The sequence below is a fragment of the Leptolinea tardivitalis genome, assembly GCF_001050275.1.
Classification (GTDB): domain Bacteria; phylum Chloroflexota; class Anaerolineae; order Anaerolineales; family Anaerolineaceae; genus Leptolinea; species Leptolinea tardivitalis.
Genome location: NZ_BBYA01000001.1, coordinates 115,344 through 292,007, shown reverse-complemented (window position 1 = coordinate 292,007; position 176,664 = coordinate 115,344). Strand labels below are relative to the sequence as shown.

The window sequence follows — 176,664 nt, the reverse complement described above, 5'->3', positions numbered from 1 at the left end:
CACCCACCCTAAAAAGAAAGTACAGCAGGAGGTCAACTGATATGGAAACAAATACTCCTGTTAGACCTGTTCCACAACCTGTGCTTACCCGGGTGAGGGTGACTTTTTCCAAGTCTGGTTCATTGATTTATACCGGTGCCCTTGACCTGCAAAAGATCTGGGAGCGCGTCATCCGGCGGGCAAAATTGAACCTGGCATATACCCAGGGATTCAATCCCGGTCCGCGCATCAACCTGGCCAGTGCATTACCATTGGGTGTAAACAGCGAACAGGAACTGGCTGACTTCTGGTTCATCGACCCGCCAGACCTGAACGAGTTCTGTGATCGGATTAATCGCGCTGCTCCATCCGGCCTGCGCGCTCTTACGGCTGTCGTGGTGCCATTATCCACCCCGGCCCTGCAAACCCGTGTAGATGCCTCAGAATACCGCTCCGGAACCCTGTCTGTGGAACTTTTTAGAAAAGCTCAAGAGTCAGTCGCCCGGTTGCTGGATGCCGAAACCCTGCCGCGGGAACGCCGCGGAAAACCGTATGATCTGCGTCCATTAATTATCAATCTTCAAGCTGTGGAAGAACCATCTGGTCAAGGTCATCTGGAGATGACCCTGCAGGCACGTGAAGGCGCTACAGGACGCGCAGACGAGGTGCTGGCGGCACTCGGATTGGAACCCAGTGACCTGACCCTGACACGCACAAAGATTATTCTCAAACCGGATTCGCCTGTGATAAAATAAGCACATCCGTCCCCGTAGCTCAGTGGATAGAGCGCTAGCCTCCGGAGCTAGAAGCGGGAGTTCGAGCCTCCCCGGGGACGCCTATCAATTTCGATGACTGATCAATCCCCACAACCCCGTTCCCGTATTCAATCGCGAGCCGTGTTGTGGGGATTGATTGCTATTTATACCCTGTTGATCCCCAATGCCATCTACATCTACCGGTTCATCGAAGCCCGTTTTGGTCTTCTGTTTGCCGGAAAGATCCCTCTGGTGATTGTCATCCTCCTGGGCGCAGGTTACGTAGTCTACCTCTGGCGATCAAAACTGGGTTGGACGAAATTACTGTACATGATACCCAGCGCGGTCATCGTGCTGGCTATTTTCAGGCTGGAAGCCAATCCCAACAAGCATATCCATATCCCAGAGTACATCCTGATGGCCTGGCTGGTGTATTTTGCCATGAAAAAGGATTACAGGGGCGGTGGAATGCTCATCCTTGTGTTTATTTGCGCCTCCATGCTGGGTGTTGTTGACGAACTGGAACAGGGCATCCACCCCGGCCGCACTTATGGCTGGACGGACATGTTGGTGAACACGTCGTCTGCTCTGATTGGTGTGTTTACAAATCTGGGGTTAACCGGGCATCAAGAATCCGGCTGGGATTGGATGGAGGGTTTGAAGAGAGTCAAACCTTTATCAGGTTTGGTTCTGGCCGGAATCATCATTAATACATTAATGTGTTTTTATCTGTTCCGTGTTCAGGCAAATGGAGGAGTACTCAAAGGTTATTATCCTGACTGGTTACTAATACTAAATTACCTTTTCTTAGTCCTTGCACCATTATTATTTCTTAAGTTCAACCGTATTACTCGTCTTCCGTTAAATTTAAACCAGAAACAGAGTAAGCCTCTAGTTCATGATAAGACCGGAAACGTCAGATGTTGGATATATCCCATTTTGGCGATTCTTTTATTTATGGATCTTTTATTAATATTCGTATCCATCACCGGTCTAACGTTTAAGTAAAATTTCTTAATCCTGATCTTATTTAGTTTTTTTAAGGTACTCAACCAGAATCAGAATTTTAAATCAATATTCCAAAGATCAAACTAATGCATGAATATTGCATCGACAACCCACTTCGGATGTACATTCTGTTATGGGGATATCAGGAATTGAATTAATGGTGTACAGCTTTTCTGCCGCCGCTTTGCAGGCAGGACACACATAATTATCATTGGCTGTTTCTACTTGAATACTCCTCACATATTTTTTGATTGAACGTATCCGATGCATTTCATATTGAGCCCTGCAAAAGGAAATTGTATCTGTTACAGACCTGTAGAAATTCTCATTCAAAGAAATATCAGGGCCAATAATAGTATCTTCAAAGGCTTCGTCTTTGAAAATCATCGAATAAGCGGTGAAATCTCTGGACAAAGCTTCATCTTCTTTGGTCAAGGAATACTTCGATAAATCCCTTTGATAAATGATATTCATGATTGATGTATCTACTTCTGGATCATATTCTTTCCAATCCATATCGCTTTCATGGGTTTCTATTTGAGAGACCGCATGATTTACCATAAGCTGCAATGCCAATAAAAATGCTCGTTTTGAAACCAAAAAGAAGATCACTTTTGCCGTCTCATAATTCCAACTTTTCTGAGATATTAAATGAAATTCGGCCAATGCTTTTCCACGATCAGAGCAAACGTAGTATTCCTTATTTTTAAACGTGTTAAGAATATCCGGAAAATAATGCAGGATCTTCCTCGCTGATTCCAGCTTATTCTCCCCCGGCTGTTGATTGACCTGTTCGAGCATGCTTTTCATTTCGGCATCCGATAGTTCTTTTTCCAATATTTCGTATGGATTGGCTTTCTGGATATATCCACGATTTTTGAGAAATGATAAATATGCATCAAGATCACTTTTGATGATTTTTTCCCACTTTGATCTTATATCCTTATCCGATAATATCTCATGCAAATTTTGCATAACCAGAAATTTTGACAACATAAAACCGAGAATATCTTTCGACTGCCGACAATAAGAAAGTTGTCTTCGGTAACTATGTAGTAAGTCATAATTATTATTAAAAACACTCGAACAGGAAGCACAAAGTTCGTTTTGATCTATCGATAATAGAAAACCACTTCGTTGACACAGTGCACATGTCGCCATAGTTTATCCCCTTTCTATAAAGCCACACTTGCTTTTACCCACTTGCGTAATTCTAAATAATCATCTGAATGGCCGGGATCATCAACAGAATCCATCTCCCCTGGGATGTCATTATTTAGAAACAGGCAAGTTAATTAGGACAAACTACATCACCCCTTCTCAACTGATTGTCAGGAAATTACTCAGAAATCAACTACTATTCCTATAAAATGGTTTTAAAACAATTATACGGAAGATAAATAGTACAAGAAATCCAATTAACAGGTGACGTTATTCCTGAAATTTAGAAGAAAAATCTTTAATTATATTTTCCAACCATATTAGACGTCCCCCAGGCTGATCTCTCGAATTTTTTCTCTTACATCAATCTCGCAGGGAAAATAGTATTTTTAAGTTGGTCTTTCTGAATTAGTTTTTGCAAATCATTCGAATAAATTATCTTTGTATAAATCGTATTGTTCCGCAATTCTTAAAATCAATCTGATACCCATTCGGGGGAACAATTAAATCACCTCCACTCAACCCATAATAATTCCCCAATACATTTCCATTGACTGTCGTTATTTCCCAGTAACAATCGTTATGACCACTTTCAGTCCGCCATCGCCCCGGGCTGATCTCGCTCCCAACGAGATAAAATCCATCCGTCTTTGGTGCATAGATGGAAGGCTGTTGGATTTCAACCACACCATCAGGACCACCGCCAGTGACCGGAATCATCCCCAATACGGTTTGTTGTGTGCTTTTTAATCCAGCATTCTCTGCTTCAAGAGTGGCATTTGCCGCCTTTACCTGGTTGTTTTCTGCCATTAGTGTTGTTTGCACGGCGTTTTGAACAAGGTCATTTGTTGGACTGAAGAGTGAACAGGCTATCATAGGCAATATCAGGAAAAATAACCTTCTCATAGATTTCTCCTTATTCTATTCGGCGTTGTTTTCCCCCATGTTCTTTCATTATCACCATCAATAATATTTTATAGGCTGACTTCACTGAAATACAATCAGCATTTCACCTTTCAATAGATGGCCACCAATCCTTCTCCAAAAGCCAGCAGGAATAACCACAAAAGACTGAATCGCAGGGCATTTAGTGATCCTTCCAACGCGCCATAATCCAAAACTGCAGCCACCAGGCCAATCACCATACGCACCAGACCGGGCGGATTAAGCACATTGGACGTGGGCAAAAAGGGAAAGATCAGGCTGTTTGCCAATAAGATCCAAACCCCTGCAGTGCATTGTCTTTGCCATAGATTTTTTATAGCGGTAATAATACCCACTGTGGCCGGTATCAATGCCACCAACAGCACAAAGATGGAGAATAGGAAAAAAATCTGCGTCTCTGGTGTGTGATATCCCCACCAGCCATGAAAAGGGATCCATTCAAATGAACTGGCCCGCTCGCCACCGGAATTAACACCCCAGTTTCCCAGCCAGTTGAAGAGGAAAATCTGCCAGGCTGCAAATGGAGCCAATACAGCCAGTCCCCAACCGGCGCCTTTCCATTTTTTATTATGAAACAACAAAGATAAGGTGCAGGCGGCCGGGAAAAGCAGGGTCAGTTCACGGGTCAGACCGGCCAGGGCGAAGAAAAATCCACTCCAACCCAAACGTTTCCGATCAAAGAAAAGCACACCCCACTGCACCAGCATGAAAGCCATCGGTTCAGTCAAGTCAAGGCGCAGTGATAACAACTGTCCGGCAAACAGACCGTATACCAGGGCAAACCAGCGGTTGTGGTTGTGTTCCGTCAACAGCCATTCGGTTGCCAGCGTCCCGAGGGTCAAACTGGTCATATTGATGAAGATCATCATCCACGGGATAACTCCAGGATTACCCAGGCTGAGCCAGCGGGATAGTATGGGATACCCGATCCGCTGGTACCGGTAAGCCGGAATATCCAGATATGGAGCCGCCCCGGCCGGGTTGACAGCTATCTGGTAAGCGAACTGGCCGTCATACCCCATTGTTGTTATTCCGTGTGAAGGATCAAATTGTTTACCAATAACCACAAAGGTCATCGGATTCCAATCATTCCTGGCCAGCACAGACAGGCTGTACAAACCCGCCAGAACCAGAACTACCATCCATGGACGAAAGATGGAACGAATTTTCCTATTTGGCAACGGCTTTTCCAATTGTCCTCTTTATCAAAGCCCGATGTTTTGCCTATCGGCTTTTAACAGACCAGGGTATTTCACAGGTAGAATTGTATCAATCTCATCCAAGAAAATGCGTTCTTCCCAAATGGACACGTCTAAAACCCATCCGGTATTCTGCTTCATCAGAAAGTATAAATTACTTCTGGCCGTCATATTGCTCGGATTTTTGCTGCGTCTTTTTCAACTCGGCAATGACATTCTCTGGTATGACGAAGTGGGTGTGTTCGGGGTGACCAAAGCTCGCAATCTGGCAGATATCGTTCCCATTGTTCAATCACATGTGATGGCTATGCCGCTGGATTACGTGTTCACCTGGCTGGCCAGCCGCATCGGGACGTCTAACGCCATTCTGCGATTCCCATCGGTCATCTGGGGAACGCTTACTCTGCCGGTCTGTTACTTCTTTTTCAAAGAACTCACAGATCAGAAGACAGCCCTTTATGCCGTATTTCTTCTGGCAATTTCCCCGTTCCATATCCAGTATTCTCAAGAACTCCGTTTTTATTCTTCTCTGACCCTCTTTTATGTCCTGTCAACATATACATTGTATCGGGCTATGAAAAACCCGACCGCCCGCATGTGGTCAATTTTTACGATCACCACCGTCATTGGTGTTTTCTTTCACATGTATGTGCTGTTGGTCCTGGTCAACGGTCTGGTGTGGTTTCTGTTTTCTGACGAAATCCGACCAAACCGTCAGATGATTTTCCGTCATCTGTTATGGAGTGCCACCGTAATTTTGCTATCTTTTGCCATTGGTTTCTTCCTGTTCAGCGGCCGGGTGACATTTGCGAATCCATTCTTAGAAACCGGCATTTCTTTCTGGCAGACTGTTTTCACAGGTTTAGGCTGGCTGCCTTTTTACTCAAACAGTCTGGAATGGAGCTGGGTGTGGGGTCTGACATGCTGCCTGCTGCAAATTGGAGGGCTAATCGTCTTACTGAAGAAACCACGTTCCTCTGGCATATGGTTGATGGTCAGCGTCATTCTTCAGATGGCGGTAATTATGGCCTTGGATGTGTTCAAACAATACTTCTTTATGCCTCGTCAATGGCTTCCATTTCTTCCCGTTTTGTTGATGACAGCCGGAATAGGGTTATCCAGTCTGAATCATTGGCTGCAAGACCGGTTCTCCTCTACATCCATGTTGTTCACGCCACAAAAACGGATGATCCCAGCCATACTGGTATGTTTGATCCTGCTTATTGATCTGCCCGCCCTGGTAACGTATTACAGCGGTACCAAAGGCAACGCAGATGGAATTTCTGCATATATCCACACTCACTGGTTACCTGGCAGCATGGTTCTGGTGATTAACCCCTATGAAGCCGGGTATTACAATTTTTTCTTTGATGAAGTGATCAAGGATTCATCCATCGTTCCTTCCGTCTGGCAGGCAGATTGGCAGACCGTGCAAGAATCCACTGTCTGGAAAGGAAAAATTTTTGTAATCACCCCACTTCTCTTATCGATGGATCAACAAAATATTTTAGAATCCAGCGGATACAAATTAATTCCCCTCGATTACCATTTCACCCGGTACTCCCGTCAATTATGGATATTTGATCATTAAAGAGAACACCCCGGGAGGGATCCGGGGCGTTCTCTGATAGTGCAACCACAATGTTATTGGGCCGGTCGTTCTTCCAACTTAACGGTAATTTCCTTTTCCGACCCATCCCGAAGGATGGTCAATTTGACCTCATCACCCGGGCTGGCCCGCAGGATTTTACTGCGAACATCTTGAACATTTTCGACGGCGTCACCATTTATGGCGGTAATGATGTCGCCGCCGACCATGATTTGTTCATTATCAATTGTTACGGGTTTATCTCCGCCGTGGAGACCGGCTTTATCGGCCGGGCTGTCTTTCTCGATGGATTGAATCAGGGCACCTTTTGTACTTTCACTTAAGTTCATGGCTTTCACAACGTCAGGTGAAACAGTGTAAAGAGATACACCCAGCCAGGCGTTGCCCTTAATGGAAGATTCCTCGGGAACAGCAGTTTTTTCAGCGGTTGGCCGGGCTTCCAGCGTGACTTTGACAGACTGCTCTTTGCCATCGCGGATAATATCCAGGGTCACTACCTGACCTACTACTGTCGATCGGGCCAGGTAACTGACTAAATCTTCGAATTTCTTCAATTCCTGACCATCAATCCGTGTAATGACATCACCACCTACCTTGACTTTTTGACCCTGGATTTGTGTTTCCTTGTCGGAACCTCTCAATCCAGCCTTATCCGCAGGAGTATTAGGGTTGATTGAATTGACCAGGATGCCGCGCTGCGTTTCCTTCAATCCCATGGCAACAGCCAGATCAGATGTCAGTGTTCCGCCAGCCAGACCCAGGTAGGTGTACGTGTATTTTCCATCCTGGATAAGCGCAGGGACAACCTTCTGGATGATTGCGGAGGGTACAGCAAAACCTATACCCGCATTGGCACGCACAGGGGATTCTATAGCGGTTGTCACTCCGACGACCTGACCGCGTGAATTGACCAGCACACCACCCGAGTTGCCCGGATTAATCGGGGCATCAGTCTGGATGACATCAGGGATGGAATAACTGCCGGTAGTTCCGGTTGTTGAGGCTTCATCCACAGGTAATGAACGACCCAGAGCAGAAACCACACCTACACTGAAACTGCCTTCCAGACCGAATGGATTACCGATGGCCATGACCAGATTGCCAACCTTTAATTTGTTTGAATCGGCCAGTTCTACAGGCTTCAGATCAACTTTGGATTTATCCACCTGAACAACCGCCAGATCGCTGTTTCGATCGGTCCCTAAAACCTTGCCGGGTAAGCTGGTTCCATCTTCAAAGGTGACAGTAATGCTTTCAGCATTATCCACCACGTGGTTGTTGGTCACAATATGACCTTCTTTATCCCAGACAAATCCAGAACCAATGCCCTGCTGTAATTTCTCCTCAGAACCATTATTATCAGGAAAAGAAAACTGCGGGATATCCGGAAAATTATCGGGTAAATCTAATTGAGGAATACTGGATTTAACCTTGGCCGTCATCTCAATACTTACGACAGATGGGTTCACACGTTCATATACACTTGTGAGTGTGGATTCATACGCATCCAACCCTGATAGATCATTCGAGACTGCCGTGGAAGACGTCTCTGGAGCCAGAGTGGCTGTCGGAGCAGATGACTTTGGCTCAGAACTGGCTGGAGCCGACCTTCCAGCCGGAGCCGGTTTCGTTTTTGTAATTGTTGGCATAGTAAAACTGCATGCCGAAATAAGAAGTGTAAATATCACTAAACTGCTTGCGACTATAGATAAACGTTTCATTCTTAATACAACCTCCGTTTTTAGTTCTCTTCAAATAATAAGATACCTGAAGTGAAGTGAAAAATCCTTATGAAATCCTGAAGAAAGGCTTAAGAGAACCTTAAGTTCCTTGAACCGGTATGATGATTCGGAACAGACTTCCAGATCCCGGTTCACTGGTCAAAACAATTTGTCCCCCATGTGCTTCCACCAGGTCTTTCGCAATCGTCAAACCGAGCCCCATTCCCTGAGAAAAACGCCGTGCAGTACTTCCCCGTGTAAAAGGTTCGAAAATCTTTTTTTGTTCTTCCTGTGGGATGCCTGGACCGGTATCCTTTACATCAATAACAAATTTCTTACTGGCGATTTTGGATGTAATGGTTATCTTCCCGCCTGATGGTGTATACCGGATGGCATTACTGATTAAATTTTGAACGGCAAGAGTCAATTGGTCTGCATCCAGATTGAGTACAGGCAGATCGGATTGTATCTGGCACTCCCATGTTATTCCTTTATCAATAGCCTGCTGGTGGTATGTCTCAATAATTTTCTGCAACCAAACCCCAGCTTCTACCGGTGCACGGTTTAACAGGAGAGTACCGGCCAGTTCGTTATGCAGGTTGGCAAGTTCACCCACCAGATGGTCCAACCGGTGAATTTCTCCTGCCATGCCATCCAGAAGATCAGCCCTCAACTCGCTGTCGCTGTCAGCCCCGCCTTTCAGAGCCTGGACCGCAGATTGTATAGAGCCTAGTGGACGTCCAATTTCATGCACCAGGTTAGCCAAAAGCCGTTTACGGTTATCTTCCAGGTTTCTCAGACGTGTAACCAGAGTATTAAAGGCCTGATAAAGTTGACTGATCTCTTTCGGTTTCTTTTTATCATCCAGAAGGGTTAATGTTTGCCCGGTAGCCAGACTGGTAACCGCTTTGGTGGCTGCCTGTAATTGTTGAGCCAGGTCACGCGAAAGCAGCCATCCCATACCGATTCCAAGAATCAAACCAAGTCCAACCACCCAGAGGGTGATCTGCCGTAATTGTAAAGAACGTTGGTAAATGTTCGTTAACGGGTTATCCATGCGAACATATCCAAGCAAAAGGCCATCTGACCGAACAACCGGAACGACTACTTCGCTGAATTGAGATGGCAGATTGGTCTGTTTATTTTCCGTTCCAGATTGTGACGAATACTGACCGGAATACAGGATCTTGCCGATCAATCCTTCGTCTGCCGGGTTGCTGGAAACGAGCATACGCCCGCCAGAATCCAATAGCATTACCCGGGCGCTTAATCTCGGGCTGATTCTCACGAGAAATGCCTGAGCAGAATTTCTATCTACCCAGATGCTGGATTGCATACTGGCTGTATCGGCAACCAAAAGGGCTTGTTGGTTCAAATCGCGTGAGACACTGGCAACGATACCCTGCGTTTCCAGTAAATACACCATGAGCAGACCCACGATGGGCATGATCAACAGGAAAGGTAACAGATTATTAAGAATCAATCGAAAACGCAGGGAATGAAAATTCATATCGCCTTTGGCAAATATTTATACCCGATACCGCGAATCGTTTGTATCCGTGGTGATTCAAGACTGGTATCACCCAGTTTTTCCCTCAGCCAGCGGATATGCACGTACACAACCTGTGGTTGACCTTCAAACTCGGCGCCCCACACACGTGTCAAAATATCATTCGTTGTTAGAACCTTGCCTGAATTAGAAGCTAGCAGGTACAACAAATCGAATTCTTTGGGAGAAAGATTTAGCTCCTGCCCATTCAGGCTCACCTGATGAGCGGCCGGGTTGATATACAGGTCGCCCAAATTTACCTCAGTCAAACCCGAAGGCGCATCCTTGATACCCGACGTACGCCGCAGCACAGCTTTAATGTGCGCCTGAAGAACCTCAAAATCGAATGGCTTGGTGATGTAATCATCTGCTCCGAGTTCCAAGCCTAATATTTCATCCACGCCACGGCGCCGGGCAGTCAACAGAATAACCGGCACACCTAACTGGTCGCGGATGATTTTCAGTGCGTCCATACCATCCATTCCTGGTAGACCAATATCCAGAATCACCAGGTCTGGTCTATGTTGTCGAATGATTTCCAACCCGGCTTCCGCATCGGCTGCCGTGGAAACCACATAACCAGCCTGCTGTAAATTAAACGCCAGACTTCGGCGCATCAGCTTATCATCATCAATCAACAATACAGTTCCAGGCATATTCTGTCTTGTTCCAGTAGAAGATGGATATTTCAATCATTATTATTCTATTCACATTTATTGGAATTACATAAGATTGACAAATATGGATGAGTTTTTGTTTTATTCCCCAGACTGGAAAGTCGGGAACCCCGGAATTGTTTATCCATTTCTAATTCGATTCATATATTTCTCAAATTCTGATGATGTACAATACGTGAAAAGCAAAGAAAGGAACGGAAGATGTTTCCTCAAATTCAATGGTACGGGTCTTACTTCACTTATTTAATGTTTTCCCTGCCAGCTCTATTGTTAGGTCTATGGGCACAGGCAAAGGTAAAATCCGCCTTTAATAAATATTCCAAAGTGCATAACTATACCGGTCTGACCGGAGCCCAGGTAGCCCGCAGGTTATTGGATTCTAATGGGCTTCATGATGTAAGGATAGAACAGGTAAGCGGTACCTTAAGCGATCATTATGATCCTGGTTCAAAAACGTTGCGGCTCAGCCCGGAAATCTATTCCACACCGTCCATTGCGGCAGCCGGTGTAGCCGCTCATGAAGCAGGTCATGCCATCCAGGATAATGAGCACTACTTTCCACTCGTGCTGCGCACGGCATTGGTTCCGACCGTACAGTTGGGCTCATGGCTTGGTCCGATCATCTTTATGATTGGTTTGATTTTGTCGACTCCGATCGGTGAAAAAATCGCCATCTTCGGTCTGATCCTCTTCGCCCTGACAGCTGTCTTTGCCATTATCACCCTCCCGGTTGAATTGAATGCCACCAGCCGGGCAAAAGCCGCCCTTCAGACGAGTGGTTTTATCGGTTTTGAGCAAATGACCGGAATAAACAGTGTTCTGGATGCAGCTGCATTAACCTATGTAGCAGCGGCAGCCCAGGCAGTCTCTTCGATCCTGTATTATATGTTTATGCTGATGCGCCGGAACGACCGGTAAGGCAAACTGACCTAATCCTCAAACAAACCAGGCCACATGGCGGCCTGGTTTTGTTTTAACCAGTTACGGTGTATCAAATATTCCGGGCAATAATGAGCCACAATAGACCAGAAAGCTTTAGAATGGTTTTGTTCCTTCATATGAGCCAATTCATGGACAACCACATAATCGAGCACTTCGGGCGGCGCCATAATTAACCGCCAGTTAAAGCTCAGAGTTCCACGTGTTGAGCAGGATCCCCATCGGGTACGCTGGTTTCGAATCGTCAGACGGGATGGATGTACACCCATCTGTTTTGCTCTTATCTGTACCTGGTGAAATATGGCTGTTTCAGCCTCGCGGGCAAGCCATTTTCTCAAAATCACTTCGGGGGCATATTTTCCGCTAACCACCTTTATCCGCCCCGGATAGTGAATGACCTGCTGCCGTTCTGTCAGACTGGCTGGTTTAATCTCAAGAAGCATGGGTTTTCCCTGCAAAAGAATCTGCCCCTCCGGCAATGCTTTTTTTGACTGACGCTTTTTCCGTTTTTGCAGGGCAGCCTGCTTTTCCAGAATCCAGGAGGCATACTCTCGTAACAGTTTTTCAGGCCGTAATCTTGAACCTTCCGGCAGCACAACTTCCACATAATCGGCTGTTACCGATAACCGCCAACGCTGCGCCCGGCTGGAAAACCGGACATTATAAGGAACATAGTTCGTTCCCAGTAAAATAGATTTCGATGGCTTCGATTCTTTACTCATGCTTTTGTACTACCCGGATGAGTATGATAAAGTTAAGATCATTTTCATGCAAGATATCTGCCCATTACACTGGAAAATGAGATTTCCATGACTGACAAAAACATTCCTGATATCGTTGTTTCCCGATTACCCATTTACCTGCAAACACTTCAGCACTTGTCCAGGCAGGGAAAAACCATAACATCTTCCCAGGAGCTGGGGGAACAATCTTTCATCACCGCAGCCCAGGTGCGCAAAGACCTTTCTTTTTTCGGTGGATTTGGAAAACAGGGCAGCGGATATGACATTAACTATCTGAGCGCTCGTATTCGTCAGATTTTAAAAGTAGACCGCATTTGGAATGTGGCACTCGTTGGTTCAGGCGATCTGGGTCATGCCATTGCCCGTTATCCAGGGTTTGCCGAACGCGGTTTCCACATCCGGTATGTATTCGATAATGACCCGGCCAAGATCGGCAAGATGATAGGCACACTACCCATAATTTCAACAGACAAAATGGTGGAAATCATCCGCCAAGAAGGGATTATGGTTGCCATGATCACAGTCCCTTCCCGCGCGGCTCAATCAGTGGCAGATCAACTTGTGCAGGCAGGAATTAAAGCCATCCTGAATTATGCACCGGTCGCATTAAATGTTCCAGAAAACATTCGTGTGGAAACAGTCAGCCCGATACTCCAATTGGAGCATATGACATATTATTTGTAAAACCAGACCGGTGAATCAGGCCTTACACATTGCCCATTAAACCGATGGCAGGCTGCGCCGCAATAAATCGCGCATTGATTGTGCTTTGGCAGCTCCTTCAGCTGTGCAGGTCAATGGATTATCCACAAGATAGGCTGGAATTCCCAGTGCTTTCGTCAGGTACTTGTCTACCCCGCGCAGCAAAGATCCGCCGCCGCATAACGCCACACCGCGGTCAATAATATCGGATAATAATTCAGGGGGGGTCTTCTCCAGTACCTTGCGGGCGGTATTGACCACCTCCGTCATGGGTTCCTGAAGGGCTTCCAATAAATCGTCAGTCGTCAGATTGACTGGCCGCGGAAGTCCGGAAACCTGGTCCTGTCCCTGCACTTCCATGGCCTGTTGTTGATCCTGCGGAATAACCGACCCTATCTTGATCTTTAGTAATTCAGCCGTCGGTTGACCGATGATTACGCCGTATTTTCGGCGGGTATACGTGATGATGGCATCGTCAAAACGCAATCCACCTGCGGTTGAGGTTTCAGCGGTAACGATAGAATACATAGACAGCACAGCCGCCTGCATGGTACCACCGCCCATGCTGATGACCATATTCCCGGTAGGCGTCCCAATAGGCAGATCAATCCCCAGAGCAGCCGCCAAAGGCTGTTGGATAAGGGCAACATCGCGTGAACCAGCCCCCAGGCTGGCTTCCTGCACAGCCCGGCTTTCCACGCTGGTCACGCCATAAGGAACAGTGACCATTACACGCGGCCGGAAAAGGAACATGGGACCGCATATCTTCTTAACCAGAAAACCCAGCAGGTTCTCGGTGATTTCATACTCGGCAATAACACCGTGCTGAAGTGGGCGGACCACTTCAATTGATTCAGGAACACGGCCGATCATGTCGCTGGCTGCCTGCCCCCATTCAACCATTTTCATTTCATCGGGAATGATGGCAACGACAGTAGGTTCTTGCAGAAGAATCTGGCTGCCTTCAGCAACCACAATATTCATCGTGCCCAGGTCGATGCCTAATTCGCGGGTAAAACCGGGCATAGGTGGGTTATCCTCTCATATTTTTCTGTTAATGGGTCCGCTTTTGGCTCTTGAATCGCCTGGCGGCATCCAATCGCAAGTTCGACCGCCGCATGGCGGCCTGGATGGCCAGGTATTCATCCGTTGCGGTTTGAGGTGTTTTTGCCAGTGCCTCTTCAGCACGCTTACGGGCTGATTCTGCGCGCTGGATATCAATCTCATCGACATTTTCAGCGGCATCTGCCAGGATGGTCACCTGATCAGGTTGAACTTCTGCCACCCCACCGGCAACTGTGAAGAACTGTTCATCCGTTTTCGTCTTAATGGAGATAACGCCATATCGCAGCAGCGTCAACACCGGTGAGTGATTCGGCAGGATACCCATGTCACCATCCAATCCTGGAAGGTTGACGATATCAACATCGCCCTGAAAGACGATGCGATCCTGCGAAACGACTTCACAACGAATAGGCATGTTTTACTCCTTAACCAGCCAGCGTTTTGGCTTTTTCAATGGCATCTTCAATCGTACCGACCATGCTGAAAGCCTGTTCGGGCAGGTCATCATGTTTGCCATCCAAAATTTCACGGAAACTGCGGATGGTATCGCGTAGTGGAACATACCGCCCGGGAATGCCAGTAAACTGCTCAGCCACTGACATGGGCTGCGAGAAGAACCGTTCAATCTTGCGTGCGCGTGAGACGATGATCTTGTCTTCTTCACTCACTTCGTCAATGCCGAGGATGGCAATAATATCCTGCAGGTCTTTGTAACGCTGCAGAATCCGTTGTACTTCACGGGCCGTATTGTAGTGTTCATCGCCCACGATCTTCGGGTCAAGGATCCGGGATGTGGATGCCAGCGGATCAACCGCCGGATAAATTCCTTTTTCAGAAATTGCCCGTTCAAGAGCAATGGTGGCATCCAGGTGTGTGAAGGTTGCCACTGGAGCCGGGTCTGAGTAATCATCCGCCGGCACATAGACGGCCTGCATAGATGTGATTGATCCGGTGCGGGTAGAAGTGATGCGTTCCTGCAATTCACCCATCTCTGTGGCCAGCGTAGGTTGATAACCCACAGCGGATGGCATACGACCGAGCAAGGCAGATACTTCTGAGCCTGACATAGTGAAGCGGAAAATATTGTCAATGAATAACAGTACGTCCTTGCCCTGATCGCGGAAATACTCGGCCATAGCCAGAGCAGAGAGGGCAACACGCAGGCGCACGCCAGAAGGTTCATTCATCTGCCCGTACACCATTACGGTGTCTTTCATAACGCCCGATTCGAGCATTTCTTTGTAAAGTTGTGTACCTTCGCGGGTTCGTTCACCCACACCGGCAAACACAGAATTGCCCTGATGCACGGTGGCAATCGAGCGGATCAATTCCATAATGATGACGGTTTTTCCCACACCGGCACCGCCAAAAATTCCAGTCTTGCCGCCTTTTGTAAAGGGAGCAATCAGGTCAATTACTTTCAGACCAGTTTCAAAAACTTCCACACGGGTGGATTGTTCTTCAAATTTTGGTGCAGCGCGGTGAATGGGATAATACGCTTCGGCTTTCACATCGCCTTTATTATCAACAACATTCCCCAGTACATTAAACACCCGGCCCAGAATATCAGGGCCTACAGGGACTTTAATGGGAGCGCCCGTCCGTTTAACGACAGAATTTCTCTGCATCCCATCGGTGGTGTCCATAGCAACACAACGGACAAGATTATCGCCCATATGTTTCTCAACTTCCAAAATAATGGAAGGTCCATCCGTTGAGACCACTTCCAGGGCTTCAAACATATCAGGCATATTCTCAATGGAGAATTCGACATCCACCACACTACCTTGAACCTGCACAACCCGCCCGGTTTGATATTCCATACAACCTCCCAGTATTATCCGCTTTACGCGGTCTCCTTGGTCTTTGTCATGGCGGCCATGGCTTCTGCGCCGCCGGTAATATCCAGCATATCGTTCGTAATGGCCTGCTGGCGGGCTTTGTTGTAATCCATCTGTAATGAAGAAATCAATTCGCGGGCGTTATCCGTGGCATTGCGCATGGAAACCATACGGGCTGCCTGTTCACTGGCCTGCGAAGTAAGAATTGCCTGGTACACCTGAAGTTCAGTGAAACGTGCAATAATTCCGCTTAATATCTGCGAATCATCCGGTTCGAAATCAAAAACGGATGTGGTTTTATGATGGGTCACGTTATATGCCACCACCCGATCATCCGCATATTGAACATCAAGTGGAACCAGTTTGCGAATAACCGTATCCTGTTTCACCATTGAATGGAAATCTGTATATGCCAGGTAGACTTCATCCACTCTACCCTGCAAATATTCGTCAACTACAAGGTGGCCGACCGCAGACAGGCTGGCAAAGGATGGTGCAATCGGTATGTCACTAAACTCAGCGATGACCTCGCGTCTCCGGCGAAGAAGCATATCACGACCTTTTCGTCCAACGGCAATATAACTCACTTGAGCCGGAAAATTTCGGAAATGATCCAGAGTGTCTTTGACAATATTGGCATTAAACGCTCCGGCAAGACCGCGGTCGCCGCTAATCAAAACTACTAAGATTTTCTTTACCTCACTTCGTCCAGCCAGCAGCGGATGAAGACTGGTATGACCTGGCTGACGGGCCAGATGGACGAGCAGCTTCCAGGATTTTTCCGCATAAGGGCGGGTGGCATTGACGGCTGCAATAGCCCGCCGCACTTTAGCCGCGCTGACGGTCTCCAGTGCACTGGTCACCTGGGCAATACTCTTTACGCTCCGAATTCGGAGCCGCATTTCACGGGCAGAAGCCATTGATTAACGTCCTCTACTTCACTCTGTTAAGCGACAAATGAAGCATTGAATGTCTTTAGAGCTTCCCGGAGTTTCTTGTCAGTTTCCGGGGTGATCATCTTCTTTTCAGCAATATCTTTACCCAACGCCGGGTAGCTGGTTTCCATGAAACGCAGCATGGCACTTTCCCACTGGCGCATTTTCTCCACAGGGATCTGATCAGCAAACCCGTTGGTACCGGCAAAGAGCACTGTCACCTGCTGTTCCAGTGACATGGGTTCGTATTGCAGTTGTTTCAAAATTTCCTGCAAACGCTGACCGCGGTTCAATTGAGCCTGTGTTGATTTATCTAGATCAGAACCGAACATGGCAAAGGCAGCCAGATCACGGTAGGCAGCCATATCGAGGCGCAAACGAGATGCCACCTGTTTCATGGCTTTGGTCTGGGCAGACCCACCCACCCGGGAGACTGAGATACCCACATTCACAGCGGGACGAATACCGGCATTGAAAAGGTTCGATTCCAGATAGATCTGGCCATCTGTAATGGAGATGACATTCGTGGGGATATAGGCAGATACATCACCCAGCAGGGTTTCAATGATCGGCAAAGCCGTTAACGAACCACCGCTGCCTTCCACCTTTACGACTTTATACGCATCCGCATCGCTGCGAGCTTTTAAAGCTGTTTCAGCATCGTGAAGAGAACGCGGACCTCCATAAACGGCACCGTCAACAGCATCACTTTCTTTAGCCAGACCAGCAGAAAAATCTTTAGGAACAATCACATACCTGTTAGCCAGGCGGGCTGCCCGTTCCAATAGACGGCTGTGGAGATAAAAAACATCACCCGGGTAAGCCTCGCGGCCTGGTGGACGGCGTAATAGCAGGGAAACCTGGCGGTAAGCCCAGGCATGTTTTGAAATATCATCATAGATCACCAGGGCATCTTTACCCCGTTCCATGAAGTCTTCTCCAATGGCGCATCCGGAATACGGGGCGATGTATTGCATGGCCGCCGGTTCATCTGCCGCCGCAATAACAACGATCGTGTGGCTCATGGCACCGTATTTTTCCAGGAGGGCGATAGTACGGGCAACGGAAGATTTCTTTTGACCGATGGCAACATAAATGCAAATCAGGTCTTTGCCTTTTTGATTGATGATCGTGTCAATGGCCAGGGCTGTCTTGCCCGTCTGTCGGTCACCAATGATCAGCTCGCGTTGACCGCGGCCGATGGGGATCATGGCATCAATGGGTTTGATACCTGTCTGAACCGGGGTATCCACATCCTGGCGTTCGACCACATTCGGGGCGATCCGTTCGATGGGTAAATACCGGCTGAAATCGACCGCGCCTTTTCCATCCACTGGCTCACCAAGGGCATTTACAACACGGCCAATAAGTCCATCACCGACCGGTACTGAGGCGATACGTCCGGTTGCCCGAACCTGCATGCCTTCTGTAATAGTGGAATAATCACCCAGAATGATAATACCGACACTATCTTTTTCCAGGTTGAAGGCAATCCCCATTACACCGTTCGAAAATTGAACCAATTCCTGGGATTTAACCGTGGAGAGTCCGTCAGCTCGGGCGATTCCATCACCTGCTTCTATAACAATACCGACATCACGAATTTCAACTTGAGGTTGAAAAGATTTGATCTTATCTGTAAGGTCTTTCGTAATCGATGAAACAATATCGGGCATACTACCTCCTACCGGAAGGGCATTAATTCAACCTCAAGAAATTTTATCCCATTATTCCTTAAATAGGCTGAATTCAGTTAGAATGAAGTCTTAAGAATTCTACCAGATACCGATTAACTTCTTCTGGTTGATCAATGATAACTCCATGACCTGCATTGGCAATAAACACCTGCCGGCAGCCATCAATACCAGTAGCCAGATCATGCTGGTTTTCCAGGGGAACCGTGGTGTCATCCCTACCAGTGATCAACAATGAGTGAATTTGAATTCTGTTCAGGGATTTTCTGGCATCATATAAACCCAATTCCCGCATAGCCTGTTTGTAAACCTGCGGATCAGTTTGACGAATATGGCTGACCAACTCCCGGCGTAGTTCTTCCTGATCCGGCCGGGGGAATATACGGTTGGCTGTTAATTCAGCCTGTGCTCCGGCTCCACGAAACCAGGCGCGAATATAGCGCCTGACAAGGTATACCCATTCATTCCATCTTTTGGGATGCAAAGATGCAAATGTATTGATTAACACCAGGCTGAGCAGACGGTCAGGGTGATCTATTGCCGTTTGCAGGGCAATTGTTCCACCCATGGATATGCCGGCAATATGAAATCGATCGATTCCCAGGTTATCTGCCATCGAAACAATAGCCGCGGAAGTGTACCGAATGCTCCAACGGTCACCGAAAAATCGTGATCGGCCAAAACCGGGTAAATCAGGAGCTATGGGGCGAAATCCTGCATCTTCCAACGCCTCTATCTGATAGGTCCAGCTGCTGGCTTCTGTTCCCAATCCGTGAAGCAAAAATATGACCGGCCGATTCATTGGACGCGGATCAAGATAAAAAATCGATGCTTTTTCTGTATTGATTATTGCCATATAAATCCCCGGTATTTTATTTTGGTGATCGAATTTGAAAATCGTCAAATGCCACCGTTAATCCAGCGATATCCCATGTTCCGGCAATCAACCCGGTATCACCGGTTGAAAAATCGCTGTCAGACGTAGATATGAGCATCTTTCCATCAATTCCCAGGCCAAGTTGCCGGCCGACGCAGGCTGCGGTCAATCTTTTTATTGAATTTTGTTGAACCTCCGGGAAATATTTCCAGTCAACCAGCGGGCTGATCGTACCCGAATTGTTCTTCCAGATGGAGGCGTAGCCGTCTTCCCGGATCTCAAAGGCATAATTGCTGCCGTCAGATTGCTGCCGGCAAATCAGGCCAAAATCTCCCTTTCCGGTTCCCTGAATGACCTGAACACTTACATCAATGACCACGTTTGCAGCTTCATAACCAGATGTGCCAGATAAAATCATCTGCGGGCTGGTAACCTGAATTATATAATTTCGATCACCGTATCCCACATACCCATCGGTATCATTTTGAACGGTCCAACCGGTGTTCGTAGTAGAAAAATCATCCGTATACAACACACCACCCGAATCCGGTGATTCCTCTTTGCTGGGCGCTTCGGAATCAGACAGAATATTCACCTCACCACGTTTTGCTGCTTCAATCAAAGGTCGGGCTAGATTCACAGGACGCAGGGAATTGATAAAACCACCGGTCGGTATACACGTATCATTTTCGTCAATAACGCCATCCCCGTTTGTATCAGCCAGATTCCGGCAATCTACAATCCCCGTATCACTTCCAGATCCCAATTGAGTGGGAATGCCCACCAGTTCACCGGCATCATTGGCTGCCAGGCCGCCGCTGTTCCCGCCGGCTATAGTGGCTGATGTTTTTATAAAAGCCCTATTTCCAATACCGGTTTCACCCGTAAAACCGGCCACCTCACCACTGGTTAGAGTGATTGTATCGCCGCCTATACCTGGATAACCCAGAATGGTTAGTTTATCTCCTAAAGTCAATGAGTCTGAATCACCCAGTTTCACTGCCGGGAAATTTAACGTTTTTGGATCAACCGGATTCCCGTTGAGGTCACTGGCAATTTTTAATATGGCCAGATCCAGGCTGGCATCCGCCTGTACAACTTTTGCGATATAAGATGGTTGTGGTTTTTCATCTGCACTGACCGTTGGAGCTATCGTCAACATATCCACTTTGAAATTCTCATCCGATAGAACCACGTGGGCATTTGTCAGTATCAGGCCGTCTTTTGTTATAAATGTACCTGATCCTGTCCATCCCTCCTGAAGAGACCCATTCTCATAATAAAGGGCTGTAATCAAAACAACCGATTGAAATGGAATAGACCTTTTTCCTGCAAAAGGTGTACGCGTTATTTTCAGGTTGGATAGATTTAACTCCGTTTGAATTGTTGAAATCACTACGGGTGTTGGTGATTTTTCTGCCGGTTTGAATATCGGTGAATTGAAAAGCAGCACCGCTGCCAAAGAGACACTGCATAACCCCGTCAGCAATATGGCTGCGATCAGGATTTTTCTATTCTTTGTCATTCAACCTCCGCAGGTACTGGCCGCCCACCAATAATCATCATTTCCGGCACAATCCCTGCAATCATTTTCAAGTATACTTGCCAAAATCGAACTGTGCCTAGTAACTCAAATATCTTCGTACTGGAGGTGCCATGGAAAAGTTCATCATTGAAGGGGGCATTCCTCTCTCGGGAGAAGTAACACCATCTGGTAATAAAAATGCCGCACTGCCGCTCCTGGCGGCCTGTCTGCTAACAGATGAACCGGTCATCTTGCATAATGTTCCCTATATCCGTGATGTACAAACCATGCGTGCCTTGCTGGAAAGCCTGGGTGTAAGCATTGATGAAATTGGCGATCACACCTGGCGTGTGCAGGCAAAGGAAGTGCGCCCGGCCGATCTTGACCCCGATATTTGCCGCCGGATTCGGGCCTCCATTCTTTTGGCCGGCCCAATGACCGCCCGTACCGGCGAGCTGCATTTGCCGCCTCCAGGTGGTGACGTCATCGGACGTCGTCGGGTGGATACCCACCTTCTGGCCTTGAAAAAAATGGGTGCCGAAGTTGAATATGACCGCACATTCCACTTCCATGCACATGGTCTTCATGGCGCTGATATCCTGTTGGATGAGGCGTCTGTTACGGCGACAGAGAATGCCATTATGGCCTGCGTTACAGCCCGGGGAAGCTCCGTCATCCGGAATGCCGCTTCAGAACCGCATATTCAGGAACTCTGTCATTTTCTAAACACCCTGGGTGCCCATGTCTACCACATTGGTTCAAATACCCTTAAAGTGGATGGCGTGGAAAGATTGCATGGTGGTGAATTTACGATCGGCCCTGATTACCTCGAAGTAATCAGTCATGTGGGTGCGGCAGTGGTAACCAAAGGTTCCATCCGGGTACGCAACGCCGGTGTTAAATACCTGGATATGATTCGCCTTGTAATGGGTCGCCTGGGCGTAATCTGGAATGTTGACGGGGAAGATATTATTGTTCCTAAAGAACAGCCGCTTTGCATCGAGAGTGACCTTGGCGGCATGGTTCCTGAAATCAGCGTGATGCCCTGGCCGGCTTTTCCGACCGACCTTATGAGTATCAGTATCGTGATTGCCACCCAATCCAACGGTATGGTTTTATTCCATGATTGGATGTACCCGAGCCGCATGTATTTCACTGACAAGCTCGTGGGTATGGGTGCTAAAATCGTTATGTGCGATCCGCACCGATGTATTGTTCAAGGACCCAGTCAGCTCTATTGTGAAAAAATGGAAAGCCCTGATATACGTGCCGGTATGGCGCTGGTGCTGGCAGCTCTTTCAGCTCAAGGTAAGTCACAGATCCGCAATATCGGCCAGATTGATCGCGGTTACGAATCAATAGATACAAAACTGGCGGCTATGGGCGCCCACATCCAGCGGTTGCGTGAGGAATAAATAAAACAAAAGACCGGCACCCTTAACTTAGGGTGCCGGTCTTTTTTATGTCATGTTCAGGCTGCCGGTGCAGCTGACTTTACGACGTCTAAAAATTGGTTAACCACGTCTCGCAGCATACCCTCAGGCAATGCGCCAACCTGTGAATGAACCACTTTCCCGCCGGATACCATCAACATGGTGGGGATTCCCTGTACTCCATACCGGGTAGCCCATTGAGGATTCTCATCGGTATTAACTTTGGCAATAATCAATTTGCCTTCCATTTCTTTGGCCAGTTTATCCAACACAGGGGCAACCATACGGCAAGGCCCACACCAGGGTGCCCAAAAGTCAACCAGAACAGGCAGGTTGGATTTCAAAACCACTTTTTCAAATTCAGCATCCGTAACATGGATTGGTTCGCTACTTCCCATTTTCTACTCCTTATACGATGATTACATTAAACCTATGGTACAACATTGTTTATTGCTACCTATAGTCATGTTTATTCTTTAGAGAAATCTGATACCAAAAGGTTACAAATTTAAATACAATACCGGAGGTTCTCTCCGGTATTGTGTTTGTTTTACTTTGCTTTGACGGTAATGGTCTTTGGACGCATTTCCTCTGCTTTAGGCATCGTCAGGGTGAGTACCCCGTTCTCAAACTCTGCTTTGGCTTTATCCGATTGCACAGCCGACGGAAGCGGCAATGATCGGGCAAAGCTTCCGCTGCGGCGTTCCCGAATATGGTAAGACGCATCTTTGACTTCTTCTTCAGCGTCTATTTTGCCGCGCAGGGTCAGAACATCACCCACAACAGAGATCTGAATATCTTCCGCTTTCATACCGGGCAGTGAAGCCTTGACAACAATGTCATTTTCGGTCTGGTACATATCGACAGACGGGGATTCAAAAAGATCACCGTCATGCCAACCACGGCCATAGATATTCTCGAACAATCTGTCCATTGCATCACTCATCCGTACCATTTCACGCATAGGTTCAAAACGCACGATATTAGCCATTTCAACCTCCATAAGATAAAGTTTATTTTTCAATGATCATAATAAATACAAAGTATTAACAAAATACAAAAACAATATCAGAAATCTATATGAAGGATGCTGCCACTACCATTTTTAAAAACACTGGAATACGGTCCCAAAATGAATACCTATAAAAAATGCCGGGAAAACCCCGGCATTTTTAACAGACTAACTGTTTCTATCACCCTTCTTCAGATAATTTCTGGCTGTTCTTTTCCCGTTTGAAATCCACAAACCGGTATCCAACACCGCGTTCGGTGAAAATATACCGCGGGTTCGCCAGATCAGGTTCCAACTTCTGCCGTAGATAATTGATATAAAGCCTTACATAATGCGGTTCATCACGATATTCATAACCCCATACTTTGGCCAAAAGTTGATCGTATGTGAGCACCCAGCCGGCATTTTGTACCAGGTGATAAAGCAGACGGTATTCTGTTGGACGTAATTTGACAATCTTGCCGTCTACCCACACTTCCCGTTTACCAAAGTCAAGTTTCAAGTGTTCATCCACGTCGATCATTTCATGAGTGGGTGACGCTGTACCCATTTCTGCCCGGCGCATTACAGCTTTTACTCGGCTGGACAGCTCGCGCGGACTGAATGGTTTGGTGATGTAATCATCGGCGCCCAGTTCGAGCCCGCGAACTTTGTCTTCCTCTTCGCCTTTGGCGGTCAGCATAATAACGGGAACACTGCTAAACTCGCGGATCATTTGCAGCGCTTCAAACCCGTCAATATCCGGCATCATCACATCCAACAGGATCAGGTCGGGCATTGAATCACGCATTTTTTGAATGGCATCCAAACCACGGTATGCCTCTACGACCTGAAAACCATCCTGCTCCAGATTAAGGCGCACGAAATGAGCCATCCGCTCTTCATCATCCACCACTAAAACAACACGATTTTTTAATGAATCATCTGCCATGGATTACTCTCTAACGTGTGTAATGATTTCCTCTTCTTCTCCGCTGGGAAGAACTTCAATAAAGTTAATGCGGGAAATCGGCCAGATGACTGTCATTACATTTGGATCAAGGTGAGCCATATCTTTACCATCTCGCTTGCGGGGATTTTTCACAAGGATGATGGTATCGGTGATACCGGGCATATCATCAATTTCGCCCAACACCGGGTCTTCATTCATAATATGCAAAATTACACTGGGCATAATTTCTCCGTAACATGTTGATCAGAAATATGCAAAAGGATCTTAAATGACCCAAGGTTAATCGTATCACCATTCTTCAATGGAGTATCTACATATGCGGCAATTCTCTCACCATTGATTTTTGTTCCATTGGCAGAATCAAGGTCAATGATCATGCATTTCCCGGGATATGTCTTGATTATGGCGTGAAGGCGGGATACACCTTTTTGAAATGCACCATACTGTGAAAGGTCAACATCGGGAATAAGTGCCTGGGTTTTACCCATCCGCCCGATCGTATATTCGCGATTTTCTTTCAACCTGAGTTTTTTTCCGGTTTCAATGAACTCAAGAACGACTTCGCTGACGCCATCGGGGATTACATTGAAGATTTCTGCACCGCACTCAGAACAAAACAGAGTGCCATTTCGTTCTTTATGATGACAGTTGGGACATTTAATCATTTTTCGATTCTTTCGCCATGGGTAACAACAGTGCTCGGGTTCCGTACTTGATTCGTTTCTCTGCTTCCGGGCTATAGCCCTTTCCACTCTGGATTTTTTCCGCCTCTGAGAGGACCATTTTACCCAAATTATCGCTTTCCTTCTTTTGAAGAAGCCGGGTTGCCAGGTTTTTCAGGTGCCGGGTGGCATTCACATGATCTCCAGCAGCTTCCTCTTCCCGGGCTTTTTCTTGCAGGCGATACAGGGTTAGCTTCTCAATTGCCTCCACCAGTTCCCTTGGAGGTATAGACTTTTCCTGGTCTTCCCGTACTGTGCGCCTCAAAGAAATTTCGATCCGGTTCAAGGGTTCTTTCCGGGTAGGAATTTCCATCGTTAATATACCCTGAAGCAATGTGATGGTTTCACCTTCATTCAATTTTGGTGCGATTTTATATTCAAGCAATATCTTAATCCGGTCATTAAAGGGTAGATTTCCCAGACGCGCCTGTATATCCACCGGTAATGGACTTGCATCCGGGTATATTCGGAACATATCCACCAGTGTAGCCTGTGGTGAACCTTCAATATGCAAATTCAGGTTGCAGGCATAAACTTTGCTTAATGAAGCAACTTGCGATCGAATAAACTGCCGTAGTTCATCAACACTGGTTACCAATCTGGCTGTTCCACCACTCAAACCGGTCAGACGGTCAAGGAATGTATCATTCCATTCGCTTCCAAATCCAAGTGCACTGATGATGATGCCTTTATCACCAGCCTGTTGAGCTAATTGGAGGCATTCCTCTTCATCGCCGTATGTGTGACCATCGGTCATTAATATTAAATGACGGTTCGTGTCTTTATTGCTTGTTTGAGTTAATACATCCAGTCCGCATTCCAATCCCCGCAATATCTCGGTACCTCCGCCTGTCTGAATGCTGGCAATCCTCGGGTCAGACAACATGGATTTTTTCACCCGTGTCGGCGGAATGACTTGCTCAGCACGATCACTGAAGGTCACAATCGAAACCCAGTCATCCTGCCGCAGCTGCTTCATCAGCTCGTAGGCGGCTTTTTTAACCATATCAATGCGTTTATCCTGCATGGATGTAGATCGATCGATCACTAGGCAGACACTACTTGTGGGTAACACATGAGCTTTGGCTTCTTCGGTATTAATAATTTCCAAAAGAGCATAAATGTATTGTTCTTCTGGAATTGCCTGTAAAGATTCTATGGAAAATTGTGCTTGGGCAATGACAGGTGGACGACCTTCATTAATGGCCTGCGAGATCAAGTAGTCAATCCGTTTTTCCGTGTTGGAAAGAACGTCATAGGCTTTTTGAATAGCCATGAACTGATTGGCGGCATCCGGTGAAGGATTGGCATCGGGATGCAATCGTCTGGCAGCATCAAAATAAGCATGCCGAATCTCATCAGGAGACGCATTATTGGATAATCCGAGTGTCTCAAAAAGACCAGCCCCCATTCGAATTTTCTCCCGTTAATCGAAATTTTGAACCAGGATTACAGAAATATTATCCGGGCCGCCAGCCTGGTTGGCCATATCCACCATCTTCTGGCATATTTCCATGGGAGAGCCGGATTTTCGAAGGATTTTTTGAAGGTTTGTCTTACCGACAACACCCCAGAGCCCATCGCTGCATATGAGCATAGAACCAGGAGCCGGGAACGTCAGGGTTTCAATATCCGGCCGGTATGGCTCGGTTTGACCAACAGCGCGATACAACACATTCCGCTGAGGATGAACGCTCGCCTCTTTTTCAGAAATCTGCCCCAATTCAAGCAGCCGTTTCACTAGGGAATGATCTTTTGTGACGGGTTCTAGCTCCCCATCCATGCGGCTAAAATACGCACGGCTGTCACCAACATGCCCGAAAGTCACCTGGTCACCAATGACAAGAGCAGCCGTTAAAGTTGTTCCACCACCAGGTGCAGTGCGAACAACGGCATCCTGGGCAGCTTCAATCCCCTGTTCCATAAGTTCCTGCATGCTTGTATCCATCGAAGCAGCAGATCCATTCAACATTGGAACAATCAATTTTTCCATAAGGAAACTGCTTAAAGCTTTAATGGCGGCTCCGCTGGCTACTTCTCCATGCTGGTGCCCGCCCATTCCATCAGCTACCATAAACAGGCCGAAGGGGAATTCTGAAGTTCCTTCACGCAAGACAGAACTGAATGCGAAAAGTGCATCTTCATTATGTTCCCTCTGCTTCCCTACTGATTGACAGGTACCGAAAGTGTACTGTCCAACCATATGGTGTTCACGAGTCTTTACACTTGGCCTGGGTAATTCGTCGGTGACCGGGGGTGTTTTCATATCACCGGTTTCATCCTTTTTTCGGAATAATCGACCCAAATTCATATATTTTTCCCAATAAAAGATTTTTTTGGGTCAGACTGGTAAGGCATAGAAAGTGTGATCCACCGAGCCAAAATATATAATGTCATTATACACGATTGGTGTTCCGGTGATGGGCCCTCGGGTGGGGTATTTCCAGCGCATGCGGCCTGACCGATATTCAAGGCAGTAAAGATAGCCATCGGCTGAACCGCAAATCAGATTATCCCGATAGATTACTGGCGAACCGCTGACCTGATGATCTGTCTTGAACCGCCAGATTTCGCGTCCATTGGCACCATCAACACTGTAGATGTTTCCATCTGCGGACCCAAAGAAAAGTAAACCATCCGCCGTGCAGGGAGATGACACAGATCCTTTACCCATTCTAAACCGCCAGATCGTCCAACCCGTTTTCGCATCGAGAGCATAGAAAGTGGAATCCACTGAACCAAAGAAGATGCGGTTGTTTGTGATCAACGGAGAAGACGTAATCGCCCTTTTGGCCGTAAACCGGAACTTTACAGTACCCCGGAAATCACAACAGGTCATCTCGCCGCTTTCGCTGCCAAAATAAATAAAATCATCGGTGATACATGGTGTTGATCGTATGGCATCTTGTGTTTCCACCCGCCATGATACTTTATTGGTGGTCAGGTTGATGGCATAAAGGTAACCATCATCTGAGCCGATAAATACATGACCTTCCGCCACCCGGCCTGAACTGCGCACAGGGCCGCCGGTCTGTACTTTCCAGACTTCCTTACCATTTCGGGCGCCAACCGCATAGACATGGTGATCCTCTGAACCAAAGATCAGTTTGCCTTCCTGCAAGACAGGCTGAGAAACGATGCCGCCCTCGGAGGGGAATTTCCATCGAAAAGATCCATCATTGGCGTCTAAAGCATACATGTTATTGTCATACACACCAATGTAGGCAAGTCCGCCGTCAACTAATGGAGTTGCCCTGATTTCATCCTCGCATTCAAACTTCCACACCGGTTTGATATCACTCTCCGGTGCCAGCGATATTTGCTGTGGCTGGGCAACAGCATAATGAGGGATCGTCGGAATCCCTTTGCGTCCGGCAACCGCCATTAAGGCTTCTTTCATGGCTGCCGCTGTCGGGTATCGGTCTTTGGCATTGTAAGCTAGTGAGGTATTGATCACAGCTTCCAATTCAGTTGAAACCGCAGGGTTGATTTGTCTGATAGGACGTTCACTGAAAGTAAACGGGGCTTCGATTCGGGGATCTTTCTTCGTCAACAGATGATGGAGAGTAGCTCCCAGAGCATAAATATCAACGGTTGGATTGGCTTCACCCCGGTATTGTTCGGGAGGAGCGTAACCTTCCGTCCCGATCATGGTCCCTTTTTGTCCAACTTTAAAAACTTTGGCAATTCCAAAGTCAATCAAAACGATATGATCATTCCGATTGACCATGATGTTAGAAGGTTTTACATCACGGAAAATAATAGGCTCGGGTTTATGGTTATGCAAAAATTCGAGCACATTGCACATTTCAATAGCCCAGCCGATCACCTGGTCTTCAGGTATGTTCCCCTTCACATCAGCCAGATATTTTTCAAGATCCTTGCCGTCAATATATTCTTGAACAAGATAATACCGTTCATTAACCTCGAAAAAGTCGAATATCTTCGGGATAGATATATGATTCAACGATACCAGAATATTGGCTTCACGCTCAAAATTCATCAGCATGGTCTGGCGCAAAGCAGGGTCACGGGTCTGGTTGATCATTTCTTTAACAGCAACCAGCTTGACGGCATTGGAAAAATGCATATCTCTGGCTCTATAGACAGAACCCATTCCCCCCGCTCCGATTACATCTTGAATCAGATAGCGGTTAGCCAATATTGAACCTGCAAGTAACGGTTTTTCCGTTTCCTGCCAGGTTTGTTCTTCTGGGGGATAACCCTGAGTGTCCAGTCCCTACTCCTCTTCCCTGTATCCAAACTGATTCGGATTATGCAATGTGTCAATTATAAGATTATCCGTTATTGCGTGCAACTATTTTGCAACATGCATAGACTATCCCCCTATCCGTCAAGTGGTCAACCCCGGCAGATATCACACGGACAAAGTGCCCGCAGATAGTCCCAACTGAAGATTCCTTCATGATGTCCATCTTCCCATTCAAACGCCAGTGCATACGTACCAACTGTATCGGCTCTTCGCAGGTGAACAGCCGGTGAATCGGGAAGTAGAACATCAAATACTGCCGGATCAGGGTCTTGACTCATTTTCTCATGCCCGCCGCGGCAAACAGCACACGGACATCCCGCCCGCAATAAGGTGAACGGGTACCGGCTGATGTGACCATCCTTCCAGATGACTGTCAATTCCTGTTTGGATTTATCGGCAGTAATGTCTTTTGGCAGGTTGGACATGATTCCTCAATTCTCAGGGACAACTGCCAGGTAATCGGCCGCCGCCCAGCCAGACCGGGATCCGTCTTTGGGAGATTCCAGTTTCCACCAGTTATATCCATCTTTATGCGACGGACCATCTTTCACCAGGAATTGTTCGCCATCTTTCCCTAAAACAACAGGAGCCGCCGATACCCCTGGTTCAGCCCGCAACCTGAGGCCGTCGCCTTCTGTTCCCGTAATTTGCACCATCACACCTATATCAATTTTACCGGAGGCCATTTCTTCCGGTGAGAGTGTTGGCGTTGGTGAGACTTCCGTTGGAAGGATGACTGTAGCAGTGGGAGCAGGAATGACGGTAAAAATGGCATTTGGCGCTGTTGAACTGCCTGCCGGACGAAAAATGAACAATGAACCCAGGCAAAGCACCATCAAGATAAGGCCAAAGAATAAGGAAGCTACAAACATCCCAGATGTAAATCGAATTCCCGACGATGATCTCATTGGATAGCCACCGGGAGAAGGAAAAATGCCAGACCAAGAATCAGGTAAACAGCAAGCAAAGAAGCACCTTCCAGCCAGTTAGACTCACCATCCATGGATACGAGGGCGGCAATAACAACACCAGCTCCCAGTGAGACAAGCTCGAATGGATTGAACATAAGCGTCAAAGGATGTCCCATCGCCAGGCTGATAAAAACCAGAAGAGGAGACACAAACAGGGCTACTTGCAGGCTTGATGACAATGAAATTTCAATGCTTAATTCCATTTTGTTGCCGATGGCAGCCTGAACTGCCACCAGATGTTCAGCCACATTACCAACAATGGGAATAAGGATGATCCCAATGAAGAATTCAGACAAACCAAACTGACTTACCACGCTTTCAACAGCACCAACCAGTAATTCACTGAGCAATACCACTCCCAGAGTGGCTATCACCAGCACTATCACAGCGGCTGTTTTGCTATAAGTCGGTTTGGAATGTGAGGTTTCTTCCTGACCGGCCGATATGGGGGAATTATTGTATTTCAGACTGTATATGATACCCAGCACATATAAGACGATCATCACCCCGGCAACACCGAGGCTGAGAGTTTCGACACCAACCGAGCCCTCATCACCCATGGAATGCCCGAAAAAGGAAGGAATCACCAGTGCCATAATTGTCATAGCCAGCAAGACTGCATAATTCCCCGCCTGTTTCCGGTCAAATCGCTGACTTCCGTTTTTCAAACCGCCAAGCAGCATAGAGGTACCCATGACAAGCAACAAATTTCCCAGAATGGAACCGGTAATGGAGGCTTTTACCAATTCAAGCAATCCTTCGCGGATAGCCACGAGTGTAATGATCAATTCTGCTGCATTTCCCAGAGTGGCATTCAAAAGCCCACCGATTTTCGGTCCAGTGTAATGTGCCAGAGCTTCGGTAGCTGAACCGATATACCCTGCCAGAGGGATTACACCCAGAGCAGCCAGAATAAATACCCAGGTATCGCCCCAACCTCCGAAATGCGCCAGAGCCGCCGCCAGTGCGGCTGTCAGTAGTATGGTTGTGGGATTCTCTTTCAGGATTTTTTGCATCGTCATGGTGTCAAATTATACATGGGAATAAAGCCAGCCGGAACCTTCAGGCAGGCTGCATGTTATAATCCCCAAAGATGACATCGCCTATTTCTACAAATCCGATTCTATCGAATCGTTATCAATTATTGCAGACTCTGGGCAGCGGAGGAACCGCTGTGGTATACCGGGCTCGAGATTTGATGCTGGAGCGACAGGTTGCCATTAAAGTTTTACGCTCCGATTTTGGCAAAGATGAAACCTTCCGCGAGCGTTTCCGTCAGGAAGCCAGAGCGGCAGCCAATATATCTCACCCCAACATTGTCACTGTGCATGATTTCGGTCTGGATCATGACCGTCTGTTTATTGTGATGGAATTTGTCCCCGGAACCGACCTGAAGACAGTCATCAAACAACACGGTCCCTTCTCGATCGAAGAAGCCATTCCGTTAATATTGCAGGCATGCGCAGGCCTGGGTCATGCCCATCGGTCTGGCATTGTGCATTGTGATGTTAAACCGCACAATATGCTGGTTACCCCTGAAGGTCAGCTCAAAGTCACTGATTTTGGGATTGCTCGTGCCCTTGCCGGGATCCACCCGGATGAAAAGAGTGATGTTGTCTGGGGATCCCCGCAATATTTCTCGCCCGAACAGGCTTCTGGCTATGCACCATCACCTGCTTCTGATGTGTATTCACTGGGTGTGGTTCTCTACGAAATGTTGACCGGTCAACTGCCGCTCAATGCAGATAATGCCACCGAATTGGCGCGTATGCATCGTGATGAACCTCCCATCCCTCCGCGGCAAATTCGGCCGGATATTCCCCCTGCGCTGGAACGAATCTTGCTAAAGGTTCTATCCAAAGAACCGTCTGCTCGTTACCGGACGGCAGATCAATTCGGACAGGTTCTTTCGACATTTGGAAGAATACCTGATTCAAATCCGGTGTCTGTTCCAGTCGTGGAACCACCCGTTGCGGCAGTTCATCGCGCGAATCCGCAACGGTATTCCATCCGTCAATCGGTTGGTGCCGATCTGTGGGAAAGAATAAAACAGGAAGCCAGGGAATTGGACTGGGTATCAGTTGGGTTGGGTATTCTGGCGGTTGCCGCCGTGGGCGGTTTGATCCCTTACTGGACCTATATTTACCTTTTTATCAGTTCACTACAACATTAGGATTATTTTTATGTCCGTAATTCTTTCACCTTCTATTCTTTCAGCTGACTTCTCCCGGTTGGGCGAAGAGATTCGTACTGTTGAAAAAGCCGGTGTTGATTGGATTCATATCGATGTTATGGATGGTCATTTTGTCCCCAACATGACCATGGGGCCGTTCATTGTTGAGACCTGTAAACGCATCACCAGTTTGCCGCTGGATGTGCATTTAATGATTGATAATGCCGATAAATTCGTTGAAATTTTTGCCCGTGCGGGTGCCGGATGCCTGTCAGTGCATCTTGAAGGCAATCCGAATATTCATCGAACGCTTCAGGTAGTTCGCAGTCTGGGTGTCAAAACAGGTCTGGTGCTTAATCCGGGGACACCGGTTGAAGCCTCCTCTGCTGTTGTACACCTGGTAGATTATGTGTTATTGATGTCGGTAAATCCCGGCTATTCCGGTCAGAGTTTCCAGCCGGAGACAGTCAAACGTGTTAAACAGATGCGTTCTCTTCTGGATTCGATCAATCCAAATGCTTCTATTGAAGTAGACGGCGGTGTTACAGCAGACAATATTAAAGAATTGAATGAAGCCGGTGCTGATATTTTTGTGGCGGCTACCTCAATATTCAAGCATCCCCTGGGTGCCATGGAAGGAGTCCGTGCGCTTCGAAAAGCGCTGGATTAAACAAAAATCACGGCCTTTGCCGTGACCTTTGTTGCGAAATTTTTTGAACAAATGGAGATTATGAAACTTTCACCATTGTCCGCATGCATCTTGCGCAAACCACCATCTGAACCTTGCGTCCTTTATCATAGACCGAGATCTTCTGAAGGTTGGGACGAAAGATGCGGTTTGTGGCGCGCTGGGAGAAACTTCGATTGTGACCAAATGTGGTCGTTTTCCCACAACATTCACACCGTGCCATCTTGAAATCCTTTCAAATCTTGATTGCAAACAGCATTTTCATGTACTGCAAAACGGCATTTTACCACAATTCGTATCTTTGCTCAAGAAAACAGGTTAAGTATATCAGAGAGGGTATCGTCCATGAGCGAAAGTAACAATAAATACGGAAACATCTATGTCTCACACCATGCCATAGCCACCATCGCCTGCCAATCGGCACTGGAATCCTATGGAGTTGTGGGGCTTGCAGCAAAAAATCTGGTCGAGGGTCTTGCCCAGGTTCTGGTTAAAGATCCTACGCTGGGTGTTGAAGTTCACTATGATGGCAAGGCAATTCAAATTGACCTGTACATCATTATCGAATATGGCACCCGGATCACCTCTGTTGCCAGCAGTGTCGCTGATAGTGTTGTGTACCAGGTTCAACGAGCCCTGGGTATCCCTGTCAGCCATGTTGATGTGCATGTCCGCGGACTTCGCATCAGTAATCCCGATTAGCTTTGCCATCATCTGTCATTTTTAGGAGCTCTATGAGTAACGAATTGGAAAACTCCCCTGTGTTGACCACACAGACAACCGTCACATGCACATCCATCGATGGTCAGGGGTTAAAAGAACTGATTGAAGCCGCTATGACCTGGGTTAAAACCAACCAGCAGACGATCAACGCTCTGAATGTATTTCCTGTTCCTGATGGTGACACCGGAACAAATATGCTTCTAACCATGCAGGCAGCTTACAGCGAAATTGCCAACTCCGGTGAGAAAAATGTAGGTAAGATGGCGCACGCCGTTGCCCAGGGTGCCTTGATGGGCGCTCGCGGCAATTCAGGGGTGATCCTTTCACAAATCTGGCGTGGATTTGCCCGCGGATTGGATAGCCTTGATTCAATGGATGTTGAGGTTTTTGCCCGGGCATTAGACGAAAGCCGGGCAACTGCCTATAAAGGTGTTGTCCGCCCTGTTGAAGGAACAATTCTGACGGTTATTAAGGATGTATCCATTGCAGCCAAACAGGCCGCTCTGGAAACAACCGATCTGATGCAAATGCTGGAAACGATTGTCAAGGCAGCCGATGATTCGGTTCAACATACCCCCGAATTACTGCCGATTCTTAAACAGGCTGGTGTCGTTGATTCTGGCGGCAAAGGGCTCTTCTTCCTGTTGGAAGGTATGCTGCGCCATATGAAAGGCCTGCCAATTGAAACGGCTCTGACCACTGTTCAACCCCTGGCTGCCATGAAACTCGATGAGACCTTGGAAGAGGTTGAACCCGGTCAGGATTTCGAGGTGGTGGTAGATTTCCGTCCAGATGCCCCCCTGAACCTGGAACAGTTTTATGAAGGTCTCAGTGAAATCGGTACATCGATACAGGTCGGAGAAGGCGATGGTATGTACCGCATGCATATCCATGTGCCTACAGAGAAGAAATATGAACCTATCGAATACACCTTAAAACTTGGTACGGTGACCAAAGTTGCCATGGAGAACCTGCTGGCGCAAATGGAAGACCGTCAGGAAAGTAGTGAACAAAAGATCACACTTGCACCAGTCGAACCCGGTCATATCGCCGTTGTGGCGGTTTCACCCGGTAAAGGAATCTCCCGCATTTTTGCCAGTCTGGGTGTGGCAGCCATTGTCGAAGGTGGTCAGACCATGAATCCATCCACCGAAGAGATTTTACATGCACTAGAGAACCTGCCTACCGATAAAATCATAATTCTCCCAAACAATAAAAATATCGTGATGGCAGCCCAGACAGCCGCTTCTGTGACCGTGAAAAAAGTTGCTGTAATTCCCGCAAAAACTGTTCCTCAAGGCCTTTCCGCCATGCTTCGGCTCGTTGGCGATGCTGATTTTGATCATGTGGTAGAGGAAATGAATGAAGCGATTACTGAAGTGGAAACCGGTGAGGTTACGGTAGCGACACGTACAGTGGAAATAAACGGAGTGGATGTAAAATCAGGCGAGGTCATCGCCTTGTTGAATGGGAAATTGGTCAATGCCTCACCCACCCTGGAAGAAGCCTGCACCAGATTATTGGAAAGCGCAAATACCGCCGACCGTGAACGGATCACCATTTTTTACGGTTCCAACATTTCCCGGAATGATGTCAACCGAATCACAGATGGTATCCGCAACCAGTATCCCAACCATGAAATTGAAGTACACGAAGGTGGCCAACCACATTACCAGTTCATTTTTATGATTGAATAACATCTATGCCGCCCATCACCATCCTCACTGACTCGGCTGTTCAAACCATTCATAAAACATTTCCGGGGGATGACCTGATTCAGGTTGTTCCTCTAATGCCGGTTGAAGGGACTCATCCTGAAGGATATCGCCTGTTGGCAGGTACGGATCAGGAAGTTCAATCAACTCTTCAAAAAGTCAGTCAAACGTCCGGAAGCATCATTGCTATCCTTACCTCCGGCTCGATTTCGGCTTTCCCTAACCAGATCCTGAAGTTGATCAAGGCAGCCTCTGCTCCGCCGCGTCTGGTGATGATTGATACCCAATCGATCGGGATAGGTGTCGGTTTTCTCGTAGAAAAAGCCGCCGGTCTGGCTTTATCTGGCAGATCACCGGCCGATATTGAACAGATCATTCGCGAAGATTGTTCAACAATTTACTCCACCATGATCCTTCCTGATCTCAAACCACTGGTTCCGATGGGGTTGGTGGATGCCGCGCAGGCAAATGCGGCATCTATTCTGGGAATTCATTCTATCTTTTCTCTTGAAGATGGCCTGCCCACTCCGTTATGCAAAGTGCGGTCGCGCCGGGCGGCCTATGAGTATCTGGTCGAATTCATTGATGAATTTGAGAAGTTTCATGTCATTGCAGTTGTGCAGGAATCCAAAGCAGAGACAGGGGATATTCAGATCATCACAGATCATTTGCTCGAGTTTTTTCCAGGGACAGCGCTTCAGGTCTATTTTCCCAATAAAGCCTGGAATTTTGTTTTTGGTGAACACAGTTACGGTCTGGTGATTGTGTCGAATGAAAGATAATCGTTAAAATTCAGCCATTCCTCTTCCCGGTGCTATAATCCTATCCAGGAAGCAGAAATGGATGAGCTTGTTCTGGTTCTCAATGCAAACTTTGAACCGATACATGTCTGCAATACCCGGCGGGCGATAGGATTGATACTCGCCGATAAGGCTTCGTTGGTGATGAACGGGAGGGGTGTAATTCATACCGTTAATCATGATTATCCGCGTCCATCCATTATTCGGTTGGAAAAAATGATCCTGCGTCCACGTCCACATAACCAATTGAATCGGCGAGAGGTATTCCGCCGGGACAATTACACCTGTCAATATTGCGGTAAACACTCGACAACATTAACCATCGACCATGTGATTCCCCGTCATCAAGGCGGTTCTCATACCTGGACTAATGTAGTGGCTGCCTGTGCCAGTTGCAATCATCATAAGGGTGGAAAGACACTCGATGAGGTAGGCATGCATCTCCTGCACATTCCACATGAACCACCGACTACAGCGATGTATGTTTTCGGACACCACCTGCAGCAAAACGGAGAATGGAAAGAATTTCTGACAGGCTGGTAGCAGCTGGTATTCTAGTTTACGTCAACGGAACAGTTGTACAGCTATCTGGGGGGTGATCCATGTCTCAACAAGTGCCGCCAGAGCCAGAAGCGGCATAACCACGCCGATCATGATCTTAGTCCAATCTGCCAATGAGCGCACCCATGTTTCACCGAATGTTTCGGTCACCGTTGGGGTAGCCATGCGTGCACCGGCATACACCACAGCAGCTGTTGCCAGAATAGCGGCAGGAATCTCAATAATGCCATGAGGCAAAACCAACCCTGTAATCAGTAGGGCAGACGGCAAGCCGTTGTTTAATAGAACCTGATACAGGTATCCGATAATGGCCAGGGTAATATAGAGAGGGAGCAGTCCAAGAATTCCAAACGAAAATGCTCCAAGTAACAGACCGACCAATAGTGCCCGCACGTTTTGCCACCAGATGGACAAAGCCGGAGCAAAAGAAAAAATCGGCCAGTATTCCATCAATTTTTGAAGATTTTCTGGAAAATTCGATCCACCTTTTGGAAGAACGAGAGGGAACATGGAGACCAGATAGCTGCCGGTGATTACAGCACCAATCCCAATAATCACAGAAACAAGTACAGCCAATCGCATCCGTGATATTGTAGCCGGTATGACCCGGCGGTACCAATCGGCAAGATCAGTTGCGTTTTCGGTAAATTGGCTGCAGAATACCCGCCAGCCCCACCTGAAATTCAGCACATCAATCTCGCGTCCAAGCAATTCTTCCCGTTGGAAATGAGCCAGCCCGACCCTGATCAGAAGAATAGAAAAAATCGACAATCCTACTACCACCCACCAGAGCGTGGCATAGTTTCCCCAGAACATCACCACGCTTTCACCCTGGATGAGGAAGGCAACCGGCAGAATGATGAAACTGGACAGAAGATTGGCTGACCGTACTGAAGTTGCCTGGCATGAAACAACCACAGCCCCAGCCACCATCATAAACGCCTGTACGGTTGTCATGCAGACCACCAGGATCAGTAATTGTGGGTCAGGAATCGGAATATGCGAGATGACCAATCCGGTCAGGTATACCGACATTCCCAGGTAACTGGATAAAAGCGGGGGCACCGTGGAAGAAATCAACTTACCCAGATACAGCTGCCAGTCTTCCAGCGGTGTGTTCAATAGCGGTTCAATGCTGCCGCGCTCTTTTTCACCTACAAAGGATTCAAGAGCAATCACCAGAGAGACAGAAATGGGGAAAAATCCCACGATCATCAACAGAAAAGGAATAAGTCTCTCGCCGATAATGGTTGCACCGTATTTATTCACAAATCCCAGCATCTGACTGGCTGTAAAATTCATCAAAAACGGGAACAGCAGTGTCAACCCGATGATGGGAAAGATAATCCGCCAATCTCGAAATTGATCGCGCACCTCACGTGATGAGATCACCAGTACTGGATGCAGGGCATTATGCATGGATTTCCTCACGATCCCGCGAAATGGCTTCCAGGTAAGCCTGTTCAAGGCTGCGGGTCATCTCGTGGAAAGAGACAATCTGAAGGCCGGCATTAACCATGTCACTCATGAGTAAAGGATTGGTTGTCTCCGGGTCCTCCACCATAAATTGTAGTGACTTCTCACCGCGCGTCAGTATCTTCACACCGTCAGGCAGATTTGGAGAATACCCATTTAAGTTTCCTGAAAACCGGGCTTCATAGACGGGTGATCCCAATAATTCACGTTTCAATCGGGTTGTTTCGCCCTGATAAATGATCTTTCCCAGGCGAATAATGGCGATCTGGTCGGCCAGTTGCTCTGCCTCTGCCAGGTTATGGGTACACAAGAGTATGGTGCGATGCGATGCCTTCAGATTCTTGATGGCATCTCGAACAGTCTTTGCGCTTTCCGGATCCATGGCAGACGTGGGTTCGTCCAACAAAAGAACCGGCGGATCGTGAAGCATTGCCCGCACCAGTGCCAGTTTCTGACGCATACCTTTGGAATACTCACCCAATCGTTTCGAAGCCGCAAAAGCCAGTCCAAAGGTGGTCAATAATTCTGAGGTGCGGTCGGCAATCAATTTATCCGACAGGTTATACAGGCTTCCATAGAATCGCAGATATTCACGGGCATTCATCCTACCGTAAAGACCGTGATGTTCCGTGAGAACACCCACAGAAGCCCGAACATGACTGGCTTCCCGGACCACATCATACCCTGCCACCCGTGCTGTCCCCGTGGTCGGGCGCAGAACTGATGTCAACATACGAACAGTGGTCGTCTTCCCGGCGCCATTAGGACCAAGCAGAACGAGTACTTTCCCGGCACCCACATTTAGATGAATATGGTCAACAGCCAGGATATCGTCAAACTGTTTGCTGAGATTTTCAGCGAATATCATTCGAATTCAAGTACCTCATACCAGGTACTCATATTATAGACGGTCTGTTCATTCCTTTTCAGAATCAGATTCGATTTGTACAGCCTCAGCATTACCAGATTCTTCTGCTTCTGTTTCCTCTTCATCCACAGAAAGTGGTCGATTACGCAGACGAACAAGCAATACGATACTGGCGCCCAGGGCGGTGAGGCCCATTAATGTCTGATTGATATTCAAACCTGCCACAGGAGATGGATCCAACCGCAGGAATTCCAGTAAGAAACGTCCCACCGGATAGACAATAAGATAGGTCAGGAAAATATCTCCCGGACGTAAAATTCTGGCAAATTTCTTTCCCATCCAGAGAAGCAGCCCCATGTTGAGGAGATTCCAGATGGATTCATATAAGAATAATGGATGATAAGTAGCCACATCTTGATAGGCCGGAAGCCGGTAAGCTGGATCAATGGTGATAGCCCAGGGAAGGTTGCTGGGAGCACCATATAATTCCTGATTGATAAAGTTTCCCCAACGCCCGATCGCCTGCCCAAGCGCCAATCCAGGAGCAATCATATCGGTCATGATGCCAAAATTGATTTTTGTCTTCCGGCAATAAATATAAAGTGCCAGAGCACCACCAATTACAGCACCGGGAATTCCCAATCCACCATTCCAGATGGCCAACGCGTCCAGGGGATGAGTAAAGTAATAGTTCGATCCCCATCCACGAGCCTGCATGGAAGCAGGAGGAGTCAGCACATGCCACAGGCGGGCGCCAACAATTCCTGCGATTAATATCCAGGGTAATGCATCCCAGATGACATCAGGGTTTTGCCCGTACTTTACCGCCAGCCGAGTAGCCAGCCAGGCAGCCAGCAACGCCCCGAGCATAATGATGACACCATAATAATGAACATATAAAGGACCAATGGCAAAACCTTGTGGCATTTTAACTGACTACCTTTCGAGGATTACTTTTGAGAAGAAATCTGATCATACGCCTGTTTACGTACAAACCAGATTCGCTGTAAAGCGGTGAAATTGGCTAAAATGGCAATGATCCAGACGGCAATAACAGGCTGATTGACCACCAACAGCGGGGCAAGGACCAGATACCGTTCAACCCGGGTCAAGATACCCACTTTTGCAGTATAGTTCAGCGATTCAGCCCGAGCTTTTACATAAGAAACCAACACAGAACCAGCTGCCGCCAGATACACCACAGCGCAGCTCAATGCATCATTTATCAGCAGAAAATGGACAAGCAAGCCGCAGAGAATGATCAATTCGGAATAACGGTCGGTAACCGAATCTACAAAGGCACCAAACGTGCTTGAATCTCCGCGCAAGCGGGCAATTGCTCCATCCAGTGCATCCAGAGGACCGCACAACAGAACCACAATTCCACCGATTGTAATATGACCAAATGCCAGGCATCCGGCTCCTATAAAATTCCCCACAAGCCCCAGAATTGTCACGGTATTGGGGTGCACCCCCAGTTTTAGAAAGAAACCTCCAATCTTATCCAGTATACCTTTGGAATGAAAACGGAGGAATTCTTCAACGGATTTTGGAGGAGTTTGACTGGCCTGTTCCACGAATTGTGCACCTGTATGCTGCATGATTGTGATGGCTTATGCTATCCTACCCGGCAAATCCTGTCAAGCAAGGTATGCAGGGTAAAAAGATTATTTGAATTTACCTTCACCTTCCTCATCACCACCGGAAGAATCATCATCACGGCTTACAAGCACATCACGTTCGCGTCCGCCTGGATTTTGCGGTCCAACCACGCCAAGTTTTTCCAATTCATCCATCAGCCTGGCAGCCCGCGGATATCCTATGCGCAATTTTCTTTGCAACAGCGAAGCGCTCGCTTTTTGCATCCCCCTCACCATGTCCACAGCCTGCTCCACCAGGGCATCTCCCGACAATTCTTCGTCATTCGGCACCAGGTTTTCCCATGGACAGGCTGGCTCGGCAGAATCTTCTGCAGGCGGACAAATTTTTCGCCAGAAAGTGACGATCTTATCTATTTCTGTGTCGGTAACCATAACGCCCTGAACACGCTGCGGTGAACTGGCATCCGAATTAAGAAAGAGCATGTCGCCACGGCCAAGCAGGGTCTCGGCTCCATTGGTATCCAAAATAACACGGGAATCAATGGCTGATGCCACTGTAAAAGCAATACGTGCCGGAAAATTTGCTTTGATCACACCGGTCAAAACGTCAGTACTGGGACGTTGGGTGGCTACCACCAGATGAATGCCTACACCGCGTGCCATCTGCGCCAGCCGCACCACATTCTGTTCGGTCTGATCAGGGGCGGCCATCATCAAGTCGGCCATTTCATCGACCAGAATGATGATTCGTGGAAGGGGTTCCATTCCCTTCCGTTGCATTTTTCGGTTATAAGCATCAATATCACGGGCTTTCTGGGTTTCCAGTAATTTATACCGGTTTTCCATCTCCACAACCGCCCATCGAAGAACGGCCAGCATGCGCTCAACAGTGGTTTCTACATGACCCAGAAGGTGTGGAAGTCCGTTAAATCGAACAAGTTCAACTTTTTTCGGATCAAGGATGGCCATACGTAAATCGGCCGGAGAATTATTCATGATCAGACAACTGATCATAGCACTGATACAAACTGACTTGCCTGAACCGGTTGTGCCGGCTACCAGAAGATGGGGCATTCTGGCCAGGTCTGCCACTACAGGGTTTCCTGATACATCCTTGCCCAGTGCAAGAGTTAACGGGGATTTGGTTCTGGTAAATAACTCAGATTCAAGGATGGGCCGAAGCCGCACGACAGTATTATTGGTATTGGGAATCTCAATTCCGAGAAATGATTGGCCGGGAACTGGCGCTTCAATTCGCAAACGTTTGGCTTTAAGCGCCAATGCCAGATCACGTGACAGAGCGGATATTTGAGCTACCCGGATTTTCTGCTGGGTAATATTGCCGTCTATTCCAACTTTTTCAATAAAGCCGGGCTCAACGGCAAATTGTGTCACCGTAGGGCCGATCCGATATCCGGTGACTGTTGACGGTACGCCGAATTCATTGAGGGTTACTTCAATTTGTTCCGCCAATTGGTGAATCACCTGTGGATCGGGTTTCTCCACCTGTTCGCGGGCAAGCAAATTTATTGGAGGGAGGCGGACGATACCATTCTTCCCTGATTCAGCCGTATGAATGATATCTGCCTGTGCAGGGGCTGCATCATTCGTCATTTCATCCTCTTTGAGGATTTCTGCCAGGCTGTCTAATGAATGGGGAATGGGTTTCTGTATTGGGGGTTCTTCTTCGACCGGTGAAGGCTGTTTTGTATGCAGTGGTTGTTGCGATCTGGCTTGAGGAGGTGTCATCCGGACAACGGCCTTTTTTACAATGCTGTGTCGTATTGGCCATAAGGTGGCGACTGTTGTTACGATGAGCAGACTGAACCAGAGCAGTATATTAAAAACACCGGGAAGGAGAAATTCGCCCATACGCGCCAATCCCCAACCCACCAGACCGCCGTCCTGTCCGGCCGCTGCCCGGTCAACCGAATTACCACCCCACACGGATAATAGAGCCATCAGGGAAAACAACATTCCTTCAGCCCCGAGAATCTGAATCAAAGGATATGAACGTGTACCATGTGGTTGACGGAGAGCCGCCACACCGGCATAACCGCATTGCAGGGCAAATAACACACTGCCCCATCCCAGCCAACGCCTCAAGAATGCCGTGAAAGGAGTAAGGAATGCACCTGAGCTGATCTGTGTCAGACCAAACAAGATCAGTATACTGGTTATGATAAGAATGACACCTATACCGTCTTTACCGGTCCACTCAAAACCTGCATCATGGGTATCGGTAAAAACAGGCAGAGATGCTGTATCGATCTCTTCGGCAGGTATTTCGCCGGAGGGATTTTCGTCTTCAGGAATGTTTGAAATCATCAGTTCTGTATATATCCCAGACCGAGTCTTCGTCGGTCTGGATCTATATGCAAGATTTGTACCTTTATGGGCATTCCAGGAGAGAATAACTCTTCAAGAGTCTGGGAGGTCTGATCAAACTCGATTGATGAGATATGGATCAATCCCTCAATACCTTCGTTAAGACGGGCAAACACCCCAAAGCGGGTGATCGTGGTTACAAAAGCCGGTACTTCATCACCAGGTACATATTTCGCTGAAACCAAATCCCAAGGGTTTTTTTGCAGCCGTTTGTAAGACAGGGCTACCCTTGATGTCTCTTCGTTGATCTGTAAAACCATGGCTTCAGCACAATCGCCGATGGAGAGAATATCACCGGGGTGTTGGACACGTCCCCAGGAAAGCTCTGAAACATGAATCAAACCTTCCACACCGCCCAGGTCAAGGAAAACACCGAAATCCGTAATGTTAGTGACTTTCCCTTTAACAACATCGCCAATTTTCAAGCTGCTGAAAAGTTGCTTCCGTCGGCCTTCACCAGCCTGAGCCGCCCGCTCGGAAAGAACAATCCGATCCAATGATGGTTCGCATTCAATAACTTTCAAACTCAATGAACGGCCAATGTATTCTGATAGTGTGGCTTTTCGTTCTTCTTCATCCACACCGCAAGGCATTTCAATCAGATGCGAAACAGGTACAAATCCCTGAATTCCATGATCTTGAACCAGAAGACCGCCACGGTTATATCCATAAACCTGAAGTTCAATGATCTCATCGTTTTCAAAGATGGATTTAACCCGTTTCCAGTCAACCAGCATAAGTTCTGTTGATTGTTGAGCCATAACGGGTGTGTCTGTGAAATCGCTTGTAGAGCTTTCCTCGTCAGCCAGAACGGCTGCCCACCAACCTTCGTCCATTTCATCCTGCATAATTTCTATCGGGATTGTTTGAGGTTTCCCCACCATATAAAAACCCTCCGACTGACAATAAAGCCAGTAAAAAACTCCGAATAATTATAGCTTAATCTACGCCAGAATGTTCATTAATGTTTCAATTTGTGTGAGATTCCCTGGCTTCTTTTTCCATTTGTGCGATTTCTCTTGCGACTGCTTCCAATGCTACCCTCTGCTTGCGATATAAATCAGCTTCTGACATCGCAAGCTTTGTGGCAATTTCACGCACCTTCTTACCTTCGAGAAATTTCATTTCCAGAATGTTATACAACATCCATTCACCGGTAAACCGTCGTTCTCCACCGGGGCGGACTTTTTCGATGGCAGTTTTTAAGAGCGCACGGAGTGCATTCGGATAATTACCATCATGCGTCTCCAGCATATCTTGAACAATTTTGAGGCTTAACAACGGGCTCTCCGTAAGGCGAGGACCACCCCAGTAATGCGTCAGGGCATCTTTGACCCAGGTGGTCATCTCTTCATCCACTGGACGGGTAATATCAAGTACATGCTCTGGTTCATACCGTCCGGCAGCCCGTAACTCTGACAGATAATCAATATCCGGTGTTAATTGTTCAAGCGAGCGGAATAATTGTTGTTGAATATGCCGATCACGTAGCGCAATGGTCGCCCGGAAAGCCAGTTGTTCCAGACTTTGTTTTTGTTCGAGTTCCAGATGTTCCGATTTTATCCCTGTTACACCCAGCAAACCCAGCAACTCAGAAGAATCATCTGTTTCCTGATGATAAAGCGGAAGTATCAGGGTTTTATTCCACAGGAACGTTTCCATTGAATTGTTCGTCTGACGGACAAGCTCAACAAGTTCAACAGAACTGTTTTCTTCATCCAACCAATCGATATTGCCTGTCGTTTTGACCAGCTCCATGCCGTCTCCATTGATGGCGGCAATAAATGCTCCGCCTGCTTGAAGTCGGTCGCGGACGGCAGCCAGGATCATTTCAAGGAATTGGCTGAGGTCATTGCGGGTGACCAGCCGTTGTTCCAGATTATTGAGTAACTCCAGGTCTTTCTGATCATTTCCATAAAAAAGCAGCCGCTCCCATACCGGTGAAAACAATGTGACCATGTATTCACATAGCAGTATCGCAATTACCATGATGAACGGGACCATACCGCTGTACGGATTACCAAAGACATTCCCTGCCCGCCGTACAACTGTGACCAGCCCAAGTGTAATAATTGCCGTAACTGGACCGCGAATGATCCACTTCAACAGGCGGCTTTTAACTACCCTGTCTGGCCAGGGGACACCAAAGAAAGCTACAGAATAAGCCATCAATACAATCAATCCCCCCATGATCAAGTTGCTCAGGGCAGAAATCGTCCAGAAAGCCAGAGAATGCTCGAGAGCGATCTGCGAGTTATACAGTAGAAATGGGAATGATCCAATGGCCGGTGCCAGTGCTCCGGTGATAAGGTAAGCCATTCGACGGCGGCTGGTCGGTGTGGTGGTGCGCATATAGGAACGCACAAAATTGATCCATGCCATTACCATGGTTACAAAATAGTACAGGAAGAGGAATCCGGTAAAAATCGTCGGGCTGAGATGCGGTGCGCTTGAGATTTCCGACGATGATTCTCCCACTAGCAAACCCAAGGGCAAAGCCAGAAGAAAGACCAGACTGGCAATATAAGACATACGAATAGCCAGTTTACGCCGCCACCGGCTCGGCCGTCCTGTGGTTGCCAGAATGGCATCAGAAAAATTCAAATAGATGGCGGGCAAAAGCGTGATTCCAACATAAGAGAACTTCAGCCAGAATTCGGCTTCTACCAAATCAGTGGATGTACTGGCCAGAGCTTCACCCGTAAATATGACAGCCACGCTGATCATGATCAAAGCAAATGTCCGTGCAACCCGATCGCGCAGGTTAAATGTCAGACCATACAGCAACAGGGAAAAAGCTGTAATAGCAATACCCGCCGAGAGAATCTGGCTGGTGGTACGGAAGAAAACAAGAAGACCGGTTACCCAGGTATTCATAAATAATCAGGAATTCAATGTTTTAATCACCCGTGAAAACAGGATGGCAATATCCTGATTTTCAAAGTAGTTATCATTGTATCCGCAGAAATCAAAACCCAGTTTTCTCACCAATTGAATACCAGGATAATTTTTACTTTGCATTTCGATAATCATACGTTTCAGGTGTTTACGGCCAGCCCATTCCTGCCCGGCTAGAATTAACGCCGTACCAATTCCCTGCCGACGATTACGCTCTCGCACGACAAGATCACGAATCCAGGCTGCATTTGATGCAAGCTGCTGCCAGATGGTGATATATCCAACCGGTGTATTGTTTAACACAGCTTCTAAAACCACAGAATAGGAATTCTGCGGACTGTGAACGAGGTTTGGCTGGTGTGGATACTCCACCCGGATATTCCTTGGGAGAGTTATCTCGCGGAATTGGACTCTGATTTGCCCATCGGCTGTTGAACGTTCCATCTGCCAGACCTTATTGGTCTGGTAATGATGTTCCAGGTTGCTGAGCAAAGGCAGGTCACTTACGACTGCCGGGCGAATTTCGACTTCAGGCATGAAAAGAACCTCCAGTTATTGGGAAGACAGAATTCGAATCGGTACAACACAGGGCGGCAGGGATTCATTCTGCTGGTTGATAACTACCAACCGCAATTCATAATCTCCCTGTGGTAATTGGGAAATATTCCAGGCACCAATTTCTGCATCAATTTTGATTTCATTGCCTGCAGCAATGGTCACCCAGTTGTTTTGCCCAGGTTGTCCGTATTCATATTTATAAAAGCCGAAACCCGGAACATTTGTGGTGCCCTTCAGTTTGATTGTTTTGCTAAATTCCTGTCCGGGAACCACATTCGTAAACTCCAATTGACCTGGAATACAGCCATTGGACTTCGCTGGCACCGGCGTTCCTGTTCCGGCAGCTGCCGGACTGGCGCTGGCCGGAGGCAGGGTGACTGTTGGAGTTGCAAGCAGGTTCATGGTTGGTGTCGGCAGGATTTTTTCCTGAGGCATGAACGGTGAAACGAAGGTCACCAGCACAAATTCGGCAGCAGCCAGCAGTACCATCAACCCGAACATGGAACCGGCTGAAGCCAGTTGACGGTTGGCATTCTCGCGTTCCAAACCAAAAACGGCGGCCCGCCGCTCTTCCAATGCCTGAACAACCTTGCGCAAGTAAAGAAGCCCGATCCCCCCGGCAAGTATATATATCCAGACCTCATTTTTGGTCAGGAATCCAAGTGTTTCGATCATCGCTGCATGCTCATCCCAGCCGATAAGTTAAATACAAAACTGGCCGCCCGATAAACGGATAACATTCCTTCTGCAAGGATAATGCCAATCGAAAGGTTAATCGAGGTTGCGTAAAAATGCCCGGATAATGCGCTCCATCTTTGGAACCAGCACTTTTCCTGCTTCCAGTACCTCTTCACCAGTGGTTATAGTTGAACCATCCAGACTGGCTTTATTACTGATACCGGAAAGTCCGAGCACACGGGTATGGCCGTGGACGGCCACAATGGCTTCGGGAACAGTTGACATACCTACTGCATCAGCGCCAATGGTGCGAAGAAAACGTAAATCAGCAGGAGTTTCAAATGACGGACCCGACAGATTGACATAAACACCTTCCTGCATCGGGGTATTGGTCTCCTGGGCAGCCTTGCGGGCTAAAGCCTGTAACTTTCGGTCATACACCTGACTGACATCCGGGAAACGAACGCCAAATTGATCCAGGTTTGGACCGCGTAACGGGTTAAGTCCCGTCATGGTGACCATCCCGATGTGATCTGTGATCAGCATTACATCACCGGCGGAAAAACCGGGATTCACTCCGCCGGCAGCATTGGTCAAAACCAGGATTTCGATCCCCAGACGTTGCATCACCCGGATGGGAAGAGTCACCTCTGCCATAGAATAGCCTTCATAGTAATGCAGGCGTCCCTGAAGCACCATGACTTCCTGATTTTCCAATTTTCCCACCACAAGCCGGCCGACATGGCCGGGTGCGGTGGCTTCAGGCCAATTGGGAATATCTTTGAACGGGATAATATCCGGAGATTCAATCGTATTGGCCATATCGCCCAATCCAGAACCCAGAATCAGGCTGACACGTGGTTTGTAATGTAATCTCTTTTGAACAGCCTGGGCAGCCAGATCAATTTCTTCGAAAGTAAAGTATTCCTTCATTCGATCACCTCTTCCTGACTATTGGTATAAACCGGCGATTAGGTACCGGCGAATTATAGTACGGAACGTCCTGCCTATTTACTCAGCCGAGCGAATGCAGAGAGTGTTTTTTCCACCGCCGCATCGTTGATCCAATAATGGGTAACCAGTCGAAAACGCCGATCGCCGGTCACACCGACTTTAATTCCGTCTGCAGATAATCTTTCAGCTATTTCACGGGCTGAATATTTAATCGATTCATCCACCGATACAAACACCATATTCGTGGAGGGCATTCCAAAATCCAAATGGAAACCCGGTATATTGGCCATTCCCTCAGCCAGTCTGCGAGCCCGGGCATGATCTTCCCCCAGACGCAAAGACATTTTTTCAATGGCAATGATTCCTGCGGCCGCCAGAACACCCGCCTGCCGCATTCCTCCGCCAAGCTGTTTCCGCAAACGCCGTGCTTTATAGATGAATTCTTTGGATCCACATAACATCGACCCAACGGGTGCACATAATGCCTTGCTCAGGCAAAATGTGACAGTATCTGCCGGTTTTGCCAATTCAGATGCCTCAACTCCCAGAGCGGCGGCCGCATTAAATATTCGGGCACCGTCGAGATGCAGATTCATAGTGTGTTTCTTCGCCAGTGCCGCCACCTGCCGTGTATAGTCGGGGGTAAGCACCACGCCACCGCAGCGGTTATGCGTGTTTTCCAGAAGGATCAATCGGGAAATTGGGAAATGGACATCTTCCCCGCGGATAGCGCTTTCAATATCGTCCAGTTTCAAGGTTCCATCGGGCTGATTGGGAATGGTATGTGGAAACACACCCCCAAGCGCAGAGATTCCACCCTGTTCGAATAGAAAGGTGTGAGCCAATGTTCCCATGATCGCCTCGTCACCCCGCTGGCATTGCGCCAGAACACCAATTAAGTTTCCCATGGTTCCCGAAGAGACAAACAGGGCAGCCTCTTTGCCCATCTTCCGTGCCGCCAGCTCTTGCAAACGGTTGACGGTGGGATCGTCTCCATAGACATCATCGCCCACTTCCGCGCTGGCCATAGCCTGCCGCATTTCAGGAGTAGGATGGCTTACAGTGTCACTGCGAAGATCTATAACATCCATTATTGCCTCCAGGTTTATTGCTTCCGTAACTCATCCAGACAGGTCTGCAGATCCACCGGCAGCGGAGCTTCAAAAGTGCGCGGCCGGTTTTCGCCGGGCAGACAGATTTCCAGCCGGGAAGCATGCAGAAATTGCCGTGTTAATGGCAGGGTGACTTTCTTTCGACCATACACAGTATCTCCAGCTACCGGGCAGCCGACAAAAGCCATGTGCACCCTGATCTGGTGCGTCCGCCCGGTAAGGATATGCACTTCCAGCAGCGTATGCTGTGGAAAGGTCTCGCGTGTGAAATATTCGGTTACAGATGGCCTGCCGCGGCTCTCTGGTGTAACGGCCATTTTTTGCCTGTGTGATGGATCGCGCCCGATGGGGGTTTCAATCCGGCCGTTGGGTGTGCGCGGATGTCCATCCACCAGGGTAATATACGTTTTCTTGACAGTCCTTTCCTTGAACTGTCCCTGCAGCCATTGATGGGCAGAGTCATTCTTGGCAATCACAATGAGTCCGGAGGTATCTTTATCCAAACGGTGAACGATACCTGGTCGTTTTTCTCCCCCCACCCCTTCCAGGTCAGGATCATGGCCAAGGGCGGCATTGACCAAAGTTCCGGTGAAATGACCTATGGCCGGATGCACAACCATTCCGGCTGGTTTATTGATGATCAATAAGTCATCGTTCTCAAAAATGATATCGAGGGGGATATTCTCTGGCTCTACGGAGGCTGTCTCGATTTCAGGTTCAATAACCAGGATTTCTTCACCACCTTCCAGAAGCATACCCGTCTTCTGGGGAAGCTGGCCATTTACTTCAATACAAAAATCACGGATCAGGTTTTGAATCCGCGAGCGGGAAAGATGCGGCAGTTGGCTGGTCAGGTAGACATCCAGCCGCATGGGTTGTGTTTCTGAAAAGACGAAGGTGGTCCGTTTTTCCGTCAATCGTTTCAGTCTTCCCTGTCTTCTTTGTCATCAACCGGTTCAAGAACAGCATCCGCCTGTTGTTTTTTCTTATCTTTACGTTCTTCGAACCAGACATAGATCAACAATATAACCACACCCACTGAGATGCAAGAATCGGCAATATTGAAAACCGGGAAATTTCCAATGGAAATGAAATCAGTTACATAACCCACAGTCACCCGGTCAAAGAAATTACCGAGCGACCCGGCCAGTAATATTGACGTAACCAGGCGCAGCAACTTGCTGTCACCTATTACCCGCGGGTAATAATAGATGATGATCACACTGACAGCGGCAGAAAGCACCGCAAAGATATTTCCATTCCCCTGAAACATGCCGAAAGCTACACCGGTATTCTGCCAGTGAACAAAGCGGGCATACGGAGTCATCCAATCCCAGGGAGACCAGATCTCACCAAGAGAAAGGTTCGTACGAATGGCATATTTGCTCCACTGGTCAAGTGCCGTTAACACCCCCGAAACGATAAATAAAAACAGGTAATTTTTTATAGTCTTAGTCAATGACAAATCTCCCATAACAGCGGATGCAATTTTACCTTATCTCAAACAAACCTTACGTCAGGTTATTGTAAACATTTTCCGTTTGACTGGGTAGAACCTGGAACTCACTTAATAAAGAACCAGCCGGTTCCGAGTATCAGAACCGGCTGGCTGCAAAGATATTCTTTTTATGCTTTGGCGAGACCTACCGTAAGCGTTTCGCCATCAAACGAATCGGTGACAACAGCCATGTTTTGAGCGGGTGTTCCCGAACCAATTTTCACCGTCAAGGTTTCGGCTGTGATGTATTCTTTATATGCTTCAACAGCCTGTGCCAGTTTCGGTGTGGCGGTATACAACACCTGAATCCGGTCAGAGATTTCCAAACCGGCCGTCTTCCGCAAATCTTGTATGCGGCGGACGACTTCGCGGGCCAATCCTTCCAGGATCAGGTCTTCATTGAGATCAGTCACCAGTGCGGCCAGAGAGGCACCTTCATTTGCCACGGCAAAACCTTCGCGAGCATTGGCGCGCACCTCGACTTCGTCCGGAAGCAGTTCAAAGGATTCACCTGCCGCCTTTACTGTCACATTTTTACCTTCCAACAGCAGCCGGGCGGCTTCTTCCGGGTTAAGCGCAAGAACAGCCTGCCGGATGGCCGGGAATTTCGGACCGTACTTTTGACCCAGCTGTTTTGGAAGCGGATTAAGCGAGTAAGAGACAGCTTCACCGGCGGCATTCAGGGCGCGTACTTTCTTGACGTTCAATTCGTCCGTCAGGATATCGGCATATTGCTTGATGATGCGTCCTTCTTCAGCACTACCTGTGGAGAAAGCACATTCTGCCAGAGGCTGGCGAACTTTCCGGTTGGCTTTGTTGCGGGCGGCATGTCCAAGTGAAGCCAGCTTCATCACCAGTGCCATTTCGCGGTTCAGCTTTTCATCCACCACAGATAGGTCAACTTCAGGCCAATCTGCCAGATGCACCGATTCGGGAGCATTCGGATCAAACGATCGAACCAGATTCTGGTAAAGTTCTTCCGCCAGGAACGGCATGGCCGGAGCCAGCAATTTGCTCAATGTGACCAACGCCTCATAGAGAGTGGCATAGGCTGCCTGTTTGTCAGCGTCTGATTCGGTCTTCCAGAAACGGCGGCGTGATCGGCGTAGATACCAGTTGGAGAGTTGGTCAACAAAAGTCTCAATCGGACGGGTAGCAGCCAGACTGTCATAATTCTCATACGCATTGGTCACATCGCGGACAAGGGTATGCAGTGCTGACCGCAGCCATTGATCCAAAGGACTGTATTCGACCTTCGCGTTCTTATCCGGAGTCCAACCATCCAGATTGGCATAATTAACAAAGAACGAATAAGTGTTCCACAGGGTCAGGGTGAACGTGCGGATCACCTCGCCTACCAGATCTGCTGAGAAACGGCGTTCCTGTCCGGCCGGGCTGGCGGTATACAGATACCAACGGAAGGCATCTGCACCATGAACATCCAGAATATCCCACGGACTGACCACGTTGCCGCGGGATTTGGACATTTTCTGTCCTTCGCCATCCAGGATCAAACCCAGGCAAATGACGTTCTTAAAACAAACCGAATCATTCAATAACGTGCTTATGGCGTGCAGTGAATAGAACCACCCGCGCGTCTGGTCAACCGCTTCACAGATATAGTCTGCCGGGAATTGCTCTTTGAATTCTTTTTGATTTTCAAACGGATAGTGCCACTGGGCATAGGGCATGGATCCAGAATCGAACCAGACGTCGATTAATTCCGGTACGCGATGCATGGTACCTTTGCAATCCGGGCAGGTATATGTGATGTTATCCACATGCGGCCGGTGCAGGTCCAGTTCTTTCAGATCACGGCCAGATTTTTTGGAGAGTTCTTCCACAGAGCCGATACATTCCTGCTTGCCGCACTCCTGGCACTGCCAGACGGGCAATGGAGTTCCCCAGTAACGTTCGCGGCCGAGTGCCCAGTCAATATTATTGGCCAGCCAGTTGCCAAACCGGCCATTCTTGATATGACCGGGATACCAGTTGATAGTGTCGTTCAATCCGACAAGGCGGTCTTTCAGGCGGCTGGTGCGAATGTACCAGGTTGGCCGGGCAAAATACAACAGCGGAGTCTTGCAGCGCCAGCAGAATGGATAGGTATGTACAATTGTGCCGCGCCGGAAGAGCAATCCGCGTTTTTTCAGATCATCCATGATCGATGGATCGGCGTCTTTAATAAACACACCGGCCCACGGGGTAACCTCGGGTAGGAATTTGCCATCGGGTCCAACCGCCTGAATGACCGGCAGCCCCACGGCATTCCCCAACATCATATCTTCTGCACCATAGGCAGGAGCGGTGTGAACAAGACCGGTGCCATCTTCTGTGGATACATAATCTGCCAGCGCAACAAAATGGGCGGGTTTATCCAACTTGATGAAATTGTAGAGAGGCGTATACTTCATCCCCTCCAGAGCTTTGCCAGGCATCTTTTTGACAATGGTATACGGTTCATCGCCAAGGACTTTTGCCACAAGCGCCTCAGCCATGATTAATTTTTCTTTCCGGCCATCTTCCAGACTGCGTTCCACCACCACATAGGTTACATCAGGATGGGCAGCCACAGCGGCATTTGAAGGAAGCGTCCAGGGTGTGGTCGTCCAGATCAACAGCGACGTATCTGGATCGTCAATCAGGCGCATGCGCACAAACACAGACGGATCTTCGGCGTCATCATACCCCAGAGCGACCTCATGGTCTGAAAGCGGGGTGCCGCAGCGTGGACAATAAGGTACAACTTTAAAACCCTGGTAGAGCAGATCTTTATCCCAGAAGTTTTTCAGAATCCACCAGATTGATTCAATATAGCTGTTTTTGTAGGTCACATAGGCGGTTTCCATGTCTGCCCAGTAACCCATCCGGTCGGTCATTTTCTCCCATTCCTGAATGTAGGAGAAAGCTGACTCACGGCATAGCGCATTGAATTTGTCAATTCCATAGGCTTCGATCTGCTGTTTATTGGTGAAGCCCAGTTTCTTTTCCACTTCTATTTCAACCGGAAGACCGTGGGTATCCCATCCACCCCGGCGGATACTGTGGTAACCGCGCATGGTTTTATAACGTGGGAACATATCTTTAAATGACCGTGCCAGAACATGATGCACGCCGGGATGTCCGTTGGCCGTCGGAGGACCTTCGAAGAACACATAACTGGGCCCGCCTTCACGTTGTTTGACGGATTTATGGAAAATGTCTTTTTCCTTCCACATTTGAAGGATGGCCTCTTCCATTTTGACTACATCTACTTTTGGTGAAACATTTTTAAACATCCGGCCTCCAGAAAATAAAAACTCCCGCCCCATTCAGGGGCGGGAGAAATTCCCGCGGTACCACCCTGCTTCCAGTAAGAAAACTGGCGCTCGGTCAGAGACGCATTTATCTCTGTGCCCTGGATAACGTCTGGCAATGACGGCTCCCTTACTGGCGGTAACACCGTGTTCAGATCGCTGCTCCGGAAGGATTTTCTGCCCGTTGTTGACACCCGGCTTTCACCTTGCCCGGGTTCGCTGCGTCCACATATCAGACATACTCGTTTCCATCAATGCATTTATGTTTCAGATTATGCCATAGAAATGCATGAGGGTCAACGAAACAGAATAAGTCAACTCCAATCATTCTGAGCAGTCATAGATAAAACATTTTCCTGATGCAGCTGCTTGACAGGCATGCATCTGATCGAGGGCATAAACAAAAATCACAGGCTCAACAAATAATAAAGTGATGTAATACTCACATAATTGTGCCATTTTTCCAATTGTCATAACCTATTTATAACTATATACTAACCTTACAAATTTGTAATATAATGAATTTTGTAAAGGTTTACAAAATGTGTTTTGCACAGGTTAATCCAGAATTGCAGGTGCAAATGGATTTGACTATGCCCCACCCCGGAATCTCTGATGATTTCAATGATGCCAGTCAATTATTCCAGGCAATTATGGATAATATGGGGGACAGTGTTTATTTTAAAGATCGGCAATGCAGGTTGATGCGAGTAAGCCGGCGGTTGGCTAATTCGCTTGGTTATGAGAATCCAGAAGACCTGATCGGGAAAACGGATACCGATTTATTTGGTCAGGAATTTGGAGAAAAAACCCGTTTGGAAGAAATGAGGATCATGGAAACAGGTCAACCGATCATCGGGTTGGTTGAATGTTTTAACAGGCCCGATGGTACGAAAAACTGGACCTCATCGACCAAACACCCTTTACGAAAGAAGAATGGGGAAATTTACGGTCTATTTGGCATTACCCGGGAAATCAACGAACTAAAACAGATTGAGAACGATCTTCAATTCCTGGCTACACATGATGTGTTGACATCTCTGCCCAACCGTTTTTTGCTCTTTGACCGCCTCGACCAGGCGATTTTCCGAGCTCAACGGTATGGAACAATGATTGCCGTATTGTTTATAGATCTGGATAACTTCAAAAAAATCAACGATACTTGCGGACATGCGGCCGGTGATCTGCTTCTGGTTCAGATTGCCGGAATACTGCAGAAACATGTTCGTGAATTGGATACTGTCGCCCGGATTGGCGGTGATGAATTTGTCATCTTGATGGAATCAATAAAAACACAAGATGAGGTTGTTCAGATTGCCGATCGAATCGTCAGGGATATCAACAAAGGGATTGACCTGTATCCCACAAAACCAGAGGTTACCGTATCCATCGGGATAAGCCTGTATCCACATCACGGTACAACCTCTAACAGGCTTCTGGGTTCTGCAGACGATGCCATGTACCAGGCAAAAAAGAACAAGAATACCTACGAAGTCTTTTCCATGATCGGCGACGATCTGCATAAGAATTAACAGAAATCGGGTGGTGCTTCTTATAAATGCCACCACCCGATTTTTTCGCAGTCAATTACTTCTTTTCTGCTGCCCAGAATTCTCTGGTCGAATGTTCGTCTGGAAGAACCACATCAAACTCACCCGGCTGGGGATTCTTGAAGTCAAAACGGCGCCATTCATTCACCGCTGGCGAGCCAAAGGTTATTTCAGCAGACCGATCTTCCAAATCGAATACACAGGAATGCAGGGTTCCAAAGAACTCTGAATAGAAATGGGTACACAATCCAGCAGGATATGGGGTTCCCAGAAAGTCTTTAATTTTCTCCGGGGTCATCTTGCCTGAATTTTCCTGTACGAACCGGTGGATGGCCTGCAAACGGACATCCGAATTTGCCATACATGTTGAATCAAGCTGTGCCAGTTCTACAGATTGATAGTGGTTCGTAGCCGCCATAAACGGGGTGGCACTTTCTGCCCTCTTGATCGTTTTGTGCGGACCCAGCGCTTCCATCCGAGAGATATTTCCATTTGAATCGGCCGCGATTATGATCGGATTTCCACTGCACGGGAATTCAGTAAAGCAGGCTTCCGCTTCTTCCACATTTTTACAGGTATCCAACAGTGTCCGGACCAACGCCCAGAATTGCAGACCTTCCTGCAGGGGCGGCCGCTGCCCGGGCATGATACCCACCGGCATCCCTCCAACAGACATGGTGATGGATAGACCCTTTTCATTCAAACCATCATTTCGTCCAAAGAACAACGTGGGGAACCCCATGCTGGCATATCGCCCTTCGGGAAAAACTGTCGTCAATTTAAGATCATCCACTTTATGGCCGAAATCGTAATTACGCCCAATTAACGTATGCCCGGTGGTTGTTACCGTCGGTCGTACGGCAAAATGACTGCAATACGTTCCGCCAATATGAGTCATGGAAAGATAGACAAGTTTCTCCAGAGGGAATCCGGCCGCTTCGCTGAAACCGGTCAACTCATCTACCAATCCCGGGCAATACGTTTCCATCAGGCGGATAGTTTTGTCTACTGGCGCGCTGGCCGGTATGACAGGACCTGAACCAAAGTATTCGACGGCACCCGGAACAGGACGGATCATCTCACCCTGTTGACGGCCAATCATTTCGGCGCTTCCACGCAGTACCACATGGTGGAATTTCACATGAATGTTATTTACAGACTCCATTCTTCCTCCAATTGAGATGTATTGATCTCTATGGTAAGGTGTTCGGCAGCCGAAAACTTCCCAAATCTTGGGATAAATTTTGCAATTCTTGCGATGCTACATGGGTTTCAATGGGATATAAATATCCATGTTGAAAATTCCGTCGTACGTTGCCTCGGATACGTCCCGATAAACTTCATAACAGGGGAAATCTGCCGGCTGCATACCGCTGTCGGGGAGCCAGTCTTTATAAATGGCCTGATAATTCCTCTGAATCTCGTCTCCTCGGCAAGTTACATGGAAAATGGCACACGTCATGGCGGGCACGTCTAAAATCCCAATTACCCGGTCTTTTTTGATGGCCGGTGGAATGGTTATGGCGGCCATGTACCGGCATTTCCCTGCCGGTGTGATCAATGGGTCGTCCATTGAAATACCCAGCCGCAATGTTGATTCGGTATAGGCAGAATGGGAAATTGCCCAGGTATCCAATCGTTCCCAGGTTTTACATATTTCAACCGGGTTGTACCCTTTCAAGTACGTCAGATACGCCAGGTGCATGGCAGGCACTTCACGAATATTGACATTCCATTCGTGACGATCTTCTACCGTCATCGTGCAAACCTGAGAACCGCAGGCATCTGCGAGCGAACTCAAATACCAGCCGCGCAGGTATTCACGGGCGGTCACGCCAAAGTGTTGTTTGAATGATCGGGCAAATGTAGAAGGAGATGAAAAACCGCAGGCCATAGCAACATTGGTGATGGACATCTCGCGAGCTTTGGTCAGATAATTCGCCGCCCGTTCCAACCGAAGCCGGTTGATGTAATCCTGCGGAGTTTCCCCCATTGCCCCATGAAAAACTCGATGGAAATGGTAAGGAGAAAAGTGACTGACCTCCGCCACAGTATGCAAATCCAGCGGTTCACTGATGTGGTCATGAATATAAATGACCACCTTTTCAATTCGATCGCGGTATTCCGCCCTGGATGCAAAATTCATGGCAGTCTCTGTTATTCAATAACCCCGTAAAACAATGGGAGAGATTCCGTTTTCCGATCGCTCCAGGAAATGGCCGAAAGAATCCGGTCTTTCGCTATCCCCAAATCTGCCTGATTCTTCGCGTGAATAGTCACCAGAGGCTGTCCGGCTTCTACTTGATCTCCCACCTTCACATGGACAACAACACCGACGGAATGGTCAATCGAATCCGTCTTTCTGGCGCGCCCGCCTCCCAGTGTAATGACGGTTTCACCGATTACTCGAGCATGTATTCCAGAAATCCATCCAGCCTGTTCGGCTCGTATCGTTTCGATTACAGCTGCCTTTGGCAGCAGAGAAGGATCATCCACCACCCGGATATCCCCACCCTGAGCCTGAACAAGCAAACGGAACTTTTCAAATGCAGAATCATCTGACAGAGCACGGGCTGCCATTGATTTAGCCTCGGCAAGACTCGCAGATTTACCACTGGCTACCAGCAGGTAACCGGCAGCCTCCAGACAATGTTCCCTGAAATCATGAGGACCGCCGCCATGCAGTGTATCAATGGCTTCGGCCAACTCAAGGGCATTTCCCACAGCACAACCAAGCGGTTGGTTCATATCAGACAAGAGAGCAATCACTTTTCGACCGGATAGCCGTCCAATAGACACCATAAGACGTGCCAGTTTCCGTGCATCATCTAGCGTTTCCATGAAAGCACCATTGCCGGTTTTTACATCCAGAACAATCGTATGGGCGCCGGCGGCAATTTTCTTGCTCATAATGGACGATGCAATCAATGGAATGGATGGTACTGTTCCAGTCACATCTCGAAGGGCGTAAAGCTTTCCATCAGCCGGAGCCAGATCGGCACTTTGACCGGATAACACAATCCCGATTCGAGAAACCTGGTCTAAAAATTCCTGGCGTGAAAGATTCACACGATAACCGGGAATGGATTCAAGTTTGTCTAATGTGCCGCCGCTAAAACCCAGACCCCGGCCAGACATTTTTGCCACTTTCAAACCACAGGTCGCCACAACAGGTTCAACCACCAGCGTGGTTTTATCTCCCACTCCCCCGGTGGAATGCTTGTCAACGGCATTGCCAAGAATGGGCGACAGATCCAGGATTTCTCCGGAATGAGCCATGGCCATCGTTAGATCAGTCGCTTCCTGGTCAGTCATACCGCGCAGGAGAATGGCCATTAATAAAGCCGATGCCTGATAATCGGGGATTTCACCGGCTGTGTATCCTTTAATGAAGAAATCAATTTCTTCCTTGGAAAGAGACAGCCCGTCGCGTTTCTTGATAATGATATCGACCGCTCGAAGCGGTCGATGAGGGCTTTGATCAGATTGAGTCGGATTCATAAATATACCTCCGGCTTTCTTTTCTATGAATGCTGGCTATTTTTTTGGAACGATCGTTACCTTGCGGTTTGGTTCTTCACCCGTGCTTTCGGTGATCACCTGATCAAATGATGAAAGTTCCATATGGATGATACGGCGTTCATTGGCCGGCATGGGTTCAAGTGTCTGGCGTTTTCCGGTATGAACCGCCTGCTCGGCCATTCGGCGGGCTAATTGTTGAAGCTGGCGTGTTCGCCGTGACCTGTACCCCTGAATATCGATCACCAGGGGAACCCATTTTTCCAGTTTTTTGCTCACAATCAGGCTGGCGATGTATTGCAGGGCGTTGAGCGTTTCGGTACGCCGGCCGATCAAAATGGAAAGATCATCACCATTGATATCCACAAGTACCTGACGTTCTTCACCAGATTCTTCCGGTTCAGTATAGTGTGCGGTTACAGTGGCAAAGACTTTCATCTTTTCCAAAAGTTCTTTGACCGTCTCACGGGATGTCTGCAACACGGCATCTTCATTCGCAGCAATGGTGGATGATTCCGCCGCAGGCATTGTGCTTTTCTTCCCGGGAAAACTGCCCGGCGCGGAAACTTCTGCACTAGATTCTTGTTTTAATACGAGTCGCACCCTTGCCTGCCGGCCACCCAGACCAAACAGACCTTTGCTTCCTGAATCTAGAATTTCAACATCTACCGCGTCGCGGGTAATTCCAAGTTGAGAAACCCCACGGTTTACAGCTTCATCCACAGTCGGGGCGATGATTTCGAGTGTAGTTTTCTCTTGTCCCATGTTCGCTCCCAGGTTCTAAAAGTCAGGCTTTGGCAGGTTTACGGGAAGGCAATAAATTTCTCCAATTGACCTTGCCAAGAGCTGCATATTGCAGAATACCAATGATATTTGAAGCTACAAAATATAAAGAAAGACCTGAAGCCAGTGTAAAAGCCATATATCCCATTAATAATGGCATATAAATGGTCATCATGCCACTGATCTGGGCACTTTGGTCATCCGGACTGGCAGGAGGAGGGGTGGTCAGCTTGGATTGAATATAGGTGGTGATGACCACCAGAATGGCCAGAATGGGGATCGGGAAAGGCAACCCAGGAATATGAATCAGATCAGGTGTTCCCAAATCCATCCAGAGGAAGCGATTGTTCAGAGGGAGCAATGTTCCAATATTCAAAAAACCCGTGTAGATATGATTGGTCAATTTGAGCACTTCCAATGGAGAATTGGTCAGTGATTGAATGACCGCCTGATACAGGGCAATAATGATGGGCAATTGGATCAATGTGGGCAAACAACTTGCCAATGGATTGATTCCCAATTCCTGATAAAGCTTCATCTGTTCCTGTGATAGCTTCTCTTTATCATTTTTGTATTTCTTTTGAGCTTCGATCCATCGTTTATCTTTCTGCATCTCAGCCATGGCTGTCGAACCCTTCAACTGTTTTACTGTTAAAGGATGAGTCGCCAGACGGACTACGATGGTGAAGACAATGATGGCAATACCAAAGTTCTGCCCCAGTAGACTGTAGATATAGAGCAGAACATTAATCATGAAACCGACAAAAGCATCCCACATATTGATCCTCTATTTGGAGGGAGTAAAGGTCCAAACCAGTTTACCGTTTTCGTCCAGCGCAGCCAGAGATTTGTCGCCTTCAAAAACGCCAAAAATGACATTGTTGCCACTGACTACAGGTGTGGCATAAAGTTTACCACCAACCGTCTGTGTCCATACCTTCTGGCCGTTAACAGAAATGCACAGGGCATCACCATTTTGAGTGCCAACAAACAGACCTTTATCGGTTAAAGCCAGTCCACCTACAACCGGAGAACCGGCATCGGTTTCCCAAATTTTGCTTCCATCTTTAGAAGAAAGGGCAAAAACCTTTCCAGATTGATCACCAGCGAATATCTTATCGTTATCCACCACAACAGGAGACCAGACACCACCACTGGTTTTCACCTGCCAGTTGATTTTGCCGCTGTCAGATGCAATGGAGAAGATTTCATTATTTAATGTACCAATATACAGGTTTCCATCTTTGCCAAGTACCTGGCTGAAAACCACCGAACCGCCCAGATCAACCGTCCAGAGGACTTTCCCTTCTGCTCCGGGATCAATGGCATACAATTTTCGATCCATTGAAGAGATAAATACGGTCTTTCCGTCGGTCACCGGGGTGCTCCAGATGCCATTGGAGGCGGCAAATTTCCATCGAACTTCGCCGTTACTGTTATAAGCATACAGGTGACCATCGGCATTGGGCGCCAGAATAAGATCATCGATCATCACCGGCGAGGCGATAAACCGTCCGGTGGCATCTTTCTTTACCCATTTTTGCAGGCGGGTTGTCGGGTCAATACTATGGAATTGTGAGGAATAGTCACCTACATATAAAGAGCCATTTAATAAAGCGGGGGCAGAGGCATACATATTGGTGCCTTCCGCTTTTTCAGGATATCTTCCAATTTCCTGACCGGTTTCTGCATTGATAGCATACACAAATGAACCGGAAGATACAAAAAGCGTATCGACCTGTTTGTCTGCAATAGCCTGATCAGTGGTTAATTTCTGCAAAGTCGCTTTGTCAACAACCAGGCTTTCCGGCCAGGATGCTGGTGCCGGAGTTCCACCACAGGCAGACAGCAGAAAAGAAAAAGTTACAAAAAGGAGTAATAACGAAATTCTTCTCTTATGCATTTTTTGACTTTCTTCACCAGGTGCATTCAATTAAGGAACCGGGTCATACCCACCCGGATTGAATGGATTACATCGTAAAATCCGCCAGATCGCCATTCCTGTTCCCTTGAATGCTCCGTATTTGTATATGGCCTGATAGCCATAATGCGAACAAGAAGGATAAAATCGGCAGGTATCAGGCGGCATCGCTGGACTGATAATCGCCTGGTATCCACGGATCAATCCACACAGAATAAGACGCGGAACATTTTGGATTGTTAAAGGGATGTCACGAACTCGTGGTTCGTCGTGATACCGTTCTAAGACTTCAGATTCTTCATCCATTTGAAATATTGATCAAACCAGCACGTTGAAACACACTGCTTACAACATTCTCGAGATCACGGAACTCTGCTTTTTGCGATGGTCCCCGGGCAATGAGTACGGCTTCAAAACCCGGTTTCATTTCTGGTAACAAATGATCGCATATAGCTCGCAACCTCCGGCGGATAAGATTTCTCTCCACCGCTCCGCCTACAGATTTTCCTGTAATGATGGCTATGCGATGAGTATTCTCTGAAGCGGTTGAAACAACCAACACGACAAGCGGGTGGGCATACGATTTACCTGCGCGCCGCACCCGCTTGATATCGTTGGATCGGGTCAGGCGAAACCTGCGTTTCACCCATCTACCTTATTTCCTGAACGTCAACACGGAAATTTCCCTGTACTGATTTCTGATTGAGAAACCGGTACATTATCGAATCCACTCTACCAGCGAATCCGTTTCACATGATTGTTCATCGATACAGTCAGTTTATGGCGGCCTTTAAGTCGGCGGCGTTTTAATACTTCGCGGCCATCTGCGGTGGACATGCGTTCGCGGAATCCATGAACGCGCACACGCCGGCGAATTTTGGGTTGATACGTCCGTTTGGTCATGCTTTACCCTTTCAAACAAGGAAGATTGCAAATACAACTCAGTACAAGAGGTAGCATTGTAACCGATGGAAGGCTGTCAGTCAAGTTTCATGCGTCTGACAGAATCGGGCCTCATACCTTTCTGTACCGATCAATTTGCTTTTTTGGGCGCATCAAACAGCTCGGAGAGCTGCAATGCTCCTTCGGGATCGGTCACTGATAGGATTTCGTCATCTTTCTCAAAAACGGAAACACCCCGCGGAACGATGACTTCACCTTTGCGAATGATGGCCGCAATAACACAATGTTCAGGCAGACCGGCATCCTTAAGCATCATGCCTATGGCTTTCGCTCCTTCGGGAATTTTTTCTGTTACCAGCGAATAATTTCCCCGGCGCAATTTCAAGAGAGTCATCATGTCACCCATTGACATTTCTTCTTCGATAATATGTGACATAATGGCCGATTGGTTGACAGACACATCCACGCTGAATACGTCGTCAAATAACCAGGCATCGCGTGGATTATTGACACGGGCAATTGTCCGCGGGACGTTATATTTCAGGCGGGCGTAATGACAGACAGCCAGATTAACTTCATCACGAGTGGTAACGGCTGCCAGAACATCGGCATCTTTAATACCTGCCTGGTCGAGGATGATTGGATCAATGGGATTGCCCTGGAATACTGATTCTGTAGGCAATTCCCGATGGATCATGGATAATACATCAGAACGGTTCTCAACGACATGAACTGTATGATTCTGCTGGATTAAAGTTTTGGCAAGCTGGGTTCCAGTCCGACCGCCGCCAACAATTACAACAAACATGTCAGGCCTCCTGCTTATCCACGTTCTTCAGACGGCGGCGCAAGTTTTCAATTCCTTCAAACGTTGCGCTGAACAGCGCTACATCACCGGAGCGAACTTTGGTATCCCGAGAAGGAATAACCGCCCGGCCGGCGCGAGTCAAAGATACTGGGAGACAATCGTCACAATCAATCAGTTCATTAAGAGTCTTCCCATCCCAGATATCATTGATCACCACCTCGTAGAGCTCCACCTCTCCATTTCCGGCGGAGAAGACGGTTCTGATGTCCGAATGGAATATTAGCTCTTCCATTCGCTGGGCCCCCCAACTGGTTGAGCTGACGGTTTGTAGTCCAAAATATTCAAATAACTCTCGGGTTCGTGGATCGTAATTGCGAGCCAGAACATTCGGGACTTTATACACCGATCGGGCAATATAAGCAGCCACAGCATTCAACGAATCCGAATTTGTGACCGCCGCCACCGCATCAGCTTTTTCAATGCCCGCCCTGTGCAATACATCCTGACTGAGGGCTTCCCCTTCATTCAGTCGCCCCTGGAAATCTGCAGGGAGATTGTTGAATGAAGCAGGAACATTATCAATCACAGATACTTCATGGCCGCGTTTATACAGGTTATATGCCAGTTCTGCACCAAGCCGGCCGCAACCAATAACTATCACTTTCATCTTCTCTTCTCCCTAGTCCACCTGATATGGGACATTGGTGATCACAATATCTTTGCGGAATCGCAAAGCCATACGCAATTCAACCGCTGTTTGAGTATGCAGGGCATTTGACATCATATGCCGTGGAACGAACTCTGGTACCACAATAGTGATAATATCATTCGCCTGCCGCGTTTCATCAATCTCATCAATGTATTTCAACAATGGTTCAATGAACACCCGGTAGGGGGATTCCAAGATCACGAGTCGTGTTCCATCACCCCAGATTTCCCATTTCTGTTTGATCTTAGTTGTCTCTTCTTCATCAATGGAGACATGGACAGCCGTAATATCATCAGACAAAGTTTTGGCGTACCTGAGGGCAGCCAATGTTCCGCGATGCACACCGCCAATCGGCAATATCACCCGGTGGCGTGAAATCCGCCCGGCGGATACGAATGTATCCATCGAAAGACGCTGCGCCAGATTCCGGTAATGCCGGTGAATGGAATAAAAAATGTAAACCAGAACAGGCAGCAAGATGATCACGACATACGCGCCATCTGTAAACTTGGTGATGGCGAACACCGCCATAACAACCAGCGTACAAACAGAACCAAAACCATTCACGATCATCTTAAACAGCCACCGGTCATCATGATGAATGGTAGAACCTTTTTCGACGATCTCTTCACCGGGTTTCAGTTTTCCACTCTTCCACCAACGATGAGCCATGCCAGCCTGAGAAAGGGTAAAACTCAAGAATACACCAATGGCGTACAGCGGGATTAATTTTGTTACAGAAGCCTGGAAGATGATGATCAGCAATGACGCAATACCGGCCAACACAACGATACCCCGGGAATACACCAGACGGCTTCCGCGGAAAGCCAATTGCCGGGGAAGAAAACCATCCTTACCAACCAGGGCACTCAAACGAGGGAAATCAGCAAAGGCCGTATTGGCCGCCATGACAAGAATAACCGTAGTGGCGGTAATAACCATCAGGTAGAAAATTCCACGCGAATCAAATGCCGTACGCGCCAGTTGAGAAATGAGAGTTTCTTCATCTGAGGGTAAAGCGCCTATATGATTGGCTAAGAAAGTAATTCCTAACATCATGGAACCAAGAATGGCAGCCATCAAGATCAAGGTTTTACCGGCATTTGAGCTTCGGGGTTCCTTAAAAGCCATGATCCCATTGGATATGGCTTCAACTCCGGTAAGAGCAGTGGTGCCACTGGCGAATGCCTTCAAAATCAAGAACAGAGTAATGGGTTGCAGAACTGTCTGGGTATCAATGAAATCACGAGGGGGATCCACAACCTGACCTAAAGTACCTGTCAGGTAACGGAATAAACCAAACCCGATAGTAATAAACATTGAAACCAGGAAAAAGTACGTTGGAACAGCAAAAGCATATCCAGATTCTTTAACGCCCCGCAAGTTGATCATCATGATTAATAAAACCATGGCAACACCAATCTCAACTTTGAAACGTAAAAGATCTGGAAATGCTGAAGTGACCTGTGCCACACCAGAAGAAACAGAGACAGCCACTGTCAGAATATAATCAGTCAGTAATGCTGCCGCCGCAATCTGCGCTGGCATTTCTCCTAGATTATCTCGTGAGACGATATAAGCTCCACCGCCGCCTGGATAAGCATGGATGGTTTGCTCATAAGAAAGTGTCAGAATTACAAGCAGGATACAAATAGCGAAAGCCAGAGGAACCGATATACCAAAAGCGGTCGTTCCAGCAGCAGCTAAAATTATTAGCATTTCCTGAGGGGCATAAGCCACAGATGACAAGGCATCCGACGAGAAAACGGCTAATCCAATGGCTTTCCCAATGGTCTGATCTGGTGCGTCGGCTGTTGCCAGTGGACGTCCAAAGAGCATGGTTTGCAATGAACGGTTGGGTACGTATTTTGAATCGTGCCGTAATACGGTAGTGCCGCTATCTTCTTCGATATTCATATGTCCGCCAGAATCCTGGCTTTTATTCTCCACCATAATTCCTTCTTACTTTTTGCCACAAAGCGATAGATTATACATTCATCAATCACTGTCTACAAGATAAATCAAGGGTAATCTTGGTATCAAACTTATACTATGGGTGTAGATCATCCAATCCAGTATCAATTTTTCCCAGGATTGTATTATCGATCAGGCGGGTTTTACCCACATAGACTGCCATCGAGACAAGTGCCAGCCTGTCAATTTTTTCCACTTCCTGCAAAGTGTCCGGGTCGGCGATGGATATGTATTGAACCTTTACCAGTGGTTCGGCAGCGAACAGAGTGTCCATCTCGGCGCGAATCACCCGGCTGGAACGTTCTCCTGAAGCAAAAACGGCGCGCGCTTTGCGCAAGGAACGCGAAAGCACCACAGCGGCTTTTCGTTGGGCGGTGTCAAGATAGGTGTTTCGGCTCGAAAGAGCCAGTCCATCTTGTTCCCGGACAATCGGACAGACCACCATCTCAAGGTTGTAGTTCAGATCTTTCACCATGCGTGAGAGCACCACTACCTGCTGGGCATCTTTCTGACCAAAGAATGCTTTGTCAGGTTGAACGGCATTGAATAATTTGGCCACCACTGTCGTTACACCTTTGAAATGGGTAGGCCGCATGGCACCCTCCAAAACACGGGTGACATCTTCTACCGTGATGTAGGTCTGATAACCGGCAGGATACATGACATCTTCAGTGGGAGCCCAGACAATATCCACTCCGGCTTCTTTTAACAATGCCACATCTTTATCAAGATCACGAGGATATGCAGCGAAATCTTCCGTTGGACCAAATTGGGTCGGATTCACGAAAATACTGACAACCACATGTGAGCAGGTTTCTGCCGCTTTTTTCACCAGTGAAATATGACCTGCATGTAGGAACCCCATGGTTGGAACCAATCCAACAGTACCTTCCAATTTTTTACGGGCTGCATGCAATTCTTCCAGAGTTCTTACGATTTCCATGATTAATCAACCTCACTATTAATAGACCTAACCAGTCTTGTTATTGTACGTTGTACAGGAACATCAATGCCGTGTTTCTTCGCCAGAGACACAATCGCTCCATTAATTTCTTCGATTTCTGTATCCCGTCCATGTAGAACATCTTGAAGCATGGAACATCGATTGGCAGATGACTCTCGGAGAATAGTCTGCAATCGAATAGAGATTTCTGCCGGGTTAATATCGCAGCCTTCCAGGTTTGCTACCTGACAGGCTTCATTAATGAGGTCATCCAACAGGTATCCAACTTCCTGAGAACAACTCATTTCGCCATTTTTCATCCGCAGGAGTGCTCCAACCGGGTTGGCAGCAGAATTGATGATGGCTTTTTCCCATATCATTTTCTGAATGGCTGACGTGGTGGATACAGAAAATCCTGCAGCTTGAAATACATCTCGATACCAGGCGGCGGCTGGATGTGATCCGAGAAAAATGGAAGAACCTCCATGAAAATTCACAATCCCCGGTTCAACCAGCTCGGCGGCACAGGTGGTGATACCTGATATGGCACGGGATTCTCCGATAACCTCTACCATTAGACTTCGGGCAGTAAGCCCATTCTGAAGGGAAAGTACTGTTCCATCTTCCGGAAGAAAAGGTTGAACTCTTTTCAGGGCTTCGAATGTTTGATAGGCTTTTGTCAGTAATAATGCTCTCGGAAAGAATCTGGAAGTCTCTGTGATATCCAGAACTTCTACCGGAAAGACAGATTTCTCTTTTCCTTCAATGAGCATAACGCCCTGTTTGCGAAGAGCCTCAAGTCCTGTTTTCCAGGACCCCGTCATCACAACGGGAAAGCCGCTGCGAGAGAGACGCCCCGCGAAAAGGCAAGCCAGCGCGCCGGTGCCGATCATTAAAATTGGTTCAGTCATAGGATCAGTGGATTATTCGTAAAGTCTCTTCCCACTCAACATCAGACATTTCATACGAGTTTTCCACTCCAGGGAATACTCCGTTTTGAACATCCAATAGATAAGCCGAAAATGCCTTCTGAATATCCTGATGAAGATTGGCATATTTCTTCACAAAACGGGGAGTAAAGCGGCTGAAGAGCCCGAGCAAATCTGGTGAAACCAAAACCTGACCATCACAGCCGGCACCAGCTCCAATGCCGATGGTTGGGATATCCAAACGTTTGGATACAAGTTCTGCCAACCGCGCCGGAATGGATTCAAGAACAATGCTAAAACAACCGGATTGCTGCAGGATCAGAGCATCTTCCAGGAGACGTTGGGCTGCCGCAGCCGTATTGGCCTGTACACCAAATCCGCCGAATTTGTTGACTGATTGCGGTGTCAAACCGAGATGTCCCATGACAGGAATCCCCGTTGATACGATGGCCCTCACAGCATCCGCTCGTTCACGTCCACCCTCAAGTTTAACGGCATGCATTCCACCTTCCTGCAACAGTCGGCCGGAATTTCGAACAGCTTCTTCCAGCGAAACCTGATAAGAAAGGAAGGGTAAGTCGCCAACCAAAAGCGCATTTTTCGATCCACGTGCCACAGCTTTGCAGTGATGAAGCATATCTTCCATGGTAACCTGCAGTGTGGTTTCATAACCCAGCACTACCATGCCAAGAGAATCACCAACCAGTATTGATGGTATGCCGCTTTCATCAGCAATTTCCGCTGTCTGAGCATCATAGGCTGTGATCATGGCAATTTTCTGCCCATTCTTCTTCATCTGGAGGAACGTCTGGGTGGTAATCTTCTTTTTGGGCGGTTCTGGTATTTGAGACATGGTATTGTGTTTTCCTTGCATAAACCCTGTTGTTGTACGTCCTTCATTATAAGACTGTATTTGCCTGGATTAATTAAAAATGAGAGACCCCGGGAGCAGGCCGGGGTCTCATCAGGTTGATCCAATCTAGATCGAGTGAATTGTCAGATAGACCAATGTCTGGTTAAGCAATTGATAGGCAATCTCACCGAATGTGATCGGTCCTACCATATCTCCTGTGCGCATTCCTTCAAGGTTTGAATACAAATAATTGAGAATGCAATTGCATGAGAAAAGCATCGTCTTCTGATTGGCGGTGTTCGATGATGAAAACTCAGCATAATCATCAATCAGCACCTGAGTCATAAATTCCTGGAAATACTGGTCAACAGGTTGGGCGAACCGGTATTGAACATCCTTGAATACCGGAGCATAGAAGGAAACGCTCTTTTTCTCCTTATCGATGGATTTGATACTGATGTTGATCCCTGCCCCACTATAATCTGCCACCAACGGCAGTCTGGTATCTATGCTCTTTTCGACAAGATAATCTGCAAAATTCATTGATTTGCCATCAACAATTACCTGTGTCACCTCAAAACCATCGACAGTGAAGACAATGGAATCGCCGGTTCCCTGTTTGAAAATATTAAGCATTCGAATATCGGCCAATTTGTCGGCAGGCAACGTTACAGCCATCATCAAGGCTCGATCCTCGATTTTTTCACCGGTTTTTCCGTTGATCACTTTGGGAGTGGTTTTTCCCAGGTCATCCAGCAACACACCAGATACCCATCCAAGGAGTGGTTTTGTGGTAAATCCAGGAAAATCCGGGGCATTAATCGCGAAAGACATATGAATTTCTGTAAAAGCCGGGATAATCAGGAAGCCAAAACCATTCGCAGGAATATCACTGTAAATAGAAGCAATGGATTGCCGATCGTATGTTTTTATGCTTGTTTCTGTGACATACTCTGGCAATTGGGTGACCATGATTTTTTCTTTTGAAGTTTCGCCACCATTGTCTCCCATGAAATATGGACTTGTTCCGGCAACCCAATTTCCTGTGGGTAATTGACTTAATACTGTCTCATCTCCAGCTAACAACAATCGGGCTCCGTGTTTGATCATATCCGAGACTTCATCGACAGAATACAGGACCTTGATCATGGTTATTTCCCCCTAAGCATTCAATTTCTGTAAATCACGCCTGGCAGCCGGATTATTCTGATTCAGGATCATCAATTCATAAAGGCGGCTTACAGATTGTTCGATTTTTGCGGGCGAAGGATCTTTCTGAACATCGGTCGCTAGTTTGCCCAGCAGCATTTGCAGGGCAAGGTAATCAAATTCAAATACTTTCTTACGAAGAATCAATTCTTTCCAAATATCAGCTGTTACCGGTGGTATTGTCATATATCCCCTTTCATGATGAAAATTACGTTGTCAACAACCCGAATATTTCGAATTATTAAATTATATATCGATCTATGATTAATAAAATCTTGGAAGATTTACACAATATAAGAAATTGTGTATAATAGATATTGTTTATCTTATTTATATATAATAAATAGGATAAATTCATTCGGATCAACCATATAGAATAAATTACCCGGAGGTTCCAAATATGGTTCTAACCAATCACCATCCCAGAAAAGTAGCCGTTGTCGGAACTGGAAACGTTGGCGCAACATTTGCATATGCGCTATTAATGAGTGGTTTGGCATCAGAAATAGTGTTGATTGATGCCAATGTAAGTAAGGCAGAGGGGGAAGCCATGGACCTTAATCATGCGGTACCCATGCATTCCCCTACCCGAATCTGGGCAGGCAGTTACGAGGACTGTGCCGGTGCGGCAATTACCGTGATAACAGCCGGCAGCGCCCAGCGTCCTGGAGAAACCAGGTTGGATTTAATCCAACGTAATGCTGGAATTTTCCGATCCATAGTAGAAAATGTTGTAAAAAACAATCCAGGTGGAATCATTCTTGTGGCCACAAATCCGGTCGATGTTTTAACCTATGCCACCTGGAAATTTTCCGGATTGCCCGCCAACCGGGTGATTGGCAGCGGCACGATTCTCGATACCGCCCGGTTCCGCTACCTGCTCAGTCAAACTTTTGAAGTGGATCCCCGCAGTGTCCATGCTTATATTATTGGAGAACATGGGGATAGCGAAGTCCCGGTCTGGTCATTGGCCAATATTGCCGGCATGCGCCTTCCAGATTACTGCGCTGCGAATGATATGGGCTGCAGGCAGGAAGGTCTGGAATCCATCTTCACTCAAACCCGTGATGCCGCTTACGAAATCATTACCCGCAAAGGCTCCACATACTATGCCATTGCATCGGGGTTAATGCGCATTGTTGAAGCCATATTGCGCGATCAGGCCACTGTCCTTTCCGTCTCTACATATATTGAAGATTATTACGGCATTAAGGATGTGTATTTGAGCCTCCCCAGTGTCATTGACCAGGGTGGTATTGAACGCACCATTCATCTGGATCTCAATGAAGAAGAGATTGCCGGATTAAAACGATCAGCTTCAGTGTTAAAAGACACCATCGGCACCATCAAATTCTGATCGACTTTTTCCTAATCAGAGCGGTCCCAGTTCAGCAAATTGGGGCCGCTTTTTCTACGGGCAGATGTCTCCGCTTATAGCTGATGTGGTTACTCCTTCAAGGTGAACAGAGTCAATACAATTGATGCGTTTTTCTCGTGAAAAAGCGCGCACTTTGACATAGTTTTCGCAAAATCCATCCAGAATGTATCCACCATCTTGAGGCCGGGCAACTTCCCACAGAACTTGGACTGTTTTACCCACCTGGCAAAGTTGATAGTGTTTTGTAGATTCAGCCAGCACATCACGGACTCGGGCGGCTCTTATCTTCCGTTCCTTTGATTGAACCTGGTCCGGGAAACTGGCTGCCGGTGTACCCTGCCGGGCAGAATACGGAAAAACATGTCCCCCTGAAAACGCAGCCTTTTGAATGAAATCCAGGCTTTCTTCAAATTCTGCGAGGGTCTCACCGGGGAACCCGGCGATCACATCAGTGGTGATGGCAAAGTTGTCATCAATTTGACGGGCCTGGTCCAGCAACATCATGAATTCTGACGGCGTTATCCGGCGCCCCATGCGTTTCAAGGTTGCAGCGGATCCGGATTGAATGGCAATATGCAGATGACGACAGATTCGGCGGTCATCAAACAGACGGAAAAACTCAGCATCCATATCCCATGGTTCAATGGACGAAAACCTCAGCCGCGGAACATCTGCCTCCCCCAGAATTAACCTGACCAGTTCTGACAGATTCTTCGGTTCGGAAAAATGTTTTCCCCAGGAACCAAGTTGAACACCTGTAAGCACAATCTCTTTCGCCCCGCCAGCCAGCGCAGACTGCACATCGGCCAGTATACGGTCAACCGGCTCTCCACGTGATTTTCCCCGGGCAATCCGGGTGACACAGAACGTACAGAAGGCATCACAGCCATCCTGAACTTTTATAAAAGCCCGAGTCCGGTGCCTGGTTCCGGGGAGGGTTTCCCGTTCGATCAAAGAGAGATCCATGGCCGCATAATCAAATCCCAGAAAATTCCCGGCCAATTCATCTTTCTTATCATTCAAAACCACACGGGTATATTCAGATAAGGCTGCAGCAGCATCCGGTTCAAGTGTAGCCCAGCATCCGGTGGCGATGATCTGAGCTCGGGGTGAAATCCGCGCAGCCTGTCTGATCTTTTGCCGCGAATCGGAAGCTGCCTGTGAAGTAACCGAACAGGTGTTTACAACCACCAGATCAGCCTCATTCATGCTTCCAACAATGGTGTGACCGGCGAAACGGAATTCCCGCGCCATGCGTTCAATCTCACTCTGGTTCAGGCGGCAGCCAACTGTATCAAAAAAAACTTTCATACATACCTGATAAAAAAGTCAGTCTTATGCAGAAGGCGAATTTTAACACACTCAATCTGGCGACTCCGATCCGCCATCGCCAATAGCGAAATACTGTTTCAACAATCGGGCGGCCACCCGGCCTTCAGTGGATTCTTTGTCCATCGAGATAACTTTCAAAAGAGCATCTTTTGCCTGCGCAAAATTATTCCGGGCAATGGCAGATTGACCGATATGGAGCCAGACCGGCACATACCTTCCGTCCTTTTGACACGCTGTTGAAAAGGCAGCATCAGCTTTGGTCAGATCCCCCAGGGCAAAATAGACCTGACCCAGAGCATCCTGGGTATCCGCCCTGTCTGGTTCCAGAGCGGCAGCCTGCAACGCCAGAGGTAGCGCCGCTTCATCGATCCGATATTCATATTGAAGATGGAACTTTATAGCCGATAAATATCGGGAAACTTCTGTTGGAGTCAGATCGATGGCTTTCTGGTAATACATTTCTGCTTCCTCTAGCCGTCCTGCTTCAGCCAGTGTCTGACCCATCTCCTGGAACCAGATGGGATTATCAGGTTCATTATCGATATTCTCTTGCAGCAAACCAACAGCGGTTGTATAGGCATGCTGACGCCGATAAAAAATGGCCGATAGGAGTCGGACGACTGTTGATTTCGGTGAAATCTGCAGGGCTTTTTCGATATCCGGGCGGCCGTCTTTACCCTGTTGTTGCCGGGCTTCAGCCAGAAGCCCGTAGGCTTCCGCGTAATCCGGGGTTATCTCGACAGTCTTTGCCAGGCAGTATTCCGCCAGATCCCACTGCCCCGCGGCTCCGTAAGCCCGGCCAAAAGCCATCCAACGCATAGTTTCATCCCCGGTACGGATTCCGTCATTCATGGCCTGTCCCCACACCTGCATCCATTCTGGCTTATCGGACCAGGCAACCCATTCAGCAAGTCCGGTTTCGGGTTGTAAAACCGTCTGTAAAAATATTTCCTCAGCCCTGCTTTTTTCCGTTTCTGGATAGTTCTTGGAGAGACCACGTAAAGCGGTCAGAGCCTCTGCAAACCTGAATTTTGATCGATAAAAACGCACTAATGCACCAGCGGACGACTGCGATTCATCTACTGTTTGAGATTTTGAGACAGCCCTTATAAGACCTTTCTCCGCCTCATCCTCTTTGCCTTCGTGCAAATAGACTGATGCCAGGGTTAACCATCCATTTGAATCCAGCATCTGTCTTTTTTCAAGCGGTTCCAGCACACGTTCCGCCTTATCCCATTTCCCTTGCTGAAGATAAAGCCCGGCCAGCCGAGACCAATTCAGCTTTCGCCAGGGTTCAGCTTTCTGTATATGTAACAAAATGGACTCGGCTGCCTCACCCTGTCCTGCCGTCATAAGGCGGTCGGCCTGTCGTAATTGTATTGAAATCCGATTATCAAACTGACAGAATACCCCCCACAATATCAGAAAGAGAACGATTAGAAATTTTTGGAAAATGGGTCTCACCATTCCATTATAAAAGACACCCGCCTTTGCCGGTATCCCGGCATTTCTTGACACTGATTAACCGCTGTGATAGAGTAAGGCCACCTACTTGATGAAGTCACTATTTTTGTACTGGATATATTGTGAAAACAACTATTGTCATTCCCACATATAACGAGGCAGTTAACCTGCCTATTCTGGTGGAAAAGCTTTTCAATCTTCCACTAACAGATCTTTCCATTCTGGTGGTAGACGATAACAGCCCGGATGGAACCGGTAATATTGCCGAAGAACTCGGAAAGAAATATGACGGACGCGTCAGTGTATTGCACCGGGCTGGCAAACTGGGGTTGGGTTCCGCTTATATTCAAGGGTTCCAGAAAGCCATTCAAAACGGAGCGGAAGCCGTTGGGCAGATGGATGCAGATTTTTCCCATCCACCGGAAAAAGTTGTTGAACTGGTAAAAGCCCTCGAAACCTGCGATATGGCACTCGGTTCCCGATATGTGACAGGCGGCAAACTGGATGAACGCTGGCCCCTCTGGCGGAAGGCTCTTTCAGGATTCGGGAATTTTTATGCACGCACAATTCTTGGTTTGAAGCTCCGCGATGTGACCGGCGGCTTCCGTCTGTGGAAAAGCAGCACACTCAATGCCATGCCACTGGACCGAATCCGATCAAACGGGTATATCTTTCAGGTTGAAATGGTCTACGTAGCCACCAAATTGGGTTTCCATTTCAGTGAAATCCCCATTTATTTCGCCGACCGGCGCTGGGGCCAATCCAAAATGTCAATCCGTATTCAACTTGAAGCCGCTGTTCGCGTGTGGCAATTACCCGGTATGTACCGGGATCTGTAATTTCGTAAAAAATCTCGAATTCTAGACCTTCTGGTTGCCAGGAGGTCTAGTGTTGTTCATATCAAATTGACACGTAATACCGAGAGGTATAGAATTATTTCACACCCTATTATTGGAAAGAGGAATATCAAATGACTATTAAATTGACTTCTGCCCAACTCGCCAAATATATCGATCACACATTATTGAAACAGGAAGCCTCTGTTCCACAAATCGCCAAATTATGTGAAGAAGCCATAAAATACAACTTCGCAGCCATCTGCGTGAATGCCACCAATATCGCCCAGTGCGCCAAATTGTTGAAAGGTACAGATGTCAAATTGAGCAGTACGGTCGGCTTCCCCCTGGGTGCCACCCTGCCCTCAGTTAAAGCTTACGAAACTGAACAGGCTATTGCCGCTGGTGCTTCAGAAATTGATATGGTCATGAATGTAGGTGCTATGAAATCTGGCAACCTGGCTCTGGTAAAAGAAGACATTGCTGCCGTGGTCAAGGCTGCCCATGCCCATAAAGTCATCGTCAAAGTAATCATTGAAACCTGCCTCCTGACCGATGACGAAAAAGTCAAAGCCTGCCAGATCTGCAAGGAAGTTGGTGCCGATTTTGTGAAAACCTCTACCGGATTCAATTCAGCCGGCGCTACAGTGGCTGATGTTGCCCTTATGCGCAAAACAGTTGGCCCGGATATGGGCGTTAAAGCGGCCGGCGGTGTTCGCACCCGTGAAGATGTTCTGGCCATGATTGAAGCTGGGGCCACGCGTATTGGCACGAGCGGCGGTGTAAAAATTATGGAAGGCGCCGAAATTAAAAGCGGTTATTAGTATTTGTTTTTGAGTAAACAACAAAAAGGCGTACTTCGTATTGAGGTACGCCTTCGTTTTTAATCATTCTAGCGGCGCGGCCGCATGATTACGCGAATCGGTGTGCCTATGAAGTTGTATTCCTTCCGAATGGCATTTTCCAGATAGCGAATGTAGGTAAAATGCGCCAGGGCTGGATCGTTGACATAGATAAGGAACGTCGGCGGATCGCTGCGTACCTGTGTTCCATAGTACATGCGCAGGGAGCGGCCTTTGTGTGCCGGTGAAGCATGCGCATCCTGTGCTGATTGAATAATCCGATTCAGTTGTGAAGTGGTCAGCCGGGCAAGACGCTCTTCCTGTACACGGATGACCATGGGAAGTACCTGGTCAACCCGCTGGTTGGTTTTGGCTGAGATAAACAGGATCGGCACATAATCCATAAACTTCAAGTCTTCCTGTATCTTGGCAGTGTATTGTGCCATCGTATAGGTGTCTTTCTCAATAGCATCCCATTTATTCACCACCACCACGGCGCTTTTCCAGGCTTCCACGATGTATCCGGCAATATGGGCATCCTGTGCGCTTAATCCCTCGGTGGCATCCAGAACCAGAATGGCCACATCAGCCCTTTCTATGGAACGCATAGACCGGATGACACTGAATTTTTCAACTCCGGGTTCCACTTTCCCACGCTTGCGGATGCCGGCTGTATCGATAAGAGTAAGTTTGATCCCGTTGTATTCAATTTGTGTATCGATGGCGTCGCGGGTGGTGCCGGCAATTGGACTGACAATAGCCCTTTCCTCCCCGGCCAGTCTGTTTAGCAGACTGGATTTCCCCACATTTGGTTTTCCGACGATGGCGACTTTGATGGAATCGTCTTCTTCCTCTTCCACGGCTTCCGGGAATTCCGCCACCAGGGCATCCAGCAGATCACCGGTACCAGTTCCATGAACAGCCGAAATGGCGTAAGGTTCCCCCATACCCAGTTCGTGAAAATCAACCGCATTAGACCGCAATCCGGCAGAATCCGCTTTATTGACCACCAGTAGAACCGGCGGTCGAAAACGTCCGTCCACTTCTTTCTGATTGCGTCGCAGCATTTCAGCTACTTCAATATCCGCAGGTGTCACACCCGTTGAGGCATCGGTGATAAACAGAATCACATCTGCTTCCTGCACAGCCATTTCAGCCTGTGAACGGATTTGTTTGATGTAATCAGAAGAACCTATGGATAATGGATCTTTGCGTGAGCTGGAAGGATCAATTCCTCCGGTATCGATAATGTCGAATGAAATTCCATTCCAGGAAGATTCACCAAACAGCCGGTCGCGAGTAGTTCCGGGGATATTATCAACAATAGCCCGCGGTTCACCGGATAACCGGTTGAAGAGAGTACTTTTTCCCACATTTGGGCGCCCGACCAGGGCAACAACAGGTTTTGTCATTCAGGACCTTTTCCATTTGGAATAGTTGGGGTAAGGGTGGTTATTTTACTCTCTAAAGTGATCTGAATAGAACCCGGAATGATGGATTGGAGTTTCAAATCCGGAATTCTCACTTCCACCTGCGGTTTCCGCTGATACGTGCCTGCCAGGTCATCCGTCATATCTACGTAGACATGCACATCACTGGCCAGCAGGTTATCCAACAAGGGGATCGGGCCAGAAATGATCACATCCACAAACTCCGGAGATGGTTTAGCCTGCAACCCCTGCCCGACACCAATTATCTCCACTCGCATTCCATTCAAAGTGACACTGCTGTCGATCGTGGATACCCCGACCTGAACGTTCACCGTCTGATCACCCACGATGGAGACACCTGGCGGCAGGTTTAAGGATATGCGCATGTCCTTGTCTTCTTTCAAACCGGCCAGGTTTATGGGAATTGTCTCAACATACCCCGGCAGGCTGTCTACAATTTTTGGATCGGTTGAAAATACGGTGACAGAAGGTGGATAGGCGGAAATATTTGTTAATCGGTATCCATTGGCCAGAATACCTGTCGTTTCCACTTTTACAACCACATTTCGGTAACCGCCGCGCTGGATGATTTTTTCGGTTATTTGAACCCGGTCAGGGTTAAGTGTCACGCCGCTCACAGGTAGATCATTGTTATCCAATGCCTGCAAGGTGACTGTCTGTTCGATATCCTCATGAGCCTGTGATTGATCCAGAACGGCTCGTACCACCTGTACACGCTTGACCGTACTTTCAGGCCCGCTAACGATGGTACTGGTTTTATTCATCTCAGGCGTATCTGCCCTGAACCCTACAGCCGGGTCACCCCGCACTACAAGTGTTATCGGTAGAGATCGATTAGACAGCGGTTCAAGTTTGACATCCACATTAGACGGAGAATAGCTTACGATTTCAACCGGCCTTTGTGCAATTTGTATCTGAACAGGCACGGTATGCGGACCGGCCGACATGCCAGATAGGTCAACCACAGCCCGGACAGAGGATTTATCTGTAAGCAGGTTCGTCCAGATAGAACGGGGAGCTCGCAGGTTTATGGTCAGAGTTTTAGCCGGTTCATTGGTCAACAGAAAGCTAGGATCCTGCCCGATGATTTCAATAGAGACCGGGTATGGATATGCACGCACTTCAGCCGGGTCTTCTGCTGTGATGGCCAAAATCCATACCGCAACAGATAAAGCCAATGCTAGAAGAAAAGTGGGAATATAGCGGGTGATTTTTTGCATTTGGCAGGACTAATCCTCTGGCTGTTTGATGGATGGAATACGCAGAACACGTTTCAACCATCCACTATTACGCGAAGATGACTCCTCCGGCCGGTAAAAAGCCAGAAGAATGTTTTCCAGGCGTTCACTGTCAAGGCGGCGGATCATCCGGCCTCCGTGAGCAATGGAGATCGACCCGGTTTCCTCGGAGACTACCACAGCCACCGCATCACTGGCTTCTGAAATACCCAGAGCGGCACGGTGACGAAGTCCCATCTGGCGGTCAGGTGTTCGGTTAAGAATACCGGAGGCAGATAACGGCATGACGCATGATCCGGCTACAATCAGGTTATTGGAGATAATTACGGCACCATCATGCAGAGGTGTATTCGGGTAAAAAATCTGCATTAATAATTCAGGTGAAACCCGGGCATTAAGAACAACACCGGTCTGAATATAATCTCTCAGGGAATCGCCGCGCTGTAAAATGATCAATGCTCCGTGTTGGCGGGCGGAAAGCCGGGCACAGGCTGTGGTAACAGCTTTGACGGTTTGTTGAAGGGATCCGTCTGTGCCGGGAATTTGATGCGAAAGCATCCCGGCAGGACCACCACCTGCTCTACCCAACTTCTCAAGACCACGCCGGATCTCTGGTGCAAAAATAACAGGTATGGAGAGTAATAAAACTGGGAGGGCATTTTTCACCAGCCAGGAAAATGCCGGCAGATTGATCAAGCTGGTCATCAAACTGATCAGGATAATCAGCAAGACCACCCCGCGCAACAATGTCACTGCTTGGGTATCCCGCACTACCAGTAGAATGGCAAAAAAGATCAACGTGACCAAAGTCAAATCTAATACACTCAACCAGGTCAGACGCTGAACAAGAAATAGAAGCTGGCTTAGAAACTCAGACACAATTATCATCCTGTATGGCCAGACGGAATGAATCAGGAACATGGGTCTCCCAGGCATGCTTCACCTGAAGCAGCAGGTCTTCCAGTGTGCCGTCATTTTGAATAATTACCGTAGCCAGTTTCAATTTTTCTTCCTGCGGAGCCTGCGCCTGAATGCGTGTGCGGGCATCTTCCTCACTCATTTCCCGGAACAGTGTTAATCGTGCCAGTCGAATTTCCAAAGGAGCATCGGTTACCCAGAGTTCATCGCATTGACTTGACAGGCTGGATTCAATCAGCTTAATGGCTTCAATAACAATTACGGGGGATGTGGTTTCCTCAATGATCCTATCCACTTCAGCCTTAACCAGCGGATGGATAATGTTCTCCAATTCCGCCAATTTTTCTGGCTGGCGAAATACAAGATTAGCCAGGGCTGCCCTGTCAAGGCGTTGGTCAGGTGTGGTAAATTCCGGGCCAAAATGGGTCAGAATTGGACCGTAGGCGCTTCCGTTGGGCTCTGCAACTTGCCGCGCGATCAGGTCTGCATCAATACCCAGTGCCCCAAGGCACTGAAGAATCTTTCTGACTTCACTTTTCCCTGTTCCAATATTCCCGGTGAGGCCAATAATAAATTTATTATTCCATTTAGTCATAGTGGATCCGTTGCAGGAACGAGACCAACCCGCGGTTATCTTAAGGTAATTTGATTCTAGCCGTGGTATAGATGAAAGTCAAACCCGGTATCATAAAAATTGTCTATATTCTTGTCCATGTATGTCAACACAGCTGGCAGGTAACTTGCAGACTCAAATACACGAATTATTTCATTTTCGGGATCACAAGATGAATCAAATTGTAGAAAAATGGAAATCTGTTTTACATACGTCAAACAGATCAACAATACTCGTTGGCCTATTGTTATTCATCGGTCTGGTTATTCTATTAACGTTTACTCTGCCAGAAGCGCCAGACTGGCATAACCTGTACCGCCCTGGGGCATTGGCCATGATCCAGGGGAAAAATCCATTTGATAACCCGATCTTTTATAACGCTCCCTGGGTGTTGATCCCCATGATTCCTCTGCTCCTATTACCCGAAGCAGTCGGTCGTGCTATCTTGACAGTCGCCACACTGGTTATACTGGTGCTTGTAGCTCATCGATTTGGAGCCAGACCCGTTGGTATCGTTTTTATCCTGTTATCACCACCTGTGTTTCAACTGATGCTCGATGGAAATATTGATTGGATAGTTGCTCTAGGATTCATCCTGCCGCCGCAAATCGGGCTTTTTCTACTGGCAGTAAAACCTCAAACAGGTATGGTAGTGGGTATTTTCTGGCTGGTGGAAGCCTACCAGAAAGGCCGGATAAGAGAAGTTTTCAGGGTGTTTTTGCCGGTTACTCTGGCTTTCGTGATTTCATTCCTGATGTATGGTTTTTGGCCGCTCCGCTTCTCTACCGCCCTGGAGCTGGGTGGGAATGCCAGCCTGTGGCCCATGTCCATCCCCATCGGGCTGGCTTTAACCGCCGCGGCTATGCGTAAACATAGAGTGGAATACGCCATGGCAGCCTCTCCATGCCTCACTCCGTATGCGCTGCTGCACTCATGGATCAGTCCACTGCTGGCAATTGCCGGATCAACTACAGAAACAATTTGTGCCGTCGCAGGTCTTTGGATGGTTGTGATAATCCGGGCACTGGGCAGATAAAATCAATTCAGCTTTACCTGAAAAATCACGGGGGTTACAGGCTGACCAGCCAGTCTTTGGCCTCTTCACGGGTATCAAACGATTTGATCTCATGAAGTGTTAAGAATCGAACCGTTGCCAGAATAGCCTGTTTTGCTCCATCAATTCCCAATACAGCTGAACCTTTTACATACGGGGTATTTGACATGGCAAAATTCTTGACGGCCAGTACGGTTTCTTTTGTGTAATGGGTATCTTGAACATTTGCCAGGATTAACACCGAATTGCGTGGTTTTTCCTTGATCAACCTGGTCGCTTCATTCAATACTTGAATGCAATCTTCTGGATTGCATCCTGAAACATCAACATTTACAATTTCTTTACTGGTGTATTGCTCCACGAATACTCGCGTCACTCTTTCCTCCCGGCGTGAGATTATTGAATCGCTTTCGCAATCGGTATTTCTTTGATTATATTTGTTTTTTTATGGTTATTTTTGAGTTGTGATAAATGACAGTGTGAAATGACACCCCCAATTTGAAAGTGGAGATAAAAAATATACAATTGGTCTTATAATAGTAAATCCTGAAGGAGCGGGGTTTATGGGTGCAAAGGTTACGATCGACGTATCGAACACACAGGGCAGAAAAAGGATTTTCTCTTACGAAGAACATGACACATTCATGGTAGGACGGATGAGTGATTGTCATCTCTGCATTGAAGATGACAATTATCTTTCCCGCCACCATTTCATCATGGAAGTCAATCCTCCCAATGTCCGTCTGCAAGATCTGGGCAGCCTGAATGGGACGTATGTAAACAATAAAAAAGTAGGCGGAAGGGATGTCAACGAGACTCCGGAACAAGCTCTTGCCCGTTACAAATTCCCCTGGGTAGACCTGAAGAACGGTGATGTGATTACAACAGGAGATACCCGGTTTAATATCATGATTCAATCTCCTGATTTGGTTACCAGTCCGGTACGATGCCAGAAATGCGGCCGGGATGTCTCTACCGAAATAGGCGCTGCCCGCGGCGGTACCTATATCTGCGAAATCTGCCAGAAGACAGCAAATGCGAGCCCGTTTGACCTGCTGCAACAATTCCTGGAAGAAAACCGGCATATCCGGCAATCTGACGGCAGTTTCACCATAAACTTGATAAAGCGTGGATTTACGCTGGAAAAACCTGTTGAATTCTCAGATTTCGATATTGTCAGGGTGTTGGGTGCCGGGGTATTCGGCGCATCCTACCTGATCAATCATCGTTCAACTGGAAAACAGGCGGTTTTGAAACTCATGCTGCCCAAAACGGCAGCCAGCGTTGAACGACAAGAACGCTTCCTTGCCGAAACAATGGAAGCCAGAAACATAAAACACCATAATATGGTGGATTTCATTGAATCTGGTTACCGGAATGGTATCTTCTATTTTGTGATGGAATACTGCAATGTAGGTAACCTGGAAACCCTTCGACGCGGTGGGAAGGTCCAGGCGAATTTCCTTATCCTTTCCATGCTGCAAACCCTTGAAGCATTAACCTTTGCCCATAATGAAGGACATATCCATCGCGACCTCAAACCCCAGAATATTCTGCTCAGTACATCAGGGAAAAATCTGGTAACCAAGGTTTCCGATTTCGGCTTATCGAAAAGCTTCATTATGAATGGGTTGAGCGGTATGACGGTCACCGGCTCATCAATGGGCTCCTATCCATATATTCCCCGGGAACAGGTGATTGATTTTAAATATGCACGGCCTGAAACAGATATCTGGGCGCTTGGTGCCACCATGTATAACCTGTTGACCGGTGAATTTCCCCGGAATTTCAGTCACGGTAAAGATCCATTGGATGTAATTTTAAATGGAGATATCATCCCCATTCGCCAGAGGGATGCCTCTATCCCGGCAGAAATTGCTGAGATCATTGACCATGCAGTAAAAAATGACCCGGCAGACAGGTATCAACATGCCGGGGAAATGCTTTCAGCGCTTAAGCGTGTCTGGAAGAAAAGCTCGTAAATTTCCCTGATCGCTTGACACACCCCCCTACTTCATGTAGAATACACCCACTTGCCGAGATAGCTCAGTTGGTAGAGCACACGACTGAAAATTGTGGTGTCCTGGGTCCGATTCCCAGTCTCGGCACTAAACACCCGGATTAATCCGGGTGTTTTTGATAATCCGGCATGTTACAATGCGAAATATGCTCGAGAAATTTGGAAAGAATATCTCACTGGCCTGTATTTTTCTGGGTATTGGTCTGATTGGCCTGTGGTTAATGACTTATGATCCCAATGCCGACCTGCCAGCCAGTACAATTCTGGTACGTTCCACCGGTGGACTTCCGCCGGTTCGATCAGCTGACTTGCGGCCGGGGAACATTTTACAGAAAGCCGGCATCCGGCTTTACCCCGGTGACAGGATTCTGGTAGACGGTCAACGCTACCTGCCCGACCAACCTTTGCTGCCTGCATCCAACCGGGTGATTCAAATCATCCCGGCATCCCGTGTCACAGTTAACCAGAACAACAAACAATCTTCGTTTCTGAGTTCAGCCGCCACGCTTGGCCAGGCTCTTTGGGAAGCCGGTTATCACCTGACAACCGTAGATAAAGTTAACCCATCGGTAGATACCCTTCTGGTGGGTGATCTTAACGTGACAATTAACAGCACCCGTTCCGTGCCGGTAAAGGATGGAAAAACCACACGACAGATTCGCACCGCCGCCGCAACAGTTGGTGAAGCATTGGCGGAAACCGGATATGCCCTGACCGCCCTCGATACAACCGATCCAGCCTTCGATCAACCCGTTCCCGTTGGAAAACCAATAAAGATTTTCAGAAACAGCGAAGTCATGGAGTTGATGGGTAGTGCAGTAGCATTTAAAAATGAACCGGTTTATAAAGAAGACATGAATCAGGGCGAAAGCGAAATCGTTCAGGCGGGAGAAAATGGATTGGAGATCTTCAGACAACGCGTGAAGTTTACGAATGGAGAAGAAACCAGCCGCAACGACGAGGGAAAAGTTTTAGTCCGTGAACCAGTAAAGCAAATTACCAACGTGGGAACAAAACCAGTTGTACGGTCGGTGGATATCGGGTCAGAATCACTGGATTACTACCGCATAGAAGAGGTTTATGCCACATCGTATTCCCCCTGCCGGCAGGGGTACGATCATTGCAGTACGGGAACGGCCAGTGGAACCCCATTGGCAAAAGGTGTAATTGCCGTTTCACCTGCCTGGTACAAAATTTTTGCCGGAACACAGATTTATATCCCCGGTTATGGAGTGGGCACTGTGGCTGATACCGGCGGGGGTATTCCGGGCAAATATTGGATTGACCTGGGTTATGGAGAAGAAGACTTTGTAAATTGGCATCAGACGGTCACGATTTACTTCCTCAATCCTGCCCCTGCCAACGTACCGGATGTGCTGCCATGACCATACAACCACCAGATTACTTTGCCTTGATGAAAAAGTTTGATGTTAAGCCACGAAAATCGCTGGGGCAAAACTTTCTTTTAGATCAGTCCATCCTGAACCAGATTGTTCAATCGTCCGGTGTTTCACCAGAAACGGATGTCCTCGAAATTGGTGCCGGCCTCGGCAGCCTGACCTGGACTCTCGCCAGAACAGCCCATCAGGTGACAGCCATTGAAATTGATAAGAATCTGATCCCGGTTCTGAATGAAGCCTTATCTCCCTGTGAAAATGTACACATTGTTCAGGGTGATATTCTGGAAATTCCACTGGATGGTCTCGCCCTTAAGCCAGGTTATTTTGTAGTGGCGAACATTCCGTATTACATCACATCGGCGGTTATCCGGTACCTTCTCGAATCTCCGATCAAACCGGCTCGCCTGTTTCTCACGGTGCAACGTGAAGTGGCAGAGCGAATCTGTGCCGCCCCTGGCGATATGAGTCTTTTGGCGTTGAGTGTTCAGGTATACGGCAAACCAGCCATCACCGGGAAGCTCCCTGCCGGTGCATTTTATCCGCCTCCGGCTGTTGATTCTGCCTGCGTGCGGGTAGACATCCATCCCCAGCCGCTGATCTCACAAGGTCAGCTTGACCTGTTCTTTCGCGTCATTAAAGCCGGATTCAGTCAGAAACGGAAAACACTGCGAAATTCCATATCGGCTGGAATGGCCTTACAGCCAGAGAAAACTGCGGTACTATTGAGCACTGCCGGGATTGATCCCATGAGACGGGCAGAAACTCTTTCCATTCCCGAGTGGGAGAAACTGGTAAAAGTATTTGAAACTAAAAATTCTTGAGAAAGATGAACTCACTATCGCGCTTGAAGTCTATTGGTGAGATCTAAAATCGATATAGAACATATGGATAATTTACAACCCGTACAGGGGAAATCGGCACCATTAGAACCACCAATCTCAACGGCAGATCAATCTGTTGAGTCAGCTTCCGGTTATAAAAAATCTCCTTTTGCTTCATTTTTGCTGGAACTCGTTCAAACATTGGTTCTTGCCGTGGTGCTCTATGTTTTGATTGATACAGTCATAGCCCGGGTCCGCGTTGAAAATATCAGCATGCGCCCCACCCTGGAACCAGGTGAATTCTTGCTCGTTAATAAAATGGCCTATAAATTAAATGCCATGAGCCGCGGTGATATCATTGTTTTCCATTATTCGCCTACAGAAGATTACATTAAACGGCTAATTGGTCTCCCCGGGGATGTAGTGAAAGTGACGAACGGTAAAGTCAGTGTCAATGATTTTATGCTGGATGAACCATATATCGCTGCACCCCCTGCGTATAATGGCGTATGGGAAGTGCCTGAAGGTGCTGTATTTGTTCTGGGTGATAATCGCAATCAATCGTCTGATTCTCATGCCTGGGGATTTGTCACAATGGACAAAATCGTTGGTAAAGCACTGGCCATCTATTGGCCATTGAAGAATGCCCATGTCCTGTCTCATCCGAACATTGTTAAAGCGGCTGTGAATGAGGGTCCATGAAAAACATATCTGACATTATTTCGCAGGCTGAAGAATACAGCCGGGAGCTTCCCCCTTTGCCGGCGAATTGCGGAGCTCTTGTGCAGCCGGTGGCCAGGTATCTGGATTCTGCCCTGCATAAACCAGAGGCTACACCTGAAGACGTACGGAAACTTTGTGCAGAAGCTTTGCAATGGAATATTGCCGGAGTCTATACAAACCCGGTTTATCTGCCATTGGTGGCTGATCTGTTGAAAAACAGCACCATCACAGTAGGAAGCATTGCCGGTTTTCCCCTGGGAGGGTTTTTAACCAAGACGAAAGTTTTTGAAGCAATTACCTATATAGAAATGGGGGCATCAGAAATTGATATGGTGCTGTCTGTAGGCCAGTTGAAAGCTGGAGAATATCAGGCAGTACTTGACGATATTACAGCCGTTGCCGATGCCGTGCATTCCAAAGGTAAAATTATCAAAGTGATTCTCGAAACTTCGCTGCTCACAAGAGATGAAAAGATCATAGCCTGTCTTCTGGCGCAGGCCGGTAAGGCTGATTTTGTGAAAACCAGCACCGGTTTTTCAAGTGCCGGAGCTACTGTGGAAGATGTTGATTTGATGCGGCGTGTCGTGGGTACTACAATGAAGGTGAAGGCTTCTGCTGGAATTCATACGCTCGAAAAAACCCTGGCGTTAATCCATGCCGGTGCAGACCGTTTGGGTACCAGCAAGGCAGCCCTCATATCAGCGGATGCAGAAAAATTGAAAGTAGGTATCGATGGTTGACGATTTACAAGCACGCGGTATCCCCTGCTCTGAATGTCAGGCGGGTATCATGCACTATCGCAAGATCACCTATCTTACCTGGTTGAACGAAGATTTGATCACTGTGCCTGATTTTCCTGCCTGGGTTTGTGATGTTTGCGGCCGCCGTGAATATGACGGGCAGGCAATATTTCAATTAAATCTATTGCTTAACCCTACAGCCGGAAAACCAACGCCCGCCGTTCGAAAACATCGCATTAATAAAAAGAAACCGCAACAAAAACGTCCCCGCTCCACCCACCCGGAATGATCACGGCTGCCAGGCAGGGGCAGTCTCCCGGGCTGACATATGGCTCACATTCGTTTGCAACAAACCGGCGGCGGTCATGATATATATTTGCGGTATACCATCACGTTCCGACGTAAAAGCAATCCACCTTCCATCCGGCGACCAGCAGGGATCATAATCCTGCCCGCTGGTGGTAACCAGTGAAGTGGAAGCACCTCGTTGAGCGAAACTGGCAACACCAATTTGCTTGAATCGCCCTTTGATGCGAGTGTAAGCCAGCAAACTCCCATCCGGGGAAAAAGCAGGGTCAAAGACCTGTCCCAAACGACCAAACGCTTGATTCGGGTCATATGGTTGCGGGGTTTTATAGGCTGTTTCAGCATCCCTTAGATAAAAATATTGATGACCATTGGTATTAATCACATAGAATAGGCTCTGCATATTCGGCGTCCAGATGCCCTGCATTTCTTCGTAATTTAAACTGATTCTTTCTTGATCGCCCCCGTCTGGATTCATAAAATACAACTGAGATACACCATCTTCACGGCCGTTATTGGAAAAGCTGATCCATTTTCCATCCGGTGACCAGGCGGGATACAGATCATCCCCTTCCCTGTTGGTTATGTCAACTGGTTGGCCGCCGTCAACAGGAATTTTCCAAATATCCAAACCCAGTTGTTTTTGATCACCGGCTCCCAGAGCCGAATAGAGCACATATTTGCCGTCAGGTGACCATGCAGGCGTGGTTTTATCTCCTGCATCAAACGTCAACTGCCGGGTAGTCAGGGGAATGGGTTTTCCGGCAGAATTCAACCCGATTTGCATTAACCAGATTTGCCAGTTTTTTTCATCTGCCTGATTACTCGAATAAGCCAACCATTTACCACCCCCTATCCGTCTGGGGACGACAGAAGAATTCACAGCCGGCAGAGTCTCTGAAAGGATGATCTCTGTCGATGTTTTGGGAGGATTGTATACAGCTGACCGTTGGACGGTCTCTATGGGGATCGTCTCGTGAACTGGATTGCTTTCAACGGGTATGACCATTTTGGCAGGTGATGACACAAGTTTAAACATGGCCGCAAGAGAAAACACGGCAATCGCCAGAACCAGAAATCCTATTAACACCATAGCCGGAACAAACCAGACGGGTCTATTTTTGTTGTCAGGCAAGGCAGGTGATTGACCTGCACGATCATTAAGTCGAAATGCCGGATCATGCAATGCCTTTTTAAATTCCTGAACAGACGAGAATCGGTCTGACGGATTCAAAGCCAGAGCCACATGCAGAGCATCCGAGATATTTTCCGGAATCTCAGGATTCAAAGATCGGGCTGGCTTGACTTGTTCACCTTCCAGAGCCCGCCTGACACTATCTGTTGGCCGGTTTCCAGTCAACAGCGTGTAAATTGTGGCCGCCAGGGCATATTGATCGGAAAAAGAGCCGGTATGTCCACCACCTGTTTGTTCAGGAGGAGCAAAACCGGGTGTAAATCCCATTGCTCCTGCTGAGGTTTTCTGAGATGCTTCAGCCACTTTGGCAATGCCAAAATCAACCAGAGCTGCCGAACCATCCTCTTGAAGTTTGATATTGGCCGGTTTTATATCACGGTGAATGACTGGCGGTTTGCAGGAATGCATATAAATGAGTGCATCAGCCAGTTGGTCCGCCCAGACCAGCACTTTTTCCAACGGCTGGCGTCCTTCACGTTCCAGGATGGACTGTAAATCATCACCGGGCAGATAATCCATCACCAGATACTGATAGGAACCTTCAATGAAATAATCGGTCACTCTCGGCAAATTGGGATGATGAAGTGCCGCAAGCAGGTGGGCTTCCAGGAGGAACTGATTTGCGCTATCGTCTCCCCGATTAATATTTTCTTTGACCGCCGCCACCTTTTCCAGAGTAAGGTCATTTGCCAGGTAAACCGTTCCCATACCACCTTTGCCCAGAATTCGGGTGATTCGGTAACGGTTATGCAGCAGATAATCTGGTTCAAGGCTGTTCATTATCTCATTGTAGTATGGCAGCCTGTTTCATGCCGAATTCTCAATACCTGAACCAGATGCAATCTGAAAAATCATCGAAAAACAACCAATTGTCCATTTGACCCGCTTCTGGTTGCATGCTATCATCGTTTTACGGTTTTATTTTCATTTTTTATTCAGAACATTAACAAAAATCTTTAACAGGAGACCTCGATGAGTTCTGATTTTATTATTCGTCTCATTGGAATGATTGCTTTTTCTTTTCTTGGTGTGTATTGGGGTTCTTCGTTTGGACAGATGGCTGCACCGGTTAGCGGTATGCAGGCATTGAATACAGAGCAATATACATTTACATTTGGATTGGTCGGTGCACTGGCAGGCCTCGTGCTGACGCCTTACCTGACCACCCGTCCCATTCGAGATGTAAAGAGCCTGCTCGGAAGGCTGTCACCCCAGCAATTATTTGCCGGACTGGCCGGCCTGGTATGCGGGCTGCTTATTGCGGCTCTGTCATCGTTCCCTCTTTCGATGCTGCCCAAACCCCTCGGAGAAGTCCTTCCGTTCATTGGTGTGCTGGTATTCAGCTACCTGGGTATTTCTGTCTTTGTCATGAGACAGAATGATCTCTACTCTGTGCTTCACGGAGTATTTCCACGCGGCAATTCGGAACATACGAGTGACACCGGCGGATCCGGCTGGGCAGAGAGCCGAACGATCCTTCTGGATACCAGTGTGATCATAGACGGGCGTATTGCCGATATTGCCCGCACTGGTTTTTTACCCGGTTCCCTGCTAATTCCCCGCTTTGTCTTGAATGAGCTTCAATACATCGCCGATTCGGCTGACAGTATGCGCCGCCAGCGCGGACGCCGCGGGATGGAAGTTCTGTCTCAGCTCCAAAAGGAACCGACTATTCCGGTACGCATCAGCGATATTGATGTGGAAGGGATCCGCGAGGTGGATGATAAATTAATCACCCTGGCACGTCAGCTCCGCTGTCCGATTCTCACAAATGACTATAACCTGAACCGGGTCGCGGAGTTGCAGGGTGTAACCATCCTGAATGTAAACGAATTGGCGAATGCGGTAAAATCAGTTTTGCTGCCCGGTGAAATTCTTAACATTCGGGTGATTCAAGAAGGCAAGGAAGCCGGGCAGGGTGTCGGGTATATGGATGACGGCACAATGGTTGTAATTGAAAATGGTCAGCGGTGTCTGAACCAACAATTGAATGTCATTGTCACAAAAGTACTGCAAACGGCCGCCGGCCGCATGATTTTTGCAAGGCCTGAGGACCGGCTGTATTCAAGCCAGGAGTAATTTTCATGGGAATTAAGATTTACAACACATTGACGAGAAAAAAAGAAGATTTCGTCACCATTGAACCGCATAAAGTACGCATGTACGTTTGCGGACCAACGGTTTACAGCAACGCCCACATCGGTCACGCCATGTCATCATTGGTGTTTGACATCATCAAACGTTACCTTGAATATCGCGGCTATTCGGTCAACCATGTAATGAATTTTACGGATGTTGATGACAAAATCATCAACCGCGCCAATCAGCAGGGGGTTGACCCATTCGAACTGGCCGAAGGATATATAAAAGAATTTCGCCGACATCTGGCGGATCTGAATATCCTGCCGGCTACATTCAATCCGCGTGCCACACAGGAGATGCCGCAGATCCTTGAAATGATTCAAGGATTGATCGACAAAGGTTACGCCTATCCCAAAGACGGTGATGTGTATTTCCGGGTCACCCGTGATGAGGATTACGGCAAACTCTCTGGCCGTAAATTGGATGAAATGCAGGCAGGTGCTCGTATTGATGTGGACGATCGCAAGGAACATCCCATGGATTTCGCCCTCTGGAAAGCTGCCAAACCCGACGAGCCCGCCTGGGATACCGCCTGGGGACGCGGACGCCCCGGTTGGCACATCGAGTGCTCGGCTATGAATCTGGCACATCTTGGTGAACAGATTGACATTCACGGCGGCGGCAATGACCTGATTTTTCCACATCACGAGAATGAAATCGCCCAGAGTGAATCGTTCACCGGAAAACCATTCTCACGCTATTGGGTTCATAATGGCATGCTCACGCTCTCTGGCGAAAAAATGTCAAAATCAATTGGCAACCTGGTGTCCATCGATGAATTTTTATCAAAACATTCTGCCAGTACCCTGCGGTTGATGGTATTAAATTCCGGTTATCGCAGTCCACTAACCTTCAATGATGAGGTCATCGGTGCGGCAGAAAAAGGCCTGGAACGGCTGCGTTCTGCTCTTAAACCGGCTTTGCCCGGTGCTTCTAATACGTCGGAAGACGTGAAGAAATCGCTTGACGAACAAATTAAAAAGACCCGCGATGCCTTTATCGAAAACATGGATGATGATTTCAACAGCGCCGGAGCGTTGGGCAATCTGTTTGATCTGGTGCGGGTGATCAATCAGGCACGGGCTGATGGCGCCTCCGATGAGATTCTCAAACCGGCTCAGGCGGTCTTAAATGAATTATGCGGCGTTTTTGGCCTGATTCTTGAAAAGGAAACTGGAGAAGACCAATCGGCTGCCCCCTTCATCGATTATCTGGTGGAATTACGCACTGAGATGCGTAAACAAAAACTCTTCGCCTTCAGCGACCAAATCCGCGACCGTCTGTCTTCTATGGGAATTGTTCTCGAAGACAGCAAAGATGGTACAACCTGGCACAGGGCATAATTCCGTGCGTGAATGGATTACCGGACGTAACCCGGTTTTTGAGACATTATCTGTTCATCGACGTCAGTGTTTCCGATTAATGCTGGCCACAGGTATTGATGAAAAAGGGGTGATCGCTGAAATCCTTACGTTTGCCCGTGGAATGAAAATTCCTGTGGAGCGTGTAAATCGACAGAAAATCGATTCCCTGGGGGGCAATCCTCAGGGAATCGCCCTGGAAACATCCCCCTACCCCTATGTTGACCTGCGTGCCATCCTGAAGGCTGCAGAAAAGAAGGGGGAGCCCCCGTTCATTTTGATTCTGGATACCCTGCAGGACCCTCAAAACCTGGGAACTCTGCTGCGTTCGGCAGAAGCCTTCGGTGTACATGGTGTGATCATTCCAGCGCACAGCGCAGCGGGTGTAACACCGGCGGTTGTACACGCCTCATCCGGCGCCTGTGAGCACCTGCTCATTGCAGCCACAAACCTTGCTCAGGCTATTTCCGAATTGAAACAGGCCAATATCTGGGTCATCGGCCTGGATGCCGGTTTGGATGCCGTAGATATTGCGGATGTGTGGTTGGATGGTTCTCTGGCATTGGTCGTAGGCAGCGAGGCAGAAGGAATGCGTCCACTCGTCCGCCGATCCTGTGACACCATCGCCCGACTGCCCATGACCGGTCATATCGAATCATTGAATGCCGCCGTATCCGGATCCATCGCCCTGTATCTGGCTTCCCGAAAAAGATAAAAGAATGCCATTAATACTTTCCCACTTTTCCCCATCAAATATTTATTTGCAACCATTCTGATTTCGCTAAGAATGGTTGTACGCTGGCTTTAATTTCCCCACCTGACTCTATATACTATACATAAAGATGTTTCTTGATGAAACCACCTGAATAATATCCCTCTGATCAGGAAGATTAAGTTCAGTATGTTCATAAGATTTCATTGACAATAAGTAACCAAAGGGAAAAATGGAGGAAATATGTTAAGCAAAAATTTAGCCGGTGAAATGAATGCACAGATCAAACATGAGTTGTATTCTGCGTATCTTTACCTTTCCATGGCCGCTCACTTTGAAGCCAAGAATCTTCCCGGTTTCGCCTCATGGATGAAAAAACAGGCCCGTGAAGAACAGGAACATGCCCTGAAGTTTTTTGAATATCTCAATGATCGCGGTGATCATGTTATCTTACAGGCCATAGATCAACCGCCATCAGAATTCAAATCGCCACAGGCGGTTTTTGAACAGGTTCTCGAACACGAAAAGAGTGTAACCGCCCGGATCAATCTTTTGTACAGCATCGCTGTAAAGGACAATGATTATGCCAGTCAAACTTTTCTGAACTGGTTCGTGGCTGAACAGGTGGAAGAAGAGAAACATGCCAGTGAAATTATGGAATGGTTAAAAATGAGCGGTGATTCAACCAATGCCCTGTTCCAGATCAACGCCATGCTGGGGCAGAGAAGTTAAAAAGCTAATCAACCAGTCGGTTTAAATACATCCGTCCAAGGAATCTTGGACGGATTTTATTATTTATTTTCCCCTGTTGTCATCAGGGAACATGATGGCAATCTATCCAATAACAACCCAGATAAGCCAGAGTAAGATCATCAAAATGCCAATTCCAAACCGGGCTAGAATGGAGAAACCACAGCCAACCATCATGCTCTTTGTGGATTTCATAGCATCACGCCAGTTTTTCAATCGGATAACTTCCACAATGAACAGGGCTGCCAGTGCACAGACCAGACCGCCAAACGGAAACAGGAAGGGGATAAAACTTCCGGCAATACCTGCCAGCATAGATAGGCCGATGGCCAGCCAGGATGCCCCGGCCTGTTTGGCTGTGGCGCCCATTAGAATATTATCTACCACACTGCCAAACGCCATCAGGCCGGTAATCGCCACAAACAGGATGATTCCGCCGATTGTATAGGTTTTGGTGATGACCTCATAAATTCCGTAAACCAGCGCACCCGCCCAGATGATCACCAGCCCGGGAACCAGGTTTGTCAGCAGGCTGAGCAGACCCAGCACCATGACAGTAAAGATAACAGATTGAAAAATGGCCAGTGCGACTGTGTTCATCAGAATACGGACTACCGGATTACTTCAATGCCGCCCATCCAGGGGCGCAAGACTTCAGGTATGGCAATACTGCCATCCGACTGCTGGTAAGTTTCCATCACAGAGATCAACGTACGCGGCAAACCCAGACCGGAACCGTTGAGGGTGTGAACCAGACGGTTCTTTCCACCATCAGCGGGTTTATATTTGATGTTAGCGCGACGAGCCTGAAAATCTTCCACATTGGAAACCGAGGAGACTTCCAACCATTCACCGCAGCCTGGCGCCCAGACTTCTACATCATACGTGATTCGGGCGTTGAATCCGAGATCGCCGGTGCACAACCGTTTGATTCGGTAGGTCAATCCCAACCCTTTGCAGGTGGCTTCGGCATCTGCCACCATCTTATCCAGTTCTCTGGCACTCTCCTCCGGCCGGCAGAAAATGTACATTTCCACCTTATCAAATTGATGGCCGCGTTTAATTCCGCGAACGTCGCGTCCGGCGCTCATTTTTTCGCGCCGGAAACAGGGAGTATAGGCGGTATACCGCAGCGGCAGACTGGCATCATCCAGAATGTCTCCCATGTGAATGCCGGTCAGCGGCACTTCTGCCGTGGGGACCATCCAGAAATCTTCTTCATGGTCGCGATACAGATTGTCAGCAAATTTGGGAAGCTGACCTGATCCGTAAAGCACATCCCCTTTCACCATAAAGGGAAGGTATTGCTCTCGGTAACCCTGTTTAATGTGCAGGTCCAACATGTAGGCGATCAATGCACGCTGTAAACGGGCTCCCGCTCCGGATAGTACATAAAATCGTGATCCGGTGATCTTTACACCCTGGTCAAAGTTAATAATTCCCAGCTTTGGACCCAGATCCCAATGGGGAATCGGTGTGAAATCATATTTCGGTTGTTCGCCGATCACTCTGACAACAATGTTCTCAGAATCATCCTTACCGATTGGAGTATCATCCGCCGGCAGGTTGGGGATGCCGGAAAGCAGGTCGATCTGATCAGCTTCCACCTTGCGAATTTGTTCATCCAGAACGGCAATCTGATCGCCCACTACCCGCATGGCTTCAATTTTCGCCTTCCGCTGTTCAGGATCCTTGACCTGGGAAATTTCTTTTGAAACGGTATTCCGCTCGCTTTTCAGCGATTCCGCTTTGGTCAACAGGCTGCGGCGCTGTTGGTCAATCTCCAGAATGCGAGATACGACCTCTGTATCCATATTCCGAAGCTGCAGGGCTTTTCGAACGGTATCGGGATTTTCACGAATGAGATTGATATCCAACATGAGGCTTGCTCCTGAACATGAAAATAATCTTAATAGATACGGTATTATAAATCGAAACCAATCCCAACCCCAACCCGGCATTTAACTAAGATTGTGCCAGCTGACCATCAAACAATTAATCTGTATACGCATAGTATCCTCAAGAGTTGCTGAATTTCCTGCGCCGGGTGTTTCTCAATCAAATTTGAAAAACATATTAATTCATAATACATGTGAGATTTACAGGATATTTATCTCGATTCATGTACGATTGTAAAAAGTCAAAGGGGAAATTTCAGTCTGCACTCTTCTAGCAGGCAGGCACCATCAATTTGCGACTCCTGTTGACAATAGATCTGAAGTGAGGTGGAAGATGACATTTGTCAACAATTTACGCACATTTTCGAAATTGATCAGCGGTTTTGGTATCCTCATCTTCCTCATGATCGTCATAGCGTTGCTCGGTGGGAAGGGAATTACAGATATCCGCAGTAATCTAGACTCGATGTACAGCCGTCAGCAGATGGTTTACGACAAAATCGATGAAATGAACGATGGGCTCAGTCAAATCAGGGGGGATATTTACCAATTTATCGCCATCCCCGAAGATACCACGGTCATATCTGATTACAAATCTGCCACATATAAAATTGATTCCATATTAGATTATCTGGCAACCCAGAAATTAACGGCGGAAGAGACCACCCTGATTAACCAGTTTACAGAACAATGGCCTGAGTATAAAACGGCAGCCAGCGAGGTGATGAGATTTATCTCAAATGGTGATAAATCTTCTGCCCAAAAGAGTCTGGCTGTGAATGGAAGATTATCTTCCATTGGATTAAAACTGACTGCAACGATATCAGATTTGAACGTTTTAAGTGCCAAACAGGCTCAACTATCCTATGACTCCGCCGTTGACACACATCAGAAAACGCTGATTATTCTCATTGGCGGATGTATTATTTGTCTTGTCATGGCGGTATTGATTGTCTATACCATCACAGACAGCATCAATAAACCCATGTCAGCGGTGCTAGGCGCCTTGAATACATTGAAACAGGGAAGCATCACCCTTGTGGTCACAAATGACAAATTGCGGAATCAATTGCTGACAAGAAAAGATGAATTCGGCGAGTTGGCCAGGGGGGTTCTCACATCACGAAAATACTTGACCGAAATGTCCGAGATCGCAGATGCCATAGCCAAAAACAACCTTGCCATAAATGTTCAACCGAAGAATTCCGATGACAAGCTGGGAAATACCCTGCTGCAAATGGTTCAAAACTTGAACACCACCCTGGCCGAGGTGGCAGAAGCCTCCCGGCGAGTACAGGAAGCATCGATGCAATTAGCCAATGCGTCTCACGAGTCGGGACTGGCTACCAGTCAGATTTCGACTACCATTCAGCAGGTGGCGGCGGGTACAACTCAACAGTCAGAAGCCATCAGCCGGACGGCGTCATCTATCGAACAAATGGGACGGGCAATTGACGGTGTCGCCAAAGGTGCCGAAGAACAGGCATCCGCCACAGCCAGGGCATTTGCCCTCACCAATCAGTTGTCTGACGCTATAAAACAGGTTACCGGTAACATTGACCAAATGGTACAGGGTTCCACTGGCGCAGCCGATGCTGCCCGCCGTGGATATGAAACGGTGAACCAAACACTTGCCGGTATGCAATCTATAAAAACAGCCGTAGACCTTTCAGCCAACAAAGTACAGGAGATGGGTTCACGATCAGATCAAATCGGGGATATCGTGACAACCATTGAAGATATCGCCTCACAAACAAATCTTCTGGCTCTCAATGCAGCCATTGAAGCCGCCCGCGCTGGCGAAGCTGGAAAAGGCTTTTCTGTTGTTGCTGATGAAGTTCGCAAGCTGGCAGAACGGTCTTCATCTTCCACTCGCGAAATTGCTGATCTGGTAAAAGATATTCAGCAAACCGTATCCGAAGCTGTAGAAGCCATGACAAAAGGCTCTAAAGAAGTGGATGCCGGGGTCTTACTGGCTAATCAGTCAGGTGCTGCTCTCCAGGAAATTCTCACATCCAATGAGACAGTCAGTATTCAGGCCAGAGAAGCCGCAATTGCGGCAGAAAACATGGCTAAATCAGCCTCTGAACTGGTTTCTGCTGTTGAATCTGTTTCCTCCGTTGTGGAACAAAACACAGCCGCTACAGAAGAAATGGCTGCCGGTTCTAATGAAGTCACCCAGGCTATTGAGAATATCGCGTCTGTTTCTGAACAAAACTCAGCCGCTGTTGAAGAAGTGTCTGCTTCAGCTGAAGAGATGAGTGCCCAGGTGCAGGAAGTCTCCACCTCGGCAAAACGGTTGTCAACACTGGCGAATCAACTATCCGGAATAGTCGAGCGTTTCCAATTGGCCTGAATTCATTTATACATTTATCATTGAAACCATGAAGCAGGAAAAATAATTCACGGTTTCTTTTTGGGTCACTTGCCTGGTTCATTTGTCGTAAACATTCACGTATATTTGCGAGAAAGAACCATAATGAGAATAATGGCATTATGTCACTGACACAATCTTACATGGGTGATCACCCGGATAACTATTATTTCCACGGTCAGGTCAATCTGATCGATTCTTCCGTGAGAAATACTTTTCAATTTGTCATTCCAGCAGGCGATCAAAAAACGTATCGTCTGGCCCAGATGGATACGTGTACTCACATTCAACGGAAAAACTTCAGATTCCACCCGCCAGTGAAAATTTCTTTACAGGCCCGTGTGAGTGACAATATCCTTCCGGGGACATGGGGATTTGGCCTGTGGAATGATCCATTCTCCGCTGGCATCGGGATAAAAGGTTCCGGATTGCGCCTTCCCTGCCTGCCGCAGGCGGCCTGGTTTTTCTACGGTTCTCCTAAAAACGATCTCAGTTTTTCGCAAGAAACAGAAAACAACGGTCTGATGGCTTCTGTTTTTTCATCAAGAAAAATCCCGCCTGTATTGTTTCTATTTGGGCTGCCCGTTTTACCTTTGTTATTCTTTCGCCCTGTTTCACGCCAACTACGCCGATTGACATCCTGTTTTATTCATGAAGAATCACAAAAAGCAGATATTACCCCCTCATACTGGCATGAATATGAGTTGATCTGGCTGGATGACAAAGTTCAATTTATGATCGATAAAAAAATGATCCGTGATACAAACCTGTCACCCTGCCCGCCGCTCGGATTGGTGATCTGGATCGACAATCAGTATGCCAGTTATTCATCAAACGGCGCCATCCGATTCGGCCTGGAAGCCAATCCTCAGTCTGCCTGGTTGGAAATCAGAAATCTTGAAATCACGACATGATTTCAAAAATCCATATCTTCCCTTTCCACGAGCTCCCCTCAGAATTACTTCTTTGAAAACTCTTTTGGTATGATAATTTCCCCCTGACCGGGTTGTCCCACACATTCCACGGCGTCAGGCCGCATATCTACCAGCCATGCCGTAGCTGCGGAAAAAATCGCCCGAAGTTCATGCGCCGGGAGAATTTGCTCCATGGGAACCTGGGATGTGCGCAAGCGATAGCGGGTAAATTCTTCCAGAAAAACCATCGGGTCTTTCAGGGGGAAACCGAATTCATACAAAAGAAGTTGGCGTTGAAGCCGTCCTTCGAGTGACCGAGATTCATACGGCATGGTTCCGGTTGCCAGCCAGTAACCTGCATCACTCTGTGTTTCAAAAAAAGATCGTTTATTTCTTTCACCGGTATTATCATATCCAAGTTGTTTCATTCCAGCTGTCAATTCCAGGCTGCGCTCCACCCACAAAGGAAGTTTCTTCACATTCCCAACAGGCTGGAAAAATTGGAATCCCCGAGCGGTAAGTTCACTATCACCGGTACGGGCAACAACTGTTTGTTTTATTTGTTCCGGTGAAAACAAGCCTTCCTGGTATAAACTATCCTCTGGTATTTGAGCTGAAACCGGGGCATTAATAGCCACAAGGGCCGTTGATTGCCCAGCGAGGTAAGCCAGTACATCTCCCAAACGTCCATGACCGCAGGCAATTGTCTCCAGATTCCCGTTTAAAGCCGTGTAAAAGTAAGGCTTTTGAACAGCCTGAACGTCAATTCCAATATAGGTCGAAAAATCAGCCATAGCATTCAGTTTAATCGAACCAATGCGTATGCGCAAATTCTATGTTTCGAAGGAAATTGAATTGGATTATCATCAAACTGATTAACAACAAATTTCATTATTCCATCCCAAAGAGGTTAACATGACACAATCCACTGTACTGCTTTTTACACGCAATGGCATGGGTGATGGCCCGGCTGAATTACAACAGGCTCTTACTGAAAAATATCTGACACTTACTCTGGCTTCAGGTATTCTACCTGACCGGATTCTGTTTTATACCGAGGGAGTACACCTGACCTGCGAGGGCTCTCGCGTTCTACCTCAATTGAAAGAAATGGAATCACGCGGTGTTAACCTGATTATTTGCAAAACCTGCACCGACACATTCGGCGTCACAGATAACGTTAAAGTCGGGATCATCGGTGGCATGCCGGATATCCTTGAATCACTTCAAAAAGCGGATAAGGTGATCAGTCTCTAGATAGATCGTCCGTAATTTTTGACTTGAGACATCCCTTTGACTATACTGAAGATATTATTATCGACAAATTCATGTGTGGAGGCTTGAAACGATGGCTGAATCGTCCGCGTTTAAGTTGACCTATGCAACAATGTTCAATCCCCCGGAAGAATTACATACCCGGTTTGAAGAAGCGCTGAAAGACAAGAAAAACCATCTGGGTGAAGAACATGCCATGTTCATTGATGGCAAAGATGTAAAAACAGACGAAAAGTTTAACGATATTTCTCCGGTGGATACCGATGTGGTTCTGGGTGTTTTTCAGAAAGGTGGAAGTGAAACCGCCAACCAGGCTATTGCAGCAGCCAAAAAGGCATTTCCGGGCTGGTCGCATACCCCCTGGGAAAAACGAATAGAGCTTCTCAGAAAAGCCGCCTCATTAATGGATGAACGCATCTATGAATTTGGTGCCGTCATGGCCATGGAAGTCGGCAAGAACCGGACGGAAGCACTGGGTGATGCAGCCGAAACAGCTGATCTGATTCGGTATGCCTGCGATCAGGTAGAAGCCCATAAGGGTTTTGTATATGAAATGGGACATGATCCACTGGTAGGCTACAAGGCAGACAACATATCAGTTCTGCGGCCCTATGGCGTCTGGCTGGTGATCAGTCCATTCAATTTCCCCTGTGCCCTCACCGGCGGTCCTGCCGGTGCCGCCCTGGCCGCCGGTAATACTATCGTGATGAAACCCGCTTCAGATACACCCTGGACGGCACGCCTGCTGGCAGAGTGCTTCCGCGATGCCGGTCTACCCGCCGGTGTCTTCAATTATGTTACTGGAGGCGGCTCAACACTTGGCCAGGCCCTGATCGAACACCCGGATGTTGCCGGTGTCACCTTTACTGGTTCATATGACGTGGGGATGAAGCTGTACCGTGATTTCGCCGCCGGTCAATGGGTCCGTCCGGCCATTCTGGAATTGGGCGGCAAAAACCCTGTCATCGTTACCCGCCATGCCGATCTTGAGACCGCCACTGTGGGTATCATCCGCTCGGCTTTCGGGTTGCAGGGGCAGAAGTGTTCCGCCGGATCCCGCATTTATATTGAAGAACAGATATACGATGCCCTGGTAGCCAGACTGGTGGATGCCACCAATAAATTGACCATCGGTGATCCTACCGACCGCAAAATCACCCTGGGACCGGTGATTAATAAGAAGTCTTATAACGACTTTCAGAACTTTGTGGATGACTTGAGACATTCCGGAAAAATTCTCACCGGCGGGAAAATACTCACAGATGGAGCCCTGGCTAAAGGTTACTTCTGTGCTCCCACGTTGGTTGAAAACCTTCCCTACACCCATAAACTCTGGAAACACGAAATGTTCCTTCCCATTTCCACTATCGGCAAAGTGAAAAATCTGGATGAAGCTATCCAGCATGCCAATAATGTTTCCTACGGCCTGACTGCCGGAATTTACGGTAATGATGATGAAATTGCCACTTTCTTTGACCGAATCGAGGCAGGTGTGAACTATGCCAACCGGCCGCAGGGTGCCACAACCGGCGCCTGGCCGGGTTTCCAACCCTTTGGCGGATGGAAAGGTTCAGGTTCCAGTGGAAAGAACGCCGGAGGTTTGTATTACGTCCAACTCTATATGCATGAACAGATCCGCACCCGCATCCGCAAAGCCTAGGGGCGCGCATGGGCAAACTGTGTTCGCTCAAAGAAGCCGTCAGTCAATATGTGCATGATGGTGACCTGGTCTATGCGGCCGGGTTTACCCATCTGATTCCATTTGCCGCCGGGCACGAAATTATCCGTCAGGGCCGCAAGAACCTTACCCTGGCACGTGCCACACCTGACCTGATTTATGAGCAGATGGCCGCTGCCGGGTGTGCCCGCAAGATCATTTTTTCTTATATGGGCAACCCCGGAGTGGGATCACTGCGGAATTTACGATCTTTAGTGGAAAAGGGACTTCTGGAAATTGAAGAATATTCCCATTTTGCCATGATCACCCGTCTGCAGGCCGGAGCTTCCGGCTTGCCGTTTTTACCTATGAATGAAACCGGGGCTTTCGATCTTGAAAACGTCAATCCAAATTTCAAACGGGTAACGGATCCTTATTCCGGCAAATCAGTGGTGGTTGTTCCACCGCTCAATCCAGATGTTGCCATCATCCATGCCCAGAGGGCAGACATCAATGGAAACGCCCAGATTTGGGGCATTCTGGGTGAACAAAAGGAAGCCGCTTTTGCCGCTGAACATGTAATTCTGACCGTGGAAGAGATTGTGCCGGAAGATGTTATCCGGTCCGATCCCAACCGCACCATTATTCCCGATTTGATTGTGGATGCCGTTTGCCATGTGCCATTTTGCAGCCATCCCAGCTATACACAGGGATATTATGATCGTGATAATGAGTTTTATCTGGAATGGGACAAAATCAGTGAAACGTCTGAATCTGTGCAGCAATACCTGGATGAGTGGGTATATGGCGTTCCCGACCGGGATGTCTACTGGAAAAAACTCGGTGAAACCACCCATTCCCGACTGGCCGTCCATGAACAGATGAGTGTTCCGGTGAACTATGGCCAGTATTGATTATTCTTCCACCGAATTGATGATCGTTAATTCTGCCCGTCTTTTACAAGATGGAGATGTGGTTTTTGTTGGTGTGGGCTTACCCAATCTGGCCTGTAATCTGGCCCAGCGAACGCATGCACCCCATTTGCAGATGATTTATGAAGCCGGGGTAATTGGCGCCCGGCCGGCTCGTCTGCCCTTATCCATTGGCGATCCCACTCTTGTGTCAGGTGCAACATCCGTTTGCAGTATGTATGATATTTTCACGCTTTATCTGCAGCGCGGAAATGTAGATGTTGGATTTCTCGGCGGCGCACAGATAGATCGGTTTGGAAATATCAATGCCACAGTGATAGGCGACTATGCGCAACCAAAAACCCGCCTGCCCGGTTCAGGCGGCTCCCGTGAAATCGCTGCCTGGGCTAACCGTTGCTATATCATCACACCTCACCAGAAACGCCGCTTCCCGGAAAAGGTAGACTTCTGTACATCTGCCGGTTTTTTCACAGGCCAGGGTGAGCGAGACCGATTAAACCTTCGGGGCAAGGGTCCACAGGCGGTGGTGACCGATATCGGCATCCTCCAACCTGATGAATCTGGCGAGCTGGTGTTGACCGCCCTTCATCCCGGAAGATCATTAGATGAAGCGAAAAATAATACCGGTTGGGTGTTGAAATGTGATCGGTGCGAAACCATAACGAAACCTCCTACAGAAGAGGAAATTCGTATTCTGCGAAAAGAACTTGACCCAGAAGGAATATATCTCAAATGACGGCTGAAACTCTCCATGTATTGATCACCATGCCTTTTACGGATCAACAGATTGAAAAGATAAAATCAATCTCCCCTTCGCTAAAAGTTACGGCTATTCGTGCACATTTGCCCGGAGAGATTCCGGATGACGTCTGGTCAAAAACTGATATTCTCTACACCGATTCTGTTCTGCCGGAACCCGATCTGGCGCCCAACCTGAAATGGGTGCAATTTCACTATACAGGCATTGACTATGCCATTAATAAACCCATCATGTCAAAGGCCGGTCTGACCGCCACCACCATGAGTGGTGCCAATGCCCCCCAAATGGCGGAGTATGCCATGACCATGATGCTGATGCTGGGGTCCAATATCAAGTTGATGGTTGAGAATCAGTCAAAATCACTTTGGCCGGACAAACGGTGGGAATTCTACAAACTGCACGAATTACGCGGCAGCACTGTTGGACTGGTTGGATATGGCAGCATCAACCGTGAACTTGCCCGCCTTCTACTGCCATATCAGGTTACGGTTCTTGCGGCAAAACGCGACCTGAAACTGCTCAAGGATGACGGCTATATCCCTGCCGGACAGGGCGACCCCGACGGTGATTTCTTCACACGCCTCTATCCCATCGAAGCGTTGAAATCCATGATCAAGGAATGTGATTTTGTCGTTCTGGCTTTACCGCTCACACCAGGGACCCGCAATCTGTTCAGCACAGATGAGTTTTCTGCCATGAAATCTTCAGCCTACTTTATTGATTTGAGCCGCGGCGGCATAACCGATCTGGCTGCCCTGAAGGAAGCCCTGGAGAAGAAAATTATCGCCGGTGCAGCGGTTGACGTTTTTCCAGAGGAGCCACTGCCAGCCAACAGCCCTCTCTGGAAGGTGCCTAATCTGATTATTTCACCCCATGTCGGCGGCGTCAGTCCACATTACAACAATCGCGCTGTGGACCTGTTCTGCGCGAATATCCAGCGTTTTCTCGAGAATGTCCCATTGTTCAACCGGTTTGATCCGGAAAAAGGGTATTAACCGGGTAGAATTATCGGGTTATGAAAAACCCGAACATTGATGTTATCTTTTTTGACCTCGGCAGCACTCTGATCTATTTCGACGGGTACCTACCCGATGTAATGGCACATGCCTATCAAGAGCTGGCCGCCTCATTGCTTGAGAGTGGTTTTACCCTCAATAAAGATGTTTTTCTTTCCGAATTCCTTTCCCGCCTCGAAGCCTATCATTCCGAACGGGAAACCGAGTTAACAGAATTTACAACCGAACAGGTTCTGCGGATTGTACTGGAACGGCAGGGTTTGACCGGTATTACCAGCCAGCAGATGCGTCCCCATCTCGCCCGGATGTATGCCGTTACACAGGCCTGCTGGAAAATTGAAGAAGACACACTTGACACTTTGAAAATACTGAAAAACGCCGGTTACCGGATGGGTATTATTTCGAACGCCGGTGATGATTGGGATGTTCAAGTTCTGGTGGATAATGCCGGCATCAGACCATTTTTTGACTACATCAATACATCCGCTGCGGCAGGGTTTCGAAAACCGCATCCCTATATCTTTCAACTGGCTTTCCAGGCAATGTCCGTTACACCACAGCGATCGGTGATGGTCGGTGATACACTGGCCGCTGATATCCTCGGATCCAAAAATCTTGGCATGCACAATGTCTGGATTACCCGGCGGGTCAACAAATCAGCAATCCATTCTCATGTCGATACCATCCTTCCAGACCAGACAATCGCCACCCTTTCAGAACTTCCCGGTTTATTGGAAACCTGGCCTTTCTGACCCATCCCTCCCTTTGAAAGTTTTTCCACCATGCCAGCATTCCGAAAACCGGTTCCGTATATTGCTCTTGGACTGAGTGTGTTATGTTTATCCATGTCCGCCATATTTGTGCGCACAGCCCAGGCACCCGGCGTGGTAACGTCTTTCTACCGGATGGCTACGGCGGCAATTATTCTTCTACCGATAATTTATTTCAAATCCGGCGGGAAATCGACAATCGATAAGCGCTGGTTGTTAGGCCCACTGGCCGCCGGATTCATCACAGCACTTGACCATGCCTCATGGAGCACGGCCATCTCATACACTACAATTGCCAATGCCAATCTGCTGAACTACATTGCCCCTATCTGGGTGGCATTAATCTCCTGGCTTATTTGGAAACAAAAGCTCCCGGGGTGGTTCTGGATAGGTCTTTGCCTTGTGATTTCTGGAACCACCTGTATCTTTGGTTCCAACCTGTTCTTGCATCCAGCTTTCAGTAAAGGTGATGCCCTTGCCCTGCTATCTTCATTTTTTTTCGCGGCATATTACCTGATCACCCAGAAATCGCGTTCCAGAGTAGATGCCCTTACCAGCACTGGTTTGATCGCTGCCGGAAGTGCCATAACGTTGTTAGTGATATGCCTGTTGAGTGGAGCCCCGCTCAGCGGTTACCCGCCAAAAACCTGGGTTCTTTTCTTATGTGCCGGAATTGTTTCACAGGTGTGCGGATACTTTTTTATGACGTATGCCCTCGGCCATATTCCCGCTTCGATCGTATCACCCACCATGATCGCCTCACCGGTCATATCAGCCCTGCTGGCAATTCCCATAGCCGGGGAACCCCTTAATGCTTTCCAGATTGCCGGCGGTATCCTTGTATTTGCCGGTATCTTTCTCGTTAATAAAACCCGTAAGGCAGAAACGGTCAATCCACCGGCAGCAGCCGAAATTGAATAATCACGTCTGAATCAGCATCAATGGGGAGGATTTGAAACGGATATTGTTTTCCGCCGCCTGCCCAGTAAAGCAGTTCCTGAATAAGCCCGGCAAGAAAATGCAGCCAAATCTGGTTGGTACCCTGTGCATCAACTGCCAGATTGGATTGCATGATAATTTCCACATCATCGTCTGATTGACGGATAGAGAAACTGGCTGTGTGCCAATGTTCCAGTAATCCAACCACTTTCCGAATTCCATCCATCAAACGCTTACGGGGAGGTTGCAGTCGAAATTCGAGGCTGTCAATGTCAATTGCCTTCCCGTAATCTCTAACAAGATATTTAAAGGCGGCACATCCACTGCGGAGGAAAAGTCCGCAGGCAGACACAAATCCATAAGTATCAACCGCCTGATGGGCAATCCGTTGAATCGTTTCAATTTCTACGCCATTTCCATAGGTGAAAGCGCCAGGTTGATCCCCCGTGAGAATCTCTCTTATCCCCTTCTGGAAGATTGCATTCACTTCAGGGGAACCGAATGGGTCAGTCATGACGAAATCCTTCTAAAATCCCGTCCTATTCCTCTTCCAATCGTTTTTGAATGATATGGAGAAGGCTCAGTAGAACGTTTTTTACCGGTTTCATTTCTGTGGCAACACAGGGTAAAACCGGAATATCATCTTTTAACCGCAAAGCATGCCGAATATCCTCGACATCCCAGGCATCTTCCAGATCTTGTTTATTAACAGCCACCACAAAAGGCGTATCCGAATGATCTGAAAAAGTATCAAGAATATATCGGGCTTCCCGGAATGTTTCGGGGCGGGTGCTGTCTACCATCAAGATGTACCCCAGCATTCCCTCAGCCAGTATATCCCACATAAATTCAAAACGCCGCTGACCTGGAGTGCCAAACAAATGGAGCACCAATGATTTGTCGATGGTCAGGCGGCCAAAATCGAGGGCGACGGTGGTTGTTTGTTTGACTTTTTCTGCATCACTCGAAATATTTTGTTCAGTGGAGACCACTTCAATTTCACTGACAGTGCGGATAAATTCAGTCTTTCCGGCATTGAAAGGCCCGGTAATGACCATCTTCACAGTCTGAACTTGAGAATCTGAACCAGCCACAGTTTATAAACCTCTAATTCGGGTAATCAACCGATTTACAAGTGATCTCTGCTCGTCCTTGGACTGGTTGGGCAGGAGTTGCGTTTGTGGTAACTGGCGGGCCTGCTCTGTTTTCAATACCTCCACCAGACCTGCCTGGAGCAGACCATAAACTACGCGACGAATTTGCAGGTCATCCATTGAGGTTGCCTGGGCTATTTGACGAATGGAGTTCTTTGGATTAACGAATGAGACCACTTTCCATTCTTCAACAGTCAGGTTGACCTTTCGCAGGTTGTTTTCCGGCCGTTCTGAGAATTTAAGAGAGACATCCAGATTGGGAAGCTCATCCATGAGGATTTCCATTTCCTGAATGTGCCGCGAACCCTCCATGATCAGGTTTTCCAATTCCATATTGAGGGCGATCTTATCTTCAGGCGGCGGTTCGTTGGGGATGAAACGAAACACACCTTCCTGCCATGTAAACAACCGGCGAATCACAGAAACATGATGCTGTTGAAGACTGTTCAAGATCGTTTCACGGGAGACAAAACCGGCATTGATCAGTTGCAACCCCAGTTCCTTATCCCAGATAGCGCCACCCTTATTTTTTATAGCCCGGTACAAATTCGGGCTAATTCGTTGATTCTGGTAAAGAACCGATGCAAGAGAGGAATCTTCATTAGCCATCAAAGCACATGCCAGACGGCCATCCCGGAAGTAAACGTGAGCTGTTTCTCCCTTTTGTATAATTTCCAACATTCCAGTTTTGCGCGCTAAATTAACGAGATTAAGCAGTTGTGCAAATGGAAAGTCTCGGAGATTCCCTTGCAGCGCCATAACACCCCTATCAATAAGAATGCGTAGCCAGTAGAAAAATTATACCGTTCTCAAGGTTTTTGGTCAAATTGAATGCGGTTATAATTGAGTTCTATTCAATCGGCGGAGCGTGCGTCTAATATGACACATGAGACATTAATCATCTTTAATCCAATTGCCAACCTGGGCCGCGCTTGGCCGGTGGCTTCCACCTTGCGTCGGGTTGCTGATGAACTCGGAGGAGCTGATTGGTCTGGTACGGTCTATCCGGGTCATGCTTCAGAAATTGCCACCAAAGCAGGCGAACAGGGGTATAAACGTGTCATCGCCATGGGTGGCGACGGCACCATTCACGAAGTCATCAATGGATTAATGTCCATACCATCCGCCTCTCGCCCTCAACTGGGTATTGTTCCGGTTGGTTCCGGGAATGATTTTGCCGGAACCATGGGCATTCCTCGAAATTCTGAAGAGGCACTGCGCAAGGTGTACTCCGGAACCCCCAGGATGATCGATGTCGCCAGTGTAAAAGATGATGCTGGGCGGGTTGAATATTGGATGAACACCCTGGGCATGGGGTTTGATTCCGCCGTCAATTTTCATTCCCGCGAAGTTCTTGTTTTTCAGGGATTCATGATTTACTTTTTAGCCGTTTTTCGTACAATGGTAGAAAACTACCATCCATTCCGAATTACCGGTACAATAGATGGAGAACCTGTTGACCAGGAAACATTGATGTTCACGGTGTGCAATGGGAGAAGAGAAGGCGGAGGTTTTCTTCTGGCTCCCGATGCAGTGCAAGATGATGGAGTGCTGAACTATACGCTTGTTGGTGTGATTCCCCGGTTAGCCATGTTTTCTGCCATACCTCATTTTCTCAAAGGAACCCATGCCGGATTAAATTATGTAAAAACCGGCACCTTTAAAAAGATAGAAATAAAGTCAAACAAACCTTTATGGATTCATGCAGACGGTGAAATTTTTGCCGGTTTTACATCACATGTTACAGAATTATCGTTAGAAGTAGTGCCAAAAGCAATTGAATTAATCCTATAAAAAACATACAAAAGGTACCGTGCCCGATATAACCCAAACCCTCCAAGATGCCGATCTCGGCTTCCTTAAATTTGTCGCCTCTTCCTGGGAAATTCATGATCTGCCAGATGACAGCGAAGTGATACTGGCTGCCCTGCAAATTAAAGCATCAGATGTCGAAGCTGTGCAAAATCTGGCATCCAACCTGCCCCCGGAAGCCCAGTCTGCCCTGCGCGCCCTGATCCAAAAACGTGGACGGGTGTCTTCCACCCTGTTCGAACGCACGTACGGAGAAATCCGTACCATGGGTGTCGGCCGCCGTGAGCGGGAACACCCCGAACTGAATCCGATCTCAGTAGCCGAAATTCTCTGGTATAGAGGATGGATCGGACGGGCTTTCCTGGGTGGCGGCGGCAGACCGGAAGATATGATCTACCTGCCCGACGAAATCTATGCTGCACTTACCGATCTGGAAGGCGAGGATCAACCGACATCACCCACATTCTCCACCCAGGCTCAGGAAAGCCGCATCTGGTTCTACCGAGATGGTGTGCTGGAACAGGCCTGCACCGTACTAGCGGCTTTGCGTTCCGGTGAAGCCGTGGAAGATTTGCCTCCCCGTCGAGGCGCTGTGCCCACCCCGGTTCTGGTAGCCTGGCTGCGCTGCCTGAAATGTCTGGACGACCAGAATAACATTCAACCTGAAGCCATTCGCCGGTTCCTCGAATCCTCACGTCCGCAGGGTTTATACATCCTCATCCAGGCATGGCGGGGTTCCATGGAGTTTAACGAGCTGCGTATGCTGCGCGGACTTGAATTTGAAGGAACCTGGACAAATGATCCGGCAGATACCCGTGAACGCATTATCGAATTGATCAATTCTGTGGCTGGTGATGATTGGATGGATCTCACGGAATTTGTGGCTGCAGCCAAGCAAAAAGATCCCGATTTTCAACGCAGCGGCGGAGAATATGATTCCTGGTTCATTCGCGAAAGCCGCACCGGTGAATATCTTAAAGGTTTTGAAAGCTGGGACAGAGTGGAAGGAGCCTTGCTGCGCTTCTACATTACCGGTTTACTGTACTGGCTGGGTCTGGTTGAATTGACACGCCCAACACCGGGAATTGTACGTTTCCGCCTGTCTCCCTGGTGGCCTGCCATAAATGGTGACATGGAAATCATTGAGGCAAAGGATAATTCCACACCGCTTCAAATCAATCGAGCGGGTGAAATCCTTGCCCCACCGAGGTTTAATCTGGCGACCCGCTATCAGATCGCCCGGTTTGCCCAGCCTGTGGATTATCAGGGCAAAGGGTATCTCTATCGCATTTCAGCCTCCGGGCTGGCTACAGCCCAGGAACAGGGTCTAACACCCACCATGTTGGAGCGGATGCTCCACAAATACTCCCGCGGAGCAATCCCGCCAAATGTCCGCAATGCCCTGCATACCTGGGAACAGGCTGGTTCCCAGGTGCGTATTGGCGAGGTCATGCTGCTGCGGGTCAGCGACCCGCAGGTTATCCGCCGTCTGAAAGAAAGCTCAGCCGCCCGTTTCCTGGGCGAAAGTTTTGGTCCAACAGCGGTCGAGATCAAACCGGGAGCAGAAGATAGAATCCGCCAGATTCTTGTTGAGATGGGTCTGATCCTTTAGAATCACGTTGTAACCTTAGTTCCCCCGGTCTTCCCGGGGGAATTTTTTTTATCTGCCGGTTTCCATTTGATATTTGACCGGCCAGATTTGTATAATCAAAACAGGAAAAATCAATGGATGAACGTTTTCAGTTTGCCATCCTCTATCCCAGAATGGGAAGGAGATCGATCATGAAACGTTTCATGTTTATTTTGACGATAATATTATTGGTCTTTTCCAGCCTGGCGTTTATTCCAACTGAACAGCTGAATCAAGAAATTAATGCCAATCCTCCCAAAGACACGGTGAAACTGATTTTCATCCATCATTCCACCGGCGAAAATTGGTTGAATGACGAAAACGGCGGACTGGCACGTGCCCTGCAGCAAAACAACTATTTCCCCAGTGATACCAATTACGGCTGGGGTCCCGATTCCATTGGCGACCGGACGGATATTCCCAACTGGCCAGAATGGTTCCGCAGCCCCAATACCCCGCAGATTATGCAAGCGGTATTTAATGAAAACGACCTTCATTCACCCTATGAGCGTACACTGGCTGATCCGGGGGGTGAAAACCAGATCATCCTCTTTAAGTCGTGTTTTCCCAATTCCGCCCTTGAAGGAAATCCAGATGATCCTCCGACCCCCGGCAGCGATCTGAACGTAGGGAATGCCAAGTATATTTACAACGAAATATTGCAATACTTTAAAACCCGGCCTGACAAACTGTTCGTCCTGATCACAGCCCCACCGTTGATTGATTCCACCCATGCCGCCAATGCCCGCGCATTGACCGGTTGGCTGGTGAATGACTGGCTGAAAGAAAACAACTACACTCTACCCAACGTGGCTGTTTTTGATTTCTACAATGTGCTGACCGGACCCAATAACCACCACCGTTTTGTGAATGGCATTATCGAACACGCCGTTAATGACAAACGAAATACAGAGTATTACCCATCTGAAGACGACCATCCGTCCAGGCAGGGCAACCAGAAAGCCACGGCGGAATTTCTGCCCATGTTGAACATCTTTTATAACCGATGGAAATCAGCCGGTGCAGCTCAACCAGTTGAACCCTCAACCGCAGAAACACCTGCCATGATCCCAGATGATGGTCAAAATAACCAGTCTTCCGGGTCACCGGCTGGTGCGGTTGAAGGAATGTTATTCGATTTTGAATCTGACCAGCCCCCCTGGGAAGCTTCAGTGGACGAAGCTACCGGAACAACCGCTCTTGACTGCCAGGCCAGTCCAGCTGCGGCATTTTCAGGAAAACAGGGTTTACAGATCGCATTCAATGTACCTGCGAGTTCCTGGGCAACCTGTTCTTCTTTTTATGATTCGCCTCACGATTTAAGCAAATCTGATGGCGTTCAATTCATGCTAAAGGTGGACGAACCGGGTGTTGTCCTTCACCTGGATGTATTCACCGGTCCAAACGGCGATCGCGCCACATATGCCCGAGAAATTCCATTACAGGATGCCGGAAAATGGTTAACCGTACAAACACTCTGGTCTGACCTGAAACGGGTGGATTGGGAAACGGGCGGCGGCTCTGTCTTCAACCATCCCGGAGAAATCACCGGATTCGCCTTTGGTTTTCCTGCAGGAGAAAAGGGGAACAGCGGTGTGATATATGTGGACGATTTTCAGACTTTCAATGCCAAGTCTTCCCCCAGCGAGCCTCAATCCTCAAAACCGACCGTTCAACCGGCAGAACCATCCCCAACCCCAATGCAATCAAGAGGATTCCTGCCATTTTGCGGCTCGATTGTTTTCATTCCCCTGGGGATACTGGTCATCCTCGGTCGTCGCAGAGGATGACCGTTTTTACTCATAGAAAACCAACCAATAAATTCTACGAAAGTACGAGGTGGATATCATGGCAAATCGTTTGAATTGGATACAGGAAGAGCTGGATACCCTTCAGCAAGCCGGTCTTTACAACCGCATCCGCACTATTGGCAGTCCGCAGGGTGCCTGGCTGGTGGTAGACGGCAAGAAATCACTCAACTTTTGCTCCAATAATTACCTTGGATTTGCCAATCACCCCCGCCTCTTGAAGGCGGCACAGGAAGCCATCAACCGGTACGGAATTGGTCCGGCCGCTGTGCGATCCATCGCCGGAACAATGGAAGTGCACCTTGAATTGGAAAGGCGAATGGCGGCGTTTAAAAAAGTAGATGCCGCCATCACGTTTCAATCCGGGTTTTGCGCCAATCTGGCCGTCATCCCTGCCCTCGTGGGAAAAGAGGATGTGATCTTTTCAGACGAACTTAACCACGCCAGCATCATTGATGGGGCGCGGCTATCCGGTGCAAAGATCATCCGGTTTGCCCATGCAGACCCGGCATCATTGGAACAGGTCATCAAAGAAGCAGCCGGCACCTACCGCCGTGCCTTGATTGTGACAGACGGGGTGTTCAGCATGGATGGTGACGTGGCTCCGTTGGATAAAATCTATGCCATCGCTGAGAACTACGACATCTTGCTCATGGTGGATGATGCCCACGGCGAAGGAGTTCTGGGTACCGGCGGCCGCGGCATTGTAGACCATTTCCACCTGCATGGCAAAGTGGATATTGAAGTGGGAACCATGTCAAAAGCGTTCGGTGTGATGGGCGGCGTGGTGGCTGGTAAACCGGTGATTGTGGACTGGCTGCGTCAGCGCGGGCGGCCTTTCCTGTTTTCATCGGCTGTCACCCCGCCGGATGCGGCCGCCTGCATTGCTGCATTGGACGTATTAGAGGAATCTACAGAGCTGGTAGACCGCCTGTGGGACAATGCCCGATATTTCAAAGCAGAGATGAAGAACCTCGGCTTCGATACCGGTGTGAGCACAACCCCCATCACCCCCATTATGCTGGGAGAAGCACTGCTGGCGCAGCAGTTCAGCCGGTCTTTATTCGAGAACGGTGTATTTGCCATGGCATTAGGCTTCCCCACAGTCCCCAAAGGTAAAGCCCGCATCAGGGTGATGATTTCGGCTGCCCATTCCCGCGACGATCTGGATAAAGGATTGGAAATTTTCAGGAAAGTTGGCCGGGAGCTCGGCGTAATCCAGTAATCCAGCCACAGATTTTCAGGCAATGAAAGATAATCCAAAAGGTCATTCCATGAGGGTGTCCTTTAAGGTAAACTTACCTATTTCCACAGGTAAGGATGTCTCTCATGCGAACAAACCAGAACCAATATGTCATTTCCATCATGTCGCGCGATCGAGTTGGCATTGTGCACGAAGTTTCTCAATCCATCTGCGATCTGGACGGCAATATCGCTGATATCCGCCAGAGTGTTCTCTGCGGTTATTTCACCATGATCCTGCTGGCCTCCTTTCCATCTTCCGTCAGTCACCGCGACATTGAACGCAAACTGGCTGAGGTGGATGCCCGCAGCGAGACGGCCATTGATGTCGCCGTGAAAAAAGTTGACGTAGACGGCCGTCCCTCTGGCAAGACCATACCAGATAATGCCTATGTGCTCACGGCCACCGGACCTGACCGGGTCGGTTTTGTTGCCACAGTTTCATCCTTCTGCGCCAACAACAACATCAATATCCTTGACCTGTCAACAACGAGCGCCAACGGCGAATATGTGATGATCCTGATCACCGACCTGAGCAAATGTCCCTCTATGGAAGCTATCCGCCGTGATTTGCAGGATTTTGCCCGTGAAAAAGGGCTCAGGATTGTCTTACAGCATTATGACATTTTCCGTGCGGTTAATGAGATCAACTTACCCATCCACTAAAGCGGCAGAGACAGGAAACCACCTATGATTCAATCCGATGAAATTCTCAATACCGTTGATATGATCCAGAAGGAAAATCTGGATGTACGTGCCGTCACGATGGGGATCAGCCTGCTGGATTGCCACCGCGAAGACGCTGCCGCCACCTGCCAGGCGATCAAGAAAAAAATTGAACACCATGCAGCCAATCTGGTATCCACCTGCGAAGCCATCAGCAGTGAATATGCCATCCCGGTGGTCAACAAACGGATTGCCGTAACGCCTATTTCTCATGTTGGTGCCGGATTTAAAGCTGACGATTTTGTGGATATGGCCATCGCGCTGGATGAAGCTGCCGCCAACGTGGGAGTGGACATTCTGGGCGGATTTTCCGCGGACGTCTCCAACGGGTTCACCCGCTGGGACCGTGAAATGATCGATGCCATCCCCGAAGCCCTCTGCCGCACCAGGAAAGTCTGTTCATCCGTGAATGTTGGCACCACCCGCAGCGGTATTAACATGGACGCCATTGTCCTTCTCGGTCAAACCGTTAAAGACCTGGCCGAAAAGACCGCCGATCAAGGCGGGTTTGGCGCCGCCAAATTCGTCGTTTTCACAAACCAGCCGGGGGATAATCCTTTTATGGCCGGTGCTGTGCATGGACTGGGACAGCACGAGGTGATGATCAATGTGGGTGTCAGCGGTCCGGGGGTAATCGCCCGTGCATTGGAACGTAAAATCACCCAATCGGGCCGAGAAAACCTGGGGTTGCATGACCTGGCGGAAGAAATCAAACGAACTGCCTTTCGGGTAACTCGCAGCGGTGAATTGATCGGCCGTCAGGTGGCAAAAACACTCAGTATTCCCTTTGGTGTGGTGGACCTGTCACTCGCACCCACCCCGAATATCGGCGACAGTGTTGGGGAAATCATGCAGATTCTGGGTGTTGATGCCGTGGGTGCACCCGGTTCAACAGCCATTATTGCCATGTTGAATGACGCCGTCAAGAAAGGCGGCACTTTTGCCAGCCAGAGTGTCGGCGGGTTGAGCGGTGCTTTCATCCCGGTCTGTGAAGACCGAACCCTGGCATATGCTGTCCGCGACGGCAGCCTGGTGTTGGAAAAACTGGAAGCCATGACCTGTGTCTGCTCGGTTGGTTTGGATATGATCGCCATTCCCGGATCGGTGGATGCCGCCACCATTTCTGCCATTATGGCAGATGAGATGGCCATCGGCATGATCAACAACAAAACCACCGCCGTGCGCATTATCCCGGTGCCGGGCAAAGAAGCCGGAGAAATGGTTTCCTTCGGCGGGCTCTTCGGAGAAAGCGCCATTGCCCCTGTTCGGAATGTCGGTAAATCCAAACGGTTTGTGGAATTCGGCGGAAAGATACCGGCACCCATTCACAGTCTGCGAAATTAATAAAAAAAGGCGGATCGAAAATTCCGATCCGCCTTTAGTTCTACCATCTCTATTTATTCTTCATCCACATCCTGGAACTCGGCATCCACCACATCCATTTTTGATTCTGCAGAAGAAGCAGGTGGTACAGGGTCAGCTGTTTCTCCCGGCAGGTTAACATGATGAAGTTTCTTCAAATGCTCTTCCACTACTTCATCAGGACATAGTTCTACAAATAAATTGGATGCCAGCCAAATGACCAACGCATCATCCACCGGACCGATAGCCAGATCTGGAAATACCAGATAAACCAGGGAGGCTACCGGGATGGCTTTCAAGAAGATATTCACCCGGCGGTCACCCAATAGTTTTAAGATCAATTTGATTCGCAGACCAATTTCCGGGAGAAACCCGCCAGTATAGGGCGTAATACTTCGGTTAGGCTTATTGTCCATGTTCCATCTCCTCTATCATTATAACAATCTACGAGTTTCAAACTATTTTGTTGTATTTTCGAACATGGACGTTCGTCTTCGGGTGATTAGGGGAGCCAGTATCCGCCGCAGATAGTATTTCATTTGTATGATAGAGAACCATGAACCACCCTCGCGCCGATGCACACGCAGCATCTCCGGCCAGCAGCGGTCATCCGCCGCCACAGTTTTACCTTGCTGATGCAGACGGAAATTCGCCCAGTTGTATTGCGGACAATACACCAACGGAGCCAGGGATGACAACCGCACCCACAGGTCATAATCCATCGCAAAGAAAAATGATGTGTCCAATGGACCGATTTTTTTCCAGAGGTCAGCCCGAAAGAAGGTGGTTTGCTGGGGAATATGGACATACCCTTGCAGCATCCGTTTCCGGTCTGTTTGCGCCGCCGGGAAAGAACCGATTACCCTGTCTTGAGCATCAATATAACTGGCCTGACTGTATACAAGGCCAACGTCGGGGTGATCCTGTAAAAATTTAACAGCTTCTGAAACTGCACCGGGATTATAAGTATCATCGGAATTAAGCCACGCCAGAATCTGACCGTTGGCGCGGGCAAATCCCTTATTAATGGCATCAGTCTGCCCTTTATCTGGTTCGCTCACCCATTCTTTGATTCGAGTGGAGTACTTCTTGATGATATCCAGGCTTCCATCTGTTGAGCCGCCGTCAATGATAATGTATTCCAGGTTCGGATAGTCTTGCTCCACCACAGAACGAATGGTTCGTTCGAGGAACTCCGCTTGATTGAAGGACGGGGTGACAACGGTCACCAGGGGAAGATGGGTATTTTCAGGCATGCTCATTTCGGGTGACGCAAATCAAATAGAAGATATCCATCTCCCTCACTCAAAACAGGATACTTTGATGTCAGTTCATTCTTGAGATCCGGTTGGGCATCGAACTCTGAGAACATAGTGATCAGGAAATAATCCATTCCGCTGGTCTTGTCTTTGAAATAACTCTCAAAATCCGTCGGTGCGCTGCCAGCCAGGTTGAAGAGACGCAGATCACCGCTGTCTGGCCAGTAACCGGCGATTCCCCGCCAGCCGTAATACATGAGACGGTTTCCGTATTCACTGGTCAGGGCGATCAACTTGCCGTCTGCCGGGATGGCTTCGCCGATTTTTTTCCAGGCAAGTGGTTCGCCCGCATAGTTTTGCGCCACCATCACAGAACGGCTGACATAGAGACAATATCCACTGGCACAAATCAATACACCCACTGCCACAGTCTGCCAGAACCAGTGCTGCACCTCAAGGCGGGAAAACAGGGCATCTGCCACTGGTGTCAGTGATAAACCAATCAACGGGATCACCATCAGGTGGTAATACTCATGTGTGACCATCTGGTAGGGGAAGAATAATCCGTAGATAAAATATCCAATCCATCCGCCTGTCAGCACAACCTTGAATTCCCGTTTGGCGAGGGCAATTCCCAGCAAAGAGAGCAGAATGTTTGTGAGGGCGAACTGGTTGTGAAGCATCACCAACCAATCCGCATAGAAGTTTGATTCGAGCACGAGATGAGAAAGCGCCACCGTCCAGAAAGAGAAGAAGCTGGAAGAGCGTTGCCCCAGATTGATAATATAAAAAATGACGGATGGAACAGCTGCCAGTCCCACGGCGGCATACAATTGCGGTTTCCTCAACCACAGTCGGCCGTCTTTACGAAACAGGATTACTCCCGCCCAGATCAACACCAGGGGGAACACGGTAATCATTTTGACCAGAACCGCCATCCCGGCCAGCAAGCCGGCAGTTACCGCATCTATCCACCGGTGGGTGTCCATCCAGCGCATGAGACTGGCAATCGAAAGCAGAAGCCACATCACCATCCAGGGGTCTGGCTGAAATGAGCGGCTGGCCAGAATCGAAAATGGCAGGTAAAGATAGAATGCCAGGCCTGCAAGGCTGGCAAAGAAACCGGCATAGCGTCGGGCAATCCAGAAAAGAGTCAAACCACCGATGCACCAGAAGATTGCATTGAGTATGCGTGAAACCCACCAGATCTCCTGCCCGGCCATGAGATAAACACCGGCTACCAGAGCTTCAAGAATGGGCGGTTCATATACTTCCAGAGAGTTGCCCATATTAACGGCTTTGTCTCGCAGTACCGGATCAGCTGATGGATTCCATTCATAATAAAACGACCTGGCAAGAATGGCCGAGCGTAATTGACGGGTGGGGTGAAAATCCAATGGCGGATCGGTAAGATCAAATATGCGGATGCCGAAACCGCATAAAATGACCAGAGCCAGCAAGGCACCCTGAAAAAAACGCCGCTTGTAAAAAGGCTGAGGATTGTTCACGGAGTCTCCGTTGGTGCTGACCTGGCAGGCAGTGGATGTTTCAGGTCATAAATCAAGTAATCATCCGTATGTTCCAAAACCGGGAAAGTTGAGTCCATCATCTGTTTGAATTCCGCCTGGCTGTCATATTCGGCAAAGGATGTGACCAAGAAATAATCTTTACCTTCCACCTGTTCCTGAAAAAGTTTTGCCCGGTCAAATTGCTGGCCAGCTAATTCGCGAACCATGAAATCTCCGGAATTCATCCAATTCTGGGGTGTAAGCCAGCCCCAGTATTCCAATCGGTATCCGTAATCCTGGGTTATGGCCAGCACATGTGAATCGTGGCCAAGTTTATCTCCCAATTCCTGCCAGAGTTTCGGCTCTCCACGGTAGTCATTGCGTTTAAGCGTCACACGCACATCCCAGGCTTTAATACCCACCCAGAAGACCAGCAATCCGAGTATGGCAAAAGAATACAACCAGCGCGGACCATCCAGTTTTGAGATCACGGCGGCAATCATGGCACCGGCTCCCAGAGCGACAACGGGAATAAGCGGTTCCTGATAATAATCATGTGTCATCGCGTGATACGGAAGGGTAAAACTAAAAGCCACATACCCGGCAAACAAACCAAACATCATCCACCGGCCGGATGGTTTTTGCATTAAGAATACCCCGGCCAGAGATGCCAGGAACCATTCAAAACCGACTACACTGCTGATTTCGCCATTCCAACGCAAATACCAGACTGGATCGATCCATAGATTTGGGAAGAAACGCAGACTGAACTGCCCGGCCATCTCACCGCTGATTTTCAATCCATAATAGGTAAACCCAGCAAACGGAAGCGCCGCCAGAATTACGGCCACATAGAATGGGATACTTTTCAGTATGCGTTTGATTCCCCAGGTCGAAAGCAGCAATCCGGCCCAGGCGCCGGCCACAAAGAAGGCAGCCACCGATTTGACCAGCACAGCCAGTCCGGCCAACAGACCGGCAACAAGCGCCCACTTCCAACCCGGTTCAGAAGACCATCGCCAGGCTGCCCAGACCGCCCATAGAATACAGGAAACCATCAGAGGATCTGGCTGGAACGCACGGCTTGCCTCCGCTCCATAAGGAAGAATCAGGTAGAAAGCCAGGGCAAAAACTGCCCCGTTGTGGCTAATCAAACCACGTGCCAGTCTATACAACGGCAATGCACCGAGCATCCAGAAGAGGATGGAAAGAACCCGAGGAATCCGCAGATCGTCGCGGCCAACCATCTGATACCCTAGCGCAGTCAGACTTTCCATGATCGGTGGTTCGATCAAACCCTCTGCTTTCCATTGTTGGAGGGAAGCTGTCTTCTGCCAGTCAGGGATATCGGTCCTCGTCTGGTAATACATACCGCGGGCCATAAGGGCAGAGTGCATTTGACGGGTGGAATGAAAATCAAGGGGAAGGTCATCCAGATCGTAGAAACGAATCACCAGCGCCAGAATTACAAGAAGCAGAACAGTAATCCGGCGCAGCCAGACGGATCGATCAAACAATCGGGTGGGTGTTTCAATATTAGTCAGCATTATGTTATTTTTCAATCGTACCATCATCTTCAGAATCGTCTGTTGTATCAAAAAGGGTATTCTTGCGACGTTCCAGATACTGTAGTTTTAGTTTTTCAACGTTGAAGAACAGACTAACAGCCGCATACCCAATGCGGCGCCATTCAGAAAGTGCGATTGGTGGAAACTGTATAAAACTCCGGATATATGCCCGCAGGGCTTTCCAGGGTTCCCCACCGTCCAGAAGATAACGTCCGTTCATCCGGTTGGCCCCCGCCCAGATACGGCGGCGGTTCTTTTTATACAGATCGGCCAGCCCGGGTTGGTACGGCATCCACGCTGCCAGTTGATAGGCTTCCTGACCAAATCCCCGTGCCAGAGCTACATTCTTGGCTTTGGCATGGATACGCGCCGATGCCCAGGTCTGCGGAACATACACCATCTCTCCATATTGGGCAATGCGAAGCCACAGGTGATGATCCAGCAGGAATCGGTAAGACAGGTCCAATAAACCGGCTTTCAATTGGTCTGACCGGCGCATGAATACGCCTGGCTGCCCGATAATGTTGAAACACATCAGGTCTTTCAGAGTCCAATCACCGTATGTCATCAAATTAAAAGGATGCCCTTCGGCATCTATGGACAGTACATCCCCAAAAGCCATACAGGCGCGCGGATGATCTTCCAGTGTTTTCACAGCAGAAAGGATGGCACCCGGCTGATACAGGTCATCAGAATTTATCCAGGCAATATAATCACCCGTCGCACGGGTAAATCCCTTGTTGATCGCTTCCGCCTGCCCTAAATCCGTTTCTGAAACCCACCAATCAATTCGGGAGGCATATTTCCCAATGATAGCCTGACTTCCATCTGTTGAACCGCCGTCTACAACAAAGTATTCCAGGTTTTCATACCCCTGATCCAGAACAGAACAAATCGTCTGCTCCAGATAGGCAGCCTGGTTATAAGATGGCGTAACAATGGTTACCCGTGGAAGCGCATCCATATCAGGATTTGAAGAGACTGGCAAACTCAACTTTTGGGTAAACAGTCAGCTTGCCGCCTACGGTGGCATCCAGAATTTCACGGCCGGCTTCCCGGTAGGCTTCCCGAGCCCGGATATACCCCTGTTCTGAAGTATCCAGATCGGGCAGTTGCCATCGGAATCCCTTGCCAAAATAGTTACCAGAGAAATGATTGGGATCGTCCCCCTGACTGACAACCGTGGTGTTCGGTTTGCCTTTGGTGGCAAAATTGTGGTCAACACCGATCAAAATTACCTGCTGAAAGCCGAGGTGGAAAGCGATTTGCATTGACACATACGTGACAGTAGCCCCTTCCCATAACCGCCCGCGGATATCCGTAGCGAATTTAGGGCCGGTATATGTGGTGAACAGATAGTACAGCTCTTTCCGGGGCTGCACCCATTGGCGGCCGCGCCAGGAAATAAACGTGGGAATATCCAGTTCCTGCAAATCGGCGGCGCACTGCTCCACCACAAGATCATTGATCGAAACGAAATAGGTTGTTTTGAATCCCAGTTCAGGAAACATGAGATAAAAGCGATTCATTCCGATCGTATTTTCATTCTTCAATGGCGACAGGTCCATCTGCTTGAGACTGGGACCATTGCCAATGATGAAACAACGTTCTCCTTTGCGGCTATCCTTCAGTGCAACCAATCTCTCAATGCTGTCACGACGGCGAGGATCCAGCGTAGCAGAAGGCCATTGCGCCCAGCGTTGAATGGCATCCCTGGAATCACGAAGACCATGAAGTACAGGCTGTGGAAGAGCCTGTTTGGCCGATTCTCGTAGACCGCTCATTCGGTGCTTAACCGGGCGGTGGCGCCGCCGTCAACGACCAGAGCCTGGCCGGTGACAAAGGATGATTGCGTGTTATCTGCCATAAAGTAAATAGCATGGGCAATTTCGATGGGTTGGCCAATTCGTCCATTGACGGTTTTACGTGCCAGATTTTCCAGGCGTTCCTGCAGGGTTCCACCGGCGGCATGTCCCCGGTTCATTCCATCCCGCAGCATGGGGGTATCCACTGCGCCAGGAAGAATGGCGTTCACCCTCACGTTATCTTTAGCAAACTCAATCGCCATGGCGCGAGTCAAGGCAAGGAGACCGCCTTTGCTGGCTGCATAAGCTGATACGCCAACAGACGTTGCCACCGCATGGACACTGGAAACGTTAACAATGGCTCCCCCTCCTGCTGCACGTAACAGGGGAATGGCCAGTTTTGTTCCCAGGAAGACAGAGCGCAGATTGGATGCCATAACCAGATCCCAATCTTCGACGGTATGTTCCAATAGTGGTTTATTCACCTGATAGGCGGCATTATTGACAACGGCATCCAATGAGGGTTTGAATTCTTTGGCTTTACCATAAATTACATCCATGGCTTTCGGATCAGAGATATCCGCTTTTACAAATAAACCATTAGCCGGGAATCCTTCACCGAAATCAGAACGGTCAACACCGATGACGATCCAGCCGGAATCGGTAAATAATTTAACCGATGCACGCCCGATCCCGCCAGCCGCTCCTGTTATCAATACGGTTCGAGATTTTTCTGACATAAGATTATCCCTTTAAAGGTTCAGATGAGTTGGTTTTCAACGATTCTGCCATAATGGAATCAAGATCATCGTGTTTGATCCCGAGATCTGTCAGCAGATTATGGATGGTGTTACGGTGTACGCGTTCCCAGGCGGCCGGACTGGCATTGGAATTGTGCGCGGAAAGCAGTACATTATCAAAAGTCAGCAAAGGCGAATCAGCCGGTAAAGGTTCGATTTCAAACACATCAAATCCGGCTCCACCCAGCAGGCCAGACCGTAATCCTTCCACGAGAGCAGCTTCTTCCACCAGTGGACCGCGTGCTGTGTTGATCAATACGGCACCCGGTTTAATCCATTCCAACGTTTGATGATTAATAATATGGAAACTGGTGGGATTAAGGTCGCAATTCAGGGAAATGAAATCCGCCCGACCCAGTAGATCTTCCAACGTGGTCATTTCGACCCCATTTTCTACAATAAAATCAAGGGCAATTGGGATGATATCGTTACCTAAAATCTTCATGCCAAAGGCACGCGCCCGTCGGATAACGGCCTTACCAATGTTTCCCACACCCACAACACCCAATGTGCATTCACTCAAAGACCGGCCCAGGTATTTCGTCCACAGACCTTTTTTGACGTCGCGGTTCATCCAGGGTATCCCGCGGGCAAAACTGAGCATTAAACCCATCACCGTATCAGAAACCGGCAGGGTAAAGGCATTGGTTGTATTCCTTACGGTAACGCCAACCTTTTCGCTATAGGCTTTATCAATTGAATCAATACCAGTCCCCCATTTTGAAATGACCTTCAGCCGCGGCAGGCAGGCGTCAATAGCCTTCGGGGTAAAGCGGTCGTCACCGCAGATCACGCCGTCAAACTTCCCGGCATATCGTAAGATTTCTTCTTCTGAGAGCCGTTCATTAACATCTGCCACAATGGTTTCACAACCATATTTATGCAGAATACCGGTGAACCGGTTTATGGACGGCATCATGTACGGAGCAGAGATTAATATTGTAGGCATAGTTTTCTTTCGTGGAAATTATACCTTCACAGGCAGCCGGATAGACCGGTTGCAATTTCCATCTATTTGAGGTTGTAGTTTACCGGGCATGCATCATCAGATCTGCGATGCGGAAATCCAGCTCGTTGTCAATATCCCAGGCTTCAGCGCCATCCAGAACAAACATATACGGACGATCGCCTATACGGGTGCGCCGCTTTTCAATTGTCTCGCGGGTGAAAATATAGATACAGGAGTTCTCTTCATAAACGGGGGGCAAATCCTGCGTTTGCAGCAGAATATTCGGGTTATGGTTGATCGGCCGGGTAAGGGCATCATACAACCGACGCTGGACTTTTGTTACTGAAAACAGGCTATCGTATGCCGGGTAATTTGCCTGCATAAATTTTACAGCCGAACGAATGGATTCAACTTTTAACATAGGATTGGTGCTGTGGGTCTGCAGGTAGAGGTCAGCCGGATAGCGGGAAGAATCGTACAACAGCACTTCATTCATCGAGATATCATCAGCCCGCAGATGTTCGGGTCGTTCCAATACATCCACAGAAGGGAACTGGCTGGCAACACCTTCCTTTATATCCGGACTGTCTGTGTCTATAACAATCTTAGAAATTTCCGGACACTGTAACAGGGATTCCACAATATGATGGTACAGCGGTTTTCCGGCCAGCAAGCGATAGTTCTTCCCGGGCACTCGTTGGGAATGGTGACGCATGGGAACCAGGGCAACAACGTGATCAAGGCTCATTCAGACCTCCCTTGTTTGTTCGAACCAGATAATTCATGATACAGAATGGGGTCAACATTTCTGGTTTTTGCCTCCACGGGAATGGACGTTCCTTTGGGATAGTAGAATGTTTGCTTCAATTTCCATGATAACTGCGTGGACGACTGCCGATAACCGAGATAGGTACCCCGGAATTGCGCCCAGCGGAACCGGATGATTTCATACGTACGGTGTATTATCCCATTTTTATTCCTGGCCGCCTTCATCAATGTTCCGGTTCCTGAGCCTGTCGAAGGAGAGCCTGTCGAAGGACCGCTTCCTGAGCTCGTCGAAGGAGAGCCTGTCGAAGAACCGCTTCCTGAGCTCGTCGAAGAAAAGCCTGCCAAGGATCCGGTTCCTGAGCCTGTCGAAGGAGAGCTCGTCGAAGGAGAAGAAATTACATATGAAGGCAGGGTAAACCGTCTTACCTGGCGTAAATCATTAGCCGCATTTGCCAGAAACAACCGGAATAAATCAAATAAACTAAATTTCTCCTGGGGATAAATGCGCTTAAACGCCATCCCCTCGCGCCTGTACCGGTTGAAGATACCCGCCCAGGTTTCATTGTGCACATGAATGATTTCAGCTTCGCTCACATAGGCCACCTGGTAACCTTGTTTCTGAGCCCAATTCGCCCAGGCTAAATCTTCCAATGCCGGAATAGTCTCATCATAGGGGTGTTGTTCCCATAATTCACGGCGTATGGCCGCATTGGCATTGTTGCAAAAAGGATGATCCTGTCGTTTCACAGAATGGTCCGGAAACCATTGTTGAAAGATCATGTGCTCTGAAAACTTGGTCGTCTCCATGCCGCGTTGTTTGCCATAGGTCAATGCCACCTGCGGGTTTTCCAGAGGTTGAATCAATTTTTCCAGCCAATCAGGATATACAGGGTAGACATGTGCACTGGCAAAGACCACCCTGTCGGCTGTGCATTGGCGAATTCCCTGATTAAGTGAATAACCAAAAGTAAAATCCTCCGGTTTGATGTGTACCACGTCCACCGGATATCGCGAAGCAATGGCCACCGTATCGTCTGTAGAACCAGAATCAACCAGAACCACCTGTACATCTTTGATGGTTTGCTGAAAGATTCCTGTGAGCAAACGACCAATGTGTTTTTCCTCGTTATACGCGCGAATGACGATCGAACAGGTCGGTTTCATTCCGGGAGCAGAAAATCTCCGTTTTCTAAAATTCCGTGCAAAATGGTATCCATCGTCGGTGAATTCTTCCGTCGTAAATCTTCAACCGTAAATGGTTTGAGATTTACATACCCCTTCCAGAAAGGATCATCTTGAAGAAAAGCATTAAACGGCAGGGATGATTTGAAAATCTGGTAATACAGGAAGCGACGGGCATTGCGCTGATGTTCTGCTGGAGCTTTAACGCTTTCTGAAGTTAGAAAATCCTCGGCCATTTTCAGATATTCTTCTGCTGACGACGGGAAAAAGACAGAAGGGACCTGCGTGAAACGGGCTTTACCAGCACACAGAACAGGCATACCCATGATGCTGGCTTCCAGTCCAATGGTTGAATTATAAAAGAGGATGAACTTGGAACGCCGGATCAGATCATATGAGCTGAAAGGTTCGCTTGAATCCACAAACTGCACATTGGGTAGATTTCGGCATCCGCTGGCAGACACCCAACCGGCCACTGTCTCACGGCTTTCCTTTCCCGGCCGCTTTTCATCCGGGTGAGCCCTGATGACAAATAGTGTCTCTGGATGTTTCTTGATGATCAAAAGAAGCTCATCCAACCAGGCAAACATATCCGCAAACAGAGTGTTGGCGTGTCCCTGACTGGTATCAAAGATCACATTGGTAAATACTGGAACGATTTGTTTGAAACCGGCGGCTTTTTTAAGAAAACCTTCGTCCAATCCTTTCATCTCCGGCCAGAACCGGATGCCGGCCATACTGAAGTCACCCTGGAACCGTTTTGACAGGTAGGCATCCAACCGGGCATTCTGTTCATCTGAAAGCTCAAAATCCCGAGGGATGTCAATTGGGTATGCGGTAGCTTCACCTGTGGTGAAATAACCGGTAAATGGCATCAAACCGACTTCGTGTGAAATCACCCTGATACCCCGCTGGCGGGCAGCCCAGGCTGCTGATGCCTCCGGATAAAACTGTCCGTTGAACAACACCACCGCCGATGGCTTAAGATCCTCCAGAGTCCGGGAAACCTGGTCAATCACTTGATAAGCGGAGAGTATATATTCACGGAACAACCAGGTTGTTTCCGCATCATCGGTCAACGTGTTCCGGCGCAACACCCACCGGAGTGAAGGCAATACCAGTTCTCCTAAAGGTATTCCGTTGAACGAAAAAATCATCAAATCGGCCAGAGGCAGGTTTTTAATTTTCTGATGAAGATCGACATTTTCTTCTGGCTGCAGATAGACAACCCGTGCATCCGTCGTATTCACAACAGATTGGTGAAAACACGTCTTACAGGGCGGCTTTTGATAGGGCTTGTCGCGGTTGGTTCCTAAAACGCAACGTGAAAGACCGCTTTTGCATACAAAATGGACAACCGGAATGCCTTCCAGTTGCAGACCCCAACCGGTTAATAATTGGAATGCCGCATTTTGACTCATGCCGCCCAGTCGGGTTGAGGCATTAAATAACAGTACCGGTCCATTTCCGGAACTGCTATGGGAAGCTCCAGATATCTGGCATGCCAAATTCTTTACCCTGGCATCATTCTGCTTCCGGGTAATGATCCGTTTGACACGTTCAACATTGCGATTCCAGGATAAATCCACGGTCATCGTTATGGCTTCGACGGCGGAGGATTTCCGCTCGAACAGGTATGAGGAATTTCTTTAAACGCATACGGAGCTTCGTCATCAGAGAAATAACTGACGTCTTTCAACAGAGGGAATGAATCACCGAAATATTCGTTAAATACAGTCCGAAAGGTATTAACCGGGGTGATGGTGTTGTAAATTTTGCTGGATCCGCCATCTGGTAAATAATAGGCGTTAAGAATCTGCATGCGGTGGTCGGCATCCCAACCATGATCACCCTGGATGATGATTACCGGAGGTACTTTGGAATTGTCAATAATAGATTTGACAATCGGAATGATCCGCGAGTTGACATAAGATATGGCATCCAGATACCCCGGATTCACCGCGCCATTGGAAATGTACCGGCCGTCAGGGCTGAAAACAAATGGAGCGTGGGGCGCCACAATGTGGGCATACACGAACTTTTTGCCCGGCAGATTGGGCACCTGCCCCAGTTGATCCAGTGCAAACACCACCTGGTCGTGATGTTTCTCTTCTGGAGTTCGGATATTCTTCACAATGTTCTGTGTGAATTTCGATTTCAATTCATCCACCGTTCGGAATGCCGTAGTTCTCAAATACATCATCTCAAATTCTGAGACATCCCGCCCCTGTTTGACTTTCTCGAGGGGATTGTTATTGGCGATGATATACACATCGGCATCGGTCACTTCGTTCCAGAAGTAGCCGGTTTCAAATGCCACCATCTTATAGCCAAATTCTGCCAGATGACTGCGCACCGGGCTGTGCTGGATGTAATCCAGATAAACCGGCATATCCAGACTTTGATCTCCCTGTTTATAGAGAGTGCTAAAGTCCTGGATATAGTCCATATGCAATGCGGAAGAAATGGAGAGTGCCGTACGGGCGTAATTACTCTGTGCACAGTCAGGAATGACAAAACCCAATTGCTTTAACTGGGCATAAAAACTCGAATTGTCGTAGTTGTAAAGTTGTTTCAGAATATCATCCCGGCTGTATCCATCCAAAATGATGTAATACACATCTGGCAGTGTTTCTGGATCAAGGTTTTTTCCCGCCGCAGAGGTGATAGAAGCGGCTTTTACGGTGTTCCCACCTCTGGCCACATTGGCCGCCCTGATTTCAAATTCACCGATATTGAAAAGAGGCAACACCAACAGGATGATGGAAACGGTATTCAACAACCGGTTGAACGTATCTGCTTTGCGTGCTTTTCTAAAAATCAGCCACACGCCCACAACCAATAGTGCCAACCAGAGAAACCCGAGAAAACGGTGACGGCCGATATCCAGTCCGCCAATCATCTTCCCTTCAATCAGCTGGTAGACATGTCCGTAAGAGTAAAACAGAATAAACAAAAACGAGGAAAAAATGGCCGCAATGGACTTGTTTTTTATAATGAGCAGAGACAACCCGAAGACAATAACAGCCAAAACAAAGCTGATTAAAAACGACCGAATGGCTGCTTCAGGACGAATCTGACTGATATTAGCAGCGAGCAATGCCACTATTGGATAGATTCCGAATAGCAGGGGATGAAAATACCACGGTTGACTAAAAGTCCGCCGTGGTTCAGATATTTTCGATGATGTCATTTTGGACTTCTCGGTTATTTCGAATCTTCGTCGGTTTCTTCTTCCTCATCCGATTCTTCGGGAGAAGACTTCACGAAGATTTTCTTAATATTTTTCCAATATGCTTTTATGGCAAAACCGCCTCCAAGTAAGGCAGCCAGTAGAACCTGAAGAATGAAACTTCCAGAACCCGGATCAAGATACAGGGCGGGTTTACCTAAAACACTGCTTAATAGATGCATTCCGTGGATCATAACTCACTCACATTCCTTTGCCGGTGTTATTCTTGAACCCGGCGAAGTTTTTTCAAAGATGGAAGTTCACTATCGTAAACTTTCTTGACGCCATCGCCGAGTGATTGCTCAGCAACGCGGATATATTTTACCAGTCTTTCAAATCCACTGGGTTCAACAGAGGCAGCCTGGTCGCCGCCCCACATGGCCCGGTCCAGGGTGATATGACGTTCCACCATGCAGGCGCCCATACCGGCAGCCAGTACCGATGGGATCAGTCCGACCTCATGCCCTGAATACCCAATCGGGCAGGGAAACTCTTTACGCAGAGTATCAATCATGCGTAAATTCAATTCTTCCGGTTCACAGGGATATGTGCTGGTGGCGTGTGTAATGATTAATTTCTCCAACCCGATCACACCAACCGCTTTTCGAATCTGTTCCATGGTTGACATACCCGTCGAGAGAATGGCGGGGCGGCCAGTGGAACGAATTTTCTTCAACAAATTTGAATCCGTTAGCGAAGCAGAAGGGATTTTATAGCATATTGGGTCAAAGGCTTCCAGGAAATCAACGGAGTTTTCATCCCAAACAGAGGCAAACCAATCCATTCCCACTTGCTTGCAATATCGGTCAATTTCGCGGTATTCCTTTTCACCGAATTCCACTTTGTAGCGGTAATCCAGATAAGTGATGTAACCCCAGGGTGTTTCCCGCATTTGATTTTTTTGATTATCCGGCACACATAACTCCGGTGTGCGTTTCTGGAATTTAACAGCATCAACACCGGCATGTTTGGCCGCGTCGATCATCTTTTTAGCATTTTCAATATCGCCGTTGTGATTGATGCCAATTTCTGCCACCACATAGGTGGGATGTCCATCGCCAATAAGTTTGTTACCAATTTTTAGCTCTCTTGCCATTTTCAGCCTCTGAGTTTTCTTGTCTGTAAAATGAGGTCACAGATTTCTCGAACTGCACCATGACCACCGGTTTGTGATAATACCAGATCTGCCGCCCGTTTGACCTCTGGCTGGGCGTCTCCCACTGCCACAGCATACCCGACCAGTCGGAAACAGTCCAGATCATTGGTATCGTTGCCTACATAGATCACATTTTCAGCCGGAATTTGTCTATCTTTCAGCAAATTGCGCAGGGTAGTAACTTTATCATTAATTCCATGTAATGCGGCAATTCCCATCTTTTTCGCCCGTGCAGCCACCACTTTGTTGACTTCCATCGAGAGGATCATCATCTCCAGCCCGGCTTCGGATAACAGTCGAACTCCCAGGCTGTCACTACGGTTGGCGGCTACCCGTTCAAATCCGTTCTCATCCACCCAGACGCGGTTATCGGTAATAACGCCGTCGAAATCAAAGACCATCAAATCTATCTTTTCAGGCATCTGCCTGCGCGGTTTTTTGGCCGGGTCAACAAACTGCAATCCTCCATGCCAGACCAGCCATTCGGAGCGAGCCCAATCCTTGGGAGTATCAATATCGATGGTGTACTGGGGATCAATTACCATACCCAGAATCCGATCGCCGGTCATGGAATTTTTGACCAAAATTGATTCCGGCCGGATGGCATCAATGTGACCCGTCTGCCAGTATACGGGTGGTAGGATCTGCCGGGGAGCATTGAAAGGTTCCGGAATACCCGGAACATGCAGCAATGGGGAAATCTGGCCGCTTTTCTCATCGCGCCGCCACATTTTGTATGGGTTTTGCCCGGCAGGCACAACCCCGCGGACACAATCAGCTTCCGGGTTTTGCAAAAGCATGGTCACAGCTCGATCTACACAATCCACCGGTCTGACCGGAGATGTCGGCCGCAGTTGAACCACAACATCCGGTTTATATCCTTCTTTTTCTTCCAGCCACTTCAAAGCATGTTGATAAACCGGCAAATCCAGAGCTCCGTCAGAGGCCAGCTCGGCCGGCCGCAGGAAGGGCGTCTCCGCACCCCACTGCCGGGCAACAGAGGCGATTTCTTCGTCATCTGTTGACAGGATGGTGCGGGTTACAGTTTCAGCATGCAATCCCGCCGCAATGCTGTAGGCGATCAACGGATATCCGGCAAATTCCTTGATATTCTTCCGGGGGATCCCCTTGGAACCGCCACGTGCGGGAATGATCGCCAGTACTTCCGGCTGCTTTACCATGCTGTCCAACCCCCATCTACCACCAGATTGGAACCGGTCATATACGATGAAGCGTCGGAAGCCAGGAACAACACGGCACCGTTCATTTCATCTATGTGAGCCATCCGCCCCAGTACTGTGCGGGCAGAATAATTCTTGACAAACAATTCATCATGATTGTTATAAATACCACCGGGGGTTAAGGCATTGGCCCGAATATTCCGGCCGGCATAGTATGTCGCCAGATAACGTGTCAGACCAAGAACCCCTGATTTTGTCACAGAGTAATACACCGGTTTGAACTGCTGCGGCTGGTCCGGTTTGATATAAATCCGCTGATCAGGTCCGACCAACCCGTAGGTTGAGCAGATGTTGATGATCGAGCCATGATCCTGTTTCAACATAGGGATGACGGCTGCCTGGGCGCACAGGAATAGACCGGTCAAATTTACATCCAGGGCCTGTCTGAAAGATTCCACCGGGTAATCTTCAAATGAATTGCGATTCTCTCCGGCATGTTCGGGATCGAATTTCGGATCCATGGCGGCACTGCAAACCAACGCGTCCAGCCGTCCATATTCTTTAATGGTGGTAACCACAAGAGCATTCACAGATTTCTTATCCACCACATTAACGCCCACGCCGATCGCTTTATAGCCATCTTTCCGGATGGATGCAGCCACAGCTTCTGCCGCTTCGGCATTCAAGTCTGCCACTACAACCCCGGCACCAGCCTCTGCCAGTGTTCGGCTAAATTGTTTCCCCAACAGGCCGGCGCCACCGGTAACCACTGCCGCCTGTCCATCCATACGAAACTTATCAAGAATATTTGTCATAGTTTTTCCTGACTTTCTATTTTTCCACCGCGAATATCATCCCGTCATCCGATTCAAAAACAACCGGGATGTCTTTTGTCAAATCTTTTAACCAGAGACCTTCCACCGGGTCATCCAAAACCTGCCGGGCTTCAAAAACAACCAGGATGGCTTTTCCATCCAGTACAGACTTGCGAATACCCTGCAGAGAGCTTTCATAATCAGGGCGTTTTTGTCGGGTCAACGGGTCAATGGGTGCCAGCAGAGCGTAGGCAGCCCGATCTGCCAGCAAATTGACAGCCGGAACCCTGTTCGTCCAGATGGTGCGAACAGGCATGCGTTTAAGGGCATCGATGGTTTCTGAATTCCGGTAATAGGCACTGGCGTATCCCTGGCCATCGGCATGAAGGTCAATCACCGCCCGGCGTCCATCGTATCCCCAGGATAGGAGAACTGCAACAGCCAGAATCAGTGATAGCCAGGTGCCTGCTTCGTTGCGTTCCCATAAAAGGTTCAGTAGATAAACGAACAACAAGATCAGACAGATAAATGCAGGTACCAGAATGCGGTTTTCCAATGCTGTGCTGGCATCCAGAAACGTGAGGGATAAAAGGAGCACAACAAAGTAGAAAAATGCCTGTATGGTAATGATGAACGCCATCTGTCTGCCTGTTTCCATCTGAAGACTGGCAGATCTTTCAATAGCCCGCCACAGGCGGTATACAAGAAAAACAAGAAGAAAGACTATCAGAACCGCGAATCCGCCCCACAGTCCGGGAGCCCTGGAGTAAAGGTTCAATCGTTCGGGAAAGAGAAAGGTCGTAAAAGTCTGAACGCCTTCCTGAAGTTTATCCGCCGTCAGCGGGTGGTAAAGCAGACTGCGATTGGCCGCATTCCCTGACACCAAAAGATTTCGAATAAACCAGATAATCCCGCCCAATAGAGCAAAAGACAAGAACCAGCCCATCTTGGTCAGGCGATCCTTCCAGGTCTTTGGGGAAACAAAGAAAGCCATCACACCTGTTGCGATCAAAGACAGACCGATATACCGGGTCATATATGTCAGGCTGACCAAAATTCCCGCACCGGCCGCGTAATACCAACCTTTTCGCTCGATGGCATAGGTCAGCAATAATAAAGAAGCCAGCATCAGGGTGATGAACTCTGGTTCACTAAGGGCAAATGTATGTGCCCTTAAGACCGACTCGGATGCAACCATCAGGAGGACAGCAAAAACAGCCCAGGCCTTTGACCGGGTCAACCGAAGCGCTATCCAGGTTGCCAGTAAACAATTTAATATGAAGCATGTCAGACTGATTACCCAGCCGGCTTTAATCAGGTCAATCCCGGTCTTTGCGACAGCCGCCAGAGTGTAAGAATACAGCGGTACATTGACCGTCAATGGTTTGATTTCACCGCCGCCAGAAGTTCGGCTGTACCCGTTTCCGGCAAGGATATTTTCCGCCCCGCCAATATACACTACTGAATCATTAATCAATCCGGGGCCAAAGGGTGTGGCGTACACCAGTGCGGCCAGTCCAGCCGCCAGAATAATCAACAGTGATCCCCAGAAAAGAAAAGGGTGCCATTTGACCGGAATTTTCCCGGAAATCTTCTTAATTTGTGACAATTGTTTCCTCATGAGTTCGCATTAAAGACGAACGTAATTATAATGGACATTGTTCTCAGACCATTTCAAAAGAGGGACTTAAAAATCATGAAGATTGAAAAGATCACTTATGCTGGTTGGAAAAACTGTATCCAGATTGATAATTCAATCATCCAGATCGTTGTCACAACAGACGTGGGTCCGCGGGTTGTATCTTGCGGTTTCAAGGGTAAAGAGAACCTCTTCTACAATAATCCAGATGAAATTGGAACCATTGGCGGCAAAGAATATGTTGGGTACGGTGGTCATCGTCTTTGGGCTGCCCCGGAATTAGCCAAACGCACCTATTATCCAGACAATTTTCCGGTAAAAGTCAAAGAGCTTGCCGACGGTGTCAAAGTGACATCAGACGTTGAAACCAACACTGGATTGCAAAAATCCATGGAAATTCACATGGATGAAAAGGAACCCAAAGTCGTTGTCCGCAATAGCATCAAGAATTGCGGGCTGTGGCCCATTAAATTAGCACCCTGGGCATTATCCGTTATGGCAGCCGGCGGTGTGGCAGTTCTGCCCGTCTCTCCGCGCAATTTCACTCCTGGCCTGCTTCTGCCGTCCCATTGCATCGCCATCTGGCCGTATACCCGCATGACCGATCCCCGTTTTACCTGGGGTGACGATTATATTCTCCTTCGCCAGCAGGCAGATACCATTCCAACCAAGGTTGCCGTGATGAATGAAACCGGTTGGGCTGCCTGTGTCTTCAAGCATGCCGCTTTCTTCAAGTTTTTCCAACGCATTCCTGGGGCCGAATATGTTGACTTTGGTACCAATCTCCAGAGCTGGACAAACAAGGAATGCCTTGAATTGGAAACTCTTGGCCAGTACAAAACTCTGGAACTGGATGAAACCATCGTTCATGAAGAAACCTGGTATTTTGCAGAAAACATACCGGTACCTCATAATGATGAGGATGTGAAGAAAAATATCCTTCCGGTTGTCCAGAAAGTTTTGAAATAGAAAAAGTAATATCAAGATGTCAGACCTCATTGATAATGAGGTCTTTTTTTTACTGTGTGATGAAGGTGGGTGGAACCATCAGCCACGAAAGCCCCACCATGTCCGCCTGCGTCTACCGGTGTTTATACTTGAATTACGCCTGCGGTAGAAGCATCCGGAGACAGTACCTATGTTTTCGGTTATGTCTCCTGCCGGATGCTTCTACCCTGCATTAATGGGATTGATGTTATTTTGAATAATCAACCGGGTAATCATAAATGGCGCCGTCATCCCCAAAGGCATCCACCCGCAGACCGTTGACAAACGTCTCCGCCCGTTCTTTTGCCCGGTCACCATAAATCGATTCAAATTGGTTTTCCAATGAATTAAACACCACCAACAGGCTGTCGCCCTTCTTGAACTCTGCCTCAGCAGGATCATTCCCCTCTGGTCCATCACCATATCTCGAAAATGGATAAACCGGTTTGTCGGCATAAATCTCACCCACCGGTTTGGCCACCCGTCCTGTCAGGTACAGCAACGCCATGGTCTCATTCGTGACCAGATTCTGGCTCTCCGGAATTGCCTTTACTGCTGCAATGATCTTTGATTGTTGCCAGGCGATAGAGTTATACCCCAGCCCGGTTTCGGCATTTTGCCGGACAATCCGAACCGTCCGCCAACCATACCAACCCACAAAAACCAGCATTGCCAGGGCAAAGACAATCTGCCAGGTCTTGTTCTCAGGTTCTCCCCATAAAGAAATCAATAATACAGCGGCGATCCAGATCACCGCTATGTGCACCGGTGACAGCATCCGATTGTCGATCGTAATGGGTGGATATGTAGTCAGATAAACCAGCAGTAATACAGCTGAATAAATCCCGGCAAATATCCACAACATATTCACCAGGCGGCCTGTCAACTTATTTTGCCCTTTCACATTAACCCAGATCGATCCTGCAGCCAGAATGAAAAGAAAGAAGACCACAGGTACCGCCTGAATCCACATCGGATATGATAAACCTTCCTGAAAAGATGCCGGCAGCAGCCAGACCAGCATGGCAGAAACAAATTGCGGCCAGAAAAGCATAAACCGTCCCCCCATTTCCGCTATCGTCAACATGGAACGCGCGCTGACAGAGGCCGTCTGCCCTATCTGCACCAGCACCCAGATACCCAGCGGGATGATACCCACCAATCCCGTTCGAAAAGCGGTAAGCAATCGCTTGTAAAAGGGCCAGGCAGGCCAGAACAGGCAAATCACCGCCCCGGCTGCCAGAAAAGCCGCCGCCGAATAACGAGCTGCCGCTGCCAATCCCAGAAGTAGTCCTGCCCATTCAGGCCAGCTCCATCGGTTCGGGTATGGTTCATCCAGATGACCCAGAATGAGGATCAGCCCGGCAAATCCGAGCAACATAGTGACCGGTTCCGCCATAGCCCATGAATAGACGGGTAATAAAATGGGAGAGCAGGCTGCCAGCCAGGCGGGTAAAATGGCAATCCAATTCCCACCGAATGCTTTTAAAGACGAAAATCCAATCAGAAAAATTAACCCGCCAAACAGAAGAATATTGAACCAACGGGAGACAACCGTCAAATCCAACTGTACCGCCGAAAACGGAGAAAGAATCAGCGGGAACAATGGTGCCGAATATGGCAATAGCCGGAAAGATCCATCCGGTTGAACCAGTCCCAAACCTATTCCTTTGGCCAGGTTCTGGGCGGAGGTCAGATAGATGGTGGCATCACCGCCGACTCCCGGTCCCAACCGGGTGCTCCAGGCAGCCAATGTCATTCCGACGATGGCTGCCAGTAACGTTAATTTAATGCCCGGATTGCTTTTCACTTCTCCACCTGCATCGAAAAGACGGCCATCCCCCCGGGTTGAGCCTCTTCGGAAAATCCGAACCGTTCAATCTCAGCTTTCGTTTTTTCCCAATCCGGGTAATAAGCAGGATCTACCAGCACCCATCGGACCTTCAATTCCCGCAACAGGTCAACACTCTCTTGATCCGGGAAATTTAACAGAATGGGTTTGATTCGTTTGTATTGTGCCGGAGGGAAGGCATTGAAAAATCCGCCGATATACGGTTTCCCATGCACCAGGGTGTAATAGGTATGTTCCTGGTCTTCGGCAATGGAAAAAGGCATTTGTGCCACAGCGCCATCACCCGATTGACTGGCCAGCCAGACATCCACCGGCCGGGCCTGCACAGTTGTAAATTCCGTATAGGGACCTGGATAAAAATCGAATAACACCAATCCAATCAGTCCGGCGGCCATGATCGGTTTCCAACGCAAAGTCATGTGTTTCAACAATTCAGACGCACCCAGTCCGGCACCGGTACAAATAAAAAGCAAAACAAAGATACCAAAACGCATGAGTGCACGCAATTTGGCATAGAAAGGAAAATACTTGAACAGGAGCAAACCGGGGAGTGGAATCGGCAGAGTCGGCTTGGGATAGAAACTTTGCAAAAATGCCGGTGTCGCTATTTCCACCGGGGTACCATTCCAATGGACGTCGGTTCCCATGGCAAGGAGTAAGGCCAGGGCTCCACCAGCCGCCATCAGGATCAATATTGGCTCCTGTTTTAGTTTTTTCCTTCTGGTCCAGCCATAGATGGCCAGCAGGGTGGTAAATAAACCGATATACAGAGTACCTTCGACCCACATATCGCGGTTAAAATGTTGACCAATCCAGGAACCCCAGAGGAAATGATCTGTAGAAGGCAACAAAAAATCGGTCAGGCCGGCAGAATATGGACGCACAATACCCAGGTCACGGTCAGGCAATTCACCTTTACCTGCCAGGCTGACATACGGTGCAACGGCAGCGGCTATCAATGGCAGAGCCACCAATCCGGTAATTACCCAGCGAATCCAGAAAGACTTTTGTTTTAAAGCCGGCCGATTGATGAACAAGATATAAATCGCAAAAATAAAAACCGCGATCAGAATGGTCATATATAAATAATACTGACTGGTCAGGGCGATTAAACCCAATCCGAGGCCGGCTCTTAAAATGGCACTCCGAACAGTACCATCGGTTTCTTTTGCATTATCTGTCAGTGGAGATACTTCATTATTTTCCGAGTGGCTGACCAGCAAATCAAAAAATCCCCAGAAGAACAACGGAAACCACTGCAAGCCAGACAGGTTTAAATGACCAATGAGAAAATGTGCAAAATGGAACGGTAGAAAGGCATACGCCGTGCCAGACACAAGTGCAGCACCATTGGAATGGGTCAACCGGCGTATCCACAGAGACATAATTAATCCGCTCAAAATGAATGACAACATATGTGCGGCATTGTAGGCAAACGTCGGGCTGGCAAACAGGCTGAAAGGGACTGCCAGCAGCAGCTGTGCCGGGGTGATTTCGGTATATGCCAGACTCCAGCCTTCAGGATAGTTCAGGAACCAGACATTGAACGGATTGACATGCAGGTCAAACAGGGCCTTCTTGAACCAGCCGATCATCCAGACAAAATAGATATTATCCCCCACCTGCCCGGTCAACTGGCTCCCCATGTGAGTAACGAGAGGCCAGGTCATGAAAATGGTTAGCAGGATAAAGTATCCTGTTGTCAGAAAGGGGAACCACGATCGAGTATTGTTCTTAGGTTTTTCCACGGCAGCTAAGCGATTTCTATTATTTGACGTTTAGAGGCAGACTGATGCACCGCCAGGCATATTTTCAACGCGGCTTCCCCATCGGCCATCGTGCAGATTGGCTCCGCCTGCTTCTTAACAACATCAAGAAAATGCCGCATCTCCGCAATGAAAAGGTCGTTGCGGTCAAAATTAGCCGGAAGGGAAACATCCTGCCAGCTGCCTGTTTCACTGCGGAACAAACGGGCACAGCCATCGGCATTGTCCCAGAGGATGCGGCCTTGTGTCCCGGTGATTTCCATTGTATGTGATGGCGGCTGCTGATAATAATCCATATGAAGACTTCCAACGGCCCCATTCTTGAATTGCAGACCGATTTCGGCATAGTCTTCCACCTGAATTTCCAGATCGCTGATCCGTCCGGAAAAAGCCCAGAGAGACTTCACGTCCCCCAGCAACCACCGCAAATAATCCACCGGGTGACTCAGGGTGACCACAACTCCGCCGCCCAGGTCCGAGCGCGAGGTATAGCTGGCACGGTAATCCTCCCATGGATGCCAGTTGGGGAGGTACTCGCCCCATTGAGCTCTGAACGATAACGGCCGTCCGATCAAGCCATCTGACAGCCAATTTTCTACCTTGTGTAATCCGGGATGAAAGCGAAACTGATACCCCATCAGCACCCGGCTGCCGCCCGTTTCGGCGGCTTTTCTGAACTCCTCCAGCCTGTCGAGCGAATGGGACACAGGTTTTTCCATAAGAATGGCGCAGCCAGCCTTTGCTGCCGGGATGGCCACATCCAGATGCAGTGCAGTCGGATTGGAAATGATCACGGCATCCGGTTTATGGCTGAGTGCGGCATCTATATCGGTTTCGACTGGCAATTCAGCGATCTCATCATCCGGCAGGGTAGACTTATGTGAACGCAACAATACGATATCAGTTTCACCGAGGGTGCGCAGGTTGCGCAGGTGGCGCCTTCCTATCGAACCAAAACCCGCAATCAGGAATTTCATCGGAAATCCTCCGGTTTGGGCTTATCGAGCAAAGAAGCCAGAAACTCGCCGGTGCGTTTCCCGGCTGTTCCATCGGTAAACGTGACCTCATCATGAATGAATTGCTCCTGCTGCGCCCGGTCTGCTTCTGGATTTTGCAAATAGAGGTTGATGGCCGTACGCAACTCTTCTTCATTCAACGCCACCCGTCCGGCTCTTGCTTTGCGGAAACGCTGGTGGGTAGGCCATTCTCCGATCTGTGAAAGCGGAAGCGAGAAACGTCCGGGTTGATTCCAGCCGCCGGGGGCGTCAATGCAGACAGCGACAATCGGCTTTCCATGTATGGCTTCTTCCACCACCATAGTTGAATATACCGTTAGAAACACATCTGAATAGGCCATCATGGATGTTTTTTCAGGCATATCTTCACCAGAGTAATATCCCAATTCACCGCCAAGAGGAACCGGTTCCACCAGATGCACATGCGGCATCTGCCTGACCATTTCCCGTACTTTTTCGCGTTCTGCGGCAAACAATGGTTCACTCATGAAATGGTTGGGGTGCAGACGGATGAGCAATTGAGATGGTTCCGCCAGTTTATCCTCTGAAACCAGCCGCGCCAGAGCTTCAATATTCTGAATGTTGGGCGAGAAGGTGATAAAGCTGCTGGCATAAGAGAGCAGTTTACGGTTCGGATCCAGATTGTGCAGTTTAAAATACTCATCGCGCGACATCAACCACTTTTTGTGGAAATACCCATCATAAGATGGAATCCCACCCACATTTACCCGTTCAGGTAACCAGTCATCACCTTCCACCAGTTCCTGTTTCTGGATTTCTGACCAGCAGGTGATCCAATCAACAGGAGCACCCGGAAGACTGTAGCTGCTGGGGTTATCCCAGCCGACTACCACGGCAGCCGTTTTCACACCGCGCCGGGCCGCCTGCCGGAGCAGATAGCGGTCCAACCGCCAGCCGGGTGTACTGGCAATGACCAGGTCTGGTTTGTATTTTTCAAACAGGTCGGTGTATAAATCCGGGCTGTATTTCAACTGAGCACGGTAGATCAATGTTCGGGCGGCTTTGGAATGGCGCATTAATCCAACGGCCGCCTTCATGAATGGCATAATCGTCCGGCGGCGTTTTGAAGCTTCCACATCCACCTGCCGTACGTGGCTGGTCAGAGCTTCGACGTTGATTCGATTGGATGCCCCCACCCGCCGCAGGAAATTCAACCACCACTGTGCCGAGGGATCAACCGTATCGCTATACTTGCGGCACTGTTTCATTCGCAGTCCTTCAATAATTACACCGGGCTGCCCGAAACGTTTTTCGATCTGTTCTTTCAATCCGTCATCGGTGAGGATGACTACATCTGCTCCGGCTTTCAACAAGGTCGGAACAACATCACTCTGTAAAAAATACACAATAGCCAGGCCGTGATCAGCACTGATAAAGATGGTTTTCTTATCCGGCATGCGGAAGATTCTCCTTATTTCGCCGCCGGGCGGTCATAGTACCAGCGGAAAATGGCATCATACAACGATAATAAGATTTTGCGAACAGGAGGAAAGTCAAGGAATCTCCGGTTTGATGGACGCGGCGCGGCCTGACCGCTTCCTCTGGGATCGATCCCCGGAACGTTGCGCAATGTGTTGGACATATTCATAGCATACGGTTTAACCGGCATAAGCCGGAGATACCCGGCGGCATTTACCCGCTGGTCCAACTGCTTGACCTGCCCCATCGGGCGGTCCATATCAAACGGAAGGAATTGAGCCAGCACATCCTTGCGGGCAGTGAATTGCCAGTGAGAAGCTCCGGCAAGCGCCTGCACACCATTACATGTCAGGCAGACGTCTTCACTCAATTCATAATGCTGTTTGATTTCCTCATCTGACTGGCCGATGGAGCGGTCAAATTCAAGGAAGGTCTCCCAGGGGATGAATTGCCCGTGTTCCACCGCATTCTGTTTTTCGCCCCATTCCAAAGTGCTGGTGTAAAAATCTGGATTGGTCCGAAATGGCCGGGCTGTCACCATACCTACATTGGGGAAAGTCTCCAACAGTTTAATGGATTCGGCCAGCCAGCCGGGATAGAAAAGGCAGTCGCTATCGGCATAGGCAACGATTTCACCCGGCGCTCCAGAGAGCATGATGTTCCAGGCGCCGCCTTTGCCAAGATTCTTCTCGGAAAGAAACAGATATTGAATGCGTCCTTCATCTTGTTCATTAACAAGGTAATTCTTGACCTCTTCACAGGATCCATTATCAAAAACCAACAAGTCAAAAGGCAGTCCGGGTTCTTTTCGGGCGCTTTCCAGACAGACTTTCAAAACATCCAGTGCATCAGAGTAGAAACCACTCAGGAAAGGAACGTAATTCAACACTGCCACGGTGATTCGTTCCGGGCGGGCAACAGTTTTCACATACTTGGCCGGGTTTTGTCCAACACGCATGCGTTTTTTCTCCAAGTCTGATTTATACCACGATGGATCACGCCTGCCGGGAAGACAGTTGGGAACGCCATTCGCGATAGGCCTTTTTCGGGTGAAACAAAGCAAAGAAAATATTTGTAAAAAATGAAGAATGCCAGCGAACCAGAGGTATGATCTCCACCTCACGCCAGAATTTTTTCCAGGAACCGGGGAAACGTTCCAATTTTTGCTCTTTCAAAACATAATTGCAATCATCCAGTGTAAATATTGTCCGATTGCCTCCGCCTGCTTTGACATTTTCAAATGATTCAGGTAGTTTGTAATGCGGTTTGCCGCCAGGAAGATGACTGTAATCGTGATCCTGATGGATGATATTGATGTCAGCACTGCCATCGATAACCTTCCAGCCGCGCTGCCGGGCTTCATAAATCATCCAATTGTCCCAACCCGCCCGGCCGATGGCAAACGGTGGAATGTATGTAAAAACCTGCCGGGGGAAAAGGAAATAATCGCTTCCGCCGCGTGGATGCCGGCGTGCCCGGGTTTTAATATCCTTCTGAAGTCGGTCAACCCAGCCATCAGAAAAATCCAGTTCCTGGCGTACATCCAGGTCCCAACGTTGACCAATGATTAGAAATTGTTTTTCCTGTTCAGCCAGCCGCATGGCAGTGTCCATGAAATCCGGAAGCAGCATCACATCTGTATTAATGTACGCCAGCATTTCACCGCTGGCCGCCTCTCGGCCAAGTGCAAAGATAGAATCAATTTTAGGTGTACCGTACGCGTTTCGGACCACTTCAGGTTTGTGGATGACATCCAAATCACGGGCTGCCTCTGCCACACCTTCATCATCACCCACCAGAATGACTTCGGCGCCAACAGCTTTCCATGAACGAATGGCATTTCGCTGAATAATGGCGATATGCGGATTGGTGAATGGTTTAGGTGCAGTGAAAATGGAAATCAATGTGTCATCCTCGCATCCACATCGTTGAACACTTTGTGTTTGATCTCGGCATTGATGGCATTCAATTCAGGATGTGCCTGTGTCACGGCCAGCACATCCAGCCATGAGAAATTTTCCTTATCGGGTAAATATTCAAACACCCGCCGGATAAAATCAAGATCCTCGGGAGTATCCACCGTCCAGCGTAGTGATCCATAATCAGGAGTGGTGTTCAACTGGTAAATTTTAAACCGGCCGGGAGTATCGTAGAGATATGGCATAACATGCTCGCGCTCATGAGCTTCGCGGGCTTCCTTCCAGGCTCGTTCCAGGGCAGAAAACAGGCAGACTTCGGTATCCAATCCAATCGGATATGTGCGTCCCCAGGGAGGCGGCAGGCGGTTGGCGGCAAAATCAGCACCCTGAGCATGGAATGCAGCTACGGTTTCATCAATCACTCCGGGGTCAATCACCGGGCAGTCTGCCGTTACCCGTACAACAATATCGGCAGCGTACAATCTGGCTGCCTGATAAAAGCGGTCTAACACATCGAACATACTGCCGCGGTAGCAGGCCGTCTGTGATTCCCTGCACCAGGCTTCAACGGCATCATCAGCTGCATCGGTGGTTGTGGCCACGGCCACATAATCTACACTTTTTGCCAGACGGGTTCGTTCAACCACCCGTGCAATCATTGGTTTACCATTAATTTCTTTGAGCACTTTACCCGGCAGACGGCTCGAACTCATTCGTGCCTGCACCAGGGCGACCGTGTGTTGTTTATTTGGCATCCGTATCCTTCTTCCAGGTTAATTTGTTGTAATCCAGTGTATGCGCCCCATAATGGTATGCACCACCATCCAGACTCTGGATGAATGTCACAATATCGCGGCTTTCAGGAAAATCAGGGCGAACATAATAATAATGGGTATCCACCGGGTTGTCACCATAAGCAGCAGCAAGAATGTACTGATGATCGCGGGCATAGGTATCCAGTATGTTCAGCATGGAACCCCAGGCATCTGCAGGTTCTTTTTGCGGGTTGACCGGTGAAAAATCAGCATGGAACATAATCACTTCCGGGTTTACCCTGGCAAGATAATCCATTGTTATCCCACCATTGTGGGCAATCCAGGCATCGTTTAATCCCCACGTATCCACAGCCTGCCATCCGGAGTATAGAGGCAGCAGACCTGCCTCCGTGGAAGCAAGGGTATAGTGCTTGTCTGCATATTGAGACAGGTATTGAGCCACCTCATAACGCCCATCCGATTGATAGGTGATCTGCCAGCGATCAGTCTGTGAAAATGCCAATCCAATGCCAAGAACTAATCCGGCAAGTATGACCAAACCTCTGATTGATGGTGACCATGTTTCAGGTTCAGGCAGACTCAAACCGGCCCAGAGGTCAATCGCAATGAGCGGCCAACTCATCAGAATGACTGGCAGAATAGGATACTGGAACCGCCAGAGGTAATTCATCTCGTTGGATAGCAGCACCCACATCAGAGTAAATCCCACAACCGGGATGAGAACATAAATTGTGGAACGAATGCCATTTTTCCAATCCATTGCCAGTGGGTTCATGGTATCCGTTTTGATTGTGTGCGGGTTATTCACCGGCAGCCATCTTTCCACAAACAGAGCCAGCATTCCGGTCACCAGAAGAGCTGTCAGCAAACCGGCGTAGGATGCGGAATAACGTCCAAAGATAAGTTGCGCATGCAAACTGGAAGATTGTCTGAACAGGCCAATCAGACAGGCCAGCAACAGGATCATTCCTATCGTTCTTGTCACCGATACCAATATCCTGCGTTTTTCAGGAATGAAGAAGCGTTTGATAAATTCACTCAGCACGCCGAACCAATTTGCCTGCAACACGAATTTGTTCCATCCCGCCCAGATCATGCCGAGAATTCCGGCAGCATAGATCAACCAGAAGGGGAAGCTCATTTCCAGAACACCTTTTACCGCTTCACTCAGGCTGTCCGGGTATAACCGTCCTCCCCCTTTTTTATAAAACGGATTGGGTAGTGGATAGCCAAAGTAATTCCAGCGCCACAGGAAATAGGCTCCGCCAAGAAACAGGAACATGCTGCAGAATATAAGGATTAACCGTTTTGACAGCTTCCATCCCAACTTGAAAAGAATGGCAGCCAGCATAAACCCGGCAACCAGCACGCCTTCAGGCCGAGTCAAACCCATTAGCAAGCAGCTCAGGGAAAATGCCGCAGCCCGCCCAATTGACCGGGGCTGTTCCACAACCATCTGGGCTAAAAGCCAGCTCAAGGCACAGAAAAAGGCAAAAAAGGGTGTACCAAAACAGGCTTCGGTATATCTCAACCCTGAACCCAATAGCAGGAAAACAGCCGTCAACACAGCCGAAAGAATGCCACCCTTGAAATATCGGCGGATGCCAAAATAAACAATCATGGTGGTGAGAATATGAGCGATGCCACAAACCCAGAGCACTGTGGACTCAAGCCCGTTGCCCAGGGCGTAGAAACCAGCCAGCACTACCATGAAGAGAAAATCCGTAGCTCCATCCACCGGCGGCTGACCGATGTTCCAGACAATGCCGTAACCCTGTGCCAAATGCTGGGAATACCGCATCAGCATGGCGGCATCTTCTGCCGGATGCACCGGTTTATTGACCGATATCGCTGTCAACCAAAAACCGGCAATAAACAGAAGGATGAGAAGTAATCCATCCCAACGGGTGAGTTGTTTCCTCGAGATCATGACACATTTCCGTGGTGAAGCCGCATGGCCAGTTCATATCCATTCAGCATGATCTTCTGATTCTTATTCCAATCCGCCCGTTCCTCAGCTATGGCCAGGGCACGCCGGCTGATCTCCGGCATATTCTGCCTGACTTTATCCAATGCCAGCAGACGGGCTGCCAGTTGAACGTCATCACCATCTTCAAATAGATATCCAGATACCCCATCTTCAACCCATTCCCGGTTGCTGGGAATATTACTGACCAACGGCACGGCCCCGCAGGACATGGCTTCCATAAGGGAAAGTGATGAACCGTCAACATGCGATGCACTGATATATACATCAGCTTCGTTATAATAACCGGGTAAATCCTCCTGTGAGATCCGCCCCACAAATTGCACCTGCCGGGAGATCGGAGAATTCTTGATCTTTTCCTGCAATGTTGCTTTCAGGGAACCATCCCCTGCCAGCACAGCTTTAAATTGTAGGCCGGTCTTACCGGCTCGGATCAGCCCATCAACCAGTACGTCAACACCATACTGATCTTCCCAGGTGCGGTTGGAAAAAAGGCGCAGCGGTTCATTGGCAGACCTGCCGGCGCGCCGTCCAGTTGGATAGAACAGGTTGTGATCAACCCCCCATGGAAAAACAACGATCCGTTCGGGATCGAACCCATATTCATTAATGGCTTTGGTTTTCACACTATTGGCATCACAGAAGAAAACCGTGGTATGTTCCAAAGTTTCTTTAATAGCCATCCAGATGAGTAATTCACGCTCGGCATCCCACAGCATGTCAAATCCCCACGACATGCTGACCAGCGGGCTGAATCCACTGAATGCCACAGCCCGGGCTACATCATGCATCGGACCGGCATGCACCAGGTCTATCTGCCATCGATCCAACAAACTGGCGATAGTATGGGTGGTTGTCTCTTTTTCTGTCGGGATAAATATCTGACGGATATTTCCCGGAAGTGCCAATCCCGGAGCAGTATATCGGGTCAACGGCAGGAAGAACACATCATGGTCAGATGCGGAAAGAACCCGCAAAAACCGTTCATCGTGAACTCCCAACCCCCGCGAAGCATACAGAATGCGCATCTGACCTCAGACGATTCTATGCCCGACCCAGGTCTGTCCAGCAGATTTCCTTGCCGGCAGGAAGATCATTCAGCAATCGCGTACCGATTACGGCATCCAGTTCGTTCGGCAATATGGCCCCGGGAGCAACCGGACGCAGCACATCGATCATCTCACGAGAAATCACGTCTCCAGCCTTTAAGTCGCGAGCTGCCCTCAGGCAGCGGCGCTGCAGATATACCGTCTGTTTTTCATTCTCGGCCACAAACTTATCACCGGATCCCAGCGCCCGCTCCAACTGGCGGGTGTTCACAACCATATCCTCCCAGCTCTTCGGGTTCATGGCAAATGCATGATCAGGACCTTCGCGTGAATTATCGTCGGTAAAATGTTTTTCAATGACCCGTGCACCCAGAGCCACCGCCCCCAGTATGGAAGCATGCCCGGGAGTGTGATCAGAAAGTCCCAGAATCAGGTCAGGATACATGCTGTGATAAGTGGTCAGTACCCGAAGGTGCAAGTGATTGAAGTTTTCCAGGCTGGCAGTGTAATTGGTATTACACTGCATTAACACAAGCTGCGGATTGATAGCCAGTAAAATGTGGACGGCCCGTTGCACATCACCGATATCAGATGCACCAGTTGCCAGAAGCACGGGTTTATTCTTCCGGGCCATGTGTTCCAGTGCCTCGGGCCAATTGATATCACCTGAACCAATTTTGTAAGCGGGAACAAACGGATCGAGGTAATCAATGGCTTCAAAATCATACGGTGATGAGAAATAATCAATCCCCACCTTATCGCATTCCTCTTTCAAAACCGGTGTCCACTCAAACGGAACCGAAGCGTCTTTATATACTTCAAAAACTGTTTTTTTCCATTTTGCCTGGTGAGATACCTGCCCACCCATGGATTTGAATCCATAGTCTGAGACGATTTTCGGAGCCTGAAAATTCTGAAACTTGGCCGCATCGGCTCCTGCCTCTTTTGCCAGACGGATAAGCATTTTGGCTCTTTCCAGGCTTCCATCATGGTTGGCGGCAATATCAGCGATGAAATAAGTGGGGTGGTCATTTCCAATCACATGATTTCCAATGCGGATTTCCATAGAAGTTCCTCCGTAGTTATTCACTTCTCTTCAGGTATTCCTGTAGTTTTCGTGGGAAACCGGTCAGGTATTGTTCGAAGAAAGCATGGATGCCCTCTTCCACGCCGGGAAGTACGATCTGAAGAGCATCTTTTAATTTGTCTGTATTGAGCGTCAATTTGGGTGAACGCCGGGCGACAAGTCCGCCATTCTTCACAGATACCGGATTGATGAGATGATCATCAAAACCGAAGGCATTGGCGATTCGGCAGCCAAATTCATATTTACTCAACGATACAGGGCTTACCACATGGAACAATCCAGTGTGGTAACTATCGGCCAGGCTCATCAACAAGTCAGCCAGGTGGTTGACAAATAACGGACAGAATTCCACATCGGTGAAGCCATTAACCGTATGACCGGCGGAAAGATTATTGTAAAAAAATTCCGCCAGGCTCCTTTTTCCCGTCAGACTCCAGCCGTAAAAATTCACCCGGGCTACAATGGCATCTGGACAGGCATCTAAAACAGCCTGTTCACCTTTCAGTTTGGTTTGGGCATACACCGATAACGGGTGTGGACTATCAGTTTCCAGATAATCTCCCCTGGTGCCGTCAAACACGGCATCGGTAGAAAGATGCACCAGACGGATATCCTGTTTGTCGCAAATATCCGCCAGCACTCCCGGCACCACTGAATTGACCAGCTCTGCCTGTTCCGGTTGTTTTTCACAACTATCGATATCCGCCATGGCCGCACAGTGGATTACCACATCCGGTCGGATTTCTTCGATCATCCGGGCAATCGCACCATCAGCCGTCAAATTGACCTGCCTGACGTTAAATGGCACTCCAGTTAAACTATGCGAATGAGTAACACCGATCACATCCCGGTGCGCTGATTCGCGCAGTGCCAGGTTGATTCCCAGCAATCCGCTCGCTCCGGTGACCAATAGTCGGTTCATTCTGCGTTGCCCGAATCTCCATTATTCTCAAATGGCGCCACCAGTTCCCGAATCTGGTCAACATTCAGCCATTCTGTATTGGTATTACTGGCATACCGGTAATCTGAAGGAAGTGGTTTGCCCCGTTTTTCCCACTCACGGCCAAACCAATAGGCTTCCGCCGGTTGAACAACAAACATGTCGTCCAATTCAATCGTATTGCGATTTTCGTCTTCCGAAATCAATACTTCATGCAATTTTTCGCCCGGCCGGATGCCTATAATATTGATCCTGGCGTCTGGAGCTATGGCTTTGGCCAGATCGGTAATGGTGGTGCTGGGAATTTTCGGGACAAATACTTCCCCGCCAGACATCTGCTCTGAGCAACGCAAAGTGAAGCGCACACCCTGTTCCAACGAAATCCAGAAGCGGGTCATCCGATCATCCGTGATGGTCAATATCCCATTTTGCCGTTGTTTGATGAAGATCGGCACCACACTACCGCGGCTGCCTACAACATTTCCATACCGCACACAGGAAAAGCGGGTGGCAGTCCCACCGGCGTACGCATTGGATTGAACAAATAGTTTTTCTGCGGCCAGTTTGGTGGCGCCATAGAGGTTTACCGGATTGACTGCTTTATCCGTGCTTAAGGCAATCACCTTTTCGACACCGGCATCCAGAGCGGCATCGACGACATTACTCGAACCGAGGATATTCGTCTTGATGGCTTCCATGGGATTATATTCACAGGCAGGAACCTGTTTCAAGGCGGCGGCATGCACTACCAGGCTTACTCCGTGGAAAGCCCGACGAAGACGTTGTTGGTCACGCACATCACCAATAAAATACCGCAGGCTGGGATGTTCATAACCGGCAACACGCATTTCATGTTGTTTCAATTCGTCACGGCTGTAGACAATGATTTTTGCTGGATGGTATTCTTCCAGCAAAATCTTGATCATTTTTTTTCCAAACGATCCGGTGCCACCGGTTACGAGTACAACCTGTTTTGACCAATCCATGTATCACTCCAAAATCTGGCACATGTGCCTTATTTATATAGAACAATCAGGGGATATTGCCCCTTTTCACCGAAAAATCTCGGGAACCACTCTTCCATCCGGTATAACATTTTAAGATAGATTTTGCCACCGAAAACGGCATGAACAATTGCCCGAAGGTAACGTACATTCACGCTCCGCCAGCAAAATATTTCATATCTGGCCTGCGGAGCAATTTCTGTTTTCATCCATTCCGGACTGAATTTCTTGATAAATGTACCGGTTGGTTCCTTCCTTGGTGGTTCCACTCCAAAACAGGCTGATTTCAACACTGTTTCTTTATCTTCACCATGCTGCCCGGAGAGTGTCTTTCCAAACCATTCCATGAATCTCACAAATGGCCTGGCCAGGCGCATTAGCGGAGAATCCGTCCATCCGTTAACCACCACGGCTGTACAGTCTGGTTTTAGAACCCGCAGGAAGTCAAAATACGCTTTCTTTTGATCCGGCAGCGGCAAATGATGCAGGGTATGAAGGGAAACCAGACCGTCAAATACTTCAGGCTTGAATGGTAAATTGGCCACATCGGCCACCACAAATAAACCGTGGTCACCCAGACGATTGCGGGCTTCTTTCAAAGCCAGAATGGAGATATCCAAACAAACCCGGTGCTGATAACCGTCTGAATATGTCAGATACTCCGGGTACTGCACCGGCCCGGAACCGGCATCCAGCAATAAGTTGCCGGATGGCTTCAAATGACGGTTGACCCGCAAATGACAGCGGTGAATGTATTCGCGTGAAACCGGGCGCAGATCTTCATAACGGGCATTCTGGTAGATGCCATCTCCGACCATCTTCCAACCTACCTGATCGTAGAAGGATCGGACCTGCTGTTTAACATCCTTGTTATCCACTGTTACTCCTGACCGGTTTCTGAGGAAACCCAGTTGATGGGTTCACCCGTCAGATATCGGAATGTTGCATCAAATTCAGTATTATGATCCGGACCCACCACACTTTTCAGAGGGTGAGCCTTGTAATCGTCCCACAGCCGCACAAGGTGCCACGGATACGGAAGCGGGAATTCAAAGAACCAGCGGTAGGCATACATCCAGGCTTTTTCCACCTGCTGGCGGTTCAACCGATGAGCTGCCGGATTCTGTAAAACCTGCCCCAGTGTTTTGTAATAGGCTACCCACGAATCAGGATCAAGGGTAAATCCGCGATTTCGGTAATGAGTCTGGGCGGCTACAATAACCGGCACACCATTCATGGCCATTTCCAACCCGACAGTGGTGGTATAGACCAAGCCGACATCAGCCACCTCAATCAGATCGTAGGTATTCACTTTTTCCGACGGGCCAATCAACCGGATGTGTTCCGGCAATTTGGGAAATACTTCGTGAACCACCTTCATCATGGACGTTCCGTGTGTCAATACTTCACCCGGATGAACGCGGATTACCAATTGCACATCAGGACGACCGGCAAAATACTGCACGGTCCGGCTGATCCACTCCGCCATGGTTTTGCTGAAGAGATGACGCCCGAGTGTCAGGCTGTCACCCAGAACATTTGTAGCCAGTAAAACAACCGGACGATTGTCAAGACCAAGTGCCTTTCGGGCGCTTTCGCCTCCCTGTGACGGAGTTCCCTGCCATTGCCGGGCGAAGTTCTCCCACATAGCGCCGTGTTGACGGGCCATCAACATGGAACGCAGCCGTTCAAACTGATCTTCTTTCAACGCCGTGTTCTGCCGGGCTCTCCACAGGGCATCGGTATCCTGGCGCATGACCTCATTATTCTGGGCCAACCAGATACGCTGGCGTTGATCGCTAAATTCATACGTTGTCACAGGTATTTTAAGTAATCGTGCTATGCGATAGACCACACCCAGTTCCTGAATGGTCCCATTTGGAACGATCACCACATCGGGTTTGTTTTCCTTCATATACGAATAAGCTGTGAGGGCTGCCTCTTCGTTGCGTTCCTTCCTCAACTGGTAGACCTCATTTTTCTGGTCGATTTCTTCTATCTGCAAAGAGTACTGGGTATCAAATTCACTCACCTGCTGAACCAGCTTACTGATTTCATCCGAGACAGGTGCAAAGGGTATTCTTCCACTGACAAATGAAATTGACCGCATCACAGGATCTGCCGCGCTGAGTACCTTGCGGGCATACAGATCCTGTCTGCGCAGATCAAAACGAGAAATCGGTTTTTGCCAGTCTGATTGAGCCAGGTACCCGAGGGTAACATCATGCCCCTGTGCCGCCAGAGCAATACCTGTCAAAGCGGCATGTTCTATCCAGTAATGTAATGTAGCAAAGATAAAAATCTTTTTGCCTGCCGGTGCCGTTTTACGCAATTCAAGGGCATCCTGAACCATGTCAGGCAAGGCATCCTGAAGGTGCCGCAGACTGAAATGGCTGTTAATGGCCTTTCCGCGTTGACGAATAAGCCAGTACAGTTCAACGGTAAAGGGAATTTGACCCAGTATTTCTTTTACAACATCTTTTCCTGCTGCTGCCGCTGTCATTTTTACACTTCCTCAATGTTCCAGGTCAGACGTGGACGAATCGGGCCCAACCGGGGTTCCGGCCAATGCATACCGGGGGCACCGGCAGCATCTATATTAAACGTAAGAGCCTGTTCATCCTGGAAATACCGTTTTACTCGGAAGGTGCTGGCATTCACCGCGATCATAAAACGGCCTTCGTTTAGCATATCAGCCGGAAGCGTACATCGGCTGACATAATGACCGGCTTTACGGATTGATTTCCGATCAAATTGCTCAGGATCGTCCGTGTCAAAGCTGGTCAAAATATATTCACCGCGCATACTGAGCAGATACATACCCACACGCAAACCTGTTATGGGAGCATCAAGTTCGTATTCGATTTCGATTGTCACAGGTTCTGTCGAACGGAGTGTATCCACCACATTCCCTTGAGGATTGCGAACCCGGATGGACACAGGTTTGAATGGCGCCGCATCCGCCGGTATTTCATCCGGCAGCCAGGTCCGCTGTCCTTCCTGTGAAAACCCGGCCGAGAGATAGTAGTCCACAGCCTGTGGTGTCGGAGCCCGCATGGCCAGATGGCCCTTTTCAATCACAATAGTCTCATCAGTTAATCGTAAAATAGCAGACATATTATGGCTGACAAAGAGAACGGTACGTCCCTGGTGAGCCACATCACTCATCTTGCCAAGGCATTTTCGCTGAAATTCAGCATCCCCTACGGCAAGAACTTCATCCACCACAAGAATTTCCGGCTCGAGGTGTGCTGCCACGGCAAATGCCAGGCGCAGGTACATGCCGCTGGAGTATCGTTTTACTGGAGTGTCAATAAATTGTTCCACTTCGGCAAACGAAACGATCTCATCAAATTTGCGTTCAACTTCGGAGTGTTTCATACCGAGGATGGCGCCATTAAGCGAGATATTTTCGCGGCCGGTCAATTCCGGGTGAAAACCGGTGCCTACTTCTAGAAGTGAACCCACCCGGCCATTGATCACAGCCCTTCCTTCTGTCGGATCAGTCACACGCGAGAGGAGTTTGAGTAACGTGCTCTTACCCGCTCCATTTCGGCCAATGACTCCCAGTACCTGTCCCTGTTGCACATCAAAAGACACATCTTTGAGAGCCCAGAACTTGTTGTTTTCTCCTCGTCCATCCCCCAGTTTTTTTACGGATGACGAGAAAGCTGTGGATAATGTTTCACGCAGGGTTGTATATGCGGCAGGTCGTTGACCAATGATGTATTGTTTTCCAAGGTTTTCCGCATGGATGGCTATATCGCTCATGGTTACACCATATCGGCAAAACGCCGTTCCATTCTACGGAAGTAATATAAACCAGTGATCAGAATCAGGAATGATATACCTGTTGAAACCGCCAGCATTCCGGTTGGCGCGCTTGCAGCCGAACCCAGCAAGGCCCAGCGGAAACCTTCCACTACCCCTGTCATGGGGTTGAGTGCATAGATCAGCCGCCATTTTTCAGGCAGCAGACTTGCCGGATAGGCAATTGGTGTCAGGGTCATCCAGAACTGGGTCAGGAAAGGCAGAACATACCCAATATCTCGATAGAGGACATTCATGGCTGAAAGCCAGATACCAACACCCAGGGCTGTAATTAATGCCAGAAGAACAAAGGGGATGATCGTCCAGACATTGGCCGTTGGCATCATGCCATAAAATATCATCATGCCAAACAGCACAATGAATGCCAGGGCAAAGTCCACCAACCCGGAAAGAATGGAGGCCAGAGGCAGTATCAACCGGGGGAAATACACTTTGGTAATCATGTGACTGCTCTGCACCAAGGAATGGGCGGCATCTGTCAAAGCTTTTGAGAACAGCGTCCAGGGGAGCAAGGCAGTATACGAGAAAATCGGGTAAGGCACACCATCTGATGGAACCTTGGCCAGATTGCCAAAGAAGATACTGAAGACCACCATGGTGAGGAATGGCTGCAAAATTGCCCAGGCAGCCCCCAGCGCTGTTTGTTTATAGCGAACTTTCAGGTTTCTCCAGGTGAGAAAATAGATCAATTCGCGGTAGACCCATAGATCTTTCAGGTTCAACGCAGCCCAGCCATTCACCGGCTTAATTACAACTGTACGGGGTGCTTCAGCTTTCACCAAAGCATTACTTTCAACCGTCATCTTACATTTACCAATCTCTATTTGATCGATGATTTGTTGGCACGGTACCAGTCAATGGTCCGGCGCAGGCCGTCTTCAAAGCTCATCTGAGCTCGAAAACCAAAATAGTCCCAGGCACGGGTCGTATCCAACCCACGGCGGGGCTGCCCATTCGGCTTGCTGGCATCCCAGATGATTTTCCCGTTGAATCCCGTCAATCGGGCAATCAAATTGACAAGATCTTTGATGGAGATTTCATTACCAGAACCCAGATTGACTGGTTCTGGTCCGTTGTATCTTTCAGCCGCCATCAAAATACCTTCAGCGGCATCTTCTACATACAGAAATTCCCGGGTTGGTGACCCGTCCCCCCAGACTTCAATGGAATCCGCTCCGGCTTCCTGTGCTTCAACGCATTTGCGAATAAGTGCCGGAATTACATGCGAGCTATCCAGACGGAAATTATCACGCGGGCCATATAGGTTGACCGGCAAAAGGTAAATGCAGTTGAATCCGTATTGCTGCCGGTATGCCTGTGACTGCACCAGAAGAAGCTTCTTTGCCAATCCATATGGAGCATTGGTCTCTTCCGGGTAACCATTCCACAGATTCTCTTCTTTGAAAGGCACTGGAGTAAATTTTGGGTACGCGCAGATGGTACCCAGGCACACGAATTTTTCGATGCCGCGTTTCCATGATTCATGAATAAGCTGCAAACCCATCATGGCATTGCTGTAAACAAAATCAGCAGGGTGTTCCCGGTTGGCACCAATTCCTCCTACCTGGGCGGCCAGATGAATCACGATGTCAGGTTTACTGGTATCCAGTACCCGGCGCACATCATCACCATTGACAAGATCATATTCTTCGATGGTTGGGATGAAAATTTCTTTTGCGCCGCGCTGTTTCAGTTTCTCAACGATAAATGAGCCGAGAAAACCAGCTCCGCCGGTTACACAAACTTTTTTTGATTTCCAAAAATCCTGGTTTGTTTTCGATGTCATTTCGTTTGACTGTCTCCTTCCAGGTGCTCTATGCGAATAGAATCCGATATATTGGACGAAGATGGGTCTTTCCCATCAGGCCATTCGGTGAATATTTTTAAACCGTTGATCGTAAGGTGGGGGACTTGACCAGATTCAAGTATTTTTATATTTTGTTCAGCACAGGTTAGACGGCATACATCCGCCACATCCCCATCACCAGTCAGGGTCACCTGATCATATCCAGCCTGGCGGACTTGTTGAAGAGTAGTCTCCATCCGTTCCCGAACAAGGCGATACAGACGGAACGAATTCTGGATGTAATCCACTGTCAGATTGGCTCGGAGGGCAATGCCGTCAGGCGTAATGATGTACCGGAGTTTGCGTCTTTCTGCATGCCGGACTTTTACGTATCCTTTTGCCACCAAGCGCTTAAGATGCCAGTTAACCGTTCCAACAGCCACACCCACCTGCGCTGCCAGACTCGCCTGAGTGGCATCCGGATTTTGCTCTATATGTTCTAAAAGTATCAGGTCTCTAGCGGAGTCAGGGTTGAGTCCCATTGCGCCGTCCTAAATTCAATTGTTGAATTATAAAACGGTTGTACTACCCGGTCAAGACCGGAATTCCACCCGGACCATTTTTAAGATTACTGGCAAACGCGGTTATCGTCACACACAGGCAGAGTTGCCGGGCAGGTCCATCTGGTCTTTGGAGACCGACGCAGGGTCATGCCATCCTGTCCTTCGATAATAACGGCAAACCAGTCATCATTCAATTTCGAACGACAACCAACAACAGTTACATCAGAACCATTGGGAATGGGTTCCGGGGCTTTATCCAATGGCAATACACCACTCATATTTCCCTGAGGTCCTACCACATCCATCACCAAACGCGGAAAGGCTTGAGCCCGGGCAGATGAAAACCGGTCTGGTTCTCCCTGATTTTGAGGATAAAAACGGGGATAAAGTCCCCTGCCTTCATAAACAACCGCATCAGGTTGAGTGATAAAAGCATCCCACTCTTCCCGGGTAATATCGAGTGATCGAAGCATCCAATCTTCACTCCACTCTTGCCGGATACTGGTTTTATCGAGAATTGTATATCGGGGAGAAATAAATCTGTCAAAAATGGTCGGTGTTCCACCGATTAGGAGAAATATGACAGCCAGATTAACCAACGGTAACATTTTTCTATTTTCAGCAGGATCATTCTCAACCGGCACAAGTACGGTTGTAAACAGGTTATTATTCAGCCACAAATTGATCCAAATAACTATCTGTGCAAGACCAAAAGCAAAGTACAACAGGAAAACCCAATCTGCCGGAAGGATATATCGTCCACCGGATGTTCGGGCTGCAGCAGTAGCCAGGCTGTAGGAAACAAAGAATCCGGCCGGTACAATACCAGAAAAACCACACTTAATCCAACCGGAAGCCATGCCAAGCGAAAAAATGAGCATTGTCAGGATAAAGGGGATTATCTGCCCGGCATTAAATCCCCCAATCCATTCCAGACTCCAATAAGAACCTGGAGCTTTTATAGTCTTCTCCAGAGACTCCAAAGTAACATCAACAGGGAAAACCGCAGCAGCACTGATTACATTATGAAAGAAATGAGCTGAAACATACCTGGTAATTCCTGTAATCCTTATCCAGGTCTTGTTAGTAGACACAGCTTTTTCAGAGTCAGATGGTTTTTGAGCTAATGTTGGATTTGGTTGTGATGTGGGGGAAAGAGTGCTTTCAGGAACTGGTTTCGGAGAAGGTGTATTCAATGCATAGAATGCACGCTGTTCCATGACCACACCATGGAATGTTGACTGGAAATATAACAATTTGCCATGTTGGACATAGGATTGCACCGTCCATGGAAGTATTGCCAAAAGGAAAAAGCCGGCGAATAAAACCACGTTGATCAATCCTTGCTTCCACTGTTTCCAAAATAGTAAAAGAATTGCACCCGCTGCTATCGGTAATAGCAGAAGGGGATTCAAACGTACAAGGGCTGCAAGTCCCAGTACTCCGCCGGCACAAGCCAGGTATTTTTTATCCTGGCGATTATTTACCCAGATCGTAAATGTATACACAAAAATTGCCAGCAGCAAGGTTACCAGTGATTCACTCATGAGTACCCTGGTATTGGTAGAGAGCACCAGGAGTGTTCCCTGAATATTGTTTACTTCTCGAAAAATAATAAATCCTGCGGCCAGAAAACCAGCTAGCCGGCTGTGTGTTCTTTTTCCCAGGAGGTAAAGTAAAACGGGTAATAAGGCAACTACGGCAACCTGAACACCCACAACTGTGTCCATACGGTTTCCAGCCAACAAATGGATGCCTGTCAGAAAGGCAATATAAAGCGGTTTATCTACATATCGTTTTGAACCAAGACCTTCTCCGATAATCGCTCTATGTGCCGAGGTATCGTATCCTGCCGCGTCAGAAAAGGGATACATTTCGCCATTGGGCGAATACGGCCCGGGTGAGAAATAGCTATGTGGCATGGGGGTTTGCGTCCACAGAATTATGGCAAAACCCCAGATCAAAATACCAATAACAAAATCAGACAGTTGATGACGATTAGAGAAGAAACCGGTTGTAGATAACGCGCCCAAGAAAAGGAGAGAGAATACTAGAACACCAATAATCTGTATACCCAAAATGGGAACATTAAAATTATTCCAATACACAATATCAGGAGTGATACCAAGTCGAAAAACAGCCACGGCAACCACAAATACTGACACAATGCATAGCACAATCCGCCATGAATTGATCATTCCAGCGTCAGTTCTTATCACTTTAACAATCGAAACCGGATATTTCTGTTTTATTAACCAGACACAAATAACCATCAATTGGATACTGAACAACAATATCCATATCAGAATGGGTAACAGTCGTTCTTTGTAACCGCCCCATCGTCCCCACTGGTATGAAGGGGAAAAAACCAGAACCCAGGTAATAACAAGTAGTAAACCGGCAGAGAGAATCACGCTAGCTTTGCCAGCGATTTTTTCTATTCCAACCAGAAATTCAGGGGAGTTAATAATTTTCCGGGCAAACCAGCCTGCGGTTAACATCAAAATTAACAGGCCGGTCATGAGCATAAGCCTTTGAAGAGAATACCCAAATGCCAGCGCGTTTCCGGCTTCAGCAGGCATTAATGCCAGCCAGACTATCGAAGCCAGGGCTTCAAAAGCAGTAAGTATTGAACAAACAGTGAAAATTCGACGTGATTTCATGGTTGTGGAAGGGGACATTCAAGACGTTTGATATCTGGACGCACTAAAACTACCGGCTGAGGTGTTCGTAATACAACAACAGCAGCATTAAAAAATGAATTTGTCTGACAGCCAATCAGAATCACATCTGAAGCATTGGGGAAATACCGTACTGGCTCATTGATTGGCAATACAACGTCAAACGGACCTTTGCCAGACGAAATAACAGAGAATGAAAGGTGATCATAAGGCATTGCGCTGAAAGCTGAACCATTTCCACCTGTATCACCTTCTCCGGTTTTCATCCACCGGGGAAACATAGCCATCCCCAATTTGAATGATGCCTCTTTATTCGAGACGAATTTTTCGAGTTCTGCCGAAGAAATTGCGGCCGGCAAGTTCAGATGCATTTTTCGCATTTCATTCATCACAGCAGTGTTATCCGCGGGAAGATATCTCTTGGGAATGGACAAACTCAAAACAGTAGGAAGGCAGGCAATTACTAACGCCAGACCTATGTAAGACCAAAGCCAGGCACCGGTTTTCCACAGGTTGTTTTCTACAATTCTATCTGGTTGTTGTACAGATTCCAGGTCAAACAGCCACAATGTTAGTCCGGTGATTCCAATTGAGAAATAGAATGGTACGATCCAATCTACCGGTATGATGTAACGACCACCTGAAACCAGTGATGCAGTATTGGCAATCAAATAGCCGCCGAGAATAATCAATGGAACAATGGAAACAGATCGGCTTTTTTTCCACCCGAATGAAAATCCGGCGACAACAATCGCCATATTTATCGCCAGAGTTAATTGACCGTTTTGTGTAAAGCCACCGTCCCATTCCTGATCCCAATATGGTAGGCGGATAGTCTCATCAAGTGTTGTGTGGTAAGGAGATGCCGGTAAGGATAACCCAACCGCCACCAGATTATGAAAACCAGTATGAATGAATTGGTTAAGCAAAACTTCTAACGTGGTTTGCGCAGGTGCAACTGCATTGACATCAGAGTCATCAGCTTCTGGCGAGGGTACCATGTCACCGGTATCATTTAGGACAGGGTTGATCCGGTGTTTGAAAATAACCCCCATCGTTTTGCTGGAAAATGAACGGAATGGATCATCGTACACGATCTTGTTGCGTAAAGCCCACGGGGCGAACGGAAGAATGCAGAAAAGGACAAAAATAAGAGCGGAAATCCAGGTAGTTTTCCGCTTGATTCCATTAATAACTATCCAGGCAATCAAGATAAATGGAAGAATAACCAGGCCATTCAAACGGACCAATCCATTCAAACCGAGGATTGTTCCTGCCAATGCCGGGTACGCCAGCAAAGAACGGGGATTCTTCCACCAGTTGATAATACAAAGGCATAGCACCATTAGCAGCATGGCAGTTAATGATTCCGACATGGTCATCTTGACGTTGGTTGCCTGGATGCTGCTGGAGATCGCCAGATTGTTGCTTTGCATAAAAATTACAGACAGACCGGCAAAAATTCCTGATAGACGCGAGTGCAATTTTGCAGCAATCAGATAAACCAGACCGGGCATGATGGCCAGAACGCCCACCTGAAAGAGAATCATTCGGGAATAGTCTGCTCCGGCAATGAGACTGAGGATGGAGAGAAATGTAAGATGAAGGGGTTTATCAATGAAACCAAAGGAAAATCCATTTCCCGTCCAGATAGCCTGCGCCTGCAACATATAATCACCCGCATCAGAAAACGGGTAATTGGCATAATTGGGTGGATAGGCTGCCGTAACATAGCGGCTGATTGGAGTCGGTATTCCTTTCCAGATATAGAAAGCCGTCAACCACAGGATAGTAAATAGAATAACATCCTGCAGCCAGGGAACCTGATCTTTCTTTCCACCGTTTACCCGCAACCAGATCAGCATCAAGATCCATGAAAGACCCATCTGCCAGTGCAAGAAAGGGACTCCAGATTTTCCCCAGTATTGCGTTCCAACACCTATCCCTTTGCCAGTGATGCCTACCAACAGACAAAAGATGATGATCAAAGAACCCAGAAGTAGGCCAGCTGCCCATGGCTGCCAATCCCATTCTGATAGACCGTTTCGAGGTTTGCGCGTTTTAAATAACCAGAATATCCACGCCGCACTGACGGTAACAAATGCCAATCTCAATAGCGGATCTATCCTTACATAAATCGGCCATCGAGATCCCAGAATTCCCGGAGTTAGAAAGCTGATTACCAGTAGTACCAGCCAGGCAACCGGTAAATACAGATTAATCGACTCAACTTGTTTCGCATTGCCAGTAATAGTTGATATCCGAGAATCAACCATTGGTTTTCTAATAATCGAAAGTATTAATGCTCCCAAACTGGCCAGACCAATTATTGCAGGAAACAATAGAAGAATAATGCGGTTTACCGTTATGTTTCCAGGCAGTAACAATATTTCATTCCCGGAAGAGAGACTGAACCAGAAAATATAAATAAATAGTAGGGGTAATAAATACTTTTCCCCGCAGTTAACCAGTTCTTTTCCAAGTGATTTGAACATGGGTGTAATACCCTGGTTTATTTTATAGATTTTTCAAAGAAGATAATCAGACCGATCCCCACCAATATGGCCAGCACCAGTACACTGTTTGCCCATACGGGCGTAAAGGAGACAGCCATGAAGGCCATACAATCCAATATCAATGCAGCAAGGTGCATCAAGAATACTGCCCGGCTGGGATCCAATCCAAGCGCTACCAACCGGTGGTATGTGTGATCGCGATTGCCTTTATAAAATGGAATTCCCCGGCGGAACCGTGAAATCGTGACCATCGTCGTATCGAAAATCGGTACACCGGTCAGCAGTATAGGCACCAGATAAGAAGAGGACTGATAGCTCCCCAATGGATTGTAATAGATGGCCATTACAGCCAGCAGGAAGCCCAAAGTCTGAGCTCCCGAATCTCCCAGAAACATTTTGGCCGGATTGGAATTGTAAAGGAAAATCGCCAGGCAGATACCAACCAGAATGGCACTCATGATGGAAAGAAGATGTTGGCCAGATTCGATTGTCGCCAGGGCAAAAAAGGTAAATGCCCAGCCGCTCAAACCGACGGCAAGTCCATCCATACTGTCAACCAGATTGAATGCATTCGTAATGCCAACAATCCAGAAGATTGTGAGGAAACGATCCAAAATGACGTAGACAATTCCGGATCCACCGAAGAAAAAAGTATGTGACTCCAGAATCTGGATGGATAATCCGGAAACGACCATTAAAATTGCGGCAGCCAATTGACCGATAAATTTCGGTAATGCACCAAGACGCTTGTAATCGTCCCAAATACCAAAGGCAAAAATGATCAGGGCAGAAATCAGCATTTTTCGAATATCAGGATCCTGCCATAAACCTGTGACCAACACCAAAATGGAAAGTGACAGCATCAGTGCTATTCCACCTGCGTAAGGCATGGCCACTTTATGCTGTTTATAGGGTGCCGCTCCCGGATAGTCCATCAGTTTGACGCGCCGGGCGATCAGGATTCCGAGATATCCTGTCCCTATAGTTAAGAGAAGACTGACCAAAATGGCTTGAAAAAGGCCTGAATATTCGACAGCGCTAGAATTCATTCTGTTATTCCGTCCCCCTGAAGTTTACTATAAACTGTCAGAGTTTCACGGACAATCCGATCAGTTGAAAATTCTTTCTCTGCTAAAATTCGCGCATTTAACCCCATCCGGTGCCTTCCTTCTGCATCCATCAGGAGTTTCCGCAGACAGTCAGCCAGATCTCCGGCGTCTTTGAATCGTGCAAGTAAACCTGTATCACCGTTAATGACCACCTCACGGGAACCCGGAGCATCAAATGCCACCAGCGGACGGGCACAGGCTGCTGCTTCAATTAAAGTTTTCGGTAATCCTTCGCGATAGGAAGGCAGGCAGACAATATGAGATTTTGCATAGACTCCGGGCATATCACTCTGCCAGCCCCACCATTCCACTACACCTTCTGATTGCCATTCCCGCAGCATTGCTTCAGGGACAGCAGCTGGATTTTCTGTATATGTATCACCAACCAGCACAAAGATCGCATTCAGGTTCTCTTTTCCTAATATGCGGGCTGCCTGCACGAACTCGGCTACTCCTTTATCCCAGAGCATGCGCGCCGGTAAGACCACTACTTTGCGTCCATCAGGTTCAGGTGTGGGAGTGAAACGCTGAATATCCACTCCAGAGCCGCGGATAATATTCACCTGCTTTTTTTCCACCAGGTTATATTGCTGGAACTGCCGCAGGTCATCCTCATTCTGAAAGATCACCTGGCTTGATTTCAACCCAATTCGGTACATTGTCAGAACTATTGGACGGATAATACGGAGAGAAAGGTTGTTGCCAATAAAGAGGTACCCAAGGCCAGTGATGGAATTCACTACCCTTCGAATTCCTGTCAGCTTTGCAGCAAGAGATCCATACAGAACACACTTCACGGTAAAGTGATGTACCAGGTCAGGTTTTTCCTCACGGTATAACTTTGCCAGACGTAAAATCGTTCCTATTTCTTGAATTGGGTTTTGGCCTTTCCGAGAAAACGGGAAATCAATCCATTTAAATCCGGCTTCCTTAAGTTGTTGCGAATATTCATCACCGGGAGAAACTAAAACGACATTGTGCCCCTCAGCACGTAAAGCCATAGCCAGAGGCAGTCGGAAGTTGTATAAATACCAGGCTGTATTCGCAAAAAGTAAAGTTTTCACATTTGAGTCTGAGGAACTTGAGCCCGCAGCCATTCCTGGAATACTAAAATATCCCAGAGGTAATATTGATTATTGTGCGTTCCAGCAAGATGCTCACGCCATAATTGCCGCACCGGTGCCGGATCAAAAAATCCTTCAGCACGCATCCGATTTTCATCCAGCAGGTCTTCAGCCCAATCACGCAATGGGCCTCGCAGCCAGGAATCAATAGGAACACCAAACCCCATCTTGGGGCGTTCAATCAAATTCTGCGGAACATGTTTGTAAAGCACTTGCCGCAAGAGCCATTTTCCAACCCCGTTTTTGATTTTCATACTCATAGGCAGCTGCCAGGCAAATTCGATCACCCGATGATCGTCCAGGTACGGCACCCGGGCTTCCAGGCTGACAGCCATGCTGGCACGATCTACCTTGGCCAGAATATCATCTGGCAGGTAAGTGATCAGATCCATGTACATCATCCAGCGTGTAAAATCCGGAATATTCGGCCACGTGGACCGGTCCGTCAGGGGTGTGAGCGGTTCTTTGCTTCCTTTTACTAAATTCTCTGGATTTTTCCAGTGAGAGACCAGACGGTAATAAAGATCATATTGCGAATTGACTGATACCACATCAGCCACTTTTTTCATTTTTTCGCCGGCGGTTGGCACACGTAATGATTTGGGAATTACCGGTTTAAATGTATGGAAAATTCCGTCCCATGTATTGGGCGAGAGCAGTCGCATACTTCCAGCCATTGCCCCGCGAACACCAGAGCCCATCCAACCGATCTTTGACCAGATATCATTTCCCCAGAAATACCGGTTATAACCAGCAAAGAGTTCATCACCACCGTCCCCGGAAAGGCTGACAGTAACATATTTCCGCGTCAGTTGTGAGACCAGATATGTGGGGATCTGGGAGGAATCAGAGAATGGTTCATCGTACATGGTTGGCAACAGTGGGATTACCGCCCGTGCTTCCTCAGGTGTAACCATCAAATCGGTATGTTCAGTTTTAAGATGTTCGGCCACCTTGCGGGCATGGTCTGCTTCATTGTATTCATCTTCATGAAATCCAATGGTGAATGTCTTGACCGGCCGGGTACTTTCCGCCTGCATTAACGCTACGATAGCCGATGAGTCTACACCACCAGAAAGGAACGCACCCAGCGGCACATCCGCCATCATACGCAGACGAACCGATTCTCGGAGTAATGATTCCAACTGTTCTTCTGCTTCCGCTTCGGAACCCGTGAATGGATTGGCAAGTCCGGCTTCAACGACAGTCCGGACTGACCAGTAAGTTCGTGGTTCTGGCAAATATCCAGGCTTGTCAAAAGGAAACGTCAATATTGTTCCAGGTGTTTGCTTAAAAACATTACGGAAAATCGAGAAGGGTGCCGGGATGTAGTTATGGCGGGTAAATAATGCCAGTGCATTGCGATCTATATCGCCAGAAAAACCGGGATATGCTCGTAAACACTTTAGTTCGGAGCCGAAAAGTAAAACCTTCCCGCTCCAACCGTAATACAAGGGTTTAACTCCCACCCGGTCACGGACGAGATGAAGTACCCGGTCCCTCCGATCCCAAATGGCGAAAGCAAATTGACCGTTGAAACGGCGTACAGAGGGTTCCAATCCCCATGCGTCTATCGCCTCAACCATAACCTCAGAATCAGAAGTTCCTCTAAAAGCCACACCTGCCGCAATTAATTCATTCCTCATTTCGGCATAGTTGTAAATTTCACCGTTAAATACCATGACAAAACGACCACTGGCCGAAATCATAGGTTGGTGGCCGGTCGGAGTCAAATCAACAATGGCAAGACGGCGAAAACCGAAGGCAATCCCACAGGCAGAATCTACAAATTGGCCACTGTCATCTGGTCCCCGGTGGATAATGGCATCAGACATACGGGTGACATTGGTTTCCAATTCAGCTGTGGTTTGTTCCCGCGAGGTATCAAGAAATCCGGTTATTCCGCACATTTTTATCCTTATTTTTTCTATCGTTTGCATCCATGAAGACGATCAATTTCCGTAGTATACCAGCGATCAAAATTACTTCGGTTCGGCCACAATCCCTATAGTAAATGACAGGCTGGCTGGCAGCCAGTAAAATGGAATGCCGGTTATCTTTTTAATTACAAATCTGTTTTCGACCTGTTGAATAAATTGACGAAAATCAAAACCTTTATGCTCATTACGATGCACTTTGTCTGTTTGGCCAATCACCTCATTCCAGAATTCGGTGAATGAATAAGGTTCATCTTTGCTATCTCGATAGAAGAGTTTTTTTGCCGCATACTTGGCGAAAAAAGGAAGACCAATCTCATTGGGTACACTGAAAAAAGCTGCTTTCGAAGTATTATTTGCCAGGATCGATAAATAGTCAGCCACCATATGGGAAGGGACGTGTTCCATTGTTTCCAATGATATGGCAATATCATAACGTCCAATATGCAAAGCCATTTCATTGGGTGTAGAGCATTGGTGGAAATGGATGTTTTCCTTCCCGGAATAATACTTCCGACCTATGTCCAGTCCGCCCTCCCAATTGGCATCAAAACCGTCGTATAAAGCCAGCTTGAACGGCAGCCATTCAATCGATCTGCCGTCAAAACAACCCAATTCCACAACCCGCTGAGGTTGACCGCAATCGTAGGAAGACGCCACCTGTTTCAGCCAGGCGAATCTCGCCAGGTGCATACGAGCCCGAATACCCCGGGAAAAAAGGCGTTCGTTGTACCCCTCAGCATCATTCATTGGCGGCACTCAATTCTCCCCACATTTGCATATATGATCGGGCAATGGCGTTAATATCAAAGTTCTCCACGATCCGCTTCCGCCCAGCTAATCCCATCTCATTCCGCACCTGTTCTGGCAATTGAAGGATCTCTATGACAGCGTTGGCAAGGCTTTCAGGATCGTGAGGTGGCACAATTCGACCGGTATTTCCCAGCACCTCTTCAACTCCTCCGACCCTGGTCGAAACACAGGGAATTCCACAGGCCATTGCTTCACCCAGAACATTGGAAAAGGATTCGCCATAGGCCGATGAAGACACAGCGATATTACAGGCCAGATGAAATTCCTGCATTTTTGTTTGACGTCCCAGCAAGTGGAAGTGTCCTTCATGCCCGGTATTTTTTATTTGCTGCACAATTTGTGAGTTTTCCGAAGTTATGCCATCACCGCATAGCAGGAAATGGGTTTCTGGAATGGACTGTAAAATGATTCCTGCGGAAGAAATAAACGTGGGATGGTCTTTTTGTTCATCGTACCGGGCCGCCAGACCAACAACCGGAACAGAAGGGTTTAGTCCAAGTTGCTTTCGCAATATTTGACCAATGGTCTGATCGGGTTTGAATGTTGAAAGATCAAATCCATTGGGGATAACCTGCATTTTTCGCGGATTGTATCCAATTTTCTGATGAATGTCCGCAGCAGCCTGCGAACATACAATGATCCGCTCAGGGATGGAATGAGAAAGCAGGGCGCAGAGTCGCACAATCAACATAGTGGATGCCTTGCTTGTTTTCCGATCGAGGGTGCTATTGCGAATATTCCAGGCAATATTGTGACTCCCGGCTTTTTTGGCGGCCCATCCACCCATCAGGTCTGCATGATACATCCATGTTTGTACAACGGCCGGTTTTTGATCGCGAACCAGGTTGACAAGTCTTTCAACATCAGAAAAACCAAAACGCCCGGGTTTCATGCCAAGCGATTTCACGGATATTCCCAATGAACTGATCCGTTTTCCAATTTCTCCTACATCTGTTAATGAAATGACATGCGGCGGGTACTTCTTGCGGTCAATGACGGACAGCAGTTTATACAACATCATCTCGGCTCCACCGACACCGAGACCTGTTATCACATGAGTAACCGGGAAACGGTTATCGTAACTCATTGCTCACCTGGTCAGTGAGTAATCGAGCAGATTCGGCATGGAAAAGTGGGTATTCTTCAGAACCCTTATCTCGCCTGCCGCATAATTCCACCCACCCCTGGTTTTCCGTAAACAACCTGGTTTCTCCCCATATATACACAAATTTCCCGGCTTCCCAATCGTAGGATTGAAGGAATGAAGCACCTTCGGGTATTGATAATAAACGCATTCCCAGATCATACATGGGTGAATCATGCATGCTCACCACTAGATCGGATTTTCGCAGGTTGGGGACAAAAGTCTTTGGTAAATTATCATCTCCTTCAATATTCAAAAGAGATCCCCTGGAAAGTATAGTGACCACGCGCTCTTCCCCATCGTTACACCCATTAGTTTTATCAAGAATTGGAGCATGCCTTGTGAAATGCACGAATAACGGGCCAATAATCAAAAAGCAAACCAGTATGGCAGCAAAAACCCTGATTCCATAAGAATGATCATTTTCAAGATCATTCGATAATAGATGATGCTTTTTAATAGACAACAGGTCAGATAATTCAGTCAACCCGATCAAAGCCAGACCAATGAACCACGGAATCCCGGCGGCATATGTTCTAATCTCAGCATCAAGCGGAGGTACAAATGGGACAGAGAGAATTATCCCGACAAAACCCGCCATAACCATGGAATTGGCAGGCTTCTTTAAATGCCACATTCCCAGGCTTACTCCAATGAACGAGACCAAAGCCATAAGAATTCTACCGATCATGGTTTCTGTCAGTGAAATCCCTTCTATGAAACCAAACATCCCATACCATTCCATACTGAAAAAAGCCTTCCAGTAAACAATTGCACCCTGGATTAATCCTAAAGGATTGTTTCTAAAGGATTCTAATGAATACCGGTACAACGTTCTGGAAAGTTCGGGTTCAACCATATTCAATAATTCAGGATGATCAATACCATATTGTTTCCACCCTTTTCCACCCGCCACCAGACCATAAAGGGTATATGAAAAATTTCCCATAGATGAGGAATTTTCGCCAGCCAAAAAATTAAAAATGGTCAGGTGAATGCAAAAACCAATAATTACAGCTAAGGCTATTATTACGGCCGATTTGATATTAAATCGTGAGTCTTTTCGGAAAAACCAACCGCTCCAGATGACCAGCATTGGAAGAATAAAAAAAGGCCCTGCTCTGGCAATCAAGCCGAGGCATAGAAGTAATGTCCCCCAAAAAGCATCGCCCACCTTTTTTCGAGAGGCGCTGCGCCACAGAAGCCCAAAACCTATTATTCCGAGGGGTAATCCCAGAATCTCGCTCATTGTGGAACCAATGAATCGGCGTATGAACAGGAAAACGCCAACGATAAAAATACCCGCCAGTAATGGGCCGCTGCTTTGTTTGATTTCTTTAGCAGAAAAATAAACAGCCAGTATGATCAGAAGTATTGTGCATGCAATGGCAAATTGGAGGTTTTCATTGCCTAATGCATAAAAAATTCCGAGGACTGCCGGAAACAATGGCCGTCTCGCTGAAAAATCATGAAAAGGCAGCCCTACAGAAAGCAATCTGGCGCCATGATAGTATCCATTGGCATCGTTATAGGGAAGCAATCCTCCGATTATATTTAAGTCAGTAATACCACTGGCCCAAACCCCGATCAGGGAGCCACCAAAGAGAATTACCAATAGCAAGAATACAATAAGGTTTTGCCATTTTGTTTTCTGTCGATATGCAAAATGAAAAAGCCAGATAAACAAAAAGGGAATAAGCAGACTTCCCTTTCGAAGTATTAATCCAATATTCGAAGGAAAGAAAATCAAACCAATGCACAAAATTGCCAACAGAAAAAACAGACTAATTGCATACAGGTTTCTCAGGTTTTCAACTAATTGTGATTTTTCTATCCAGAAGAAATATATCAATAAGAAGGACAAAAAAAAGACTGCCAACCAGTAAATGATTGGAGATATCCGTTGAAGAACCTGGACAGATCCCGGAAATATCTGGTTCCCGAAGAATATGACAATGAGCGAAGCCAGGATTCCACACCAGGCAGTCAGTATGCTCCATGGTCGATCTGATTCCCATCCAGAAATGTGTAAAACTTGTGATGTGAACTCAAAATCACGGGCAATATGTGTACAAATAACGGAAAAACCAATCGTTCCAACAAATATGATCAGAGCTTCCAATAACCGGAATAAGGAGAATCCAAGCAAAATTGAGTTTTTGGAATCTGCCGGAATAGCCAATAAATAGATTAGTGAACATAATCCGGCAAGTGCACCAACCAGCCAGGGAATAAGAAAAATCACCTGTCTATGGGTTCGGATTTTCAAGAAACCAATCATATGAACTTAATCCGGCTGGCGGCAAAAGATACCATTTTTAAGAGCAGCCAACCGTGACTCCATCGTTGAATATTTGTGGTGCCGTACGTTCGTTCGCGGTAACGGATAGGAAGATCAATTATTTTTAATGTCTGTTTAGCAGCTCCAAATAAGAGGTCAAAATCGCCAAAAGGATCAAAATTTCCGAAATAGTTACGGTTACGGGCAATCAACTCATAGTCATCCCTGCGTAAAACTTTCGTTCCACAAAGCGTATCTTTCACTGATTGTCCTAAAAGCCAGGAAAAAGCCATAGAAAAGAATTTATTTCCGAGCAGGTTAAAGAACCGCATTGCCTGTTTTTCCATGGGATACACAAGCCGCACCCCATTAATAAAATCTCCCTTGCCTTCTACAAGGGCGTCATAAAACCGTGGCAGATCTTCTGGTGGCACTGTAAGATCTGCATCTAGAATCATGAAAATATCACCCTTTGCCTTACTGTAACCTAAACGTACAGCATCACCCTTGCCTTTTCCTGTTTGCTGCCAGATCTGGCAACGGCGTTCCGGGTGAGCCGCTACTTCCCTCTGGATGGCAGAAAATGTGTCATCTGTGGAATTGCCTTCCACGAATACAATTTCGGTTCCCCCACCCATTTCCGGAACCCGTTTCATGATTTGCGGAATATTCCCCGATTCATTCCGCGCAGGAACAATGACCGAAACAATTGGTTTCTGGATTGATTGAGTATCCGGTTCCGGGCGGGCGATCATCATGTTGGTGAGTGCAAGAAAATTGAAAGGCCAAATTTTCACCAGGAATTTATTAAAGAACAAGTCAATAACAGGGGTTGTTACCGGCCAGAGTATCTCATGCCATGAGCGAATCACTTCCAGATTCTCGAGATTCAACAGGTTGGCGATATCCTCAACTGTCAACCAGTTTTGATACAGAGAGGGTTTAGCCATATGCAAAAATTGAGCCAACCCCAATGGAAGCTCCCACAACCGACTGTAAATATTAATGATTATCCGTGTCCGAGGATGAGAGAGGCGGCGTACTTCCTTGAAAACAGTTTGTACATCCCAGAGATCGTTCAGGAGATCGGAAAGGATAATTACATCAAAAGGCTCTTTCAAACCTATATGCATGGCGTCAGCCTGAAAGAAAAGCAGTTCCTGATGGCGGGCTGACGCGCGTTTGACCATTTCTCCAGAAAAATCAATGCCAACCCCCGAAGATGGTTGCAATCCGGCGAGCAGATCACCCTGCCCACAGCCAATTTCCAACACGCGTAATTTTGGGGAAACCAAAAACCGATAGATTTCCAGAATCCGGCGATGGTAGTACCCTCCCAGACCTGTCCAACCATCAAGCCCTTTGGCCATTTGGTCATAATGTGCCTGACGAGCTCCCCGATAGTTTATTTCAGCACTTTGCTCCATGTTTTGCTCATTAATGGGTTTCAATTCAAATTATCCTGGTGAATCAAACTCGGCAGAAGTGGCAGATACCATTTTTGCCACACTGAATTCCTTTTCAATACGAAGTCTTGCCATTTTCCCCAGATTTTTCCGATCATCTCGGGGCAATTCTGCCATTCTTAAGATGGCATCTGCCAGAGAATTCGGATTCCCGGCAGGGGTTGTATACCCGGTTTCACCGACAATATGGGGAGAATCACCGACTTCAGTCACCACACAGGGAACCTGGCATGACATGGCTTCGGCAATTACATTTGAGAACCCTTCACCTACTGATGAGGAGACACAAATATCCAGAGCATTATAAATCGGAACCGGATTTGTTTCAGCCGGGATTATTTGCACCACTGTCTCAAGATTAGAACTTCTTATGTCTTGTTTCAGCAGGTCATAATATTGAGGATTTCCGTCCCCGACAATGAGGAAACGCAGGTTTGTGTTTTTTCCATGAAGTATTGAAGCGGCTTTGATAAACGAACGGTGATCCTTAACGGGGTCAAGTCTGCCAATAATACCGATTACAATCTCATCGGGGCGGAATTTCAATTCATTTCTCTTTTTTTCACGGATAGTCTGATCGGAAATAAAGGTATCTGTGTCAATGCCGTTGGGGATAACTACAATCTTTTTACCAGGGATTCCCCTTTCGATAGCGAGTTTTGCCCCTATATATGAATTGATGATTATGCGATCACTAAATCTGGCAAAATGATCTTCCAACCAATAAAGCAGGGTGGAAAGAAAGTCGTAATCTTCTTTTCGAAGATACGAATGACGAATCGAAATTATGACTCTTACATCCTTTACGAATGGTTTTATAAAAATAGACAGAATATTCGCTGCCACTAAAAAAGACATGATGATATCAGGTTTTTCTTCATGAATGATATTAAGCAGAGTGTGAATAAAACCAGTCACATCCCATCGGCCCCCTTTTGATGCGGAACGAACGCGTATTCCTTTTGCTTGAAATTCACTTAATAAAGTTCCCCCGGAGTAAAAAGTAACAACCACAGGATTAAACCGTGTCTGATCTAACGATTTAGTTAACGTTAGTAATTGACGCTCTGCGCCGCCGATATTTAAAGAACGTGTCAGAAAAAGAATTTTTTCCATTTATCGCTATTGATTCGCCTCACAACGGTTCTTTATCGAAAATTGAGAATTATTCCACCGGAAGGTAGATTTTCAATTTTCAGAGAAAATACTTGAATGATATTGTATTGACCAGTTTTTTTTATTCTATCATTTCAAATTTGACGAATTGATCCTTCATTGAAAAAGAGGTTGCAGTGATTTATTCCTACACTGCAACCCCAGATTTTTTGGTTATTCGTTCTGCTTATCCCCTACTCCATTTTTGGATGGAGTCTGCTACAGTCTGGATCTGATCATCTGTCAATTCAGCAAACATTGGCAAAGAAAGAACCTGGCTGGCAGCTTTTTCTGATTCGGGGAAGTCACCAGCCTTATACCCCAGGTCTGCATGCGCAGGAAGCATGTGCACTGGGAATGGATAGTGAATGCCATGTTGAATACCATCTTTGGTCAAATGAGCCATCAATTCTTCACGTGCAGTTGTTCTGACGGCATAGACATGAAAGACGGGTTTCCCATAAGGCATTGTCTCTGGGGTTACGACCTTGCTGCCTGCGAGTAATTTTGAATAGAGGGCGGCATGATTCCTTCTGGCTTCAGACCATTGGTCGAGGTATTTTAATTTGACATTCAGAATGGCACCCTGAATCCCTTCCAGACGGTAGTTATACCCTTTAAGTACATGCTGGTATTTCTTTTCAGCTCCCCAGTCACGCAGCATGCGTATGGTTCGGGTATAGTCTGGATTGTTTGTCGTGATCATTCCACCTTCACCATAAGCTCCAAGATTTTTCCCAGGGTAGAAGCTGAAGCAACCCAGATCACCCATAGAGCCGGCTTTCCTGCCTTTGTATTCCGCTCCATGCGCCTGGGCAGAATCTTCTATCACCACAAGATTATGTTTTTTCGCTATAGCCAAAATGGGATCCATATCTGCGCATTGACCATACAAATGGACGGGAAGAATGGCTTTTGTCTTTTTGGTTATGGCAGCTTCAATTTTCTCCGGATCCATTGTAAATGAATGCGGGTTAATATCAACGAAGACCGGTCTGGCTCCCGTATAGCAGATGGCAGCCACCGTGGCAACGAAGGTAAATGAGACCGTAATAACTTCATCTCCCGGGCCAATTCCGGCAGCCAATAAAGCCAGATGCAAAGCAGAAGTTCCGCTATTAACACCGATGGCATTCTCAACGCCGCAAAATGCCGCGAATTCTTTTTCGAAAGCAGCCACTTCTGCGCCCAGGATAAATTGGGAAGATTCTAAAACGCGAAAAACCGCCGCATCAATTTCCGGTTTTATGCTATGGTATTGGGCTTTAAGATCAACAAAAGGAATGGTCATCAGGTTCTCCCATAAAGTTAGTTTATTTGTACAGGTTGTCCGCGGTTATCCAGAGATTTATCGGCCGCTTCCAGTATTTTTACAATCCGTAAACCCATTTCACCATCTGTCTGGGGTTTCTTTCCATTTGTAATGCAATCGATGAAGTGGGATGCTTCGTTTTTTAACGCTTCAGTGGTAGCCAGATGTGGTGCCCACATATCGCCGCTCCGGTAGCTCACCAACATCTGGTAGACACCTTCAGGTCCTTCATTCAGGCTTACACCCTTATCATATACTTTGACTTTTTCACTGGGTTCAAGGTCATCATAAACAATCATTTGCCTGTCACCGCCAATTAATGTCCGGCGGACTTTAACTGGCGCCATCCAATTCACGTGGAAATGAGCAATCAGATTATTCCGCAGATAGCAGGTGATATAGGCAACATCTTCCGGTTGATTATTCAGATGGGCCACGCCTGTTGCCGAAACAGCAGTGGGTTGTTCTCCCAGAATAAAATCCATAATAGACAGATCATGCACAGCCAGGTCCCAGAGCACATTAACATCGTGCTGGAATAGACCAAGGTTAACCCTTACGGAATCATAATAGAGAAGCCGGCCCAAATCTCCATTGGATACCAGTTCTTTGATTTTTACAACAGCCGGTGTGTAAATAAAGGTATGGTCAACCATCAACGTTTTTTGCGCCCTGGCGGCTTCTTCCAACAGCTTTTCACCTTCCTCGACAGTGCATGTCATGGGCTTTTCCACAAGCACATGTTTTCCGGCTCGAAGGGCTTTAACGGCCAAATCAAAATGGGTTGAGACAGGAGTCGAAATTACAACAGCATCAACATCTGGAGTAGAAATCAGATCATCTGGATCTTCCACCACAGTTGTATTGGGGTATCGCGATTGGACAAGTTTCAAACGGTCTGTTCTTTTATCGCTCACATAGGTTACAGATGAATCATTGGTCTCAGCAAAATTTCTGACAAGATTTGGTCCCCAGTACCCATAACCGATGACACCGATTTTGATCATAGTTTTCTCCAATATTTTTCCTCAGAACTGTTATGAGGCTAAGATAACCTTTACAAAAGGAGAGAAATTTACCGTTCAAAGACATAGGTCATTAATAATTATAGATCGTTCAAAAAAGAGCAAATAGAGCCTCATCTACAAATTATTAATGAAATATGAAATCTCCATATTGATCATGAGCTTCATTTCATTACCTTGGAAGTTTTTCATTGATACTGCAGAATTGAACGGGCATCTCTCCCCAAGTTAAACAAACAATCCAGGATACTTAATCCGCCAATGAATTCACCATGAATTTGTGTGTATGGAATTGGCTGATAAGTTTTTATTTCCAGTCCCAATCTTGCTTTTTCAAATTTTTCCGGGTCCTGGTAATTTTGACCACCTTTGCCTGAAACATAGGTGGTGCCATTCACACGAGATACCAATGAAATCAACCTCTCATCACTTGTTCCCTCAGGTAGTAATTCACTGGACAATACTGTTTTTGTCTTGATATCAAGATACTCACAAATTGTTCTGGTAAGCCGAATATTGAACGGCGCCAGCAGCTTTCCCGTATCTGAATAGATTGGTGAAATCAGATTCATTATTTGTTTAAAAAAGGGGGCTTTACAATACGTTTGTGATAGGCGAGCCAGATGTGACTGTGCCCAGTGTGGATTGGAGAAAGTAACATCCATAATCTTCTGATTCTGATGCCGAGTGCTTGGTTCTGAAAGCCAGAAGGTCTTATTCTGATCCCTTAGCATCGATCGGTAAACATAGCTTTGTCCTGGTGATATTTCAGCATCATCAAGAAAAATAAACAAATCACAATAAGCAATTTTGGTAAAGTACCCGCACCAGGGAACATAATTGGGTTGATGTATACCGACCTTCATTATTATTCTGCCAGACTAATAATGGATTTGAAGTCCTCAGAAAGTAAACCCATGATTAATTGATTATGGAATTTCCCTTCATAAAAAACGTTTTCCCTCAAAACCGCTTCTGTTCGAAAGCCGCATTCCTCAAAACTCGCAATGGCGCGTGTGTTCTCTTCAAATACATATAAAAATAACCGATGCAAACCCAATTCTGAAAATGCAAATTTCATCATGGTTATGGACGCATCTTTACCCTGACCTTTTCCAATGGCCGGTCTTTCACCCAGATAAATTCCAAATTCAGCACTTCTGTCTTTAAAATTGATATCCATCAAACTGACGAGCCCTATCGCCCGTCCCTGTAGGTCTTCAATGAGCAGCTTGCGTTTTGTTGGATCAGTAACCAATTTGTCATACCAGCGGTTTTGTTCTTCCAAGGAAATGGGGAATCGAGGTCCCAGCCATTTTGTCAGGTTCGGATCATTCATCCATTTTTGTAACAGGGGCATATCCTGTTTTTCAAGTGCGCGTAAGCGGGTTATTTTTCCAATTAGCATTTCACATCCCCTACTTGAGAATGCAATAGATAACTTCAAATGCTTCAGCAAATTCTGATGAAATCTGTGTTCCTCTTACTTCAGCCAGGCTGCGAATGAATGAATCTTTCGAATAACTACGGAAAGTTTGAGATTTGTAGGCCTGCAATGCTTCCACTTTTTTGTCGATATGGTTTTTTGATAGATGAATGAACGCTTCGGTGCTGAATACCCGATTATTCCATGCCATTTCATACCCAAGAATACTTGTTCCTTTAAACGCTCGAATACCTTCTTCGGATAAAGTCTTGTGGTCCTGATGCAAATCACTGGTCGACGGAAGGAGAACCAGATCTGGATTAATCTTTTTTCGTATGTTTACCAGATCTTCAAGAATTTCCTGGCGGACAGTTGGGAAAAAGCGTACTTCATAGTTATGGATAAACAGATTCTCTGCTGGGATACCAAGGATTGAAGTAGATGTTTTAAACTCTGATAATAAGATATCTTTCGGAAATCCTTCAGGAATTGATTTTTCACAAAGAGAAAAAACGGCGTAATACACCTTTTTCCCTTCATGGCAAAACCGCGCAATAGTCCCACCACACCCAAATTCGCCATCATCAGGATGTGCACCCAAAATTAAAATTCTTTCAGCTGCGATCATTTATGGCTCCAATTTTCCAGATATGACACTATCTTCTTTCGGGCAGTTCCATCACCAAGAACTGGCTCCCAATTTTCAGGTTTTTTTAACAAGTGGATATACTCACAAATTTTTTGAGAATCCGCGCCGACCAGACGACTCCATCCAGTCTGAACCAGGTCAATCCATTCGGTTGTTTCGTCAACAATGACACTGGGGACTTTGGAGAAAAATGCCTCACGAATTACCCCACCAGAATCAGT

165 protein-coding genes, 2 tRNA genes and 1 other annotated feature (1 of these 168 cut by a window edge) are annotated in these 176,664 nt (G+C 47.9%); of the genes, 45 read left to right on the top strand and 122 right to left on the bottom strand.

Going from position 1 to position 176,664, the window contains the following annotated elements; translation table 11 throughout:
* Positions 1-41 precede the first annotated feature (41 nt).
* From LTAR_RS01405 to LTAR_RS01395, 3 genes are all read left to right on the top strand, one after another.
* Positions 42-734 carry a TIGR03936 family radical SAM-associated protein gene (locus tag LTAR_RS01405; protein ID WP_062420343.1) on the top strand — a complete coding sequence of 231 codons (693 nt, stop codon included), beginning with the start codon at positions 42-44 and terminating at the stop codon, positions 732-734.
* An 8-nt stretch (positions 735-742) separates the two neighbouring features.
* Positions 743-814: transfer RNA gene (locus LTAR_RS01400), tRNA-Arg, on the top strand.
* Between the two features lie 13 nt (positions 815-827).
* Positions 828-1,742 (top strand): VanZ family protein, encoded by a 915-nt coding sequence (locus LTAR_RS01395; protein ID WP_062420342.1) that lies wholly within the window; start codon positions 828-830, stop codon positions 1,740-1,742.
* Positions 1,743-1,820: 78 nt separating this feature from the next.
* On the opposite strand, the gene LTAR_RS01390 is transcribed toward LTAR_RS01395, so the two are convergent.
* From LTAR_RS01390 to LTAR_RS01380, 3 genes are all read right to left on the bottom strand, one after another.
* Positions 1,821-2,903, bottom strand: a complete 1,083-nt coding sequence (locus LTAR_RS01390) for a hypothetical protein (RefSeq protein WP_139044380.1) — start codon at positions 2,901-2,903, stop codon at positions 1,821-1,823.
* Positions 2,904-3,338: 435 nt separating this feature from the next.
* The gene (locus tag LTAR_RS01385; RefSeq protein ID WP_062420340.1) at positions 3,339-3,809 is read right to left on the bottom strand and encodes an Rv1352/Rv1906c domain-containing protein; all 471 of its coding nucleotides are present in this window, start codon (positions 3,807-3,809) and stop codon (positions 3,339-3,341) included.
* A 110-nt stretch (positions 3,810-3,919) separates the two neighbouring features.
* Positions 3,920-5,029, bottom strand: coding sequence for an AZOBR_p60025 family cell surface glycopolymer formation protein (locus LTAR_RS01380; RefSeq protein WP_139044379.1), 1,110 nt, complete (start codon positions 5,027-5,029; stop codon positions 3,920-3,922).
* 121 nt (positions 5,030-5,150) lie between these two features.
* Between LTAR_RS01380 and LTAR_RS01375 the strand changes: the two genes are divergently transcribed.
* Positions 5,151-6,638 carry a glycosyltransferase family 39 protein gene (locus LTAR_RS01375; protein WP_158423370.1) on the top strand — a complete coding sequence of 496 codons (1,488 nt, stop codon included), beginning with the start codon at positions 5,151-5,153 and terminating at the stop codon, positions 6,636-6,638.
* A 53-nt stretch (positions 6,639-6,691) separates the two neighbouring features.
* Here LTAR_RS01375 and LTAR_RS01370 read toward each other — a convergent pair whose 3' ends face one another.
* The 3 genes from LTAR_RS01370 to LTAR_RS01360 all read right to left on the bottom strand — a co-directional run bounded on the left by LTAR_RS01370 (position 6,692) and on the right by LTAR_RS01360 (position 10,582).
* The gene (locus LTAR_RS01370) at positions 6,692-8,305 is read right to left on the bottom strand and encodes a trypsin-like peptidase domain-containing protein (RefSeq protein WP_062420337.1); all 1,614 of its coding nucleotides are present in this window, start codon (positions 8,303-8,305) and stop codon (positions 6,692-6,694) included.
* Between the two features lie 172 nt (positions 8,306-8,477).
* On the bottom strand, positions 8,478-9,887 hold the full coding sequence (locus LTAR_RS01365; protein WP_062420336.1) for a sensor histidine kinase: 1,410 nt from the start codon (positions 9,885-9,887) through the stop codon (positions 8,478-8,480).
* A complete protein-coding gene (locus LTAR_RS01360; RefSeq protein WP_062420335.1) occupies positions 9,884-10,582 on the bottom strand; it encodes a response regulator transcription factor in 699 nt (232 codons plus the stop codon). Before LTAR_RS01360 ends, LTAR_RS01365 begins: the two co-directional genes overlap by 4 nt.
* A 222-nt stretch (positions 10,583-10,804) precedes the next feature.
* Between LTAR_RS01360 and LTAR_RS01355 the strand changes: the two genes are divergently transcribed.
* Positions 10,805-11,521 carry a zinc metallopeptidase gene (locus LTAR_RS01355; RefSeq protein ID WP_062420334.1) on the top strand — a complete coding sequence of 239 codons (717 nt, stop codon included), beginning with the start codon at positions 10,805-10,807 and terminating at the stop codon, positions 11,519-11,521.
* A gap of 11 nt (positions 11,522-11,532) precedes the next feature.
* Here LTAR_RS01355 and LTAR_RS01350 read toward each other — a convergent pair whose 3' ends face one another.
* Positions 11,533-12,264: a M48 family metallopeptidase gene (locus LTAR_RS01350; protein ID WP_062420333.1), complete on the bottom strand. Its 732-nt coding sequence runs from the start codon at positions 12,262-12,264 to the stop codon at positions 11,533-11,535.
* Between the two features lie 87 nt (positions 12,265-12,351).
* Here LTAR_RS01350 and LTAR_RS01345 point away from each other — a divergent pair, with 87 nt between their 5' ends.
* Positions 12,352-12,969 (top strand): redox-sensing transcriptional repressor Rex, encoded by a 618-nt coding sequence (locus LTAR_RS01345; RefSeq protein ID WP_062420332.1) that lies wholly within the window; start codon positions 12,352-12,354, stop codon positions 12,967-12,969.
* A gap of 36 nt (positions 12,970-13,005) precedes the next feature.
* Here the strand turns inward: LTAR_RS01345 and LTAR_RS01340 are convergent, their stop codons facing one another.
* The 7 genes from LTAR_RS01340 to LTAR_RS01310 all read right to left on the bottom strand — a co-directional run bounded on the left by LTAR_RS01340 (position 13,006) and on the right by LTAR_RS01310 (position 20,924).
* Positions 13,006-14,013 carry a rod shape-determining protein gene (locus LTAR_RS01340; RefSeq protein WP_062420331.1) on the bottom strand — a complete coding sequence of 336 codons (1,008 nt, stop codon included), beginning with the start codon at positions 14,011-14,013 and terminating at the stop codon, positions 13,006-13,008.
* A 28-nt stretch (positions 14,014-14,041) separates the two neighbouring features.
* Positions 14,042-14,467, bottom strand: coding sequence for an ATP synthase F1 subunit epsilon (gene atpC / locus LTAR_RS01335; protein ID WP_062420330.1), 426 nt, complete (start codon positions 14,465-14,467; stop codon positions 14,042-14,044).
* Positions 14,468-14,477: 10 nt separating this feature from the next.
* Positions 14,478-15,875, bottom strand: coding sequence for a F0F1 ATP synthase subunit beta (atpD, locus tag LTAR_RS01330; RefSeq protein WP_062420329.1), 1,398 nt, complete (start codon positions 15,873-15,875; stop codon positions 14,478-14,480).
* A gap of 23 nt (positions 15,876-15,898) precedes the next feature.
* On the bottom strand, positions 15,899-16,813 hold the full coding sequence (gene atpG / locus LTAR_RS01325; protein ID WP_062420328.1) for an ATP synthase F1 subunit gamma: 915 nt from the start codon (positions 16,811-16,813) through the stop codon (positions 15,899-15,901).
* Between the two features lie 26 nt (positions 16,814-16,839).
* A complete protein-coding gene (gene atpA, locus LTAR_RS01320) occupies positions 16,840-18,504 on the bottom strand; it encodes a F0F1 ATP synthase subunit alpha (protein WP_062420327.1) in 1,665 nt (554 codons plus the stop codon).
* Positions 18,505-18,577: 73 nt separating this feature from the next.
* A complete protein-coding gene (locus LTAR_RS01315) occupies positions 18,578-19,378 on the bottom strand; it encodes an alpha/beta fold hydrolase (protein WP_062420326.1) in 801 nt (266 codons plus the stop codon).
* Positions 19,379-19,394: 16 nt separating this feature from the next.
* Positions 19,395-20,924 (bottom strand): S1 family peptidase, encoded by a 1,530-nt coding sequence (locus LTAR_RS01310; protein ID WP_062420325.1) that lies wholly within the window; start codon positions 20,922-20,924, stop codon positions 19,395-19,397.
* Positions 20,925-21,055: 131 nt separating this feature from the next.
* On the opposite strand from LTAR_RS01310, the gene murA reads away from it, so the two are divergent.
* Positions 21,056-22,339 carry a UDP-N-acetylglucosamine 1-carboxyvinyltransferase gene (murA, locus tag LTAR_RS01305; protein ID WP_062420324.1) on the top strand — a complete coding sequence of 428 codons (1,284 nt, stop codon included), beginning with the start codon at positions 21,056-21,058 and terminating at the stop codon, positions 22,337-22,339.
* Between the two features lie 56 nt (positions 22,340-22,395).
* Here the strand turns inward: murA and trxA are convergent, their stop codons facing one another.
* The 11 genes from trxA to cax form a co-directional block, all read right to left on the bottom strand.
* Positions 22,396-22,755, bottom strand: coding sequence for a thioredoxin (trxA, locus tag LTAR_RS01300; RefSeq protein WP_062420323.1), 360 nt, complete (start codon positions 22,753-22,755; stop codon positions 22,396-22,398).
* 152 nt (positions 22,756-22,907) lie between these two features.
* The gene (locus tag LTAR_RS01295; RefSeq protein ID WP_062420322.1) at positions 22,908-23,348 is read right to left on the bottom strand and encodes an Hsp20/alpha crystallin family protein; all 441 of its coding nucleotides are present in this window, start codon (positions 23,346-23,348) and stop codon (positions 22,908-22,910) included.
* A gap of 202 nt (positions 23,349-23,550) precedes the next feature.
* Positions 23,551-24,300 carry a response regulator transcription factor gene (locus LTAR_RS01290; protein ID WP_062420321.1) on the bottom strand — a complete coding sequence of 250 codons (750 nt, stop codon included), beginning with the start codon at positions 24,298-24,300 and terminating at the stop codon, positions 23,551-23,553.
* 3 nt (positions 24,301-24,303) lie between these two features.
* On the bottom strand, positions 24,304-24,543 hold the full coding sequence (locus LTAR_RS01285; RefSeq protein WP_062420320.1) for a hypothetical protein: 240 nt from the start codon (positions 24,541-24,543) through the stop codon (positions 24,304-24,306).
* Positions 24,531-24,986: an FHA domain-containing protein gene (locus tag LTAR_RS01280; protein WP_062420319.1), complete on the bottom strand. Its 456-nt coding sequence runs from the start codon at positions 24,984-24,986 to the stop codon at positions 24,531-24,533. Before LTAR_RS01280 ends, LTAR_RS01285 begins: the two co-directional genes overlap by 13 nt.
* Complete coding sequence (locus LTAR_RS01275; RefSeq protein WP_062420318.1) at positions 24,979-26,454, bottom strand: VWA domain-containing protein; 1,476 nt, start codon at positions 26,452-26,454, stop codon at positions 24,979-24,981. The genes LTAR_RS01280 and LTAR_RS01275 overlap by 8 nt, the downstream gene beginning before the upstream one ends.
* Positions 26,455-26,469: 15 nt before the next feature.
* Positions 26,470-27,354 carry a PP2C family protein-serine/threonine phosphatase gene (locus tag LTAR_RS01270; protein WP_062420317.1) on the bottom strand — a complete coding sequence of 295 codons (885 nt, stop codon included), beginning with the start codon at positions 27,352-27,354 and terminating at the stop codon, positions 26,470-26,472.
* Positions 27,355-27,384: 30 nt separating this feature from the next.
* Positions 27,385-29,280 carry a serine/threonine-protein kinase gene (locus LTAR_RS01265; protein WP_062420316.1) on the bottom strand — a complete coding sequence of 632 codons (1,896 nt, stop codon included), beginning with the start codon at positions 29,278-29,280 and terminating at the stop codon, positions 27,385-27,387.
* Between the two features lie 125 nt (positions 29,281-29,405).
* A complete protein-coding gene (locus tag LTAR_RS01260; RefSeq protein ID WP_062420315.1) occupies positions 29,406-29,741 on the bottom strand; it encodes a gamma-butyrobetaine hydroxylase family protein in 336 nt (111 codons plus the stop codon).
* Positions 29,742-29,747: 6 nt separating this feature from the next.
* Positions 29,748-30,224 carry an SH3 domain-containing protein gene (locus tag LTAR_RS01255; RefSeq protein ID WP_062420314.1) on the bottom strand — a complete coding sequence of 159 codons (477 nt, stop codon included), beginning with the start codon at positions 30,222-30,224 and terminating at the stop codon, positions 29,748-29,750.
* Positions 30,221-31,309, bottom strand: coding sequence for a calcium/proton exchanger (gene cax, locus LTAR_RS01250; protein ID WP_139044376.1), 1,089 nt, complete (start codon positions 31,307-31,309; stop codon positions 30,221-30,223). The genes LTAR_RS01255 and cax overlap by 4 nt, the downstream gene beginning before the upstream one ends.
* Before the next feature lie 71 nt (positions 31,310-31,380).
* Here cax and LTAR_RS01245 point away from each other — a divergent pair, with 71 nt between their 5' ends.
* Complete coding sequence (locus tag LTAR_RS01245; protein ID WP_062531946.1) at positions 31,381-32,460, top strand: serine/threonine-protein kinase; 1,080 nt, start codon at positions 31,381-31,383, stop codon at positions 32,458-32,460.
* Positions 32,461-32,470: 10 nt separating this feature from the next.
* Positions 32,471-33,130, top strand: a complete 660-nt coding sequence (rpe, locus tag LTAR_RS01240) for a ribulose-phosphate 3-epimerase (RefSeq protein ID WP_062420311.1) — start codon at positions 32,471-32,473, stop codon at positions 33,128-33,130.
* A 58-nt stretch (positions 33,131-33,188) separates the two neighbouring features.
* On the opposite strand, the gene rpmB is transcribed toward rpe, so the two are convergent.
* The gene (gene rpmB / locus LTAR_RS16790) at positions 33,189-33,371 is read right to left on the bottom strand and encodes a 50S ribosomal protein L28 (protein ID WP_081419731.1); all 183 of its coding nucleotides are present in this window, start codon (positions 33,369-33,371) and stop codon (positions 33,189-33,191) included.
* 122 nt (positions 33,372-33,493) lie between these two features.
* Here rpmB and LTAR_RS01235 point away from each other — a divergent pair, with 122 nt between their 5' ends.
* Genes LTAR_RS01235 through LTAR_RS01220 form a run of 4 tightly spaced genes read left to right on the top strand, consistent with a single transcriptional unit; the run spans position 33,494 to position 36,929 of the window.
* Positions 33,494-33,850 (top strand): Asp23/Gls24 family envelope stress response protein, encoded by a 357-nt coding sequence (locus LTAR_RS01235; RefSeq protein WP_062420310.1) that lies wholly within the window; start codon positions 33,494-33,496, stop codon positions 33,848-33,850.
* 32 nt (positions 33,851-33,882) lie between these two features.
* The gene (locus LTAR_RS01230) at positions 33,883-35,568 is read left to right on the top strand and encodes a DAK2 domain-containing protein (protein WP_062420309.1); all 1,686 of its coding nucleotides are present in this window, start codon (positions 33,883-33,885) and stop codon (positions 35,566-35,568) included.
* A 5-nt stretch (positions 35,569-35,573) separates the two neighbouring features.
* The gene (locus LTAR_RS01225; RefSeq protein WP_062420308.1) at positions 35,574-36,368 is read left to right on the top strand and encodes a DegV family protein; all 795 of its coding nucleotides are present in this window, start codon (positions 35,574-35,576) and stop codon (positions 36,366-36,368) included.
* A gap of 57 nt (positions 36,369-36,425) precedes the next feature.
* On the top strand, positions 36,426-36,929 hold the full coding sequence (locus LTAR_RS01220; RefSeq protein WP_062420307.1) for an HNH endonuclease: 504 nt from the start codon (positions 36,426-36,428) through the stop codon (positions 36,927-36,929).
* Between the two features lie 21 nt (positions 36,930-36,950).
* On the opposite strand, the gene LTAR_RS01215 is transcribed toward LTAR_RS01220, so the two are convergent.
* From LTAR_RS01215 to ileS, 14 genes are all read right to left on the bottom strand, one after another.
* On the bottom strand, positions 36,951-38,366 hold the full coding sequence (locus LTAR_RS01215) for a stage II sporulation protein M (protein ID WP_062420306.1): 1,416 nt from the start codon (positions 38,364-38,366) through the stop codon (positions 36,951-36,953).
* Positions 38,359-39,291 (bottom strand): ABC transporter ATP-binding protein, encoded by a 933-nt coding sequence (locus LTAR_RS01210; protein WP_062420305.1) that lies wholly within the window; start codon positions 39,289-39,291, stop codon positions 38,359-38,361. The genes LTAR_RS01215 and LTAR_RS01210 overlap by 8 nt, the downstream gene beginning before the upstream one ends.
* A 48-nt stretch (positions 39,292-39,339) precedes the next feature.
* Complete coding sequence (gene lgt / locus LTAR_RS01205; protein WP_062420304.1) at positions 39,340-40,218, bottom strand: prolipoprotein diacylglyceryl transferase; 879 nt, start codon at positions 40,216-40,218, stop codon at positions 39,340-39,342.
* Positions 40,219-40,241: 23 nt separating this feature from the next.
* Positions 40,242-40,892 carry a CDP-alcohol phosphatidyltransferase family protein gene (locus tag LTAR_RS01200; protein ID WP_062420303.1) on the bottom strand — a complete coding sequence of 217 codons (651 nt, stop codon included), beginning with the start codon at positions 40,890-40,892 and terminating at the stop codon, positions 40,242-40,244.
* Positions 40,893-40,958: 66 nt separating this feature from the next.
* Positions 40,959-43,220, bottom strand: coding sequence for a DNA translocase FtsK (locus LTAR_RS01195; protein ID WP_062420302.1), 2,262 nt, complete (start codon positions 43,218-43,220; stop codon positions 40,959-40,961).
* Positions 43,220-44,164, bottom strand: coding sequence for a 30S ribosomal protein S1 (locus LTAR_RS01190; protein WP_062420301.1), 945 nt, complete (start codon positions 44,162-44,164; stop codon positions 43,220-43,222). Before LTAR_RS01190 ends, LTAR_RS01195 begins: the two co-directional genes overlap by 1 nt.
* Positions 44,165-44,249: 85 nt before the next feature.
* On the bottom strand, positions 44,250-46,157 hold the full coding sequence (locus tag LTAR_RS01185; RefSeq protein WP_062420300.1) for a histidine kinase N-terminal 7TM domain-containing protein: 1,908 nt from the start codon (positions 46,155-46,157) through the stop codon (positions 44,250-44,252).
* Between the two features lie 6 nt (positions 46,158-46,163).
* Positions 46,164-46,715 (bottom strand): GNAT family N-acetyltransferase, encoded by a 552-nt coding sequence (locus LTAR_RS01180; protein ID WP_062420299.1) that lies wholly within the window; start codon positions 46,713-46,715, stop codon positions 46,164-46,166.
* A 15-nt stretch (positions 46,716-46,730) separates the two neighbouring features.
* On the bottom strand, positions 46,731-47,411 hold the full coding sequence (locus LTAR_RS01175) for a hypothetical protein (RefSeq protein WP_062420298.1): 681 nt from the start codon (positions 47,409-47,411) through the stop codon (positions 46,731-46,733).
* A gap of 96 nt (positions 47,412-47,507) precedes the next feature.
* On the bottom strand, positions 47,508-48,347 hold the full coding sequence (locus tag LTAR_RS01170) for a purine-nucleoside phosphorylase (protein ID WP_062420297.1): 840 nt from the start codon (positions 48,345-48,347) through the stop codon (positions 47,508-47,510).
* A 74-nt stretch (positions 48,348-48,421) separates the two neighbouring features.
* A complete protein-coding gene (gene ltaE / locus LTAR_RS01165) occupies positions 48,422-49,459 on the bottom strand; it encodes a low-specificity L-threonine aldolase (RefSeq protein WP_062420296.1) in 1,038 nt (345 codons plus the stop codon).
* 14 nt (positions 49,460-49,473) lie between these two features.
* A complete protein-coding gene (locus LTAR_RS01160; protein WP_201775923.1) occupies positions 49,474-50,397 on the bottom strand; it encodes an RluA family pseudouridine synthase in 924 nt (307 codons plus the stop codon).
* A 5-nt stretch (positions 50,398-50,402) separates the two neighbouring features.
* Positions 50,403-50,939: a signal peptidase II gene (gene lspA, locus LTAR_RS01155; RefSeq protein ID WP_158423369.1), complete on the bottom strand. Its 537-nt coding sequence runs from the start codon at positions 50,937-50,939 to the stop codon at positions 50,403-50,405.
* Positions 50,940-51,106: 167 nt separating this feature from the next.
* A complete protein-coding gene (gene ileS / locus LTAR_RS01150) occupies positions 51,107-54,256 on the bottom strand; it encodes an isoleucine--tRNA ligase (protein ID WP_062420294.1) in 3,150 nt (1,049 codons plus the stop codon).
* Between the two features lie 32 nt (positions 54,257-54,288).
* Positions 54,289-54,538: a binding site (T-box leader), on the bottom strand.
* 317 nt (positions 54,539-54,855) lie between these two features.
* Between ileS and LTAR_RS01145 the strand changes: the two genes are divergently transcribed.
* On the top strand, positions 54,856-55,806 hold the full coding sequence (locus tag LTAR_RS01145) for a sensor domain-containing diguanylate cyclase (protein ID WP_158423368.1): 951 nt from the start codon (positions 54,856-54,858) through the stop codon (positions 55,804-55,806).
* 55 nt (positions 55,807-55,861) lie between these two features.
* Here LTAR_RS01145 and LTAR_RS01140 read toward each other — a convergent pair whose 3' ends face one another.
* The 17 genes from LTAR_RS01140 to LTAR_RS01060 all read right to left on the bottom strand — a co-directional run bounded on the left by LTAR_RS01140 (position 55,862) and on the right by LTAR_RS01060 (position 70,561).
* Positions 55,862-56,989: a C45 family autoproteolytic acyltransferase/hydrolase gene (locus LTAR_RS01140; protein WP_062420292.1), complete on the bottom strand. Its 1,128-nt coding sequence runs from the start codon at positions 56,987-56,989 to the stop codon at positions 55,862-55,864.
* A 96-nt stretch (positions 56,990-57,085) separates the two neighbouring features.
* Positions 57,086-57,970, bottom strand: coding sequence for an AraC family transcriptional regulator (locus LTAR_RS01135; protein WP_062420291.1), 885 nt, complete (start codon positions 57,968-57,970; stop codon positions 57,086-57,088).
* A gap of 11 nt (positions 57,971-57,981) precedes the next feature.
* Entirely contained in the window at positions 57,982-59,325 is a 1,344-nt protein-coding gene (locus tag LTAR_RS01130) for a thymidine phosphorylase (protein WP_062420290.1), read from the bottom strand.
* 36 nt (positions 59,326-59,361) lie between these two features.
* Entirely contained in the window at positions 59,362-60,108 is a 747-nt protein-coding gene (gene jag / locus LTAR_RS01125; protein WP_062420289.1) for an RNA-binding cell elongation regulator Jag/EloR, read from the bottom strand.
* A gap of 22 nt (positions 60,109-60,130) precedes the next feature.
* Complete coding sequence (locus tag LTAR_RS01120) at positions 60,131-60,904, bottom strand: YidC/Oxa1 family membrane protein insertase (RefSeq protein ID WP_062420288.1); 774 nt, start codon at positions 60,902-60,904, stop codon at positions 60,131-60,133.
* Positions 60,905-60,913: 9 nt separating this feature from the next.
* The gene (locus LTAR_RS01115; RefSeq protein WP_139044375.1) at positions 60,914-62,029 is read right to left on the bottom strand and encodes an outer membrane protein assembly factor BamB family protein; all 1,116 of its coding nucleotides are present in this window, start codon (positions 62,027-62,029) and stop codon (positions 60,914-60,916) included.
* A 30-nt stretch (positions 62,030-62,059) separates the two neighbouring features.
* Positions 62,060-62,353 (bottom strand): membrane protein insertion efficiency factor YidD, encoded by a 294-nt coding sequence (gene yidD / locus LTAR_RS16785; protein ID WP_081419730.1) that lies wholly within the window; start codon positions 62,351-62,353, stop codon positions 62,060-62,062.
* Positions 62,346-62,693 carry a ribonuclease P protein component gene (gene rnpA / locus LTAR_RS01105; RefSeq protein ID WP_062420286.1) on the bottom strand — a complete coding sequence of 116 codons (348 nt, stop codon included), beginning with the start codon at positions 62,691-62,693 and terminating at the stop codon, positions 62,346-62,348. The genes yidD and rnpA overlap by 8 nt, the downstream gene beginning before the upstream one ends.
* A gap of 86 nt (positions 62,694-62,779) precedes the next feature.
* Positions 62,780-62,950: a 50S ribosomal protein L34 gene (rpmH, locus tag LTAR_RS01100; RefSeq protein ID WP_062420285.1), complete on the bottom strand. Its 171-nt coding sequence runs from the start codon at positions 62,948-62,950 to the stop codon at positions 62,780-62,782.
* A 130-nt stretch (positions 62,951-63,080) separates the two neighbouring features.
* Positions 63,081-63,758, bottom strand: a complete 678-nt coding sequence (locus tag LTAR_RS01095) for a potassium channel family protein (protein WP_062420284.1) — start codon at positions 63,756-63,758, stop codon at positions 63,081-63,083.
* Position 63,759: 1 nt separating this feature from the next.
* A complete protein-coding gene (locus LTAR_RS01090) occupies positions 63,760-64,425 on the bottom strand; it encodes a potassium channel family protein (protein ID WP_062420283.1) in 666 nt (221 codons plus the stop codon).
* Between the two features lie 12 nt (positions 64,426-64,437).
* The gene (locus tag LTAR_RS01085) at positions 64,438-66,420 is read right to left on the bottom strand and encodes an APC family permease (protein WP_236686558.1); all 1,983 of its coding nucleotides are present in this window, start codon (positions 66,418-66,420) and stop codon (positions 64,438-64,440) included.
* Positions 66,421-66,517: 97 nt separating this feature from the next.
* A complete protein-coding gene (gene panC / locus LTAR_RS01080; RefSeq protein ID WP_062420282.1) occupies positions 66,518-67,384 on the bottom strand; it encodes a pantoate--beta-alanine ligase in 867 nt (288 codons plus the stop codon).
* A gap of 2 nt (positions 67,385-67,386) precedes the next feature.
* The gene (locus tag LTAR_RS01075; RefSeq protein ID WP_062420281.1) at positions 67,387-68,295 is read right to left on the bottom strand and encodes a ketopantoate reductase family protein; all 909 of its coding nucleotides are present in this window, start codon (positions 68,293-68,295) and stop codon (positions 67,387-67,389) included.
* A gap of 4 nt (positions 68,296-68,299) precedes the next feature.
* On the bottom strand, positions 68,300-69,166 hold the full coding sequence (panB, locus tag LTAR_RS01070; RefSeq protein ID WP_062420280.1) for a 3-methyl-2-oxobutanoate hydroxymethyltransferase: 867 nt from the start codon (positions 69,164-69,166) through the stop codon (positions 68,300-68,302).
* Between the two features lie 126 nt (positions 69,167-69,292).
* Positions 69,293-70,315 carry a DUF6976 family protein gene (locus tag LTAR_RS01065; protein ID WP_062420279.1) on the bottom strand — a complete coding sequence of 341 codons (1,023 nt, stop codon included), beginning with the start codon at positions 70,313-70,315 and terminating at the stop codon, positions 69,293-69,295.
* A 12-nt stretch (positions 70,316-70,327) separates the two neighbouring features.
* The gene (locus LTAR_RS01060) at positions 70,328-70,561 is read right to left on the bottom strand and encodes a hypothetical protein (RefSeq protein ID WP_062420278.1); all 234 of its coding nucleotides are present in this window, start codon (positions 70,559-70,561) and stop codon (positions 70,328-70,330) included.
* A 214-nt stretch (positions 70,562-70,775) separates the two neighbouring features.
* Here LTAR_RS01060 and LTAR_RS01055 point away from each other — a divergent pair, with 214 nt between their 5' ends.
* On the top strand, positions 70,776-71,732 hold the full coding sequence (locus tag LTAR_RS01055) for an L-lactate dehydrogenase (protein WP_062420277.1): 957 nt from the start codon (positions 70,776-70,778) through the stop codon (positions 71,730-71,732).
* Between the two features lie 54 nt (positions 71,733-71,786).
* On the opposite strand, the gene mtaB is transcribed toward LTAR_RS01055, so the two are convergent.
* Complete coding sequence (gene mtaB, locus LTAR_RS01050; protein ID WP_062420276.1) at positions 71,787-73,064, bottom strand: tRNA (N(6)-L-threonylcarbamoyladenosine(37)-C(2))-methylthiotransferase MtaB; 1,278 nt, start codon at positions 73,062-73,064, stop codon at positions 71,787-71,789.
* A gap of 51 nt (positions 73,065-73,115) precedes the next feature.
* Positions 73,116-74,438, bottom strand: coding sequence for a tetratricopeptide repeat protein (locus tag LTAR_RS01045; protein WP_158423367.1), 1,323 nt, complete (start codon positions 74,436-74,438; stop codon positions 73,116-73,118).
* A 233-nt stretch (positions 74,439-74,671) separates the two neighbouring features.
* Here LTAR_RS01045 and LTAR_RS01040 point away from each other — a divergent pair, with 233 nt between their 5' ends.
* Positions 74,672-75,388: a polyprenol monophosphomannose synthase gene (locus LTAR_RS01040; RefSeq protein WP_062420274.1), complete on the top strand. Its 717-nt coding sequence runs from the start codon at positions 74,672-74,674 to the stop codon at positions 75,386-75,388.
* A 131-nt stretch (positions 75,389-75,519) separates the two neighbouring features.
* Positions 75,520-76,209: a deoxyribose-phosphate aldolase gene (gene deoC / locus LTAR_RS01035; protein ID WP_062420273.1), complete on the top strand. Its 690-nt coding sequence runs from the start codon at positions 75,520-75,522 to the stop codon at positions 76,207-76,209.
* 68 nt (positions 76,210-76,277) lie between these two features.
* On the opposite strand, the gene der is transcribed toward deoC (LTAR_RS01035), so the two are convergent.
* From der to coaE, 4 genes are read right to left on the bottom strand one after another with little or no spacing between them, the layout of a single operon-like run.
* The gene (der, locus tag LTAR_RS01030; RefSeq protein WP_062420272.1) at positions 76,278-77,639 is read right to left on the bottom strand and encodes a ribosome biogenesis GTPase Der; all 1,362 of its coding nucleotides are present in this window, start codon (positions 77,637-77,639) and stop codon (positions 76,278-76,280) included.
* A complete protein-coding gene (locus LTAR_RS01025; RefSeq protein ID WP_062420271.1) occupies positions 77,636-78,898 on the bottom strand; it encodes a CdaR family protein in 1,263 nt (420 codons plus the stop codon). Before LTAR_RS01025 ends, der begins: the two co-directional genes overlap by 4 nt.
* A gap of 9 nt (positions 78,899-78,907) precedes the next feature.
* Positions 78,908-79,795, bottom strand: coding sequence for a diadenylate cyclase CdaA (gene cdaA / locus LTAR_RS01020; RefSeq protein ID WP_062420270.1), 888 nt, complete (start codon positions 79,793-79,795; stop codon positions 78,908-78,910).
* A complete protein-coding gene (gene coaE, locus LTAR_RS01015; protein ID WP_062420269.1) occupies positions 79,788-80,429 on the bottom strand; it encodes a dephospho-CoA kinase in 642 nt (213 codons plus the stop codon). The genes cdaA and coaE overlap by 8 nt, the downstream gene beginning before the upstream one ends.
* Before the next feature lie 190 nt (positions 80,430-80,619).
* Here coaE and LTAR_RS01010 point away from each other — a divergent pair, with 190 nt between their 5' ends.
* Entirely contained in the window at positions 80,620-81,483 is an 864-nt protein-coding gene (locus LTAR_RS01010; RefSeq protein WP_062420268.1) for a hypothetical protein, read from the top strand.
* 34 nt (positions 81,484-81,517) lie between these two features.
* On the opposite strand, the gene LTAR_RS01005 is transcribed toward LTAR_RS01010, so the two are convergent.
* Positions 81,518-81,877 carry an STAS/SEC14 domain-containing protein gene (locus tag LTAR_RS01005; RefSeq protein WP_062420267.1) on the bottom strand — a complete coding sequence of 120 codons (360 nt, stop codon included), beginning with the start codon at positions 81,875-81,877 and terminating at the stop codon, positions 81,518-81,520.
* A gap of 187 nt (positions 81,878-82,064) precedes the next feature.
* Between LTAR_RS01005 and LTAR_RS01000 the strand changes: the two genes are divergently transcribed.
* The 7 genes from LTAR_RS01000 to LTAR_RS00970 all read left to right on the top strand — a co-directional run bounded on the left by LTAR_RS01000 (position 82,065) and on the right by LTAR_RS00970 (position 87,494).
* Positions 82,065-83,483, top strand: coding sequence for a protein kinase domain-containing protein (locus LTAR_RS01000; protein ID WP_062420266.1), 1,419 nt, complete (start codon positions 82,065-82,067; stop codon positions 83,481-83,483).
* A gap of 53 nt (positions 83,484-83,536) precedes the next feature.
* Positions 83,537-83,609 (top strand) — tRNA-Phe (locus LTAR_RS00995).
* 49 nt (positions 83,610-83,658) lie between these two features.
* A complete protein-coding gene (locus LTAR_RS00990; RefSeq protein ID WP_062420265.1) occupies positions 83,659-84,906 on the top strand; it encodes a resuscitation-promoting factor in 1,248 nt (415 codons plus the stop codon).
* Positions 84,903-85,742, top strand: coding sequence for a 16S rRNA (adenine(1518)-N(6)/adenine(1519)-N(6))-dimethyltransferase RsmA (rsmA, locus tag LTAR_RS00985; protein ID WP_062420264.1), 840 nt, complete (start codon positions 84,903-84,905; stop codon positions 85,740-85,742). The genes LTAR_RS00990 and rsmA overlap by 4 nt, the downstream gene beginning before the upstream one ends.
* Positions 85,743-85,805: 63 nt before the next feature.
* Entirely contained in the window at positions 85,806-86,444 is a 639-nt protein-coding gene (gene lepB, locus LTAR_RS00980; protein WP_081419728.1) for a signal peptidase I, read from the top strand.
* Positions 86,441-87,205, top strand: coding sequence for a deoxyribose-phosphate aldolase (gene deoC, locus LTAR_RS00975; protein ID WP_081419727.1), 765 nt, complete (start codon positions 86,441-86,443; stop codon positions 87,203-87,205). The genes lepB and deoC (LTAR_RS00975) overlap by 4 nt, the downstream gene beginning before the upstream one ends.
* Positions 87,198-87,494: a YgiT-type zinc finger protein gene (locus LTAR_RS00970; protein WP_062420263.1), complete on the top strand. Its 297-nt coding sequence runs from the start codon at positions 87,198-87,200 to the stop codon at positions 87,492-87,494. The genes deoC (LTAR_RS00975) and LTAR_RS00970 overlap by 8 nt, the downstream gene beginning before the upstream one ends.
* Here the strand turns inward: LTAR_RS00970 and LTAR_RS00965 are convergent, their stop codons facing one another.
* A complete protein-coding gene (locus LTAR_RS00965; protein WP_062420262.1) occupies positions 87,495-89,486 on the bottom strand; it encodes a protein kinase domain-containing protein in 1,992 nt (663 codons plus the stop codon).
* A gap of 192 nt (positions 89,487-89,678) precedes the next feature.
* Here LTAR_RS00965 and LTAR_RS00960 point away from each other — a divergent pair, with 192 nt between their 5' ends.
* From LTAR_RS00960 to LTAR_RS00945, 4 genes are all read left to right on the top strand, one after another.
* Positions 89,679-90,785 (top strand): PIN/TRAM domain-containing protein, encoded by a 1,107-nt coding sequence (locus tag LTAR_RS00960; RefSeq protein ID WP_062420261.1) that lies wholly within the window; start codon positions 89,679-89,681, stop codon positions 90,783-90,785.
* A 5-nt stretch (positions 90,786-90,790) separates the two neighbouring features.
* Positions 90,791-92,191, top strand: coding sequence for a cysteine--tRNA ligase (cysS, locus tag LTAR_RS00955; protein ID WP_062420260.1), 1,401 nt, complete (start codon positions 90,791-90,793; stop codon positions 92,189-92,191).
* A gap of 4 nt (positions 92,192-92,195) precedes the next feature.
* Complete coding sequence (rlmB, locus tag LTAR_RS00950; RefSeq protein WP_139044374.1) at positions 92,196-92,924, top strand: 23S rRNA (guanosine(2251)-2'-O)-methyltransferase RlmB; 729 nt, start codon at positions 92,196-92,198, stop codon at positions 92,922-92,924.
* Between the two features lie 240 nt (positions 92,925-93,164).
* The gene (locus LTAR_RS00945) at positions 93,165-93,653 is read left to right on the top strand and encodes a ferritin (RefSeq protein ID WP_062420258.1); all 489 of its coding nucleotides are present in this window, start codon (positions 93,165-93,167) and stop codon (positions 93,651-93,653) included.
* A gap of 102 nt (positions 93,654-93,755) precedes the next feature.
* Here the strand turns inward: LTAR_RS00945 and LTAR_RS00940 are convergent, their stop codons facing one another.
* Positions 93,756-94,271, bottom strand: a complete 516-nt coding sequence (locus LTAR_RS00940; RefSeq protein WP_062420257.1) for a DUF456 domain-containing protein — start codon at positions 94,269-94,271, stop codon at positions 93,756-93,758.
* 11 nt (positions 94,272-94,282) lie between these two features.
* A complete protein-coding gene (gene serS, locus LTAR_RS00935; protein WP_062420256.1) occupies positions 94,283-95,551 on the bottom strand; it encodes a serine--tRNA ligase in 1,269 nt (422 codons plus the stop codon).
* Positions 95,552-95,903: 352 nt separating this feature from the next.
* Between serS and LTAR_RS00930 the strand changes: the two genes are divergently transcribed.
* The gene (locus tag LTAR_RS00930) at positions 95,904-97,925 is read left to right on the top strand and encodes a methyl-accepting chemotaxis protein (RefSeq protein WP_062420255.1); all 2,022 of its coding nucleotides are present in this window, start codon (positions 95,904-95,906) and stop codon (positions 97,923-97,925) included.
* Between the two features lie 140 nt (positions 97,926-98,065).
* Positions 98,066-98,857, top strand: coding sequence for a hypothetical protein (locus LTAR_RS00925; protein WP_062420254.1), 792 nt, complete (start codon positions 98,066-98,068; stop codon positions 98,855-98,857).
* 44 nt (positions 98,858-98,901) lie between these two features.
* Here the strand turns inward: LTAR_RS00925 and LTAR_RS00920 are convergent, their stop codons facing one another.
* The gene (locus tag LTAR_RS00920) at positions 98,902-99,651 is read right to left on the bottom strand and encodes a hypothetical protein (RefSeq protein WP_062420253.1); all 750 of its coding nucleotides are present in this window, start codon (positions 99,649-99,651) and stop codon (positions 98,902-98,904) included.
* Positions 99,652-99,772: 121 nt separating this feature from the next.
* On the opposite strand from LTAR_RS00920, the gene LTAR_RS00915 reads away from it, so the two are divergent.
* From LTAR_RS00915 to LTAR_RS00885, 7 genes are all read left to right on the top strand, one after another.
* Positions 99,773-100,114, top strand: coding sequence for a DsrE family protein (locus tag LTAR_RS00915; RefSeq protein WP_062420252.1), 342 nt, complete (start codon positions 99,773-99,775; stop codon positions 100,112-100,114).
* Between the two features lie 91 nt (positions 100,115-100,205).
* A complete protein-coding gene (locus LTAR_RS00910) occupies positions 100,206-101,792 on the top strand; it encodes an aldehyde dehydrogenase family protein (RefSeq protein WP_062420251.1) in 1,587 nt (528 codons plus the stop codon).
* Positions 101,793-101,800: 8 nt separating this feature from the next.
* A complete protein-coding gene (locus LTAR_RS00905) occupies positions 101,801-102,703 on the top strand; it encodes a CoA transferase subunit A (RefSeq protein WP_062420250.1) in 903 nt (300 codons plus the stop codon).
* Complete coding sequence (locus LTAR_RS00900; protein ID WP_062420249.1) at positions 102,690-103,457, top strand: CoA-transferase subunit beta; 768 nt, start codon at positions 102,690-102,692, stop codon at positions 103,455-103,457. The genes LTAR_RS00905 and LTAR_RS00900 overlap by 14 nt, the downstream gene beginning before the upstream one ends.
* Positions 103,454-104,476 (top strand): D-2-hydroxyacid dehydrogenase, encoded by a 1,023-nt coding sequence (locus LTAR_RS00895; protein ID WP_062420248.1) that lies wholly within the window; start codon positions 103,454-103,456, stop codon positions 104,474-104,476. The genes LTAR_RS00900 and LTAR_RS00895 overlap by 4 nt, the downstream gene beginning before the upstream one ends.
* Before the next feature lie 20 nt (positions 104,477-104,496).
* A complete protein-coding gene (locus LTAR_RS00890; protein ID WP_062420247.1) occupies positions 104,497-105,249 on the top strand; it encodes an HAD family hydrolase in 753 nt (250 codons plus the stop codon).
* Positions 105,250-105,279: 30 nt separating this feature from the next.
* Complete coding sequence (locus tag LTAR_RS00885; protein WP_062420246.1) at positions 105,280-106,188, top strand: DMT family transporter; 909 nt, start codon at positions 105,280-105,282, stop codon at positions 106,186-106,188.
* On the opposite strand, the gene LTAR_RS00880 is transcribed toward LTAR_RS00885, so the two are convergent.
* From LTAR_RS00880 to LTAR_RS00870, 3 genes are read right to left on the bottom strand one after another with little or no spacing between them, the layout of a single operon-like run.
* Positions 106,157-106,720, bottom strand: coding sequence for a hypothetical protein (locus tag LTAR_RS00880; RefSeq protein ID WP_062420245.1), 564 nt, complete (start codon positions 106,718-106,720; stop codon positions 106,157-106,159). The two genes, LTAR_RS00885 and LTAR_RS00880, sit on opposite strands and share 32 nt — an antisense overlap.
* Positions 106,721-106,745: 25 nt before the next feature.
* Positions 106,746-107,300, bottom strand: coding sequence for a GTP-binding protein (locus LTAR_RS00875; RefSeq protein ID WP_236686557.1), 555 nt, complete (start codon positions 107,298-107,300; stop codon positions 106,746-106,748).
* A gap of 3 nt (positions 107,301-107,303) precedes the next feature.
* Complete coding sequence (locus tag LTAR_RS00870; protein WP_062531942.1) at positions 107,304-108,119, bottom strand: DUF4388 domain-containing protein; 816 nt, start codon at positions 108,117-108,119, stop codon at positions 107,304-107,306.
* A 120-nt stretch (positions 108,120-108,239) separates the two neighbouring features.
* Here LTAR_RS00870 and LTAR_RS00865 point away from each other — a divergent pair, with 120 nt between their 5' ends.
* From LTAR_RS00865 to LTAR_RS00840, 6 genes are all read left to right on the top strand, one after another.
* Positions 108,240-109,154, top strand: a complete 915-nt coding sequence (locus LTAR_RS00865) for a diacylglycerol/lipid kinase family protein (RefSeq protein ID WP_062420243.1) — start codon at positions 108,240-108,242, stop codon at positions 109,152-109,154.
* A gap of 19 nt (positions 109,155-109,173) precedes the next feature.
* Positions 109,174-110,784 carry a helicase-associated domain-containing protein gene (locus LTAR_RS00860; RefSeq protein WP_062420242.1) on the top strand — a complete coding sequence of 537 codons (1,611 nt, stop codon included), beginning with the start codon at positions 109,174-109,176 and terminating at the stop codon, positions 110,782-110,784.
* 170 nt (positions 110,785-110,954) lie between these two features.
* A complete protein-coding gene (locus LTAR_RS00855; RefSeq protein ID WP_139044373.1) occupies positions 110,955-112,592 on the top strand; it encodes a hypothetical protein in 1,638 nt (545 codons plus the stop codon).
* Positions 112,593-112,650: 58 nt separating this feature from the next.
* Positions 112,651-113,835, top strand: coding sequence for a glycine C-acetyltransferase (locus LTAR_RS00850; RefSeq protein ID WP_062420240.1), 1,185 nt, complete (start codon positions 112,651-112,653; stop codon positions 113,833-113,835).
* A 104-nt stretch (positions 113,836-113,939) separates the two neighbouring features.
* The gene (locus tag LTAR_RS00845; RefSeq protein WP_062420239.1) at positions 113,940-114,518 is read left to right on the top strand and encodes a glycine cleavage system transcriptional repressor; all 579 of its coding nucleotides are present in this window, start codon (positions 113,940-113,942) and stop codon (positions 114,516-114,518) included.
* A 24-nt stretch (positions 114,519-114,542) separates the two neighbouring features.
* Complete coding sequence (locus LTAR_RS00840; protein ID WP_062420238.1) at positions 114,543-115,922, top strand: PFL family protein; 1,380 nt, start codon at positions 114,543-114,545, stop codon at positions 115,920-115,922.
* 53 nt (positions 115,923-115,975) lie between these two features.
* Here LTAR_RS00840 and LTAR_RS00835 read toward each other — a convergent pair whose 3' ends face one another.
* The 17 genes from LTAR_RS00835 to LTAR_RS00755 form a co-directional block, all read right to left on the bottom strand.
* On the bottom strand, positions 115,976-116,356 hold the full coding sequence (locus tag LTAR_RS00835; RefSeq protein ID WP_062420237.1) for a hypothetical protein: 381 nt from the start codon (positions 116,354-116,356) through the stop codon (positions 115,976-115,978).
* 42 nt (positions 116,357-116,398) lie between these two features.
* Entirely contained in the window at positions 116,399-117,196 is a 798-nt protein-coding gene (locus tag LTAR_RS00830; protein WP_062531941.1) for a glycosyltransferase family 2 protein, read from the bottom strand.
* Between the two features lie 2 nt (positions 117,197-117,198).
* Entirely contained in the window at positions 117,199-118,707 is a 1,509-nt protein-coding gene (locus tag LTAR_RS00825; protein WP_062420235.1) for a glycosyltransferase family 39 protein, read from the bottom strand.
* Complete coding sequence (locus LTAR_RS00820) at positions 118,704-120,254, bottom strand: glycosyltransferase family 39 protein (protein WP_158423366.1); 1,551 nt, start codon at positions 120,252-120,254, stop codon at positions 118,704-118,706. The genes LTAR_RS00825 and LTAR_RS00820 overlap by 4 nt, the downstream gene beginning before the upstream one ends.
* 4 nt (positions 120,255-120,258) lie before the next feature.
* Positions 120,259-121,263, bottom strand: a complete 1,005-nt coding sequence (locus tag LTAR_RS00815; RefSeq protein ID WP_139044372.1) for a glycosyltransferase family 2 protein — start codon at positions 121,261-121,263, stop codon at positions 120,259-120,261.
* Positions 121,241-122,059 (bottom strand): 6-hydroxymethylpterin diphosphokinase MptE-like protein, encoded by an 819-nt coding sequence (locus tag LTAR_RS00810; RefSeq protein WP_081419724.1) that lies wholly within the window; start codon positions 122,057-122,059, stop codon positions 121,241-121,243. The genes LTAR_RS00815 and LTAR_RS00810 overlap by 23 nt, the downstream gene beginning before the upstream one ends.
* Positions 122,056-122,820: an SDR family NAD(P)-dependent oxidoreductase gene (locus LTAR_RS00805; protein ID WP_062420232.1), complete on the bottom strand. Its 765-nt coding sequence runs from the start codon at positions 122,818-122,820 to the stop codon at positions 122,056-122,058. The genes LTAR_RS00810 and LTAR_RS00805 overlap by 4 nt, the downstream gene beginning before the upstream one ends.
* Positions 122,821-122,824: 4 nt before the next feature.
* Positions 122,825-123,829, bottom strand: a complete 1,005-nt coding sequence (locus LTAR_RS00800) for a phosphoglycerate dehydrogenase (RefSeq protein WP_062420231.1) — start codon at positions 123,827-123,829, stop codon at positions 122,825-122,827.
* A 79-nt stretch (positions 123,830-123,908) separates the two neighbouring features.
* Positions 123,909-124,577, bottom strand: coding sequence for an acylneuraminate cytidylyltransferase family protein (locus tag LTAR_RS00795; protein ID WP_062420230.1), 669 nt, complete (start codon positions 124,575-124,577; stop codon positions 123,909-123,911).
* The gene (locus tag LTAR_RS17225; protein ID WP_062420229.1) at positions 124,574-125,761 is read right to left on the bottom strand and encodes a glycosyltransferase family 2 protein; all 1,188 of its coding nucleotides are present in this window, start codon (positions 125,759-125,761) and stop codon (positions 124,574-124,576) included. Before LTAR_RS17225 ends, LTAR_RS00795 begins: the two co-directional genes overlap by 4 nt.
* The gene (locus tag LTAR_RS00785) at positions 125,758-127,374 is read right to left on the bottom strand and encodes a capsular polysaccharide export protein, LipB/KpsS family (protein ID WP_062420228.1); all 1,617 of its coding nucleotides are present in this window, start codon (positions 127,372-127,374) and stop codon (positions 125,758-125,760) included. Before LTAR_RS00785 ends, LTAR_RS17225 begins: the two co-directional genes overlap by 4 nt.
* A 2-nt stretch (positions 127,375-127,376) precedes the next feature.
* Entirely contained in the window at positions 127,377-128,972 is a 1,596-nt protein-coding gene (locus LTAR_RS00780; protein ID WP_062420227.1) for an ABC transporter permease, read from the bottom strand.
* Positions 128,973-128,986: 14 nt separating this feature from the next.
* Positions 128,987-129,205, bottom strand: a complete 219-nt coding sequence (locus tag LTAR_RS00775) for a hypothetical protein (protein WP_062420226.1) — start codon at positions 129,203-129,205, stop codon at positions 128,987-128,989.
* Between the two features lie 26 nt (positions 129,206-129,231).
* The gene (locus tag LTAR_RS00770) at positions 129,232-130,107 is read right to left on the bottom strand and encodes an N-acetylneuraminate synthase family protein (protein ID WP_062420225.1); all 876 of its coding nucleotides are present in this window, start codon (positions 130,105-130,107) and stop codon (positions 129,232-129,234) included.
* A gap of 2 nt (positions 130,108-130,109) precedes the next feature.
* On the bottom strand, positions 130,110-131,348 hold the full coding sequence (locus tag LTAR_RS17095; protein WP_158423365.1) for an acylneuraminate cytidylyltransferase: 1,239 nt from the start codon (positions 131,346-131,348) through the stop codon (positions 130,110-130,112).
* The gene (locus LTAR_RS00760) at positions 131,342-132,163 is read right to left on the bottom strand and encodes an SDR family oxidoreductase (protein WP_062420224.1); all 822 of its coding nucleotides are present in this window, start codon (positions 132,161-132,163) and stop codon (positions 131,342-131,344) included. The genes LTAR_RS17095 and LTAR_RS00760 overlap by 7 nt, the downstream gene beginning before the upstream one ends.
* A gap of 16 nt (positions 132,164-132,179) precedes the next feature.
* A complete protein-coding gene (locus tag LTAR_RS00755; RefSeq protein ID WP_062420223.1) occupies positions 132,180-133,772 on the bottom strand; it encodes a glycosyltransferase family protein in 1,593 nt (530 codons plus the stop codon).
* A gap of 87 nt (positions 133,773-133,859) precedes the next feature.
* Between LTAR_RS00755 and LTAR_RS00750 the strand changes: the two genes are divergently transcribed.
* The gene (locus LTAR_RS00750) at positions 133,860-134,771 is read left to right on the top strand and encodes a hypothetical protein (protein ID WP_062420222.1); all 912 of its coding nucleotides are present in this window, start codon (positions 133,860-133,862) and stop codon (positions 134,769-134,771) included.
* 226 nt (positions 134,772-134,997) lie between these two features.
* Here the strand turns inward: LTAR_RS00750 and LTAR_RS00745 are convergent, their stop codons facing one another.
* The 34 genes from LTAR_RS00745 to wecB form a co-directional block, all read right to left on the bottom strand.
* Positions 134,998-136,599 (bottom strand): hypothetical protein, encoded by a 1,602-nt coding sequence (locus LTAR_RS00745; protein WP_062420221.1) that lies wholly within the window; start codon positions 136,597-136,599, stop codon positions 134,998-135,000.
* Entirely contained in the window at positions 136,596-138,311 is a 1,716-nt protein-coding gene (locus LTAR_RS00740; RefSeq protein ID WP_062531940.1) for a DUF6311 domain-containing protein, read from the bottom strand. Before LTAR_RS00740 ends, LTAR_RS00745 begins: the two co-directional genes overlap by 4 nt.
* An 83-nt stretch (positions 138,312-138,394) precedes the next feature.
* Positions 138,395-139,384 (bottom strand): Gfo/Idh/MocA family protein, encoded by a 990-nt coding sequence (locus LTAR_RS00735; RefSeq protein ID WP_062420219.1) that lies wholly within the window; start codon positions 139,382-139,384, stop codon positions 138,395-138,397.
* Positions 139,381-140,841 (bottom strand): CDP-glycerol glycerophosphotransferase family protein, encoded by a 1,461-nt coding sequence (locus LTAR_RS00730; RefSeq protein WP_062420218.1) that lies wholly within the window; start codon positions 140,839-140,841, stop codon positions 139,381-139,383. Before LTAR_RS00730 ends, LTAR_RS00735 begins: the two co-directional genes overlap by 4 nt.
* A gap of 14 nt (positions 140,842-140,855) precedes the next feature.
* On the bottom strand, positions 140,856-141,821 hold the full coding sequence (locus LTAR_RS00725; RefSeq protein ID WP_062420217.1) for a glycosyltransferase family A protein: 966 nt from the start codon (positions 141,819-141,821) through the stop codon (positions 140,856-140,858).
* Between the two features lie 37 nt (positions 141,822-141,858).
* Complete coding sequence (locus LTAR_RS00720; protein ID WP_062420216.1) at positions 141,859-142,767, bottom strand: glycosyltransferase family 2 protein; 909 nt, start codon at positions 142,765-142,767, stop codon at positions 141,859-141,861.
* On the bottom strand, positions 142,764-143,537 hold the full coding sequence (locus LTAR_RS00715) for a cytidylyltransferase domain-containing protein (RefSeq protein ID WP_062420215.1): 774 nt from the start codon (positions 143,535-143,537) through the stop codon (positions 142,764-142,766). The genes LTAR_RS00720 and LTAR_RS00715 overlap by 4 nt, the downstream gene beginning before the upstream one ends.
* A complete protein-coding gene (locus LTAR_RS00710; RefSeq protein WP_062420214.1) occupies positions 143,527-145,488 on the bottom strand; it encodes a DUF8728 domain-containing protein in 1,962 nt (653 codons plus the stop codon). The genes LTAR_RS00715 and LTAR_RS00710 overlap by 11 nt, the downstream gene beginning before the upstream one ends.
* Complete coding sequence (locus LTAR_RS00705; RefSeq protein ID WP_062420213.1) at positions 145,485-146,573, bottom strand: glycosyltransferase family 4 protein; 1,089 nt, start codon at positions 146,571-146,573, stop codon at positions 145,485-145,487. Before LTAR_RS00705 ends, LTAR_RS00710 begins: the two co-directional genes overlap by 4 nt.
* A 16-nt stretch (positions 146,574-146,589) precedes the next feature.
* A complete protein-coding gene (locus LTAR_RS00700; protein WP_062420212.1) occupies positions 146,590-147,660 on the bottom strand; it encodes an N-acetylneuraminate synthase family protein in 1,071 nt (356 codons plus the stop codon).
* 16 nt (positions 147,661-147,676) lie between these two features.
* Positions 147,677-148,603, bottom strand: coding sequence for an SDR family oxidoreductase (locus tag LTAR_RS00695; protein WP_062420211.1), 927 nt, complete (start codon positions 148,601-148,603; stop codon positions 147,677-147,679).
* Entirely contained in the window at positions 148,600-149,607 is a 1,008-nt protein-coding gene (pseB, locus tag LTAR_RS00690) for a UDP-N-acetylglucosamine 4,6-dehydratase (inverting) (protein WP_062420210.1), read from the bottom strand. Before pseB ends, LTAR_RS00695 begins: the two co-directional genes overlap by 4 nt.
* Positions 149,608-149,636: 29 nt before the next feature.
* Entirely contained in the window at positions 149,637-150,503 is an 867-nt protein-coding gene (locus LTAR_RS00685) for a class I SAM-dependent methyltransferase (protein WP_062420209.1), read from the bottom strand.
* A 2-nt stretch (positions 150,504-150,505) separates the two neighbouring features.
* Entirely contained in the window at positions 150,506-152,128 is a 1,623-nt protein-coding gene (locus LTAR_RS00680; RefSeq protein ID WP_062420208.1) for a hypothetical protein, read from the bottom strand.
* A 2-nt stretch (positions 152,129-152,130) separates the two neighbouring features.
* A complete protein-coding gene (locus LTAR_RS00675; RefSeq protein ID WP_062420207.1) occupies positions 152,131-153,396 on the bottom strand; it encodes an ABC transporter ATP-binding protein in 1,266 nt (421 codons plus the stop codon).
* 2 nt (positions 153,397-153,398) lie between these two features.
* Complete coding sequence (locus tag LTAR_RS00670; RefSeq protein ID WP_062420206.1) at positions 153,399-154,259, bottom strand: ABC transporter permease; 861 nt, start codon at positions 154,257-154,259, stop codon at positions 153,399-153,401.
* Between the two features lie 17 nt (positions 154,260-154,276).
* Positions 154,277-155,242, bottom strand: a complete 966-nt coding sequence (locus LTAR_RS00665) for a GDP-L-fucose synthase family protein (protein WP_062420205.1) — start codon at positions 155,240-155,242, stop codon at positions 154,277-154,279.
* Positions 155,239-155,784 carry a winged helix-turn-helix transcriptional regulator gene (locus LTAR_RS00660; RefSeq protein WP_062420204.1) on the bottom strand — a complete coding sequence of 182 codons (546 nt, stop codon included), beginning with the start codon at positions 155,782-155,784 and terminating at the stop codon, positions 155,239-155,241. The genes LTAR_RS00665 and LTAR_RS00660 overlap by 4 nt, the downstream gene beginning before the upstream one ends.
* Before the next feature lie 86 nt (positions 155,785-155,870).
* Entirely contained in the window at positions 155,871-158,468 is a 2,598-nt protein-coding gene (locus tag LTAR_RS00655) for a glycosyltransferase family 39 protein (RefSeq protein WP_158423364.1), read from the bottom strand.
* Entirely contained in the window at positions 158,465-160,981 is a 2,517-nt protein-coding gene (locus LTAR_RS00650) for a glycosyltransferase family protein (protein WP_062420202.1), read from the bottom strand. Before LTAR_RS00650 ends, LTAR_RS00655 begins: the two co-directional genes overlap by 4 nt.
* Positions 160,982-160,998: 17 nt before the next feature.
* Complete coding sequence (locus LTAR_RS00645; RefSeq protein ID WP_062420201.1) at positions 160,999-162,051, bottom strand: glycosyltransferase family 4 protein; 1,053 nt, start codon at positions 162,049-162,051, stop codon at positions 160,999-161,001.
* The gene (locus LTAR_RS00640) at positions 162,048-163,175 is read right to left on the bottom strand and encodes a glycosyltransferase family 4 protein (RefSeq protein ID WP_062420200.1); all 1,128 of its coding nucleotides are present in this window, start codon (positions 163,173-163,175) and stop codon (positions 162,048-162,050) included. Before LTAR_RS00640 ends, LTAR_RS00645 begins: the two co-directional genes overlap by 4 nt.
* Positions 163,172-165,145, bottom strand: coding sequence for an asparagine synthase (glutamine-hydrolyzing) (gene asnB, locus LTAR_RS00635; RefSeq protein ID WP_081419722.1), 1,974 nt, complete (start codon positions 165,143-165,145; stop codon positions 163,172-163,174). The genes LTAR_RS00640 and asnB overlap by 4 nt, the downstream gene beginning before the upstream one ends.
* Before the next feature lie 72 nt (positions 165,146-165,217).
* Positions 165,218-165,922, bottom strand: coding sequence for a class I SAM-dependent methyltransferase (locus LTAR_RS00630; RefSeq protein WP_062420199.1), 705 nt, complete (start codon positions 165,920-165,922; stop codon positions 165,218-165,220).
* The gene (locus LTAR_RS00625) at positions 165,915-167,072 is read right to left on the bottom strand and encodes a glycosyltransferase family 4 protein (protein WP_062420198.1); all 1,158 of its coding nucleotides are present in this window, start codon (positions 167,070-167,072) and stop codon (positions 165,915-165,917) included. Before LTAR_RS00625 ends, LTAR_RS00630 begins: the two co-directional genes overlap by 8 nt.
* Positions 167,059-169,410, bottom strand: a complete 2,352-nt coding sequence (locus tag LTAR_RS00620; RefSeq protein WP_062420197.1) for a hypothetical protein — start codon at positions 169,408-169,410, stop codon at positions 167,059-167,061. The genes LTAR_RS00625 and LTAR_RS00620 overlap by 14 nt, the downstream gene beginning before the upstream one ends.
* Positions 169,407-170,861 (bottom strand): glycosyltransferase, encoded by a 1,455-nt coding sequence (locus LTAR_RS00615; RefSeq protein ID WP_201775922.1) that lies wholly within the window; start codon positions 170,859-170,861, stop codon positions 169,407-169,409. Before LTAR_RS00615 ends, LTAR_RS00620 begins: the two co-directional genes overlap by 4 nt.
* Positions 170,862-170,867: 6 nt before the next feature.
* Positions 170,868-171,992: a glycosyltransferase gene (locus LTAR_RS00610; RefSeq protein WP_062420196.1), complete on the bottom strand. Its 1,125-nt coding sequence runs from the start codon at positions 171,990-171,992 to the stop codon at positions 170,868-170,870.
* Between the two features lie 226 nt (positions 171,993-172,218).
* The gene (locus tag LTAR_RS00605; protein WP_062420195.1) at positions 172,219-173,322 is read right to left on the bottom strand and encodes a DegT/DnrJ/EryC1/StrS family aminotransferase; all 1,104 of its coding nucleotides are present in this window, start codon (positions 173,320-173,322) and stop codon (positions 172,219-172,221) included.
* A 17-nt stretch (positions 173,323-173,339) separates the two neighbouring features.
* Positions 173,340-174,350, bottom strand: coding sequence for a Gfo/Idh/MocA family protein (locus LTAR_RS00600; protein WP_062420194.1), 1,011 nt, complete (start codon positions 174,348-174,350; stop codon positions 173,340-173,342).
* Positions 174,351-174,556: 206 nt separating this feature from the next.
* Entirely contained in the window at positions 174,557-175,234 is a 678-nt protein-coding gene (locus tag LTAR_RS00595) for a WbqC family protein (RefSeq protein ID WP_062420193.1), read from the bottom strand.
* A 2-nt stretch (positions 175,235-175,236) separates the two neighbouring features.
* A complete protein-coding gene (locus tag LTAR_RS00590; RefSeq protein ID WP_062420192.1) occupies positions 175,237-175,776 on the bottom strand; it encodes a GNAT family N-acetyltransferase in 540 nt (179 codons plus the stop codon).
* A 10-nt stretch (positions 175,777-175,786) separates the two neighbouring features.
* Positions 175,787-176,422 (bottom strand): PIG-L deacetylase family protein, encoded by a 636-nt coding sequence (locus tag LTAR_RS00585; protein WP_062420191.1) that lies wholly within the window; start codon positions 176,420-176,422, stop codon positions 175,787-175,789.
* Positions 176,419-176,664, bottom strand: partial view of a non-hydrolyzing UDP-N-acetylglucosamine 2-epimerase gene (gene wecB / locus LTAR_RS00580; protein ID WP_062420190.1) — the end only. It continues 858 nt past the right edge of the window; 246 of the gene's 1,104 nt are visible here — the last part of the coding sequence; its start codon lies beyond the right edge, outside the window; the stop codon is at positions 176,419-176,421. Before wecB ends, LTAR_RS00585 begins: the two co-directional genes overlap by 4 nt.

Excerpts from the sequence above, each read along its gene's own strand:
- LTAR_RS01405 (WP_062420343.1), top strand. The coding sequence starts at position 42 with ATGGAAACAAATACTCCTGTTAGACCTGTTCCACAACCTGTGCTTACC.
- LTAR_RS01395 (WP_062420342.1), top strand. The coding sequence starts at position 828 with ATGACTGATCAATCCCCACAACCCCGTTCCCGTATTCAATCGCGAGCC.
- LTAR_RS01390 (WP_139044380.1), bottom strand. The coding sequence starts at position 2,903 with ATGGCGACATGTGCACTGTGTCAACGAAGTGGTTTTCTATTATCGATA.
- LTAR_RS01385 (WP_062420340.1), bottom strand. The coding sequence starts at position 3,809 with ATGAGAAGGTTATTTTTCCTGATATTGCCTATGATAGCCTGTTCACTC.
- LTAR_RS01375 (WP_158423370.1), top strand. The coding sequence starts at position 5,151 with ATGGACACGTCTAAAACCCATCCGGTATTCTGCTTCATCAGAAAGTAT.
- LTAR_RS01370 (WP_062420337.1), bottom strand. The coding sequence starts at position 8,305 with ATGCCAACAATTACAAAAACGAAACCGGCTCCGGCTGGAAGGTCGGCT.
- LTAR_RS01365 (WP_062420336.1), bottom strand. The coding sequence starts at position 9,887 with ATGAATTTTCATTCCCTGCGTTTTCGATTGATTCTTAATAATCTGTTA.
- LTAR_RS01360 (WP_062420335.1), bottom strand. The coding sequence starts at position 10,582 with ATGCCTGGAACTGTATTGTTGATTGATGATGATAAGCTGATGCGCCGA.
- LTAR_RS01355 (WP_062420334.1), top strand. The coding sequence starts at position 10,805 with ATGTTTCCTCAAATTCAATGGTACGGGTCTTACTTCACTTATTTAATG.
- LTAR_RS01350 (WP_062420333.1), bottom strand. The coding sequence starts at position 12,264 with ATGAGTAAAGAATCGAAGCCATCGAAATCTATTTTACTGGGAACGAAC.
- LTAR_RS01345 (WP_062420332.1), top strand. The coding sequence starts at position 12,352 with ATGACTGACAAAAACATTCCTGATATCGTTGTTTCCCGATTACCCATT.
- LTAR_RS01340 (WP_062420331.1), bottom strand. The coding sequence starts at position 14,013 with ATGCCCGGTTTTACCCGCGAATTAGGCATCGACCTGGGCACGATGAAT.
- atpC (WP_062420330.1), bottom strand. The coding sequence starts at position 14,467 with ATGCCTATTCGTTGTGAAGTCGTTTCGCAGGATCGCATCGTCTTTCAG.
- atpD (WP_062420329.1), bottom strand. The coding sequence starts at position 15,875 with ATGGAATATCAAACCGGGCGGGTTGTGCAGGTTCAAGGTAGTGTGGTG.
- atpG (WP_062420328.1), bottom strand. The coding sequence starts at position 16,813 with ATGGCTTCTGCCCGTGAAATGCGGCTCCGAATTCGGAGCGTAAAGAGT.
- atpA (WP_062420327.1), bottom strand. The coding sequence starts at position 18,504 with ATGCCCGATATTGTTTCATCGATTACGAAAGACCTTACAGATAAGATC.
- LTAR_RS01315 (WP_062420326.1), bottom strand. The coding sequence starts at position 19,378 with ATGGCAATAATCAATACAGAAAAAGCATCGATTTTTTATCTTGATCCG.
- LTAR_RS01310 (WP_062420325.1), bottom strand. The coding sequence starts at position 20,924 with ATGACAAAGAATAGAAAAATCCTGATCGCAGCCATATTGCTGACGGGG.
- murA (WP_062420324.1), top strand. The coding sequence starts at position 21,056 with ATGGAAAAGTTCATCATTGAAGGGGGCATTCCTCTCTCGGGAGAAGTA.
- trxA (WP_062420323.1), bottom strand. The coding sequence starts at position 22,755 with ATGGGAAGTAGCGAACCAATCCATGTTACGGATGCTGAATTTGAAAAA.
- LTAR_RS01295 (WP_062420322.1), bottom strand. The coding sequence starts at position 23,348 with ATGGCTAATATCGTGCGTTTTGAACCTATGCGTGAAATGGTACGGATG.
- LTAR_RS01290 (WP_062420321.1), bottom strand. The coding sequence starts at position 24,300 with ATGGCAGATGATTCATTAAAAAATCGTGTTGTTTTAGTGGTGGATGAT.
- LTAR_RS01285 (WP_062420320.1), bottom strand. The coding sequence starts at position 24,543 with ATGCCCAGTGTAATTTTGCATATTATGAATGAAGACCCGGTGTTGGGC.
- LTAR_RS01280 (WP_062420319.1), bottom strand. The coding sequence starts at position 24,986 with ATGATTAAATGTCCCAACTGTCATCATAAAGAACGAAATGGCACTCTG.
- LTAR_RS01275 (WP_062420318.1), bottom strand. The coding sequence starts at position 26,454 with ATGGGGGCTGGTCTTTTTGAGACACTCGGATTATCCAATAATGCGTCT.
- LTAR_RS01270 (WP_062420317.1), bottom strand. The coding sequence starts at position 27,354 with ATGAATTTGGGTCGATTATTCCGAAAAAAGGATGAAACCGGTGATATG.
- LTAR_RS01260 (WP_062420315.1), bottom strand. The coding sequence starts at position 29,741 with ATGTCCAACCTGCCAAAAGACATTACTGCCGATAAATCCAAACAGGAA.
- LTAR_RS01255 (WP_062420314.1), bottom strand. The coding sequence starts at position 30,224 with ATGAGATCATCGTCGGGAATTCGATTTACATCTGGGATGTTTGTAGCT.
- cax (WP_139044376.1), bottom strand. The coding sequence starts at position 31,309 with ATGACGATGCAAAAAATCCTGAAAGAGAATCCCACAACCATACTACTG.
- LTAR_RS01245 (WP_062531946.1), top strand. The coding sequence starts at position 31,381 with ATGACATCGCCTATTTCTACAAATCCGATTCTATCGAATCGTTATCAA.
- rpe (WP_062420311.1), top strand. The coding sequence starts at position 32,471 with ATGTCCGTAATTCTTTCACCTTCTATTCTTTCAGCTGACTTCTCCCGG.
- rpmB (WP_081419731.1), bottom strand. The coding sequence starts at position 33,371 with ATGGCACGGTGTGAATGTTGTGGGAAAACGACCACATTTGGTCACAAT.
- LTAR_RS01235 (WP_062420310.1), top strand. The coding sequence starts at position 33,494 with ATGAGCGAAAGTAACAATAAATACGGAAACATCTATGTCTCACACCAT.
- LTAR_RS01230 (WP_062420309.1), top strand. The coding sequence starts at position 33,883 with ATGAGTAACGAATTGGAAAACTCCCCTGTGTTGACCACACAGACAACC.
- LTAR_RS01225 (WP_062420308.1), top strand. The coding sequence starts at position 35,574 with ATGCCGCCCATCACCATCCTCACTGACTCGGCTGTTCAAACCATTCAT.
- LTAR_RS01220 (WP_062420307.1), top strand. The coding sequence starts at position 36,426 with ATGGATGAGCTTGTTCTGGTTCTCAATGCAAACTTTGAACCGATACAT.
- LTAR_RS01215 (WP_062420306.1), bottom strand. The coding sequence starts at position 38,366 with ATGCATAATGCCCTGCATCCAGTACTGGTGATCTCATCACGTGAGGTG.
- LTAR_RS01210 (WP_062420305.1), bottom strand. The coding sequence starts at position 39,291 with ATGATATTCGCTGAAAATCTCAGCAAACAGTTTGACGATATCCTGGCT.
- lgt (WP_062420304.1), bottom strand. The coding sequence starts at position 40,218 with ATGCCACAAGGTTTTGCCATTGGTCCTTTATATGTTCATTATTATGGT.
- LTAR_RS01200 (WP_062420303.1), bottom strand. The coding sequence starts at position 40,892 with ATGCAGCATACAGGTGCACAATTCGTGGAACAGGCCAGTCAAACTCCT.
- LTAR_RS01195 (WP_062420302.1), bottom strand. The coding sequence starts at position 43,220 with ATGATTTCAAACATTCCTGAAGACGAAAATCCCTCCGGCGAAATACCT.
- LTAR_RS01190 (WP_062420301.1), bottom strand. The coding sequence starts at position 44,164 with ATGGTGGGGAAACCTCAAACAATCCCGATAGAAATTATGCAGGATGAA.
- LTAR_RS01185 (WP_062420300.1), bottom strand. The coding sequence starts at position 46,157 with ATGAATACCTGGGTAACCGGTCTTCTTGTTTTCTTCCGTACCACCAGC.
- LTAR_RS01180 (WP_062420299.1), bottom strand. The coding sequence starts at position 46,715 with ATGCCTGAAGTCGAAATTCGCCCGGCAGTCGTAAGTGACCTGCCTTTG.
- LTAR_RS01175 (WP_062420298.1), bottom strand. The coding sequence starts at position 47,411 with ATGATCGAAACACTTGGATTCCTGACCAAAAATGAGGTCTGGATATAT.
- LTAR_RS01170 (WP_062420297.1), bottom strand. The coding sequence starts at position 48,347 with ATGAAGGAATACTTTACTTTCGAAGAAATTGATCTGGCTGCCCAGGCT.
- ltaE (WP_062420296.1), bottom strand. The coding sequence starts at position 49,459 with ATGGATGTTATAGATCTTCGCAGTGACACTGTAAGCCATCCTACTCCT.
- ileS (WP_062420294.1), bottom strand. The coding sequence starts at position 54,256 with ATGTTTAAAAATGTTTCACCAAAAGTAGATGTAGTCAAAATGGAAGAG.
- LTAR_RS01145 (WP_158423368.1), top strand. The coding sequence starts at position 54,856 with ATGGATTTGACTATGCCCCACCCCGGAATCTCTGATGATTTCAATGAT.
- LTAR_RS01140 (WP_062420292.1), bottom strand. The coding sequence starts at position 56,989 with ATGGAGTCTGTAAATAACATTCATGTGAAATTCCACCATGTGGTACTG.
- LTAR_RS01135 (WP_062420291.1), bottom strand. The coding sequence starts at position 57,970 with ATGAATTTTGCATCCAGGGCGGAATACCGCGATCGAATTGAAAAGGTG.
- LTAR_RS01130 (WP_062420290.1), bottom strand. The coding sequence starts at position 59,325 with ATGAATCCGACTCAATCTGATCAAAGCCCTCATCGACCGCTTCGAGCG.
- jag (WP_062420289.1), bottom strand. The coding sequence starts at position 60,108 with ATGGGACAAGAGAAAACTACACTCGAAATCATCGCCCCGACTGTGGAT.
- LTAR_RS01120 (WP_062420288.1), bottom strand. The coding sequence starts at position 60,904 with ATGTGGGATGCTTTTGTCGGTTTCATGATTAATGTTCTGCTCTATATC.
- LTAR_RS01115 (WP_139044375.1), bottom strand. The coding sequence starts at position 62,029 with ATGCATAAGAGAAGAATTTCGTTATTACTCCTTTTTGTAACTTTTTCT.
- yidD (WP_081419730.1), bottom strand. The coding sequence starts at position 62,353 with ATGGATGAAGAATCTGAAGTCTTAGAACGGTATCACGACGAACCACGA.
- rpmH (WP_062420285.1), bottom strand. The coding sequence starts at position 62,950 with ATGACCAAACGGACGTATCAACCCAAAATTCGCCGGCGTGTGCGCGTT.
- LTAR_RS01095 (WP_062420284.1), bottom strand. The coding sequence starts at position 63,758 with ATGTTTGTTGTAATTGTTGGCGGCGGTCGGACTGGAACCCAGCTTGCC.
- LTAR_RS01090 (WP_062420283.1), bottom strand. The coding sequence starts at position 64,425 with ATGAAAGTGATAGTTATTGGTTGCGGCCGGCTTGGTGCAGAACTGGCA.
- LTAR_RS01085 (WP_236686558.1), bottom strand. The coding sequence starts at position 66,420 with ATGGTGGAGAATAAAAGCCAGGATTCTGGCGGACATATGAATATCGAA.
- panC (WP_062420282.1), bottom strand. The coding sequence starts at position 67,384 with ATGGAAATCGTAAGAACTCTGGAAGAATTGCATGCAGCCCGTAAAAAA.
- LTAR_RS01075 (WP_062420281.1), bottom strand. The coding sequence starts at position 68,295 with ATGACTGAACCAATTTTAATGATCGGCACCGGCGCGCTGGCTTGCCTT.
- panB (WP_062420280.1), bottom strand. The coding sequence starts at position 69,166 with ATGTCTCAAATACCAGAACCGCCCAAAAAGAAGATTACCACCCAGACG.
- LTAR_RS01065 (WP_062420279.1), bottom strand. The coding sequence starts at position 70,315 with ATGATCAAGGTCCTGTATTCTGTCGATGAAGTCTCGGATATGATCAAA.
- LTAR_RS01060 (WP_062420278.1), bottom strand. The coding sequence starts at position 70,561 with ATGACAATACCACCGGTAACAGCTGATATTTGGAAAGAATTGATTCTT.
- LTAR_RS01055 (WP_062420277.1), top strand. The coding sequence starts at position 70,776 with ATGGTTCTAACCAATCACCATCCCAGAAAAGTAGCCGTTGTCGGAACT.
- mtaB (WP_062420276.1), bottom strand. The coding sequence starts at position 73,064 with ATGAAAGTTTTTTTTGATACAGTTGGCTGCCGCCTGAACCAGAGTGAG.
- LTAR_RS01045 (WP_158423367.1), bottom strand. The coding sequence starts at position 74,438 with ATGACGGCAGGACAGGGTGAGGCAGCCGAGTCCATTTTGTTACATATA.
- deoC (WP_062420273.1), top strand. The coding sequence starts at position 75,520 with ATGACTATTAAATTGACTTCTGCCCAACTCGCCAAATATATCGATCAC.
- der (WP_062420272.1), bottom strand. The coding sequence starts at position 77,639 with ATGACAAAACCTGTTGTTGCCCTGGTCGGGCGCCCAAATGTGGGAAAA.
- LTAR_RS01025 (WP_062420271.1), bottom strand. The coding sequence starts at position 78,898 with ATGCAAAAAATCACCCGCTATATTCCCACTTTTCTTCTAGCATTGGCT.
- coaE (WP_062420269.1), bottom strand. The coding sequence starts at position 80,429 with ATGACTAAATGGAATAATAAATTTATTATTGGCCTCACCGGGAATATT.
- LTAR_RS01010 (WP_062420268.1), top strand. The coding sequence starts at position 80,620 with ATGAATCAAATTGTAGAAAAATGGAAATCTGTTTTACATACGTCAAAC.
- LTAR_RS01000 (WP_062420266.1), top strand. The coding sequence starts at position 82,065 with ATGGGTGCAAAGGTTACGATCGACGTATCGAACACACAGGGCAGAAAA.
- LTAR_RS00990 (WP_062420265.1), top strand. The coding sequence starts at position 83,659 with ATGCGAAATATGCTCGAGAAATTTGGAAAGAATATCTCACTGGCCTGT.
- rsmA (WP_062420264.1), top strand. The coding sequence starts at position 84,903 with ATGACCATACAACCACCAGATTACTTTGCCTTGATGAAAAAGTTTGAT.
- lepB (WP_081419728.1), top strand. The coding sequence starts at position 85,806 with ATGGATAATTTACAACCCGTACAGGGGAAATCGGCACCATTAGAACCA.
- deoC (WP_081419727.1), top strand. The coding sequence starts at position 86,441 with ATGAAAAACATATCTGACATTATTTCGCAGGCTGAAGAATACAGCCGG.
- LTAR_RS00970 (WP_062420263.1), top strand. The coding sequence starts at position 87,198 with ATGGTTGACGATTTACAAGCACGCGGTATCCCCTGCTCTGAATGTCAG.
- LTAR_RS00965 (WP_062420262.1), bottom strand. The coding sequence starts at position 89,486 with ATGAACAGCCTTGAACCAGATTATCTGCTGCATAACCGTTACCGAATC.
- LTAR_RS00960 (WP_062420261.1), top strand. The coding sequence starts at position 89,679 with ATGAGTTCTGATTTTATTATTCGTCTCATTGGAATGATTGCTTTTTCT.
- cysS (WP_062420260.1), top strand. The coding sequence starts at position 90,791 with ATGGGAATTAAGATTTACAACACATTGACGAGAAAAAAAGAAGATTTC.
- LTAR_RS00945 (WP_062420258.1), top strand. The coding sequence starts at position 93,165 with ATGTTAAGCAAAAATTTAGCCGGTGAAATGAATGCACAGATCAAACAT.
- LTAR_RS00940 (WP_062420257.1), bottom strand. The coding sequence starts at position 94,271 with ATGAACACAGTCGCACTGGCCATTTTTCAATCTGTTATCTTTACTGTC.
- serS (WP_062420256.1), bottom strand. The coding sequence starts at position 95,551 with ATGTTGGATATCAATCTCATTCGTGAAAATCCCGATACCGTTCGAAAA.
- LTAR_RS00930 (WP_062420255.1), top strand. The coding sequence starts at position 95,904 with ATGACATTTGTCAACAATTTACGCACATTTTCGAAATTGATCAGCGGT.
- LTAR_RS00925 (WP_062420254.1), top strand. The coding sequence starts at position 98,066 with ATGTCACTGACACAATCTTACATGGGTGATCACCCGGATAACTATTAT.
- LTAR_RS00920 (WP_062420253.1), bottom strand. The coding sequence starts at position 99,651 with ATGGCTGATTTTTCGACCTATATTGGAATTGACGTTCAGGCTGTTCAA.
- LTAR_RS00915 (WP_062420252.1), top strand. The coding sequence starts at position 99,773 with ATGACACAATCCACTGTACTGCTTTTTACACGCAATGGCATGGGTGAT.
- LTAR_RS00910 (WP_062420251.1), top strand. The coding sequence starts at position 100,206 with ATGGCTGAATCGTCCGCGTTTAAGTTGACCTATGCAACAATGTTCAAT.
- LTAR_RS00905 (WP_062420250.1), top strand. The coding sequence starts at position 101,801 with ATGGGCAAACTGTGTTCGCTCAAAGAAGCCGTCAGTCAATATGTGCAT.
- LTAR_RS00900 (WP_062420249.1), top strand. The coding sequence starts at position 102,690 with ATGGCCAGTATTGATTATTCTTCCACCGAATTGATGATCGTTAATTCT.
- LTAR_RS00895 (WP_062420248.1), top strand. The coding sequence starts at position 103,454 with ATGACGGCTGAAACTCTCCATGTATTGATCACCATGCCTTTTACGGAT.
- LTAR_RS00890 (WP_062420247.1), top strand. The coding sequence starts at position 104,497 with ATGAAAAACCCGAACATTGATGTTATCTTTTTTGACCTCGGCAGCACT.
- LTAR_RS00885 (WP_062420246.1), top strand. The coding sequence starts at position 105,280 with ATGCCAGCATTCCGAAAACCGGTTCCGTATATTGCTCTTGGACTGAGT.
- LTAR_RS00880 (WP_062420245.1), bottom strand. The coding sequence starts at position 106,720 with ATGACTGACCCATTCGGTTCCCCTGAAGTGAATGCAATCTTCCAGAAG.
- LTAR_RS00870 (WP_062531942.1), bottom strand. The coding sequence starts at position 108,119 with ATGGCGCTGCAAGGGAATCTCCGAGACTTTCCATTTGCACAACTGCTT.
- LTAR_RS00865 (WP_062420243.1), top strand. The coding sequence starts at position 108,240 with ATGACACATGAGACATTAATCATCTTTAATCCAATTGCCAACCTGGGC.
- LTAR_RS00855 (WP_139044373.1), top strand. The coding sequence starts at position 110,955 with ATGAAACGTTTCATGTTTATTTTGACGATAATATTATTGGTCTTTTCC.
- LTAR_RS00850 (WP_062420240.1), top strand. The coding sequence starts at position 112,651 with ATGGCAAATCGTTTGAATTGGATACAGGAAGAGCTGGATACCCTTCAG.
- LTAR_RS00845 (WP_062420239.1), top strand. The coding sequence starts at position 113,940 with ATGCGAACAAACCAGAACCAATATGTCATTTCCATCATGTCGCGCGAT.
- LTAR_RS00840 (WP_062420238.1), top strand. The coding sequence starts at position 114,543 with ATGATTCAATCCGATGAAATTCTCAATACCGTTGATATGATCCAGAAG.
- LTAR_RS00835 (WP_062420237.1), bottom strand. The coding sequence starts at position 116,356 with ATGGACAATAAGCCTAACCGAAGTATTACGCCCTATACTGGCGGGTTT.
- LTAR_RS00830 (WP_062531941.1), bottom strand. The coding sequence starts at position 117,196 with ATGCCTGAAAATACCCATCTTCCCCTGGTGACCGTTGTCACCCCGTCC.
- LTAR_RS00820 (WP_158423366.1), bottom strand. The coding sequence starts at position 120,254 with ATGCTGACTAATATTGAAACACCCACCCGATTGTTTGATCGATCCGTC.
- LTAR_RS00810 (WP_081419724.1), bottom strand. The coding sequence starts at position 122,059 with ATGAGCGGTCTACGAGAATCGGCCAAACAGGCTCTTCCACAGCCTGTA.
- LTAR_RS00805 (WP_062420232.1), bottom strand. The coding sequence starts at position 122,820 with ATGTCAGAAAAATCTCGAACCGTATTGATAACAGGAGCGGCTGGCGGG.
- LTAR_RS00800 (WP_062420231.1), bottom strand. The coding sequence starts at position 123,829 with ATGCCTACAATATTAATCTCTGCTCCGTACATGATGCCGTCCATAAAC.
- LTAR_RS00795 (WP_062420230.1), bottom strand. The coding sequence starts at position 124,577 with ATGAGCCTTGATCACGTTGTTGCCCTGGTTCCCATGCGTCACCATTCC.
- LTAR_RS17225 (WP_062420229.1), bottom strand. The coding sequence starts at position 125,761 with ATGAAACCGACCTGTTCGATCGTCATTCGCGCGTATAACGAGGAAAAA.
- LTAR_RS00785 (WP_062420228.1), bottom strand. The coding sequence starts at position 127,374 with ATGACCGTGGATTTATCCTGGAATCGCAATGTTGAACGTGTCAAACGG.
- LTAR_RS00780 (WP_062420227.1), bottom strand. The coding sequence starts at position 128,972 with ATGACATCATCGAAAATATCTGAACCACGGCGGACTTTTAGTCAACCG.
- LTAR_RS00775 (WP_062420226.1), bottom strand. The coding sequence starts at position 129,205 with ATGATCCACGGAATGCATCTATTAAGCAGTGTTTTAGGTAAACCCGCC.
- LTAR_RS00770 (WP_062420225.1), bottom strand. The coding sequence starts at position 130,107 with ATGGCAAGAGAGCTAAAAATTGGTAACAAACTTATTGGCGATGGACAT.
- LTAR_RS17095 (WP_158423365.1), bottom strand. The coding sequence starts at position 131,348 with ATGGTAAAGCAGCCGGAAGTACTGGCGATCATTCCCGCACGTGGCGGT.
- LTAR_RS00760 (WP_062420224.1), bottom strand. The coding sequence starts at position 132,163 with ATGACAAATATTCTTGATAAGTTTCGTATGGATGGACAGGCGGCAGTG.
- LTAR_RS00750 (WP_062420222.1), top strand. The coding sequence starts at position 133,860 with ATGAAGATTGAAAAGATCACTTATGCTGGTTGGAAAAACTGTATCCAG.
- LTAR_RS00740 (WP_062531940.1), bottom strand. The coding sequence starts at position 138,311 with ATGACCTGGCCTCTCGTTACTCACATGGGGAGCCAGTTGACCGGGCAG.
- LTAR_RS00735 (WP_062420219.1), bottom strand. The coding sequence starts at position 139,384 with ATGAAATTCCTGATTGCGGGTTTTGGTTCGATAGGAAGGCGCCACCTG.
- LTAR_RS00730 (WP_062420218.1), bottom strand. The coding sequence starts at position 140,841 with ATGCCGGATAAGAAAACCATCTTTATCAGTGCTGATCACGGCCTGGCT.
- LTAR_RS00725 (WP_062420217.1), bottom strand. The coding sequence starts at position 141,821 with ATGCGTGTTGGACAAAACCCGGCCAAGTATGTGAAAACTGTTGCCCGC.
- LTAR_RS00715 (WP_062420215.1), bottom strand. The coding sequence starts at position 143,537 with ATGCCAAATAAACAACACACGGTCGCCCTGGTGCAGGCACGAATGAGT.
- LTAR_RS00710 (WP_062420214.1), bottom strand. The coding sequence starts at position 145,488 with ATGATCTCGAGGAAACAACTCACCCGTTGGGATGGATTACTTCTCATC.
- LTAR_RS00705 (WP_062420213.1), bottom strand. The coding sequence starts at position 146,573 with ATGCGCATTCTGTATGCTTCGCGGGGGTTGGGAGTTCACGATGAACGG.
- LTAR_RS00700 (WP_062420212.1), bottom strand. The coding sequence starts at position 147,660 with ATGGAAATCCGCATTGGAAATCATGTGATTGGAAATGACCACCCCACT.
- LTAR_RS00695 (WP_062420211.1), bottom strand. The coding sequence starts at position 148,603 with ATGAACCGACTATTGGTCACCGGAGCGAGCGGATTGCTGGGAATCAAC.
- pseB (WP_062420210.1), bottom strand. The coding sequence starts at position 149,607 with ATGGATTGGTCAAAACAGGTTGTACTCGTAACCGGTGGCACCGGATCG.
- LTAR_RS00680 (WP_062420208.1), bottom strand. The coding sequence starts at position 152,128 with ATGACAGCGGCAGCAGCAGGAAAAGATGTTGTAAAAGAAATACTGGGT.
- LTAR_RS00675 (WP_062420207.1), bottom strand. The coding sequence starts at position 153,396 with ATGAGCGATATAGCCATCCATGCGGAAAACCTTGGAAAACAATACATC.
- LTAR_RS00670 (WP_062420206.1), bottom strand. The coding sequence starts at position 154,259 with ATGACGGTTGAAAGTAATGCTTTGGTGAAAGCTGAAGCACCCCGTACA.
- LTAR_RS00665 (WP_062420205.1), bottom strand. The coding sequence starts at position 155,242 with ATGACATCGAAAACAAACCAGGATTTTTGGAAATCAAAAAAAGTTTGT.
- LTAR_RS00660 (WP_062420204.1), bottom strand. The coding sequence starts at position 155,784 with ATGGGACTCAACCCTGACTCCGCTAGAGACCTGATACTTTTAGAACAT.
- LTAR_RS00655 (WP_158423364.1), bottom strand. The coding sequence starts at position 158,468 with ATGAAATCACGTCGAATTTTCACTGTTTGTTCAATACTTACTGCTTTT.
- LTAR_RS00650 (WP_062420202.1), bottom strand. The coding sequence starts at position 160,981 with ATGTTCAAATCACTTGGAAAAGAACTGGTTAACTGCGGGGAAAAGTAT.
- LTAR_RS00645 (WP_062420201.1), bottom strand. The coding sequence starts at position 162,051 with ATGAATTCTAGCGCTGTCGAATATTCAGGCCTTTTTCAAGCCATTTTG.
- asnB (WP_081419722.1), bottom strand. The coding sequence starts at position 165,145 with ATGTGCGGAATAACCGGATTTCTTGATACCTCGCGGGAACAAACCACA.
- LTAR_RS00630 (WP_062420199.1), bottom strand. The coding sequence starts at position 165,922 with ATGAATGATGCTGAGGGGTACAACGAACGCCTTTTTTCCCGGGGTATT.
- LTAR_RS00625 (WP_062420198.1), bottom strand. The coding sequence starts at position 167,072 with ATGAGTTACGATAACCGTTTCCCGGTTACTCATGTGATAACAGGTCTC.
- LTAR_RS00620 (WP_062420197.1), bottom strand. The coding sequence starts at position 169,410 with ATGATTGGTTTCTTGAAAATCCGAACCCATAGACAGGTGATTTTTCTT.
- LTAR_RS00610 (WP_062420196.1), bottom strand. The coding sequence starts at position 171,992 with ATGGAAAAAATTCTTTTTCTGACACGTTCTTTAAATATCGGCGGCGCA.
- LTAR_RS00605 (WP_062420195.1), bottom strand. The coding sequence starts at position 173,322 with ATGACCATTCCTTTTGTTGATCTTAAAGCCCAATACCATAGCATAAAA.
- LTAR_RS00600 (WP_062420194.1), bottom strand. The coding sequence starts at position 174,350 with ATGATCAAAATCGGTGTCATCGGTTATGGGTACTGGGGACCAAATCTT.
- LTAR_RS00595 (WP_062420193.1), bottom strand. The coding sequence starts at position 175,234 with ATGAAGGTCGGTATACATCAACCCAATTATGTTCCCTGGTGCGGGTAC.
- LTAR_RS00590 (WP_062420192.1), bottom strand. The coding sequence starts at position 175,776 with ATGCTAATTGGAAAAATAACCCGCTTACGCGCACTTGAAAAACAGGAT.
- LTAR_RS00585 (WP_062420191.1), bottom strand. The coding sequence starts at position 176,422 with ATGATCGCAGCTGAAAGAATTTTAATTTTGGGTGCACATCCTGATGAT.